Source organism: Hymenobacter sublimis (assembly GCF_023101345.1).
GTDB classification, from domain to species: Bacteria; Bacteroidota; Bacteroidia; order Cytophagales; family Hymenobacteraceae; genus Hymenobacter; species Hymenobacter sublimis.
This window is the reverse complement of the sequence record NZ_CP095848.1, coordinates 3,401,372-3,630,199: the sequence shown is the minus strand read 5'-3', so window position 1 is coordinate 3,630,199 and position 228,828 is coordinate 3,401,372. Positions and strand designations below refer to the sequence as shown.

The window sequence follows — 228,828 nt, the reverse complement described above, 5'->3', positions numbered from 1 at the left end:
CCGGTATGTGAAATTGATAAGCGTGTGGCACAAAATGCTTCTCACAATAAGTATCAACGTCTGTTCCAACACTCAATGCACTAGATGCTTTTACAATTAGCGATTCACCATTTGGAAACAGAGTACGGTCAGAGCGGACTATTGCAGACCGAGTGTAAAGGTCCCTAATAACCTTTGCTCCAACTTTATGCAATACACTTCCGAACGTAGTATCAGGGGTGCCATTCTTTAACAAGTTCTTTGCTTCTTCAATCCATCCTAGTACAGGTCCATACAGGTTAGTAAGAGCTTGTTTGCACGGTCCTTCAGGTTCGTTCAAAAGCCACTGTACGATATTCTTCTCAACAACATATACGTCCAGTTGTAGCGCTTTTGCTACTTTTTGTATAAGTACTCCTTGGCGAGCATGTCTGAGAAAAGTAGTTACCTGCTTGGAAGGGGCCAGTACAGGCAAGGCAACTTCGAGGTATCGAAAAGTAGGTCTGGTATACTCCTTCCGCTTATAGTACTGTAAGGCACTACCGATGAGGTAAATTAAAGAGGGTAGCTGGTTCTCTCGCAGCATGATTTTAGTTACTGACTCACCATCAACGGTTAAGAAGGGTAATAGGGGGTCAGGGATAAGGGAAAGGCTAGTATGAATATAGCCTGTAGATTGATCTTCTTTTATCCAGAAGTCTCCCCTTTCTAAAGAAGCAATTGTTCTTTCGTGAGATGCTTGCAACTGTTCACGTACCTGCTGGATAAACACGTCCGGCTTTTCAACAACATATTCTTTATTGATTAAGAATAAGCGCTTTCCATGATGCTGGTCTTCCAGTAAAATATTGTCGAGTAGGTCACGAGTACGTATTGGTGCAACTTGCTTGCCATTTGTGAAAAGCATCCCTGTAAGCACTAAATTGTACTTGTACTCAACAGAATCTTGTGTAACCAACCATACTGAAGGGTCCAAAGTCGCCAAGGATTTCTTCATGGATGCTCTTGCTCCAATGGCATCAAAGACTATTTTGCCAAAGTCCGTACGAATTTGCTTCTCTATTCCACCCCAATAAGTACCTGCATTTACTATTTGATTAGTTGATAAGAAATCAATAGTAGCGAATTCGTTATTTAGTAGCTTAGGGTTGATTCTGTACTTTACAAAGTGTTTGCCTTTCTTGGTGCGACTGTTGTTTTTGCACTGTAGGATTTGTATAATATCCAGCTTGATTAGGTTGAATATAACTCTTTCCCAGTCAGGATTATATTGCTTAAATGTGCCTTTTTCAATTTCGTGATAACTTTCGTCTTTGTATTCTACATAATGTTCCTCAAGCATATCTTTGAGAAATCGACGAGAATATTTGTCAACTGCTATTTTGTAAATATTAAAACGTAAAATGATTTTGCAGAATATAACTGCTGAGCTTAAATCCTCATCAGGTAAATCAGATTCTTCGATTGATCTAACCAAATCACTGGGTAGTGCTTCTGTGAATAAGGCGATGTGACCTAATTCTTTTGCTTGTTCATTTTGTGCCGTGTTTAGCATGCCTTTGATAGAATTTTTAAACGAAAGCGACGTTGCTCCCTTTATTTCTATTGCAAAGTTTGCTGACGACCCAGCAAATTGAAGAAGGTTATGGCAAAAAATAAATATTTTTTTATTTCATCGATCCATGTAGTTTATGACGCGGTAGCACGGATGTTGCATATTGAATAATTGCTAGTGTTATTAAATTATTACGAATAGTATAAGTTGCATGAGTGTATGACATGGCCAAGTCTATAACGTCATAAACAAGCTATATGAGGGCGATTTATTAATTGTACTGCCTTTCGTAATGCAATACTTTGACGTGCTGTGATAGGGCTAAAATGCAGATAGGATGGGGTGTCACCTGCCTATGTATTCAAGTTGAACAGGCATGGCCCGTCAGTCAAAAACTTAAATATGTGGATTGAATATACAGGTAATCAGTAGTATGATTATCTAAGAAAAGGCAAATCACATTTTGTTGTACATATATAAGAAAATTACAATATTAATCAAGTTATGTGGCATAAATCAGGGCGTTTTGCGAACAATGTCCTGCTGTATTATGCTTGCTATGAATAATATGTTCAAAGTAATATACTGAGACTAATAAAGACCGTGTAGATAATGAACTTAGTAGAACATTACATGAGGAAGGTTTGAGTATTGATACAAGTAGTGTACCATCATATGGAGAGAAGAGTAGGAGAATTATTGCTATTTCTACCTCCATATGATGGTACACTAGGCTTATCCAAATAACGTAAAAAAGTTGATATGATTTGCTGATGTCCATTTTACTTTTGCAATATCAATACCAAACACTCATTGCTTATTTGACTGGTTCTTATGGAACAGGGGCTCAATGAGTGCTATGCGCAATAGCAGTTAAATAGTTTAATCCATCAAGCATGAATGGCATGAGGAGTTGTATGACTGTTTGGTTTTACTATAACTTAAAACAGCCATGCTTAGCCTTGAAAAAGATTCTACTCTAATTCTTGCAAAAGTTAGTAGAGGTCAACGTGTATATATTCCGAGCGGATTGAATACGCGGGTATTGTTATCTTCTAAAAATCAAAAATGGTTAAATCATTTGGATAAGTTTAATTACCTTCTTAGTTATCTGTATTTTATCAGGGCAACGCACGTAAAATATAGGAAAAACGATTTTATTCCCTTGCATGCTGCTACATTTAGACAATACGTAGGCCGCCGATTAGCTGCGGATATTGTGTCTTTCTGGATAGAGCAAGGGGTAATAGAGGAGAACGCTCAGTATATCGTTGGTAAAAAATCCAAGGGGTATCGGTTTACCTCCGAGTATCGAAATCGTAAGTTTATTGACGTTGGTGTAATAGACGAACGCTTTGAAAAGCGGTTACGCACTTTGGAAGCACGTCGGCAGTCTACTTTTGATACCTCTTATACTCCCCATGCATTCTTATCCTTTAATCTACATGAGTTAAGGATTGAGGCAGAGAGGGCTATTCATTATCTGAACTGCGAAGCATTACTAGCTGATGCAGTTGAAGATGCCAATGTGATTTTTAGTGAGCAACACTTAGTAATTAAGACAGTTGAGGAAAGACGATTTTGGATTAAGAGGGATACCACAGGTAACCGCATTCATAATAACCTAACTAACCTTCGAGCAGATATGCGTCAGTTCTTATATCTGGAGACAGGTGAACAGTTGGTCAACCTAGACATTCGTAATTCGCAGCCGCTGATTCTCTGTGTACTGCTGAAGAAGCATTTTGATAAGCAGATGCCTGTAGATATGTTAGCCTATATAGAGCAGTGTGAGAAAGGCCAACTCTATGAAGCTTTAATGGACCATTTCGACTTGCCAATTGCAGAACGGACAGAGAAGGCCCGAAAAGCATTTAAGAAACGCGTGTTTGGCAATGTCTTCTATGGGAAGAACTCAACTGCCCCGAATAAGAAGGATTGGCGGCTGTTTGCCGAGCTATACCCCTCAGTAGCCGGATTTATTTATGACCGCAAAAAGCATGACTATACACAACTTCCGATAGATATGCAGAGGATGGAAGCTGAAATCATGATAGATGGAGTCATAGGCGAAATAGCCAAGGGATATTATCCTCAGGACTTCTTTGCACTCACTATCCACGATAGCGTTGTAACGACAAGGGAAAACGCCGAATACGTAAAGTATTTAATGCAGTTAGAGTTTGCGAAATTTGGCATCAACCCAACCATCCAGCAAGAGAACCTGAATTAGCGGGTTGTTAAGTAGCTTAATAAACCGATTTGAAGCACAGTTGCTTAAAAGAGCTATCTAAACACTTTGTAGACTAGAAAGTAAAGAGAGAAATCGCAACTTGCCGAAGGTGCCGTAACGAGGCTATAATGGCTTTATTTTGGGAGCCTACAGCAGGTATGACACCCTATGAGACAAGTTGATCAAGATTATCAAGAAGCTGTAGACTTTCAAGCAGTCCAACTTCTCCGGAAAGAGGCAAGTAACCTTCGAACTATGCCAAACTATGGAGGCTTTGAACTAACCATTGCAGGTAGGCTAGTCAAAGGGGGGTGGTGGCATTATACTTTCCTTGACGGAACACACCATGTCTATTTCCAACTGACAAGACGCGTTTGGCTCATTTTGTATAAAACTTACCTCAGTGGCATCAAGGTTCTTCCCGACAATACGGTATGTCCATTATCGGATGAAGAAGTTGCAACATACGATTAAGCTGCCTACTACCTTCACCCAATATTTGTTGCCTATTGCTATTCGGTTCAATCTGCTGCTTAATGCAGAAGTATCCGATTTATATCGACGCTCTGATAAAGTTATTTAATGAAGGCTCCGTGCTAGTAGGGGAGGAAAGAATGAAGAAAAAGTAGGTAACTGGACCTGATATAGTGCCTCTGGCGAAGTCTTCAAAGACTTGACTTCACGAAGACCTGTCCAGAGGAGAAAGCAGTTAATGGGCTGGCTTTCCAGAAATAGCCCCGCCAAGCGAGGCTTATTGCCAAATGATATACCTATTCCTAGGTGAAAAGGCGCATGCCGGGCCTAAAATGGGTTCATATTTGAAGTCTATAGGGCGACTTACTTTAACTACGAGCCTTAACTTCCTTTAGAAACCATTAAATAGTTTAATCCTTAACTACTAGGCCTATTCATCAGACAATGCCTGAACTGCTAACTTTCTGGAACGCTGTCAAAAATTTATTAGGGCCTTTAGGCTCTATTGGCAAAGAAGTAATAAAACGATTTAATCAACCCAAGATAGCCTGTCGAATGCCCCTGGTTCTTGGTAATCATCTGCCTGCCGGAGACATACCAAGGGACCAAGGTTTTAGTCGAGGACATCGGGTAGAAGATGAAATCCGCTGGCAGTATGAAATGACCCTTACTAATAACACACTGCACACGGCTTACAAGCTCCGGTTAGTTGAACCCGAATCAACCCACTTAGAGCAGATAATGGATTATACAGCCCCGTTAGAGGGGCATAAGAGCGTGACATATGCCTTTACTATTATAGGAGCCTTTGATAACTCCGAAGAAGCAGGGATAGCGCAGTTTGATTATTGCCCTTATGAAGAATTTAGAATCGAATATCAAAATGCTAGCGGTCGACGATTTTACACACTGTTTAAACCAAATGAATTTAATGTCGAGCTACGTAATGTATATGGAAGCGTGAAGTAGATTTGATTAAATAATTTAGTTTAAAATAAAAAAGCCAGGGTCGGGAAACTCTGGCTTTCTATTTTATAATATGTTGTTATGCTTCGTCTAAGTTTTCGAAGTCGGGAATGTCCACCAAGTCTCGCACGGTGACATTTAGCCCTCTGGCTAAGGACACAAGTAGGTCCAGTGTGGGGGTAGCTTTGGCTGTTTCTACTCTGAAGAGCGTTGGTTTAGCCACATTCGATTCATCTGCAAGCATTTGAAGGCTTAGGCCACGGTCTTCACGCAGCCTCCGTAGATGCTGCCCAAACGCGCTAATGCTTGCCGGGTTCTTCACAACGGCAAGCTCAGACAGCTTGAAAAAAATGTTGTTATCGTATACGATTACAATGGCATTTATTTTCTATAATTGCACAGAATTAATTACTGTGCTCATGAAAAGAAAATTGCCTCTACTACTTCTCGCGTCATTAACCTTAGTAAGCTGCGAAGAATTTAAACACAAGCTATTCTCAGATACTATTGAAGGTATCTATCATAGTGCGGATAATCAGCAGGTAGAAATTACTGCCAGTAAAGTAATCATGACTGACGTTGGTAAAGATAAAGTTAAAACTCCGCCTTTAACATTTGACTATAAACACGAAGGAAACCACATTTTTCTGGAAAACCGCTCAAATGTTGGTGGCTTGCAGTCCATGATTATGTCCGTTACCAATATTGAATTTCAAGTCATTGACGACAATACTGTAAAAATGGTGTCAACCGGTCTTCTCGGTGGAAAGACAAACACCTTCAAGCGAGTTGCTCAACAGTAGCTGTACACATACCCACTCAACCCATTCACTCCTTTCAAACTTCGTCGCATGATACGCGTTGACCCCGTTAAGAATCAGGCTTTAGTGCCAGTCAGTCAACAAGAGCCAGCATACGCAATTGATTTGGCTTCTTTAGGAGACGTCACTGATTGGCATATGTTCGGGCCGTGGTTTGACATTGTCTTCCCCAGGGTCTCGCGTTGGGTACAGCATTTAGAGTCAACTAGACCCGTAACACCAGCAATGATGAAAGAGCTAGTCACTGTCATTCAAAAACACGCACCACAAAGTGCTATTGATTGGGAAGCAACAAACAAGGCCGTCGAACTCTACCGCGAATACATGGCTCTAACAAAACCAGCGGAAGAGCAAAAGCCATACACCGCAGTATTGGAAGGAATGGATGCTAGAATGAAAAAGAGGGAAGCAGCTGCTCAGGTCCTGATTGATAAATACAGTTTAGATGCTTAGTAAAAAGACGCCCTGTGAGGCGTCTTTTTTGTTCATGCCTTTCTCCCTACCTAGTTGCAGAAGTGAGCGTGACGGGGCTAAAACTTGCTTATTTTCCGCTTTTCTTGCGTTCTACCTTAACCTCATGATTGATAAAAGCAGGAGTGTAACTGCCCAACAAGAACCTATTGTATGGACAGGTGACCTTTCCGACGATTGTTTAGCCCGGTGGTGCGGATTGCTGTTACGGGCCGAGTGGATGGAAGAAGAATACTGGTGGTGGTGCGTCTATGACATGCAGGCCGAAAATGAGCCGCAAATAGCTAGCTCTAACGACTACGAAGGGGAGTGGACCAGTGGGGAGCAAGCGCGGGCCGAAGCAGAGAATGTTGCTAGGCGCTATTTAGCTGCTATGGTCTAGGAGACATTTATTGAAATCAGGCCGTTATAGCGAGGCAGAGGTATAACGCGGTATTCCCTCACGTGCTCACCAAAAGGCTTGCTATGGGGTTAAAATCGTAGCAAAAAGGGCTTTCCACGCCGCTAGCTCTGTATCAATACCTTTAACAAGCGTGAAAAGGCTTCATTGCCGATGCGAAGTAGTTCTGACGTGGTAAGAGCGTGGGTACTTCGGAGAGCCTTTTGTATCTGCTGCCATTCTGATACGGTCAATCTTGCTGGCAGCAGTTCCTCTCCAATTCGAGCCAACAACCATTCTCTCTCGATTATGTGCTCGACCCTCCCAACTAAATGTGGTGGCTGCGGGTAACCATATAGCCGTGCAAATTGCTTTTGAGTTACTCCTTGATAGAATCTGAAGTGCGACTCTTGACGCTGATTTTCAGGAATGCTGTCATAGCAGGCGACCCATGAATGGAAGCGAAGTGGCAAAATATTATGAAGAGGCGGCGGAAACTGACCCTCATTATTCATACTATCAAATAACAGTTCTACTACAGACTAGTTGATTGCTTGCCTAATGCCAAAGAGGGCATGATAGGGTTGCAAACGTGGTAAAATTCAATATGCCTACTGCGTGGGGCCTGTATCCACCCGCGTTTCTACTACACTTTGCACCGACGTAGATACAGCGGAGAGCAAGTCATATCCGGTGGCAGATTCAATAGCGTCAACTGTGGTGCGGTAGCCTCCCCAAGCCGTATTAAGGGAGTTGTCATTGGGGGTATCTACAGCAATAATGCGGGTAGAAGCGTTGACCCGGCTAGTGTCGTTTGTGCCTTCGGGAAGCACGACAATGACCTTCCATATCCGCTTCGGTACGGTCACACGGCCATTGTCAATTGTCGTCATGGCTCCATTTGAACCAGTACCACCAATGCCGTACTGACCCATGATAACGTACAGCTCATTCCCGGCTCCAACGAGGGCTCGGCAGTAGTCCTCCAAGTTGGCCCATGTCTGCTGATTATTGCGGGGAGCTTGCGGTATCATGTTGGTCATTAAGAACGTGGCCGAATTGTCCGCAACGGTGGAAGTACGATCAGCCGAAGGGCAATTGTGGCCCCGGTCGAATCCTGAACCGCTGTAACTAGATGCCTGCACCTGATACCACCCGGCCGGAAGAGAGGCATCTGCCCGAAAATCGTCTTAGCGGGGAGCCGAGCCGAGCCATGAGGAAGCTAGATGCCAACTCACCCAGTTTGGAATGCCTTTGTCCCGGTGGTAGGAGAGGATATACTGTTACTTGGTAAGCAAGTAGTTTGTCGGAGAATTGATATCCGCTACTGCACCACTAGGATTGCCCATAACCAAATGCCCATCAGCGGGCGGCGTGGAAGTGGGAGAGGGGGTAGTCTCTTCACCGGAACAAGCGGTGAGAAGTAAACCTGCAACAAGAAACGACGAACTGTAATTGAATAGGCGCATGGTAAACCAAGTATTGGATAACGAAGATGGGAATTTACTGGAACAAGCAACTCGATAGCCAATTAAATTAGCTGATTTAACTAATTTAATTGGCATTGCGTAACATTGCAGCAAACCTATTGTGCTGCTGCCATGAGTCGAGTCTTTGTTTTAAATGTTTTACGCAAGCCTTTACTGCTTCCTTTCTTCCAATCCCGCGTTCCGGCAGGCTTCCCTTCCCCGGCAGAGGACCATCAGGGAGTAAAGCTGGATTTAAATGCCTTGCTGCTTTCCCATCCACAAGCTACCTACTTGGTACAGGTAGAAGGGCACAGTATGACAGGCGGGGAATCCGGCATTCGAGACGGCGCTTTACTAGCTGTTGATTGCCGCTTAACCCCCCGGCACGACGATATAATCATTGCCGTGGTAGAAGGGCAGCACACGGTTAAGCGACTGATACAACGAGGACCTGATTCGTGGTGGCTGGTACCCGATAACCCGGCATATCCTTCCATACCCCTAGCCGGAGAACCTGACCTATTCGACTGTTGGGGAGTAGTGACGCACGTTCTGACGGAAACCCGCCCCGGTAAGCTCTCCCGCTATGTTCGCGTTAGTTGACTGCAACAACTTCTACGTGAGTTGTGAGCGGGCCTTTCAGCCACAATTGGAAGGAATACCCGTGGTAGTGCTTTCCAATAACGACGGATGCATTATTTCCCGCTCCGCCGAGGCAAAGGCATTGGGTATACCAATGGGGGAGCCATACTTCAAAATCAAGGCTACGCTGGAAAAGCAGGGTGCCCGCGTGTTTTCTTCCAACTATGCCTTGTATGGAGACATGTCGCGCCGGGTCATGGGGTATCTAGCCGACGTAGCGCCCGAAGTGGAAGTCTATTCCATTGACGAAGCTTTTCTTAACCTATCGGGCATGGAAAAGTGGTTGGGCGGCTTGGAAGCATACGGGCGACGCATCCGGCGTGAACTCCGGCAGTGGACTCATATTCCCACCTGCATTGGTATTGCCCCGACCAAAACACTCGCAAAGCTGGCAAACCGACTAGCCAAGAAGCTGCCGGAGCTAGATGGCGTGCTGTATCTGGATTCGGAGGAAAAGCGCTGGTGGGCCTTGGAGCAAGTGGGTGTGGAGGACGTGTGGGGAATAGGCCACCAGTATGCTACCAAGCTTCATGCTCATGGGTTAACCACGGCGACAGCACTAGCCCGCGTATCGGAGGCATGGGCCAGAAAGCACTTGGGCGGGGTAGTAGGAGCAAGGCTGGTACGAGAGCTGCAAGGTTACCCCTGTCTGGAAATGGCTCCGAGTGAGGACGGGACCCTGCACCGGCAAAGCATAGCCTGCACCCGAACCTTTGGGCAAACACTATCGGCCTATCCGGACGTATTGGGAGCCGTTACGGCCTACACGACCAGAGCCGCAGAGAAGCTTCGACGGCAGCATTCCGCTGTAAACGTCCTGACTGTGTTCCTGAACAAGAACCGGTTTGGAACGGAGCCGCCCCCGCATTCTTTCTCCGCTACCTTGCACCTGCCCGTAGCCACCAGTGACACGGCAGAGTTACTTCGCTATGCCCGCACGGTGTTGAAGCGTATCTGGAAGCCCAACACACAGTACAAGAAGGCCGGAGTTATATTCGACGGCTTGGAAAGCGCAGGGCAGCAACAATTGAGCTTGTTTGAGCCTACAATCCAGTCAGCACAAAGGGCAAAGTTGATGGCCGACTTAGACAAGCTGAATGAGCGCTACGGTTCAGGTATGGTTGGTTTTGCAGTGGCCCAAGGCTACAAGGGCCGCAAGGGGGGAGAATGGGAGGGCAAAAAGCAAATGCGCTCCCCGGCTTATACAACCAGTTTGGAAGAACTCTGGCGCATCAACATGGACGGTCCTTTGTGGAGTAGAGTAGCCTAGTAAGTTAAAGCGGGTTTAAAATTATTTAGTTTTAAATTACCAGACCGTGAAGAGCATCACACAAGCAGTGCCTGAACAACCAACTCCATCAGAAAAGCTATTAGGTGCACTAGGGCCGTGGTCAGAGGACGGCTGTACGTTTATTACCCCCAAAGTGTGGATTAATGCTGTACCCCGAACAGGGAGAATGGTATTCCTCGTGCGTATCGTAAGCCTCATTCGCGGTCAAGGGTCCTTAGTTAAGCTGTGCCAGTTTGCCGATGCTGTACAATGCTCACTTGTTGTTGTGTCGTCTCCATCAACAAAAAATTGGTACGGCCGCTATGGGTTTGCTTGGCGCAGCAGGCAAAGTAAGGATACACTGATACGTAAACCACATCTTCCCAATAGTTAAGAAGGTAATGCATCCTAGTTTAGACATGGGCTACTTCTATCTTACTACTTCCAGCGCTTTTGCACCAAGAGAAGCTAGATTAGTAAACTAGTAATTTGGATGAATCGGAAGTGTAAGTTGCAGTCTCTATTAACTATATTCCATCAAGCTATTGACCACGTTCACAGACGAAGACTATTGGTCCGCTATTGTGCTGTATGGCCTAAATAGCGCTACCTACAAAATGGCGTTAGGTAAAACGTTGCTGGACTTAGGAGAGCAGGGGGGTGAAGTGGTGCCGTGGGAAGTGTTGGCAAGGGCCTACTTCGACAACTACACCTCACGGCTAACAGGTCCTACAGTATTGCCTCAGCAAGGTAATCCGACACGCTTAACCATTATGGAGCGGATTGTGCGTCGGTATCAGCAGGGCAGTTTGGAGTATAGCCAAGCCATCGTTGAAGTAGCAGCTACGTCTTTCTCCGACGTCATACCACGCTTTCAAACAATTGTCAATAACAAGGAACTGGCGCGGAATAAATTTTACCACTTCCGGCACGGCAAGTCCCTGACTTTAACCGACAGCTTGCTAACACTTGTACAGTCCACCCAAGTGACGGCATTTCGCAATCAATTGGACAGCAGGTGGAATTTGTTAGAAGGAGCATTCCAAATGACGCGCGACCATTCTTTACTATCAAATGATACGCGGGACATTTACTTGGTCAATGGCTATCAGCGTACAAATCTGACGTCCAATATTCCTTTTTTAGAGGGTTACCAGGGAAACACCTGCTTTTATTGTGGCGAACCTATACCCGACGGAGACGTCCATATTGACCATGTTTTGCCCCGTCAAGTGCTACTACACGATGAAATCTGGAATCTAGTATTGTCCCACAGCTACTGTAACACAAGCAAGAGTGACAAGCTGGTAGGTGAGCATTACATATCCAAGCTGATTCAGCGTAATGAAAACGTTATGGGGAGCAATCATCCTTGGAAGGCTAGGATAGAGCGCGAGTTAGGGTCTACAAGTGTTCAGCGTGCGAAGAAGCTACGCTGGCATTATGAAAACGTGTTAAAGGTTATGGGACGAAATTACTGGGGTGGCATAAACTCCTATAATCCAGCGACTGACCCCTTCTTTCGCAAGTTTATTACTGTCCTGAATAATGGTTGATACGACCGTTTATGAGTCACTCGCTTAACCTTATTCTATAAGTGTAAAAAGGGTTTAAACAGGCTGAATTCGTACGATCATCATACGAGATTATGATAGCATACATCTCGAAAAAATAATTCATAACATGCTGATTTATAGAGTATTATTCATAAGTTAAACAGATTATATTAATAAGAAGTTTTAATTGCAATAATTAAATATTTAATTTATATTTATGAAATAAATCTCAAAATTTATAAAATGTAGTTGGTTGTTAATGATTTTATTTTGGTTTTATTAGTTTAAAATGATTAAATTATGGCAGGTATTGACCATATATAACCTTGTTTCTTGTTAGTATTATAATGAGAAAATTTTCTGTGTGTCAGTAAGAAAATGCTTGTAATATTGTGATCGCGATCAAAATTTTATAAATGACATAGGTTTTATTTAGTAAAAAAATATATTCGTCAGGTTTTTAATTGAATATTTATTTAGTGAATGCATTATAGTTTAGGTGTATATTTAACTGTATTTATAGAATTAGCTAAATCTGATTGGCTTGTTAACCCATAAGTTTCTCATAAATTTTTTTGATTTTACAACACTTAATCAACAAAAAGTGAACATGATTTCAATAATGACAAAAGCCGAGTTAAAGGCTAAAGAGGCTATTAATCTTCCTGCTTTTCAGGGGATTGATTTGAATCATATTAAAAGTAAGGTTACTCAAATATTGTCTCTTATAGGAAGAGAGAGTATATTCAATGAGTATACTAAACACGATATTAGTCATATAAACAGTGTTTTGGAAAGTCTTGATTGGATAATACCCAAGGAGACTGCTGATAAAATGACTGATGGAGAATGGTTAATGATAGTATTGTCGATATACTTTCATGACTTAGGTATGATTGTGACTAAAGAAGAATACGACAATAGAAATAAATCTAATTTTCCTTCATTTAAAGAAGCTCTGCTAACGAGTTCTAATCTTGAGCTGGTTAGTAAGATTAATAAAATGGAGAAAGATGAAAAAGAAAAGTTTTTGTATCAAGAGTTTGTAAGGCATAAACATGCTGAGAGAGTGAAAGCATGGATAGCAGGTAACCCAAGTAATCTTTTGGGATGTTCAAGCGGTGCTATTGAAGAGATAGGGTCTATGTTGAGCAACCTTGATCAAAAATTTAAAAAAGATTTAGGTATAATATGTGAAAGTCATCATTTGGATGATCTCAATGATTTTTCTAAATATAAAACCTCATATAGATATGGAAACAACCCTCAGGAAAAAGTTAATTTACATTACTGTGCTATAATATTAAGAACAGCAGACCTTTTACATATAACCTCTGATAGAACTCCTTCAACGGAGTTAAGGTTAATCAACCCAAGCGATCCCAAAAGTCAGGTGGAGTGGAGTAAACAAAGGGCTGTTAGTGCAGTAGCTCCCAAACTGCAAGTTAACAAGGAAGGTGATATTGATCCCTCGCTACCAAGTCATACTATTGAAGTTACAGCTTATTTTCAGGGAGAAGATGGAGCAAAAGGCTTCTTTGGACTCATATCTTATATCGGATATGCCAATCATGAGTTGAAAAAATCATATGATTGGGTGAAAAAAGCATCGAAACAACAAGGTACTCACGATTATATATTTCCGTGGAATGATATTGATGATTCTGGAATAGAGACAGAAGGATTCGAAAGAAAGCTTTTTGAGTTTAAGTTAGATCAATCCAAGATTCTGCAATTACTCGTTGGACATACACTGTATAATGACTCAACCGTAGTTCTTAGGGAATTGATACAGAATTCAATCGATGCGATTAGATTGCAAGGATATATCCAAGATAAAGCAAATGATCAAAGCTATAAAGGTAAAGTTGAAATTAAATGGAATAACAAAAGTAGATTATTGTCATTTTTAGATAACGGTACCGGTATGACTCAGGAGATAATAGAGAATCACTTACTGAAAGTAGGGTCATCTCGTTATCAGTCTGAGGAATTCGCTAAAGATTTTCCCGGCTTCACTCCTATAAGTCGTTTTGGTATTGGTATCCTTACGTGCTTTATGATAGCAGATAATATAGTGATTGTTACAAATTCTAGTAATAGTGATGAAGTGTCTGCAAAAAAATTGACAATTAAAAATGTTGGAGGTAAGTATCTGTTGCAACATATATCTCAAGAAGAATCACAGCAATGGGTAAATAGTCATGGTACATTTATACAGCTAGAGGTGCGTCAAGATGTGAAAATGGACGATCTTGAAAAAAATATAAAAAAATGGATATTGTTTCCTCCTTGTGAAATGAATCTATCCATTGATAATGAAGAATCTATAACTATTGGCTATCAATCGCCAGCTCATGCCATCGAAAGTTATTTAACGGATTTAGGTTATGAAGTTGATGGAAAAAATATCAAAGTTGCACAGGATACAATCAACGACATTGATATAGCTTTTGGTCTGTCATATTCAGACAAGTTTAATGAATGGAGCTTTTTGACTCAGACTCGTCAAAACTCAAAATTAAGTAGTCCGGTTGGTACATGTATTGAAGGTGTCAGAGTAGAATTTGATAGCCCTGGTTACATTGGAAAAAATTTGGTATCCGTAGTAAATGCATCAGGAAAACATGCGCCTAAAACCAATGTGGCTCGGTCTAATATTGAAGCTAATTCAGAAAGGAACGAGTTTTTGCGTAATATTTATCAGCTGTATTTAAATCATGTTGAAAATGAAATAATAAATATTCAAAAAGGAACGGATTTCTCTTTAACATGGGCGCTTAATGAAGCACCTATCCTTCTTGCACCCATTGTGAGAGCAAATGATTCAGACAACACTAGACCTGCCGACAAATCAGTATTGTTTGATGAGTTAGAAAAGGCTAAAATTTTGTTGATAGAACAGAGCTTTGAGCGGAAGATTGCTTCTATAAATGATGTCAAGGCTCTTGATCATATTTGGATTATCGATTGCGATTTATTTAGATCAGCTGAATCGCTTATCAAAGAAATTAAATCTGCTCCACCTTTGACATCATTGGTTAAAACTTTATATAATGGAAAGGATGAAAAAATAAAACATATCGATAATTTGTTGTGTAGCTTTAGGAGAATAGATTCCATTTCGGAGCATGCTTTGAAAGGTAGAACTATTAGTCATGTTAAGATATTTCCTGTTGAAAGAAGAGTAGATGTGTGCTGGTCTTTTAAAGGGGAGGACAATTGGATTCTTATAAATTCTAAAGCCAAAAAGCGTAGGAATTATGATGATTTGGATAAACGTAATTACTACTTGCAAATAGGTGATGTTGAGATTGATGGAAAACATGATGAAACTTTTGTCGAGTTTTTTGGAAATATATTGATCTTGTCAGGGTCACCTGTACATGACTTTGTACTGAGTGTATATAATAAATTAAATTTAGGAGTCAACGATGAAGACGATGCGATTATGTCATTGCTAGTAGACGTCGTTGGTCGGTTTCTGCATAGTGGAGATGTTTCAAAGAGTAATTTAGAGAAGTGGGCAAAACAACTTTTTGATCATTATTTTGCCCAAAATAGCACATCTATTACTCCTGAAGTATTTTGGAAGAAAATAGATAAAGATGCTTTTACTCAAGTGCTTGTTGATAATAATTGGAAAACCTTTAGTCCTGCTTCGTGGAAAAGGGATAAAAGTGAATACCAATATGTTTAGGTAGAATAATAATCAAAAAGCGCCGCTTACTAAAAGTAAGCGGCGCTTTTTGATTATTAGGTTCAGGATAATTTTTGTTTCTGCTATGCTCTACCCAAAAAAAGTCGGGATTATTACAGCTCACTAATTGCCTTCTGCATTGCCGCTTTTCGGTTCTCAACCCTATCCGTTTTAGAACGAGCAATTTGTGGCTTGCTTATAATAGTCAGTGTTAGCACTAGCTCTTTAGAACCTTCTTCCTTTTTAACTTCTCCACTCATTTTCACCCGCTCTCCATTCCACTCAACTTCATTTACTCCTTCATAGGGACGCTTTCCAGCCCCATAGGCAGCTTGTAGGGTCTCTGAGAAGCTGATGATATTCTCGCGCCCCTTGACAGTTACAATAATGACTGCTAAAGCGTTTTTGTAGAAAGTATACTGAATCTTGTCTAGTGAAGCAGTTCCGACTTTTAATACATCAGTAGTACGGGTATAGCATTTAACACCTGCTTCAGAACTCCCGCAGTCTTCGTCAATTAAGTGGCTGAATGAACTGACATCGCTTTCGAGCTTTGCGTCTTTGAAACCGTTCTTTTCATCTAGCTTAGTAATTGAGCCCTGAGCCAACGTGGATAGGTAAAGGCCTAATGAGAACAGGATAGTAAGGATAGTGCGAGTTATGAGGCCAAGCATTCGAAGTTAAGCTTAAAGGAATTTTAGTCCGGCGCTGTGTTAAAGCCCGAGCTTGTCAGTTGTAAAGCTAAGCAGGACGTAGGTAGCTATCGACCTGTTTAAACCAACGTTTAAACCGTCAACAAAAAAGCCACTTGCCTTGAAAGACAAGTGGCTGATTCTGAATGAGCGGGAAACGAGGCTCGAACTCGCGACCCTCAGCTTGGGAAGCTGATGCTCTACCAACTGAGCTACTCCCGCGTGGTAAAGCAAAAGTACGCGGGGAAAATCAAATTCCAACTGCCTGCGTATCCTTCAGCTCCCTCCATTTGGTATTGTTTTCATTAGCGGCGCCCAGGCGCCGGATTCAACTGCTGCTTGCTTATGTCCTGGCCTCTTCCGCCTACTACCCGCCGCCTAGTTGGCTGGCTGTTCTTGATTGCTGGCTTTTTGCTGCTACTTGGTGTTGGCCTACAGCTCGGGGTGGTCTACTACGAATATGAGCGGCTGGGCCCGGATGTCCTGAGTTCAGGTCGGATTGTGATAAGCCTGACGATGCTGGTAGCGGCTGTAATGATGCTGCGCTACGGCTGGCGCGAACGGCGCGGCAACGATACCGTGGATTAGGAGCCTTACCTTTGCCGCTCTTCTTTGACCTGGTTTCCCTGTTATGACCTCTCCGCTCCGTATTCTGGTAGCTAAGCGCAATGCGGCTACGGCTGCCCAATTAGCTGAGCTAGGCCAGCGCCTGTTTCATGAAACGTACGTGGCCCACAATACCCCCGAGGATATGGCAGCTTACGAGGCCGCTACCTTCGGCCCGGAGCAGCAATTACGTGAGCTACAGGACCCTGATACCGTTTTTCTGTTGGCTCAGCTGGTGCAGGAAGTCGTAGGCTACGCGAAGCTGAAGCTTCACTCAACCCTGGGCCTCGACCCTGAGAAAACACCCGAAGACCGGCTGGAAGTTGAGCGGTTGTACGTGAGCGAGGATTGGATTGGTACGGGGCTGGGCGCGGCCCTTATGCGCCGCGCTATTGAGGAGGCTCGTCAGCAAGGAAGCCGGGCCGTTGTGCTGGGGGTTTGGGAGAAAAATACCCGGGCCCTGGAGTTCTACCGCCGCTTCGGATTCCGACAGATTGGCACTCACCTGTTTACGGTAGGCTCTGACGAGCAGACCGACCTGATTCTGCGTAAAGGATTACAGTAAACAGTGCCTGTATTCGCTCTTGCGTGGGGTTCAAGGTAGAGAAGAGTTGTCCCGCCTATCTTCTAGCCATGTCCGCGTACCTTTAGCTTGTCGTCTACCTAGCCTGCTTCCGTTGAAACTACTACGGCCTGTTTGTTCTCTTGCCTCTGGTGTGGTGTGGAGCCTTCCGCTGCTGCTGGCCGCGTGTTCCAGTGATGCGGGCGGAAACGAACAAGCCCAAGTGTCGCTGCCCAGTGGCCACTACGAGGGTCCGGTTAGCTACCAGGGCAGCGAGTTGCGGGTAAGCCTAGATTTGCGCGAAGTTGCTCCGGGTAAGCTCCAGGCCGATGTAAGCTTTCCGCAGCTGCCGGGGCTGGAGTTTGAAGCTGGCCGTCTGGCGTACCAGGAGCCGCAGTTGCGGCTGGAGCAACAAGCCGGGCAAGCAGGCGGCATAAGTATTCAGGCCGTGCGAGAAGGCGACTTTCTGCGCGGTTTGTTGACTATAGACAGTGTGCGGGCTGATTTTGTCTGGGTGCGCCGGGGCGAGGCGGCCCCGCGGGGCTTCCGGGAGCAGGGCCTGACTGTTCATTACGCCGGCCGCGCCCAGGCTGCGCGCCTCCTCCTCCCCGACGATACCCTGCGGCTACATCCTGCCGTAGCACTGCTGGCCGTACCCCGCACGCAGGCCGCTGCCCAAACCCGAGCAGCTTACCTGGCCCGCCGCGGCTTCGTTACCCTGGTCGTAACCGCTCCGGCCCCGACTGATGCCGCAGACTCCAGCGCGTATTATGCCACGGCGGCGGCTTTAAGCACGTTGCGCCACCAGGCTGCGGTTGATTCCGGGCGGGTAGGGTGCTGGGGCCGCGGCTCCGTGGGGCCGCAGGTAGCCGGGGCCGCCGCCCGCGCCCGGCCGGCCGCTGCTTTTGTTGTCTTGGAATCGGTGGCGGCCGCTACCCGTGACGAAGCCAGCCACTACCAACCGCTCAGCCAGCAGCGCATTCCGGTGCTGGCGCTGTACGCCGGCCTCGATACAAGCGTGAACGTGCGCGAAAGTGCCCGACGCTTGCGCCTCGTACTTGAAAATCGTCGCGGGACGCAGATTCGCACGTATCCGCAAGCCGCCGCCGACTTTGTTCAGCCCGGCCGCTTAAGCGCCGATGGTCAGTGGCAGTGGCCCAAGCCAGCGGCCGGTTACTGGGAAGGCCTCACTGAATGGCTGCGTGAAGTCACGAAGTAGTTTTGACAAGTAGAATCCTCGGGGCTCGGTGTCGAACGAAATGACTCTACTTATGCGGTAGTTAGGCTGCGCTAGGTAAGAATAAGCACGGCTAAGCCTCAATTAAGGCCTGCAAAAGGCTGCTCGCTTAGTTGCCGCCGGCGAGCTTGGAGGCACCGTATTACAGTACCAATAACCCCTTTTCGCGCAGCAGCTGCCAGCCCGGTGACAACAGAAACTGCTCCCAAGGTTGGCTGGTTGCGGTGGGGTAGGAGGTAGCCGCGTCTTTCAGTAGAATCTTGGTATCGTAGTCGGTAGCCAGGGTAGTGAGCAGCTCGAGTAACCAAGGGCCCAGAACTGCCGGTACGGTCACCTCAAAATCCTCGGCCTGCTCGTAGAAAGTTAGAATGGCCCGCTGTCCTTTTTTGGCCGGCTCATACCGCAGCTCCGGCGCATTGCCTAGCCAAAATAGGCGGTTGTTGGGCCGGGCGTCGTCGGGTTTGGCGGGCTCCTGCAGGGCCTGCTGAATCAGGTGGCGCGGCACGGTGGGCTTCGGCGTCCGGAAGTCAAACCAGAAGCTAAGCGGCTCGGTCAGGGCTACCCCGTGCAGGTAGTTGTACAAGGCCTTGGCCAGGCCCGGCCCGAAGGCCTCGTGGTCGGTGCCGGTGGGGTCTTCGTGCCACAGGTCGTTCCAGGCAAAGGCACCTTGCTCCGGCCCAATAGCTGCTACCTTATACTTCGCCGGGTTTTTACCCACGGGCGAGTGAGCCGTCATGGAAAAGCGGTGCCAGTAGCCACTCTGCACGATGCCTGCCTGAAACAGCTGCCGCACTACTTCTAGGGAGTCAACCGTTTCTTGGGCTGTCTGGGTAGGGAAGCCGTACATGAGGTAGGCATGCACCATGATGCCGGCCTGGGTAAAGCCATCTGTAACCCGAGCAACTTGGGCAATGGTCACGCCTTTTTCCATGAGGGCTAGCAGCCGGTCCGACGCTACTTCCAGGCCCCCGCTTACGGCAATGCAGCCGCTGGCGGCCAGGAGGCGACACAGGTCGGGGGTAAAGGTCTTTTCGAAGCGAATGTTGCCCCACCACGTAATGCTTACGCGCCGCTTGAGTAGCTCAATGGCCAAGTCGCGCAGGGCCAGGGGCGGGGCCGCCTCGTCCACAAAATGGAAGCCGGTTTGGCCAGTCTGGGCAATGATCTGCTCGATTCGGTCCACGAGTAGGGCGCTCGGGGCGGTTTCGTAGCGCGAGATGTAGTCCAAGGTTACGTCGCAGAAAGAGCAGCGCTTCCAGTAGCAGCCGTGAGCCACCGTCAGCTTGTTCCAGCGTCCGTCGCTCCAGAGCCGGTGCATGGGATTGAGCACCTCGATTACGGAGAGATACTCCGTGAGTGGTAAATCGGAATAGTCGGGCGTGCCTACCTCAGGGTGGGGTACATCCGGAAATGGCTGATTGATGTATTCCACTTCGCCCGTCGCATTCCGCAGAAAAGTGCGCTGAAACGGTAAATTTCGTGCTTCCACCGCGCCTTGCAGCACGGAGTGCACCATCTCAACCGCGGCCGCGCTACTGCCACTACCTACTCCCGTGGCGAGGTATTCCACCTCAGCTTCTGCCTGATGCTCCACGAACTCAGCAGCCCTATTGCCCTTACCCAGCCATTCCAGTAGCCGCAGCCAGGGCCCTTCGCCGTCGTCCAGGGTCAGGAAGTCGATGTAGTCGAAGAAGCGCGGCTCGCGTAGGTTGCGTAGCTCGGTGTTGGGGTAGCCGCCGCCCATCAGCGTTTTAGTAGCCGGACTGATCTGCTTAACACGACCCGCCAAGCGTAGGGCCCCGTACAAGTTGCCCGGAAACGGCACCGTAAAACCCACCACATTGGGCTGTACCCGCGCTACTAACTCATCCAGCAGCTCCACTAGCATCTGGTCGAGCAGGTTGGGAGCCGCTTGCAGGGCCTCGTGCAATCCGTCGAAGGAGGTAGCCGACATGGCCAGCTTTTCGGCGTAGCGCGAAAAGCCAAACTGGGGCCCCACCGTCTCCTTGATTAGGTCGCCGAGGTCTTCTAGGTAGAGGGTGGCTAGGTGGCGGGCCTGGTCGGTGAGGCCCATGGTACCGAAAGCTGTTTCCAGGTCGGCAATATTGTCGAAGCGGCTGGCTTCGGGTAAGAACCGCGAGTGGCAAATGCGCGGGGCCAGCGTGTTGTCCTTGTTTTGCAGAAACCGAATGACCGGCCCGATGGTGCTCAGGTAGCTCTGCTTGAGGCGCAGCATGCGACGGGCGTTGTCAGTAAGCGAGTAAGCGCCGGCCTCAATTTCGGCGAATACCCGGCCCAAGCCTTCTTTCGAGAACAGCTTCAGCACTAGCTCTAGCCCCAGGTCGGCCTGGGTTACCTGGTAGCCGCGCCCGCCCAGAAAACCCTTGAGGTAGGCCGTAGCCGGGTAGGGCGTGTTGAGCTGGGTGAGCGGCGGGGTAATGAGCAGGATGCGAAGCGAAGCGGACACGGCAGCACGGGGTCAGAAGCGGACAACAAAGATACGATGCCAGAGGTGCCCGTAACCGTCTTCACCCTACCCCTAGTTCCGGAGGGGTAATGCTACAAAAGCGCAGGCCGCTCCTTTTTCCCTGATAGGAAAAGTGAGCGGCCTGCGCTTTTGCTTGTGCCTGGAGGTAGCCTACGCCAGCTGATCCAGCGAGAGGCGCTTGGGCATCAGGTCGCGGCGGAATTCACTAACGGAACGGCCGGTTACCTGACGGAATTGATTGCTCAGGTGCTGCCCGGAGCTGTAACGCATCTGCTCAGCAATTTCGCTGAGGGTCATTTCATTATAGCTCAGCATTTCCTTTACCCGTTCAATTTTCAGGCGGATCAGGTATTTCTCAATGGTGAGGTTGGCCGTGCGCGAGAACACCTTGCTCAGGTGAGAGTAGGTAGCCGCAAACCGGTCGGTGAGGAAGGCCGAGGTAGTGAGGGGCATGCGGGCAGTGCGCAAGTGCTCTAGGTACTCTACCAGGGCGCTTTTGATTTGCTCGGTTAGCTGATCGGCGCGGCCCATCAGCACATCGAAACCCGCCTCGCGCAGCATGGGCGCCACGGAAGCCGGATCAGCCGGCGTGCTTTGATCAAGTTGCGCCTGGCCCAGCGTTACGTCGGTAGGATGGTAGCCAGCTTGTTCGAGAAGGCTGCGCACGGCTTCGATGCAACGTGGGCAAACCATATTCTTGATGTGGAGAAGCGTCGTTTTCACGGATGTTGGGTTGAGTTCAGCCGCGTTGCGGTCCGCGTGGGTTTACGAGTAGTAGCCGCCTTTGGATTAGGCCGAGGGCGCCGTGTGGGTTCCGTCGGCGCTTCGGCCCATTCCTGACCAAACCAGTTGGCAGCCGCCCAGTTTACAAAGGGCACTACACCCAGGAACGTTACGGCCAGTAGCCAGAAAAATACGAAAAAAGCACTGAACAGCCGGCCAAAGAAGTGGTCCTGCACCCCAAACAAATAGCCTACCAGCGCCAGCGCCAGCAGAAAGCTAATTCCCGCCAGCATGGCGGCCCGCCGCAGGAGGGGAGTAGAGGCAAAAGCAGGAAGCGTTGGACGGGTCATGACAGCGGCAAAAGGTAGACAAAGATACACGTCCGTCCTATTCAGTAGCCAGTAGCGGCCGGCGTAGGGTAGCCATCAGGTGTAACAACAAGACATGGGAGAGGCGGGTTTTGGCGGTGGAACAAGGGTAGCAAGCGTAGGAAATACTCATACGCAAAAACTAGTGGCTCGGTCAGCCGTACAGGCCAAAATAGTATACGTCTTACTTCTCTTCCTAACCTGACCCATGAAAACCGCTGCTTTCCTCCGTGCAATGGCCGCTGCTGTGCTGCTCACTACTTCCCTCACTGCCTGTAATACCGGCGACAAAGCCGGGGATACCAACGTTGAGCGCAGCGAGGCTAAGGATCCGGGAATGGATACCAACATGCCCAGCCAAAACCCTGGTGCCGACTCCGCTACCTCGGGCACAGACCGAAATACCAAGAAAACCCCCACGGGCCGCGAGGTGTACGAAGACGGTGCCAACCGCAAAGACAGAAACAATGACGGCCTCGCCGACTAAGCTCAGGCCATTCTGAAGTCCTTAAACACAACAGCGCCGGCTCTCCTTGAGGAGGGCCGGCGCTGTTGCATTGGGTAGAATCCGTCTGCTAGAACTCTCGGTTAAGAGCCCAGAACCAGGTTAGTAGAACACGAATCCGTTGGGGCCGATGCCGACCGTGAACGAGTCAATGGCAGCGCCGGTGCTGCGGTAGCGGATTACCTTATCGGCGGCCGTGAAGGAGCCGATGCCGCCGTAAATTGTGTTGTCCTGCGGATCGACGCCGAGTCCGTAAAAGCTGCGCCGAATAAGCGGGGTAGTCGGCAGCTTGTCGTCGCCGATGGCCATCGTGTACACGCCGCTCCGGTAAACGTAGTACAGCTGGTCGCGGCGACCATTGATGGTCAGGCGGCTCGGGGAGCTAGTATTTACCTCTACTTCCCGGGTTTTGGCCGTGAGTTGGCCGGGCGTAATCTGCGAGAGGCTGCCTTTGGTAAGCAAGGTAGGGCCAGGGTTGTAAATCACCTTGCCTCCGCTCAGCACCCATACGTTGTTGTTGCGGTCCACCACCACGCTATTCGGCGAATCGCCCACCACGATGGTACCTTCCACCGCGTCCGTAGTAGTGTTGATGACGGTAACGGTGTTTTCGCCGCTGTTGGTCACGTAAAGGCGGTTGCCCGCCACGGCTAGCCGCTCGGGCTGGATGCCCACCGGAATGCTTTTGGTAACCGTATTGGTCTTCAGGTTGATAACCGAAACCTGACCAGCGCTACCATATGCCACCGTTTCGGTAACGTACCCTTTCTCAGCGGAAGAGGCCGCGAAATAACGGGGCAGTTTCAGGCTGCTGATGGTTGCTTTCGAGCGGAAGCTAGCCAGCGAGACGACCTCCAGCTTGTTGCTGTTGTTGACCACAATGTAGCCCAGCGAGTCCTGAGTAGCCATGCTTTGGGCCACGTCGCCCAAGGCGCGTTTGTTGACGGTAGTAAACAGCAGAGGGTTCTTGACGGAGTTGCTCTCCTTGCTGAACAGGCTGATATCGGAGTTCGACCGCAGGAAGTTTCCCTCGTTTACCACGAATACGCTCTTGGTAATGATTGGCGCTTCCGTGGGCGTTGGGTCGTTGTTGGGGTCGCAGGCCAGCAGGCTCAGCGTGGCAGCACTGCCCAGCAGCATCCGGCTAGGTAAGCTGGTGAGGGTGGAAAATGGCTTCATAAAAAGGAGTTAGGGAAAAGATGACGGGTTAGTGCCACAGCACGCGCAGGCTCAGGGCCCCGTGCCGCAGGGGCATGGCGCGATTCTGGTAGCTCTGGTAGCTGCGGTTGGTGAGGTTGTAGCCCTGGGCCAGCACCAGCAGTTTCCAGCTTGGGCCTACGGCCAGCGTGCGGCCCGCAGTGGCATTCAGCAGCAGGTAGGAGGGCAGAAAGCTGGTGGCCGAGGCATCGGTGTAGCGGTAGCCAGTGAAGGTGAGCGTGGTGGTAAGCTGCCAGCCCTGCCACTGCTGATCGGCACTCAGGGCGGCCGTGTGCAGGGGCACGAACGGCAGTTGCCGGTCCACGGGGTCGGAGTCGGAGGCCGCGCCCTGGGTTTTCTGGGAGTGGGTGAAGGCGTAAGAAGCCCGAGTTGCCAACTGATAGGCTCCCGGTTGCCAGCTAAGCTGACTGCTGGCCTCCAGGCCCTGGGCCCGCACCTGCCGCAGGTTGCGCGGCGACCAGTACGAGGCGCCCGGCGTCCACTGCACCCAGTTGTCTACTAGTTGGTGGTAGGCCGTGAGTTCGGTTTGCAGGCGCAAGTGAGCTGCCGGCTTGGATAGCGTGTGCACTACCCCGCCTTCGTAGCCAAACCCTTGTTCGGGTAGCAGATTGGGGTTGCCGCCGGGGCGCCAGTACCGCTCGTTGAGGGTAGGGGCGCGGTAGCTGCGAGAGGCGCTGGCTTTCAGGCTGAGCGCTTGGGCGCCCAGTTGCACTACTTCCCATTCTGCCCCGGCCGTGGGCGTGAGTGGGGGCTGCTGGCCCGGCAATACGGCCTGGCGCATATTCAGGGACAAGCGCAGGCGGGGCCGCGGGTCGTAGCGGAGCAGGGCAAAGCCGGAAAAGCGGTTTTCGGTGCGGGGCTGAGTGCCGTAGCCATCTACCTGAGCCGCAAAGTGCTGGGCCTCGGCCCCTACCCGTAAGGAGGCGTTAGGTGCAAAAGTCCAGGTATGCTCGGCCTGGGCCTGGGTAGTATGCACCGTTGATTCGCTTAGGCCGCTCACGTCGTCGCGGTAGTTGATGACGTCCTCAAACCAGGCCACCCGGCCGGCCCACTCGTGGCGGGCGCTTACGTGGCGGTAACCGGCCATGAGGCGGCGACTTTGGTCCCGCTCCTGGGCGTTAGTATTGTTGGTGCCAATACCGGGCTGAATCTGGCGGTCGGCATCGGTCAGCCATGCGGCGGCCGTTAGCTCCCCATGCTGCCCCAGGCGCAGGGTTAGGTCTTGAGTGAAGCTGGCTTGCTGCAGGGCCGCGTTTTCCTGCTCCCGGCGGACACGCCCAGTGGCTACCTGCTCGAAGTAAGAGAAGTTATTGTCGGCCTGACGGTAGAGCAGACTGGTGCGCACGGCTAGCTTCTCGTTGCTGAACCCCACTTCCAGGGTGCCGGCTCGCAGCCCAAAGCTGCCTGCTTCTACCTGCCCCACAGCCCGCCAGCCTGCTCCCCAACGTACCGGCGAGGAAAGCAGCACTGTGCCCCCACGGCTCCGTTGCCATAGGTGGCGCTGGCTGGCCCCGGCTGAATATCTACTTGCGTAGCGCCAGCAGTCGGCAGCAAGGCAAAGTCGGCTTCGCCGAGGGAAGGTAGGTTGATGTTGAAGCCGTTCCAGAGCACCGCCGTGTGCCGGGCCGAGGTGCCCCGCATGGTGATGGACGCGAGTTGCCCAGGCCCGTAATTCTTGAAGTACAGGGCCGTGCGGGCGCTCAACACCTCCGCTAGCGTGCTGGTGCGGTAGTTGGCCAGCGCCAATGAATCTAGGGTGAGCCGGCGGCTTCCTACGGCAAATCGGTCGGGCCGAACGCCCGCCACGCGCACGGTAGGCAAACGCTGGGTGCGCGCCGTGTCAGGAGGTAAGGCCGATTGGGCCGCCAGGGGCTGCGCCACGGCCAGCAGGCTCGCGCAGCCGAGGAATGGGCCTAGCTGCTTTAGGGGCAGCCACTTCAGAAAATGCATCTTCCGAACCAAATTTTCGCAATCGAAAAATTCAGTTCAAAACCCCAGGGTTGCGCGGGCAGCAAAGCCACTCGCGGCTTCCTCGGAGCCGAGGCCGAAAACAGACGAAAATCTAGCCGCGCTGAAGCGCCGCCACTGCATTCATTCTCCGCCCTTCCTCCGCAGGCGCTGAACATGGGAAATGCAGAGGCAGGTCTCCTGGCTTGCTCCGGGCGCGTCGCCTTCCCATTTCGGCGGCTTTCCAAGGAAAGTGCCTGTGAAACAGTGGCCGGTGATGACGCGCCGACTCGTGAAGCGTACAGTTGCGGGGACAGCTCCGGAATTAAACCGGATTCCCTTTTCAGCCTCGCCCCCCAATCGGGGTCCGGCCACCTCTACGCTGCAAAGGTAACAGCAAAGTCAGAAAGAAGCTAGGAGTTGGGAGCGAGGAGACCGGAATCAGAAGTAAGGAGACGGGTAGTTCAGCATTGTAACCTTTGTGGGAGCAATCGGTACCACTAGCTCCTAGCTCCTAGCTCCTAGCTCCTAGCTCCTAGCTCCTAGCTCCTAGCTCCTAGCTCCTAGCTCCTCCCTACCCAGTTATCCATTCATGAAGCTGCCCGCTGAGTTTTACCGCCGCCCCGATCCTGTTCTTATTGCCCGCGAAATGCTCGGTAAATATGTGTTTACGCGCATCAACGGGGTGCTTACCGGCGGCCGCATCGTGGAAACAGAAGCCTACGCGCATATCAACGACCAAGCCTGCCACTCTCACCTGGGCCGCTACACGGCGCGCACCCGCGTGATGTACGAACCTGGCGGCGTGGCCTACACCTACCTGATCTACGGGCGTTACGTCCTTTTCAACATCATTACCAACGAAGCCGGCAAGGCCGACGCCGTACTGATTCGGGGGCTGGAGCCTACGGAAGGCATTCCGGAAATGCTGCTGCGCCGGGGCATGACGGAGGTACGCCGCAACCTCACGGGCGGCCCCGGTCTGCTCACCCAAGCCCTCGGCCTTACCACTGCCCACTACGGCCTGCCGGTAACCGGCGATGTCGTTTGGCTGGAAGACCGAGGCGACGTAGTGCCCGAGGACCATATCACGGCCTCGCCCCGCGTGGGCATCGATTATGCCGGCGAAGATGCCGCTCTACCCTGGCGCTTCCGCCTCAAAGGCAACCCCTGGACTAGCCCGGCACGGTGAGTGAGTTGAAGTAGCATAACAACAACCCGTCATCCTGAGCGCCGCGAAGGACCTTGTCACGCAGGAATAATGAACGTAACAACGTCTCGTTCCTGCGTGACAAGGTCCTTCGCGGCGCTCAGGCTGACGGGCTTTTTCAAACTCACTAGGTCACCAACTCACCATTTCACTGCTTAGAGCTTCTCGCAGACCAGGACCATGAGCTTGCCTTCCAGATTGGTGGTAGCAAATAGGTACAGGTCGCCGCCCTCGCGGATGCCAGTGCGGTGGCGGAACTCGGCCACGGTATCGGGGAAGTTGCGGGTAGTGACGTGGGCGCGGGCTTCGGGGCCGAGGTGGGTGCGCAGGGCCTGGCCGTCGTATTTCTCCACGGCCTTGATGCGGAAGATGCGGCCGGGAAACTCCGGGCGCAGTACATCAGAAGTGTAGAGGTGGCTGTGCTGGTGCAGCTTGAGCATCTCGTAGGCCGTCCCGATGCTGCGGAACGCGCCGGCCTTGAGTACGGCCACGTTGGGCTCATAGAGGTACTGCTGCGGCTCGGCGTAGCGGGCAATGGCGCGGGCTTCGCGCGCCCGGTTCAGCCGAAACTCCTGCTGCTGCCCGTTGCGTAGCAGGTTCACCGTGTAGCGTTCCGGGTCTACGGCCGGCTCTGGGCTTAGCTCGTATAGTACCTCCTTGCACTCATTGTCCACGGCTAGTACCCACAGCCGCCGTACGTGGCGCAGCTCCTGAATGGCCTGCTCAATGTCGAGCATGGGGGAGGTTTTGAGCAATACGCTCCGACCCTTGTGCAAGAGCAGGGGCATAATGCGCAGCACGTCCGGCTCGCAGTCTTGGAGGCGGAAAATCTTTTTGGCGGCCGTGTCCCGGCGAGCGGGGTCCAGGTACAGCCAGTCGAACGTATCGGGCGTATTGCGCAGGAAATGCACGGCGTCCTCGGTGTGGCACTGCACGTTCTGAATACCTAGCTGCGCCAAGTTATACCGCACCACATCGGCCAAAGCCGCGTTGCGCTCCACGTAGTGCACCTCGGCCACGCTGGCAGCAAAGTGGGCGGAGTCTACCCCGAAACCACCCGTGAGGTCAGCGAGGCGCTGGCCTTGCACCAGGGAAGCCTTGAACGCTGCCGTACGAGCCGAAGAGGCTTGCTCAACCGAGAGAGTAGGCGGAAAAATTAGGTCGGGGTTTTCAGCCCAAGTTGGGAGCTTGGTGCGAGCCTTCTGGCGGGCCTGAATCTGCCGAACTAGGTCCGGGACGGGGAGGCCAGGGTAGCGGCGGGCCTGCAACGCAAGCTGGGCGGGGTCGTCGTGCAAATGCTCCGCAACGTATTGCCGAGCCGCTGCCGGCAGGGGGTATTCCATGTAGGCTTCCTACGAAAATAGAGCCGGCCCGGACGCGCAGCGCCCGCACCAACCCCGAACAACAGATACTCAAACGTAAGCAGGATTCTGGCAATGCCGAACGGCCCGGCGCTACGTTAGGAAAGGGTGCTAGTGAAAACAATCATTCCGGACCAGGCATTGCCACGGAGGCAACACCTAATCCGGAATGGTTGTAAACGTTAAGCAGACTAGCGCAGGTTCCAGGTCAGAGCCACCATTGGGCGACCGGTACGGCTGGCGGCCAAGCCCACGGCGCTGGGCCGCAGCTGAACAGACCCCGTACGCGCGGCTGGCAGTGCGGCGTTGTTAGCTTCCACGGCCCGCTGAAAGTGGGAATTCGTGTTGCGGGAAATAAAGATGTTGCTGAGCAAGCTGGCTATGGCCACGCCGGCCGCTACCTGCTGCGTGCCATTGAAATACTGCTGCTTCTCATCCAGAGCCAGTACCTGCTGGCTGTAGAGGCCTACTGCTCCAACAAACGTGGCGCGCTCAGCTAAGTATAGCCACTTCTGCCGGCGGTAGCGGTTCAAGTTGTCTAGGGCTTCCTCATTGCCAGCAAGGTAGGGGCGCAGGCGTTGCCCAAAGAAGCCAGCATTCTGATATTCGCCTTCCGTAGTACCCAGGCCCGTGGTAAAGAAGAAGTTCTTCTGTACTCCATTAAAGCCCCGCGCCTTGTCCTCCGGGCTTAGGCGAATAATGGTGTTGGCCTGTTGCGCCTGGGCCGTTAGGCTCAGCCCTAGGGCGCAGGAGGCAGCAAGCACGGAGCGGCGCAGGGCGCCGGAAAAGCGAGTTGGAAACAGCTGATGCATGAGTACAAATCTAGAGTACAATCATTCAGGGACCTAAGCGCTTTGGCGAGAAAAAAGTGCAATTCATCGAGGGAAATTTCGTGCTCCACTCAACAAAAGCCCAAGGCCCTTCGTTCTGACGGTCAGTTCACTAATTTGCTCTCTATGAAAACGCTGACTTCCTTCCTGCGTCCGGCCTTGCTCCTGGCTACCTTGCCGGCGGCACTTACTTTCTCGGCCTGCTCCGATGACGACGATAACAACGTGGCAACTCCCGACCAAGGCAACGTTCTGATTTCCCACGCCGCGGCCTCGTCTAACGTGCAGGTAACGGCCCTGGCCGATGACAAGCAGATAGGACAGCTCAACTATGGCCAGAGCAGCGGCTACCTGAAAGTGAATGCGGGCACGCCCACCCTAAAAATCAATAACGGCAGCCAAACGGTTGTTACGCAAGGGGTAACGGTTGCCAAAGACCAGAATTACTCGGTGTTCGTGTACTCGCCGACTGCTACGATTGGTAGCGCGGCCCTGTTGCCGGTTTCCGATGACCTGTCGGCACCGGCTGCTAACCAGGCCAAAGTTCGGTTGGTGCATTTGGCCGTAGGAGCGCCCTCTCCCGTTCGGCTCAGTGTGCCGTCACCGGTGCCCGGCGGCGCGGCCACTGACCTCACCACGGATGTCGCCTTTGGTGCAGCGTCTGGCTTTGTGGCGGTTAATGCTGCCTCGCTTGGCCTGAGCGTTACTGCTGCTGGCACGGGCACTACCCGCACGCAAGTGCTGGCCGTAGGCGATGGTAGTGGCTCCGGAACGGGTACCAAGAACTTTGAAGCCGGCAAAATTTACACCATTGTAGTGCGAGGCATTGCTGGGGCTGGGGTGCCAGCTGCTCAGCAGGCGCAGGCCGTCATCATCCAGAATAACTAAGCTAGATTTACTGCCAGCTAAGCAAGGCCTGCTCCAATTAGGGGTGGGCTTTGTTGCTTTCGGGCCTACTAACAATTTGGCTATCTTTGTGGTTGAAAAGCGACAACGCATTCCAGCTACTACCATCATGGTTGATACCAAGACCACGGCTTACGTTCCGTACAAAGTAAAAGACATGTCTCTGGCCGAATGGGGCCGGAAAGAAATCCGCTTAGCCGAAGCCGAAATGCCCGGCCTGATGGCTCTGCGCGACGAGTACGGCAACAGCAAGCCCTTGCAAGGTGCGCGTATTGCTGGCTGCCTGCACATGACCATTCAAACGGCCGTGTTGATTGAAACGCTGATTGCGCTGGGTGCCGACGTAACGTGGTCTTCCTGCAATATCTTCTCTACCCAGGATCATGCCGCCGCTGCTATTGCTGCCGCTGGCATTCCGGTATATGCCTGGAAAGGCATGAACGAGGAGGAGTTCAACTGGTGCATCGAGCAGACCCTGTTCTTTGGTGAGGAGCGTCAGCCCCTGAACATGATACTGGACGACGGCGGCGACCTGACCAACATGGTGCTAAACCAGTTCCCGGAGCTAGCCGCGGGCATCAAAGGCCTGTCGGAGGAAACCACCACGGGCGTACTGCGCCTGCTGGATCGGGTGAAGAACGGCACCCTGCCCATGCCCGCCTTCAACATCAACGACTCGGTTACCAAGTCGAAGTTCGATAACAAGTACGGCTGCAAAGAGTCGGCCGTGGATGCTATCCGCCGCGCTACTGACGTGATGATGGCCGGTAAGATTGCCGTGGTAGCTGGCTACGGCGACGTAGGAAAAGGTACGGCTGCCTCGCTGCGTGGGGCCGGTGCCCGCGTGATTGTAACCGAAATTGACCCCATCTGTGCCCTGCAGGCTGCCATGGACGGCTACGCAGTAAAGAAGATGGAAAACGCCATCAAAGAGGCCGACATCGTGGTAACGGCCACCGGCAACTGCGACATTATCACGGAGCAGCACTTCCGCGCCCTCAAGGACAAAGCCATTGTCTGCAACATCGGGCACTTCGACGATGAAATTGACATGGCCTGGCTGAACAAGAACTACGGCCACACCAAGGACACGGTGAAGCCTCAGGTAGACTTGTACAATATTGAAGGCAAAGAGGTAATCATCCTTGCTGAAGGTCGCCTCGTAAACCTGGGCTGCGCTACCGGTCACCCGTCGTTCGTAATGTCGAACTCGTTCACGAACCAGACGCTGGCCCAGTTGGAGCTGTGGCAGAACGCCGACCAGTACGAAAACAAAGTGTACACCCTACCCAAGCACCTCGATGAGAAGGTAGCTCGCCTGCACCTCGCCAAAATCGGCGTAGAGCTGGACGAACTGAAGCCCAAGCAGGCGGACTACATCAACGTACCCGTGGAAGGCCCGTTCAAGTCGGACCTGTACCGCTACTAAGAGGTAGTTATTTCATGTGAAAAGCCCCGCTTCTGTGAAAGGAGCGGGGCTTTTTTGTGCCGACAGTTTATCAGTGGATGTTGTTGAGGCGGCCAGCGTATTCTTCAGAACTTGTGTATATACCTGCTCCCAGCAATTTCCACTCATGCAGCAGATGGATTTGGTAAGTGAGGCCCGTGTTGCTGGTGTTTACAATGCCGCCCAAAGGCTTCCAATCGTGGCCCAGCATAAGGCCGGATATAGTAGTGTATAAGCCTAGCGCCCGCAGGGTAGAATCAGTGCGTAAGGCTTCTACCCGAAGGTGAAGTGTGTTGTTGACGTTAAGCGGGACAGTGGCGTTAGTACTCCAATTGCCTATGGCTTCGCGGGCCCCATCAGGTGACAGTAGGTTTTTAGCCTGCCTCGTGCTTTCCGACGAGCTTCCTCTAAACGCCGTCAGACTAAGTAAGAAGAGCAGGGCCAGTCCTACCCCGATTTCTCGCCGGAGTACCTTGAATACCCGTACCCAAGCGTAGATAATCAACACTAAAAGCACAATATTTAGGCAAGTCCAGGCTAACGCTACCATCTCGACGCGGTATAAGCTAAAAACTCAATCTAGAAAGAAGTTACGCTTTACCAGCCGCTCCGATTCTTGCCAGAGCTGCTGGGCGTTGGCCGGCGTGTTGAAAGGATGCTTTACCGCCTCGGCCTTCTTCTTGATGTAAAACCCGCCACTCACCTGCCCGACTTCTGGAGCGGTTGCTAGGTAGAGGGTTGTTTCGGCGCCCTTTTGGGGCGAAATCATGAAAGGGCGCAACAGGGAGGTAGCCTTAGCCAGCCAACCTTTGGCATTAGTGCCGAAATTGCTGGCTATTACGCCGGGGTGTAAGCTGTTGGTAACTACGTTGGTAATGTTCCGTTCGCGCAGTTGTCGGGCCAGCTCCTGCGTGAACATAATATTGTAGAGCTTCGTGTTGCCATATTGTTGCAAGGGGCTATAGCTGCGTTCTTGGCCTAAATCGTTGAGGCGGGGCTGGGCCATCTTGTAAGCCATAGAGGCCACGTTGATGATGCGCGCCGCGGGGCTCAGGAGCAGCTTGTCTAGCAGCAAAGCGGTCAGTAAAAATGGGCCGAGGTGGTTGGTGACCAGGGTCATTTCCAGCCCATCAACGGAGACCTGGCGAGGCTTGCCAAACAGCAACCCCGCATTATTTACCAGTAGGTCGAGCTGGGGGTAGCGTTGGTTGAACTCGGCGGCTGCCCGCTGAATCTGGCTAATGTCGGCTAGGTCGCAAAGCAGCACATCTACTCGGTGCCCTAAGCCCACTGCATCCTGGGTTTGCTGCCGGGTGCGGGCGGCTTTTTCGGCGCTACGGGCTAGCAGCACTACGTGGTAACCTTGTTGGGCCAGTTCCAGGGCAGTTACCTCACCAATACCAGAAGTGGCGCCCGTAACCAGGGCAATGGGCTGCACAGCTGTGGCCATACGAAGGAAGTGAGTGAGCTCCTCTATACGCAAATCTGCTCGTAAAGAGGTAAGAATTACGCAACTATCGGCTACGCACCGCTAGGGGCTGCACGTCTGCTGCATGGCATTCTCGAAGCTGCGCCCGAATAGAGCCCTGTAGCGAGACCTCCGGTAAGTCGAGTATCTAGAGGCAGGCTAGGGTAGGGGTACTTGGCGTACGAATGTCATGCGTGCTTTCGGCTCCGACTTATAGCCTGTACAAATTGCGGATATTTGCGCCGCTATGCCCACCGTTTCCTTGTCCGTCGTCATCATTACTTATAACGAAGAGCGCAACATTGGCCGCTGCCTGGACGCTGTGCGTGCCATAGCCGACGACATTGTGGTGGTTGACAGCTTCTCGACGGATGCTACCGTTGCCATCTGCCAAGAGCATGGGGTCCGGGTAGTGCAGCATGCTTTCGAGGGCTACGTGCAACAGAAAAACTTTGCCACCGCGCAAGCCTACCACGACTACGTCCTGCAGCTAGATGCCGACGAAGTGCTGACGGATGAGCTACGCCAAAGCATTCAGGCGGCCAAGCAGAACTGGCAAGGCGGCGGCTACACTCTGGCCCGCCTAACCAACTACTGCGGCTCCTGGGTGCGCCACGGCGGTTGGTACCCCGACCGTAAGCTCCGGCTCTACGACCGGCGCCGGGGCCAGTGGGAGGGGCTCTTATTACATGAGCGATACGAACTGCAGCCCGGTCAGCCCGCGCCGCTACCCCTCACCGGCGACGCCCTACACTATTCCTACGATTCGGTGGAGCAGCACGTCAGCCAACTCAACCGCTTCACCAGCATTGCGGCCGATGAGCTGTGGCTGCGGGGCCGGCGACGGGTGTCCTGGTTTCATTTGCTGCTCAAGCCCTGGTGGAAGTTTACCCACGGCTACTTCCTGCGACTAGGATTTCTGGATGGGTTTGCGGGGCTGAGCATTGCCGTTATTTCTGCCTGGGGCGTATTTCTGAAATTTGCCAAGCTGAAAACGAAAGAAGCTGCATGACCACCTTTCTCCTCAGCCGCACCGATGCCATCGGCGACGTGGTACTTACCCTACCCGTAGCCGGCCGGCTGAAACAGCTTTTTCCGGACTGCCGAGTAGTGTTGCTAGGCCGCACCTACACCCAAGCCGTAGCCGAAGCGTGCCCCTGGATAGATGGGTTTCTCAACTTCGATGAGGTGCTGAAGCTGTCAACACCTGAGCAGGTAGTCACGCTGCAAGCCCAGCAGGCCGACGTCCTATTGCACGTTTTCCCGAATAAGCACTTGGCTCGCCTGGCCCGGCAGGCTCGTATTCCGGTGCGCGTTGGCACCCGCAACCGGTGGTTTCACTGGCTGACCTGCAACCGGCTAGTAGCCCTGAGCCGCAAAAACTCGCTCCTGCACGAAGCCCAACTAAACTTGCAACTGCTGGAGCCGCTACTTCAAACTGCAGCTTCCCTACCCCTGGCGGAGGTAGCGTCCTTGGTCCGGTTGGTTTCCACGGTTGCCGTGAAGCCCGCCCATCAGGAACTATTGACTGTCCGCCGCCCCGGCCAGCTCAATATCATCCTGCACCCCCGCAGCCGGGGTAGCGCCCGTGAGTGGGGGCTGGCGCATTTCGGTAGTCTGGCGCGCCTACTGCACCAAGCCGGCCACCGGGTATTTGTGACCGGCACGGCCGCTGAAGGGGAGGAACTGCGCGAATGGCTAGCGGAACACCGGTCCTACCTTGCCGCGGAGCTTACGGGCCAACTTAGTTTGCCGGAATTACTAGCCTTCATTGGGGCCTCCGATGGGTTGGTAGCCGGTAGCACGGGGCCGCTGCATGTAGCGGCAGCGTTGGGCCGTTATGCCCTGGGGCTGTACCCGCCCATTCGGCCCATGCATCCTGGCCGCTGGGCACCGCTGGGCCAGCACGCGGAGTACCTCGTTTTCGACCGGCCCGATTGCCAAGATTGCCGAACTCAGCCTGCCGCCTGTAGCTGTATTAAGGCGTTGGAGCCGGTGGAGGCGCTGGCCCGTATTCAGCAGTGGCAGCCTTTGCCGTCTGCGGCTTTCTGACCTACTTGCCTCCTCGAATGAGCCCGCTAACTACCCCTACAACTACCCTAGAGCCTGTGTGGCAGGCGTGGTGGCGCTCCGGCCGCCTGTCGCAGTACCTGCTGCTGCTGGCCTGTGTAGCTGGAGTAGTTGGGCTGCTGACTTCCCGCGCCCTAATAGCGCTCAGCCCAGTAGTAGGCGTATTAGCTGCTCTTGCCAACCCAGGAATTGCTCGTCAGGTACCTAGTTGGCTACGGTTGCGCACCGTGTGGGGGCCCGCCGCCCTGTACGGACTCCTATTGCTAAGCGCCCTCTACACCCAAGATTGGCCTACGTGGCGGCACGAGGCATTTCGGTTATTGCCGTGGCTGGGTGTGCCGCTGGCTTTTGGGTTGGCCGTACCCCTGAGCGGCCGCCAGCGCTTCGGAGTTGGAGTGCTCTATGTCGTCGGGGTGGCACTGGTGGGAGCGGCTACGGTAGGGCAGTACCTGCTAGATCCTACTGCTGCCAACATTGCCTTTGGTTCGGGCCAGAGCATGCCGTCCATCACCCGTATCTTCCACATTCACTTTGGGTTGATGCTGGCGTTGGCAACTTTTTTTGGTCTGTCGTTGCGGCGCGAGCCTGTTGCCACTTCTCTGTTGCGAGCGGCGTTGCTGCTGGCTGTAGCTATCTGCGTGCTGACCTTGCACGTGTTAGCCTACCGGACGGGCCTGATGGCGCTTTACGGCATGCTCCTGATCGACGCGCTACTGCTGCTTTTGGTGCGGCGGCGGTGGTGGCTGGGTGGAACATTGCTCTTGGCTTTAGTGGCGGGGCCGTGGCTGGCGTATCAGTCCTTGGAGTCTGTGCGGCAGCGGGTAGAAGCCACCAGCTACGACATCGAGCAGTTTGAGCGCAACAACGATATCAACGAGTATTCCTGGTCGCGGCGGCTGGCAGCTTGGCAAACTGCTACCATTGTAGCCCGCCAGCACCCGTGGCTGGGGGTTGGGCCGGCCGATGCCTACCGAGCCATGATGGAGCAGTACGACTGGCAGAACCACGGCCTGCGACCAGAAAACCGCGTCATGATTCACAACCAGTATCTGCACCAACTGGTAGGGGGCGGAATTGTGGGGCTGCTGCTCTGGCTACTCGTGTTATTCGGGCCTCTTGTGCAACCCGCACAGCGGCGTAACCCGTACGTGTATCGGTTCCTGCTGCTACAAGCGCTGGCCATGTCCGCCGATTCGCTGCTCGAATTACAAACCAGCTTCAACCTGTTCGTATTCCTGTATGGATTTCTGGTAGTGGCTACGGAACGAAGAAACAGCACCCCCAAAACCTTCCTTTCCGCGGATGGTATAAGTTCTACATTTGTCTAACGGCGGTATTTTTCCAATATTCAGCCGAATTTTTTTTGTGTCCATGAGCGACTCCCCCGAACGAGTACCAAAACTGAGTAAAGAGGAAAAAGACCGGCGTTTTCAGGCCGAACTGATGCCTGTGCTCGATTCTCTGTACAACTTCGCCTTCCGCCTTACCCTCGATGAAGATGATGCAAATGACCTTGTGCAGGAAACTTATCTGAAAGCATATCGCTTCTTTGAGTACTTCGAGCAAGGAACAAACGCCAAAGCGTGGCTGTTTCGCATCCTGAAAAATTCGTTCATCAACGATTTTCGCAAAAAAAGTAAGCAGCCTGCCAAGGTTGATTACAGCGAAATCGAAGGGTACTACAACTCGGAAGATGTGGAGGCCGACGGCGACGCCGGCAGCACTTCAACCGACATGCGGCAGCAAGCCGTGCGTGACCTCATCGGTGACGAGGTGGCCAGCGCACTCAACTCGCTACCCGTGGATTTCCGTACCGTCATTATCCTCTGCGACCTGGAAGGGTTCACCTACGAGGAAATGGCCAAGGTGCTGGATATCCCCATCGGAACGGTGCGCTCTCGTTTGCACCGGGCACGCAATTTCTTGAAAGATAAACTCGAACGTTACGCTAAGTCAATGGGTTATGGCTCGGAAGGCGAAGGTGACGACGATTTGATTACCGACGAAAACGAATAACTCCCTCCTGTTAGGTCCCCGTTATGGAAACCACTTCTACAAAGCAAACCAACCAAAGCGCGGTGCCCACCAACGGCCCCGACTGTGAACGCGTGAACACAATTCTTGACCAGATTATCGTCGGGCATGAGCCCACGGCGGAGGATGAGGATTACTTCATCAACCACGCCGAAGATTGTTCCCCGTGCTTTGACAGCATTGAGAAGCAACACATTTTCGTGGATTTCCTCGCCCAGCATGTAGGGCGGAAAGGAGCGCCTTCTTCTTTGTCAAACTCAATTCTTGCGAGAGTTAAAGCAGAAATGGCCTAATTTTGCCCGATGCAGGGTAAAATCATCGCCTTTTCGGCTCCTTCCGGCGCCGGTAAAACAACTATCGTCCATCGGCTTTTGGAACGGATTCCGGAGCTAAGCTTCTCTATCTCAGCGTGTACGCGTGACAAACGCGGCCGCACCGAAGCCAACGGCAAGGATTATTACTTCATCTCCGTTCAGGAGTTTCAGGAGAAAATCCGGCACGATGACTTTGTGGAGTGGGAAGAGGTGTATGAAGGAGCCTTTTATGGCACGCTAAAATCAGAGGTTGAGCGCATTTGGCAAAACGGACAGCATGCTGTGCTGGATGTGGATGTAAAAGGTGGCCTCAGCATCAAAGAGTTTTACAAAGACCGCGCCCTTGCGGTTTTCGTGAAGCCTCCGTCGTTGCAGGTTTTGGAGCAGCGTCTGCGCAACCGTGCCACTGACTCTGATGCTAGCATCTCGGCCCGTCTTTACAAGGCCAACTTTGAGCTAACTTTTGAAGACCGTTTTGATGTCACCATCGTGAATGATGACTTGGAACGGGCCATCGACGAGGCGGAAAGACTGGTACGCAATTTCATTACGGCCGAACCTGCCATTTTGTGAGCAGCCCTGCTTCCGCCCCAAACGGCCGGAAAGTAGGGCTGCTTTTTGGTTCGTTTAACCCCATTCATACCGGGCACCTGATTCTGGCTCACTTCATGGCCACGCACACTGACTTGGATGAGGTCTGGCTGGTTGTATCACCGCAGAGCCCATTTAAGGTAGGCCAAGAGTTATTGCCCGAAGAAGCACGGTTGCGCTTAGTGCAACTTGCTATTGCCGGTAACGACCGATTACGGGCCCTCGATGTGGAATTTGGCATGCCCAAGCCCAGCTACACCATAGATACTTTGGATGAGCTGCGCCGTCGTCACCCAGGCTACCACTTTGTGCTCCTAATGGGAGAGGATAACCTGCCGGGCTTACCGCGCTGGAAGGACGCTGGCCGCATTCTGGCTGAGAATGAGGTGTATGTGTATCCCCGCCCAGGTGTAACGCCTACTGACAGCAAACCGCAGCCGGGAGTGCAGGTTGTAGATGCCCCTTTGCTCGATATATCGGCCACGTATATACGCAGTTGTGTGCGCGCGGGTAAGTCGGTTCGCTACCTCGTGCCGGAACCAGTGGAACAACAAATTCTGGCAGCTGGCTACTGGCGCACATAAGTAGTAGCTTAGATTCTTCACCCACAGAAAAGCCCCAGCTGATACCAATCGGCTGGGGCTTTTCTGTGGGTGAGGCCGAAATCAGATGGTCATGATTTCGGTTTCTTTCTTGCTCAGCAGTTCATCAACCTTGCTGATGTAGCTGTCCGTGAACTTCTGCACTTTCGCCTCGGCATCCTTAACGGCATCCTCAGCGGCACCTTCCTTCTGCAGCTTCCGGAGCGCTTCGTTCACATCCTTGCGAATGCCGCGGATACGAACCTTGCCGCTTTCGGACTCATTCTTGGCCTGCTTTACCAGGTCGCGGCGGCGCTCCTCCGTCATGGGCGGAATGTTGAGGCGCACACCTTCGGCATCTGACTGCGGATTCAAGCCCAAGTCGCTGTTCTTGATGGCCTTAGCAATTTCGCTGATCATGTTCTTTTCCCAGGGCTTGATGAACAGCGTCCGGGCGTCGGGAGCGGCTACATTAGCTACCTGCGCTACCGGGGTAGGCGTGCCGTAATAGTCAACTCGCAAAGAATCGAGCATGGCCGGGGTAGCCTTACCCGCGCGGATTCGGGCAAACTCAACCTGCGTGTGCTGCAGGGCTTTGCCCATCGATTCCTCCGCCTCGTCCAGATAAAACTTAATTTCTTCGTCCACTTCTGAAATGTTAAGTGTTGAAAGGTGAATATAAAAGTGAAGAAATGCTGGGCTTGACTGCTAATGTACTACTACCAGTCCGCCGCAGCATGTGATTCTGCTCATGCCTGTTCGCCCGGAGTCTGCTTTAGCGCGGGTTGCAGGCTACTGTGGTGAGCATCAGCCGGCTCCGTAGGTACTGCGCCGTGCATGCTTACCAACGTGCCTACACTTTCGCCGTCGAGCAAACGTTGCAGGTTGCCTTCCTTGTTCATGTCGAACACAATAATAGGCAGGTTATTTTCCTTGCACAGGGTAAAGGCCGTCATGTCCATGACGTTGAGTTTTTTCGCCATTACCTCATCAAACGTAATTTGGGGGTAGCGCACGGCGGTAGGGTCCTTCTCAGGGTCAGCGGTATAAATGCCATCCACGCGGGTGCCCTTCAGTACCACGTCGGCCTCAATCTCAATGGCCCGCAATGAAGCCGCCGAGTCGGTAGTGAAGTAAGGGGAGCCGATACCAGCCCCGAAAATAACCACGCGTCCCTTTTCTAAGTGGCGCAGAGCCCGCCGGCGGATATACGGCTCGCATACCCGCTGAATGGTTACCCCGGACAGCAGGCGCGTGTTCACATCCAATTTCTCTAGGGCACTTTGCAGGGCCATGGAGTTGATAACCGTGGCCAGCATGCCCATGTAGTCGCCCTGCACCCGGTCGAGTCCGAACGCTTCGGCCTGCACCCCCCGGAAAATGTTGCCGCCCCCGATAACGACGGCTACCTGCGTACCCGTAGCGGCTACTTTCTTGATTTCTTCGGCGTACTGCATGAGCCGGGTGGCATCGATGCCGTACTGTTGCTGACCCATCAGGGCCTCGCCGCTCAGCTTCAGCAGGATTCGGTTATACTTCAAAACGAGAGAGGTTAAGCGTGGAACGCGGATGTACGTAGGAAGGCCATAAGCAGTACCCTTGGCAGAAGCCCGTGGTAGCCGTTCTGGCTCAATAAATAGGAAAAAGGGCAGGTTAGCTGAACTGAATCAGCACCTGCCCTTTGGTTACGTTGTCGCGCAAATTGACTTTAATGGCGGCTACTGTGCCTTCGCCCGGCGCCTTCAGGATGTTTTCCATCTTCATAGCCTCCAGTACCAGCAGCGGGTCGCCTTTCTGAACGGTCTGGCCGGGTTCTACCCGAATATCGACAATCAGACCGGGCATAGGCGCTTTCAGCTCGTTTACCTTGCTGGCGGCCGTGTTGCTCATGCCCAGCTTATCGAGCAGCAAATCAAAACGGTCCTTGGCCTGCAGTTCCAGTTGCTGCCCGTTCAGCTTGAGCACTACCGTTTTGGCGGTGTAATCGGCTGTAATCAGCTCGGCGCTGTAGGAGCGGTTGTTATAAAGCAGATGGTAACGGCCCTGGCCCAGAGGCGTCAAGTCCCATTCAAAAGGCTGCCCATTAACGGTGGTAAGACCATTGGGGCGGTAATCAACCTCCCAAGTTTGGTCGGGGGTGGCGTCGGTGCGTACCTGTAGCATAAGAAGAGGGCGGGAATGGGGCGGAAAAGGGCTTAAAGATAGGCCAATTCTGAAATAAATTCGGAACTTGACCCTCCAATACCCTAGTGCCTTTCCGCATGAAATACCCGGTCCTCGGTGCCTTTATCCTGACGCTTCTGTGCCAGTTTACGGCTTCCGCTCAGGCAGTTAAATCCAGTCGTCCGGCCTCGAGTGTTAGCCATCCGGCTCGCAAGAAAACTCCCGTGGCCGTTGCGCCTACCCCCGCGCCGGCCCAGCAACCCGTGCCGAACTGGCTGCCCTCTACCAACCCTGTGCAGCCTGCTGCCACCATCCTCCATGACCTGGTCGATACCAAGCTGGACGTGCGTTTCGACTGGGCCAAGCAGTGGCTTCTGGGTACGGCTACTCTCACCCTGCGCCCACACTTCTACCCCCAAAACCAGTTGGTGCTCGATGCCAAGGGGTTCGACGTGAAAAGCGTGGAGCTTCTCAACGGTGTTAAAAAAGGCCGGGATCTGAAGTACAGCTACGATAAGAAGAAGCTGACCATTACGCTGGACCGCCAGTATCCGCGCACCGAGCAGTATCAGGTCCGAATTCAGTACGTGGCTAAGCCTAATGAGCTGCCTAAGGGTGGGAGCGAAGCTATTACCGAAGACAAGGGGCTGTACTTTATTAATCCTCTCGGCACGAACAAGGACAAGCCCCGCCAGGTATGGACCCAGGGTGAGACGGAGGGTAGCTCCTGCTGGTTCCCAACCATTGATAAGCCCAACCAGCGCATGACTCAGGAAATTAGCCTGACCGTTGAGAATGGGTTTAAAACCTTATCGAATGGCTTGTTGGTATCCTCCCGCCGTAACTCGGACGGCACCCGTACGGATGTCTGGAAGCAAAACCTACCCCACGCGCCCTACCTAACCATGCTGGCCGCCGGCAACTTTGCAGTGGTGACAGACACGTGGCGCGGCAAACCCATTGAGTACTACGTCGATCCGCCCTACCAGTACACGGCCAAGCAAGTGTTCGGCAACACGCCCGAAATGCTGGACTTTTTCTCCAAGAAGCTGGGGGTAGACTATCCCTGGGAGAAGTACGCGCAGGTAGCCGTGCACGATTTTGTGTCAGGGGCCATGGAAAATACCTCGGCCTCCACGTTCCAGCAGCAGTTAGTGCAATTCAACTCCCGGGAGCTAGCCGACATCTCTTACGAGCCCGAGTCCGTTATCGCGCACGAGCTATTCCACCAGTGGTTCGGCGACTACGTAACCACGGAGTCTTGGTCTAACCTGCCCCTCAACGAGTCCTTTGCCGATTACTCCGAGCTGCTGTGGGCCGAACAGAAATACGGGGCAGATGCCGCCGCGTTAGTGCAGCAAACCAAGCTCCGCAACTACCTAGAGGAAGCGCAGATGAAGCGCGAGCCATTGATTCGCTACCGCTACGCTAACCGGGAGGACATGTTCGACCGGCACTCCTACGACAAGGGTGGGCGCGTGCTGCACATGCTGCGCAAGTACGTAGGCGATGATGCCTTCTTTACTTCCCTAAACCGCTACCTCACCCAGAATAAGCTATCCAGCACGGAGCTTGCCAAGCTGCGCATTGCCTTCGAGGAAACGACCGGAGAGGACTTGATGTGGTTTTTCGATCAGTGGTTTTTGCAGCGCGGCCACCCAGAGCTGCGCGTTACCCACTCTTTCGAGAATAGCCAAGTAGTGTTGCACGTGCAGCAGGTGCAGGATACCCTGTACCAGCCCGTCTACCGCCTACCAGTTACGGTGGCTACCTGGAACGGCGGGCAACCCACAGAACACCGGATTCTCATCACCAAAGCCGACCAAACCTTTCACCTGCCCGTCAATCAGCGGCCTAACCTCGTCAAGTTCGACCACGAAGGAACGTTGCTGGCGCAGGTTGATGAGACCCAAACGCAGGAGGAACTCTTGTATCAGCTGAGCCACGCCCGCGGCTACCTACAAAAATACGCCGCCATTCAAGGCCTACGCAGCAAAACCGCTGACCTCACAGTTAGCTCTGCCTTTCGAAATGCCTTATCAGACCCGTTCTGGGCTACCCGGGTAGCCGCACTAGATGGGCTACGGCGGTACCGGGGCGCCGAGGGCAGCGCAGTTCGCAAGGATTTGCAGCGCGTGGCCCTGAATGAGAAAAAAGGGGTAGTAAGAGCTGCGGCTATCAGCGTTTTATCCTCCTTCCAGAATGAGGACTTCAGCGAAGTGTACGCCGCTGCCCTAAAGGACAGTTCGTATCTGGTGGTAGGGGCAGCCGTTGATGCCTTGTCTAAAGCTCCTACTGCCGCCACTCGTACTCAGGTAGCCGCCCTGCAAGAAACCAAAAATTCCGCCCTACTTACAGCTTTGTCGAATTACTACGGGCTCAATGGTACCCTCGACGACTACTCGTGGTTTCTACGGCGCAGTCAGGATGCCCCCGCGGAGGTACTGTATGTGATGCTTGAAAACTTCGGCACACTCATGCAGCGCATGCCCCCCATTGAGCGGGAGAAAGGTATCCAGCGCTTAGAGACTTTAGCTCGGACGCATCCACAGATGTACGTGCGGCTCGGAGCATACAAGGGTTTGCATCAGCTTACAACCAGCATGCCCACGCTCAAACCCATCTTGCAAGACATCCGCAACAAGGAGAAAGACGACAGCCTAAAGTCGATGTACAGCCTTATTCAATAAAAAAACCAAACTTTTTTCAGGCACGATCAGCCCAAACGGGCTGATCGTTTTTGTTAGGTAGTCAATTGGTTAGGTAATGATAACGCGGGAGTAGGAGCTAGTCAGCAGAAAAAAGTTAAAACCTTTTTTTACGGTAGACTTGACTTACACCAGAAAGCCTCTAATTTTGCAACTCCAATCGACACAGTAACCGTAGCGGCTACTACCAGAACGGAGGGCTTCTTTCTTACAAGCGGTAAGGAAGCAAATAATTGGGGGGGTTCCAGAGTGGCCAAATGGGACAGACTGTAACTCTGTTAGCGCAAGCTTTCGAAGGTTCGAATCCTTCTCCCCCCACAATAGTGAAAAGAGCAACTGGTAGATTCGTTTTACTAGTTGCTCTTCTTTCACACACGCGGGAGTAGCTCAGTTGGTAGAGCGGCAGCCTTCCAAGCTGCAGGTCGCGGGTTCGAACCTCGTCTCCCGCTCGGTGCCCAAGGCGGCAGTGAGAAATAACAACCCATAGCGTCGGCTGGCAAATGTTCTTCTCCTGTTGTATCTTTGCCAAACCTAAAATAAGCCGTTTTAGCTCAGTGGTAGAGCACTTCCTTGGTAAGGAAGAGGTCATGGGTTCAAATCCCATAAATGGCTCAGAATTTACGAGTACCAACGGGGCAGCGCGACTGCACCGTTTGGCTCTGTCAGCAAGTAAAGCGACGTGCAGTCCCGACTAAGCGGAGCTGTGTTTCGCTTTCTTACTGTATAGACTAGTCGCGTTTTCCCCCTCTTTACCTCAAAATTCCTCTTAATCTCTTTACAATGGCTAAAGAAAATTTTGACCGGTCCAAGCCGCACGTAAACATCGGCACGATTGGTCACGTGGACCACGGCAAAACCACCCTGACGGCTGCTATCACCATGGTGTTGGCTAACAAAGGTCTGGCTGCCAAGCGCGACTTCTCTTCGATCGACAATGCTCCCGAAGAAAAAGAGCGTGGTATCACGATCAACACGTCGCACGTAGAATACGCTACCGAAAACCGTCACTACGCTCACGTTGACTGCCCCGGTCACGCTGACTATGTGAAGAACATGGTAACGGGTGCTGCTCAGATGGACGGTGCTATCCTCGTGGTAGCTGCTACCGACGGCCCAATGCCCCAGACCCGTGAGCACATCCTGCTCGCCCGTCAGGTAGGTGTTCCTCAGCTGGTAGTGTTCATGAACAAAGTGGACATGGTGGATGACCCCGAGCTGCTCGAGCTGGTGGAAATGGAAATCCGCGAACTGCTTTCGTTCTATGACTTCGACGGTGACAACATTCCGGTTATCCAGGGCTCGGCTCTGGGCGGCCTGAACGGCGACGCTGCTTGGGTTCCCAAGATTGAGGAGTTGATGGCTGCTGTTGACAGCTACATTCCAATTCCTGCTCGTCTGACCGACCTGCCCTTCCTGATGCCCGTAGAGGACGTATTCTCTATCACGGGTCGTGGAACGGTTGCTACCGGCCGTATCGAGCGTGGTATCATCAACTCGGGTGAGCAAGTTGAAATCCTGGGCATGGGTGCTGAGAACCTCAAGTCGACCGTAACGGGCGTTGAGATGTTCCGCAAAATCCTTGACCGTGGTGAAGCTGGTGACAACGTAGGTCTGCTGCTCCGCGGTATTGAAAAAGAGGCCATCCGTCGTGGTATGGTTATCTGCAAGCCCGGTTCGGTTAAGCCTCACACCAAGTTCAAGGCTGAGGTGTACGTACTGTCGAAAGAGGAAGGTGGTCGTCACACTCCGTTCTTCAACAACTACCGTCCTCAGTTCTATTTCCGCACTACCGACGTAACCGGTATCATCTCGCTGGGCGAGGGTGTGGAAATGGTAATGCCTGGTGACAACGTAACTATTTCGGTTGAGTTGATCAACTCGGTAGCTATGGAAAAAGGTCTACGTTTCGCTATTCGCGAAGGTGGCCGTACCGTAGGTGCTGGTCAGGTAACTGAAATCACCGAGTAATTTCGACCTTCCCTGGTGAAATAATGCAAATCCGCTCTCGATTTTTTCGGGGGCGGATTTGTTTTGTTTAAAGAGTTCCATACATTTGCAGTCCCAATCCAGTACCTTGACCGGACAGGACGCATACACGGGCGTAGTTCAAGGGTAGAATAGAGGTCTCCAAAACCTTTGATGGGAGTTCGAATCTCTCCGCCCGTGCCACTAAGAACTACGGCTGCTTCGGCAGCCGTAGTTTTAAACACCAAACTGGTGCCGCTATCATGAGCAAGCTAACAAACTACTTCCGGGAAACCTCCGAAGAGATGCGCTACAAAGTGACGTGGCCTTCATTGGAGGAACTGCAGAAAAGTGCCGGTCTGGTGCTGATTGGTTCGTTGCTGTTTGCCGGGGTAGTGGGTTTAATGGATGTTGCTTTTAGCAAAAGCTTAGAAGCATTTTACCAATCGTTCCGTTAATCGGTAGAATATACGACAATGGGCGAGTTGAAGTGGTACGTAGTCCGCTCGGTAAGCGGACAAGAGAAAAAAGCCAAGACCTATCTGGAAACTGAGATTGGCCGTCACGGGCTTTCTGACTTAGTACCCCAGGTATTGATTCCGGTGGAGAAGGTGTTCGAGATGCGCAACGGCAAAAAGCGCGTGCGTGAGCGGAACCTGTACCCCGGATACATCATTATCCACGCTGACCTGACTCACGGAGAGGTAGACCACATTATTACTAGCACGCCTGGAGTAATTGGCTTCCTAAGTGATAAAGAAGGGAAAGCTGCTAATCAGAACACGAAACCAGTTCCGCTGCATATCTCGGAAGTAAACCGCATCCTTGGGATTGTGGACGAAGCGGAAGAGCAGACCGCTACCCTGGAGACGCCTTTTGTAGTTGGTGAGTTGGTAAAGATTGTGGATGGCGGTTTCGCGGGTATGTCGGGCACAGTATCGGAGGTATTCGAGGAACGGAAAAAACTGAATGTTATCGTCAAAATTTTCGGCCGTAGCACTCCTATGGAGTTGAGCTACACCCAGGTCGAGAAGGAAGCGTAGCTCATATAACGTCACCGGTTATCCGCTCCGGATCGGTGGTGCTTCCACTAGGAGCAAGTAAAAACTGAGGAAGCTGCGTGTTACGATGCAGATTCCGAAGCCTTTCAAACCAAATGGCCAAAGAAATTAGAGGTTATCTGAAGCTTCAGATAAAGGGAGGCGCCGCAAACCCTGCGCCGCCGGTTGGACCTGCACTTGGTAGCAAAGGCCTTAATATCATGGAGTTCTGCAAGCAGTTCAATGCTCGCACCCAGGATAAGGCCGGCCAAGTTTGTCCTGTACTCATCACCATGTACACCGACAAGTCGTTCGACTTCGTGGTGAAGACTCCTCCGGTACCGGTTCTCCTGATGGAGGCTGCCAAGCTCCAGAGCGGTTCGAAAGAGCCCAACCGTAACAAGGTTGGCTCGGTGTCATGGGACCAGGTACGCACCATCGCCGAGACGAAGATGCCAGACCTGAATGCTTTCAAAGTGGAGTCGGCAATGCTGCAAGTAGCCGGTACGGCTCGTAGCATGGGCATCACTGTGTCAGGCACTTCTCCTTTCGCTGAATAATTTAACGACGGAGTAAGACATGGCACAAGTAAGCAAAAAGCGCAAGGAAGCCCTTGCCAAGCACGACCTGACCGAAGTTCGGAGCCTGGTAGAAGCCGCCAAAGTGGTAAAGGATATCACCTATACCAAGTTTGACGCTTCCGTAGATATCGACGTTCGTCTGGGCGTTGACCCCCGCAAAGCTGACCAGATGGTACGTGGCGTAGCCACGCTACCCCACGGTACCGGCAAAACTGTTCGCGTTCTGGCCTTGGTTACCGCCGACAAAGAAGCTGAAGCTACTGCAGCTGGTGCTGACTACGTTGGTTTGGATGACTATATCTCGAAAATCGAGAAAGGTTGGACCGATATCGATGTAATCATCACGATGCCTTCGGTAATGGCTAAGGTTGGCCGTCTGGGTCGCGTACTGGGTCCTCGTGGCCTGATGCCAAACCCCAAGTCGGGCACGGTTACAACTGACGTAGCTAAAGCTGTACAGGAAGTGAAGGCTGGTAAAATCGACTTTAAAGTTGACAAGACCGGTATCATTCATTGCTCAGTAGGCAAGGTATCGTTCGACGAGCAGAAGCTCGCTGAAAACGCCATCGAAGTAATCCAGACGCTTCAGCGTTTGAAGCCTTCGTCGGCTAAGGGCACTTATATTAAGAGCATCACGCTTTCGAGCACGATGTCGCCTGCCGTTCCGGTTGACACCCAGGTAACTTCCGCTTAATTTTAATCAACACGACGATATGATCCGGGAAGAAAAACAAGCCCTCGTCGACGAGTTGAGCGAGAAGTTTCAATCGCACAACGCGTTCTACATTGCCGATGCTTCGGGAATGTCGGTGGCGAAAATCAACGAATTCCGTCGCCTGTGCTTTAACCGCGGCATGGAGTTCAAAGTGTACAAGAACACCTTCATCCGCAAGGCTCTCGACACCTTGGGTGGCGACACTTCGGAGATGGACGCAGCGCTGAAAGGCCAGTCGGGCATCCTGTTCTCGAAAGAGTCGGGTAATGCTCCAGCCAAGCTACTTCAGGACTTTTACAAGGCACAGAACTACGGTAAGAACGTAGAGCCCCGTCCCGCGCTGAAAGGTGCCTATGTTGATGCTAGCATTTACATCGGCGCCAACCAGCTCAGCAGCCTCAGCACGCTGAAAGGCAAAAACGAGCTTATCGGTGATGTTATCGGTCTGCTCCAGTCGCCCGCCAAAAACGTTATCTCTGCTCTATCGAGCGGTGGCAACATCTTGGCTGGTCTTATCAAAACGCTTTCCGAAAAAGAAGAGGTTGCAGGCTAACCGCTGCTCATCTTTTTCACTTTCAATTTCCTTCAACAACCCCCTTTTTAACAATCTACAGAAATGGCAGATTTGAAAGCATTCGCCGAGCAGCTCGTTAGCCTGACGGTAAAAGAAGTAAACGAACTGGCTACTATCCTGAAAGACGAGTATGGCATTGAGCCTGCTGCTGCTGCTCCAGTAATGGTAGCTGGTGGTGCTGGCGCTGGTGCTGCTGAAGCCGCTGAGGAGAAGACTTCGTTCGACGTAATCCTGAAGGCTGCCGGTGGTCAGAAGCTAGCTGTTGTAAAGCTGGTGAAAGACCTGACCGGCCTGGGCCTGAAAGAAGCCAAAGAACTGGTTGACGGTGCTCCTAAGCCTCTGAAAGAAGGTGTTGCTAAAGACGAAGCTGAGTCGCTGAAGAAGCAACTGGAAGAAGCCGGCGCTGAAGTAGAAGTTAAGTAATTTCTGCTGCCTGCTCGTAAAACCAGCAAATATGGAGAGGCCTGGCAACTAAGCCAGGTCTTTTCCTGTTTGTAGGCAACAAACTAGTCGGAAGTCCGTTTGCACGCCGCTTTGCGGCTTTTCGTGCCTACGGCTGCCAGAAGCGCAAGGTTCTGCTTTGCGCTTTCGTGCGCCCAAAACTTCCGTTTTCCTCAGGTTTCTGGCCTTGCTAGTTACTTGAGTTGGATTCTCTCAGTATCCATTTCCTAACCCCACATACATTGGCTACACCGAAAGCACAGACAGGCCTGCAAAAACTGCAGGCGGCTGACGAGCGGATCAACTTCGCCAAGATTAAAAAGGTTATTGAGTACCCGGATTTCCTGGACGTGCAGGTTCGCTCGTTCATGGATTTCTTCCAGTTGGAAACGGCTGCCGAGAACCGTACCGATGAGGGCCTTTTCAAAGTATTCGCTGAGAATTTTCCGATTTCGGACTCGCGCGAAAACTTTGTGCTGACCTTCATCGACTACCACGTTGACCCGCCCAAGTACTCTGTTGACGAGTGCATTGACCGGGGCCTAACGTACTCGGTGCCGTTGAAAGCTAAGTTGCGCCTCGTCTGCAACGACACGGACAACGAAGATTTCGAAACGATTGAGCAGGAGGTGTTCCTAGGGAACATTCCCTACATGACCGAAAAGGGCTCTTTCGTAATTAACGGGGCAGAGCGCGTTATCGTTTCGCAGTTGCACCGTTCGCCTGGAGTGTTCTTTGCCCAGAGCAAGCACACCAATGGCACGAAACTGTATTCGGCCCGTATCATTCCGTTCAAAGGTTCGTGGATTGAATTCGCCACGGACGTGAATAACGTGATGTATGCGTACATCGACCGGAAGAAAAAATTTCCGGTTACGACGCTGCTGCGTGCTATCGGCTACGGCACCGATAAAGACATTCTCGACCTGTTCGGGCTGTCAGAAGAGGTGAAGGCTGATAAGAAAAATCTCAAGAAAGCAGTGGGTCGCAAGTTAGCTGCCCGGGTACTCCGCACCTGGACGGAAGACTTCGTGGACGAGGATACCGGTGAAGTGGTGTCCATCGACCGGAACGAGGTTTTGCTGGAGCGTGACTCGACCATCGAGGAGGAGGACATCGACGTAATCCTGAATGCCGGGGCCAAGTCGGTGATTCTGCACCGTGAGAACGTAAACATTGCCGACTACGCAATTATTTACAACACCCTGCAGAAGGACAACTCCAACTCGGAAAAAGAAGCCGTGGAGCAAATCTACCGTCAGCTCCGGAACACGGAGGCTCCTGACGAAGAGACAGCCCGCGACATTATCCAAAAGCTATTCTTCTCGGACAAGCGCTACGACCTCGGGGATGTAGGCCGCTACCGTATTAATAAGAAGCTGGGTATCGACACGAACTGGGAGGCTCGCGTGCTGACCAATGAGGACATTGTTCTCATCGTGAAATACCTGATTGGTCTAATCAACTCGAAGGCCATTGTCGATGACATTGACCACTTGTCGAACCGCCGGGTACGTACGGTAGGGGAGCAGCTTTACGCTCAATTTGGCGTAGGTCTGGCCCGTATGGCGCGTACCATCAAGGAGCGCATGAACGTGCGCGACAACGAGGACTTTAAGCCGGTTGACCTGATCAACGCCCGTACGCTGTCGTCGGTAATCAATTCCTTCTTCGGCACTAACCAGTTGTCGCAGTTCATGGACCAGACGAACCCGCTGGCCGAGGTGACGCACAAGCGTCGCGTATCGGCACTGGGGCCAGGAGGTCTGTCGCGCGAGCGGGCTGGTTTCGAAGTACGTGACGTTCACTACACGCACTACGGCCGCTTGTGCACCATCGAAACGCCGGAAGGACCGAACATCGGTCTGATTTCGTCGCTGTGCGTGCACGCCCGGGTAAACTCGATGGGCTTCATCGAAACTCCCTACCGTACGGTAGAAAATGGTAAGGTGGACATCACCGAGAACGTGAAGTACCTGACGGCCGAGGAGGAAGATACCCACCACATCGCGCAGGCTAACGCCCGCATCGATGAACAAGGTAACTTCATCAACGAGCTGGTAAAAGGTCGTTTCGAAGGTGACTTCCCGGTGGTAGGTCCGGATGAGTACAGCTACATGGACGTAGCCCCGAACCAGATTGTATCGGTGGCCGCTTCCCTGATTCCATTCCTGGAGCATGACGATGCTAACCGTGCCCTGATGGGTTCGAACATGCAACGTCAGGCGGTTCCGCTCTTGAAGGCTGAGGCTCCCATCGTGGGCACTGGCTTAGAAGGTCGCGTAGCTATTGACTCCCGCACGCTGGTAGTAGCCGAAGGCGACGGTGTAATTGACTACGTAGATGCTAATCGCATTGTAGTGAAGTACGACCTGACGGAAGACGACATCCTCGTAAGCTTCGACGCTGAGAAGATTTCGTACGACCTGATCAAGTTCCGTCGTACCAACCAAGATACCTGCATCAACCTGACACCCCTTGTAAAGAAAGGTGAGCGGGTAACCAAAGGACAGCCCCTCTGCGAAGGCTACGGCACGAACAAAGGTGAGCTAGCTCTGGGCCGCAATATGCAGGTGGCCTTTATGCCGTGGCAGGGCTACAACTTCGAAGATGCTATTGTCATCTCGGAGAAAGTAGTGCGCGACGACATCTTCACCTCGATTCACATTGAGGAGTTTGAGTTGGAAGTGCGCGAAACCAAGCGCGGCGAAGAAGAGCTGACCTCGGAAATTCCGAACGTGAGCGAAGAAGCCGTGCGCAACCTCGACGACAACGGTATCATCCGTCTGGGAGCTGAGGTTCGTGAAGGCGACATTCTCATCGGTAAGATCACGCCGAAAGGCGAAACCGATCCGACCCCGGAAGAGAAGCTGCTCCGCGCCATCTTCGGCGACAAAGCCGGCGACGTTAAGGATGCCTCCCTTAAGGCGCCACCGTCCCTGAACGGGGTAGTAATTGGCACTAAGCTGTTCTCGCGTCCGAAGAAAGACAAAAACCTGCGGGCCAAGTCGAAGAAGGAAGTAGAAGAGCTGAAGGAGTCGTATGCTCGGGAACTGCGCGGCATCAAAGCCGTGATGATCGAGAAGCTGGTGCAACTGCTGGAAGGCAAAACCTCCCAGGGCGTGAAGCACAAGTTCGGCGACGAAATCCTGACTAAGGGTGTGAAATTCGGGAAGAAGAACATCACAGAAGCGTTGTTCCCCGAGAAGAACCCCTATAAGGATGAGAGCAACTACGCCGTGCCGGAAGAGGTCAACATGTTCAAAGACCTCATTCTGGAGAACTGGACCGCTGATGCGCGTGTGAATGGTATGCTGCTCGACCTGGTGAAAAACTACGCCAAGAAGCGCAACACCATCACGGCCCGCTTCAAGCGCGACCGGTTCACGCTGGAAGTAGGCGACGAACTCCCCGCCGGCATTGTGCAGCTGGCTAAAGTTTACATCGCCAAGAAGCGCAAGCTGAAGGTGGGTGATAAAATGGCCGGTCGTCACGGTAACAAAGGGGTAGTAGCCCGCATCGTGCGCGATGAGGACATGCCTTTCCTGCCCGACGGCACTCCGATGGACATTGTGCTCAACCCGCTTGGTGTACCAAGCCGGATGAACATTGGTCAGATTTATGAAACCGTACTGGGTTGGGCCGGCCTGAAGCTGGGCCGCACCTACGCTACCCCAATTTTCGATGGTGCTACCGAAGAGGAAGTATCACGTGAGTTGACGGAAGCGGGTCTGCCAACCTTCGGCCGGGCGTATCTGCATGACGGTTTAACCGGTCAGCGTTTCGACCAGCCGGTAACCGTAGGCGTGATTTACATGCTGAAGCTGGGTCACTTGGTTGATGATAAGATGCACGCCCGTTCTATCGGACCGTACTCGCTCATCACCCAGCAGCCCCTCGGCGGTAAAGCCCAGTTCGGTGGTCAGCGCTTCGGCGAAATGGAAGTGTGGGCTCTCGAAGCCTTCGGTGCTTCCAACGTTCTCCAGGAAATCCTGACGGTGAAGTCGGATGACGTGGTAGGCCGCGCTAAAGCGTACGAAGCCATTGTAAAAGGCGACGTACTGCCCAAGCCAAATATCCCCGAGTCATTCAACGTACTCATTCACGAGTTGCGCGGTCTGGCCCTGGAAATCACGCTTGACTAAGGTTTGAAAGAAGTGGCTGCTGACGCACATGTGTCGGCAGCCACTTTTCAAGTCTTATTATATAGAGTACCCGCGGTTCGGGAAATCGATAACAGCCGCTGCCGGCGTCGTTCCGAGATATGGTCAGAACGGCATCGACCCTCCGGTAGTAGTTGGCCGCAACTTGATTCAGGTTTTGAATCACCCCATTACCAGACCTGGCGGAAACCTACTGCGCGGCGTACCTATCCGACCCGCAGAGCACTTTTCGCAGAGTCGAACTGTTACGTTCTTTCCGACTACTCTTAAGATTAGCGGAACCAATGAACAGATAAAAGCCACCAGCTAACAACAGCTACTCTACATGGCGTTTGCAAAAAACAAGAAACTGGTACAGGACTTCTCGAAAGTTACTATTTCGCTGGCCTCGCCCGAATCCATTCTGGAGCGGTCGAACGGTGAAGTAGTAAAGCCCGAGACGATCAACTACCGGACGTACAAGCCCGAGATGGGCGGCCTGTTTTGCGAGCGGATTTTCGGTCCCGTAAAGGACTGGGAATGCCACTGCGGCAAGTACAAGCGGATTCGCTACAAAGGCATCATCTGCGACCGGTGCGGCGTGGAGGTGACCGAGAAGAAAGTACGTCGGGAGCGGATGGGCCACATCGAACTGGTGGTGCCCGTAGCGCACATCTGGTACTTCAAGTCCCTACCCAACAAAATCGGCTACCTGCTGGGCCTGCCCACCAAGAAGCTCGACCAGATTATCTATTACGAGCGGTACGTAGTCGTGCAGCCCGGTGTACTTGCCGAAGAAGGCGTACAGCAGCTGGACTTCCTCACCGAAGACGAATACCTCGACATCATCGACAAGCTCCCCCGGGAGAACCAGATGCTGCCGAATGAAGACCCCAACAAATTCATTGCCCGGATGGGGGCGGATGCCCTGCAGCTGTTGCTGGAGCGCACCAACCTCGACGAGCTTTCCTATAGTCTCCGCGACTCGGCCGCGCACGAAACTTCGCAGCAGCGTAAAGCTGAGGCGTTGAAGCGTCTGCGCGTGGTAGAAGCGTTCCGCGACGCGGCTACCCGCATCGAGAACAAGCCCGAGTGGATGGTAATCCGCATGGTACCGGTGATTCCGCCGGAACTGCGTCCCCTCGTGCCGTTGGACGGTGGCCGTTTCGCCACTTCCGACTTGAACGACCTGTACCGTCGCGTTATTATCCGCAACAACCGCCTCAAGCGCCTGATCGAAATCAAGGCTCCTGAAGTGATTCTGCGGAACGAGAAGCGCATGCTGCAGGAAGCTGTTGACTCGCTCTTCGACAACTCGCGTAAGGTGAATGCCGTGCGCGCCGAAGGCAACCGGGCCCTGAAGTCGCTGTCTGATATGCTGAAAGGCAAGCAGGGCCGCTTCCGTCAGAACCTGCTCGGTAAGCGTGTCGACTACTCTGGCCGTTCGGTAATTGTGGTAGGTCCTGAGCTGAAGCTGCACGAGTGCGGTCTGCCCAAGAACATGGCGGCCGAGCTGTTCAAGCCGTTTATCATCCGTAAGCTCATTGAGCGCGGTATCGTGAAGACGGTAAAATCAGCGAAGAAAATCGTTGACCGCAAGGACGCCGTAGTATGGGACATCTTGGAGAACGTGCTGAAAGGCCACCCCGTGCTCCTGAACCGTGCTCCTACCCTGCACCGCTTGGGTATCCAGGCGTTCCAGCCCCGCCTCATCGAGGGCAAAGCTATTCAGCTGCACCCGCTGGTTTGTACGGCCTTCAACGCTGACTTTGACGGTGACCAGATGGCTGTGCACGTTCCCCTGGGACCGGCTGCTATTCTGGAAGCCTCCATGCTCATGCTGGCGTCGCACAATATTCTGAACCCGGCCAACGGCGCGCCCATTGCGGTACCGTCGCAGGACATGGTTCTGGGCTTGTACTACGTGACTAAAGGCAAGCGCAGCACCGACGACGAGCAGATCCAGGGCGAAGGCCGCATGTTCTACTCGGATGAGGAGGTAGTAATTGCCCTGAACGAAGGTCAGCTCTCGAAGCACGCCTATATTAAGGTGCGCACGCAGGTTCGCGACGAAGAAGATAACCTCGTTACGAAGATCATCGAGACCGTAGCTGGCCGCGTGCTGTTCAACCAGCTCGTGCCCACCGAAGTAGGTTTCGTGGATGAGCTGCTGACCAAGAAAAAGCTGCAGCAGATTATTTCGATGGTGTTCAAGCGGACCGGCATGGCCCGCACCGCACAGTTCCTCGACGACATCAAGACGCTGGGTTTCCAGTCGGCTTACAAAGGTGGTTTGTCGATGGGTCTGGGCGACATCCAAATTCCGAAAGAGAAAGATGCCCTGGTTCTGCAAGCGCAGAACGACGTGAAGGCCGTTACTCAGAACTACCAGATGGGTCTGATTACCGACAACGAGCGTTACAACCAGGTTATTGACATCTGGACCCGCATCAACAACCAAATCACTGAAACCCTTATGGGTCGCCTCGAAAAGGAGAACCAGGGCTTCAACTCGATTTACATGATGATGCACTCCGGCGCTCGTGGCTCGCGTGAGCAGATTCGTCAGCTCGGCGGTATGCGGGGTCTGATGGCTAAGCCGCAAAAGTCGTTGCAGGGCTCAGTAGGTGAGATTATCGAAAACCCGATTCTGTCTAACTTCAAAGAAGGCCTGGACGTAATCGAGTACTTCATTTCGACCCACGGTGCTCGTAAGGGTCTGGCTGACACCGCTCTGAAGACGGCTGACGCCGGCTACCTGACCCGTCGTCTGGTAGACGTATCGCAAGACGTCATCGTGAACGAGGTGGACTGCGGTACCCTGCGTGGCATCGAAACCTTCGCCCTGAAGGATAACGAGGACGTAGTAGAGCCGTTGGCTGAGCGTATCCTAGGCCGCGTGGCCGTTCACGACATCGTGGACCCGCTGACGGACGAGGTTATTCTGGCGGCTGGTGAGGAAATCACCGAGGAAATCACGCGTCGCATCGACAACACTAGCATCGAATCGGTGGAAATCCGCTCGGTACTGACCTGCGAATCGAAGCGTGGTATCTGCGGCAAGTGCTACGGCCGTAACCTGTCGTCGGGCCGCATGGTCCAGAAGGGCGAAGCGGTTGGCGTAATTGCTGCCCAGTCCATCGGTGAGCCTGGTACCCAGCTGACCCTGCGTACCTTCCACGTAGGTGGTACAGCTTCTAACATTGCCGTTGAAGCTAGCCTGCGCGCTAAGTTCGCCGGGGTGGTTGAGTTCGAAGATATCCGGACTGTAGAAACCGCAAACGCCGATGGCGAGTCGGTAAAAGTAGTGATGGGTCGCTCGGGCGAAATCCGCATCGTGGAGAAAGGCACCGGCAAAGTGTTCATCTCGAACCACGTTCCCTACGGCTCTTTCCTACTCGTTGACGAAGGTCAGGAGGTAGAGAAAGGCCAGGAGCTCAACAACTGGGACCCTTACAACGCCGTTATTCTGGCCGAGTTCGACGGTACTATCCAGTACGACGCCATCACGGAAGGTATTACCTACCGCGAGGAGTCGGATGAGCAGACGGGTCACCGCGAGAAAGTAATCATCGAATCGAAGGCGAAGGACCAGAACCCCGCCATCATCGTGCGCCCCGGCAAAAAGGGCGACATGGAAGGTTCGAAAGGCTACTCTATCCCGGTAGGTTCGCACTTGAACGTCGAGAACGGCGAGAAAATCAAAGCCGGTCAGATTCTGGCCAAGATTCCGCGTGCCGTGGGCAAAACCCGCGATATTACCGGTGGTCTGCCCCGTGTTACGGAACTCTTCGAAGCGCGTAACCCCTCGAACCCGGCCGTTGTGTCGGAAATCGACGGCGTGGTAACCTACGGTACGGTGAAGCGTGGTAACCGTGAAATCTTCGTGGAGTCGAAAGACGGCGTGAAGAAGAAGTACATGGTGCCGCTGTCCAAGCACATCCTGGTGCAGGACAACGACTTCATCCGCGCGGGTGCTCCGCTTTCCGACGGTGCTATTACGCCTTCGGACATCCTGAGCATCCAGGGCCCCGGTGCCGTGCAGGAATACCTCGTGAACGAGATTCAGGAAGTATACCGCTTGCAGGGTGTGAAAATCAACGATAAGCACATTGAGGTGGTAGTTCGCCAGATGATGCAGAAAGTTGTGATTCTCGACGCTGGCGACACGTCGTTCCTCGAACACCAGGTAATCGACAAGATTATCTTCATGGAGGAAAATGATACCATCATCGACATGAAGGTGGTAACCAACGCCGGCGACTCGACCAACCTGAAGCCCGGTCAGATTGTGACGGCTCGCCGCCTGCGCGACGAGAACAGCAGCCTGCGCCGCCGCGACCTGCAACTGGTGGAAGTACGCGACGCCCAGCCGTCCGTATCCCGCCCGACCCTGCAGGGTATCACGCAAGCTTCGTTGGGTACCCAGTCGTTTATCTCGGCCGCTTCCTTCCAGGAAACGACCAAGGTGCTGTCGGAAGCCGCCATCCGTGGCAAGGCCGACGAACTGCTGGGCCTGAAGGAAAACGTAATCGTAGGCCACCTCATCCCGGCCGGTACCGGTCTGCGCGAGTATACGCGTCAGATCGTCGGCTCGAAGGAGGAACTGGAAGCCCAACAGGCTGCCAAGACCGAAGAAGCTGCGGCTCCTACCAAGCGTCCCGCCCGCGCTTCGCGCCGCGAGTCCGTTTCGGAGTAAGCTCGGAAGTTGAGTAAATAAGAAAAGCCGGCTGGGGAAATCCAGTCGGCTTTTTCTTTTGTGCTACCTTCGGTATTGAATAGCTGAACCAAGAATCATTGGTAGCAAACTATAGCCCTAGCGTGTCAGCAATGATATTTATGGATACTTGTATCAATACTGAAATTGTGCAGGAATGAAAGAGCTGAAGAGTTCAATCTATTATCGAATAGGAGTAATGACCTTGGAAATAATTGCTCTAATTGCTTGCTTGATTCCAGCAATATGGGCACTGCTAGTCTTATACGGATTTGTATTAGTAGTGCAGCAAAAAATTAACTCACCTCCGGTTAGCTCACTTCTGGATGAAGTTGCTAAGTTGTTGCTAATCATACCTTTCGCATACTTAAGCTTGATTTTAAACCCGCTCGTAGCTCCTCTTGCTATGTGGCTAAGTGCTAAAGCATTCAAATGGGTTTTAAAGAACAGCTCATTCATTTATAAATAGACATGAACCAACCTGAACCCGAAAACACCACCCAGCCCCAAGACCCCAACGCCATCAGCATCGAACTGTCGGAGGAAATTGCTGAGGGCGAGTACGCCAACCTCGCCATGATTGCCCATAGCAACAGCGAGTTTGTCATCGACTTTATCCGGTTGATGCCGGGCTTGCCGAAAGCCAAGGTAAAGTCCCGTATCATCCTCACGCCGGAGCACGCCAAACGCCTGGTAGCGGCCTTGACGGAAAACATCGAACGGTTCGAGCAAGCCAACGGTACTATCAAAGAGCAACCCAACGACGGCCCACTGTACCCAATGGGCTTTGGCGGTAAAGTAGGGGAGGCGTAGTTCTGCAAAAAATCCTATGGTAGCAAAGGCTTTTACCGGGTTGGTAGAAGCCTTTGCTTATTTATGTTCAATTGTGAGCTTGCTTACCAGATACTAGCGGGCCGTTATCTTTGCGCCATGAACTCTCTGATTTATCTGGCTTTTGGCTCCGTTGATATTCGAAACGAGGCGCTCTACAGCATCTTGTCTTATTACCAGCAGGTGCCTACCCCCCAGCCGGAGACACAGATTCTAGTGTACACGGATGACGCTACCGCATTCCGGCAAGTGCTCGGCGACCGGCCGGCTATTCAGTATCCAACCGTAGCGTCCGAGCAGTGGCAGACGTGGCGCGGCGCGGCTAATAAGGTTTACCTACTCAAAATTGGCGTACTGGAACACGCGGCTGCGCATTATCCCGGCAATCTGCTTTTCTTAGACACAGACACCATCTGGCGCCAAAGTCCTACCCCTTTGTTCGCTGCCATAGAGGCCGGACAGTTCTTCATGCACCAGAACGAAGGCCGTTTGATTACTGGCAACACGCTAAGCCGGAAAGTGTACCGGCACCTGCGAGGGCACCAGTGGGAGGTAGGCAGTAAGGCGTTCCGAGTAACTCCCGAAACCGAGCTGTTCAACTCCGGCGTTATTGCCTTGCGCAGTGACAAGGCCTACCTCTTGCGGGAGGTGATGACACTGGCCGAGCAGCTCTACGCCACTTACAACAAACACATGATGGAGCAGCTGGCCTTCAGCCTGCGCTTTGCCGTCGAAGGCCCCATTATCGATGTGCCCGCCTTTTTATGGCACTACTGGAATCTGAAAGAAGCTCGGCCCGCCATTACCCGTGCCTTCGCCACATATGCCGGTCAAGGCTCGGACGAGTTGCTGCGGCGACTACACCAGTTGAACCTACCCGCGCTACATGAGCAAGAGTTGGCCTATCGCAACCTGACGGGCTGGCAGCGCACCCTGCGCAAGCTCACGGGGCGCCGGTGGCAGCTGCCGGCATTGGAAGTATAGTGGGAAGTAAGAAAGGTAGGGGCCTTGGCCGCAAAGCTCCAGGCTCGGCGCTAGTGATTACCAAAAGTAGGTTTCAAAGCGAGAGAAAACCCGGCAGTGGTTTCCCTAAAATTAACTCTTTCAACCCGTTTGCTATTTCCGGGCAACTTCTATACCTTTGCAAGCCTAATTTTTGGGAGAGAACCCTCCTTGACAAAACATACCGTAGATGCCTACTATCAACCAGTTAGTACGAAAAGGCCGCGAGAAGCTGACGACCAAGTCGAAGTCGCCGGCCCTTGACTCGTGCCCGCAGCGCCGTGGCGTTTGCACCCGTGTGTACACCACCACGCCTAAGAAGCCGAACTCGGCTATGCGTAAAGTTGCCCGCGTGCGCCTGACCAACGGCAAAGAAGTTAACGCCTACATCCCTGGTGAAGGCCACAACCTGCAGGAGCACAGCATCGTGCTGATCCGTGGTGGCCGCGTGAAAGACCTTCCCGGTGTGCGTTACCACATTATCCGTGGTGCTCTTGACACCGCCGGTGTAAACGGCCGTCTGCAGCGCCGCTCCAAGTACGGCGCCAAGCGTCCGAAGCCCGGCCAGGCTGCCGCAGCAGGCAAAGGTGGCAAACCCGCACCCGGCAAGAAAAAGTAATTGAATACGAGTACGGTAGTGCCCAGTGCCGGATAGCACATGGTTCTTATCCCACTGCTCGCTACCCACGCTCATTTCTACACCCATGAGAAAGTCAAAACCGAAAAAGCGCATCCTCCTGCCCGACCCTAAGTTCAAGGAGACGCTGGTAACCCGTTTCGTCAACTACATGATGTACGACGGGAAGAAAAACCTGGCCTACACCATTTTCTACGATGCCTGCGAACTGGTTGAGCAGCGCACCAAGGAAAGCGGCCTGGAGATGTGGCGCAAAGCCCTCAACAACGTAATGCCGACCGTGGAGGTGAAGAGCCGCCGCGTAGGTGGTGCTACCTTCCAGGTGCCCACCGAGGTTCGTCCGGACCGTCGTATTGCTGTTGGCTCGAAGTGGCTGATTCAATATGCTCGTCGTCGTGGTGAGAAAACCATGAAGGACAAGCTGGCTGGCGAAATCATTGCCGCCGCCAAAGGTGAAGGTGCTGCCGTGAAGAAAAAGGACGACACGCACCGGATGGCAGAAGCCAACAAGGCTTTCTCGCACTTCCGCTTCTAATTAGTTGTTGGGGTCTTAGGGTCTTAGGGTCTTGGTTTTTTGTTCAAGAGTTTGAATAAGCTAGCTGAACGATAACCAAGACCCTAAGACCCTAAGACCCTAAGACCCCAACACAAAAACATGGCTGTTAATAAAGATCTGCAATACCTCCGGAACATCGGGATTATGGCGCACATCGACGCCGGTAAGACCACCACGTCGGAGCGCATTCTCTACTACACCGGTAAAACCCACAAAATCGGGGAAGTGCACGAAGGTGCTGCCACGATGGACTGGATGGAGCAGGAGCAGGAGCGTGGTATCACCATCACGTCGGCTGCTACTACTACCTTCTGGAACTACCCCACGGTACAGGGCGACCCGACTCCGGAGACCAAGCAATACAAAATCAACCTGATCGACACTCCCGGTCACGTGGACTTCACCGTAGAGGTGGAACGTTCGCTGCGTGTTCTGGACGGTGCCGTAGCTCTGTTCTGCGCCGTTTCGGGCGTGGAGCCGCAGTCGGAAACCGTTTGGCGTCAGGCTGACAAATACAAAGTGCCCCGCATCTGCTTCGTCAATAAGATGGACCGTGCCGGCGCTGACTTCTTCAAAGCCGTTAATGAGATTAAGGAGAAGCTGGGTGCTACGCCCGTGCCGCTGCAAATCCCAATTGGCGCTGAAGACACCTTCAAAGGTGTAGTTGACCTGCTGACGGGCAAAGCCATTGTGTGGGACGACGAAACCCAGGGCAAAACCTACAAGGAAATTCCGGTTCCCGAAGACCTTGTGGACACGGTAGCCGAGTGGCGTGAGAAGCTCGTGGAAAGCGTAGCTGAGTACGACGATACGTTGATGGAAAAATTCTTCGACGATCCGGACTCCATCACCCGCGAAGAAATGATGGTGGTAATCCGCAAAGCGGTTATCGACATGAAGTTCTCGCCGGTAATGTGCGGCTCAGCCTTCAAAAACAAGGGTGTGCAGTCGATGCTGGATGCCGTTATGGCCTACCTGCCGTCGCCGCTGGATATGCCCGCCGTAGTGGGTACTAACCCCGACACTGGCGAGGAAATCGAGCGTCACCCCGACAACGACGAGCCTTTCACCGCGCTGGCGTTCAAAATTGCTACTGACCCGTTCGTAGGCCGTCTGTGCTTCTTCCGTTGCTACAGCGGTCAGCTCGACGCTGGTTCGTACGTGTTCAACAACCGCACCGGCAAGAAGGAGCGTATCTCGCGCCTGATGCAGATGCACTCCAACAAGCAGAACCCCATCGACAAAATCCAGGCTGGTGACATTGCTGCCGGCGTGGGCTTCAAAGACATCAAGACCGGTGACACGCTGACCGACGAGAAGTCGCGCGTAGTACTGGAGTCGATGTCCTTCCCCGAGCCCGTTATCGGTTACGCTATTGAGCCCAAAACTCAGGCTGACGTAGATAAGATGGGTATGGCTATTGCCAAGCTTGTGGAAGAAGATCCTACCCTGGTGGTGCAGACTGACCCTGAGACGGGCCAGACCGTACTGAAAGGCATGGGTGAGCTTCACCTCGAAATCATCATCGACCGGATGCGTCGGGAGTTCAAGGTTGAAATCAACCAGGGTGCTCCGCAGGTAGCGTACAAAGAAGTGCTGACCAAAACGGTCGAGCACCGCGAAACCTACAAGAAGCAGACGGGTGGTCGTGGTAAATTCGGTGACATCGTATTCGAACTCGGTCCGAAACTAACCGATCCAGAGAAACCCGGCTTGGAGTTCGTGAATGACATCACCGGTGGTGTTATTCCTCGCGAATTCATTGCCCCGGTTCAGAAAGGTTTCGAAGAAGCTATGAAGAACGGTCCGCTGGCAGGCTTCCCCATTGAGGGTATGCGTGTGCGTCTGTTTTTCGGTTCCTACCACGACGTTGACTCGGATGCCCTGTCGTTCGAACTCGCTGCCCGTGGTGGTTTCCGCGAAGCTGGCAAGCAAGCCGGTCCGAAGCTGCTCGAGCCCATCATGGCCGTAGAGGTAGTTTCGCCGGATGAGTACACCGGCTCGGTAACGGGTGACCTGAACCGTCGTCGTGGCATCATGAAGGGCATGGACACGAAAGGTGGTGCCAACGTTATCAAGGCTGACGTTCCGCTGTCGGAGCTGTTCGGCTACGTAACGTCGCTGCGTACCATCTCGTCGGGACGTGCTTCCGCCTCGCTGACGTTCTCGCACTACGACCAGGTGCCTGCTAACCTTGCTGAAGGCATCATCGCCAAGCAAAAAGGTAACGCCATTCGCTAATACCGCTTTCATTCAATAGACATGAACCAGAAGATTCGCATCAAACTCAAATCCTACGACCACAACTTGGTGGACAAATCGTCGGAGAAGATTGTGAAGGCGGTAAAGGCTACGGGCGCTATCGTAAGCGGCCCCATTCCATTGCCGACCGACAAGGAAAAATTCACCGTACTTCGTTCGCCCCACGTGAACAAGAAGTCGCGCGAGCAATTCCAGCTCTGCACCTACAAGCGCCTCGTGGATATCTACTCTACTTCGTCGAAGACGGTAGACGCTCTGATGAAGCTGGAGCTGCCCAGCGGCGTTGACGTTGAAATCAAAGTCTGAGGACTGAGTTTTTCGGCTGAATAGAGGAAACACCCCACTGGTTTTGAAGCCAGTGGGGTGTTTTGTTTTTTATCGATGCAACTTGTGCCTATGGTAAAAGCTCAGCCATACAGCGAAGCTTGCTCTATTTTTGCAAATAGAGCCCCCTGTGTTCAGTATTGTGTTGCATGACTTCTTCCCTGGGATCTGTCCTAACCCTTCACCGGCTACTGATAGCTGCTACCTTCTTTTGCGCTTGCATCATTGTAGGGCTGTTTACGAGTACCTTCTTTCGTATTCTGCCCAGCATTGGGATGGCTGGCATTCTACTGACTGGGCTTCTATGCTATGGCCTGCATAGAACGGAGTACAGCCGAAGTAACACCGGCGCATACGGGGCCTTTCTGCTGGTTTATGTGGTTCATCTGGGCTCTGGCTGGCTGACTTCCCCAGACAATATGGGCGACTACCAGCGTGACTTGGTTTTGCAGTTGCCCTTCCTAATTCTACCTATTGGTTTTTGGCTGTTACCTCCCTTGCCAGCAAGTTACCTGCGCAAGCTGTGGCTAACTTTCATCGTTGTAACACTAGGGGCTGCGCTGTTGAGCACTGGTAACTACTTAGCGCATTTTGAGCAAATCAACGAGCTATACCTGCACTCTAAGGTGATGCCCACGGAACCTGACCACATTAGGTTCAGCCTTATCATTACCCTTGCCATTGCAGCTGGCGCGGGGTTATTGGTTCACGGAAGTCTAAAGGGTACAGCTCGCGTAGGACTGATTACTGCTCTAGTAGCCCTGGCGCTGTACCAGCACATGCTAGCCGTGCGTAGCGGACTAATAACCTTTTACTTTCTGGGAGGGGTAGTCTGCTTGTGGTTGATTATTCAACGAAAGAAGTACCGGCAAGCGGCAGCAGTAGCAGTAGGTCTTATCCTGCTACCCGTTATCAGCTACATCTGCTTTCCGACCTTCCGGAATAAGTCTACCAATACTAAAGAGGATGTGGGACGGGTTGAGAATACGGCTTCTGCCAACAATTACTCTTTGGTGGGGCGGGTGTATTCCTATAAGGTAGCGCTGAAAGTAATTCAGGATAACTTATGGGTAGGAGTGGGAAAGGCCGATATAGCAGATGAGATGGCAACCCGGTACCAGCAAGAGTTTCCCACAATTCAAGCTGCTTCATATATCCAGCCCCATAATCAATACCTGTACTCAACAGTTGCTTTTGGGGTGGTTGGGCTGCTACTATTCATAATCGGGTTCTATTATGCGGGCTTGTGCATTTGGCCTCGCTACGCCCCGCTTCTACTAGCACAGTATCTTATTGTAACCTTGTCTTTTCTGGTCGAATACACACTGGAAACTCAAATAGGACTTGCATTCGCCTTATTCTTCTTGTTGCTAGCCTTGGAAGGCAGCAAGCCCATTGCAACCCAGGAAAGCGAATGGAGACCTGCTTAGCTAGCTAGTGTTACCAGACTTTAAGTGTTTTTGGATTATACCGCAGCTCAAGCTTTACGCTACAAGTTTATAGTGACGTGTAAAGGCAACTGCCGTTTGATACTCAATATAGATAGTCCTTTCAAAACTCATTGAAGATCAGGACAACCCAATAGGAGGGAGGCTAACTACGTGGTACTGAAAATATTTCAGAACGGGGTTAGATTATCAGATAACAATTTCCTAGCTTTGCACTCCATTTCCGAAAACGCCACTTGGGCGTTTTCAAGTGTGTCTTTTTTAAAAACCAACAGAATGCCTGGCATCATCGGTAAGAAAATCGGTATGACAAGCCTCTTCACTCCGGACGGGAAGAACATTCCCTGCACGCTCATTGAGGCGGGTCCGTGCGTAGTGACGCAGGTTAAGACTATCGAAACGGACGGCTACACGGCCATCCAGCTCGGCTACGGCGAGAAAAAGGCGAAGAACACCACCAAAGCACTGGCTGGTCACTTCGCGAAAGCCGGAACCACCCCCAAGAAAAAACTCGTTGAGTTCCGCACCGACGAGGCTGGCACCTTTGCTGCCGGCGCTACCATCGACGCTACCCTCTTCGAGGAAGGCGAATTCGTTGATGTAGTAGGTACCTCAAAAGGTAAAGGCTTCCAGGGCGTTGTCAAGCGCTACAACTTTGCTGGTGTTGGTGGCCAAACCCACGGCCAGCACAATCGTGGTCGTCACCCCGGTTCTATCGGTGCTTGTTCCTGGCCTTCGCGCGTATTCAAAGGAATGCGCATGGGTGGCCGCATGGGCAACGACCGGGTGAAAGTGCAGAACCTGAAGGTAATGCGCATTGTAGCCGACAAGAACCTCATCGTGGTGAGCGGCTCGGTTCCCGGTGCCAAGAACTCTTTCGTGGTCCTGGAAAAATAACCTAGCAAATGGAACTGTCAGTATATAACATCAAAGGCGAAGACACCGGCCGCAAGGTTACCCTGTCTGACGCCATCTTCGGTCTGGAGCCGAACGAGCACGTGATGTACCTCGACGTGAAGCAGTACTTGGCCAACCAGCGCCAGGGCACGCACAAGTCGAAACAGCGCAACGAAGTGCACGGCACTACCAAGAAGCTGAAGAAGCAAAAAGGCACCGGTGGTGCTCGTGCCGGCTCCATGAAGTCGGGTGTATTCGTGGGTGGTGGCCGTATTTTCGGTCCTGAGCCCCGCGACTACGGCTTCAAGCTGAACAAAAAAACCAAGCGTCTTGCTCGTCTGTCGGCTCTGTCGAGCTTGGCTAAAGATGGCAAGGTAGCCCTGGTAGAGAACATCAGCCTATCGGCTCCAAAGACCAAGGAGTTTCTAAACATCCTGAACGGTCTGAAGCTGAACAACGGCAAGAAGACTCTGCTGGTAACCGGTTCGGTTGATAAAAACGTGGTGCTGTCGGCCCGCAACATCCAGCGCGTGAGCGTAGCTACCCCGGTGGCTCTCAACACCCACGACCTGCTGAACACCGACACGCTGCTGCTGTCGGAGGATGGCCTGACGGCATTGGAACAACTCTATACCACTGCTGAGTAATGAGCATCCTGAAGAAGCCCATCGTGACCGAGAAGGCCACGGCTCTGAACGAAAAAGGCCAGTATGCCTTTGAAGTTACGCGCGAAGCGAACAAGGTTCAGATCAAAAAAGAGATTGAGCAACTGTACGGGGTAACGGTAACGGGCATCAGCACGATCCGCACCATCGGCAAAGTGAAATCGAAGTTCACGAAAGGCGGCGCCGTTTCCGGCCGTCGCGCTCATGGCAAGAAAGCCATCGTGACCGTGAAAGAAGGCGACGTTATCGACTTCTACAGCAGCCTCTAAGTCTGCCTCCTGCCAAGCATTTTCCTTAAACAAGAGTAATGGCACTCAAGAAACTAAGACCAACATCACCGGGTCAGCGCTTCCGCATCGCCCCGGCCTTCGACGAGATTACCGCGTCGACGCCGGAGAAGTCGCTGTTGGCACCCCTCAAAAACTCCGGTGGCCGTAACAACTCGGGCAAAATGTCCAACCGCTACATCGGCGGTGGTCACAAAGCCAAGTACCGTATCATCGACTTCAAGCGTGACAAGGCTGTTGTGCCCGCCACGGTGAAGACGATTGAGTACGACCCCAACCGCACCGCCCGTATTGCTTTGCTGCAGTACGCTGACGGCGAGAAGCGCTACATCATTGCTCCTGCTGGCTTGACCGTAGGTGCTACTGTAGTATCGGGTACGGGTGTAGCTCCGGAAGTAGGCAACGCCCTTCCCCTGCGCGAGATTCCGCTGGGTACTATCGTCCACAACATTGAGCTGATGCCCGGCAACGGTGCTGCTATGGCTCGTTCGGCTGGTACGTACGCTCAGCTGGTTGCCCGCGAAGACAAGTACGCCACCCTGAAATTGCCCTCCGGCGAAATGCGCATGGTACTGGTTACCTGCATGGCTACGGTTGGTACCGTTTCGAATGGTGACCACATGAACGTACGCCTCGGCAAAGCTGGTCGTAACCGTTGGTTGGGTCGTCGTCCGCGCGTTCGTGGTGTCGCTATGAACCCTGTCGATCACCCCATGGGTGGTGGTGAAGGTAAGTCGTCGGGTGGTCACCCACGCAGCCGTAACGGTATCTTCTCGAAAGGCCAGAAGACCCGGAACAAGAACAAGTACTCCGAGCAGCTCATCGTTAACCGCAAAGGCAAGAAGTAAGCAATGGCACGTTCACTAAAAAAAGGGCCGTACATTGACTTCCGGCTCGAGAAGAAAGTAACGGCAATGGATGAGTCCGGCAAAAAGTCGGTGGTGAAGACCTGGTCGCGCCGCTCGATGATTTCGCCTGATTTCGTTGGCCACACCTTCGCCGTTCACAACGGCAATAAGTTCATCCCGGTATATGTGACGGAGAACATGGTAGGACACAAACTCGGTGAGTTTGCTCCGACCCGTAACTTCCGCGGCCACATTGCCAAGAAAGATAAAGGCAAGCGCTAAGATGGAAGCAGTAGCTAAACTCCGTAATGTGCCCACCTCGCCGCGCAAAATGCGCTTGGTGGCCAACCTGGTGCGCGGTCAGAAAGTAACCCGTGCCCTCGGCCTGCTGAAATTCGAGGCTAACTCCGGTGCTGCCCGCGTTGAAAAACTGCTCCTGTCGGCTCTGGCCAACTGGCAGCAGAAGAACGAGGACGAGCGCATCGAAGATGCTAATCTCTATATCAAGGAGATTTTCGTGGACGAAGGACGTCAGCTGAAGCGCCTGCGCCCTGCCCCCCAGGGCCGTGGCCACCGCATCCGCAAGCGTAGCAACCACGTGACGCTGGTGATTGATTCGAAAGTAGAACCGCTGGGTAGCAAAGCTGCCGCCAAGCAGGCTGCTGAAACGAAAAGCACCGATGCTAACGTTGAAGCCAAACCTAAGACTACCCGTCGTAGCTCGGCTAAGAAATCCACCGAAACCACGGCTCAGGCCACCGCATAAGCACTATGGGACAGAAAGTAAATCCGGTTGGCTTCCGTCTGGGTGTCATCAAAGGATGGGACTCGAACTGGTACGGTGGCAAGGACTTTGCCGACAAGCTGGTTGAGGACGAAAAAATCCGCAAATACATCAACGCTCGTATCCCGAAAGGTGGCATCAGCCGCATCGTAATCGAGCGCACGCTGAAGCGCGTAACTATTACTATCAACACGGCTCGTCCGGGTGTAGTAATCGGTAAAGGTGGCGCTGAGGTTGATAAGATCAAGGACGAACTAAAGCAGATTACTGGCAAAGACGTTCAGATCAACATCTTCGAGATTAAGCGTCCGGAACTCGACGCTAAGCTGGTGGGTGAGAGCATTGCTCAGCAGCTCCAGGCTCGTATCTCGTTCCGTCGCGCTATGAAAATGGCGATTCAGGCTGCTCTGCGCGTTGGTGCCGAAGGCATCAAGATTCAGTGCGGTGGCCGTCTGGGCGGTGCTGAAATTGCTCGTTCCGAGCAGTACAAGGAAGGCCGCACTCCATTGCACACTCTGCGCGCTGACATCGATTATGCCCTGTCTGAAGCTCAGACTGTGTATGGCAAAATCGGCATCAAGGTGTGGGTAATGCGTGGCGAAGTGTTCGGCAAGCCCGACCTCTCTCCAAACCAGCAGCCCGCTGGTGGTCAGGGTGGCGAAAGCCGTGGCAACGACCGTGGCCCACGCGGTGAGCGTGGCGACCGTGGCGGTGACCGTGGCCCGCGTCGTGACCGGAATGACCGGGGTGGCGAAGGCCGTGGCGGTGACAACCGGGGTGGCGGTCAGGGTGCTGGTGGCCAGCGTCGTGGTGGTGGCCCAGGTGGTCAGAACCGCGGTGGCCAGGGCGGTGGTGCTCCCCGTCGCTAGCCTTTTTCTTTTCTCTCGAATTTCAATTCTAGATAACTCATGTTACAACCGAAAAGGACCAAGTATCGCAAGATGCAAAAGGGTCGCGTGCATGGCTTAGCCCACCGCGGCAGCTCCATTGACTTCGGTTCGTTCGCTATCAAGTCGCTGGAACAAGCATGGATTACGGCTCGCCAGATTGAGGCTGCTCGTATCGCCATGACCCGCGCCATGAAACGCGAAGGTCAAGTATGGATCCGCATTTTCCCGGATAAGCCAATTACCAAGAAGCCCGCTGAGGTTCGGATGGGTAAGGGTAAAGGTTCGCCCGAGTATTGGGTAGCCGTAGTGAAGCCCGGTACCATTCTGTTCGAATCCGACGGCGTTTCGCTGGAAGTAGCGCAGGAGTCGCTGCGTCTGGCGGCTCAGAAGCTGCCAGTGCGTACCTCGTTTGTTGTTCGTCGCGACTATCAAGAAGCTTAAAAGATGAAGAACGCCGATATCCGCGCCCTCTCTATTGAGGACCTCAAAAACCAAATCAAGACGGAGCAGACCAACGGTCAGAACATGCGTTTCGCGCATGCCATCTCACCCCTGGAAAACCCGATTCGTCTGAAGCAAGCCCGCAAAAATGTCGCCCGTCTGCTGACCGAGTTGAAGCGTCGCGAGAACGAGCAGGCTACTAACTCTGCTAACTAACGATGGCAAGCAACGAAGAACAGCAGGCAACGGCCGCCACGGAGCGGAACCTGCGCAAAGAAATCATCGGGCGCGTTACCTCCTCCAAAATGGACAAGTCCATTACGGTGATGGTAGAAAGCAAAATGAAGCACCCAATCTACGGTAAGTTCGTTACCAAGTCGACCAAGTTTATGGCTCACGACGAAAATAACGAATGCGGCGAAGGTGATACGGTTCGTATCATGTCGACCCGTCCGTTGAGCAAGAACAAACGCTGGAGACTGGTAGAAATCGTAGAACGCGCCAAGTAAGATGATACAGCAAGAATCCCGTCTGACCGTCGCTGATAACAGCGGCGCCAAAGAAGTTCTCTGCATTCGTGTCCTCGGTGGCACGGGCAAGAAATACGCCAGTGTAGGCGACAAGATTGTAGTGGCAATTAAGTCGGCTATTCCTTCCGGCAACGCCAAGAAAGGTGCTGTTTCGAAGGCAGTAGTAGTTCGCACGAAGAAGGAAATCCGTCGTAAGGACGGTTCGTATATCCGCTTCGATGACAACGCCGCTGTACTGCTCAACAATAACGACGAGCCCCGCGGTACTCGCATCTTCGGCCCCGTGGCCCGCGAACTGCGCGAAAAGCAGTTCATGAAGATTGTTTCGCTAGCTCCTGAAGTTCTCTAAGCAATGGCAACGAAAACGAAAGAAACGCCCGCGAAACTGCACGTGAAAACTGGTGACACCGTTCTGGTGATTTCCGGCGACGAGAAAGGCAAAACCGGTGTAATTAAATCGGTGAACCGTTCGACGCAGCGTGTTATCGTGGAAGGCCTGAACCTGGCAACCAAGCACAACAAACCTAGTGCGAAGAACCCCCAGGGCGGCATCACCAAGATCGAGGCACCGATTCACGTGAGCAACGTGAAGCGCGTTGAATCGACCAACGCCTAATCTGCTCTACGACCATGGCTCGACTGAAAGATAAATATCAAAAAGAAGTAGTACCGGCGCTCCAGGAGAAATTCCAGTTCAAGAGCATCATGCAGGTACCGCGCATTACCAAGATCTGCATCAACCGTGGCATTGGTTCAGCAGTAGCTGACAAGAAGCTGGTGGATAACGGTGTAGATGAGCTGACGACCATCACTGGTCAGAAAGCCGTTGCTACCATTGCTAAGCGTTCTGTATCGAACTTCAAGCTACGCGAAGGTATGCCTATTGGCGCCCGTGTTACCCTGCGTGGCAACCAGATGTACGAATTCCTGGATCGTCTGCTGACCGTGGCTCTGCCCCGCGTTCGTGACTTCAAAGGCATCAACGACAAAGGCTTCGATGGCCGTGGTAACTATACCCTGGGCATCAAGGAGCAGATTATCTTCCCCGAAATTTCGATTGACAAAATCAAATCGATTTCCGGTATGGATATTACCTTCGTAACGACGGCTGAAAACGACGAGCAGAGCTACGAGCTGTTGCGCGCCTTCGGAATGCCGTTCGCTAACGCCAAGAAACAGAACAATGGCTAAGGAATCAATGAAAGCACGGGAGCGGAAGCGTATTGCTACCGTGGCCCGTTACGCCGAGAAGCGCAAGGCTCTAAAAGAGGCTGGCGACTACGAAGGTTTGGACAAGCTGCCCCGCAATGCCTCGCCCGTGCGTCTGCACAACCGCGACAAAATTGATGGCCGTCCCCGTGGTTATATGCGTAAGTTCGGCATCAGCCGCGTACGTTTCCGCGAAATGGCCCTCGCCGGCAAAATTCCCGGCGTGACTAAGTCCAGCTGGTAGTACCGCTGTTCCCACCGCCAAACCAGAGCTTTCTGTAAGGCATTATTATTTGGCAGGTTGCCGAAAGAAACCATTGGCCGAGCCTCAATAAGCCGAGCCGAGTAGTCTTAACCGAAAATTTCGTCGCCTCTTTCCGTGGCGGCGAAATTTTCATATCTTTGCGGCTCCCTAAAAATGGGCGCTTCATTTTCATAATCGAATGAACACAGATCCAATTGCCGACTACCTGACCCGGGTGCGCAATGCCATCAAGGCAAACCACCGGGTAGTAGAAATCCCGGCCAGCAACATCAAAAAGGAGATAACGAAAGTGCTCTACAAAAAGGGCTACATTCAGAGCTACCGTTTTGATGATGCCGCAGTACAAGGCACGATCAAAATCGCGCTGAAGTACAATCCGGCTACCAAAAAGCCCGCCATCACGAAGTTGGAGCGCATCAGCACACCGGGTCTGCGTCAGTACGCCCATGTGGAGAACCTGCCCCGTGTATTGAGCGGTTTGGGTATTGCGATTCTGTCGACGTCGAAGGGCGTAATGACGGAGAAAGAGGCGAAAGCCGAGAACGTGGGCGGCGAAGTGCTGTGCTACGTCTACTAATCTGAAAGGAAAACGAGACTATGTCACGCATTGGTAAACTGCCCATCAGCCTGCCCGCCAACGTGCAGGTTGAAGTGAGCAACGAAAACACGGTAACCGTGAAGGGCCCTAAGGGTACCCTGACTGTTCCGGTTGACCGCGACATTACCGTAGCTACCGAAGATGGTCAGCTGGTAGTGACCCGCCCCACTGAACAGAAGCGTCACAAGGCCATGCACGGCCTCTACCGCTCTTTGCTGAATAACGCTGTTAACGGTGTTAGCAACGGTTTAGAAGAGAAGTTGGAGCTAGTAGGTGTAGGTTACAAAGCCGCTATGGCTGGTACTACCCTCGAACTGTCGCTGGGTTACTCGCACAATATCTTCCTGGCTCTGCCCAAGGAGGTAACAGCTACGGCTGTAACTGAGAAGGGTAAGAACCCTATCGTTACGCTGACCAGCATTGACAAGCAACTGCTGGGCCAAGTAGCCGCTAAGATTCGCTCGTTGCGCAAAGTTGAGCCCTACAAAGGCAAAGGCGTGCGCTTCGTGGGTGAGCAGATTCGTCGTAAGGCTGGTAAAACAGCTTCGAAATAACATCACACCATGGCTTTCGATAAAGCAACTAGAAGAAAACGGATCCAGCGCATCATCCGCACTAAAGTGTCTGGCACGTCCGAGCGTCCGCGTTTGTCGGTATTTCGTAGCAATACGGGCATTTATGCTCAGATTATTGACGATACAACTGGTCACACGCTGGCGTCTGCTTCCTCGAAGCACGTATCGGTGGAAGGGGGCAACGGAGTCGCCCTCGCTGCCGCAGTCGGCAAAGAACTTGCTGCCCGTGCTACAGGAAAAGGAATTTCGAAAGTGGTATTTGACCGTTCCGGTTACCTCTACCACGGCCGCGTAAAATCATTGGCAGAAGGAGCCCGCGAAGGCGGCCTCAATTTCTAAATCATCATGGCAGAATTTAACAACGGCCCTCGTGGTGGTAGCGGCGATAACCGCGGCGGTGGCAATGACCGTCGTGGTGGTGGCAATGACCGTCGCGGCAATGATCGTAACAACGAACAGCAGTCCCGCACCGGCGACTCTGATCTGAAAGAGAAAGTGGTTGCTATCAACCGCGTAGCCAAAGTAGTGAAAGGCGGTCGTCGCTTTAGCTTCTCAGCCATCGTGGTAGTAGGCGACGGCAATGGCACCGTAGGCTATGGCTTAGGTAAAGCCAACGAAGTAACTGACGCCATTGCCAAAGGCATTGACGACGCGAAGAAAAACCTGGTGAAGGTTCCGCTGTATAAGCACACGGTTCCTCACGTAATGGAAGGTAAGTACTCGGGTGGTTTCGTGCTGGTACAGCCAGCTGCTGCTGGTACGGGTGTAATTGCAGGCGGTGCTATGCGCGCCGTGTTCGAAAGCGCCGGTATCAAAGACGTACTCGCTAAGTCGAAAGGTTCGTCTAACCCCCACAACGTGGTAAAGGCTACTTTTGACGCCCTGTTGAAAATGCGTGACCCCATGCAGATTGCTCAGCAGCGTGGCATTACTCTCTCCCAAGTTTTTAACGGCTAAGAGCAGATGGCACAGATCCAAATCAAACTTGTAAAGAGCGTTATTGACCGCCCTGAGCGTCAGAAGCGCACTGTAAAGGCCTTGGGCCTTGGCAAAATCGGCAGCACCAAGGCAGTAGAGAATACGCCCCAGGTAGCTGGCATGATTCACGCCGTACAGCACCTGTTGGAAGTAACCGAACTCTAGGAATCTCCCGAAAATGAATCTCAGCAATCTCCAACCCGCCGCTGGCTCCACGCGCAATGTAAAGCGTATCGGTCGTGGTACGGGTTCCGGCCGTGGCGGCACCTCGACGCGCGGTCACAAAGGTGCCAAGTCCCGTTCGGGTTACTCTAAAAAATCGGGCTTTGAAGGCGGTCAAATGCCTTTGCAGCGCCGGGTACCGAAGTTCGGTTTCAAGAACATCAACCGTGTTGAGTACAAAGCCGTCAACCTTGACGTGCTGGCTGCCCTCACTGAGAATGGCGTTACTACTTTAGATGCTGCTTTCTTTGTGAATGCTGGCTTGGCTTCGAAAAACGCCAAGATCAAAGTTCTAGGCCGTGGTGAAATCACCCAGGCTTTGGAAGTACATGCTCATGCTTTCTCTAAGTCGGCTGTTGAAGCCATTGAGAAGGCTGGTGGCAAAGCTGTAACGCTGTAGCGTTTAAGAAGCAATGAAAAAACTTATCGAGTCGATAAAGGAAGTTTTCAAAATTGAAGATCTGCGCACGCGGATCTTCAATACGCTTTTTTTCATTGCCATCTACCGGCTGGGTTCTTATGTGGTGCTACCCGGCGTCGATCCGACTCGGCTTACCCAAGGAGGCGCTACCGGAGTATTGGGTATTTTAGATACCCTGCTCGGGGGCGCCTTCAGCCATGCGTCAATTTTCGCGCTGGGCATTATGCCCTACATTTCGGCGTCAATTGTACTGCAACTGCTAACTATTGCCGTGCCTTACTTCCAGAAACTACAGAAGGAAGGCGAGTCCGGACGTAAGAAGATCAACCAGTACACGCGCATTCTTACTATCCCTATTGTAGCCCTACAGTCAGTTGGCTTTATTGCTACGATCAATGCAGAGGCCATCGTAAATCCTGGTGTCTTCTTCACTGTTTCTACGGCCATGATTGTGACAGCGGGTACGCTGTTTTGCATGTGGCTTGGTGAGAAAATTACCGATAAGGGCATCGGCAACGGTATTTCTATGATCATTATGATCGGGATTGTATCGCGGCTTCCAGGCGCTCTGATTGGTGAAGCTACGGCTCGCACCATGCGGGGTTCACTAGTTTTCTTGATCGAGCTAGTAGTGCTGTTCCTAGTCGTTATGGCGGTTATCATCCTCACGCAGGCTGTACGCCAAATACCAGTTCAGTATGCCAAACAGGTAGGCGGTGCGGCTACACTTAGCTCACAACGCCAGTATATTCCGATGAAGGTAAATGCAGCCGGAGTAATGCCAATCATCTTCGCTCAGTCGCTGATGTTTGTGCCCGCTATTGCTGCTTCTGCTTGGAATAAGAACAGTGATACGGCTACCCTCATTGGTACTTGGTTTCAGCCGAATCACTGGGTATACAACGTAGTATTCGGCTTACTCATCATCATCTTCACGTATTTCTACACTGCTATCAGCGTTAACCCCAATCAAATTGCGGATGATCTGAAGCGCAGTGGCGGTTTCATTCCGGGGGTTAAGCCTGGTCGTGATACTTCAGAGTACATTGATGAGGTGCTAACTCGAATTACCTTGCCTGGTGCAGTGGCGCTAGCGGTTATTGCTATTCTGCCTTCGTTGGCTACTGTAGCAGGCGTAACGCGTCCTTTTGCTCAGTTCTATGGTGGTACCTCACTCATCATTATGGTAGGTGTAGTGCTGGATACTATGAACCAAGTGAAAAGTTATCTGCTCATGCGTCATTATGACGGCATGATGAAAACCGGTAAGGTTCGGGGCCGCTCGCAAAATATTGCCCTCGCTTCGTAAGATGATCTTTTACAAGACTGAGGAAGAAATTGAGTTCATGCGAGCTAGTGCGAAAGTGCTGGCTCAGGCCCACGGAGAGGTGGCCAGTATGATCCAGGAAGGAGTTACAACGCGTCAGCTAGATCAGCGTGCGGAGGAATTCATTCGGGACCATGGCGGACATCCTTCCTTCAAAGGGTATAATGGATTTGAGTACAGCCTTTGTATCTCGCCTAACTCGGTAGTAGTACATGGTTTTCCAGGCGACTACGTGCTGAAAAGTGGGGATGTCGTGTCGATTGACTGCGGAGTCTTACTTAATGGGTACCACGCGGACAGTGCATATACTTACCCAATCGGGGAGGTAGCGCCGGAAGTAATTAAGCTGTTGGAGGAAACCAAAAAGTCATTGTATCTCGGTATCGAGCAAGCAGTGGCTGGTAACCGAATGGGTGACGTCAGCTACGCAATTCAGAGCCACGTTGAGAAACAGGGCTATGGCGTTGTACGAGAACTAGTCGGTCATGGCATTGGCAAGAAGCTACACGAGCGGCCTGATGTTCCGAACTACGGTAAGCGTGGATCAGGGCTGAAGCTGCAAACGGGCTTGGTTATGGCCATTGAACCAATGGTGAATCTGGGTACGAAGAACATAATTCAGGAGAAGGATGGGTGGACTATCCGGACCAAGGATTTGAAACCATCGGCCCATTTTGAGCATACCGTGGTTGTTCGTAAAGACAAGGCGGAAATACTTACCTCCTTCGAATACATAGAAAAAGCCTTACAGTAGCCTTATGGCAAAACAAACTTCCATTGAGCAGGACGGTGTTATCCTGGAAGCCCTATCCAATGCCATGTTCCGTGTGGAGCTGGAGAACGGTCACCAGTTGATTGCCCATATTTCGGGCAAGATGCGGATGCACTACATCAAGATTCTGCCGGGAGATAAGGTAAAGTTGGAAATGTCGCCCTACGATTTGTCGAAGGGACGAATTGTGTACCGTTACAAATAACCCGACGACATGAAAGTCAAAACTTCGGTTAAAAAGCGTAGCGTTGATTGCAAAATCATCCGCCGCAAAGGCAAGCTCTACGTGATCAACAAAAAGAACCCACGCTATAAGCAGCGTCAGGGCTAGTAGCACCAGACTTTTTAAGAAAGCACATGGCTCGTATTGCAGGGGTAGACATCCCAGACAACAAGCGCGGCGAAATCGCGCTGACCTACATTTTCGGCATTGGCCGCCCTTCTGCTCAGCAGATCCTCACCAAAGCAGGCGTTGACCTGAATAAAAAGGTGAAAGATTGGACTGAAGCTGAGGCGGGCGAAATCCGCGGCGTGATTGCCGCTGAGTATAAGACCGAAGGTGTGCTGCGCTCAGAAGTGCAGTTGAACATTAAGCGCCTGATGGACATCGGTTGCTACCGGGGTTTGCGTCACCGCAAAGGTCTGCCGGTTCGTGGTCAGCGTACCAAGAACAACTCCCGTACCCGCAAGGGTAAGCGGAAGACCGTTGCTGGCAAGAAAAAGGCTACTAAATAATCTGTAGCGGGAATCGAAGCCCAGCTTCTTTTGTTAGAGGCGGGCTTCAACACCTTCCGCAGTATTTCGCGATAACCAAATGGCACAAAAAAGAAAAGACAAAGCCAAAAAGCGCGTTGTCGTTGTAGAACCCGTAGGTCAGGTACACATCAAGGCCTCGTTCAACAACATCATCATCTCCATTACCAACAACAACGGCCAGGTCATTTCCTGGGCTTCGGCTGGTAAAATGGGTTTCCGGGGTTCTAAGAAGAACACCCCTTACGCAGCTCAGATGGCTGCTACGGACTGCGGAAAAGTTGCGCACGACCTAGGTCTGCGCAAAGCTGAAGTGTTCGTGAAGGGTCCGGGCGCTGGCCGTGAGTCGGCTATTCGTACGCTGGGTAACGTGGGTATTGAAGTGACGACCATTAAGGACGTGACGCCGCTGCCCCACAATGGCTGCCGTCCTCCCAAACGTCGTCGCGTTTAATTACTTGGACAGGCTGGCGTAAGCTAGCCACCGGTGTCGGGTTTCTGATGCGCCTTTACTCCCCTGCAAGGAGCGCCTCCGAAGCCCGACACGCGCAGTTCAACCCCCACTCAACTCAACAAACCTGAAATGGCACGTTATACTGGTCCTAAAACCAAGATTGCCCGTCGCTTCAATGAGCCGATCTTCGGCCCGAGCAAGGCACTCACCAAGAAAGCATACCCCCCCGGCCAGCATGGCCGTGGTCGTCGTAAGAAGCAAAGCGAGTACGCTGTCCAGCTGATGGAGAAGCAGAAAGTGAAGTACATGTACGGCGTACTGGAAAAGCAATTCGAGAACTTGTTCCACAAAGCAGCTACCCTGCCCGGTATCACCGGTGACAACCTGCTGGCTTTGCTGGAGTCGCGTTTGGATAACACGGTATACCGTCTGGGCATTGCCCCTACGCGCCGTGCTGCTCGTCAGCTCGTTCTGCATAAGCACATCACTGTTAACGGAGAGGTAGTGAACATCGCTTCGTACCGTCTGCGCGCTGGCGACGTTGTTGCCGTGCGTGAAAAATCTAAGTCGCTGGAGGCTATTACGACGAGCCTGAGCGCCCGCAACGCCCGCGCTTTCTCGTGGCTGGAGTGGGATGGCAAGGAACTGGTGGGCAAGTTCATCAGCGCCCCTTCGCGCGAACTGATTCCGGAGAAAATCACGGAACAGCTCATCGTCGAGTTGTACTCGAAGTAATTTTTGGAACGGCCCGGCAGTCCGGGCCGTTTCTCTGCTTCGACTTTTTTCCTTGTTATAACTGGAACTGGGTAGCAGGCGGTAAGAAATTAGGCTATTTTGGCCGCGTTCTTACTGCCTGCTATTCACTACTTCAAACGCCCCACTTATGTCAATCTTAGCTTTTCAAATGCCGGAGAAGGTAGTAATGGAGAAATCCGACGACTTCTACGGAACGTTTGAATTCAAACCGCTGGAGAAAGGCTACGGCGTCACGATCGGCAACGCTCTGCGCCGCATCCTGCTGTCGTCGCTGGAGGGCTATGCCATCACGTCGGTTCGCACCAACAGCGTACTGCACGAGTTCATGACCATTGAAGGGGTGATTGAGGACATGTCCGAAATCATTCTGAACCTGAAGCAGGTTCGCTTCAAGAAAGTGAGCGACGCCATCGAGGACAAAATCACGGTGCGCGTTAAAGGTCAGGACACGTTCTCGGCTGGTGACATCAACAAGTTCACCAACGGTTTCCAGGTATTGAACCCGGACTTGGTTATCTGCAACGTGGACCCTAGCGTAGAGCTGGAGTTTGAGTTCACAATCCAGAAAGGCCGTGGCTACGTTCCCGCTGAGGAGAACAAGCCCGCTGACCAGGTTTTCGGTCAAATTGCCATTGATGCCATCTTCACGCCCATCAAGAACGTGAAGTATAGCATTGAGAATACCCGTGTTGAGCAGAAGACCGACTACGAGAAGCTCCTCATCGAGATTCACACCGACGGTTCAATTCACCCGGAGGACGCGCTGAAGGGTGCGGCCAACATCCTAATTCAACACTTCATGCTGTTCTCGGACAGCACCATGACCTTCGAAACGGCGAAAGCTGAAGAAGAGGAGACCGTGGACGAGGAGACGCTGCACATGCGCAAAGTTCTGAAGACGCCGCTGGCGGACATGGACCTGAGCGTGCGTGCGTACAACTGCCTAAAGGCCGCCGATATCAAAACCCTCGGCGACCTGGTGCAGCTCGACATGGCCGACATGATGAAGTTCCGCAACTTCGGCAAGAAGTCGCTGACCGAGCTGGAAAACCTCGTTGAGGAAAAGGGCCTGACCTTCGGGATGGACCTGGGCAAGTACAAGCTCGACGAAGAATAGGCTACTGACTAATGAGAATGCGCTGACAGTGAGAAATGTGCGATAAGCATATTTTCACTTCAGCGCATTTTTCATGTCGGCATATTTCCTACCTTTGCACTCCATTTTCACACTTTCATAACTAGTGGGCCCCAAGGGACGACGGTTCTAATGTGAAGAACTTAGTAAGTGTTCTTCCGCCGTGGTCGTCGTTCGCAAGCTCACACCTTTTTTCATTTTATGCGTCACGGTAAAACCATCAACCACCTCGGCCGCACGGCCTCGCACCGCAATGCCATGCTTTCGAACATGGCCTCGTCGCTGATCCTGCACAAGCGTATCACGACTACGGTTGCCAAAGCCAAAGCACTGCGCAAGTTTGTAGAGCCTCTGCTCACCAAGTCGAAAAATGACACCACGCACTCACGTCGTCTGGTGTTCTCGGTTCTGGAGAACAAGGAGACTTTGAAGGAGCTGTTCGGCACAGTCGCTTCTAAAATTGCTACCCGCCCCGGTGGTTACACCCGCATCATTAAGCTGAGCGACGTACGTCTGGGTGACAACGCTGAGATGTGCATCATCGAGTTGGTTGACTTCAATGAGACTCTGCTGGAAGCTAAGACTGCTGGCGAAGCCAAAGCTGCTGCTCCCACTACCCGTCGTTCGCGCAGCAAGAAAAAAGCTGACGCTCCTGCCGCTGGGGAAGCCGTTGCTCCCGCTGCCGTAGTTGAAACGGCTGCTCCTGCTGACACTGCTACCACCACGGTTCAGGAAGGCGAGACCCGCGACGAGGCCAAAGCTGACGAGGAAGCTGCTTCGTAAGCTCAGCTGATTCTGCTTTTCAAAGGGGATGTTCCTAATAGGAGCATCCCCTTTTCTTTTAGAGGTCTTGGCGGGCGTACTGTGAAAGGAGACGACCATGTCAACCGCCTTTATCAATGCACATCGAGGTTTGGCCAGCGGAAGTTTGCTGCTAGCTGGAAGGGTAGGGGAGTACTCAGTTGAAAGCTTTGTAGGAAGGCTAAATTCTGAGGGTGAAAGGTCGGGGCTAATTTTTACCTTGCGGCGCAATGGCCAGGCAGGCTGTTGCTAGCTTTGATCTTCGTTTAATTCAACCCCTTTCCTCATGAGCATTATCACCGAAATTCACGCTCGTCAGATTTTTGACTCTCGCGGCAACCCGACTGTTGAGGTGGATGTAACCACCGAGAACGGTACCGTAGGCCGTGCCGCTGTGCCTTCGGGTGCTTCGACTGGTAAGCACGAAGCCGTAGAACTGCGCGACAACGACGAGTCGAAGTACATGGGCAAGGGCGTGCTGCAAGCGGTGGAAAACGTGAACAGCAAAATTGCCGAAGAGCTGATCGGCTTCTCGGTATTCGAGCAGGGCTTGCTTGACAAGATTATGCTGGAGCTGGACGGTACGCCAAACAAGGCGAATTTGGGCGCCAACGCTATACTTGGCGCCTCGCTGGCTATTGCCCGTGCGGCGGCTTCTGAGGCTGGCATGCCGCTGTATCGGTACGTAGGCGGGGTAAACGCTACCACGCTGCCCGTCCCGATGATGAACATCCTGAATGGAGGCTCACACGCCGACAACAGCATCGATTTCCAGGAGTTTATGATTATGCCGGTGGGTGCTCCTTCCTTCTCGGAGGCACTGCGTTGGGGCACTGAAATCTTCCACCACCTGAAAAGCGTGCTGAAAAAGCAGGGCTTGAGCACGAACGTAGGCGATGAAGGTGGTTTTGCACCGAACATTAAGTCGAACGAGGATGCCATAAAAGTGGTGTTGCAAGCCATCGAAACGGCTGGCTACAAGCCCGGCGATGATGTGATGATTGCTCTGGACGCCGCCGCCTCAGAGTTCTACTCCGACGGGCATTACCACTTCAAGAAAAGCACCGGCGACAAGCTGACGTCTTCGGAGATGGTAGCGTACTGGACCGATTGGACCAAGAAGTACCCCATCATCAGCATTGAAGATGGCATGGATGAGGACGACTGGACGGGCTGGAAAAACCTGACCGACAGCATCGGCTCGACTACCCAACTGGTCGGCGATGACCTGTTCGTGACCAACGTAAACCGCCTGCAGCGTGGTATTGATGAGAAGATTGCCAATGCCATCCTCATCAAGGTAAACCAGATTGGTACGCTTTCTGAAACGATTGACGCCATCAACCTGGGCCGCCGCCACGGCTACAAGAGCATCATGTCGCACCGTTCGGGTGAAACCGAAGACAACACGATTTCTGACCTAGCTGTGGCGTTGAATACGGGCCAAATCAAAACGGGCTCGGCCTCGCGCTCCGACCGGATGGCGAAATACAACCAACTGTTGCGCATTGAGGAAGAGTTGGGCGAAACGGCCTACTTCCCTGGCCGGAAGATGTAATTGATTCCTGTCAGATAGTACTTTAGAAAGCCGCCGGATGCACTTGCATTCGGCGGCTTTCTTCTATATTTGGCTGTCATAAGCTATTCGCTACCAAGCGCTACTCGGATATCTGTAGTTGAGTAAGCTGCAGGTGAAGTGCCCAAACCTCCTCTACATATACCTCCGCTACTATTCTTGTACAACCATCAGGGGCAAGCACGCCCTCTTATCCACGCTAACGGGTAGCTGATGCTGTTTAGTTGGCCACTTCTGACCTCACTGCGTTGCTTTCTCTTGCCTACCCTTTGGTGGGCAGCTTGCTTACGAAGCGCCTTGCGAATACGTGGCTCCGCTATCGGTGCCGGACTTTCTTTGCTTTTCACATTCTAGTTACTCTATGATGCAACTCTATTCTCGTTTTCTGCAGGGCCTAACGGGTCGGCGCCTTGGCTTGCTGGCGCTCCTGCTCTGGTGGGGACAACTGGCGGCCTCGGCCCAAACCTACCTGATGCCGGCTAGTGGCTCCGCCAGCTATACTACCTGCAGTGGTACCTTATATGATGATGGTGGCCCCAACGGGGTGTACTCCGCGTACGCCAACGGCACAGTAACCCTAACGCCGGCCGTGGCAGGTAACAAAATCAAGCTGGAATTTTCCTCCATGATGGTGGAGTCGAGCTACGACCGACTCACGATTTACGATGGTGCCAGCACGGCTGCTCCCGTTATTGGCATCTTCGATTACAACCCAGGCACAGTATACGCTACTACTAGCAACGGCTCGCTTACGCTTCGCTTTACCAGTGACAGTTACGGGCAGTACGGCGGTTTTGCGGCCAACGTATCGTGCGTGACGACTGTGCCGCAGGCCGATTTGGCAGTGCAGGCCGCTGCGGTGCAGCCCCTGGCAGCCGTGGCTGGTGGCAACCTGCAACTGAGCTGCTCAGTGTATAACCTAGCCGCGGCTTCCGCTGTGAGTAGCACGGTGGGCTATTACCTTTCCACGGATGCTACCCTGGACGCGGCCGATGTGTTGCTGAGTAGTTCTCAAGGTGGGCCGCTGCCTTCCAACCAAAGCTCCTACCGGACGGCTTCGGCTACCTTGTCCAGCAACATCATGCCCGGCAACTACTACGTGCTTTTCGCGGCCGACCATTTAAATACGGTATCAGAGAGCAACGAGGCCAACAACGTAGCAGCTGTTTCGCTGAATATTTTGCCGCCTTCCGTGGACCTACTAATTCAGCAAGCAGCCATAAATAACACAACCACGTCGCCTGGCAGCGTGCTAAACCTTTCCTGCACCATTCAAAATCAGGGCAATACTATTGCGTCTAACAGCAGCGTAGGCTTTTACTTGTCCAGCAACACTACCCTAGATGCTGCCGACCAGCTGTTGACTTCTTCCTTCGGTAGCCAGCTTTCCCCTAACTACCCTCAGTACCGGAGCTCTTCCACGAACCTGCCCGCCAATACCCAGCCGGGTAATTACTACATCCTGTTCGTGGCTGATTACCAGAGCGTAGTTACGGAAAGCAACGAAACCAACAACGTATCGGCGGTTGCCCTTACGGTGGTGCCGCCCAGCCTGGATTTGGTTGTTAACCAAGCCCAGTTGAGCCAAACCACTCCAGTAGCTGGCGCCTACATCAACTACAGCTCCAACGTGTACAACCAGGGCAATACCGCGGCGCAGACTTCGGGCCAGGGGGTATACTTGTCGACGGATGCCGTGTGGAGCGCTAATGACGTGTCGCTGACCAGCAACCAGGTGCCCGGATTAGGGGGTAGCCAAGGATATTCGATATACGGGGCCTTCACGCTTCCCTCGCCGCTGGCTGCGGGCACCTACTACGTGCTGTTCGTGGCCGATTACCTCAACCAGGTAACGGAGACCAACGAAGCCAATAACGTGCGGGCCGTGGCCCTGCAGGTAGTCGTGCCTACTATCGACTTGACTATACAGCAGCCTTACCTGGGTAATTCCAACGTAGCGCCCGGCAACACGTTCACGGTGAGCAGCTACATAACGAACACCGGCAACGCGGTAGCTACCAATGCTACGGTTGGCTACTACCTGTCCAGCAACACTGTACTCGACGCCAGTGACGTCCTGATCGGGAACAGCCCGGGCAGCAGCCTGAGCGGCAATGCATCCAGCAACCGGTACGGCTCACTTACCGTGCCCGCTAACACGGCTGTGGGTACCTACTACCTGCTGTTCGTGGCCGATTACCTGAGTCAGGAAACAGAAACCAACGAAACCAACAACGTGGCCTCCGCTATTCTGCGCGTGGTGCCGGCCGGGGTCGACTTAATTGTCAGCCAGACCTCGATGTCGCGGACTACCGGGGCGCCGGGCACGGGAGTAAACGTTTACTCCACCGTCGTTAACCAGGGCACCACAGCGGCCAGCACCAGCAGCGTCGGCTTTTATCTGTCGACGGACGCCGTATTCAACACCACCGATGTGCTGCTGGGCTCCGCTACGGGCGGATATCTGCCGGCTAATGACTACTCTGGCCGCTCCAGCTTCCTGACTATTCCGGCAACTACCGCGGCGGGCAACTACTACATCTTGTTCGTGGCCGACCACCTAAGCCAGGAAACAGAAACCATTGAAACCAACAACGTAGCCTCAGTGAGTTTCATAGTCACGGCGCCTTTCAGCGGAATAGTCGTACCACAATTCGGCACGAATAGCATAACTGCCTGCAGCGGAACCATCTATGACAACGGGGGCACGGGTAACTACGTCAATAACTCCAACGGCGCCCTGACCATCCTCCCGGGTACTACCGGCGGGCGGGTGCAGCTCACATTCAGCTACCTGAACCTGGAAACCTGCTGCGACCGGCTGATTGTGTACGATGGCCCCAACACTAGCTCACCCATGCTGGGCTACTACAGCAGCAACCCCGGTACCGTGGTAGCCTCTCCCTCCATTAACAACAACACCGGTGCCTTGACTGTTGCCTTCCTCAGCGACGGAAGCTACACCTCGGATGGCTTCGAGGCTACCATATCGTGCGTGGGCGGCACTACCGGCCCCGTTGATTTGGTACCGCAGCAGCCTACCGCAACGCCTACGGCGGCCACTGCCGGCGGCACCGTTGTGATGAGCACCGTAGTAAACAACACGGGTACCGGCGTGGCCGGCAGCAGCGCCGTGGGGTACTACCTCTCCACTGACAACTCTTTCAGCACTAATGATGTATCGTTGGGGGCTACCGGTGGTGTTTCCATCAGCGGTGGGCAAAGCGCCACGCGCGGGTTGTCGGTAACCATTCCGGCTAGCACCGCTACCGGACAGTACTACGTGCTACACGTGGTAGACCCGCTAAATGCCGTAGCGGAAACCAACGAAACCAACAACGTAACCAGTTCCGCCGTGAGCGTGGGCGCGGCCCGCCCCGACTTGGTCATTCTGCAGCCGGCTCTGCAAAGCGCCAGCATTGTGGCCGGCAACAACCTGGGCATTAGCTGCCTGCTGGCTAATCAGGGCTCCGCTGCCGCTACGGCTAGCACGACGGGTTACTACTTATCAACGGACAATGTACTGAGCAGCAACGACGTGCTGTTGGGTACGGCAGCGGCCGGCGGCATGGTAGCGGGTAGTGCTACCCCTTCCTTGGCGCTGGTACTTATTCCGGCCGGCACCGCAACGGGTAGCTACCACGTGCTCTTCGTGGCCGACCAGGCCTCGGCTGTAACTGAGGCCAGCGAAACCAATAACGTAGTTTCTCAGCCCCTGAGCGTCACCATTGTGCAGGGCACTCCCGACGAGCAGCTGCAGGGCTTTACGCTCCAGGTATATCCTAACCCGGTGGGAACAGAGGCGCAGCTGCGCGTTAAGTTGACCGGTACGCCAAACGGCAAAACTGCCCAGGCCACGCTGATTAACTCTATCGGCCAGGAAGTAGCCCGGCGCGACGTACCGCTGACCGGAGCCTTAGCGCCAGTTAGCTTCGATACCCGCCCGCTAAGCCCGGGAGTGTACCTGTTGCGCTTGAGCGGAGCTGGCCTGCACGCCACCCGTCGAATCGTGATAGAGTAGCACTGAGGTTAATTAATCAGCTAAGCAAAACGCCCACCCAACGTGCTGTTGGGTGGGCGTTTTGCTTGGGTGTAGAAGTAAAGGCGCGGCAGTAGCCCGACATACAACCGGCCGCGTTTGTTCAGTATATTTGAGCTATGGGCTTCTCTGATATTCTTGAGCGTGTGCCGCGCTTTCTGCGCAGCTTTTACTTTCTGGCGGGCCTGAGCTTCCTGGTCTGGATGTTTCTATTCGATGCCAACGACTTCCTGAAGCAGTACGATATGTACGCCAAGTGGCAGGAGCTGCAGAACGACAAGGAGTACTACCTGCGGGAAATTGATAAGGTGAAGAAAGACCGGGCCGAGCTGCTCAGCAGCCCGGAGCTGCTGGAGAAATTTGCCCGCGAGAAATACATTATGAAGCGTCCGGGCGAGGATGTATTTGTACTGGTTCCGCAGGCCAAGGAGCCGGAATAGACAGTAGTTGTGGCGTGGTAGTTGCCACGGGTCAGGCGATGAAGAACGACCAGACTATAGCCTTGGTCCTGCGCCGGGCACTGCTGTTTGTGTTGCTGCTGGCCTGCCCGCTGCTAGCCACATCAAGCCAGACTCCACCCTCGCAGATACAGGTAGCCCGCCGGTTTCTGGTAGCCATCGTGCGGGGCGAGTGGGCTACTGCCTACCAATGCCTGGCGCCCGAAACCCGACAGGGCCTCTCGGTAGAACAGTTTCAAGCCGCTGCCCAGCCCTTCGTTGCCCAAAGCCAGCACTACGGACCGGTTATTGACCTTTACAAGCTGGGCTACCGGCTGCGCGGGGCCGAAACGCCCCAGCCCTTCGTGGCTTTTTCTTTCCGGGCCGATACGCTCCGGCGCCTGCCCCACTTCCAGCTCGACGTTACCTTTCGCGACTCTACCGCCCGGCAGGTGCAGGGGTTCGGCCTGATACCCTTGCAACCCGTTACCAACCAATAGCGCCGCTGCTACCGCAGTGGTAGTCTCTTGGGCGCGTGCTGTTGTGCAGTGCTGCTCTAGCGCAGCTAAGAGCTTTCGTTACCCTGGTAGCGAAATCTTCCCCATACTAACGGCCGGTACCCGCTGCCGGCCCGCCCCTAGGCTTACGGGCTGGCCAGCTACAGCCTCATTGGCCAGCACCGCAAACAGAATAGCTTCCTTGGCATCTGGCAACATGCCCAGCGCCTGGGTGGTAGCTAAACTACAGCCCGGCAAGTGCCGCTGCAAGGCAGCCCGCAAGGTAGGGTTATGCGCCCCGCCGCCGCTCATATACACCGCTAGTTCTGGCCGGTCTCCGAACGCCTGCGTAACCGCGCGCGCTACTCCCAGCGCACTACATTCCGTGAGAGTCGCCAGTGTGTCTTCCAAGCCTAGGGCAGTGGTAGCAGTAAGCTGTTGGGCCCGGTACAAGTAGGCGGGGCTGAAAAGCTCCGGGCCCGTGGTTTTAGGTACCGGAGCCGAGAAAAAAGGATGCTCTAGCAACGCGGCCAGCAGACCTAAGTGCACGTGCCCAGCAGCGGCCAGGCGCCCATCCTCGTCGTAAGCCAGAGCTGGCCGATGGGCCCGCACGGTGGCATCGAGTAGGGTATTGCCGGGGCCAGTATCAGTGCTGAATGCTGTGCTGGCATCCTGACCAGTGCGGGGCAGGTAGGTGAAGTTTGCAATGCCGCCCAGGTTTAGTAACAGCCGTTCCTCAGTGGCACTGCTCAGCAGCAAGTAGTCTCCGTAAGCTGCCAGCGGGGCACCTTCCCCACCACCGGCAATATGCTTCTGCCGAAAGTCGCTGAGCGTGATAATGCCCGTCAGCACGGCTACATGGTCGCCGTCACCTAGCTGCAAGGTGGCGTTTAGCGGAAAGTCGGGGCGTTGGTGCTGGTGTTGGGGAGCGTGGTAGATAGTTTGGCCATGGCTGGCTATCAAGTCCACTTCACTCGCGGGCACGTGCCATTCCCGTAGGCATTCTAGCACTAGGTGGGCGTGCAGGCGGCCCAGCCAGGGGTGCAGCAGCGTCAAGTGCTCCAAGCTAACCTGCTCCCGCGCAAACACCTCTCGTATTCGTTCGCGCACCTCATTTGAATACGGCACCGTCGTAAACTGCTCTAGCTCCAGTTGAGTACCTGGCCCATGCCCCTGCACCCGACAGAGCGCTACGTCCAGCCCATCCAGGGAAGTCCCCGACATTAGGCCGATGATACGGCGGCTAGGCTGTTGGCTAATCTGGGCAAGGCGAATGAGGTAGGGATTCATGTACGAGAGGAAGAGTATGTACTATCTACTACTGCTTAAGCGAGGCTAAAACAATTTTTATACTGCCTATTACTGAATCACAGGGAAGAGTCAACTTCGCGCAACGATAAAGGTAACGGCAAACAACACAAAAATGCCCCACTGAAAGCCAGCAGGGCAGTTTCGCTTACTCAGCTAGGTGAAGTGGATAGTGTGCCTCTTAGTTGGCCCCGATATACTAGGAGCATTGGTGCTCCAGCTTATTCGATTTTTTTGCCAGCCATAGCTTGGCTAATGGAAATGTTCATCACCCGCTCAGCGAAGGGGCGGGTAAGTTCTTCGAGCTCATCCACGGCCTTTAGAATCGTGTCCTTGTCCTGGGTCGTGAGGGCGGCCTTTAACTGCTCCACCCCAGCGTGGGTTTGGGTAGTTTCTTCCGGAGTGAGGTGTTGTCCGTTTTTAGCCACGAAGCGCTCTACTTGATACAGCATTTGCTCGGCCACGGTGCGGGCCTCAATGACCATGCGGGCGGCAATGTCTTCGCGGGCGTGGGTCATGGAATCCATCAGCATCTGCTCTACCTGCTCGTCGGTAAGGCCGTACTGCGGCTTGATTTCCACGGCCTGTCGGGTGTTGGAGCGCAGTTCGATGGCCTCCACTTTCAGGATGCCGTCAGCATTCAGAATAAAATTAACATCGACCTTAGGCAAGCCGGCGGGCATGGCCGGAATACCGCGCAAGTCAAATTCAGCCAGTTTGCGGTTTTCCTTAACTAGGTCCCGCTCCCCTTGGTACACCGAAATCTTCAGGTTTACCTGCCCATCCACGGAGGTAGTGTACTGGCGGCCGGCTTTGGTCGGAATCTTGGAATTACGCGGGATAATGGGGTCCATCAGGCCACCCAAGGTTTCAATGCCCAACGTAAGCGGGGTCACGTCCAGCAGCAGCACGTCGCGACGGTTGCCACCCAGAATATCAGCCTGAATGGCAGCGCCCAAGGCTACTACCTCATCGGGGTTCAGCGAGTTATTGGCCGGCTGCTGGAAAAACTCCGACACGGCATCGTACACCAGCGGCACGCGGGTAGAGCCGCCCACCAGCAGCACCGCATCCAGGGCCTGGGGCGTGAGCTTGGCATCGGTGAGGGCCTGGCGGCAGGAGGTAATGGTGCGCTCCACCAGGGGCCGAATCAGGTCGTTGAATTCAGCCTTGGTGAGACGCAGCACGAGGTCGTTGAAGTTGACCGCAAAGTCCTCGTGCTGGCTGAGGTAGCGCTTGGCGGCCTCGGCAAGCAAGCGCAACTCCTGCTGCAGCGAGCCGCTGGCGGCTACCGCATCGGCCAGCCCATACTGCTGAGTCCAGTGGTTGATGATGGCGCGGTCCAGGTCGTCGCCGCCTAGGTACGTGTCGCCGTTGGTGCTCAGCACCTCAAAAATGCCCTGCTGGATGCGCAGGATGCTCACGTCGAAGGTACCGCCGCCCAAATCGTACACGGCCACGGTTTTTTCCTCGTCCGGTGAGAGGCCGATACCGTAGGCTAGGGCTGCCGCCGTGGGCTCATTCACGATGCGCAACACTTCCAGCCCTGCCAAGCGGCCGGCGTCGCGGGTGGCCTGGCGCTGGGAATCGTTGAAGTAAGCCGGCACCGTGATAACGGCCTTGTTCACCGGCGTTTTAAGGGCGTGTTCAGCGCGCAGCCGCAACTCCTTTAAAATCTCGGCCGACAACTCAATGGGGGAGTAGAACGTGTCGCCTACCCGGATTTTGACCAGTCCTTCCGAGTTATCATCAATAACCTTGTAGCCAAGCTCCTGGGCGTGCTGCCCCAGGTCCTGGTACGACTTGCCTAGTAGGCGCTTCACGGAGTAAATCGTGTTTTGCGGCTCCGTAAGCAAGTATTCTTTAGCATCGGTGCCCACAATGGGTGAGTCGCCGCCCCCAGGAAAGTGCACTACCGACGGCACAATGGTGCCGCGGCCCTGGTCGTTGATGGCCACGGGGTGGCGACCATCGGGGTGGATGTAGGCTACCAAAGAGTTGGTTGTGCCCAAATCGATGCCGACGATGATTTCTTCCTGCTGAATACTCCCGGTAGAGAGGTTGATTGCAACTTTGGCCATAAGCAAAAAGCGCGCTGCGGCGCGCCGGAAAAGTGCGAGTACGTGAGCGGTGGCTACTATAACCGGCCTGCGCCCTGAAAGGCACAAAAGTACAGAACAAAAGCGCGGAAAGCAGGGGCCTGGTCAACGGCCCAGCGGCAGTGAGAGGGCACACCACTCCGCCACAAACCACCTGGGGTCAAATGATGCTCAGGGTAGGACGGAAGCGGCGGTTATAACCGTAACCAGCGTTGCCAATCCAGCATGGATAAATAGAAAAATACTTGTAAAAGCTTCTGGCTAATCAAATCCAGTGACCAGCTTATAAGCGTAAGGCAATAGTATACTTTTTCTGTGCTGCACTACCCCTGCTTACGCTGAGTATTAACTCGCTTTGAGTATGCTAATAGCACTACATATCAGCAAAATACTGCTCATGAGGCTGGCTTTTCAGGCTTGAATTACGCGCTAGCGTATTGTTTCTCTCGCTAGAAAGCGTGTGCAAGGCGCCTTGTATTTTACTGGCCTTTTACTTTACTGACGAAATATGAATAAATCACTTACTCTTTAGCCTCTTATAGCACTCGCTAACCCCGGAGGCTTCCTAAGAGCCAGCAGATTCAGCTTGGTGCCAGTGGCTTCACCCAACCATTCGGGCTTGCTTTGGCCGAACAACCGTAAAGCTCGATAGTGCTGTGAGTTTGCCGTCGCTGCAAATTTTAGCGGTACTACCCCTATAAAAACACTCATAGTAAAACCAATTAGTCGGGTCACCCATGACCGGCCAGTTGGCTACTACGGGTAGATAGCCGGACCCTGGGTGAGTTCGGCTATCTTTTTCACTGGCGAGAACTGGAGCCAGCAGCATACGCTGCTGACTCCAGTTCTCAGCTTCAAGCCCACGTGGAAGGAACCCTACTTTAAGGCTGAATCCAGAATCCAATCAGTTGGCGCAAAGAAAATGAGCAATTCGCAGTACGCTTCGCTTGTATGCCGTGGTGCAAATGCGGATTTTTCGGCTTCTTATCCCGTCTGTCTCTGTGAAGAAGCTGTTCTCTTACCTCGCTACCCTGGGCCCGCCTACGCTGTGGGGCCAGCTGCGGCACTACGTAGTACCAATGATGCTGAGTGGGGTAGGAGTAAGCTGCCAGTCGTCGGTGGGCGAAGCCGTAACAGCGCGTCTGCCTCCTGCGCCGAGAGTACAAGTTCCAGCAATAATCGATTCAGCCCGGGCGGTTCTGGCCGTAGGATCCGATTCGATGCGGCTGAATGTCTTGGCTCCTTTACCGGACCTGCCCGATTCCTTGCGCCGTGCCGTACAGGTGTTGCACGCTCAGTTGGGCCCCGCAGCCCACGACCTGCGCCTGGAAGTGCTGGAAAGGGCGTGCGTAGGTTACCTCAACCTGCGTCAGGAGGGCTTGGTGCGCCAGGCTGGGGTGCTGACGGTAGCCGACATGGATTTGCCTTCATCCAAGCAGCGCCTGTGGGTTCTGGATCTGGCCGCCCGGCGCGTGCTTCACCACAGCCACGTAGCTCACGGCCGAGGCTCAGGCCAGCTGCGGGCCCGTCGTTTCTCCAACGTTATGAAGTCGGCTTGTACGGCTTTGGGCTTCTACCGCACCCAGGATTCATACCAAGGGCGGCACGGGCTTTCTCGCCGGCTGCGGGGCCTTGACGCCAACCAGAATGATAATGCCCTGCGCCGCTACGTGGTGCTGCACGCCGCCGATTACGTCAGCCAAAACTACATAGCGCAAAATGGGCAGGCGGGCTACAGCCGGGGGTGCCCGGCACTACCCCCGGAACAGTACAAGGCCATTATTCACGCGGTAGGGGAGGGCAGCTGCTTGTACCTGAGTGGGCCGGGAGCTACCTCCAAGTGGCTGAATGGAACCGGTGCCGCGCAACGCCTAGCGGCACACGGATGGAGGTAGAGAAAACAGGCTTCTACCTGAGCTCAACGCTAGTATAGCTACGGTTGAGCTTGTTGTAGCATTTAGATTATTTATTGAGTATTTCCTGCCTATGTTGCTACCTTAATAGGTATAATAGTACCTGAAAAACACTTATATTAGAAACATAAATGACTGAATTACAGCATGATAATACTGAAAATATAAATAAAGTTAAAATAATAGTAGAAATAAGTAAAAATATGACTTTTTAGTTTTGACCGTGACACAGTCATATTTCATCGGGCAATTCATATGGTTCGGCTAAAAGGCAGCGGTCAATTGAAAATATGGGGGGCAAACCGCGTAGTTTTGAGTAGCATAATGGGAAATAAGTTCCCAATATGAGTGATGATTGCTGGGTTGTCTCACTTGCTGCCGGTATGAAGCTGTAAAACACTTGTTGCGACGTAAAAGCCTGATGTTGTGTGGTAAGCATAGAATTAATAACTTTCGCCTCTTTGTTACTGCCTACCAACACAATATTATCCAACGACTTTATTTTTCCAATAATGAAACAAAACGCTTTTTCGCTAGTATGTAGTCGCGGCTATATAGCATATGCTGCCCTACGCTCAGCTAAGCAGTTTTAGGTCTACGCTTTCCTAAGCGAGCCTAGGCATCGAGCCTTACTTCCTCCTGACTCTCAGGCTATTCAAGTAGTAGCCTCCCCATCTTACATCACTTACTTGGGTAAGTCCGCGCTGATATATACAGCTTAAACTACCCCTGCACCCCGATTCAATGATTAAACTCTCTACTATTTTTTGTGCGCTGCTGACGCTTCTTCTCGGCAGTTGCGCTTACGATAAAGCAGATGAAATTGCGGGCCCTAAGGTGCCGTGCACTACCCCGGAGGTAGTTTCGTACAGTGTATCTATCTCGCCCTTGCTTACCAAAAACTGCCGCACCTGCCACAACGCAGTGCTGGTAACGGGCAGCGTGAATCTGGAGGACTTTTCTGTGATTCAGAAGTACATCCGCTCCGGCGAGCTGATGGGAAACGTGAAGCACCTGCCTGGCTATAATCCCATGCCGCAGGGTGGAAACAAGCTGTCGGACTGTGATATTGAGCTGTTGCAAAAATGGGCTGACGCTGGAGCACCTAACAACTAACCTAGGATGCACAGTCTGGTCCGTTACCTGCGTTTACCTCTTTGTAGCCTTATGCTGTTGGTTGGTGGCATTACCACTAGCCAGGCCCAAGGCAAATACATGACCCAGAAAGGGGTGGTCAGCTTCTTTTCCAGTAGCATCCTGGAGGATATTGAAGCCCATACTGATCAGGCCGCCGCGGTGGTTGATCTGCAAAGTCAGCAAATAGCCTTTATCATTCCCATCAAGTCGTTTCAGTTCAAGCGCACCCTCATGCAGGAGCACTTCAACGAAAACTACATGGAATCCGACAGGCTGCCCAAATCAACCTTTAAAGGCAAGATTCTGGACCTGAATGCTGATGCCCTAGCCAAAGGTCAGTCGCAACGGGTAACGGTGGAGGGCGACCTAACGATTCATGGCGTAACCAAGCACTTGACGGTTGCTGGCGCGCTGGAGCAGCAAAAGGGCACCCTGTTGGTAAATGCCTATTTCAGTGTGGCTCCTGCTGACTACGGCATTGAAGTTCCGCTGCTGGTGCGCGAGAACATTGCCAAAATTGTGGGCATTAAAGTGGTGCTGACCTGCGAGGCAGTTTCCCAGCTCACTGTTAAATAAATACTACTACGTGCAGGTGGCGCCGCTCGCGCGGGCCTCTGTTCCACTCCGCTTTTGCTTTTTTCTATGCAAACAACTTTTCCTCACTACCGAGGCCGCTTGGCCTCTTTCCTGGTGGTTCTGTTAAGTGCTTGGGCCGCGCCGGCCTGGGCTCAGGACGACCTGCTCGGGCAGCTAGAAAACCAGAAACCGGCAGCTACTGCTCCCGAACCCGTAGCAGCTACCTTTAAAAGCACCCGCCTGATTAGCGGGCACACCATAGAAACGCCGGGCCAGGGCACGCTGGTATTCCTGATTTCCCACCGCTTTGGCACCATCAATAGTGGCGCTTATAACTTTTTCGGGCTAGACCAGGCCGCCCTGCGCCTAGGCCTGGAATACGCCGTTACGGATAAGTTGGAAGTAGGTATCGGGCGGAGCAACATCGAGAAAACCCTGGATGGCTTCGTGAAATACCGCGCCATTCGCCAAACCACGGGTAGCAAAGTGATGCCGGTAAGCGTGACGTTGTTTGCCAACTCGGCCATGAACATGCTGCGCGACGACCGGACTTGGTACACGGTGCCGCGGCGCATGACTTTCTCCTACCAGGCCCTGATTGCGCGGAAGTTCAGCCCTAACCTGTCATTGCAACTCATGCCCACCCTGATTCACCGCAATCTGGTGCAGGATAATACGCAGTCGAATGACGTGTACGCCGTTGGATTTGGCGGCCGGCAGAAACTTACTAAGCGCACTTCCCTCAACGCCGAGTACTTCTACTTGGTACCACGCACCAAGCCAACCGGCGCGCGGAACGCCCTAGCCCTGGGCTTCGATATTGAAACCGGTGGCCACGTTTTTCAGCTGCACCTGACCAACTCCCAGGGCATGATTGAAAACCACTTCGTGGCTAATACCCGCGGCGACTTCTTTAACGGCGACATCTACTTCGGCTTCAATGTGAACCGAAATTTCACCGTGCGGGCTAAGCAAGGCTTCCGCAAATAGTTAAATTTTTCCTCCCATTCACACTTCAACTTCTTACTCATGAACTTGAAAACTACTGCACTCTTTCTGCTCCTGTCAGGCTCCTCAGTACTGGTAGCTTGCGATAAGGAAGACGAAAAAACTACCGCGCCTGCTACTGATACCGTGCAGATGATGGCTACGCTTAACAGCAAAAATGAGGTTACGCCCACTACCTCAGCGGCTACGGGCAGCATGACTGGCACTTACAACAAGACCACTCGGGAGCTGAACTATACCATAACGTACCAGGGCATGACCCCCACAATGGGCCACTTCCACCGCGGTGCCGCCGGCGTTGACGGTAACGCCTTCGTGACCTATGCTGATGTGACTAAGTCTCCCATCACGGGCACTACTACCCTCTCCGAAGCCGACGCGGCCCTGCTAATGAAGGGCGAGGTGTACGTGAACCTGCATACCAGCGCTAACCCCAAAGGTGAAATTCGGGGCCAGGTAATGACCAAGTAGTTCCGTTAGCCTGGATCAATCATGCCTACTAGAAGTTCACTACTCGCCAGGGTAGGTAAACGATTTATGCAGGTAGGCCTGGGGGTGCTCGTACTGCTCCTGGTGTGGGGAAGCTGGGAAGACCCGAATCTTCATCAGTATGTGCAGCCTGTAAAAATGCTGCAGCTGCAGGTGGAGGGCCTGCACACGCCCGCTCAGGTGGCTACCTCGCAGCAGCAGGTAGCCGCCGTGCCAGGCGTAGCGGCGTGCGTAATCAACGCTAACACCCAGATGGCTACCGTGCTTTTCCACGAAGACGATGTCTCGGAGCAGGAAATTGAGCGGGTGCTGTCCGTGGGCGGAACCTTCCGGGTAAATCGGCCGGTGATGGTGGCCATGGCTCCTACCGGGCGCGAGTGTCCGGTGCCCGCTAGCTACCTGGAAACCCTGGACCAGATCCGGTTTGCGTTCAATTTGCGGCGTCTCTTCGTCACCATCTGACTTGCCTTATCACCTTCTGATTAACTCCCGCGGGTAATCCGGCCTGCGCGTTATTCCTTTACTCCTTACTTGTTTTCTTTTCCCTTACTTTTTACCCCTTACTCTATGCACCAACCCCGACTCAAGTTTGCCGCAGCCCTGCTCCTGAGCGGCAGCCTATTCTTCACCACGGCCTGTGGCTCGAAGGAAAATGAGCCGGAGCCCAAGCTGTACGACCGGATGGGCGGCCTGAAAGGCGTAGAAGGATTTGTTGACGTGCTGATGGCCAATGTGGCCGCCGAAACCAACACCAGCAACTCCTCCATGCTGCGCACCCACACGCCCCTACTCACCGACGCCGACGTGCCGGCCCGCCTGGCCCGCCTGCGTAACAACTTCATCAACCAGATGGGCGAAGCCACCGGTGGCCCCCTGAAGTACACTGGCATGACCATGCTTTCGGCCCACAAAGGCATGATGATTACCGAGAAAGAATGGTCGGTATGGCGCCAAGCTGCTGATGCTTCTATGGCCACGAACAACATCGGTGCCAAGGAAAGAGCTGAACTGGCTAAAATCCTGGACGATATGAAGGACGCCACGGTAGGCCACTAAGCAGCCTCCCGCTAGCGAAGAAAAAATCAAAAAAGCCCCGCCGAATTTTCGGCGGGGCTTTTTGCTGTGCAGAAGCAGAGGTAGGCGACTACCGTACTACTACCTTCCGGCTGAGGCCTAGCTCGGGCACGTGCAACTGGTACACGCCGGCTGGCAGCGCGCGGCCTACGGTGAGGCGCTGCTCCGTAGTGCCCGGGTACAGCCGCACCGACTGCTCATGCACCAAGCGGCCAGTCAGATCCAGCAGGCGTAGCGTGGCCGTCACATCCTGCTCCGACTGCAGCACCACCTCAATTCGGTCGGCGCTGGTGGGGTTGGGGTACACCAGTAGGTCGGTGCCGGTGGGGGTAGCGGCCGGGGCCGCCGTTACCGTGCTTTCGCGCAGGGCCGTGCTGCTAAGTACAGTCGGGGCCGTGTAGGTAGCCTTCACAAAGGCCCGCTGACCAGGGTTGGTGGTCACCGCGTTCTTAGCCCGCAGCGTAATCCAGCCGGTGGCAGTGGGAGTGTAGGTACCGGTAAGGTTGCCCGTTCCGGTTTTGCTGCTCAGCACCGTGCCGCTGCTGTTGATTAGCTCCACGGCTAGGCTGCGGGTGGCATCCGTGGGGAACAGGGTATAGCTGACGGCTTTGCCCGAAGCCACATAAATGCGGCCGGCCGTGCGGTACGCCGTGGAGGAAGCCGGCAGCTGCCCGCCCTGCTTCAGCGAGGAAGCGTGCGAGTCGCCTAGGTCATCGGCTAGTTCCCACTCCTGGGTGGTAGCCATGGCCGCGCGAGTATAGTTGGTGCCAATGCCCGTGGGGGCCCACACTGAGTAGCCCCGACGGCCGGCGCTAGCCGTGCCGTTGCAGGGTGGCGTATTGATGGTCACAGTCTGGGTGCTGCTCACCGTAACGGTAGCCGTGCCATTAGCCCCGGAATAATCTTTGAGCACCGTGCCGGGGGCAAAGTCACAGGCAACGGTATTGTTCTGCCAGGCCGAGAAGTTGTCGTTGATACCGATAATGGCCTTGGCGCCGCGCTCAATTACGAGGTGGTCGGGGGCTTGGTAGCGCACTTTGTAGGCTCCGTCCTTGAAGCGCAGATTCTGGTGGCACCAAATCAGGTTCTCGATGTCGGCGCGCAGGGGCAAATCGGTAGTGCTGGTGGGCTGGTGCGAGTAGCGCTTGCTGGTGCTGCCCACGTTAAACAAATCCTCGAAAAAGATCTGCGGGGAGCCGTCCAGGGCCAGGGCTGCTGCATACGTAGCCGACAGGCGCGGGTCAAACGGATCGATGTGGGGGGCCAGTTCCGAGCCAGTGTTCCAGCCGATGTAGTTGCCGTTGGCGTCTACCTGAGGCCGGAACGTGTCGTGGTTGTTTACGAACGGCACGGTGCGGTGCACGTACTGCCCGTTGATGTTTACTACCCGCGCGCCCTGCTGGTACCCTGGCAACGAGCCTATGTCGAAGTTGCCGCCCCCGCTCACAATGCTGTAAAGGCCATTGCGCAGGGAAAAATCGAAGGTGCCGGCCCGGTTCTGTACGTTGGCCACCCAGCCGTCCATCTGCCCCGCCGAGCCGACCCATTCGCCCACGGCGTACATGGTTGCCCCGCCCGAAGCCCAACCCGCGTTGCTTTGCAGGTTGTAGAGGAAATCCTCGGAGGCGGCATCCGGGAAGTGCTTCACGGCATCCATCCGCACGCCATCAAAGCCCACCTGCTTCTTGTACCATACCAGCCAGTTGCGCACGTTGGTGCGCATGTAGTCAGCCGATTGGGCGGGGTTAAAGGTAGCGTTGGAGCTCTGACCGTAGGAGCCGTTGTAGTAGCTTACGTCGGGCCCGAAGTACACGGCGTTCCAGTCGCCGGAGGTAGAGTTGTTGCCCGGGTTGGGGTTGAAGTTCTGCCAGTTTTTAGGAAAGCGGCCGTTGCGGGCCAGGTAGTTGGCCGCATCTTCCGCGGTAGCGGGCTTGCTGTAGCTCACGTAGCGGAAGTTCTTGTACTTGCTGGTGGAGCCATCCTCCCAGGCCGCCGGGTCCTGCCCGCCGGCACCGGTCTGGGAGCCCGCGCCATCGTTGTGGTTCAGCACGATGTCCTGCACTACTTCAATACCGTTGGCGTGCAGCACAGCCACGGCCCGCAGCAGCTCATCCTTGGTACCCAGACGGGTAGCCGTGAAGCCTTTCTGGTACTTGTCGCCCAGGTCGTAGTTGTCGAAGGGCGAGTAGCCGTTGCCTTGGTTACCGTTCTTGATGCTTGGGGGCAGCCACACGGCATCAATGCCCATGGCTTTCAGCCGCGGAGCCAGCAAGGCAACGTAGTTGGCCCAGCCATTCGGGTAATTGCTGTTCCAGTAGTCCCACCAGTAGCCCTGCAGGACTACTTTCTGGGCCTTAGCGGGTTGCCCGCCCAGCGCCAGCAGTGCCGCGGCGGCTAGGGTGAGCTTGCGCATCCAATGTGTACATGTGTGCATGTGAGAAATGTGGGAATTGGTTGGTGGGAAAAAGAAACGACGCGCATTGCGCCGATAAGAGCGGATTTGGGGCCTCTAATGTGGAAAATTGGGTAGTGAGAAGCTGGTGTTGTATTGCTGAATGTTAATGTTCTTTTTGCCGTTTTTCACCGAATGGGAATCTATCTGCTGAATTGCGCCTTTAAATAGAGGGGTACAGATTTCGGGGCCTGTTTATGTATCTGCAATGGGCTCTGTTTCGTAAAACCCGTAATGTCTGTTTCGTGCAGAAACAAGCACTTTACTGAAAACCCGAAACTGAACTGTGTCGATGGAAAATCAGAGTGTAGTTCGCCGCCAGCGCCTGAAGCGCCGCACCCGTCGGATGGCTCGCCGCGTGCTGCCGTTTGTAGCCTCTCTGTTTCTGGCTACTCCGTTGGCCGCTCCCGTGACCAAATCGAAAGCTGCTACCACCGGCTCGGAGTTGCGCTCCATTTCGCCGGAGGCCATGAAAGCCGTGCTGTTTGACCAGCGTATGCAGAGCCTGTACCAAGAGTTGGGCGTGGAACAGCAGGGCCTACGCTATGAGGTGTTCCAGAAGGCAATGACGGGCTACCTCAACCTAGAGCAGGAAGGTAAGCTCAGTAACAAGCAGTTACTAACCGTAGTCGACTTCGGTTTGCCTTCCACGCAAAAGCGCCTGTGGGTGCTGGACCTGGCCAACAAGCAGGTTAAGTTCCACACGCTAGTAGCGCACGGCCACAACTCCGGTGAAAACATGGCGACCAACTTCTCCAACGAGAACGAGTCGAACATGAGCAGCCTGGGTTTCTATGTAACCCAAGGCGAGTACACCGGTAAGCACGGCCTGTCTTTGAAACTGCAAGGCGTAGATGAGGGCTACAACACTAACGCCTTGTTGCGCTCAGTGGTCATGCACGGCGCTGAATACGTGAGCGAAGACTTTATCCGGCAGTACGGCCGCCTGGGCCGTAGCCTTGGCTGCCCAGCCTTGCCCATGGATCAGAAAGACGCCATTATTGAGGCCGTAGGCGGCCAGACGTGCCTGTTCTTGAACGGCCCCGATACCCAATACTCGTCGAAGTACTTAAATGAAGAAGTGGCCATGAGCAAACTGCTCAGCGACGCCCACCTAATCTAGCACGTTGTTATTCATAAAAAAGCCCGCCTGGTATTCCAGGCGGGCTTTTTTTATGATAGACAAGGTAAAACCCTCTTACAGCTTTACTCCAAACTTAGCGCCGACGGTTTCCAGGTCCTGAACAACGGGGTCCAGCAGCGGAATTCCGTCTAGCAGACGGTGCGCCGATATTTCCCGCTCCGGGTCGCCGGGAATACGCACGTGCTGGCCTTCCGTGGCGCGGGCCTGGCGAAAAGTGGTAATCCAGTTATCCATGTGGGCCTTGAACTCGGCGGCCGGCCGAAAGGCATCGACCCGCATGGCCCCGAAGAAATGGCCCAGGCCCTCACCCACGGGGTTGGCCGAAGGTTGCAGGAAGGCCACGAACGGTGGCACCCACGGTCCGTAGTTGGCGCCGCTGAGCACAGCCGAGAAAATATCTACCACGGCTCCCAACCCGTACCCCTTGTGCGAGCCAGTAGCACCACCCAACGGAAGCAGGGCACCGCCGTTTTTTACGGCGTTCGGATCCGTGGAGCCCACGCCGTGCGCATCCTGGGCCCATCCTTCGGGAATGGGCAGGTCCTTGCGCTGGGCAATTTCGAGCTTGCCGTTAGCGGCGGTGGTCGTGGCCATATCCAACACAAAATCGGGCTGGTCGCCGGCGGGCACGGCCACGGCAATGGGGTTAGTGCCCAGTAGGCGTTCCAGCGAATACGTGGGGGCTACCAGGGGGGAGGCATTGGTCATGGCTACCCCAATCATGTCGTGGGCCAGGGCCTTCATGGCGTGGTAGCCGGCAATGCCGAAGTGGTTGGAGTTCTTTACCGATACCCAGCCCGTGCCTACCTGCCGGGCCTTTTCCAGAGCTACCTGCATGGCTTTAGGCCCAACTACCAGCCCCAGGCCACCGTCGCCATCTACTACGGCAGTGCTAGGCGTTTCGTACGTGACGCCTACCCGGGGCGTGGTATTGATGCGGCCGGCTTCCCAAAGCCGAACGTAACCCACGAGGCGGGCCACGCCGTGCGAGTCGATGCCGCGCAAATCGGCGGAAAGCAGGGTTTCGGTGGCTAGAGTAGCGTCTTCGTCGGAGCAGCCGATACCTTTAAAAACAGACTCTGTGAAGGCAAAGAGCTGGGTATAGGGAAAAGTCGTTGGCATGAGGCAGGGTAAGGGAAGGATGGCGGGAGGCCGCATTAACCGATTACTGCTCCAGCATTTCGGCTAGCAGGCCTTCCTTGAGGGCGTAGGCGGAAGTGTGGATGCTGGTTGCGCCGGTCATGTTCAGCACCAAGTCAATCAGCACACTGGCTACCACTAGCATATCGGCGCGCATGGGCAAGATGCCGGGCAGCGCTACCCGCTGCTCATGGGTTAGGCTGAGCAGTTGCTGGTAGCTGGTCTGGAAGCTGCTAACGGCTAATTCGGTGCGGGGCGGTAACTCGGCTTCGGTCCGGAGTCGGCCCAATTGCATGTCCGCCAGACTATCGAAGCTGCCCGAGGCCCCGACAATGCCTACCGGCTGGTACTGCTGCACTGCTGCGGCCAGTGGGGCCAGTACGGCCGTTAGGTACTCCTGCTCGGCCGCTACCGCCTCGGGAGGAAACACGCCGCTGGGGTCAGGGAAAAACTTGTCGAGTAGGCGCTGGGCCCCAATTTCAAAGCTCTGCTTCCAGAAAATGGTTGTGGCATCAGCAATGATAAACTCCACCGAGCCGCCGCCGATGTCCATGATTAAATGGGGCTGGGTGCCTAGGGGCACGGCCCAGCGCACGCCTTTGGCAATCAGCTCGGCCTCCCGCTCGCCCGGAATAACCTCTACCCGAATACCGGTTTGCTCGAAGATGGCCTGGGCCAGGGCCGGCCCGTTGCGGGTAACGCGCATGGCGCTGGTGGCTGTGGCCCGCACTTCCGTTACTTGGTGCAGCTCAATTTCCTCCTTGAAGCCAACCAGCGTATGCAGGGCCCGCTCAAAGGCGGCTGGGGCAATTTCGCCCTTGCTGATGCCGCCCTCGCCCAGCCGCACGCCCACCTTGGTGCGCAGCAGCGTAACGGGCTGCTGGTGGCTAGGCTCGGGCAGCTCCACAATGAGCAAGTGAAACGTATTCGTGCCCATGTCAATCAGGGCCAGACGGCGGTGGCGCATAGGGGAAGGGTAGGAGGGTGTGAAGAAAGGAGGGTAGGAGAGGTAAGCTAAAGGAGCATCATTTCATCAGAACGTCATTTCGAGCGTAGCCGACGAATGACGTTCATCTGTCTTACCTCTTTACCGCCTACTAGGTAGCAAACCGGCAGAAGGTGCCGAGCGGCAGCTTGCGGGCGGCCGCGTCGTGCAGATAAATTTCCCCGATTTCGCGGGTGTGGCGGGCCTCCGGGAAAATTTCGTGCACCAAGTTTTCCAGAATCAGGGCCGAGAAGCCCAGGGAGTACAAGTTCACCAGGAAAAAGTGGTCCTGGGGGTCTAGCAGCTCCTTACACAGCTTGAGCATCTCGTTCAGCTCATCTTCCAGCTGCCACTTCTCGCCGTTGGGGCCACGGCCGTAAGCAGGTGGGTCCAGAATCAGGCCCTGGTACTTGCTGCCACGTTTCACCTCGCGCCGCACGTACTTCATGGCGTCTTCCACCAGCCAGCGCACCCCATCTAGGCTCGAAGCTTCCATGTTGTCGCGGGCCCAGAAGTTCACCTGCTTCACCGAGTCGAGGTGAGTGACGTCGGCGCCGGCGGCGCGGGCGGCCAAGGTTGCGGCCCCGGTGTACGCAAACAGGTTAAGCACCCGGGGCTGGGCAGCCTGGCGCTTGCGCGTTTGCTGGTAAATGAACTGCCAGTTGGGGTCCTGCTCCGGAAACAGCCCGACGTGCTTAAACGACGACATACCCAGCCGAAACCGCAGCTTCAGCCCATCGGGCCGCTCATACCCGATAATCCACTGCTCGGGCGTGCCCGGCTTTATTTTCCACTGGCCGCGTTCCTGGCTGCCTTTTTCGCGGGTGAAGATGGCATTGGCGCGCTGCCATTCCGAAGCTGGCAGGTGGGGGTCCCAGATGGCCTGGGGTTCGGGGCGAGCCAGAATATGTTTGCCGAAGCGCTCCAGCTTTTCAAAATTGCCGGCGTCAATCAGCTCGTAGTCGGCCCAGGGGCTGGTGGTGAGGAACGTGTACATAGAACTACCTTTACGCTGCCCGCGGGGGCAGGCTGGCAAAGGTACGGCATGGCGCAGCATTGGCCGGCACGAAACAGGGTAGGAAACGTAGCAGAAGAGGAAGCATGCGGGAAGTAGCCCGAATCACGGAACAATTGCAGCGGGCTTTCGACGGCGACGCCTGGTCGGGGCCGTCGTTGCAGGCAACCCTGGCCGGCCTGACGGCAGCCCAGGCCGCGGCGCGACCAGTAGCGCAGGCGCACAGCATTGGCGAGTTAGTTTGCCACCTGACTACCTGGACGCTAACCGTGGCGCAACGCCTAGAGCAGCGGACTCTAACGCCGCTCGCCGCCCCCGACTGGCCTCCGTTTCCTGCCACTCCCGATGAGGCGGCCTGGCAGCAGGCCCGGCAGGAACTCGTGCGGGCCCATCAGCGGTTACTAGCCGCCGTGCAGCGGCTGCCAGATGCCGACCTGGATATCGTGCCTGATTCCGGCCGCTACCCCGCCACCGGCTCCTCAGATTCCTGGTACGTGCTGCTGCATGGTACCGCCCAGCATTATCTTTACCACGCCGGCCAGGTAGCCCTGCTGCGCAAATCTTTCTGACTCTTTTTTGCTTTTCCCGTGACGTTATCCTTTTTCAAATACCAGGGCACCGGCAATGACTTCGTGATGGTGGACGACCGTTCCCGCCAGTTCGACGAAACCAATTCTCACTTAGTGCGCTTCCTCTGCGACCGACGCCGCGGCATCGGGGCCGACGGGCTGATTCTGCTTCGCCAGCACGCTCAGTACGATTTCGAGATGGTGTACTTTAACGCCGATGGTTACCTGGGCTCCATGTGCGGCAACGGGGGGCGCTGCACAGTGGCCTTCGCCAAACAGCTCGGCGTCATCGAAACCCAAACCCGGTTTCTGGCCGCCGATGGCCCCCACGATGGCCGGGTAGATGCCGACGGCACCGTGCACCTGCGCATGCAGGACGTAATTGGCCAGCAGGAGGTAGAAGAGTACGGCGTGTTTCTGGATACCGGCTCCCCTCATCTGGTCCGCTTTCTGCCCGCCAGCACTCTGGCCGAGCTGAACGTGTACACCGAGGGCCGCGCCTACCGCTACAATGAGCGGTTCCGGGAGAAAGGCACCAACGTCAACTTTGTAGAATCGCCGGCTACCCCCGGCCAGCCTTGGCAGGTGCGCACCTATGAGCGAGGCGTAGAAGACGAAACCCTGAGCTGCGGCACCGGTGTCACGGCCGTGGCCCTGGCCGCATCCCGGCGCGGCGCTACCAGCCCCGTGCACCTGCGCACTCCCGGCGGCGACCTGCGTGTGGCCTTCGACGCCAAACCCGACGGCTCCTTCACCAATATCTACCTCAGCGGCCCCGCTACCCGCGTCTTCGATGGCAAGCTTGAGGTAGCCGACAGACAGAAATAGCCAGCCGCCCCGTTGTTTCATTTAAACACAACGACCTCTCCGACCAGGGAGGTCGTTGTGTTTAGTGGTAATTATAGTCGAACTATTGGGCTGGCCGGCCTGGGTGCTCACGTATACTGCGCTCTGCATGACGGTCTTTCGATTTAACGACCACATGACCATCACGTAACCAAGCGTGAAAGGACATAACAGAAGCCTTTAGCCTCGTTTTAAGCCCCAATGCGTAGGTTTACCGGACACCTGCCGACTACCTCCCTACCTATGCTCTCCTCCGACCTGATTTTTCTGCGCCCTCTTGAAGCCGAAGACCTCGATTTCCTGTACGCGCTGGAAAATGATCCGAGCGTTTGGGGAGTGTCGGACACGTTGGTGCCGGTTTCGCGGCATGTGCTGCGGCAGTACCTGGATAATGCCGCCGCCGATTTTTTTGAGGTGCGGCAGATGCGGCTGATTATTTCCGACACTGGCAGCGGTGCGGCAGTTGGCGCTTTGGACATATTCGGGTTTGAACCCCTGCACCAGCGGGCCGCCGTGGGCATTACCGTGCAAGGCGAATACAGGCGCCGTGGCTACGCTAGGGCAGCGTTAGAATTAGTTATACCGTACGCTCGGCAGGTATTACGGCTGCATCAGGTGTATTGTACTATTTCGGCGGCTAACCAGGCTAGTATTCGCCTGTTCGCGGCGGCGGGCTTTACGGAAGTTGGCGTACGCAAAGAATGGTTGCGCACAGCGCAGGGCTGGCAAAATGCCGTTGAAATGCAACTAATACTACAGCAAGGCACGTAAGGCCTTTTGAGTCAGGCTCAACTGTCTAACGCTCTTAGTTGAAGCTCAGCCATACCCTTTTTCCGGGGGTAGCGTATGATAGGTAAACAGCGGCCGGCCGTCTTGGTTTCCGGGCGGGTAGTGAAGCTGCTGTTCTAACGTATTATCTCGCTTCTATGTCGCTGTCTCCACCAGCGGAGCCGCCAGTGCGCGCCTCCGAACCTGCTCTCTCCTCCAAATCTGCTGCCCCTGCCGTAACCCTACCCTATAACCTGCCCGACCTGGTTTGCTTTGCGCATTTACACTGGGATTTTGTGTGGCAGCGTCCGCAACACCTAATGTCGCGCTTTGCGCAGCATGGCCGGGTGTTTTACGTGGAAGACGCTTTCTACCACGCCGACAATCTGATTGAGCCGCACATTGAAGTAAAAGAGCGGCAGAACGGCCTGAAAGTACTGGTCGTGCACTTGCCGGACCAACTGCGCCACCAGGAGCAGAACTCGGAGCAGGCACAATACGAAGTGCTCCGCCGGTATTTTGAGGAGCAAGGAGTTCAAGACTTTATTGCCTGGTATTATACCCCGATGGCAATTGGTAAATCGCGCGGCTTTCAGCCGGTGCTTACCATTTATGATTGCATGGATGAGCTGGCGGCCTTCAAGTTTGCGCCCCCAGCCTTGCGCGAGCGGGAGCAGGAGCTGTTTCAAAAGGCCGACTACGTCTTCACTGGCGGGCACACCCTGTACGAGGCCAAAAGCCAGCAGCATGCTGATGCGCACCCTTTCCCCAGCAGCATCGACAAGGCCCACTTCGGCCAAGCCCGCCAAGAGATGCCTGAACCCGCTGACCAAGCCGGCATTGCGCATCCCCGCGTTGGTTTCTTTGGGGTGGTAGATGAGCGCCTCGACATTGAGCTACTGCGCCAACTGGCCGATGCTCACCCAGAATGGCAGTTCGTCATTATTGGTCCGGTAGTCAAGATTGACCCCGCTCAACTGCCGCGCCAGCAGAATATTCACTACCTCGGTAGCAAAGATTATCAAGAGCTGCCCGCCTACCTGCGCGGCTGGGACGTGGCTACGTTGCTTTTCGCTGATAACGAAAGCACCAAGTTTATCTCGCCCACAAAAACGCCGGAATATTTGGCCGCCGGCCGCCCGGTAGTTAGCACTCCCATCCGCGACGTAGTGCGGCCGTACGGTGACCTGAACCTGGTACAGATTGCGGCTACCGCTGACGAGTTTGGGCAAGCCATTGCCAAAGCGCTGCTTCAGCACCAGGATGCAGATTGGCGCCAGCGTACCGATGACTACCTTGCCACCATTAGCTGGGACCAGACCTGGCAGCAGATGGTCGAGTTGATGCAGAAGAAACTACCCTCCGCTACTACCAGTACTTCCCCTGCCAACTCGGCCACGGCGTAACTGGTAAGGCGCTACTTCTTCACTGGTTGGCGCAAGCCCAGGGGCCGGAAGGCCACCTTGCTTCCCACCAAACGTTGTTTCTCGCTCCTTACTGCACACCGCCCTCCTTTCCCCCTCATTCTTCCCTAAAAAACCGCTTTGCTATGTTCGATTATCTCATCGTCGGAGCCGGGTTTGCCGGCAGTGTATTGGCCGAGCGGCTCGCTACGCGCTCCAATAAAAAAGTACTCATTGTAGATAAGCGCAGCCATATTGCTGGTAACGCCTACGACCACTACAACGAAGAAGGTATCCTGGTCCACAAGTACGGTCCGCACATCTTCCATACCAACTCGAAAGACGTATTCGAGTACCTGTCCAACTTCACCGATTGGCGCCCTTATGAGCACCGCGTACTAGCCTCCGTTGATGGCCAGCTGGTGCCCATGCCCATTAACCTGGATACCATTAACAAGCTCTACGGTTTGTCGCTGAACAGCTTTGAGGTAGAGCAGTTCCTGGAGTCGTTGGCCGAGCAGGTGCCGGTTATCAAGACGTCGGAAGACGTAGTAGTAAGCAAAGTAGGCCGCGAGCTGTACGAAAAGTTTTTCCGCAACTACACCCGCAAGCAGTGGGGCATGGACCCTTCGGAGCTGGATAAATCGGTGACTTCGCGCGTGCCTACCCGCACCAACCGCGACGACCGGTATTTTACCGATACCTATCAGGCCATGCCGCTGCACGGCTACACCCGCATGTTTGAGCGCATGCTGGACCACCCCAACATTAAGGTGATGCTCAACACCGACTACCACGACATCGTCGACTTTATTCCGTTCAAGGAAATGATTTTCACGGGCCCGGTAGACGAATACTTCGACTTCAAGTACGGCAAGCTACCTTACCGCTCCCTGGAGTTCAAGCACGAGACCCTGAACCAGGAAAACTACTTGGCCGCGCCGGTAGTAAACTACCCTAACGACAACCTGTACACGCGCATTACGGAGTTTAAAGCCCTGACCGGCCAGAAGCACCCGAAAACCAGCATCGTGTACGAGTATCCGAAGGCTGAAGGCGACCCGTACTACCCCGTGCCACGCCTCGAAAACGCCGAGCTGTACAACAAGTACAAGAAACTGGCCGACGAAACCCCGAATGTGCACTTTGTAGGCCGCCTTGCTACCTACAAGTACTACAACATGGACCAGGTGGTAGCGCAGGCCCTGACCCTCTACAAGAAACTCACTGAGAAGCCCGAGGAGGCTCAGAAAGTAGCCAAGCCAACCATTATCGGTTCGGCATCCATCATGGAAAAGCTCGTGCCGCGCGACCCCGCTAAGGAATAGCGCAGGTACGCACCGGTTGCCAAGCGTCTGTCACGCTGAGCTGGTAGTAAGCAATGTTGCTCAGTAAACGCCCCTGGCTGCTACTGTAGCGCTGCTCACTGCCGACTCAGCGTGACAGAGTTGTTTTCAGCTACCTGTAACTCGACACTGGTAGAATGGAGCAACCTGTTTTAAATCCTGAAGAATATGGAAAAAGTAGAAATGTGGGGTGGTATTGAGTGCACCATTCGGCGAGTTGGCAACGGCTATTCCGACCAGCTCGTGAGCAGTGGGCACCGCACCCGGCTCGAAGACTTGGACCGCTTCGCTGAGTTGGGCATCCGCAAGCTGCGCTACCCCATTTTGTGGGAGCAAGTAGCTCCGGAGAGCCTCGATACCCCCGACTGGACCTGGACCGACGAGCGGATGAACCGCCTCCGGGAGCTAGGCATCGACCCCATTGTAACGCTGCTGCACCACGGTAGCGGCCCCCATTACACGGCCCTGCACAAAAAGAACTTTGTATCGGGGCTGGCGCGCTTTGCGGGTATGGTAGCCGAACGCTACCCCTGGATCAAGCACTATACTCCCGTTAACGAGCCCCTTACCACGGCGCGCTTCAGCGGCCTCTACGGTATCTGGTACCCCCACGGCCTCGACGACAAAACGTTTGTACGCATTCAGCTCAACCATATCAAGGGGGTGAAGGAAGCCATGAAGGCTATTCGGCAGGTTACCCCCGATGCCCAGCTGGTACAAACTGAGGACCTAGGTAAAACCCACTGCACGCCCAAGCTGGCGGCGCAGGCCGAGTACGAAAACAACCGCCGCTGGCTCACCTTCGACCTGCTTTGTGGCCGCCTCGACGAGCAGCACCCGCTGTGGAAATATCTGCGCCAAAACGGTGCTTCCCAGGCCGAGCTGCTGGAAATGGTGCAGCATCCGCTACCTCCTGATGTACTGGGCATCAATCACTACATCACCAGTGAGCGGTTTCTGGACGAGAACCACCAGTATTTTCCCCACCAGCACCTGTGCCAAAGCGAGGCTCGCGTGGATTATGCTGATGTAGAAGCCGTGCGCGTGCGCCTAGTGCAGATGACCGGTATTCATGATTTGCTGCTGGAAGCCTGGGAGCGGTACCAGCTGCCCATTGCCGTGACAGAGGTGCATTTAGACTGTACCCGGGAAGAGCAAATGCGCTGGGTAAAGTACATCTGGGACGCGGCCAACCAGCTAAAGCAAGAAGGAGTAGACCTGCGCGCCATTACCATCTGGTCGTTGCTGGGTGCGTATGATTGGAACACGCTGCTCACCCGGGAAGGGGCATTTTACGAAAGTGGCGTGTTCGACCTGCGCGGTGGTACCCCCCGCCCCACGGCCCTGTTCAAGATGGTAAAGAGCCTGGCCACCGAAGGAGAATACAACCACCCCGTACTCCGCAACAAAGGATGGTGGGAGCGAGACGACCGATTTCTCTACCATCACCATTGTCCTACCTCCAAAACCACCTGAGCTATGCAAGTTATTGACCTTAACGACCAAGCCGTGGGAGCCATCCTGCCGCCCGTGCAGCCCCTGTTGATTACTGGCGGCAATGGAACCCTGGGCCGGGCCTTTCAGCGTCTGTGTGCCATCCGTGGCATTGACTTTATTGCCCTGGGCCGCAATGAGCTGGATATATCCGACCCGCTGTCCGTGGAAAAAGCCCTGGTGCAGCACAACCCCTGGGCCGTGGTTAACACCGCTGGCTACGTGCGGGTAGACGAAGCGGAAAACGACTTCAAGCGCTGCTACCGTGAAAACACCCAGGGCCCGGCCGTGCTAGCCGCCGCCTGCGCCTACCGTGAACTGCCCTTTCTGACGTTTTCCTCGGATCTGGTGTTCGACGGCAACAAGTCGGCGGCCTACGTGGAAAGCGACATGCCCTGCCCCCTGAACGTGTACGGCAACAGCAAGCGCCTGGCGGAACGCGACGTACTACGCCACATGCCCCAAGCCTTGGTGGTGCGCACCAGTGCATTCTTTAGCCCCTGGGACGAGTACAACTTCGTGTATGCCGCCCTGCGGGCTGCTCATACCAAGCAGGCATTTGAGGCCGCCGATGATGTGCTCATTTCGCCTACCTACGTCCCGGACCTGGTAAACGTAGCCCTGGATCTGCTCATCGACGAGGAGCGCGGCGTGTGGCACCTAGCCAACCAAGGCGCCTATACCTGGGCCGATTTGGCCCGTCTCACCGCCGACATGGCCAGTCTGGATACGTCCTTTGTGGTGCCCCGGTCCATGCAGGCTCTGGGGCTAGCAGCGGCCCGTCCTGCGTACAGCGTACTGGGTAGCCGCCAGGGCAACTTGCTGCCTTCCACGGAGGAGCGCCTGCATACGTGCATTCCAGAAATGCTGGCTGCTATAACCAACTCGGTGGAAGAGCCGATGGCCGTTGCTTCTTAACCGCTTTTTAGTGCTGGTTTCAGTTGAGTAAACAAATACCCCGCCCTTAAGCACGTACACCTTCCTTTCGTGAAAACCCCGCAGCCTGACACAGGAGCGGGGTTTCCTCGTTTTTGGGCTAGGTGGCGCTTAGAAGGCCGGAAGTTTTCGCGCTGGTGTAATTTGCGAGTCTTCTCTGGCCCGACTGCTGCCCATGCAAAATAACTTCGATGCCGTGCGGCTGGCCCTGGCCCTAACAGTGGTCCTGTGCCACCTGGCCGTACTGTCGGAACTGCCGGCTTTTCAGCCTTTCCTGGCCGTTTTATCGGCTGATTTTGCGGTGAAAGGCTTTTTTGTTATCAGTGGCTGCCTAGTTACGCGCAGTTACTTAAGTAGCTCCTCCGTACTAGAGTACGCTCAAAAGCGCATCCGCCGAATTTACCCGGCTTACCTGGGCGTCATCGGGCTGGCCTGGCTGATTGGGCTGGTAGCCACTACGCTGCCCACCGCTGATTTTGTGCGCCACCCGGCCGCTTACCGCTACCTGGCGGCCAATGTTACCTTCCTAAACTTTCTGCAACCTACCCTGCCCGGCGTGTTTGAGCGCCACCCAGTTTCGGTGCTGAACGGCTCGCTTTGGACGATTAAGGTGGAGCTGTGTTTGTACTGCTGCGTGCCCGTGCTGGTATGGCTGTTTCGGCGCCTTGGGCCGTACCGCACCACTGTGCTGGCCTATGCCGGGGCCTTGGCCTGGAGCTGGCTGCTACCCCGCGTGCCGGGGCTAAGCCCTAAAGTGGTTACGGAGCTGGCGCGGCAGTTTCCGGGCATGCTGCATTTTTTTGCCCTGGGTGCCTTGTTCACGGCCGAGGAGCGCCGCCTTGGGCCCCGGCTGGGCTGGGTAGCCCTGGTTACCGGAGTGGCCTTTCTGCTGGTTCGTCATCATGGTTTGCGTGAGGTTGTCGAGCCCGTGTTTTATGCGGCAGCAGTGCTCTGGCTGGCTACCCGGCTGCCCGTGCAGCTACCCGCCGGCAAGTGGGGCGACTTATCGTATGGTACTTACTTGGTGCACTTTCCGCTCATTCAATTGTTTATCCATCTCGGAGTGTTCCAGACGGCTCCGTGGGTGGGCTTTGCTGGGGTGTTGCTTACTGTGCTGGGGCTGGCGTTCTTATGCTGGCATGGGCTGGAAAAGCGCTGGCTGAAACGCAGTGCGCAACGGGCAATTATCAGTTCCGATGACCTGGCTGTGAGCAAGCGCTGAGCAGGGAAGAAGCCCCCCCGTGAGTACCCTTACGAAGCCGCCTGCCGCCCCCGAAATCCGTCAGATTGTCTGTTCATTACGATATGGGGCGATTTTGGCTAGAAATCCTGTAAATTTGGGATGCGCCCCGGCGTTTCAATTAAGGTAAACCAGCATGTTTGATTTTCTAGGGAAAACCGTCGCCAAGATTTTCGGTTCTAAGTCGGACCGGGATTTGAAGGAGATTGTTCCGTACGTGGCGCTCGTAAACGCCGAATATGCCAAACTGGCACAACTCAGCGACGATGAGCTGCGCGCCCGTACCGACGAGGTTCGGGCCCGGATCGACGCCTACCTGAAAGCCATCGACGACCAAATTGCTGCCCTGCACCAGCGCATCAACGACGATGCTTCCCTGGACGCCGTGCAGAAAGAACAGCTCTTCGACCAGATTGATACGCTGGAAAAGCAGCGCAACAAGGAGTTGGAAGTAGTGCTGATGGAAGTGCTGCCCGTAGCCTTCGCCATTGCCAAGGAAACGGCCCGCCGCTACACCCAGAACGGCCAACTGGTAGTAACTGCCACCGATTACGACCGGGAGTACGCCCAGCGTAAGCCCAACGTGACCATTCAGGGCGACAAAGCCATCTGGAGCAACAAGTGGAAGGCCGCCGGGGCCGACGTTACCTGGGACATGATTCACTACGACGTGCAGATCATCGGCGGCGTGGTGCTGCACCAGGGCAAGATTTCCGAAATGGCGACGGGCGAGGGCAAAACCCTGGTTTCGACGCTGCCTGCTTTCCTGAATGCCTTGGCCCGCCGCGGCGTGCACCTGGTAACGGTAAACGACTACCTGGCCAAGCGTGACTCAGAGTGGAATGCGCCGCTGTTTGAATTTCACGGCATCACCGTGGACTGCATCGATAAGCACCAGCCCAACACGGATGCCCGCCGGCAAGCTTACCTGGCCGACATCACCTACGGCACCAACAACGAGTTTGGCTTCGACTACCTGCGCGACAATATGGCCCGCGACCCGCAGGAGCTGGTGCAGCGCCGCCACCACTACGCCATGGTCGACGAAGTGGACTCCGTACTGATTGACGACGCCCGGACCCCGCTCATCATTTCCGGTCCCGTGCCCCGCGGTGATGTGCACGAGTTCTACCAGCTCAAGCCCCGCATTCAGATGCTGGTGGACGCCCAGAAAAAGCAGGTGCAGAACTACCTCGTGGAGGCCCGCAAGCTGATCAAAGAAGGTAAAGACGGCCCTAAGGAAGGCGAGGGCGGCCTGATGCTGTTCCGCGCCTACCGCGGCCTACCCAAGAGCAAGCCCCTGATCAAGTTCCTGTCGGAAACCGGCATGCGCGCCGTGCTGCAGAAAACGGAGAACCACTACCTGCAGGACAACCAGCGCCAGATGCCCAAGGCCGATGAGCCGCTGTTCTTCACCATCGACGAGAAAAACAACCAGATCGAGCTGACCGAAAAAGGCATCGACCTGATTACCGGCCAGGGCGAAGACCATAACTTCTTCATCATGCCCGATATTGGCACCGAGCTAGCCAACATCGAGAAAGACCAGAGCCTGAGCGGGGAGGAGAAGCTGCACACCAAGGAAAAGCTCATGGACGACTTCCAGGAGAAGTCGGAGCGCATCCACACCATCAACCAGCTGCTGAAAGCCTATACTCTGTTCGAGAAGGATGACCAGTACATCCTCACCGACGACGGTAAGGTAAAGATTGTGGATGAGCAGACCGGCCGCGTGATGGAAGGCCGCCGCTACTCCGATGGTTTGCACCAAGCTATTGAGGCCAAGGAAAACGTGCGCGTGGAAGACGCTACCCAGACCTACGCCACGGTAACCTTGCAGAACTACTTCCGCATGTACCACAAGCTGGGTGGCATGACGGGTACGGCCGAAACCGAAGCCGGCGAGTTCTGGGAAATCTACAAGCTCGACGTGGTGGTAATCCCCACCAACCGCGGCATTGCCCGCAAAGACGAGCATGACAAGGTCTACAAAACGGTACGCGAGAAGTACAACGCCGTAGCCGAGGAAATCCAGACCCTGGTGCAAGCCGGCCGCCCGGTGCTGGTGGGTACTACCTCCGTAGAAATTTCGGAGCTGGTAAGCCGCATGCTGAAGCTGCGCGGTATTCCTCACCAAGTCCTGAACGCCAAGCAAAACCAGCGTGAGGCCGAAATTGTGGCTGGCGCGGGCTACCCTGGCACCGTGACCATTGCCACCAACATGGCCGGCCGTGGTACCGACATCAAGCTCAAGGAAACCTCCAAAGAATCGGGTGGTCTAGCCATTATCGGCACGGAGCGCCACGAGTCGCGCCGCGTGGACCGCCAGTTGCGGGGCCGCGCCGGCCGCCAGGGCGACCCAGGCTCTTCCCAGTTCTTTGTGAGCCTGGAAGACAACCTGATGCGTTTGTTCGGCTCGGACCGCATTGCCAAGCTCATGGACCGCATGGGTCTGGAAGAAGGCGAAGTGATTCAGCATTCCATGATTACCTCTTCCATTGAGCGCGCCCAGAAGAAGGTGGAAGAAAATAACTTCGGCATCCGCAAGCGCCTGCTCGAGTACGACGACGTGATGAACGCCCAGCGCGAGGTAGTGTACAAGCGCCGCCGCAACGCCCTGCACGGCGAGCGGCTGGAGCTGGACATCTGGAACATGATCTACGACGTCTGCGAGGACATTGTAGTGGGCCACAAAGGCAACAACGACTACGAAGACTTCAAGCTGGCCATCATCCGCGTGTTCGGTTACGACACCCACCTGACGGCCCAGGATTTGGGCGGCATGCAGGCCGGGCAGCTTACTCAGAAGCTCTACGATGAAGCCTTAGGCTATTACCACAGCAAGAATGAGTTCATTGCCGGCAATTCCCTGCCCCTGATCAACGACCTGCTGAGCCAGAACTCGCCCTACGAGAACATTGCCATTCCCTTCACCGATGGCCGCAAGCAGATTCAGGCCGTTGCCAACCTGCGTCGCGCTCAGGCTACCGGCGGCCACGACGTAATTCGGGGCATGGAAAAGGTAGTAGTGCTGTCGGTTATCGACGAGGCCTGGACCAAGCACCTGCGCGCCATGGACGACCTGAAGCAGGTAGTGCAGAACGCCGTGTATGAGCAGAAAGACCCGTTACTGGTCTACAAGTTCGAGTCGTTTGAACTGTTCAAACGGATGATTGGCAAGGTGAACGAGGACACGATTCAGTTCCTGTTCCGCGCCGACGTGCCCATGCAGCCCGGTCAGGATGGCTACGACGAGCCCGAGTATTTTACCGAAGACGAGCTGCCCGTAGCGCCGCCCCAGCCCAAGCTGAAGGCCGAGAAAGAAATATCGTCGGTGTCGCTCGGAGCAGGCCCGGAAGATTTGGAGCAGGACGGTGCCCAGGTGCTGGAAAAGCAACAGCCAGCCAAGTCGCAGAAGGTTGCCAACCGTAACGAGAAGGTGAGCGTGCAGTACATGGACGGCCGCATCGTGCGCGACGTGAAGTTCAAGTCGGTTGAAGACGACCTGCTGAATGACCGCGCCGTGCTGATCGACTAACCATCAGCCGGTAAATTACGGGCGGGCCGCGTTTCCAGTTGGAAGCGCGGCCCGTTTGTTGTAGCATGCGGGGCCGTCTGGGCTACCGTTTCCGTCTGTTACCTTTGCCTTCCTATGTCGCAGAAGATTGCCGCTACCATCGACCACACGCTGCTCCGGCAGGATGCTACCCCCGATCAGATTACGCAACTCTGCCAGGAAGCAGCCGCGCACCATTTTGCTAGTGTGTGCGTGCCGCCGTGTTACGTGCGCTTTGCCGTGGGGCAGCTGCTGAATACGGGCGTGCCCGTGTGCACGGTAATCGGGTTTCCGCTGGGGTATTCTTCCTCGAAAGTCAAATTCTTTGAGGCACATCAGGCCCTGGCGGAAGGTGCTACCGAGCTGGATATGGTCATTAATGTAGGCGCGCTTAAGGCCGGCCGGCTGGCAGAGGTGGAAGAAGAAATTGGGCAGCTAGCGGAGTTGTGTCACCTGCGCGGAGCAATTCTGAAGGTGATTATTGAAACGGCCTTACTCACCGAGGACGAGATTATAACGGCCTGCCAGCTCTGCCAAGAGGCGGGCGCCGACTTCGTAAAGACCTCCACCGGCTTTGCCAGCCGCGGCGCCTCTGTGGCGGACATCATGCTGATGCGCCGCTCCCTACCCGGCAGCATCCGGATCAAGGCTTCGGGCGGCATCCGCACCCGCACGGCCGCCCTGGCCCTGCTGGCCGCCGGCGCCGACCGGATTGGCTCCTCCAACAGCCTGACTTTGCTGCAAGAAAACTCCCATGAAACATCCGCTACGTAACGTGTTGCTGCTGTCTGCTTTATTTTCCCTGGGAGCCTGTGCTTCTTCCGGCCCCGGCGCACCCGCCAGTACGAGTGCTGCGGATACCACGCGCCGGGCTCCCACCACTGCCGCCCAGGTCCCCACTGGCCCCGCCGAAGACTTAAGCCGCTACCGGCCGGTTTTTGCGGCTCCGAAAGCGCCCGTTGCCGCACCCGCCGGGCCCGCCCGCGTGGTGGCGCCCACCAACCACGTAAACCCCCAGATTGAGCAGCGCCTACGCGACCAGGCCTTCACCAACCAGAACGTAAAGTATGCCCAGGGTTACCGCATTCTGGCTTACGTGGGGTTGCAGAAGGAGCAGGCCATGGCCGTGCGCCGGGCCGTTATCAGCCGCTACCCCGAGGAAACCGATTACCTGGGCTACAAGCAACCCATTTTTCGCCTCTGGATTGGCGACTACCTTACCCGCCTAGAAGCCGAACAGGCCCTGTTGCGCATCCGGCCGCTGGCTCCCAAGGCCGAGCTAGAGTCGGCTCAGGTGATTATCAACAAGACCACTTTCTAGCCGTGGCGCTGGTCCGGGAGCTGCACTGGGACGAGTTGGACCTGCTGCAGGGGCTAGAGGTGGTGCCCACGGAGGGTAGTGGGGGCGGCATTCATTCTCAAGTTGAGCGGGACGGGCTGCGCCTATTGGTAACTCTCTGGCCCCACGCTGGGGTAGTAGACGTGACGCTGCTGCAGGTGAATACGAAAGCAGTTTTGCTTGATTTTATGGTGGCCGTGCGCGGGCGAATTCGCTACAACAACGACCAGCGTGGCCACTACCTGGAGTTTCCGGACTGCGTGTTGGTGAGTCGGATTTCTTTCTCCATTGAGCAGGATGAAGCCGCGTTCAACCCCAATACTGTGGGCCGTTCCATGCTCCTGACGGTGCGCCTGCACCTGAGCGTTTTATTTGAATAGACCTGTTTCCCATTCCTGGCATATGCTGCACCTGATTCCGCGCATCAAAACCCTAGCGGCCGAAATGGCGGCCGAAACCGTCGCCCTGCGCGAGCACCTGCACGCCCACCCCGAGCTGTCGTTCCAGGAGCACCAAACGGTAGCTTTCGTGACCGAGCAGCTCCGCCAATTGGGCCTGCCCACCCAACCCATTGCCAATACGGGCGTAGTGGCGCTCATTGAAGGGCGCAACCCCGGCTCCCGCACCGTGGCCCTGCGCGCCGACATGGATGCCTTACCCATTACGGAGCAAAATGAGGTAGCCTACAAATCGACGAATCCGGGCGTGATGCACGCCTGTGGCCACGATGTGCACACCTCGTCCCTGCTGGGGGTAGCCCGCATTCTGGTGCAGCTCCGCGAGGAGTTCGAGGGCACGGTGAAGCTGATGTTTCAGCCCGGCGAGGAAGTGCTACCCGGCGGCGCTTCGCTTATGATTCAGGAAGGTGTATTGGAAAACCCCCGGCCGGCCAGCGTGCTGGGTCAGCACGTATTTCCGCGTCTGCCGGCCGGCAAAATTGGCTTGCGTGCCGGCCGCTACATGGCCAGCACCGACGAGCTGTACCTGACCGTGCGCGGCAAGGGTGGCCACGGGGCCATGCCAGAACAAAATATTGACCCCGTGCTGGTAGCGGCCCACCTTATTGTGGCCGCCCAGCAGATTGTGAGCCGCCGAGCCAACCCCAAGCTGCCTTCGGTACTGTCGTTTGGGAAGGTCATTGCCCAGGGTGCTACCAACGTCATTCCCAACGAAGTATACCTGGAAGGCACTTTCCGGACGCTGAATGAGGAATGGCGCAACGAGGCCCACGAGCATCTGCGCCGCCTGTGCGAAGGACTGGCCGAAAGCATGGGCGCCAGCTGCGAGCTAGAAATCCGCCGGGGCTACCCCTACTTGGAAAACGAGCCCGCCCTGACGGCCCGCACTGAGCAGGCCGCCGTGGAGTACCTGGGCCGCGAAAACGTGGTGGAGCTGGACCAGTGGATGGCCGCCGAAGACTTCGCCTACTTCAGTCAGGCCACCAGCGCATGTTTCTACCGTTTGGGCACGGCCGCCGTGGATGGTAGCAGCCGCTACACCTCTTCAGTCCACACCCCAACATTTGATATTGACCCCCAGGCCCTGGAAACTGGCCCCGGCCTCATGGCCTGGCTAGCTGTGCGTGAACTGGCTGAAAAGTAGTGTCCGTAGTAGCCTGAGTAAGATATACTTACTAATTCGCTTCCATCTAGGGCACAGCGAACGGCCTCTACCAAGGTTAACCCAAAGAGTTAATTTTGGTAGAGGCCGTTCGCTGTGCCCGCCTGTATGGTCTGGCATGCAGATCAAGGTAGTAGTATATTACTAACCAAGGCATTGATTTATGCTATGTATTAAGAACTGATGGTAGTAGGTGCAACACTAATCTGGAAGGTTAAAAAACTGGGTTGGGGCTTAAATCTACCGTGGATGGCTGCAGTAGTTGGATGCGTTAAATGGTGTCAATGTCAAAAAGGCATAGCATCGGTCAGGTAATAAATTGCGTTTGAATGCTTGTAAAGCCGATAGTGGCTTTGATCTGATAAAGATGTCATTTGCCTCTATTGTGAAATAAGACAAGTTGTCATAATAATTTAGCTTTTAGCGTTTGGTATAGATTTTATAGAAGTAGGGTGTGTCCGACTAGACACTAGAACACATTACCACTAACGCTAACTTCTATTTTACCATGGCAACGCTTCTGTATAACAATCTGCCCGCTTTGCGTCCTACCCGTGCTATTAGCTCGGTGCTAAATGAAATGCTGCGTGATACGCTGCCTACGCAAGTGGCTCCTTCCCAGAGCTTTATTCCCCAGGCCGACATTGTAGAGTCGGAGCAGGGCTTTGAATTGCACCTGATGCTGCCCGGCGTAGCGAAGGAAAACGTGAAAATCGACTTCCAGGAAGGTAAGCTAACCGTAACGGGTGAGCGGAAAGCCCCGGAGGCAGCTGAAACCGGTCCTAAGTTCCGCCGCGTTGAGTCCGGCTACGGCACCTTCACCCGCACGTTCCGCCTGCCTGATACGGTTGACGTAACCGCTATTGAAGCCCAGCTTCAGGACGGAGTACTCCGCCTGACCCTCCCCTTCGACAACAAAAAGGTGACCAAGCACCACATTGAAGTACGCTAACTGCGGCATCAGGAAAAAAGGCACCGCGCATTGGTGCCTTTTTTCTTGCCCTCCGTGTTACTACATTAACCGCCGGGCGGTAACCGCATCCTGAGGCAGAAATAATCTACCAACGGGCCGTTTTTATCCTCCAACAGACATGCAACCGGACACCATCTGCCGGGCATCTAGCGTTAAGTAGCAACCAGTAATTGCACTGCTTACCTCGGAGCCGCTAGGTTATGGTTCGCTCACGATTCTGTTGTATTTTCAACTCGACATCTTTCATCTCACCTCTTTCTTACCCATGCAAGCAAAACAAATGATGCTCGGTCTGCTCGGTTCCGCCATTTTGGGCGGAGGCGTGGCTGTGGGTGGGTACAAGCTGCTGGAGCCGGAGCGTGGCCTTGCGCCCCAGGCCGTAGCCGCCGACCCGAACGTTCGCTATACCAGCGAGTTGCGTAACAGCACGTATACGGTACCCGAGGGCTTAAATTTTACCGCCGCGGCGGCTTCCGTGACGCCGGCCGTTGTGCACGTCATGACGGAGTACGCGCCCAAGGCTTCTGGCCAGGGTGATATGTCGCGCATGGACCCCTTCCTGCGGCAGTTCTTCGGCGACGATTTAGAGCAATATCATGGTCGGGGCCGCCAGCAGGGGCCGCAGCAGGGCTCTGGCTCGGGCGTTATTATTGCCGCGAACGGCTACATCGTCACGAACAACCACGTGATTGAAAAGGCTGATAAGATTGAGGTGGTGATGGACGACAAGCGCAAGTTCCAGGCGGAGCTAGTAGGCGCCGACCCCAACACTGACCTGGCCCTGCTGAAAGTAAAGGCTGATAACCTACCCTTCGTGCGCTACGGCAACTCCGACAACGTGAAAGTAGGGGAGTGGGTACTGGCCGTGGGCAACCCGTTCAACCTGAACTCTACCGTTACGGCCGGCATTATCTCGGCTAAAGGACGAAACATCAACATCCTGCGCCGCGAGGATAACATGGGCATCGAGTCGTTCCTACAGACGGATGCCGTGGTAAATCCCGGTAACTCGGGTGGTGCCCTGGTTAACCTGAACGGCGACCTGATCGGCATTAACTCTGCCATTGCCTCGCACACGGGTTCGTTTGAAGGCTATTCGTTTGCCGTACCCAGCTCCATTGTGAGCAAGGTGATTGACGACCTGCTGAAATACAAGACGGTGCAGCGGGCTTTGCTCGGCGTACAGATTCGGGAGGTAGATGCGCAGTTGGCCTCCGAGAAGAAGCTGGCTTCCTTGAACGGCGTGTACGTAATGGGCCTGGGCAAGAACAGCTCAGCTGCTGACGCTGGCTTGCAGGAAGGCGACATCATCACGGAAATCAATGGAGTGAAGGTGAATACCTCCTCGCAACTGCAGGAGCAAGTAGCCCGCTTCCGTCCCGGCGACAAAATCAAGGTTAGCTACCTGCGCGGTACCGATGCTCGTGTATCTACCGCCACGTTGCGCAACTCCACCGGCACCACCGACATTGTGCGGGAAGAAGTAGCCACGGCGCTGAAGTACGAAGGTGCTACCCTGGCCCCCGTAACCCGCCAAGAGCAAAGCAAGCTGGGCATTGATGGCGGCGCGAAGATCAACGGCGTGAAAAGCTCCAACTTCCGGGAAACTGGCATTGCTGATGGCTTCATCATCACCCGTATTGACAAGAACAAGGTGTCTAAGCCCCAGGACGTGCAGCGCTACCTCGAAGCCGCCAAAGAAACGGACGGCGCCCTGGTGGAAGGTGTGTACCCCGACGGCCGCAAAGCCTATTACCCCATCGGTCAGGCGCAATAACCTGCCCGTTGCTATTCCGTAAAAAGCCCCTCCGCTGCGTAGCAGAGGGGCTTTTTCGATTTTATCAACCTACTGAAGCAACCTAGTTGGTTGCATTGCTAGGGCGAGCATCTACGCTGGTTCTTTTACCCAAGCTATGGCCTGGCCTTCATCGATGAACAGCCGCAACTGGTAAGGGCGCTCAGCGGCCAAGCCAAAGGCCAGGAACTGCTGCTGCGTGGGGTCAACTTCGTAGACGCTGAGCCGGGCCGGGGAACACAGAACGGCAATGTGCAGAAGCTGCGGGGCCAGCTGGGCGGCGGCTTGCAGATAGAACTCGTGCGTTGTCCAGTGTCCGATTTCAGGGTCAAGCTGGTCACGGCGGCGCACATCCAGCAGCCAGCGGCCTAACTGGTGCTGAGACGCCGCGGCTAGAACCGCGAAATAGTCGGCCCGCAGTTGCGAAGGCGGGGCATCAGCGGCCCACCGAGCCACCAGGATGCCCAAATCGGGGCGCGGGGTGATGGTACAAACGGTAGTAGGCATGCGTGAAAGATAGGCTGTCTATGGCCGAGCGGCAGCAGGAACGATGCTTGTTAAGCAGGGTGTAACCACTGGATAGCGTCGACCTCGTTTAAAAACACCCGCAGCCGATACGGTTGTGCGGGGTCTTGGGAACGGATAATAGCCGCATGCTTAGCCGCCGGCTCCAGTTTGATGGCTTCGAGGCGAGTTGGCGAAATAAGGTAGGCCACCAACAGCTGGGCAGGTAGCATGGTGGTAGCTGCCGCGGGCAAAAACGTATCGGCCATCCAGGCAGAGTTTTCGGCCTGCACCGCCACGCGCCGGCGCACATCCACCAGCCAGTGCGCTGCGCCCTGCTGCTGGGCTAGCTCAAGTGCGGCCTGGCAGCCTATCTGAACTTCCGGAAGGGTAGCGTCGCGCAGCCAGCGCAACGTAAGAAGGCGTAAGTCGGGGCGGTGGGCAAGTTGTAGATAATCGGAATAGGGGGCAGACATGGAGGGCAGGCAAGGTAGCGCGGGTCAAAAATACATACTGCCCGGTTATGGCGGTAATTGGCGCGGCCGGGTACAGGAGGTGTGGGCGCGCCGGGCCGGTGGCCGCGGTAATAGCACCACGCGGGTGTTAGTTTTTATACCTTGTTTTGCAAAGTAAGCCGCTGCTTTAGGCCAAGTAACAGCTACTAAGCCCTGAGCCAAGCGCCAGCTTTTCACCGCACCTTCCCACCCAACCCTTACATATTCCACATGAAACAAGCCCTCGAAGAAGCTCTGGCTACCGGCACCGACGTGCAGGAACACGACCCCCACGGTATTCAGCAAGTTCTGCGCGAGCTGGGCGTGGAAGCTCGCAATGCAGCCTGGAGTACGGGCCTGCAGTGGGGCGGCGCCAGCAATGAGCACACCCGCACCATTCACTCGCCCACGGATGGCCACCCGATTGGAACGGTAGCTTTTGCTAACCCCCAGGACTACAACACGGTAGTAGAGCAAGCCCAGGAAGCGTTTAAAACTTGGCGCTTGGTGCCAGCCCCCAAGCGTGGGGAAATCGTGCGGCAAATTGGTAACAAGCTGCGCGAAAACAAGGAAGCCCTGGGCAAGCTGGTCAGCTACGAAATGGGCAAAATTCTGCAGGAAGGCCTGGGCGAAGTGCAGGAAATGATTGACATCTGCGACTTTGCCGTGGGCCTTTCCCGGCAGCTGCACGGCTTTACCATGCACTCGGAGCGGCCGGCCCACCGCATGTACGAGCAGTATCACCCGCTGGGGGTAGTCGGCATTATTTCGGCCTTCAACTTTCCGGTGGCCGTGTGGAGCTGGAACGCCATGCTGGCTGCCGTGTGCGGCGACGTGTGCATCTGGAAGCCCTCCGAAAAAACTCCGCTGGTGGCGGTAGCCGTGCAGCACATCCTCAAGGATGTACTCCGGGAAAATGAGCTGCCCGAGGGAATTTTCAACCTCATCATTGGCGATGCGGAAATTGGAGCCGCCATGGCCGCCGATACCCGCGTGCCCCTGGTGTCGGCTACGGGTAGCACGCGCATGGGTAAGAAGGTAGGCGAGGTGGTGGGCGGCCGCCTGGGCCGGGCCCTGTTGGAGCTGGGCGGTAATAACGCCATCATCCTTACGGAGCACGCCGACCTGGACATGGCCATGCGGGCTGTGGTGTTCGGGGCCGTGGGCACGGCCGGGCAGCGCTGCACCACCACCCGCCGCCTCATCATCCACGAGCGTATTTTCGAGGATGTAAAAGCGCGCCTGCTCAAGATTTATCCCAACTTGCCCATCGGCCACCCCTTGCAGGACGGCAACCTGGTCGGCCCCCTGATTGACAAGGCCGCTGTCGAGTCATTTAGTCAGGCGCTGGCTGCGGTGCAGCAGGAGGGTGGCACGCTGCTGATAGGGGGCGAAGTGCTGGCAGGAACTGGCTACGAAACCGGCACCTACGTGAAGCCCGCGCTGGTAGAAGCCCGCAACGAGTACCACACGGTGCAGGAAGAAACCTTCGCCCCGATTCTCTACCTCATCAAGTACAGCGGCGAGGTAGAAGAGGCCATTGCCATCCAGAACGGGGTGCGCCAAGGGCTGTCTTCCAGCATCTTCTCCCTGAACATGCGCGAAACGGAAACCTACCTCAGCCACGCCGGCTCCGACTGCGGCATTGCCAACGTCAACATCGGCACCAGCGGGGCTGAAATCGGGGGAGCTTTCGGGGGCGAAAAGGAAACCGGCGGCGGCCGCGAGTCCGGCTCCGACGCCTGGCGCATCTACATGCGCCGCCAAACCAACACCATCAACTACAGTACGCAGTTACCCCTGGCCCAGGGTATCAAGTTCGACGTGTAGGTAACGTGCGGACCGCTTGAAAAGCCTGCTCAGTACTACACTGAGCAGGCTTTTTTATTAATCGGCTATTTCAATGTCGCCGTGGCCTTTCCCCAGGAAGGCGAGCTGTTCTGGTTCGTACAGAACGTAGTACATGCGGTAGGTCTCCCCTTTTTTGTACTTGTCATCTGTGAAGCTTACACTGAACCCGCTCAAGCCAGTTTGAGGATTCCACGGTGTATTGCGAGAAGCAATGTTGCCTTCCTGCATCACTTTATATTTCCGGTTCACAATGACAAAGCGGATTTGGGTTCCCACGCTTACCTGACTTGCCAAATCAAAACTATAACCAAAGGTGCTGAATTGCTTTACTGGATTAGGATAAAATCCAAACTGTTGATTGGTCACAAGTCGGGATTTAGTACCATCAATGCCCACCGGTAGGTCTTTGAATAAGTCCTTTTCCTTGTCATTCCATTTGTCATCAAGCTTCCAGTCCGACTCATCAACATGCCCATTCGGAACGTTGGCAATAGTCTTCTCCGTTACACCGCTTTCATCCCCAAAATCTATCTTCTCGCAGGATGATGTTAAGCCGACAGTGAGTAGCAAACCCAGGCTGATATGATGCAGGCGCATACTAATAGTGAAATAACAGATGAGCAAAAACAAATGGAGCTCCAAGATAAGCTATGAGCAGTGAGATGGCAACCCGGTGCAACCCTGCCCGTGGCCCATTGTCTTTCACTTGCTTACCTGAAGAGCACCTGTCGTTTTTGCCCGGAAAGTTGGATATTTACGATTCTTCCGTTTCCGAACTCCCGCCAACCCAGCCGCACCCTATGGAGGCATTTTCGTATACCGACATCAACGCCCCGCTAGTCGAGCGGTGCCGCCTGGGCGACCGGCGGGCTCAGGCCGAAATTTATAAGCGCTACTCCAAAGCCATGTTCAATGCCTCCTTGCGCATCACCGGCGACTATGCCGAGGCCGAGGATGTGTTGCAGGAGTCGTTTCTGAGTGCCTTCCGGGAGCTGCACAGCTATAAAGGCGACTCCTCGTTCGGCTCTTGGCTGAAGCGCATCGTCATCAACAAAAGCATTAACTGCCTGCGCAACCGGCGCCTGCAATTGGTGCCCCTGGGCGACCAGCACGACGGGGCCGCCCCAGACCACGACGACCATGGTCCCGACATGGAAGACTTGGGCTGGCGCGCCGACGTAGTGCGGCGTTGCGTGCAAGAGCTGCCCGATGGCTACCGGGTGGTGCTTTCCCTGTACTTGCTGGAAGGGTACGACCACGCTGAAATTGCCGGTATTCTCAACATCACTGAATCCACTTCGAAGTCGCAGTACAGCCGCGCCCGTAAGAAGCTCCTGGAGCTAGCTCGCCAGCACGGATTGTAGTACCAGCGCCCCGATTTATCCCCGACCTGATGCTGCCACTGTCGATGGTCGCGCTGGCCCACCCCCATTCAAGACCAGCTCGCCGCGCTAAACAGCAGCCTGCCCATTACCACCTGACATGAACGAGAAGAAAACCGGACTGGAAGCCTTTGTTGAGCGCCACCGCGCCGACTTCGATGTGTTCGAGCCGCGCCCGAATCTGTGGGACGACATTGAGCTGGAACTGACCCTTCCGGAAGCTGCTGAGCAAGTAGCTCCCCTAAAAGTTGTGCCCCTGTACGCTCCCCAGCCCACGGAAACCACCGCCGCTTCGCTGGCCCCGGATACCGCCGTGCGTTCGGCTCGCCCCTATGGTATTGCAGCGGCTGTTGCGGCCCTGCTCATGGTAGGCGGTTGGTTCTGGCAGCATAGCTCTGAGGCTACTCACTGGACGCGAAACAACCAGGTAACTGTAGCCCGCCCCGCCACAGCAGCTTCTGAAGAGCAGCCGCTGGCAGCAACCTCGGCTGGGCTGCTGGCCACGCCCGCCACCGCTGGGCCAGAGCAGCGGCTGGCTGGTGCCGTGCATCGTATGGAAACGTACTACGCTACCCAAATTACGGAACGCCAGCAGGAATTACAGGCTTTAGACAAGGAGGCGCCGGCCACGGCCCCGCGGGCCGATTGGCAGCAGGAGCTCAAAGGCCTCGACTCTACCTACCAGCAGTTGCGCGCTGAGCTGTACCGCAACCCGGAGCCGGAAGTGGTGCTGGACGCCATGGACCGCAACCTGCAAATCCGGCTGGATTTGCTGAATCAGCAGCTACGCACCCGGGAGCAGATCCGCGACTATCATTCCCAACCCTTTATAGCGACGGAGAGCCGCCGAACTCCCTAGGTTATGCACCGTTCTTTGCTTTCCGCTAGCCACGTAGGGCGCCTGTTGGCCCTCACTGGGGTATTGGGTGTGGCCGGCGGCCCTGCCTGGGCTCAACTATCAGCAACTTCCGACCATACCACGGTACATTACGAGCAGCCTACTGTAACGACTCCGCTTGGCGCTGCTGAGCAGGGTAGCCCGCTAGACGCGCGGCAGGGCAGTGGGCAAGGGCCCCAGGATGAGGCGCAGCCTACCCCAGCGGTGGAAAAAGTGCGCAAACTTAGCCGAACGTTTCCGGCCAGTGCCACCAAGCTCTACACCCTAGATACCCGTTACGGTCGGGTGCAGGTGAACGTGTGGAACCGGGCTGAAATCCGAACCGACGTGGACATCATTACCCGCGCTGAAACGGAAGAGAAAGCCCAGCAGCTGCAGGATATGATTCAGGTGCAGCTCCAAGACCAGGACCCCGTCACCGGGGGCATCACGGCTCGTTCCCGCTTCGGAGCCATGCCCCGGGAGTGTTGGAGCCGGACCAAGCTCTACGAGGTGAATTACACCGTGTGGGTACCCAAGGATACGCCCCTGGCCCTGCACAACACGTTCGGCGAAATCAGTCTGACCAGTGACCTGACCGGGGCCACGGAGCTAGCCATTGAGTACGGCAGCCTGCGCACGGCCCGTTTGGAAGGACCCCGCAACTCCATCCGGGTCGGTAACGCTCAGTGCGCCGTGCCCTACGCCCGCCGCGTCACCGTAGATGCGTCATACTCCAAGCTGCGCCTGGCGGAAGGCGGCACCGTGGAGCTGCGCAACAATTACTCCGATATCGACATTGGCTCGGTGCAGGACCTGACGGTGCACAGCAAGTACGGCGACGTAGTGCTGGGTACAGTACGCAACCTGCGGGGTAGCTCGGGCTTCTCTAAGTTCAGCATTGATAAGCTCAGCAACCAGCTAGACATGAAGCTCCAGTACTGTCCCAGCTTTGAAGTGCGTAGCACCGGCAAAAACTTTCGGCAGATCAACGTGGATGGGGGCTACAGCACCATTCTGCTCAACTTCCCGGACGGAGCCGGCTTTAACTTTGATGTCAATACCGACCACGGCAAGCTGTTGGTAGACAAACGGTTGGTGAGAGTTGATTCTGAGGAAAGCAGCCCGTCTACCACTGATATGCAAGGCAGCTTCGGAGCCGTACAAACTCGCAGGGCGGGTAACGTCAACATCAAAGTGCGCTACGGTAACGTGAGCTTCCGGCGCTAGGCGTTTACGCTCACGAAACACAACGCCCAAAAGCCAGGAGACGAACGGTAAACTTATTTACTGTTCGCCTCCTGGCTTTTGGGCGTGTCGCGGGTGGGCAGCAGCTGCCAATGTGGCGTACACCACTGCCGCGCTGGTTATTGGGAGCTGACGGAGTTGGAGCTCCGCCGCAAAAGCCTTACCTACGAGTACTAGCGCTAACCATGAACTCAGTTTTCGAGGCCGCTACCTGAAAGGGCAAGGCTTCCCTAAAAGGCCCTAACTTCCGCCCAACTCATCCTCAAGGCCATGACTACCCAACCCCTTGCGCCCGACACTGGTCGGATGGAAAAATTCTGCCGCGACATCAGCAACCCCCTGAAGCTGCGGCTTTTTATGCTGCGGCGCCTGCCCATGGCTTACTTGGCCGGGCTGCGGGTAGCGGAGCTGACGCCGGAACGAGCTACCGTCACGGTGCCGTATAAGTATCTTACCCAGAACCCGTTCCGAAGCATCTATTTTGCCTGCCTGAGCATGGCTGCCGAAATGGCCAGTGGCCTGCTAGCCATGATGCACGTGCAAAGCGGCTCACCGGTTTCTATGTTGGTAGTAGGGCTGGAGGCCGAATTCAACAAAAAGGCCGTGGGCCTCATCCGCTTCACCAGCGCAGACGGGGCCGCCATTGGCCAGGCCATTGCTGAAAGCCGCGCGACTGGCGAGGGCCGGACGGTCGTATGCACCAGCACTGGCCTAGACCAAGCCGGCGACGTAGTGGCCACGTTTCGCATCACTTGGTCGTTCCGGGCAAAACTAAAGTAAAGTTGAGGTGCGAGGGTAGCAGGTAGTAATCAGTAACTATACCTGATTCTTTTAGCTGGCGAAGGAAAAATTATGGGCGGCCGATGTGGAATAGAGTACTGGTTAGCATCCAGTAGCAAAGCCTTCCTCCCGCAACCGTTTCTGCGTACTTCTTTTCCCCAGAGGAGGTGCATGCGGGTAGGTAGAAGACGGACCATAACCTCCCTTCTAGTATGAAGATCATTCTAATGCTTGTGCTACTGCTGCTTATTCAAGCATCCGGCGCGAAAGCCTGCTCCTGCGTTGACAGGGGCGGTTCTGAGAAGCAGAAAATTGCGGCGGCCTACCAGCAGGATGCCCTGATATTCGTGGGACGGGTAACGGGCGTGGAAACCATTGTAACAACCGACACGGTGCAAGTATCGGACCGGGGGCCGGTTGAGCAGCGCATACGCCTGATCCGGCGCGAAACGTTACGCTATACCTTGGCCGTGGCGCGGCAGTTCAAAGGCCAACCTAGCGGACCCATCGTTTTTGTATCCACTGAAACGCAGGGCTCCGCGTGTGGCATACGGTTCAACGTGGGCTCCACGCAGTTGGTGTATGCATTCCAGGTCAGCGAAAAAGCTTCGCTGTATGGGGGGGCGCCCACACCTATTGCCCCTTATTTTGCTACCAGCATCTGCAACCGCAGCCAAGAACTCCGAAGCGTCAGATCTGCCGAGTTGAAGCAATTGGCCAAGTTGGCAAAAGCCGATTAACGCCCGTTTTGCTTACTCTTCCCGCAGGCTTTCCTTGGTGATGACGTCGACTAGGCCGTCTTCGCTGACTACGATGGCTAGGCAGGGGTAGGGGGAGCTGTCGACGTAGCGAATGGCGGAGTTGTAGCGGGCCCCGCGGGTGCTGGTGCCGTGGCCAGAAGCCTTGCCATCGAGAATGACGCCGATGGAGTAACAGTAGCCTTCCGGGTCGAGGAGCACGGCTCCGTCGATGGCCGTGACCAGGCGCGTGATTAAGGGCGTCAGCGGCACGGGCTCAATCAGGGTGCATTGTAGCTTGAGGCGGTCGGCTTCGGCCAGGGCTTCGGTGGTAATAACGAGCAGGGTGCCGTGCTTCTGGCGGCTGGCTTCTACTACCACGTCCCAGAGTCGCTCTATTTTGACGGGGTCGGTGAGCTGGAATATGTGCTTTAAGTCGCGGCGGAAGCGGGCCCGGTGCAGGCGGGTGCGCGGCAGGCTGGGCATGCCGTAGTGGGCGCGCATGAGCACTTGCCCCCCGTGCTGAAACTCCCAGGCGTAGTGGTTCACAAAGTTGATAACAAACAGGTCTTCCCGGCTGGCATCGTACTGGCCCACTTGGCGACCCAGGGCGTACACATTTTCGCCATCGGCTAGCAAACTCACGTCGGGGGTAGTCATTTCGAGCAGCTTGCGCACGGCCCGGTAGTCGGTGAGCGGGGTAGGGCAGGTGAGGGCGAATACTTCCGAGAGGTTGGGGTGGCCGCGACGGGCCAGCACCACCTTACCTACCCCTTCGGCCCCCTCGTAACGCAGGGAGGAAATGGTATTGCAGGTGGTGAACAGCTTGGCCGCGGCCGGGTTGGTGCCCAGGTCCTGGGCCGGCGTATCCATGAACAGCTTGCCGGCCGAGCGAATAATCTCGTCGGTGTCGCGGGGGCGCACCAGCAGGCCGGAGCCGGGCTCGGGCTCGGTCAACGATTTCAAGCATTCCTCGTGAAAGCGCAGCACCGCCGCCATCAGCAGGGAGTGCGAAAGCAGGCGGCCATCGGTGTAGTACCGGTTTTTCTGCAGGGTAGGGTAGGCCTGCATGGCCTTGCGGTTGAGGCGCAGCACCGGCACCACGGAGTGCTGGTTGATGGGCACAGGCGCCCCGGCAAAGTACAGGTAACGGGAGCCAATGGCCAGCTCATCCAATACTTCCTGCACGGCCTGGCGCAACCCCAGGGCCGTTTGCTTGCGCTGAATCATCTCCTCACTCATCAGCTCCCGGTCGGGTGAGTTCCAGGGTTGCAGGTAGCGGTAGTACCGGCCGCGGGCCTGGGCCTCGGCAAATGCTTCCGAGTTCAGTCCGCAGTCGATAGGTTCCAGGCACACCGGTACGGCTTCCACGGCCTCGTCTACTTCGGCCGGCAGGGCCAGCAGCATCACGTAGGGAGCCAGGTCCTCGTCCAGGGCATCGAATATGCCTTGCGCCACGGTTTGCGCCGCCTGCCGGAAGCGCGTTTGGTAGGGCCAGATGGAAAAGCTGGTGGGCAAGGGTAGCGGCGTGCCAAAGGCAACGGGCGGGGCGGAAAGCAGCGGCAGGGGGGAAAGCATAACGGAAAGAGAAAGTCAGTTCTACGCCAGGGCCAGACCTGAACTTGCCAGCCTGGGTACTCTAGGCTGACGCACACAAGGAGAAACTACTTTAAAGAGACCAATAACCGCCCCAACGTTGCCTGCAAACGCGCAGCCGATAGGCTATATTCTGCGGAAGCGCCAGAAATAGGGTCGCGGCAACGAGTGAAGGGCAAGTACCGAAAGGGCTAATAGAAACTCGGTATTCGGCCGCAGGTATGGCCACGTGTTCCGCCGAAGTACTCCTGGCCCCTTGTCGCGCTTACCACGAAAGCCCAAGCGGATAACCTGGCCGGCGCATGGTATAACCGCTGAAAAGTTAAAATGCTTTCTGACCTGCTAGCTGCCACCTAGCTCAAGCGAGACAAACCGCTTCGTCCTTCATATGCAGGGCCCTTATGCAGAGGCGACGCCAGAGCAGCTCTGGCGTCGCCTCTGCATAACGCGCGAGGTACCCTCGAAAACAGCCTTTCACCTGAAGTTCACAGATTCTAAAGCGTATGGATAGTAGGGTAGTACCTAGAAACCCGTCATGCAGAGCGTGATCAGGGCGTGACGGGCTTCTACGTATTACCCGTGCCCGCTAAAGCGTGAATACGACCGGTAGCACCATTTTCTGCTTTAGGGGCTGGCCTTTGTAAGAAGCGGGCTGCCACTTGGGAGCAGCTTTAATTAGCCGGATGGCCTCTTCATCAAGGCCCGAGCCCAGGCGCTTCACTGGCTTGATTTCCGTCAGGGAGCCGTCTTTTTCCACTACAAACTCCATCATCACGCGTCCTTGCACCTTGCGTTGGCGGGCCAGGGCCGGGTACTTCTGGTTTTGCTGAATCCACTCGAAAAACGCATCGGTGCCACCCACGGGCCGGGCCGGCGAATCGGGCGCTACCACCTGGGTAGTAACGCCGGCCGGGGCGGGCGCGCCGCCAGCCGCCGTAGCAGCCCCCGCCTCCCCCGGAATCTGGAAGCTGATGGGCACCGACACCCGCTGGCGCACCACGCCTCCGCGGTGCTGGGCGGGTGTCCAGCGCGGGCCGCCCTTAATCAGCCGGATGGCCTCCGCATCCAGGGCCGGGTTAACGGGCTGGGCTACGGCCACGTTGGAAATCGAGCCGGTTTTCTCTACCACGAACGTTACCGTAACGGTGCCTTGTACGCCGGCTTGCAGGGCCGCCGTGGGGTACTGCTGCTTGTCGGCCAGGTACTGGGCGTAGGCCTCTAGCCCGCCCAGGGGCACGGCCGGCTGGGCCACGGCATCATAAATTTCGTTGGCCGCGGGCTGCTTAGGGTATTTTAACTTCTGCTGAGCAACCGCGGGGGCCGCCATGGCCAATACACCGGCCAGCAGCAAGGGGCGAAAAGCGTGTTTCATGGAAAGAAGCAAGGGAACAGAAGCCCAGTTGGCACAACAACCGCACCAGCCTAAGGCGGAGTTTCCGCTATCTACGAAAAGCGGCGCTTTTCGGTAGCTTTGGCCTGATGGCACCTGACCTAACTTCCGCTCCCCATAACTCCCTGCGGGCTCCCGAGCCGGTGGGCCTGTACCCCCACGCCCGCCGCGCCGGCAACCTGCTGTTCTTGTCGGGGGTAGGCCCGCGCCAGCGCGGCCAGGCGCAGGTGCCCGGCGTAGAGCTGAACGAGGACGGCACCATCCGGCGCTACGACTTCGAGAGCCAGTGCCATGCCGTGTTCCAAAATGTGCGCTACATCCTGGAAGAAGCCGGAGCCCGGTGGGAAGACCTGGTGGACGTTACCGTGTTCCTGACCAACATGCAGGCCGACTTTGCCACCTACAACCGCCTCTACGCCCAGTATTTCCAAAGTAACCAGCCCTGCCGCACCACCGTCGAAATCAACCGCCTACCCACGCCCATTGCCATTGAGCTCAAGTGCATTGCCGTGGTGGCGGGGTAGGAACCTGATATGGATACAGCAACGTGAACAACTACTTTATAACAAGTTTTCTGGCTCTTATACTGTCGGCCGAGATAGGTAGTGCGCAGCCCAGTTCCGGGGCCCACGCCGCCTTGAAGCCTATGGCTTGGGCTGCCGCCGCGGCTGTGGCAGGTGATTATGAAGGGACCTTTGGGGGCAAATACCCGTTTCGACTGTCCATTACTAACCAGCAGGGCCGCCAGCAGGTAGCCGGCTGGTATTACTACCTAAGTCAGCAAAAACCTATCTGGCTGGATGGATATGTAACGCCCGCCGGCGACCTGTGGCTAGGCGAGGTAAACCTGGACCGCCCCGAACTGACGGAGCGTTGGGATGGGAGCCGCCAGCCCCGGCAGCCATTCGCGTATTTCCATTTGCGTCGGACGGCTGCGGGCACGCTGGCCGGCACTTGGCGGGCGGCTAAATCGGAACGACAGTTGCCCGCCCAACTGACGAGCTACCGCAGCACCGGTTTTGCCGAGAAAGCGCACGTAGCAACGCAAACCTATTTCGGGGAGTATATCGAGCCTATATTTACCGTGCCTGATTTCCGCGTGTCAGAGAAGTTGTGGGCCGCTTTTAATGTAGTGGACATGGCCAATATGACCTGGGAGGAGCTGCAGGAAGAAGCGAAAGCGCGAAGGGCAGGGGAAATACGCGGTTACCTGGGTACTGATGCAACAGTGACCTACAACGACTTGGGCCTGCTGAGCGTGTGGCTACGAAGTGAGCAAATAACGGGGGGAGGGCAGCTGTTTGCCCGAATGTGGTCGGTGGTGATGGACCTGCGAACCGGTGAGCAGCTGACCGATGAAATTGACCCTGGCAAACAGACCGCGTTTCTGGCCATCTGTGAGCAGAAGCTGCAACGAGAAATCAGCCGCTACCTGCACGAAAACCCGCAGGACTCCACTGATACCGCCGGGCTGCGCAATCAGCATATCGATGCGCAGCATCCGCCCACCGACCTGCACATAACCGCTGACAGCGTAACCTTCCACCACGCAGTAGACTACGACGGCATGACCCACTTCGTGCGAAGAGATATGGAGTATGAATTTCGGCTGGCTTTTAGCTTTGCTGAATTGGCACCGTTTCTGAAACCCGCCAGCCCCTTGTGGCGCCTACTGAAGCGGTAGCCCTACCTCCCCGTAGGCCTGCGTACCTTCGCAGCCTCACCCGTTTCTGCTGCCGTGCCTGCTTCTACTGCTTTTCGTCCGCTTTCTATTCCGCCCGCCGAGCTATTCCAGGAAAACCTGACTCACTACACCGAGCGCGAAAACTACTTTGCCGGCCGGCACCGGCTGGTAGCCCTGGTGCGGCTGCTGGTGTTTGTGGGGGCCGCCGCGGGCGTGTGGGCGTTGTTTAGCCAGGGCGAGGTAGGGGCCGGCTTTGTGCTTATTTTGGTGGCCTACCTCGTATTTCTGGGACTGGTACGCTGGCACAATAGCGTAGGCTACCAGCGCGAGCATCAGCGCCTGCTGGCCCAACTCAACCGCGACGAGCTGGCCCGGCTGGAAGGCAAGCTGGCTGGCTTCGACCCCGGCCTGCGCTACCTGGATGCCCAGCACGCCTACGCCGCCGACCTGGACGTATTCGGGGCCCACTCCTTGTTTCAGCTCCTGAACCGCAGCACCTCCCGCCTGGGCCAGGACTGGCTGGCCGGCTGGCTGCTGGCGCCTGGTCAGGCCGCGGTGCTGGGGGAGCGGCAGCAGGCCACCACCGAGCTGGCCCCCGATGTGGCCTGGCAGCAGGAGTGGCAGGCCCGGGCCCGGCATTACCCCCGCCAGGAATCGGACCCGCGGCAGTTTGCGGCTTGGCTTCGGGAACCAGATTTCTTCACCGGTAAAAGCTGGCTGCTGCCCTTGTTAGTGCTATTGCCGGTAGTGGCCGTGGCCGCCATCGTCGTCGCCCTGAACGGCCTGGGCACTTGGCCGCTGCTGGTGCTACTGCTAACCACGGCCCTGAATGCCCGTTTCAGCAGCCTCCGCGCCGAATACTACCAGCACGTAACCACCATGCGCGACGCCCTGCGTGCAGCCCACGACCAACTGTCCTTGTTCGAGGCCGGGCAGTGGCAGAGCCCGGCCCTGCGCCGCCTGCACCGCACCCTGCACGACACGGGTGGGGTAGCAGCGGCCCGGTTGCTGGAGCGGCTGTCGGGGGTGGCGGGCTGGTTTTCGGCCCGGCAAAATCCGGCGGTGGCGGGCCTGCTGAATACGGTGCTGCTCTGGGATTTGTGGGGCATGTGGCAGCTAGAGCGTTGGAAGCGGCAGCTGCAGCACGGCCTGGAGCCCCTGCTAGAGGCTGCCGCCGAGCTGGACGCCCTCGTGAGTCTGGCCGCTTTCCGGGCCGCCAACCCGACCTTTGCCCAGCCCGAGGTAGCGGCCGCACCCCTGACGGTAGTAGCCGAGGCCATGGGCCACCCGCTGCTGTTCGCCGAAACGGGTGTGCGCAACGACTTTCGCACGGAAGGCGCGGGCCAGACGGTGGTTGTGACGGGTTCCAATATGGCCGGTAAAAGCACGTTTCTGCGCACGGTGGGCCTGAATTTGGTGCTGGCCCAGGCCGGCGCGGTGGTGCCAGCACACACCTTTACCTGCGGACCCGCCCAAGTGTACACCGCCATGCGTACCAACGATAACCTATCGGAAAGCACTTCCTCGTTCTACGCTGAGCTCAAGCGCCTGCGCCTACTCCTGGACCTGACCGCGCCCACTAGCCAAACCACTGCGCCGAGCGGGCTGCCGGTTTTCTACCTGCTCGATGAAATTCTAAAGGGCACTAACTCCGAAGACCGTCACCGCGGCGCACGGGCCCTGGTGCACCAGCTGCGGCAGCGCGCCGCCAGCGGCCTTATCAGTACCCACGACCTGGAACTGGCGGCTCTGGAAGAGGAACTGCCCGGACACGTGCGCAACGTGAGCTTCAACAGTTTCCTGAACCCCGACGGTACCCTGCGCTTCGATTACCACCTGACGCCCGGCGTGTGCCGCTCGTTTAACGCCAGCCAGCTCATGCGCCTGATGGGTATTATGCTGGATTGAAAAGCGTATTGGGCAAAATCACTGATTTAAAGCAGGCCGTTAGGGCAGGGCAAGATGGCCTCTTAACCGATTACCCTACTACCCCAGTCCGGGCTAAATAGTGGAGCTGCGGATAGCTGCAAGAGCGCCTGAATTCGTAGAAGGCCGCGAAGACCCCGCGTTTAACATGAGGTTAATGCGCGGTTTCTACCTTCCGTTTCATTTGCGTTAGCCCTAACTCCTTCTGCGTGTACATTCGCGAAAACCTCCGCCTACACATTATCTGGAAGCTCGGCTGGAAGTCGGTCACGATTTTTACCGTGTACAGCCTGCTGGTATGCCTGGTGTACGGGCCACTGAACTTCCATTCCGTGGCCATTCCGTGGCAGCCAGTAGCTACCCTAGGTACGGCCGTTGCCTTCTACATCGGCTTTAAAAACAACGGCTCCTACGACCGATTCTGGGAGGGCCGCCAGCTTTGGGGTGGCATCGTGAACAGCAGCCGCACCACGGCCGTCCAGATTCTGGAGTTTATTACCTCCGTGGTTGATGCGCCCGGCCTGGACATGCCCCCTGCCTCCGCCGAGGAGCTGACCGGCCGCCACCGCCGCATGGTGTACCGGCAAATTGCCTGGTGCAATGCCTTGCGCATTCATCTGCGCCGCCAGCCGGAGCAGTGGGACACCGCCGTAGCTCCTTTCCTGGAGGAAGAGGAATCAGAATACCTGCGCGCCACGGCCAACCCACCCGCTCAAATTGTGCGCCAGCAGGCCGCTGAGCTGCGGCGGCTACGCGAGGAGCGGGGCCTACTCAACGACTTCCAGCACGTGACCATGATGAACACGCTGGAAACGCTCTACAACCTGCAAGGCGGCTGCGAAAGAATCAAGAACACGCCCTTCCCGCGCCAGTACGCCTTCTTTAGCATGGTGTTCGTGTACTTGTTCACGGCCTTGATGCCGCTGGGCCTGGTGATGGAATTTGCCAAGCTTGGCCCGGACCACATCTGGCTGACGGTGCCGTTTTCGGTGATGGTGTCCTGGGTATTTGCTACCATCGAAACGGTGGGCCACAACAGCGAAAATCCCTTCGAAAACAACATGAACGACGTGCCGATGACGGCCATCTGCCGCTCCATCGAAATTGACCTGCGCCAGATGCTCGGCGAAACCGAAGTGCCGGCCAAGCTGGAGCCGGTAGAAGATATTCTGTACTAAGGGCCGCGTCCACGCGTGTCATGCCGAGCCCAAGCGAGGAATCTGAGGTAAGCCGTTGCGTGGTAACTCCAGTTTCCTCGCTTGGGCTCGGCATGACACGTTTTTATCCAAGCTCAACCTTAACCCCAGCCCAAGCCCCGGCGTACCTGTGGAGGACTTCCATCCTGAACCAGACCCCACGCCGCTATGCCTACGCCCAACCCTACCCAGACTTCCGGTGCTACCATTTCCTCCTGGTTTGGTACTGCCGCCCCACTGCCATCGTTTGAGCCTCTGCGGGAAAACCTGACGACCGATGTAGTGGTAGTAGGTGGTGGTATTGCCGGCCTCACCCAGGCTTATTTGCTGGGGTTGGAAGGCAAAAAGGTGGTGCTCCTGGAAGACGGTGAGTTGGCCAGCGGTGAAACCGGTCGGACCACGGCCCACCTCAGTTTCGCCCTCGACGACCGGTATACAACCCTGGAGGACCTGTTCGGCAAAGACGGGGCTCGCCTGGCCGCCGACAGCCACCGCGCCGCCGTGGACCGCATCGAACAGATTGTTAAAAAGGAAAAGATTGACTGCGACTTTACGCGTCTGCCGGGCTACCTGTTCCTGCCCCAAAGCGGAACTCCCAAGGAGCTGGACCAGGAGCTGGAAGCGGCCCACCGCGCTGGCCTTACCGATGTAAAGCGCCTACCCGATGCTGGGACCCAAGGTTTCCAAACCGGCGAGTGTCTGGTGTTTCCTAACCAGGGGCAGTTTCACATTTTGAAGTACCTGCGCGGGGTAGCGCAAGCCATTGAAAAGCAGGGTGGTCGCATCTTTACCCGCACCCACGTGACGGAAGTGCATGGCGGCTCCCAGGCCCGGGTGGTGACTACCGGCGGCCACGAAGTGCGGGCCCAGGCCATTGTAATTGCCACGAATACACCCTTCAACGACCGGGTAGTGATGCACACCAAGCAACACCCCTACCGCACCTACGTTATCGGGGCGCGGGTGCCCAAGGGCTCCGTCACGAAGGCGTTGTACTGGGACACTGCCGACCCCTACCACTACATCCGCCTGCAAGAAGTTGAAAACGAGGACTACGACCTGCTCATCGTAGGCGGCGAGGACCACAAAACCGGCCAGGAGCCCGACCCCGAGGAGCACCTACGCTGCCTGGAGTTCTGGACCAAAGCCAACTTTCCCACCGCCGGGCAAGTGGACTACCGCTGGTCGGGACAGGTGATGGAGCCGGTGGACGGGCTGGCCTACGCCGGCCGCAATCCGCTCGATGAGGACAACGTCTACATCATCACCGGCGACTCGGGCCACGGCATGACCCACGGCACCCTAGGCCCCATCATCATCACCGACCTAATTGTGGGCCGGGAAAACCCCTGGGCCTCGCTCTACGACCCCGGCCGCGTGACCGTAAAGTTTGAGTCGGTGAAGGAGTACGTGAAGGAAAACGTGCAGGTAGCCGCCGATTATGCGGAGCTGCTAACCGGCGGCGACGTGAAAACGGCCGAGGAGGTAGCGCCCAGCTCCGGAGCTATTATTGGCCGGGGCCCGCTAAAAGTTGCCGTTTACAAAGACCCCCAGGGCCAAGTGCACGAGTGCTCGGCCGTGTGCCCGCACCTGGGCTGTATTGTGCACTGGAACAAGCTGGAAACGAGCTGGGACTGTCCCTGCCACGGCTCCCGCTTTGATGCCTACGGCAAGCTCATGAACGGCCCGGCCAATTCCGATTTGGCACCCGCGGAGTAGGACCCATGTCGTACCTTGCACCCCTGAACCGAAGCTGGTGCGTATAAGCCGGGTGTAACTTTCGGGGTAACCACCATGGATGAACGGGTCCGTTCCTTTCAATACTTTTTCACTAGTCAGGAATTTTCGGATGGTCTGCGGACCACGCTTTCCATTCTGCTGCCCGGCCTGGTGCTGGGTCTGTACGGCGACTTAGTTGACGGGCTAACGGTGTCGTTGGGGGCCGTGTGCGTGAGCCTCACTGATACGCCGGGCCCGATGGTGCACAAGCGCAACGGCATGCTGGCCGCCACCGCCCTGATTGGGATTATGGCATTGGTGACGGGGTTTCTCCACTCTTACCCAGCCTTGCTGGGGGTAGAGGTTGTGGTTTGTAGCTTTATTTTTACCATGCTGCTTGTGTATGGCAACCGGGCCGGCGCCGTGGGCACGGCCGGGCTGCTCATCATCATTCTGATGCTGGACCGGCCCCTGAAACCGGCGGAAGTACTACCCTACGCGGGTATGGTAGTGGCCGGCGGGCTGTGGTACCTGAGCGTGACCATGCTACTCTATACCTTGCGCCCGTACCGGCCCGCCCAGCAAGCCCTCGGCGACTGTATTCGGGCCATTGCGGATTTCCTGCGCCTCAAGGCTGAGTTTTACCGCACCGGCACCAACCTGGAAGCCGACTACCGCCGCCTGGTAGCCCAGCAGGTGACGGTCAGCGAAAAGCAGGACGCCGTGCGGGAGTTACTGTTTAAAACCCGGCAGTTGGTCAAGGAAACCACTGGCACCGGCCGCCGCCTCGTGCTCACGTTCGTGGACGTAATTGACCTCTACGAGCAAATCACCATCACCTATCACGACTACGCGGCCCTGCATCAGCGCTTCGAGGCTACCGGCGTACTCGACGATATAGCCCGCGAAATTGAGGAGCACGCCGCCGAGCTGGAAAACATCGGGTTTGCTATTCAGGCCAACCACGGCTACTCGGCTCAGCGCAACCTGCTGGCAGGCTTGGAAAAGCTCAAAGCACAGATTGACGTCCTCGATGACCCTAAGCGCCAGGGGCACACGCTCATGCTCAAGAAAATTCTGGTGAACCTGCGCAACCTCAGCCAGCGCCTCCAGGATATTCTGGCCTACTTCGATGCCAACGCCCCCGCGCCTTCCGGCCGGGAGCTGGAGTTTGGCCGCTTCGTAGCCCACCAGAGCTTCGACCTGAAGCAGCTCCGCGACCATCTGACGTTGCAGTCCAGCATTTTCCGCCACTCAGCGCGCATGTTTGTGGCCTGCCTGGTAGGTTTTCTGGTAACCAAAGTACTACCTGGCCACCACAGCTACTGGGTGACTATGACCATTACCTACATGCTTAAGCCTGCCTTCAGCCTCACCAAGGAGCGCAACGTGCAGCGCGTGCTTGGTACGTTGGGCGGGGGCGCCATTGGGGCCTTGGTGCTCTGGCTGATTCCCGACCGCACGGTGCTACTGCTGCTGCTGGTGCTGTTCATGCTGGTGTCCTACAGCTTTGTGCGCATCAACTACTTGGTCACCGTCACCTTCATGACGCCCTTCATCCTAATTCTGTTCAGTTTTCTGGGGTTGGGTTACGTGCAGGTAGTAGAGGAGCGGGTATTTGATACGGTGCTGGGCTGCCTGATTGCCTTTCTGACTGGCTACTTGCTGTTTCCCAACTGGGAGTCGGGCCAATTGCACGACCACCTCAAGGCCGTGCTGCGCGCCAATCTTCACTACCTCCGTACCCTGCAGGAAACCCTGGTCGGCTTGCCCGTGGCCCTGGTCGACTACAAGCTGGCCCGCAAGGATGTATACGTCAGCTCGGCCAACCTGGGAGCGGCCTTCCAGCGCATGATGTCTGAGCCGCGCGGCAAGCAGCACCGGCCTACGGAAGTCCACGAATTTGTGGTGCTCAACCACATTCTTTCCTCCAACGTGGCCTCGATTACCTCCGCCATGCTGGCCGGAGAAATGCGCCCAGGCCTACCTGCTGCCAGCCTTAAAGCCCTGCGCCAGGCCCAGCAGGCCCTGCACCGCAGCCTCCGCCGCCTCGACCCCCAGGAGCCCGAAGTTGTGCCCACCGAACCTGCCACCCCCACGCCGCCCGCCATGCCCGACGCCCAGCTCAACGAGCAGCTGGAGTTTATCCAGAAAGTCAGCAGCGACATCAGCAAGGTAACGGAGTCGGTACTACGGTAACGTATGTTGTTCTATGGCAGCTACGAGTTACGACCCTCCGATAGAGCCAACCCCTCTGGAAAAATCTATTCTAGAGTGGCTAGTTGATTTCCACGCAGTACCCGGTCTTTCAGAGCAGGTTGGCCTTTGCCGGGTAAGCGTCCGCGAAGACAGCGGTGTAGGGTTCTTCACGACGCTAGTACTCCCCCCGTTCACCCCTTTATTGGACTTACCCCACAGCAGCCAAGTGTATTTAGATGGGTGCGTGGTGGTTGCTCCTGAACTCACGCATGGCGCCGACTGCCTGTTGTTTATGCAGCACGGAAAAATTGCTCTTCTGGAAGTAGTTGCTTTCGACGAAGGAAATCCTAGCTACCTGTCGAAGTGGAAAGTGCTTCCACGGAAGCGCGGGTAGGAGGTGGCAAGATGACGGCTTGGCTAAGCCGGAATTAGTTAGATTGGTGGGCTACCTTACTAACGATCAACTCGTGACCCACCTTGTCCTGCGCGAGAGTACCGGCCTGCGGTACTTCACTTTCTTCTACCTGTATGTAATGCAGGGCATTCCGGCGGGCTTCGGGCTAACGGCCATCGTCAACTACCTGACCGGGCGCGGGCTAGATGCAACAACGGTCGCTTCTTTCTCGGCGGCCATTGGGCTACCCTGGACCCTGCAGTTCGTGTGGGGGCCACTCATTGACAAGTACCAGGAATCAGTGATTGGGCAGCGCAAGCAGTGGGTAGTCCTCACGCAGTTGGTGGCGGCGCTGGCCTCCCTGGTGCTGCTGCTGGTCCGCGACCCGGCTGCCCAGCTTAAGCTGACGATGCTGGCCTTTGTGGTGCACAGCGTGTTTGCTTCCATTCAGGATGCCAGCGTCGATGCTATTGCCATTGCCGTGGTGCCCGAGGCGGAGCGGGGCCGGGCTAATGCCTTCATGCGCGGGGGCTTCTTGCTGGGCTCGGCGCTGGGGGCCGCTGGTTTGTCGTGGATGCTGCACCGCTACGGCTTTTTCTCGGCGGCGCTGGCGCAGTCGGTAGTCTTGCTGGCCCTGACGGTACTCACGTTTTTCATCCGCCTGGAGCGCACCGATCAGCTGCTGCCGCGCTTTGGGTCGCTGCCCGCTACCGCCCGCCGCAACGCCGATAACCCGCCGGTGGGCTGGCTGTTTCGGGAGCTATACCGCGCCATTACCGAGCCTCGCACCTTGCGCCTGTTTGGTGTCATTGCGGTTACTTACCTGTGCTTCGGCGCGTTTGGCTGGGCCTATTCCTACCACCTGATTCATGAGCTGCACTGGGCCGATAGTGACGTTTCTATTCTGCAGGGTAGCTGGGGGAGTGCCGCTACTTTGTGCCTGATAGTGGCCGGCGGCATCCTGGCCGACCGAATTGGGGCGGCGCGGCTACAGCGCCGAGTCATGCTGGTGCTGGGCTTGTTCCTGCTAGTTTTCTGCAGCCTAAGCTTCCTGTGGCACTATGAGCCGGTAGCTACCCTAGGCTTGCTCGTCTGGAACATGGCCGACCCCAGCCTGAGCGTAGCGGCGCTACCGCTACTCATGGCCCTGTGTCGGCCCCGCATCGAAGGCTCCCAATTCACTACCTACATGGCCCTAGTGAACCTGTGCGGGGTAAGCGGCTCCCTCCTGACGGGCTGGGCGCTACACATAATGTCGGCGCCGGTATTGGGGCTGGTGTGCGCGGTAGTAGTGCTTGGCCTATGGTTGCTGCAGCGCCGGGAAGGACGGACTACGGCGGCGGCTCCAGCAGAAGCCGTAGCCGCTGCGCAGTAACAGTGACTGGCGGGCCTTTCAATAGCGGTAACCTGGCAAACCGTGGTTCTGGCCTGCCTTAGGCTAACCGGTAAATAAACTCCTCTATTTCGGTTTGGCGCGCAGTGGCAAAGCCTTTGTCCGTGCCAATTTTCACAAAGCCGCATCTTTCCAGCACCTTCTGCGAACCGACGTTATCAAACGCTACCCGCCCGAAAACGGGTCTTGCGCTTTCCAGGCGCAGAAACTGCTCCAAGGCCGCTGTTGCAACGCCCCGGCCCCAGAAAGTTCGGTCTATCCAATACGTAATTTCAATTCTCCCACCTGCTACAAACGTTGCCATACTGCCGACAATGGTTTCCCCAACCAGGATGGTCTGCATGTGAATAGTGGGGTCGGCCAGGTGCTGGGTGAACTTTGCTAAATAGGCTTCTCTATTGGTGTGGTCCAGGGGGGTAAAGGCGGCTACGTAATTGGCTTTCTCATCAAGCTGAAACTGAAAGAAGAATTCCAGGTCGGCTGGTTTGGTTGGGCGGAGGCGTACGGGGGTAGGTAGCATGCGAAACAGGAGTAGCCGGAGGTAAACTTACTTGCCGTCGTACTGCTGGGCCATCTGGCGGTAGTAGGTTTGGAGCACGTAGAAAGCTTTTTTCTTGACGCCGGTGCTAGATATTAGGCCCTTGCGGTTGAAGCCGTTCTGGTACACCGGGTGCTGGCGGCGGGTAGCCCGAAAGTCGGCCAGAATCCAGGGCGTCATGCCGCGCAGGCCTCGGATGGTGCTGAGCATCTTGAGCTGGTTTTGGTAGAGCGCCTCCTGATATTCCTCGCTCCAGCGGGTATCGGCGTCGGCGTGGTAGCCGGCCAGGGCGTCGCCGCCAAACTCACTGATGATAACTGGCTTGTTGTATTTGATGTTGAAGGTGTACTGGGTGATTTCGCTCGGCTTACCGCCCACGTACCAGCCCATGTACTCATTGAAACTGGTCAGGTCCAGCTCGGCGCCCAGTGGGTCGTCCACGGTCACCTTGAACCCGTCGCGGTGCAGCTCCAGGGCGGCGGCAAGCAGGCGGGTATCATCCAGGGCGCGAGCTTTGCGCACTAGGCTGGTCATGAACCTGAGGCGCGCCTCGCCGGGCGGGGTCTCGTTGCCCACCGACCATACTGCCACACTAGCGCGGTTCTTTCCCACCGAAATTAGGTCGGAAAGCTGGGCTTCAGCGTTTTGATAGGTAGCGGGATTTTCCCAGGCTATGGTCCAGTACACCGGCACTTCGGTCCACACCAGCAACCCCATTTCGTCGGCTAGCTTGAGCATGGTTTCGTTGTGAGGGTAGTGGGCCAGGCGCACGTAGTTGCAGCCTAGCTCCTTGGCCCAGGTCAGCAGCATGCGCAGGTCGCCCTCGCCCCGGGCCCGGCCCGGAATCAGCGGGTTTTCGTCGTGCATGGAAATGCCGCGCAGGTACACGCTCTTGCCGTTAAGCAGAATGTCCTGCCCGCGGGTTTCAATCGTGCGGAAGCCAATTCGGTCCTGCACTACATCGGCGCCGCTGCTTACACTCACCGCGTACAGTTTGGGGCTCTGCGGCGACCATACCTTCAGCTTCCGGGCCGGCAGCCGGAAGGTGGCGCGGCCCTCAGCGTCCGTTTTTAGGGTGTGCCGAAGGCCCGCTTCGGCAATGCTGAGCGTCACCGACTGGCCGGCCTTGCCTTCACCGCTGAGCTGCACGTAGCCCGTTAGGGTGCCCGGCTCATTTTTGGCTAGCTGTACCTTGTAGTCGGTGATAAAGGTGGTAGGCGTTTCGGCAATGAACACGTCGCGGGTAATGCCGCCGTAGTTCCACCAGTCAGTGTTGATGGTGGGCACGGCGTCGGGGCGGCGGGTGTTGTCGGCTTTCACTACCACGAAGTTGTCGCCGCTGGGACTGAGCTGGCTGGTGATGTCATACTGAATCGGGGTAAAGCCGCCCTGATGCTTGCCCAGCTTCTTGCCGTTCAAGTAAATATGCGACTCGTAGTTAATAGCCCCGAAATACAAAAAGTAGCGCTTTCCGGCTTTAGGTGTTAGGGTAAAGCTCTTCTTGTACCAGATGGTGCCCTCGTAATAGAGCAGCTTGGGGTCCTGGGAGTTCCAGTCGCCGGGCACTTGCAGAGCCGCCGATTTATCGAAGTCGTACTCAATTAGCTCGGTTTCCTGGCGGGAGCTGGGCTTCTGGTTGTCGTAGTAGCCGCCCTTGCCGGTTTTCGACTGGTCGAAGGCCTCGCGGCGGTAGTCGTAGAAGCCATTTTCGTAGGGGTCGATGATGTAGTTCCAGCTACCGTTCAGGCTTAGTACTTTCCGCCCCGGCGCGTTCTGCAGCAATGTAGCCTGGGCCAGCAGCGGCCGGCTGCCGAAGGTGGTGGCTAGCAGCAGAACCGCCGCCGTCAGGGCCTTTATCCGGTTTCGTGAAATCATAACGTGGGTAGGAAGAGGTAGGATAGGAAGGTCGGAATGGCCGCAGCCGAAGTATCTACTAAAGATTAGGAAAGCCACCTGGAAAAGACAGCGTGCCGGTCAATTTATCTGTCAACCTGTTTAGGAAGTCATCAGCCGTCATGCCGAGGCGGAGCCGAAGCATCTCGCTCGAATCATTGGGTAGCATTACAACCTCAGCACGCCAGATGCTTCGCCTCGGCATGACAGTTACGGGTATCCCAGCCACAAATGGTGCTCGTACCCCAAACAAAACCGGGATACCCCGGCCAGTTGGTAGCGGCGGAGTATCCCGGTGAGTGTAGGTTAGGAAAGCTGGTTACTTAGCGGCCTGTGCTTCCGGCTTGAGCGTGCGGGCCAGCCAGTCGAAGAACACGCGGTTCCAGAGTACCGAGTTCTGGGGCTTGGAAATCCAGTGGCCCTCGTTGGGGAAGTAGAGGAAGCGGCTCGGGATGCCGCGCAGTTGGGCCGTGCCGAAGGCTTCCATGCCCTGGCCTTCGGGCACCCGGAAATCCTTGCCGCCGTGGATGACCAGCAGGGGCGTGTCCCAGTTTTTGGCGAAGAGCTGAGGATTGAAGTCGGTGTAGCTTTTGTGCAGTGTGGCATCCCAGGGCGCGCCGCCCATGTCGTGCTTGGCGAAGAACATTTCCTCGGTGCTAGGGTACCAACTCGTCAGGTTGTAGAGGCCGGCGTGGGCAATGAAGGTTTTGAAGCGGCCCTCGTGCTTGCCCGCCAGTTGGTACACCGAGTAGCCCCCGTAGGAGGCCCCCACGCAGCCGCGCCGGTCCTTGTCTACGTAGGGCTCCTGGCTTACGGCGTCAATGGCGGAGAGGTAGTCGCGGATGGGCTGGCCACCCCAGTCGCCCGAGATGCTGTTGTTCCATTCGGTGCCGAAGCCGGGTAGGCCGCGGCGGTTCGGGGCCACCACAATGTAGCCGTTGGCGGCCAGCAGCTGGAAATTCCAGCGGTAGGAGAAGCTCTGGGTGATGGGGCTTTGCGGGCCGCCCTGGCAGTAGAGCAGGGTAGGGTACCTCTTGCTCGGGTCGAAATCGGGCGGGTAGATAACGTAGACCTGCATCTGCTTGCCATCGGTGGTGCGTACCCAGCGGGCTTCGGTTTTACCGGTTTTTACGCCGGCCAACTCCGGCTCATTGATGCGGGTAAGCGTGGTTTCGCGGCCAGTTTTTAGGTCGATGCGCACGAGGTCGGCGGGCTGGGCCTGGGTAGTTTTGTTGGCAATGGCCACGTCATTACCCGCCAACTCGAAGGCGTTGTAGTTGTGCGCGCCCTTGGTCAGCTGCCGGATTTTGCCGCCCTTGCTCGGAATGGAAAACAATTGCTCGGTGCCTTCCAGCACGCTCACGAAGTAGATGGTCTTGCCATCGGGGCTCCAGCGGATGTTGGCCGCCGCCTGCTCCGAGCCGTTGGTAATGTCCTCCCGCTTTTTGGTCTTGAAGTCGTAGACCACAATGCCGTTGCGGTCCGACTCGAAGCCGGGCGTCGCCATGCTCAGCCAGGCCACTTGCGAGCCATCGGGCGAGAAACTGGGCTCTGTGTCGTAGCCGCCGAGGCCTTCCGAGAGGTTCTGGGTTTTGCCTTCCCGGATGTCGTAGAGGTAAATATCGGAGTTGGTGCTTTCGGCTTCGGCCTTGCCGTAGAGCTTGCGCGAGGTGTAGGCCAGGCGGTAGCCGTCGGGCGAAAACGCCAGCTGTTCGGAGCCACCCAGCGGAGCCAATGGCGCGTCGAACTTCTCGCCGGGCATTACGTCCTTGCCGTAGCCAGTCGGCTTACCATCATCCCCCACGGGTTGGAAAAAGACGTGGCTGGATTTAAAGTCGTCCCACACGTTCCAGTGCCGGTAGTTCAAGTCGTCGATCAGCTTGGCATCGGCCTTGGGAAGGTCGGGGTACCAATCCTGCACCGATTTGCCGGTTTTCACGTCCTGGGTATAGAGAATGAACTTGCCGGTGGGCGCGTACTTCAGGTTGGCCGGGCCCTCGTCGGTAAACTCGCTGAGCTTCTGCTTGCCCGAACCGTCGGCATTCATTACGTAAAGCTGGTCGGTGCCGCCTTCGCCGGAAAGAAAGGTTAGCTTACCATCGGGCCGCCAGTTCAAGGTGCTTTCGGAGGTAGGCGTGGTAGTGAGTTGCCGGGCCGCGCCACCAGCTACGGGCACCACCCAAATGTCAGTGTTGCCTTTGTTCTCGCTTAAGCTATAGCGCGTCACGGTGTAGGCCACCGTGCGGCGGTCCGGCGACACCTGCATTTCGCCCAGGCGGCCCAACTTCCAGAGCAGCTCGGGCGTGTACACGGTTTGTTGGGCTGAAACGGCCAGCGGCAGCAGCGCCAGCGCGGTCAGAAAAGGTTTTTTCATGGGATGAAGTAGCAAAAAGGGTAGGAGCAAGTTAGGCAGAAGCCGCCTAGCAGGAAATGAGGCCAGTGGACTAGGCAGCCAGCTCCGCTTCTACCTCATCCGGCCGCCACGTACCTTGCATGCATGCCCGACTTTCGTTTGCGCGTTTTTCAGTCCGTTGCCCGCCACCTGAGCTTCACCAAGGCGGCCCAGGAACTCTACATCAGTCAGCCTGCCATTACCAAGCACATCCGGGAGCTGGAGCAGAGCTACGGGCAGCGCCTGTTTGAGCGCCGCGGCAACCGCGTCAGCCTCACGCCAGCCGGCACCTTGCTGCTGGCCCACGCCGATGCCGTAGCCCAGCTTCACCAGGAGCTAACCGAGCAACTGCACAATCTGCACGGCGAAGCGGCGGGGCGTTTGCGCCTGGGGGCCAGCACTACCCTTACGCAGTACGTGCTACCTGGTATCCTACCCGGCTTCCAGAAGCGCTACCCCCAAGTGGAGCTAACCCTACTGAACGGCAACTCCGAGCAGATTGCCGAGGCCATCCTCAGCGGGCAGCTTGACCTGGGCTTCGTGGAGGGCCGCGCCAAAAACCGCGACCTGCACTACGAGCCCCTGCTGGCCGACGAGCTGGTAGCCGTGCGCCGCACCACGCCCGCCGGTCCGCCACCCGAGCCGATGCCCTTGCTCGAAGCGCTAACTCATCCGTTGGTGCTGCGCGAGCGGGGCTCCGGTACGCTGGAGGTGCTAGAGTTTGCCCTGCGGGAGCAGAAAATCAAGCTTACTGACTTGCGGGTGGCGTTCTACTTCGATAATACCGAAGCCATTAAGTCCTACCTCGAAGCGGCTCCCGAGGCCCTGGGTTTCGTTTCCCGCCGGGCCCTAACGCGGGAGTTAGCCGCGGGCCTACTGGAGATTGTGCCGGTGCAGCACCTGCAGTTGCCCCGCAACTTCGAGGCCCTGTGGGTGCAGGGGCAGCCCTTGTCTCGCCCGGCGGAACGATTCCTGCGCTACGCCCAGCGTCAGTATAACCTATAGTTATTGCTGATAACCTTTTAAGATTATCGGCGGGGTAGGGGCTGGCGTACTTTTGGGCAGTTAATTGCCTGCTTCCCACCCGTGAAAACCACCCCACCCATTGCCGCTCCTCCCGCGCTGGTAGATGCGCCCGAGCCCCATCCCCAGGCCGCCAAAGTGCGCACTCCGGTGAGTATGCCTTTGCCTCCCGCACCTAGCGTAGTTCAAGATAAAACCCGGCCGGTGGGGGTAGCCCGCGCGGTATTTGGGCTGCTGCTCGTCTTCTGCCTGACGCCCTGGGCCTCGCCGCCCCTGGCCCTGATCCTGGGGTTAGTGCTGGCCCAAACGGTAGGAAACCCCTTTCTGGCGCAAACTCGCAAGCTTACCCCCACACTGCTGCAGTACTCAGTTATCGGGTTGGGCTTCGGCATGAACGCCCACGCGGCGGTGCAGGCCGGGCAAGAAGGTGTGCTGTTCACGGTGGCCTCCATTGCTGGTACGCTGGTACTGGGCTACGCATTGGGGCGCTGGCTGGGGCTAGGCCGCCACGTAACACACCTAATTTCTTGCGGCACTGCCATTTGCGGAGGCTCCGCTATTGCGGCGGTGGGCCCGGTGTTGAAGGCCAAAGAGGAAGAAATGTCGGTGGCGTTGGCTACGGTATTCGTGCTCAACGCCCTGGCTTTGTTTGCCTTCCCGGCCATCGGTCATGCCCTGGCCATGACCCAAAACCAGTTCGGCCTCTGGTGCGCCATTGCCATCCACGATACCAGCTCCGTGGTGGGCGCCGCCACCGCCTACGGCGACCAAGCCCTGCAGGTGGCTACTACCGTGAAGCTGGCCCGCGCCCTCTGGATTATTCCCGTGTCCGTCGGTACGGCATTGCTGTTCAAGCAGAAGGGCGTCAAAATCAAAGTGCCCTACTTTATTCTGGGATTCATTGGGGCCACGCTGCTCAACACCTACTTCCCCCTGCTGCAAGCCGATGGAGCCTTGCGTGCCGTTGGGCCAGTGCTGGTACAACTTGCTAAAATGGGCCTGACGATTACCTTGTTTTTTATCGGGGCCGGCCTCTCCATACAAGCCGTAAAAGCGGTGGGGGCTAAACCTTTCGTGCTCGGCGCGGCGCTCTGGCTGTGCATTTCAGCGGCCTCGCTCTACGTGATTCTGCACCGGTAAAACAATGCTGCCAAGACGGTATAACGTGGCCGCGGCCCGACTTCCAGTGAAGTCGGGCCGCGGCTGTATGGGCTTTGTTGCGGGCAGTTACTCGCCAGACTTTTTGCGGCCGGAACCACTCTTTTTGCCGCCGCCATCCTGCTTGTTAACGGTGGCCCAAGCTCGTTTTTCGGCTTCTTCTTCCGAAAGGCCCTGCTTCTCGTAGCTTTCTTCGATGTGCTCTGCCTGCCGCTTTTGCTTGTCGGTGTAGGCTGATTTATCTCCTTGTGGCATGATGCAAGTATCTTGAGGGTGAGATGATTAGGCTAGTGCTTCTGCCAAGGTGTACGCGCCGGCTGGGGCGGGGTTATGTTGAGCTGGCCTCCCAGGTTGGCGACCCCTGCCTATCTTCGTCCTGCCCATTCACGTATCGTTTGCCATGCGCCAGCTCGCCATTATTCCGCATCCCGCCGCCAAAATCACGCTTTTCAGCTGGAACGGTAAGTACCTGATTAAGCTGGAAAAGGGCTCCCTAGAGCAAACCTATAAGGTAAGCGAGCTGGACCTGACCAGCGAAGCGGATATACATCTGCTCCTGGATGATGAATTCGTGCAGGCTGCCGTGCAGCGCTTCAGCGCCATGCAGCAAGATTTGCAGGCTGCCTTCGACCGGCACGGTATCTGATACCCGGCTCCGGGCCGGTTTCTCGGTCATCTTGTTTCTTCTCTACCCCTTGCTTTGCTTCTTATGAAACGATTTTTCGGCTTATACCTCCTGCTGGCGGTGCTGCTGGCCCCGGCCGCTACCCACGCCCAGCTCTACGACGCGCGTACTAGCAGCGTCAACTACGACAAGCGGGAGCGGGACGCGGTAAAGGTGCAAGTAGAAGGCACCGCCCAGTGGACCCGCGACTACTGGCAGGCCTGGCTGAAGGATACTTACAACATCAAGCTGAAAGGCTCCGGCGTGTTTGGCGTGGGCAAAAAAGACGTGCTCGAAGCCAAGCAAGTGCCCATGTCCAGCGTCACGGGTAAGCTACTGGACCTGTATTCCACCGTCACTTCACCCTCCGACACGGTGTCGGAGTTGTCGGTGTGGGCCGCCATGGGGCCCGATTCGTTTTTGTCGGCTACTGGTACTCCCTCCGAGTTCAGTTCCCTGCGCAACATGACCCAGAGCTTTGCAGCCGCCGCGCGCACCAAAGCCTACCGCGAACAGATTGCCGAAGCGGAGAAGCAGCTGACCGCCGCCGAGAAGGATAAGGAAAAGCTTGAAAAGGAGCGCGCGAGCCTGGCTAACAATACCAAGTCGAATCTGGAAAAGATTGAGCAGCTCAACAAGCAAAATGCTGACAACAAGCTCAAGTCGGCCGAGGACTCCGTGAAGCTCATCGACAACGTTCGGCTCACTGAATTGCGTAAAGCGCAATTGGAGCGTCGCCGCGCCCGCCTCACCAACCTCGACCGGAAGTAGAAGCCTTTGCTGCCGCCTGCTACCTTTCTTCTGCCATGGAAAAAGACCCTTCTCCCCTCGACACCCTGCGCCAGCTAAAGGAGTGGCTCGATGCGGGTACCATTACGCCCCAGGAGTTCGAAACCCTGAAAAAGAAGCTGCTGTTCAGTGAATCGGCGGGTGTTACTGCCAGCTCGGCAGCCCCACCTGCCGCGCCTGCTCCGCCCACTACCCCCGCCCCCCCGGTGGTACCCATGACGCCGGTGCCGCCCGCGCCTCCGGTTGCTACCCCGGCTCCTTCGGTAGCGCCGCCTACCCCGCCCGCTACGTTTAGCCAAGCCGTGCCCATGACGCCGGTAGGGGGCCCGCCGCCCGCCTCAACAGCCAGTACGGGTGGCAGCCCCGTGGAAGATCCGCTGCTGCCCCCCGTTACGACCTCACGGCCTTTGCACGCTGCCTACGTAGCGGAGCCGCCCACGCCCCCCACTACTACTCCCGGCCTGTCGCACCCTCTCGAAGCCGGCCGACCCGGTTCTTCTCCTACCCGCGACGACGCGTTTATGCCTCCGGCCGCGGCAGTAGGAGAGAGCGAGCTAGTGGAGGATGAGCCGTACGTTGCGCCGCCCAAAAGTCCGCTCGGCACCATCCTGATTGTGGGCGGAATCTTGGCCCTTCTGGCTTTGGTTGCCTACCTAATGTTGGGCAATCAGGATTCGGAGCGCCTAACCAGCACCACCCTAACCGCCGCCGATTCGTTAGCAACTCGGCCGGAAGAAGGCCCCCAATCGGAGCAGATTGACTTGCCGCCCGCTGCCGCACCTGAAACTGTCCGGGTGGCTCCCGTAGCTCCGCCCGTAACTACTCCCGCCCCCGATTCGGTAGCGCAACCGGCAACTGCCCCCACCGAGGCGACGGCCCCGCCCGCCGCCCCCGCCGTGGACGAAGGTGCAGCCCAGGCGCGGATTGAAGGCGTGCTGCAGAATTACTACGCCGATTTGCAGGCGGCGCCTTTCTCGGCAGCAGCCTACTTCGCGCCGCGGGTAGAGCGTTTCTATCTGCAGCAAAACACAACCCCCGCTCTCATTACGGCCGAGCTGGAAAAATCGCACTTTCCGGAGTTTCTGGAGGGGCAAACGACCATTGAGCCCGGCAGCCTAAAGGTGAGCCCACCCGTTAACGATGGCTCCCGGGTAGTGACTTTTATTGAAAAAAGCTCAGCCCTGCGCCAGTCGCTGCAGAAGCGCCAGCAAACCACGGCGCAAGTGCGGGTGCGCTTCGATAAGAACTTCAAAATCGTTTATCTGCGTCAGGAGCGGCTGCTGGAGAATACGTTTAGCGAGTAGATGCGCCAGGTTTCGCAACGGCAACCACCTGGGCAAGCGGCTTTTTCCTGCTTATTTTTGCCCCTCCAACGCGCGCTTTCTGCAACGGGAAGCGCGCGTTGGTGTTTTTACCGCCCCGGATTCCCTTGCTGCCCAATGCTTACTCCCCTGTCTCGCTTAGCAACGCTGGCCGTTTTACTGACTTTCGCTTCCTGTATTACCGTTATTAAGCCCGGCAAAGATTTCGCCCGCAACCCTGAGCCGGAAGCGCCTGATTACCGCATGGAGGACAACTGGGCCGCGCTGCCCGACCGCCGCGATTCCGCTGACCTCGTCCCACGCCACACTTTACTGCACGACCAACAGCGCGACGCGCCCGCCGACGTCTTCTTCGTGCATCCTACTACCTATTTCAGCCGGTCTCAGTGGAACGCCAGCCTGACCGATGCGCGCGTGAACCGCTTCACCGATGCCAGCACAATCCGCAAGCAAGCCTCCGTATTTAACAGCACGGCCCGCGTGTACGCCCCGCGTTACCGGCAGGCCACGCTGTTTTCCTTTTTCGACGAGAAAAGCACGGACGGTAAAGAAGCCCTGGACCTGGCGTACAGCGACGTAAAAACCGCTTTTCAATACTACCTCGACCACTACAACCAGGGCCGGCCCGTCATTATTGCTGGTCACAGCCAAGGCACGTTTCACGCCACGCGGCTGCTACGAGAGTTTTTCGACCAGAACCCCAAGCTGCGCAAGCAGTTGGTGGCAGCCTACCTTATTGGCTACAAAGTAAAACCCGAGGAATACCAGGTCCTGCGCCCCTGCGACGACTCCACCCAAACCGGCTGCTACGTGGGCTGGAACACCGTGGAGTGGGGCCACGAGTACCCACCTTTTCAGGGCGGCGTAGCCGTAAACCCGCTCACCTGGACCCGCGATACGGCTACCGCTCCCGCCCGCTTAAACCTGGGTGGCGTGCCCTATACCTTCAGCGGGGTTGATAAGCGCGTGGTTGACGCCAAAGTCCACAACGGCCTCGTCTGGATCCACCCAACCGTGCGCCCCGGCTACCCCCGTTTCCTGCTGCCCGGCCGCTCCGAGCTGCGCCATTCTTTCCACATCGCCGACTACTCCTTGTTCTACTACAATATCCGCCAGAACGCTGAAGCGCGCGTCCGGGCCTACCGTATGTTTATGCACGGGGGGTAGCTGTCCAACCGTTCAGAAAAGGTCGAACGAGATGATATGTTTATATTCAGCGACATAACAAGTGCACATCACTATGAAGATCTATCCTTTGTACCTGGTCGCCATGACTGCCAACTTCGCAGCCACAGCCCAAACTAAGCCGATTCTGTACCCGAAGCTGAGTAAAACGCTGGATAGCTTGGCATACGTAGACCAGTGGCCGATGCAGCGACTGTTTCAGCAGCTTCCTGATAGCGCCGGCCGAAACTTGGTAGATGTAGAAAAAGAAAACTACGCCCGCCACCAGCCCGTCCTGGAAAAAATTGTGCGGCAGGTCGGCTACCCCGGCTTCCGGCAGGTCGGCGAAAAAAGCGCCGGCAACTTCTGGCTACTGGTGCAGCACGCCGACGCCCACCCCGACTTCCAGCGCCGCATGCTCAAACTAATGTTGCCCGAGGTGAAGCGCCAAAACGCCAGTCCGGTCAACTACGCCTACCTCACCGACCGTGTAGCTACCAATGCTGGCCAGCCACAAGAGTATGGAACCCAAGTCACGTATGAAGGGGTGGGTACGCCCGCAGCCAAAGCAATGCCTAAGTCTCTGCGCGACCCAGCCCACGTCAACCAGCGCCGCGCCGCCATCCGCATGGAGCCACTGGAAAAGTACCTAGACATGATGACGAAGACCCACATTGAGATGAACAAACCGGCGTCAGCCGTGCAATAGCGTCAGACGCAAAAAAGCCCCGCCGGAAATAACCGACGGGGCTTTTTGCTTTTAAACTTCCGCGAAGCTTAGCCTACGATGGCTACGCGCTTGAAGTCCGAGATGGTTAGGCCTTTCTGCGTTTTGTCGAGCAGTTGGGCGATGGTTACCGAGTTGTCCTTCACGAATTCCTGGTTGAGCAGGGTGTTCTCCTTGTAGAACTTGTTCAGCTTGCCTTGAGCAATCTTCTCCAGCATCGCCTCGGGCTTGCCTTCCGAACGAGCCTGCTCCTTGCCGATTTCGATTTCGCGCTCAATGGTAGCAGCGTCAACGCCATCTTTGTCGAGAGCAACGGGGCGCATGGCCACGATTTGCATGGCTACGTCGCGGCCTACGGCGGCTACGTCGGCGCCACCTACGTTCTTCATGGCTACCAGAACGCCCTTCTTATTGTCCGAGTGGATGTAGGAAGCTACTTTCTCAGCCGTTACGTTCTCGTACGCTACCACGTCCAGCTTCTCCCCGATTTTGCCCATCAGGTCGGTGATGTGCTCCTGCAGGGAGCGGCCATCTTCCTGGGCCGAAGCCAGCAGCTCTTCTTTCGAAGCGGCGTTGCTTTTCACGGCCGTAGCCAGAATTTGCTGGGCCAGGTTTTTGAAGTCTTCCACTTTGGCAACGGGCTCGGTTTCGCAAGCCAGCGCTACCAGTTTGCCGTTGGTGCCATCTTCGCTAACGGCCGCCAGCACGAGGCCTTCGGAGGTAGCATTTTCTGAACGCTTGTCGGCAATTTTCTGGCCCTGCTTGCGCAGAATGTCACGAGCAGCTTCGAAGTCGCCATCGGCTTCGGTCAGCGCTTTTTTGCAATCCATCATGCCCGCACCCGTCATGGTGCGCAGCTTGTTCACGTCTGCGGCGGTAATTGCTGCCATTTCTTTGGGAGTTAGTAGCTAGAAGCTAGTAGTTAGAATGAAATGAGAGGGTAGGAGGGAACGTAAAGAAGCTAGGAGCCAAAAGTCAGAACTGAATGGGCAAGTGGCCGGCATCACAGATTCTAACTTCTAGCTCCTAGCTTCTACTTCCTCCAAGACTATTCGTCGGCGTTCTGCTTCTCCTGGATGCCTTCTTCTTCGGCTTGCTTCTTGTCGGCATCTTCCTTGTCGACTTTCCGCTCCGACAAACCATCCTCGATAGCCTTACCCATTACGCTCACGATGAGCTGGATAGACTTCGAAGCGTCGTCGTTGGCCGGGATGGGGAACTGAACCAGCTCGGGGTTCGAGTTCGTATCGCAGATAGCGAAAACCGGGATGCCCAGTTTCTGCGCTTCTTTCACGGCAATGTGCTCGCGCTTAACGTCTACTACGAACAGAGCAGCGGGCAGGCGGCTCAGGTCGGCGATGCCGCCCAGAACACGCTCCAGCTTCTCCCGCTCACGCGACAGCATGAGACGCTCGCGCTTTGCAAGAGCAGCGTAAGCGGTGTTTTCCTTCACCATCTTGTCGATGGTGCTCATTTTCTTCAGCGACTTGCGAACGGTAGTGAAGTTGGTGAGCATGCCGCCCAACCACCGGTCCGTTACGAAAGGCATTTTCAGGCGCTTGGCCTCTTCCGTTACAATTTCCTGCGCCTGCTTCTTCGTTGCCACGAACATCACCTTGCGGCCGCTCTTGGCAATGTTGCGGATAGCGGCCGAAGCCTGCTCCAGCGAAACCAGCGTTTTGTTCAGGTCAATGATATGGATGCCGTTCTTCTCCATGAAGATGTACGGCGCCATTTTCGGGTCCCACTTGCGCGTAAGGTGACCAAAGTGGGCACCGGCATCAAGCAGTTCTTTATATGTGGTGGACTGAGCCATGATAGATTTCCTCTGGGATTAGCGTTTCGAGAACTGGAACGAGCGACGAGCCTTACGCTTGCCGAATTTCTTGCGTTCCACCATGCGCGGGTCACGGGTCAGGAAGCCTTCTTTTTTCAGCGCGGGGCGAACCTCCGCGTTGTCGCCCACGAGGGCTTTCGAGATGGCCAGACGGATAGCCTCGGCCTGGGCCGAAATGCCACCACCGCGCACGTTTACCTTGATGTCGTACTGGCCGACTTGCTCGACCGTCGCCAAGGGCTGGTTCACGATGTTTTCCAGGAGCTCGTTAGCGAAGTACGCCTTGATGTCCCGGCCGTTGATAGTGATATTCCCTTGCCCGGCCTGCATGTAAATGCGGGCCACCGAGGTTTTTCTTCTACCAGAGGTATTGGAGATTTCCATTAAGTGAAGAAGTTAAGAGAGGCCGAAATCGGCTTAGAGATTCGTGAGAGAAACAGCTTTAGGCTGCTGAGCTTCGTGGGGGTGGCTGGTGCCGGCGTACACGAACAGGTTGCGGAACTGCTCCGCGCCCAGCTTGTTGCCCTGCAGCATGCCCCGAACAGCGTGCTCAATCACACGGGTCGAGTCCTTGGCTTTCTTGTCGCGCAGGTTGATGCGCTTCTGACCGCCGGGGTAGCCCGAGTGGGTGATGTAAATTTTGTCGGTCATCTTTTTGCCAGTCACGCGGAGGTTGTCGGCGTTGATGACGATGACGTTGTCGCCACAATCCGAGTTGGGCGTGAAGGAGGGCTTGTGCTTGCCACGCAGCATGTTGGCAATTTGGCTGGCCAGACGACCCAGGGTAGCGTCGGCGGCGTCAACCACAACCCAGCCCTTGTTGGCGTTGGCTTTGTTGACGGATACCGTCTTGAAGCTCAGATGATCCATTGGGGAGGAGGATAAGCGTTTGAAAATGAAGAAGAAGCCGAACAGGGTTCGGGGAAAACGGACACAAAGTTACCGTCTTTCCCCGAATATTCAAGCGGGGGGCTAATTATTGTCTCTGAAACACTTGCAGAGTGGCCTCCCCAGTACGGCTGTGTACTTTTACGGCCATTATGCTACCCTCTACCTCTCCTTCGGCACCGGCCGTTGCCCTACCCTCCAGCCGCCGGGCGTACGCCCTCCTGCTTGCCTTGCTGCTCGTGTCGTTGCTTACAGCCTTTATGACGGAAGGCACCTACGATTCCGGCGACAGCATCAACCACTACCTCTACGCCCGCTACGCCTTTCAGCACCCCATTAACTTCTTGGAGTCGTGGTCCAAGCCTTTGGTAGTGGAGTTGATGGCGGTTCCGGCGCAGGCGGGGCTCCGTGGGGTGATGGTGCTGCAGTGCCTGCTGGTGGCTGCGGCGGCCTGGTTTGCGTACGGGGCCGCCCGCGCGTTGCGTCTGCCGTGGCCCTGGCTTGCCATTCTGTTCTGCTACGCTTCCCCCGATTACTTCCGCATTCAATTTTCGGGGCTGACGGAGCCGCTTTTTAGCTTGGTGCTGATAGCCAGCGTGGCCCTGGCCCTGCGAGGGCAAGCCCGGTGGGGAGCGGCTGTAATTTCCCTGTTGCCATTTGCCCGGTCAGAAGGTTTTATCCTATTGGGAGTGTACGGCTTCTATTTGCTGGTAACTCGCAACTGGCGGGCGCTGCTGTGGCTAGGGCTGGGCTTTGTGGTGTACGGGGTGGCTGGATTGTTCGTGTACCAGGACTTTTTGTGGGTGTTTACGCATAATGCCTACCCCGTCCGGAATGAAAGCTATGGGCAGGGGCAATGGACTCACTTCATCATCAGCCTGCCAAATACGGTAGGATGGGTGCTGTACGGCTTGTTTTGGCTAGGAGGCCTGCGCATGCTCTGGGAATGGGTGAAACCAGCGACGCGGCTGCGGCCGGAAAAGTTCACGGCCGAATTGCTGCTGGTGTATGGCAGCGTGGTGGTCTTTATCGGAGCCCACACCATTTTCTGGACGTTCGGGATTTTTGGGTCATTTGGGCTTACCCGGGTGCTGTGTTGCGTAGTACCCTTGGTAAGCCTGATTGCCTTGCGTGGGGTAGGCGTTGTTACTAACATGGGCCGCACGGAGGTAGCACGGCAGCGGATTCTGGTGGGCCTAGTCGTAGCCGTGGTGGGCTTTCTGTTCTGCGGAGCCCGGGCAGCTTTTCGGTGGGAGCGAGACTTTGGCCGTCCCTCTGATCAGCTGCTGGCCGACGCTGCGGCCCGCTGGACCCGGCGTCAGGGTGCTTTGCCGCACGTCGTGTTTCAGCATCCCTACCTAGCGTTGCCCTTGCAAACCGATCCATTCGGGCCCGGTCATAGTTTGATGCCCGCCGTGCGCGAGCAGAGCTGGCCGCTCCCCAGCGGCACGTTGGTGTTCTGGGACGACTGGTACGCAGTGATGGAAGGCCAGGTGCCTTTCGAGACGCTACGCAATGACCCGCACTACCGGCTACGGTGGCTGGCCGCCATGCCCCGCAACCGCCGCAAACCTACCGCTGACTCCGTGCGCATTGCCATTTTCCAGAAGCTGTAGGGCTACCAGCTAACAAATAAAAAGAGCGGCCCCAATTACGGGGCCGCTCTTTTTCAACTAGTAGTGCCACGACTACTGATATTGCCGAAGCGTATCGACTAGCACCCGAAAATCCTTGGGGTAGGGGGCCTCAATGGTTACTTGCTCACCATCCATTTTGGCGAAGGTAAGCTGGGCGGCGTGCAGGGCAAACCGCTTAATAAACGGCTGCTCATCCTCGCCCTGCTTCATGTTAAACTTCTTCTTGAGCGACGACAAGTAGAAATCGTCCCCGCCGTACATGCCATCGCCCACGATGGGAGCCTGCAGGTACGCCAAGTGTAGCCGGATCTGGTGCATGCGGCCGGTAATAGGCTGGCATTCCAGCAACGTGTGGCGGGCGTAGGCTTCCAGCGTGCGCACCAGCGTTACGGCCGGCTTGCCCTTGTATGCCAGGCGCGCCTTACCCTTGGTGGTGGTTTCAATGCTGCGATCCACGCGCAGGCCATCGTAGTCGTGCACGCCCCAGGCTACGGCGTGGTACACTTTTTTTACCTCGCGGTTTTCGAACTGCATGGCCAGGTGGCGGTAGGCCGCCGGGTTTTTGGCCAGGGCCAAGGCCCCGCTGGTTTCTTTATCGAGGCGGTGGCAGGCCTGAATATCGTCGTAGTGCTCCCGCGCTAGGCGTAGGATGTTCTGCGCCCCGCCAAACCGCTCGTCGAGCGTGGCCAAGAAAGGGGGCTTGTTGATGATGACGAAGTCCTCGTCCTCAAACAGAATCAGGTCAGTGAAATGGGGCAGCTTCATATAAGAGCTGCAAAGGTACTTACTTCTTAGGTGGCATTTGCAGCCAGCGCCGCAGCCGCGGCCCGGGGCTTGGGCAGCTTGAACTCTAGGGTAGTACCTTGGCCTACCTCGCTGTGCACCCGGATGGTGGAGCGGTGCGCCTCCACAATGTGCTTACTGATGGCTAGGCCCAGACCCGAGCCGCCCGCCTCCCGCGACTCGCGGCTGCGGCTCTTGTCGATGCGGTAGAAACGCTCGAAAATGCGGTTATGGTGCTGCTTCGGAATACCTTCGCCGTCGTCCTGCACGCTAATACGTACCCCTTTGCCGCTTTCCGCTACGGCTACCGTGACGTGGCCATTTTCGCGGCCGTACTTAATGGCGTTGTCAATCAGGTTAATCAGAACCTGCCGAATACGGTTCCGGTCGGCCAACACGCGAGTTTCGGCGTTCGGCAGCGGCGGCGCCAGCGCCAGCGTAACGTTGCGCCGGGCGGCCTTCAGTTCCAGCTGCTCGAAAATGTCGCGCACTAGCTGCGAAATATCGAACACCTGGCGGCGCATGCGCACCACCCCTTTCTCGAGCTGGGAAATAGTGACTAAGTCCTGCACCAGAGAATCTAAGGCGTCGAGGCTGGTGGCGGCTTTCTGGAGAAATTTCTTGCGGGTGTGCTCGTCAATATCCTCGTCATCAAGAATAGTATGCACAAAGCCCTGGGCCGCAAAAATCGGCGTTTTCAGCTCGTGCGATACATCGGCCAGGAACTCTCGCCGTAGCACTTGCAGGCGCTTGAGTTCGTCAATTTCCTGCTGCTTGCGCTGGGCCATGTCCAGAATCTCGTCGCGCATGCGCTTGAGTGGTTCCGGCCGAAACAGAAATTTGTTCGACATGCGTCGAAATTCCTTGCGCTTGATGTGCTCCAGCCCTTCGTACAGGGTGTTGATTTCCCGGAAAATCAGGGCCTCAAACATTAAGTACAGCAGCAGAAAGCACGCTGCTATAGTAACGCCCGCTGCTAAAACTCCTTCGCGCATGGGCAGGGTAGGCGCCACCCATACCAAGGTGGTCAGCACGGCCGCTACCAGCAAGGACAGGATAACGGCAATAGCGCGCGAGGAAACCGTAAACCGCATGGGGTGAAGTGGTGAGCGAGTGAGCTGGTGAAATGGTGAGGTTGATGTTCTACCTGCACACACTGCGCAAGTGGGCTAGCGGAACATCAACCTCACCATTTCACCAGCTCACTTAGTTGTCTGTATTAAACTTGTAGCCGACACCTTTGATGGTTTGAATATGATGGTCGCCGACTTTCTCCCGGACTTTGCGCACGTGCACGTCCACGGTGCGGGCTAGCACGAATACGTCGTTACCCCAAATGTTCTGGAGCAGCTCGTCGCGGCCGAATACTTTGTGGGGTGAAGCGGCCAAAAACGCCAGTAATTCAAACTCCTTTTTGGGCAGCGTAATCTTCCGGCCCTCCTGGAAAACGGCAAAACCCGTGCGGTCAATCTTGAGCCCGTTAATTTCGATGGTATCCAGCTGCACTTGCGGGTCTTTGTCGCGGCGCACGAAGGCGGCTAAGCGGCTGAGCAGGGCCCGGGGCTTAATGGGCTTGGCAATAAAGTCGTCGGCGCCGGCCTCAAACGCGGCCACCTCCGAAAACTCCTCGGCCCGGGCCGTTAGGAAGATAATGTACGTGTCTTTGAAGCGGGGTAACTCCCGGAGCTGGCGGCAGGCGGCAATGCCATCCAGGTGGGGCATCATCACGTCTAGCAGAATAATGTCGGGGCCGAATTGCGGGGCTACTTCCAGGGCCTTGCGGCCGTCGGGGGCGCTGGCTACCTCGTAGCCTTCCTTGCGCAGGTTGTACTCCAGCAGTTCCACGATGTCCGGATCGTCATCGACTACCAGGATTTTGTACGCGTTGGGGGTGACGGTTGGCTGCACAGGACAAGGTGGTTTGGGGTAAAACAGAATGCGCGAAGACAAAAGTACCGCCGGTCGCCGGGCCCGGCGTATTACGTTTTCATTACCAGCGGCCCGGGGTGACGAGGGCGCCGGCAGCGGAATCGGCCACACGAAGTCGACCAGGGAAACTGCCGGCTTGGGAGCAACCGGGGAAGCAACCGGCCGGGGCGGCAGCAAGGTAGGACGACGTCGGGAAGCTAAGGTAGTCTGCATCAGGTAGAAAGAAGTCGGACTGAGAAGAGCACTAAAAAAGAAAAGCGGCCCCCAACGGGAGCCGCTTCACAAAAGCATCAGTTTGTTGCCACCAGATTCAGCCGGTTTCGGAGGCCTTTGTACTTGTACATGTCCACCTTTACGGAGCCCACGAACATTTCCGCCTGAATTAGTACCGGCACTTTGTTCCGGTCGTCGGAGAGATACACCGAAATGGCGTTTTCTCCTTTAAAGAGCTTGTTGCTGGGCATTTTCGGAACCAAGCGAATGGCGCGGATGACGCCCGCTTTGGTTTCCACCGTTTCCCGGCCCTTGTAGATGACATCCATGTTAAAGACGTCGTTGTCGAAGAACCCCTGAACCTTGATTACTTCCCCGGGCCGGCGCTGGTCGTAGTTGAGCGTGCGCAGGAAGTAAAAGCCGCTGACTAGGTCCTGGACGTTATTGGGCGTTTTGAACGTGCCCTTCTTTACGTCGTTCTTGTCCTTCTTATGACTTTCCACGTTGACAATGTCGCGCTGGTGGTCGAAGTCTATGGTTTCGCGCTTGCGGTAACTCTTCTCCTCAATGTTGCGGAAGAAGCGCTGGGGTAGGATGCTGGTAGTATCGATGTAGGAGCGCCAGGTATCCCGAATCCGCAGGAAATAATCGAAAGAGCCCAGGGTGCGGCCAGTAACGGTAGCCCGGTAGCAGGGCCGCTCATTAATGCGGTGCACGGCGTCGTCTACCTCAATCGTGGCCTCGGCCGCGTTGATGAGCCCATAGTGCACTTTATATTGAAGTACTTCCCCGCGCTCAAAGCTAGAGTTCGGGACCGTGCGCGTCGGTTCGGAAGAAGGGCCAAAAGCAGTCAGGACCGCTGCCAACGGCAGCGCAAGTACAGGAAACAAAAGCCAGCGGCGAATCATGTAAAAGCGGCGAATAAGGGTGTAGCCGGTGCCTACTCAAATGGGGTGCCAGCAAAGATAATCGGATTATAACAGCACAAGAAATAGCCAGTATGAAAACAGTAGCTCGTCTGAGCAGGTAGCCGCCGGCCTTGCTTTCGCCGGCTTCATAGCCGCGCTACAGTCCAGCCTAGCACCCTGACTGCCAAGCCAAAAAAAAAGCCCCGCCAGAAATGGCGGGGCTTTTCAAAAACAGACTTCAAGGAAGTCTTACAGGTCAGCGGCATCATCGTCCTCATCCGTGGAGCGGTCTTCCGGAATAGCGGCCAAAGCAGCTTCCGGCTCCCCTTTCACCATGGCCCGGATCTGAGCCTCGATTTTGTCGGCTAGGTCGGGGTTGTCCTGGAGGATGGTTTTCACGCCCTCGCGGCCCTGGCCTAGGCGGTTGCCATCGTAGGAGAACCAGGAGCCTGACTTGGCAATAATGCCCATGTCAACGCCCAGGTCGAGAATCTCGCCTACTTTGGAAATGCCTTCGTTGTAGATAATGTCGAACTCAATCACCTTGAAGGGCGGCGCTACCTTGTTTTTCACCACCTTCACTTTGGTGCGGTTACCGGTCACGTTGTCCTTGTCTTCCTTGATCTGGCCGATCCGACGGATGTCGAGACGAACCGAGGCGTAGAACTTCAGGGCGTTACCACCGGTAGTCGTTTCGGGCGAGCCGAACATAACTCCGATTTTTTCCCGCAGCTGGTTGATGAAAATGCACAGGCAGTTGGTCTTGTTGATGGTGCCGGTAAGCTTACGCAGAGCCTGCGACATCAGACGGGCGTGCAGACCTACCTTGGAGTCACCCATGTCGCCTTCCAGTTCGCCTTTCGGTACCAGAGCCGCTACCGAGTCAATAACGATGATGTCGATGGCACCCGAGGAAATCAGCTGATCGGCAATTTCCAGGGCTTGCTCCCCGTTGTCGGGCTGGGCGATGAGCAGGTTTTCGGTGTCGATGCCGAGCTTCTTGGCGTACAGCGGATCGAAGGCGTGTTCGGCGTCGATGAAGGCCGCAATGCCACCCTTTTTCTGGGCTTCGGCAATGGCGTGCATCGTTAGCGTGGTTTTACCTGACGATTCCGGGCCGTAGATTTCTACGACGCGGCCTTTAGGCAAGCCGCCTACACCCAGGGCAATATCCAAACCCAGCGAACCGGTGCTGATGACCTCGACGTCCATCACCTTGTTGTCGCTGAGCTTCATTACGGTGCCTTTGCCGTAGTTCTTGTCTAGCTTATCCAGGGTCAGCTGGAGAGCTTTCATTTTCTCGGCATTGGCGTTGACGGCCTTGTCAGTGGTTGCAGCCATACTATAGGAGGGGTTGTTTGGAAATGCTTAGGTTTGGTGAATGTAGCCCTTTTTGGCCGGCTCACATAGGTGCGCAGCAGGCCGGCTCAGGCTACCATGCCGGGCCCTTTTCGGGTCGGCTAGTAGTAACGCGGCTGAGCTATATTTTGTGCCCACAATGCTAAAAAAATTCGTTGAGTTTAGGTGAATTTTCCGGTGCTAAAATTTTTGGGAAACACGCGCTTTTCTACCATCCTGATACTGACGTTGGTAGCCGGGCTAGGCAACATATCTGTGGGGTGGGCCCAGCTCGACAACCGGGCATTTCAGTACACGTTGCCCGTGGGGCCCGCCTACGAGCGGCAGCTGCGCCTCGATGTGCAAGGGTTTCTATTCAACAAGGACAACGAGTACTTCAACAAAATTGATCCGGGTCTTACCTATTTCGGGGCCCAGCTGGCGCCCCGGCTGGTGTATTTTCCGTCGGCCAATCTGCGACTGGAGGCCGGGGTGTTCCTGTGGAAAGACTACGGCACGCCCCGGCTCCGGCAGGTGCGGCCCCTGTTCACGCTTAAGTACCGGCAAGGCTACCACAACCTGATTTTCGGTAACTTGGAAGGGCATCTGAATCATGGCTACATCGAGCCGATGTTTGACTTTGAGCGGGTAATAACGAACCGCTTGGAAGAAGGCGTGCAGTACCAGTACCAAACGCCCCGGTCGCGCCTTGATGCCTGGGTGAACTGGGAGCGGCAGCAATACCGGTTCAGCAACTTTCAGGAAGAGGTAGCCGGCGGCCTCAGTGCTGAGCGCACCCTGCTAGGAGACTCGACCGGTTGGTTGCTAAAGCTGCCGTTTCAGTTTACGGCCACCCACCGCGGTGGCCAGCTCGATACCATCGATAAGCCCTTGCAAACCCTGTTCAACTTGGCAACCGGGGTACGGGTCCGGCGGGCATTGCCTTACCATTTGGTGCAAGCCGCGCATTTCGATGGGTATGTTACCTACTTCACCGATTACTCTTTTACCCGCGTACTCCCGTTTGCCAGCGGCACCGGCCTGTACCTGAACGCCGGGCTCGATACGCGCCTCTCCAACCTGCAGCTCGCGTACTGGCAGGGTAGCGGCTACATTTCCCCCATAGGTGGGCGGCTGTATCAATCTGTCTCAGTATCCGTGGCCGACCCCGACTACATCGAAAAACAGCGGCAACTGTTGATTCTGCGGGTGCTGCGCGACTACCGCCTGCCGGGGAACGTGACGCTGACTACGCGCTTCGAGCCGCTGTATGACTTAAACAACGGGCTGTTCGACTTCTCCTTTGCGCTCTACCTGAACTTCAACCAGAGCTTTCTGCTGACCACGCTCAAGCGCGCGAACGATTAGCCAGCTAAGCCTCAAAGCTGGACCATTGCCTGCTAATTTCCTGCGTTACTGCTCGCGCTTTAGGTAGTAATATAGAATATCGGAGGAAGCCAGGGCCCGTAACGGCCAAGGGCGCGGACGAGGAGCCAAGGGCTGAAACCCCACGGCCTCGGCCACAGCGCAGCTGCGCGGGTTGGTGGCGCGGCAGCGAATAAGCAGACGAGCCGCTCGCAAGGGGCCAAACCCAAATTCCACGACCGCCGCTAGCGCCTCCCGGGCGTAACCGTGGCCTTCGGCGGCGGCGGCGAGGTAGTACCCAATTTCCAGCGTGACGGGAGCCGTCCAATTGGGTTTCAGGCTGATGTCGCCGAGGTAGTGGCCAGTAGCGGTGTGCCAGATGCCTAGCACGTAGAGCCGGCCCGCGGCCCAATCCTGCCGGAACTGCGCCAGCACCTGCCCGGCATCGGCGGGCGTTTGCACGCTGGCCTCCCGGGCCGGAAAGGCGGGTCGGAGGCGAAGCCGATTATCCTGGATCAGCTGGTAAAAGGCTGAAGCATCGGAGGGGAGATAAGGCCGTAGGGTAAGCCGCGCCGCCAGCAAAGGCGCGCCGGAAGGGCTAGGCAGGGGCGGGGCAGCGTCGTACATGATTTGGGGCAATACGGCCGGAAGTACTACGACGGACAGCCCAGCAGCGGCCAAACCGCTACCCCCAACCCGTTGGTCCGGAAACCCCGAAGCCGGTCTGTCGTTCAAAATGCAACCTAACTACCTGCAAATGAACTGCTGCAGCTAAACCAGGTACCTGCATTCTATTTTTCAACCTTTTCTTCTTTCCTATTATGTTCGGCAGACTCGCAAATAAGGTAGCCATTGTAACGGGCGGCGGCGCAGGCATAGGCGAAGCCATCAGCAAGAAATTTGCCCGGGAGGGGGCGGCTGTAGTTGTCGTTGGCCTCGGCGACGACCCGGTGCGCGACGTAGTGGACGAAATTCTGGCGGAGGGCGGCCGGGCTATCGGCTATCTCGGCGACATTTCGTACGAGGAAACCGCCGAAGCCTGCGTGAAAGCAGCCATTGATGAGTTCGGCAAACTAGATATTCTGGTTAATAATGCCGGCGCCTTCCCCACCGTCTCCACCATCGACAAATACCCCACGGAGGCGTTCGAGTACATGATTAAGAATAATATTTATTCCAACTTCATGATGACCCGGGCCGCCATTCCCTACCTGCAAAAGACCCACGGTAACATTGTGTCGGCGGGTTCCGAAGCGGGCCACATGGGCGAGCCGCAGAACACTCCTTACGGTGGTACCAAGGGCTTCGTGCACGCTTTCCAGCGGGGCGTGGCCGTGGAGCAGGCCAAGTTTGGAGTGCGCTCCAATATTGTGGGCCCCGGCCCCATTGATACCGCCTGGACCCATAAGGAAACCGGCCCAATGGATGCCAAAATGGAGAAGCTGACGGTGCAGGGCGTACCTCTTGGCCGCCGCGGAACGCCCGAGGAAGTGGCAAATGTGTACCTGTTCTTGGCCTCCGATGAGGCTAGCTACGTTACCGGTGCTACCTACTACGTCGATGGCGGCGTTACAATTTCCAAGGGCCCGCACGGCGACGAAGTGCCCAGCCACTTAAAGCAGGAGCCCACCGGCGAGCTAAATCTTAAGCACTCCAAAGAAGGCAACACCAAGGTACGGAAGGACGCAATGGCCTCAATGAGCTAAATCACGGACTGAGGCGGATTCTTCAGGTTACACGGACACCGGTTTCGACTTCTTTCTGGCCATACGTTGTCTCACGAAAACAAAAAAGACGCTCCCGTCAAGGAGCGTCTTTTTTATTGAGCCGATAACTGGCTCAAAAGTAGGACAGAAGCCATTTAACCCGAAGAATCCGGCTCAGTCCGTGATTCATTTTTGCAGTTCAAGACCTACACCCGAGCGAGACTGAGGCGGGCTGCCCAAGGCGTGTTGGTTGCGCATTACGTTTACTTGGCGGGCGGCTTCGTTGAAGTACTCTAGTCGGCGAATGAGCATTTCCTTGGTGAGCAAGCGACCTTCTGGCGTGCGCATTACGGCTTTCTTATCGGCCAAAATACGCTGCATGAGAGCTTCCGTGTCAGCTTCGTTCTGGCGGAACTGGGCGTAGAACTCGCGCAGGCGCTCCAGGGCACTTTCCGTGGTGAGGCGGAACTGGCCGCCGCCTTGGTTCAGCACCTCGCTCAGCACATACACCTCCAGCGGCAACGACGTGCCGAGTGCCGTCGGGCGAATATCCAAGCCAGCCTCCAGGCCGCTCAAAATGATGTCGAGGTTGCGCTCAAATTGCTGGTAGTACCCGGCTGCTTCCACTAGTGAAAAGTTGAATGTTGAAAGGTAAACGTGAATGGCGGCAGAGCGGATGCTGTTCGGCGTCCGCCTCAGGGCCGTTCATCTGGCTAAAGAAGTTCTTTTACGATTTGCTCCACAGTAACGCCCTCGGCCTCGGCTTTAAAGTTGCGCACCAAGCGGTGACGTAGGATGGGCAGGGCCACGGCTTTTACATCTTCAATATCAGGCGAGTATTTGCCGTGGAGTAGGGCGTGACACTTGGCCCCAACAATCAGGTGCTGGGAGGCCCGGGGGCCGGCGCCCCACTCCAGGAGCTGTGACGCCCGAGCTGCGGCCCGGCCCGTATTTGGGCGGGTCTTGTGCACCAAGCTCACGGCGTATTCTACCACGTTGTCGGCTACTGGTACGCGCCGCACCAGCTGTTGGTAAGCCTGGATTTCGGCGGCGTGCAGGATTTTACCGACCGTGGGCTTAATATCGGAGGTCGTGTTTTTTACGATTTGCAGTTCCGCCTCGTAGCTGGGGTAGCCCAACTCAATGTTGAACATGAATCGGTCTAGCTGAGCTTCGGGCAGGGGGTAGGTTCCTTCCTGCTCAATGGGGTTCTGGGTGGCCAGCACGAAGAACGGCCGCTGCAGGGGGTAGCGCTTGCCCGCTACCGTTACGGCGTATTCCTGCATACTTTCAAGCAGGGCCGCTTGGGTTTTGGGTGGGGTCCGGTTGATTTCGTCGGCCAGCACAATGTTGGCGAAGATAGGTCCCGGTACAAAGTGGAAGTCGCGCTGCTGATTGAGGGTTTCCGAGCCCACAATGTCGGAGGGCATCAGGTCGGGCGTGAACTGCACCCGGTTAAAGGAAAGGTCCAGCGAATCAGCAATAGTCTGGATGAGCAAGGTTTTGGCCAGGCCCGGCACGCCCACCAACAGGCAGTGGCCCTGCGAAAAGACGGCCGTCAGCACCAGTTCTACTACCTCTTCCTGCCCGATAATAACCTTGCCGATTTCCTGGCGCAACTTCTGGTAGGACTGGGCCAGCGCGTCGGCGGCTTCTTTATCGGAGGCGAATGTCATATGTAGGAGAAGAAGCTAGAAGTAAGGAGCTAGGAGTGCAAAGCCCGGAGCGAAGAATGACGATTCTAGCTCCGGACTTTGCACTCCTAGCTCCTATAACGAGGAATTCAGCAGCCGGCAGCCGGAGTACTCCGGGTCCACTTCGAGATATACGGTGCCGCGGTTCTGGGCAAACCAGGCATCCAGGGCTTTGTTTTTCTTTTCGTTGAGGGCTGCCGCGGCAATCTTCTGGTAGTCGTCGGTGAGGTTGGCTTGGTGCGGGGCCGTGTTCGACTTCAGCCACAGAATCCGCACGGCTTCCTTACCATCATCGGTACGATAGGGTAGGGGCGGCGTAATGCTGCCCACTTTCATCGTATCGATGGTGAAGAAAATGGCCGGATCAACCTGGTCTAGGGGTAGGTAGGTGCTGGCGTCACGGCGGTTCTGAAGCAGGCCTCCGTTGCCACTGGTTAGCTTGTCATCGGAGTTGTCCTTGGCCGCTTTAGCAAAGGTGATGGTGTCGCCGAGGATGCGGCGGCGCAATTTGGCTAGCTCCTGGGCGGCTTCGTTTGTATCGGCCGCGCCAGTTTCGGGCTTGAGCAGAATGTGCCGGGTGCTAAACGAGTCGCCTTTGCGCTCAATTAATTGAATCAGGTGAAAGCCAAACTGCGACTCTACGATGGGCGACAACCCACCGGGCTCTAGGCGCAGGGCTGCTGCTTCGTACTCTGGCACCAACTCCCGGCGCTTAAAAAAGCCGAGGTAGCCGCCTTCGGCCGCCGAGCCGGGGTCCTGGGAGAATTGCTTGGCCAACGTAGCGAAGTCTTCACCAGCCACAATACGGGCACGCAGCTCATTGAGCTTGGCCTGGGTTTGCTGCTTGGCCTTGGAATTGGTTTTCGCCAGCTTCACAATCTGGCCTACCTCTACTTCCGTGGAGTAGTAGGGGAGACTGTCCTTAGGCATGCGCGAGAAAAACTGACGCACCTCCCGCGGTGTTACCGATACTTTGCCCGCAATCTGTTCCTGCATTTTCTGCTGGATCAGCTGCTCTTTCACCTGAATGCGCAACTCCTCTTTGAGCTGCTTTACAGGCTTGTTATAGTACTCTTCAAGCTTTTTCTCGGAGCCAATCTGCTGGATGAAGTACGCCATTCGGCGGTCTAGCTCGCCCTTTACCTGCGCGTCTTCTACCACTACCGAGTCGGTTTCGGCCTTGGCGAGCAGCAGCTTATTTAGAGCTAGGCTCTGCAGAATGCGGCATTTGGTATCGGGCGGCAGGGGCTTTCCTTCGGCACGGGCTTCTTCCTGGGCGTAAATGGCCTCCAGGTCGGAACGGAGAACAATCTGGTTATCAACTTTGGCAATGATGCCGTCAACTACGCGTAGCCCTACCGGCCGGCCGATGCCCAGTTGGGCGTAGCTGGCCGTGGCAGAAGCGGCCAATAGGGCCGCACTGAGCAGCACCTTCCGGGCCGATACTTGCAAAAAATGAATCATGGAGTAGTTCCGTAATGCCCTGGGCGTAACCTCACGCACGCAAAGGCCAGACAGCAGGCAAAACGCCAAAAGCCGCCCGTAAATTTCATCATAAATCCTTTCTCCGGCAAAAACAACGGGTAGGCCCTTTTGGTGCTACCACAATCCAGAGAGCGGGCTTTAGTTCTGGAGGTTGCATAAAGACGTAGTGCCCTTTTACTGAATAATTGAAAAACATCATCCTGAGCGCGGCGAAGGACTTTTCCTACTACTGAACGAGTCGTTGCTACGATACTCGTTCAGCGGTAGAAAAAGTCCTTCGCCGCGCTCAGGATGATGTTACTTGAATTATCGTGGCTTTTATTTAGTCACCAGCTTGTCAACTTCAGCCTGGTTGACTTTTACCGGATACTGGGCGCGCAACTGGTTGAGCCACTCTTTCTCCAGGTAGTTCTGGTAGTCGGAAGTGGCTTGGCCGCGAGCCTCAGCCAGGGTTTTGGGTCCGGCCGGCAGCTGCTTCTCAACCATGATGGCGTAGTAGCGGCCGTCTTGCTGAGCGGTATATGTGCCGGGGGCGCTAGTCAGGAACTGGTCCACGGCTTTGTTATCACCCTTCTGAAAGCTGCGTTGCTGCACCTGCACGGCCAGAGGATTCTGCCCGTTCATCATTTCCTCCAAGGCCGCGGGATTGGTCGTCATCAGTTCGAATGCTACCTGGGCGGCGGCCGGTCTGCTTTCGGCAGTGGTGCGCAGGCGCTCGGCCGTTACCCCTTTACCTCGCAGATAGGCAGTTACTCGGTCGGCGCGGCGGCGGGCTAGGGCGGCTGTTTCGCCCCGCTTCACTCGGCCCACCACGTTTACGCTCAGGGTCGGGTCAGAAGTAAGGCGAGCTGCTACATCGTCTAGGGCAGGTACAGTAGCTGGCAATTCGGCCGAATTGGTGCGGAAGGGTAGCGGAGCTGGCAGCCCGTTCTTCAGCTGGTAACGACCTGCTTTCTGATACTGCTGAGCTCTGGCCAGCAGTTCCGGGCTGGCCGCGCTGATGACGGTGGCCTGCACGCGAGGCTCCCACTGATACTTGGCCTGGTTTTCCGTGAAGAATTTCTGTAGGCCTACTGTGTCCTCAATGGCCTTGCTCCACACCTTCTCATCCATGAGTTGGAACAGCAGAATACCGTCGCGGTACTCTTTCACCAGCATGCGGTAGTCCTCATACTTCGTCTCCAGGTTGGCCTTCTCGTACTCGGTCAGGCTCTGGTCCACGTACTGGTCGTAGAGCTGCTGCATGGCAAAACGGGCGTCGGCGCGGGGCTTCTGGTTTTGCTGGGCGTAAGTCAGGAAGTCGGATACTAGGTAGGGCTTGCCGCCGATGGTGAACAGCGTCTGGGCGTCGCCGGTGGGCTTTTTACCTTTGGCGGGGGTAGCGGCCGGAGCCGTATACTGGAAGCGGCCCGCTACCAAGGCAGTATCGGCCTTGGCGAAGGCGTACTCTTTGCCAGCTTGATTTTCAGTGAAGTTATTTTCGGTGCGTACGCGCTTAAGGAAGGCGGTGCGGTTCAGCTCCGAGCGAGAATCTTTGGCCACCTTGCTTTTGAGCGTGGGTTCCATAGCCTCAAAGGAAGGCACGGGCTGCTTTTCTATCAGCTTGATGATGTGCCAGCCGTAAGGCGTCTGTACGGGCTGGGAAATGTCGCCGGGCTTCTGCAGCTTAAACGCTACTTCTTCGAAGCTCGGAATCATGCGGCCAGTACCAAAGGGCGGCAATTCCCCCCCATTGGCCGCCGAGCCAGCGTCTTCCGAGAACTGCCCAACGAGCTTTTCCCAGTTTTCGCCCCGGCGGGCCAAGCGGTTATACAACTCATCCACCTTCTTGCGGGCCGTCGCCGAATCAGCGGCGGGCATACCGGGGGTAGCCCGAATCATAAGGTGAGCTACTTTGATTTCGCCCTGGGCCGGCCGCACATCGTTCACCTTGATAATGTGGTAGCCAAAGCGCGTGCGCACCGGCTGCGACACTTGGCCCGCCGGCGTGGCGTATGCCACCGACTCAAACGGATACACCATTTGCATGGCGGTGAAGTAGCCCAACTTGCCCCCGTTTTCGCGGGCCGAGGGGTCCTCGGACGTTTCGCGGGCTACCTTGCCGAAGTCTTCGCCCCCCGTAACGCGCTGGCGCAGAGCCGTGATTTTTTGGTAGGCGGCTAGCGTATCCTTGGGGGCCGCATCGGGCTGCACGCGCACCAGAATATGAGCGGCGTTTACTTCCTTGCTGAGGCGGTCATAAGCCTCGCGTACCAGCTTATCCGTTACGCTTTTCTCCGTGAGGTAGGGCTGGGCCAACTGCTGCTTATAGCCCTCCAACTCCCGCTTGAAGGCCTGGGTAGTGTCCAGGCCCCGCTGCTCGGCGGCCAGTACTTTCAGCTTGAAGTTGGTATAAAGGTCGAGGTATTCCTGTACGCTGGCCTTGGTGCCGTATTCCGGGGCCGAGCTATTGTTCTTGCGATAGACGTAGGCAAATTCCGAGGCCGGCACTTCCGTGCTGCCCAGCGTTTCCAGCGTCGGCGACTTGGCCGCAGTGGTAGGTTTGGAGGCTTGGCACCCGGCCAGTAAAGCGGCCGCGGCGGTGCTGGCAAACAAAATGCGTTTATGCATACAGAGAATAAGGAATCGGCAAAGCGGGAAATCTGGCCGGCAACGGCCCGGGTAGGGAAAAGCTACTGTTGCAATTTTACGGATTTTTTCGCGTAGCCGGAGCGGAGACTAACCGAACACTACCGCTCGGATGGGCCATAAAAAAAGCACTCCGCGCACGGAGTGCTTTTCTGATTACCAGACTCTAACGAGTCCTTAACCAAGTTTCTTGTACAGCCGGCACAGATTATGACCGGCGTGGGTGGTAAACTCCACCCGGTCCATAATGCGGTTAACCAACATCATACCTACTCCGCCTTTTTTGCCAATACGCACGTACTCCTGCAAATCGGGTTCGTGGTAGCTGGCGGGGGAGTATGACGTCAGATTCGTGTCCTCGATTTCGATGCCAAACTCTTTATTTACTACCGCAATACGTACATCCAAAAACTGCGACTCGTCTTCGCCATTGCCGTGAATAATCAGGTTGGCTACTACCTCATCCACGGCCAGAATAATCTGGTTGACCAGCAAGTCAGAGAGATGGTAACGGAGTAAAAAGTCGCTCACGAAATCACGCACCACCTTAAGGTTGCGGCGTGTGCAGCTGATTCGGATTGCGTGTTCCATTCCCCTCGGTTGCTCAGATGAGCGACTAAATAGCAGTAGCTTCAGCCTCCGACGGTACAATCGTCATCAGCGAATCAAGTCCTAGAATTTCAAAAACGTTGTGCACCTTCTCCTGCATGTTGAAAAACACCAGCTTGACGCCTGCATCTTGGAAACGCTGCAGATGAGAAATAAATACGCCTAAACCGGCCGAGGAAATGTAGTTGAGCCGGCGGCAGTCAATCAGTACTTTCTGGTTGTCTAGAATTTCAGCCTTATTAAGCTCAGTATCAAGAACTACGGACGAGCTGGCATCCAACTCCCCGTCCAGGCTCAGGGTAAGAGTATTTTCGGTTGATTGTTGAGTTATTTTCATACCTCCGTGCTACGTTAAAGGCTGGGTTCGGGTTGGGACGCTTTGAACTTAATAACCAATAAGGTTTGGTCGTCGTGCATGGGTTGGCCCCGGCTGAACTCGTTTAAATCGGTGAGGATCTGTTCCTTAATCTGGTCGGCATCCAGGTAGTAGGTGCGCTCTAACATTTGCTGTAAGCGCTCCTCTCCATACTCCTCTTGGTCGTTGCCCCGGGCTTCCACAATCCCGTCGGTGTAAATGACCATGACGTCGCCGGGGTTGTAGTCGTAAAACTGGTTTTTGATGTACTTCTCGTACCCGTCGTGCCGGATAATGCCCAAGCCCAGGCCGGCCGTACGGAAGTAGGAAACCTCTTCTTTAATGGAGTGGTAGTACAACGTGTGGCAGTGGCCAGCTCGTGCAAACACAAAGCCACCGTGCTCATAGTCAATGATGTAGAGCGAGGCCGTGATGAAGGCTGCCTTCTCTAGGCAGCGGGCCAGGGCATTGTTAGCCTGGGCCATGAATTTGCTCGGCACCGGAAATTTCTCCCGCTCGTTGCGGGCCAAAGGGTTTTCCTGCATGAGGGCATGGAAAATACCTTTCATCTGGGCCACGTGAAAAGCAGCCGTTACCCCTTTGCCAGATACGTCGCCGATAAGCACGGCCAAACGCCGACCAGGTAAGTGCAAGAAATCGTAGAAGTCGCCGCCTACTTCCGTGGCCGCTAAGGCGTGGGAACTAATTTCAAACCAGTTGTCAATCGGTAAGTTCTTCGGAATCAGGCTGTCCTGCACCGCCGAAGCAATCTTCAACTCATCCTGTACCCGTTGGGTGTCCAAGGAAGCCTGTACCAGCTGCAGGTTCTCAATGCTGAGTACGGTCTGGCTGGCGAAGGTTTGCAGGATGCTCTGGTTTTCCCGGTCGAAGCCTTGAGTAGAAGACTTCAGCATGTACAAGGAGCCGTACTGCCGCTTGCTGGAGCGCAGGGGCATCACAATGAGAGAACCGAAGGGTAGCTCCAAATTCCGGAAGCCACTGCTGTTGGGCAGATCATTGTTGAGGTACTCAATGTGCCCCAGGTTGTAATCGATAAGCAGGTGACGAATGCCCTGGGCCTGCTCAGGGGCAATGTGGTAGTGCTGACCCACGTATTCCTCCTCGGTGCTGTCCAGCTCCAGCCACGCGGCATCGGCTTCCACCGTTTGGATAGCCGAATCAAAGAACATGCGGTACACTTCCTCGGCATTCTGTCCGCGCTGAATCAGTTGGGTGAGGCGTTGCAGGCTCAGAATTTCTTCCCGCTTCTGCTCAAATACGCCCGCCGTGGGCAGGTTAAAAAACGTAACCAGCAGGCCCATTATAGCAAAGAAGCTGGCAGAAAAGGCATTGAGAATCAGAAACTCGTGCTGGGTACCGGGCGCAATCAGCTGCGGATCTTGCAGGGTGTGCAGGAAATAAAACACAAACACCCCCATGCTCAGAATAACGGCCAGTTGCAGCAGCACAGCCTCTAGCTTCTGGCGGCGACTGAGGTAGGCTACCCATTTCTGGTGGCTGCTGATGTAGGCACCAAACGCGGCCATAACGCCCAGCAGCGCTGTGTCGAGCCCAAAAGGCGGGGTCCAGGTGAACAGCCGCAGCAGCAACGTAGCACCCAGCAAAACTTCAAACCAGGTCCAGAGCGTCCGAAGCCGGGCCGAGGAGCGGAACAGCACCAAGGAGCGCCAGACGTAATTCGTGCGGGCCAGTAGTACCACGAACAAGCCAATGTTCACGGTATAAATTGCCGTGAAAGCTAATGAACTGGTGTTGGGCAGGTTCTGACGGATAAGCTGTTGGAGCAAGTGCAGGCCCACGCAGGCCGTAGCCAGCAACCCCGGACCTAGCACTAAACGACGCAACAGCCCAATAAAGTCCAGGCCCCGGAGGCGGTCAGTTACTGCCCGCTCCTGCAGGAAAATGGCGGCCGTGAAGATGGCTTGCAGCAGCAACAGCAGCCAGCCAGGTAGTGCCACCGCCTGCCCCAACAAGGTTGGATGCGCGTACAGCAGCGCGCAAGCCAACAGCCCTAGCCAGCTCAGAATAGAAAAGGGTAGCAGAAGAGAATTCAGCTTCCGGGCAAACGACATGTAGGTGGGAGTACTAGTATTCAGGGGCCGGAGAGGAAAGCAAATGGATGCCCAAGATACGCGGTGCGCTTGAAAAGATACGCTTGCCCGCTGCATTTAGCCAATGGCCCCTCTTACGGAACCGCGCAAAAAAAGCCGACTGCTACCAGGCGGCCGGCTTCTTTTGTGCGGTCTTAAAGGGGCAAACGCAAGGAAAACTTACCGGCTGCTATAGTTAGGAGCTTCACGGGTAATCTGCACGTCGTGGGGGTGCGACTCGCGGAGGCCCGCCCCGGTAATACGCACGAAGCGAGCAGTTTGCAGGGCCTCAATGGTGGCAGCGCCGCAGTAACCCATGCCGGCGCGCAGGCCGCCGGCCAGTTGGTAGAGCACCTCAGCGGCGAGTCCTTTGTACGGCACGCGGCCCACAATGCCTTCTGGCACCAGCTTTTTCACGTCGTCTTCAGCATCCTGGAAGTAACGGTCCTTGGAGCCTTCTTCCATGGCTTCTACCGAGCCCATACCGCGGTAGCTCTTGTACTTGCGACCTTCGAACAGGGTAACCTCACCGGGGGCTTCTTCGGTGCCAGCCAGCAGGGAGCCAATCATGATGGTGCCGGCGCCGGCCGCCAGGGCCTTCACTACGTCGCCGGAGTACTTGATGCCGCCGTCAGCAATGAGCGGCACGCCGGTACCTTCCAGGCCGCGGGCCGCTTCCAGCACGGCCGACAGCTGGGGCACGCCAATGCCGGCAATGATGCGGGTGGTGCAGATGGAGCCAGGACCCACGCCTACTTTCACGGCATCAGCGCCGGCGTCGGCCAGGGCGCGGGCACCTTCGGCAGTGGCTACGTTGCCGGCAATAACTTCGAGCTTCGGAAACTTAGCTTTGATGCTGCGCACGGCATCCAGTACGCCCTTGCTGTGGCCGTGGGCGGTATCCACGCTTACTACGTCTACGCCGGCTTCTACTAAGGCGGCAATGCGGTCCAGCAAATCCGGCGTCACGCCCACGGCGGCGCCCACGCGCAGGCGGCCAAACTCGTCCTTGCAGGCGTTGGGCGTGCGGCGGCGCTTTCGGATGTCTTTGTAGGTAATGAGACCTACCAAGCGCCCTTCGGTGTCAACCACCGGCAGCTTCTCCACTTTGGAATCCTGCAGAATATCTTCGGCCAGGGCCTGGTCGGTGCCGGCGTTGGCCGTTACCAGGTTGTCGCGGGTCATGACTTCGGAGACGGAGCGGGTCATGTCTTTCTCGAAGCGCAGGTCGCGGTTGGTCAGGATGCCCTTCAGGCGGCGCTGGTCGTCTACAATCGGAATGCCGCCAATGTTGTTGTGGCGCATTAGCTGCTTGGCGTCGGCCAGGGTAGCGTGCTCTTCCAGCGTGAACGGGTCCAGAATCATGCCGCTCTCGGAACGCTTCACGCGCCGTACCAACTCGGCCTGAGCCTTGATGCTCATGTTCTTGTGAATCATGCCGATGCCCCCTTCCTGGGCCATGGCAATGGCCATTTCGGCCTCCGTCACGGTGTCCATAGCCGCCGAAACGAACGGCAGCTTGAGGCGGATGTTGCGGGTGAGCTGGGAGCTGGGGTCGGCGTCGCGGGGCAGGGTTTCGGAGTACCCGGGCAGGAGCAGGACGTCGTCGTAGGTAAGCGCCTCGAAGGCAATTTTGGCAGCGTAGTCGGCCATGGCAACAAGAAGGTTAGGTTCCGCTTATTGCCAGGTAAAATTACGGCGAATAATTGAGTTTCCGGTTTTTACCTGCTCTTTTCGTGTTGCCGTTCTGTTACGATCCGTTTCGGGCCGGGCGCCGGAACAGGGGCCATTCGGCAAAACCCCACGGCCACTTTCAGGGTTACACCAGCTAGCTGGCCTGTTTCGGGGCCAGCATCCTTCACCATTCCTCCCTATCCATGGCAACCACCAAAACCTGGTTTATTACCGGCGTCAGCACCGGTTTCGGCAAAGAACTGGCCGATTACTGCCTCAGCCAAGGCGACAACGTAGCCGCTACCTTCCGCCAGCAGGCCCAGGCCGATGAATTCACCAAAAAGGCTGGCGCAAACGGCCGCGGCTTTATCTGCGACGTGGTAAATGAGCAACAGGTGCAGCAGGCCGTGCAGGCTGCCATTCAGCACTTCGGCCAGCTTGATGTGGTAGTGAACAACGCGGGTTACGGCTCCTTGGGCAGCATCGAGGAAATTGACGATGCCGAGGTGCAGCGCCAGTTTGAGGTCAATGTATTCGGGCCCCTGCGGGTGCTGCGGGCGGTGTTGCCCCACCTGCGCGAGTGGAAAAGCGGCCACATTCTTAACATCACCAGCATTGGCGGCTTGAAGACCTTCCCGGGGGTAGGCGTGTACAACGCCAGCAAGTTTGCCCTGGAGGCGCTGGGCGAAAGCCTGGCCCAGCAGGTAGGCCCGCTGGGTATTAAGGTAACCAACATTGAGCCCAGCGGCTTCCGCACCGACTGGGCCGCTCGCTCCGCCTCCTTCGTTGACACGGCCATTGAGGACTACCGCGCCACCGTGGGCGAGAATCTGAAGGGCATCCAGAGCTACAGCGGCCGCCAGCCCGGCGACCCCCAGCGCGCCGCCCGCATCATGTTCGACCTCGTGCGCCAGGAAAACCCGCCCTTGCATCTGCCTCTGGGCAAAGCCGCCGTGAAAGGTGCCCGCGACAAGTTTACCACCCTAGTGAAAGAGTTGGAGCAAGTTGCCGACCTCGGGGACTCCGCCGACTACCCGGCTGGGGAATAGCCCCTTGAACAACGCAGTAAAACAAAAGGCCGACTACCCTGGGGTAGCCGGCCTTTTGAGTAGAAGAAGGGAGGAGCTAAAATTTCGCCCCGACGCTAAGCTGCAACTCCCGCACCCGAAATTCCGATTCGCTCCTGATGAGCCTACCCCGGTAGGTGCTCTCGAACTTGGAGGCTTCCGGAATTAACACGTTGTAGGGCGTGTCGGAAGCGGTGAAAGACAGTAGGAGCCGGTCGTTGGTGAAGTACAGGCCGGGTTGGATAAAGCTGTAGCTGTAGCCGTTTTTGCTGAGGTTAATCATTTGGCCGAAGGAAACACCCGGCAGCAGATGACCCGATTCACCCAAATTAAACTGGTAATGGATGCCCCAATCGAGGCGGGCCCGGGTGAGCAGGCGGCTGATGTGTTCCCGGGAGTAGCTGGTGATGCCGGGAGCCGGGAAGCTTTCCTGGTACCCAGTGCGAAAGTTCAGCAGCTGCATATCCACGCCCACAGTGCCGGACAGCACCACGCGGTTGGAAAGCGGCTTAAAGGCTTTCACATCAACGAAGCCGGAGTACGTGTCCCGCATCTCGGGTTGGGCATCCTCGCTGCCGGAGTACGACATGGTGCGGAACTGGGTGATTTTGGGTCCGGCCTCCACGTATACTCGCCAGTTGGTGGTGTCCTGCGCCGCGCCCACGTGCGCCGACAAACAGGCCCAAGCACTCAAGGCGGCTAGGGTAACTTTTTTCTGCATGCTATAAAAAAGAAGGGGTGGCTACGAAAGAACCGGCCACGAAGGCCAGTGCCCACAAGACAACTCAGGGCGCCGCACCCCTTAACCGCCTCCCCGATAACTAGGGCGTAGCAGCTGGTGCTTTACTCTCGATTTCAGCCCACTTATTTAGGCGCAACGAAACGTCCGGCCTACAGCCCGTTCTGCTTTTTCGTGCCCCGAATGGCCTGGGCTTCCAAGGGGTTTTCAGGCCAGTAGTGCTTGGGGTAGCGGCCGCGCAGCTCCTTGCGCACCTCGAAGTAGCTGCTGGTCCAGAAGCTGCGCAAATCGCGCGTGACCTGGGCGGGGCGGTAGCCGGGAGAAAGCAGGTGCAAGGTGAGAGGTACGCGCCCGCCCGCCACCGTAGGCGTGTCCAGCAGCCCGAATACCTCCTGCAAGCGCACCGCCAGCACCGGTGCGGCGGGGTCAGTATAGTCTAGGCGGATGCGGGAGCCGGTGGGTACTTCCAGGTGGGCAGGAGCCAGCCGTTCCAGCTCCTGACGCTGGCCCCAGCCGCCGGGTAGCAAACCCAGCAGGGCCTCCCCGAAGTTAACGCGGCCTAACTCCGCCCAGCTTTTCACCCCCGTCAGGTAAGGCCCCAGCCACTCTTCCAGGCTTTCCAGCAGCGCGGCATCCGAAACGTCGGGCCAGTTTTCGGGAAAGATATGGTGCAGAAAAGCCAGCCGTTCCCGCAGCTGGGCGGCGGCTTCGCTCCAGGGCAGGCGCGCCACCCCGCCTTCCCGAATGGCACCCAGCAGAGCGGCCGTAAGCAACTCGGGCGCGGGGTTGGGAAGGGTCGTATCGGCTAGCACTAGGGCTCCCAGCCGCCGCAGCCGCCGCGCCGTGACGCGTCCCGCTGCTTCGTCCCAGCGTACTTCCTCGCGCGTGTCTATCTGCGGCTCGAAATACTGTTCCAGCTCGGCTTTGCTCAAGGGGGCAGCTAGGCTTGCCCGGGGCTGGGCGGCAACCCCGTCAAGGGCCGCCACGGCAAAAAACACGTCCTGCTGCCCAAAAAACTCAGCCGGTAACGTAGCCCGCTGCCCGCTGAGTAGGCGCACCCGCTCGGGCGTTTCGCGTTGAGCGAGGCGGTCGGGGTAGGCGAAGGCTGCCAGCAGCCCGGCTGCATCCGGCTGGATTTCACCTTTGGCTCCCGCGCGGTAGCGCAGTACGGCCGCTGCTTCCCGCACCCGCCGCACAGCTGCCGCATCTGGCACCAAGCCCGGAAGTGGAGCCCGGCCCGTTGCCAGCGCTTCGAGGCGCAGGCGTAAATCAGGCGGACCAAACGTGCCGTCGGCGGGGCGCAGAATGTCGCGCTCCGTTAGCAAAGCCGCCAGGGCGCAAGCCGTAGCCCCATGCCCGACTTCTTGCCCCCGCACCACCAAGTGAGCCAAACGCGGAGCTAGGCCTAGGCCCGCCAGCGCACGGCCGTGGGCTGTTGGGTAACCCTCGGCCGTTAAAGCTTGCAACCGTAGTAGCAGGTCGCGGGCCTGGGCTAAAGCTGGGGCGGGCGGCGCATCCAACCACCGCAGGGCCGTAGCGTCGCGGGCACCCCAAAGCGCCAGTTCCAAAGCGAGGGGGCTGAGGTCGGCGGTGAGGATTTCTGGGGCCAAGTGGTGAGGTAATTCCCGGTACTCGGCTTCGGTCCAGAGGCGGTAGCAGGTGCCCGGACCCAAGCGGCCGGCCCGGCCCCGGCGCTGGTCGGCGGCGGCTTGGCTTACGGGCTCGGTGCCGAGGGTAGTGAGGCCGGTGCGTGGCTCGAAGCGGGGCACCCGGGCGTAGCCCCCATCCACTACAATCGTAACGCCTTCTATGGTCAGACTGGTTTCGGCAATGCTGGTGGCCAGCACTACTTTGCGCCGCCCTGCCAGGGCCGGGCGCAGGGCGGCGTCCTGCTGCTCAGCGGGCAGCTCGCCGTGCAGCATGTGCACGTCTATGTGCTCGGGTAAGGAAGCCAGCTTGTCGGCTACCCGGCGCTGGTCAGCTAGGCCGGGCAGAAACACGAGCACGTCGCCGGTAGCGTGTTGCTGCAAGGCTTCCCGGATGATGGCCGGCGTCAGGTCCTGGAGCTTCTCGTGGGGCCGGCGCGACACGGTAGCCGCGCGCTGCGGACTCAGGTAGTGAGTATCAACGGGAAACATGCGGCCCAAACTGCGCACTACCGGGGCGCCTAGCCAAGCACCTAGCCGGTCGGCATCCAGCGTGGCCGACATTACCAGAATCCGCAGGTCTGGGCGCAGCACGCTTTGGGCGTCCAGGGCCAGGGCGAGGCCTAAGTCAGCCTGCAGGCTGCGCTCGTGAAACTCATCGAACAGCACGGCGGCTACGCCTTCCAGGGCTGGGTCGTCCTGGAGCTGGCGGGTCAGAATCACTTCCGTTACTACCTCAATTCGCGTCCGGGCCGATACTTTGCTTTCCAGCCGCATGCGGTAGCCCACGGTTTGGCCCACCGGCTCGCCCAATAGCTGCGCCATGCGGGTAGCGGCTGCCCGCGCCGCCAGCCGCCGCGGTTCCAGCACCAGGATGCGGCCGTCTTCGCGCCACGCGGCTTCTAGTAAAGCCAGGGGCACCAGGGTGGTTTTGCCGGCTCCGGGCGGGGCCTGCAATACGGCTACGCTGGAGCTGTCAAGCGTGCGAAGCAGCTCAGGCAGGGCATCCAGAATGGGAAGGGCGGGGAAGTGCACGGTGGGCGGTTGCTATTGGCTTCGGATGATTAGTACACGGCCACCGTGGGGTCTACCCGCAGGCTCCAGGCGTGAATGCCGCCACGCAGGTTTAGTAGGTTAGTAAGCTCGTGGCGGTGTTGCAGATAGGCTAGGGCCTGCATGGAGCGCACGCCGTGGTGGCAAATCAGCACGGTGGGCCGGTCGGGGTCAATTTCCTCGGCCCGGCTGGCCAACTCGCCCAACGGAATTAATACGCTGCCCTCAATGCGGCAATACGTAAACTCTTCCGGCTGGCGCACATCAATCAGCTGCACATCCTGGCCGCCCTGGAGGCGGGCTTGTAGGTCTTCGGGGGTAATTTCGGGCAGCATAACAACCGGTCGTAAAGAGAGAAAATGCCTGACAAGCCACAAAATTACCCTAATGCTCGTTAGCTTTGGCCGTTTCCGTCGGGCGGCTACCCGGCGCGGCCATAACCCCTTCTTTCCGTTGTCTTTCTGTGTTGGAGCCCTTATATGAGTTCTGGACCGCCGCTGCCGGCGGTAGTCCGCTGGAATGGGTTGCCGTGCTTACGGGCTTCGCGTGCGTGTGGCTGGCGGCCCGGGAGGTTATCTGGAATTTCCCCGTTGCCATCTTCAGCTGCGCGCTCTACATCGTAGTTTACTACCGCCAGGACCTGTACGCCGACAGTCTGCTGCAGATTATGTTCATTGGGCTGAGCGTGTACGGGTGGTATGAGTGGCTGTACGGGGGCCGCAGCCGGACCGAGCTGCACGTCTCGCGCACTACCCGGCCCGAGTGGCTGCTGTGCGCCGTGTTCATCCCGGCATTCACCGCGGGCTTTGGCTACTACCTGGCCCACTACACCAAGGACTCCGTGCCGTATTGGGACAGTCTGACTACTGCCGGCAGCCTGGCCGCGCAATTTTTACTGATGCGTAAGCGGCTTGAAAACTGGTGGTTGTGGGTAGTAGTGGATATTATCTACGTGCCCATTCTGTGGTCTAAACAGCTTTATCCCACTAGCGCCTTGTATGCGCTGTATTTGGGACTGGCTGTGTACGGCTATCTGCAATGGCACCGCGCCTACCAGCGCCAGCAGGCTGCCGAACTTCAAGCCGCCTGATCATGCTGCGAGTTGCGCTGACCGGCCCCGAATCGACGGGAAAAACTACCCTGAGCCGCCTGCTGGCTGAACACTACCACACGGTATGGGCCCCGGAGTATGCCCGCCACTACCTGGAAGAGCGCGGGCCGAACTACACCCTGGCCGACCTGGAGGAAATAGCCCGCGGCCAGTTGGCAGCGGAGGCCGCTGCCGCCGCTGCCGCCGCCCGCTTAGGCCAGCCCATTATCTTTTGTGACACCGATTTGCTGGTGATAAAAATCTGGTCGGAGCACGCCTTTGGGCATTGCCCCGATTGGATTCAGCGGCAGGTGCAAGTGCAGCAGTACAGCTTGGTGTTGCTGCTAGGCGTGGATTTGCCCTGGGAGCCAGACCCGTTGCGGGAGCACCCCAACCACCGCCAGTACTTCTACGACCTCTACCAGCGGGAACTCCGCGAGCAATTTTCGAACTTTGCCGAAATCAGCGGTACGCCCAGTCAGCGGTTAGAAGCGGCCTGTTTTCACGTCGATGCGCTGCTGTCCCACCGCCGGCCGGCGGCGGCCGACTCGGCCTACCTTGCCGGCCCGCCCCCCGACGAAACGATACCCTTTCTCTGAAAATTTCGTTGTGCTACCTCGTTCCCTCTCCGGTATCCCGCGATTCGTATTTGCATGACGTATTACCTTGAAAACGAGCAGTGCCGTGTGGGCCTCAACGCCCACGGCGCCGAGCTCAGCAGCTTTGTTCGGAAAGATCTGGCGAATCTGGAGTACATCTGGCCGGCCGACCCAGCCTTCTGGAACCGCCACGCCCCGGTGCTTTTTCCCATCGTCGGGCGCCTACCCCAGGACGAGTACACCCACCAGGGAAGCCGCTACAGCCTCAGTCAGCACGGCTTCGCCCGCGACCAGGAGTTTCGGGTGCAGCAGCACTCGGGTACGGCCGTTGCCTTTGAGCTGCACGCTACCGAGGAAAGCAAAACGCGCTTTCCCTTCGATTTTGTGCTGCGCATTACCTACCGGCTGGCTGGCGCTCAACTGACCGTGGGCTGGGAAGTCGAAAACCCCGGTCACGAGGAAATGCTCTTTAGCATAGGAGCCCACCCGGCCTTTCGGTGCCCGCTGGTAGAGGGAGAAAGCTTCGAGGACTACGACTTCGTGTTCGACCAGCCAACCACCGCCGAGCGCTACCTTCTGGATGGGGGCCTGCTAACGGGACAGAGTGAGCCCCTACTGCAACACCAGCAAGTGTTGCCGCTCAGTTACGAGCTATTCGCCCAGGATGCGCTGGTGCTGAAGCACTTCGACTTTTCTCACCTTACCCTGCGCAGCCGCCGCTCCGGTCGCGCCGTGCGGGTCCGCTTCGACGGGTTTCCCTACCTCGGTCTCTGGACCAAAGGTCCCGGAGCTCCCTTCGTGTGCATCGAGCCCTGGCAGGGCATTGCCAGCTCCACCACCGGCTCCCCGGAGCTGGCCGACAAAGAAGGCATCCTGACTTTGCGGCCCGGCCAGCAGTTTTCAACCTCCTACAGCATCACCGTTGAGTAACCTAAGCATGACCTCCGAGATTACCATCCGCCCCATTCAGGCGGCCGATACCTACCCGCTTCGCCACACCGTGCTGTGGCCCCAAGAGTCCATCGACTACGTAAAGCTGAACCAGGACGAGCAGGGCCACCACTACGGGGCCTTCCGCAACGGCAAGCTGGTTTCCGTCATTTCCCTGTTTATTGACGGCAACGTGGCCCGCTTCCGTAAATTCGCTACCCGCCCCGACTGCCAGGGCCAGGGCATTGGCTCCCAGCTGCTGCGCCGCGTGCTAGATGAAGCCCGCGAGAAAGGGGCTCAGCGCATCTGGTGCGACGCCCGCGCCGTGAACGAGAACTTTTATCGGGCCTTTGGCCTAGAGCCCGAAGGCAACCGTTTCTACCGCGGCACCATTCCGTACGTGCGTATGGCCAAGAGCCTGTAGCCGTTCGATAACCATACACTAACAGCCGGGCCCCGTGACCAGATAGTGTCACGGGGCCCGGCTGTTTTGTGAGCGGCAAGCTAGAATTCCAGGGGTACCCGGGGGCGGTTGTAGTCGGGCTCCCAGTCATTGATAGGACGGGAAATGCCGGGAGGCAGGTCGAAATCAGGTAGTCCGTCGTCGAGCGGTTCGCCACCGTCATCGTCATTGTCGGGGGCCGGGGGGTGCCGGGTGCGGCGGCGGGGTAGTACCAACAAAAGCCCGGTGAACACAAGTACCACGAGCAGGTAAAGGAGGCTGGTGATGGTCATGGCGGAGAGAGCAAAAGTTCAACAACGGGACTCACGAAAACGGCAGCAGCTACAACAGAAACGGAGGTGCGGGGCGGGTTGTTTTCCCAAGCCATCATTTTGTGAGGCCTAGCATGCTACCATCTAATTTACTTGATTGTCAAGAGATAAAGTACTGTTTGGCTCTTGATTTATAACTAGATTATCTGGGCGTAGCGCAAAACTCAAAACTTCCGGTGTACCTTTGGCCCAGAAGTTTTAGGGGTGCCACGCTAGTAGCGCGCGGCTGAGATCATACCCATTGAACCTGCCCGGGTAATGCCGGCGAAGGGAACAAACGATCCGCGAACGAAAAACCTGAGGTGCCGACCCCTGGCACCGGGTCCGTTCCATTTTTTCCATTTTTCACCGTTGAAAAATTCTTTACTCACCGGAGCAGCGCTGCTGGCGCTATCCGGCACGGCATGGGCGCAAGGTCCCGTGTCCGGCACCGTTACAGATGCGCGCACCGGCACGCCCCTGCCCGGCGCTACCATCCTGCTGGATGGCACCCCCAGCGCCGCTACCACTGCGGCCGGCACTTTCACCCTGCCCGCTGTGCCCGCCGGCCTCCACGAGCTGCGCGTAACCTACCTGGGCTACGAGGCCCTGGTGCAAAACCTGCAGGGGCAAGCAGCGGAACAGCGCTTGGCGCTGGCCCTGCAACCGGGGGGCGTAGCCATTGGTGAGGCCCTGGTAACAGCCTCCCGTGCCAACGACCGTACTGCCACCGCTTACACCAACTTGGGCCGCCAGGACCTGCAGAAACGCAATTTCGGGCAGGATTTACCTTACCTGCTGGACCAGACCCCCTCGGTGGTCGTGACTTCCGACGCCGGGGCGGGGGTAGGCTACACCGACATTCGCATCCGGGGCACCAGCAACACGGGCATCAACATGACCATCAACGGCGTGCCCCTGAACGATGCCGAGTCGCATGGCTCGTTTCTGGTGAACCTGCCGGATCTGGCTTCATCTATCAGTAGCATTCAGGTGCAGCGGGGGGTAGGTACCAGCCAGAATGGCGGGGCAGCTTTCGGGGCCAGCCTCAACATCTCTACCCTCGATAACCGCCGCGAAGCCTACGCCGAAACCCAGAACACGTTTGGCTCCTTTAACACCTGGCGCAACAACGTATCGTTCGGTACGGGCCTGCTCGGCGGGCATTTCACCGTCGATGGCCGCCTCTCGCGCATAGCCTCTGATGGCTACGTGAAGCGCGGCGCCTCCGACATGAAGTCGTACTACCTCTCGGCCGGCTACCAGGGCAAAAGCACGTTGCTCAAGTTCATTACTTTCTCGGGCCGCGAGAAAACTTATCAGGCTTGGAACGGCGTGCCCGAGCCTGCCATTACCGGCGACCGAGCCCTGCTGCAGCAGTACATTGACAACGGGGAACTGAGCACCGCCGACGCGGAGCGAGTCCTGCGTGAAGGCCGCCGCTACAGCTACTACACCTACGACAACCAGACCGATAATTACCAGCAGAACCACTACCAGCTCCATCTTTCCCAGGGCTTGGGTGAAGACTGGAACCTGGGCGCGGCCCTGCACCTAACGCGGGGCTTCGGCTACTACGAAAGCTACCGCGCCAACCGCAAGCTAGTTGACTATGGCCTGCAAAACGTGGTGCTGGGCGATACCACCATCAAACGCAGCAACCTAGTGGACCGCAAGTGGCTGGATAACTACTTCTACGGCGGCACCTTCGCTCTGAACTATCAGCCTCGCGAAGGCAAGCTGCAGGCTACCTTGGGCGGGGCCTGGAACCGCTTCACCAACGACCACTACGGCGAAGTTATCTGGGCGCAGTACGCCTCCAACGGCAGCATTCGCCAGCGGTACTACTTTAACGACGCCGTTAAAACGGACTACAACGCCTACGCCCGCGCTACCTGGCAGGTGTTGCCCATCCTGGGCGTGTACGGCGACCTGCAGGTGCGGCGCATCCGGTATACCATTGATGGGGTAGAAGACGACCAGAACGACGTGACTACCCGCGCCAAGTACCTGTTCTTCAACCCTAAGTTGGGTGCCACAGTTACCCTGGCCGCGGGGCAGCAGCTCTACGCTAGCTACGCCGTGGGCCAGCGCGAGCCCGTCCGCTCCGACTTCACGGACCGCCCGGTCGGCGACCAAAGCGCCAAGGCCGAGTACCTGCAGGATGTCGAAGGGGGCTACCGGCTCACGTTGCCGGCTACCTCCTTGTTTGGTCCGGTCACGGCCCTGCGCTTTGAGGCCAACTACTTCTACATGAAGTACCGCGACCAGCTGGTTGCCACCGGCCAGCTCAACGATGTGGGCACGGCCCTGCGCACCAATGCCCCGCGCAGTTACCGCACCGGCGTGGAACTGACCGGCTTTGCCTCCGCCAACGACAAGCTCAGCCTGAGCAGTACCCTCACGCTCAGCCGCAACCGCATCCAGGATTTTCGGGAGGTAACCTACGATGCCAACTACAACCCCATTACGGCCGCGGAGGGGCGCACCACTACCATTTCCTACTCGCCCTCCGTAGTGTCGGCGCACACCCTGGAGGGGCAGCCAGTGCGGGGGCTGCGCCTGGCCCTGCTCTACAAAACCGTGAGCCGCCAGTATCTCGATAACTCCACCAGCGAAGACCGGCGCATCAAGCCCTACCAGGTGCTGGATTTCCGGGCCCGCTACACCGTTCGGCCGCAGTTCATGAAGGAAATCGAGCTGGGCCTGTTGCTCAACAATGTGCTTAACCGCCGCTACGTGGCCAACGGCTACACCTATGGCTACCCCGGCCCCGATGGCCAGCAACAGACCTTCAACTGGTACTTCCCCCAGGCTACCCGTAACTTCCTGGCCTCGGTAGGGTTAAAGTTCTAGCCAACCTGAACAGTAAGGCGCTTAAATAGCTGTCAAAAGCTGGGTGGAAAGCGCTGTTATACAGATCAATTTTCATACTTTCGGCACAGGCTTTGCACGAGGCCGAGTAGTAAATTTCCCGATCAGGAATCTGCCTCCTGGTCGTTTTTCGGTGCCTGAGTTGGGGTGGGTCTTTGGCATTCCCAACCTCGCCTCCCGGTACCCCAAAACCCTGACCAGTCCCCTATCTGGTCAGGGTTTTTCGTTTTTCAGCCTTCCCAGAAACTGCCCGGCGGTCCGTAGCGAAATACGTATCTTTGGCAGTAAACCCACCCCTTTCTACTATGTCTTCCCAAGCTGACGTTCTCTCGACCAAGGCCCAGGTGCAGCGCAACAAAGGCTCGCTTAACGCCGCAGGTTTCACGGATTACTATGACATCGACGGGCTGCTGACGGAGGAGCACAAGCTCATCCGCCAGAGCATCCGCGACTTTGTGAAAAAGGAAATTTCGCCCAACGTGGAGCAGTGGGCCCAGCAGGCGCACTTCCCCTCGGAAATCGTGCGCAAGTTTGGGGAGGTAGGAGCTTTTGGGCCCACCATTCCCACGGAATACGGCGGGGGCGGGCTGGACTACATCAGCTACGGCCTGATTATGCAGGAAATCGAGCGCGGCGATTCCGGCATGCGCTCCACGGCCTCGGTGCAGGGTTCCCTGGTGATGTTCCCGATTTACCAGTACGGCTCGGAAGAACAGCGCCGCAAGTTCCTGCCCAAGCTGGCCTCGGGCGAGTGGCTGGGCTGCTTCGGCCTCACCGAGCCCGACCACGGCTCCAACCCCGGCGGCATGACCACCACCATCAAGGACATGGGGGATTACTACCTGCTCAACGGCGCCAAGCTTTGGATTTCCAACTCGCCCGAGTCTCAGGTAGCCGTGGTGTGGGCCAAAGACGATAACGGCCGCATCCGGGGCGTTATCGTGGAGCGGGGCATGGAAGGCTTTTCTACCCCCGAAATCCACAACAAGTGGAGCTTGCGCGCCAGCATCACCGGCGAACTGGTGTTCGAGGACGTAAAAATTCCCAAGGAGAATATTCTACCCAACATCGACGGCCTCAAAGGTCCGCTCAGCTGCCTCGACTCAGCCCGCTACGGCATTGCCTGGGGCGCTTTAGGGGCGGCTATTGACTGCTACGAGTCGGCCCTGAAGTATTCCCTGCAGCGCGAGCAGTTCGGTAAGCCCATTGCTTCCTTCCAGCTCCAGCAGCGCAAGCTGGCCGAAATGATTACTGAAATCACGAAGGCTCAACTGATGGTGTGGCGCCTAGGCATGCTCAAGAATGAAGGCAAAGCCACTTCGGCGCAGATTTCCATGGCCAAGCGTAACTCCGTAGAAATTGCCCTGGAAATCGCCCGCGAAGCCCGCCAGATCCACGGCGGCATGGGCATTACGGGCGAGTACCCCATCATGCGCCACATGATGAACCTAGAATCAGTAGTAACCTACGAAGGCACCCACGACATCCACCTGCTCATCACCGGCGCCGACATCACCGGCATACAGGCGTTCAAGTAATACTACGATTGACTTAAAAAGAACAGCGCCGCCCTCTATTGCAGAAGGCGGCGCTGTTCTTTTCAATGGTATGTTGCTGCAAACTAGTCAAGCTTAGCCACTGCTACGAAGCAGCAGCCACCTAACGGGCTACTTTTTTTCCAGATAGTAAATCGTTTGGCTGAAAACGGTGTTGCCGCCGCTTGCCACGTCGCTGGGAGCCACGCTTACCAACCGCCAGCCGTCAGCAGTATACTGGTTTACCGCGGCCATAGCGGCTTTGTGAACTTCCGTCATGTTGCTGGCCATTTGCTTGGCGCTGAAGCGGCTGAAGTCGATTTCTCTGACTTGCTCTTTGCCCTCGGGGGAAATAGTGACGATGCTAGCCTGGGCATTAAACCCCAACGAAACCCGCGAAATAATCATCATATATCCGCCGGGGGCAACCTGAGAGGAGGCAGGCACGGGTGGCGCCACCGCAAGGGCAGAACCTAAGGAACAGGTGCTAAGAACAAGGGCCGCTAGAAGTACACGAGTTTTCATCAGAGGTAAAAAATGTAGAAGAATAAGAAGGAGAAACTGCTGAGCCGTAAAGTACAGACTTGTCAGCCAAAGTACAGCAGTGACTATTAGTCTAGGCCTGGTAGATTTCTGCCACCGGCCTCAGCCATCCGGTGAGGAGTGCTTCGGGTGGGTCGTTAAAAGCTCAGGAGGCCGTATTGTAAGTCAGGTAAGTTCTGGTTGGGCTGGCCTAAACCCGTTCCAGAGTGTATGTTTACGCCGCTACACTCCACTTACTACCCATGTCAACTGCTTCTCAACCGCTGGTACTTCTTGAATGCCTTGTGGCCGGTACTACCCACCGCGACGGTCTGCGGGCTTTTGAGCCGCGCCTGCAGCCGGGGCAGCAACTGGCCCTGGCGCGCGAGGCCGATAGTGTGTATGATGATTGGGCCGTGCGCGTGCTAACCACCGGCATCGACGCCTTTTGGCTGGGCTACCTGCCCGAGGGGCGCAACGAAACAGTGGCCCGCCTGCTGGATGCCGGCTACTCCCTCAGCGCCTGCCTAACTCACAAAGCCTGGGAAGAAGACTGGCTGCACCTGGAAATTGAAGTGCTGCTGGTAAACTAGTTCACCACCTCGTCCAATCACTATTTTACAGCGTATCGGCGAGGGCCAAAATTTCCTGGCGGGCCTGCTGAATTTCTGACGATTCGGGGAAGGTTTGCTGCACCCACAGCGTGAAGCCGCTGACCATTTCGCCCACGGCCTGCCGGTTGCTGACGGGCTCGGCCTCCACGGTGGCTGCCTCGGCTTCAGAAAGCGTGGGAAAGGCGTCTTCCAGCCCCAGCCGGCTCATTACATCCGACACGAAAATCATCCCGCACACCTGCATACCCTGGTAGAGCTGCACTAGCTCCGGCATGGTGAGGGTAAGCTGTTCCCGCGCCCGCACGCGGCTCAGGTGTTCAATCAGCGGCTCCAGGGCGGGTGGTTGCAGGTGGGGAAGCTCCCCTACGGCTCGCAGAAACGGATGGTCGGCGGTGGCGGGCAGGCTGTGCACGAGCAGCAAGGCCAGCCGCAACATCTGCAGTTGGGGCTCCGATAGGCGCAGATTGGCTGCCGGCGGGGTAGGGGAGGGCTGGGTTGTCAGCAGCTTGGTAAAAGCCTCCTCAATCTGAAGCCGGTGCAGGCCCAACGAGGCCGTGCCGGCGGGTGCTGCTACGTGTTCTTCCAGCGTGTTCAGAAAGGCGGCGCTCAGCTCCAGGCAGTAGGTTTTCAGGTATTCCAACTGGGGTTCATCTATCTGCATTTGCTCCCGCACGTAGGCCAGCACGGGCGTAGCCAAGGACGTTTCCAGCGTCAGCCGGCCCAGCAGGAGCAGGTGGTATAGGTCTAGGGGTTCCGCCTGCAAGCTGGCTAGTAGCTCCTGGTGGTTCTGAATCTGGTTCAGCTCCTGTACTTTTCGGCCATCGAGGGTAGTAAGCGCGGTTAAGCGTTGCGTTTCCGGCTGGCTGAGCAGCTCCGCCGCTGCCATGCCGTGCAGGCTTAGGCAGTGAGCCAGCTGGTCGTAAAAGTCAGTGGGAAGGGCATCAAGCCAGGAAGCAGCGGACATGAGAAGCAGAGCGGGTGAAGCGGCAAGATACGGGTCAGGGAGAACCTGAAAAGGGGTACGAGCAAATCCGGTAACAAGATTTTGCTAACCTGATTAGTTAAATAGGAATACGTGGATATTTTTTGCTAAAAAAGGCACCAACCCAACTCGCCAACTGTTACCTTTCCACACGCTGAACTACATTGTACGCTTATGCGCGAACCGTATATGACTGGTGGCAACGACCACATGGATGCCACTGAAAAGGACATCGATAAAGCCCTGCGGCCCCTTTCCTTCGATGATTTCACCGGCCAGGGCAAGGTAGTCGAAAACCTAAAAGTATTCGTGGCTGCCGCCAAGCACCGCGGCGAGGCCCTCGACCACGTACTGCTGCACGGCCCGCCCGGCCTAGGTAAAACTACTCTTTCGCACATCATTGCCAACGAGCTGGAATCGGGCATCAAGATGACGAGCGGCCCGGTGCTGGACAAGCCTTCCGACCTGGCTGGCCTGCTCACAAACCTGGAGCCAAACGACGTGCTCTTCATTGATGAGATTCACCGCCTAAACCCGGTAGTAGAGGAATACCTCTACTCGGCCATGGAGGATTACCGCATCGACATCATGCTCGATTCGGGTCCGAATGCGCGCTCGGTGCAGATTTCTTTGTCGCCGTTTACGCTGATTGGTGCCACTACCCGCTCGGGTATGCTGACCTCGCCGTTGCGGGCCCGTTTCGGCATCAGCGCCCGCCTAGAGTACTACGATTCAGCCCTGCTGACCACAATTGTGCAACGCTCGGCCGAAATTCTGGGCACGCCTATTTACGAGGATGCAGCCTTCGAAATTGCCCGTCGCTCCCGCGGTACGCCCCGAATTGCTAATAACCTGCTGCGCCGCACTCGCGACTTCGCCCAGATTAAAGGCACCGGCACTATCACCCGCGAAATTGCTCAGTTTGCCCTCAACGCCCTCGACGTAGACCAGAACGGCCTCGACGAAATGGACATTCGCATCCTGAGCACCATCATTGACAAATTCAAGGGTGGCCCCGTTGGCCTGGGCACCATTGCCACTGCCTGCGGCGACGAAGCCGAAACCATTGAGGAAGTGTACGAGCCCTTCCTGATCCAGGAAGGCTTCATCAAGCGTACCTCCCGAGGCCGCGAAGCCACCGAGCTGGCCTACCAGCACCTGGGCCGCCAAATGCCCCAGCACCTACGCGGCAACACCGGCACGCCGGGGGAGCTATTTAGTTAAGTTATAGGACGTTTTGCCAAGCGGCGGAAAGCACCAAATTGGGTAGTTTTCCGCCGCTTTTTTGCGCGATAAGTTAGGCGCTTATGGGCAGCAGTAGTTGTGGGAATAGCACAAGTAGCAATTGCTAGATGAATACCAGGGAATTTGCAGCTGAGCTTCAGTTGATTGGTGTTAACCCTTTTGTGGACGTGCCCCTTGAGGTACTGGCTTTTCTCTTTGAGCAGGCTGGAAAAGCCAAAGGGCCTATTCCGGTGCGAGGTACCGTCAATCAGCTGCCGTATCAGCAAACACTGGTAAGATTTAGCGGGGCGTGGAGGCTGTACATCAATCTGTCGATGCTAAAGAACTCGCCCAAGCGGATTGGCGAAACTATTCAGGTAACTATTGCATTTGATCCGCGAGAACGGGCCTTGCCCATGCACCCGCAGCTAGCTGAAGCACTGGATAAAGTCAGGGAGGCGCAACAGGTTTTCAATCGGCTAACTCCTTCCCGGCAGCAAGAAATAATCCGCTACATCACCCGCTTGAAAACCGATGAAAGCCGGGCCCGCGCTGTAGGCAGAGCAATTGATTTTCTGTTGGGTAAAGGTCGGTTTATCGGGCGCGATACTCCATAGTGTTAATGCAAACGAGCCAGATAACGCCGCTGGCTGAACGGGGCAACCCGGGATAGAATGCTGTAGCTTTGTAATTCGTCGCCTCCCTTCTCATGCTACCCACCGCTCACTATACTGCCTTTATTAAACGCCGGGCGGCGGAGCTGGGCTTTATGTACTGCGGCATTTCCAAGGCCGAATTTCTGGAGGAGGAGGCGCCGCGCCTGGAGAACTGGCTAAACCGCCACATGAACGGGCAGATGGCCTACATGGCCAACCACTTCGATAAGCGCCTCGACCCGCGCCTACTGGTGGACGGGGCCAAGTCGGTGATTTCCCTGCTACTGAATTACTACCCCCCGAGGAAACCCAACAACCCGACGACACGCTCAAAGTCAGCAAGTACGCCTACGGCCGCGACTACCATTTCGTCATCAAGGACAAGCTTAAAACCCTGCTGCAGGATATGCAGGAGGAAATAGGAGAGGTAGGCGGCCGCTGCTTCGTTGATTCAGCGCCGGTGATGGACAAGGCCTGGGCTAAGAAGAGCGGCTTAGGCTGGGTAGGAAAAAACTCCAACCTGATTACGCCCGGCGTGGGCTCGTTCTACTTCATTGCCGAGCTGATTGTAGACGTGGAGCTAGCCTATGATGGCCCTATTAAAGACTACTGCGGCTCCTGCCGGAAGTGCCTCGATGCCTGCCCTACTCAGGCCATTACGGAGCCCTACGTGGTAGATGGCAGCAAGTGCATCAGCTACTTTACCATTGAGCTGAAAGACCAGATTCCGCGGGAAGTAGAGGGTAAATTTGGCAACTGGGTGTTCGGCTGCGACATCTGCCAGGACGTGTGCCCCTGGAACCGCTTCGCCAAGCCGCACCAGGAGCCGCAGTTCAACCCCCACCCCGGCCTGAAGGACCTCACACCCGGCGACTGGCAGGAAATTACCCATGAGTTGTTTTCGGAACTGTTCCGACAGTCGGCGGTGAAACGCACGGGTTACGCGGGGCTGCAACGCAACATCCGGTTTGTGTTGGGCGAGGAGCCGGCCCCGCTACCGCCCGTTGTTGCCAATTCAACGGAGCCGAAAATGTAAGCAGCTAGTTAGGCCCTAAACACGCCGGAGCCGGAAGCAGGCCTGCCCATAGGCAAGCGACTTCCGGCTCCGGCGTGTGGAAAGAAATGGGTTGGTTAGGCGGCAACCGTCGGCTGGGTGAACACACGGTTCAGGATGCGGCGGTACAGGGCGGAGAACTGCTGGTAGCACCAAGCTTTCAACTCCGAAAGCTCTGCCGGCACCAAGGTGCGGAGGGCTTTGCGTAGCTCCTTCTCGAAGAGAATCTTGTCGAAGCTCACTTTGAGCAGAATGGTTTTAGCGTACTCGAGCATGGGTGAAGTTGGTTTTCACTAAATGGTAAAAGAGCGGTTCAGTAGGTGGGTCGGGGCAGTGTACGAAAGCAGTTAAAAAAAGCTTAACTGTACCGGGGCTCTTTTGCGTCTTTTGTCGAAAGATACAAAAAAATAAATCCTGAGTGCAAGTGTCAGACAGCCGCCTCTACAAATCGGTTCCAGAAGGCCACGAAAAAAGGGACACCGAGGCATCCCTTTTTGAAAAGAATTCAGAAAACGGAATATGCAGCCTGTTTTCGCGTGTTTGCTAATATATAAATAACAGCGCCAGCTCAGTGGCGGTAGTCGCATCCAGGGGCTCGTCAAATGCTTCTGCAACCTTAGCTAGCAGAGCTTCCCGGCTTAACAGTGGGTCGCCCACATTAATAGGTAGCGTGGTTTCAAAGGGAACCGCACGTGGACCGGGCGTATACTGTACTACGGCAGCCTCGCCGGCGTACGCCTTGTCGGGGGCGGTGCCGGCGGTGGTAATGGCCGCATCAGAGGGGCTCACCCAGCTCTTAACGACGGCCCCACGCTGTCGGCGCATGGTACGGATATGGGAGGCGTGGCGAGCTTCCGTGGAGTGTGTGCGCACGAAGGCCTCCAGCAGGTAGTTATCCGATACCAGAAACTCTACCTGTCCTTTGTAGGCCCGCACCCCGGCATCCTCAAGCAGCTGCGCTACTCTCAAGAAGGTATCTAGGTTGGTAAACACATCCGGGTATAAGGCCGGCTGGGCGCCGTTCTTGCTGCCGGTAAAGTCGAAATTAGGCTTGGCGGGAACTACGGCACCAGCCTCGGTGAGCAAGCGCTGCAGCAACGCTACGTGCTGATTTTCGTGGGTGGCAATGGTTTGGATGGCTGTCCGGTTCTCAGTTGAACCGAAGAAGGTAGCCGCATTGGGCAGGGCCAGCGCCTGGGTGTAAAACTCGCTTTCTAAGTATTCCAGGGTAAGCGCCAGCTTTATTACATCCAGAACGGTGGTGTTCAATAGCTTAGCTTCTGCGGGGGTAGGCAACGCCGTTACTACCGCTGGTAGCAGGGCGGCGCCTACCTTGCCTAGGCGGGTAAGCGCCACTCGCCGCACCGATATGTCGTCGGTCGGGGTGGTAGTAGCAGGAGAAAGGTCGGCAATTCGAGACAGGAAAGTCAGAAAATCCATAACGGCAGGCGCAGCTTAGATAGTAGGCAATGACGTGGCCACTAGCGTTACGGGCACGTATTTGGCAATGAGGGCGGTTACTTCCACGGGAGTTTTCACGATATCCAGCCCGGCTAGGACGCCAGTGGCCGTCACTACATCGGCATCGGCAAAGGAAGAGGCCTGAACTTGGTCGCGCACAAAAGCCGCGTGGCGAGCTTCCACCGAAGCCAGCTTTACCAGCAGCTTCAAGTAGGTAAGGTGGCTACCGTCGGGAGCAACCTGAAGCAGCTTGGCAACGCCATTGTACGCCGCTACGCCCACATCCTCCAAGGTACGGGCGGCAGCGTACACCTCGTTCCGGCTAGTAAGAGCAAGAGAAGTGAAGTTGAATACCAATGCGTTGGTGCCAGCATTGGCATCATATGCATTTGAGCCTAGCGCAAACTTCAACGTTTCCCGATGAATTACTTCATGGTCACGCAGATCTATGAAAGCGGCCCGGTCGGCGGCCGTAAAATCGAGGGGGAAACTACTCACCACCTTCTGGTAGAAAGCGGCTTCCAGCTGCTCTAACAGGTACACGTAGTTGAGCAAACCCAGATTGTCGTTGGAAAACGTGAGGGTGCCCGGGGTGGTAGGGGTTGGGGTTTCCGTATCGTCGCTGCCGCAGCCAGCTAGCACTAGGGCAGAAGAAGCGGCAGTAGCACCCGCTACGCGAAGAAAAGAACGGCGGCGCAACGTACGCCCCAAAAAGGAGAAAGCAGAGTCAGACATGCGGTAGTAACTCGGCGGGGAGCAGCCCAACGCAGGCCGCAACTTCCCGATTAACAAAGGTACTCCGATAAACTGGGATGCACCACTACGGAGAGCAACGGCCGCGCCGAAAGGTTGCGTGGGGGCAAACACACAAAAAAGGGTGGCCTTACGAGGCCACCCTTTTTTGTAGTCACTAATAACGCTTAGAACGTTACTGTCGACCGTGCAATGTTCGTCACGGTAGTGTTGTCGAGGCCTTCATCGAAAGCAGCGCTTACATCAGCAGGATCATAGGTAGCACCAATGCCCGTGGTAAGGGTGAGACCACCCTGCATGATGTTGTTTTCTGCGGGGAAGGTAGCAGCTGGGTTGCCAGCACCGTACACCGGAGCGGGGGCACCGTTTGCCTCCGCATTCACTATCCACGGCATGATGGTAGTTTGGTTACCAGCCGTAGCACCGCGGCGCATGTAGCGAATGTGAGCCGCGTGGCGAGCTTCTACCGAGTGGATTTGCAGAGCCGTTTGCAGCACATTGTTGGGGTTACCAGCCGTTTTGATGGTAGTAGCCTGGCCTTTGTAAGCACGTACCCCCAAGTCTTCAAAAGCTTGCGCGAACGTCAAGAAGCTCTGGTAGGTAGCGAAGGCAGTACCAAAGTTGAAGTTAGCTGGGGCAGGCGCAGCAGCGGAGCCCAAGGCCGAGGTTAGGAGCGTTACGTGTGCAAGCTCGTGTGCCCGGATGGTTTCAATGGCCGTGCGGGCCACACCTGTTAGCGGGGCAGTGAGGGTAGTGGCCTTCAGTGCTTGGTCGTAGAAGGCATACTCTAGGCGCTCTAGCAGCAGCGCGTAGTTCAGCACGTCATTAACCGAGGTCAAGTTGTTCTGACCCATGGCTTTATTAAATGCTGAGCCAATTGCAATAGGCGCGGCGGCTAAGGCCATCTTTTTGCTAATATCACCCAAAGCGCTCAGAGCGCTCCGACGGTGCGTGAGGCGGTCCATAACTTCTGGATCAACCTTCTCTAGCTCGGAAATTATCTTAAACAGGTTCATAGTACTGGAAAGTCAGAAATGAGAGAAGATTGATTACTTGCCTACGTTGTCGCCGTTGATTCTTTCTTTGATGAACGGCTGGGCAGCAGTCAGGACTTGCGTTACGGACAGTGCCTGGTCGAGGCCCTGGGCGTTAACCACGTCGTTGCCCGAGAAGCTGCCGGGCGTAATCAGGTCACGGATATAGGCTGCGTGACGGGCTTCTACCGAAACGATCTTACCAGCAATCAGCAGGTAGTCGTTGTTCTTAATCAGGGAGCCAGCACCATTGTAAGCCGCTACACCTAGGTCTTCGAACGTGCGAGCCGTAGTCAATACGGAATCCCGGCTCGAGAAATTTACTCTGCTGAAATCAGGATTCAGGCCCGGAATAATTTGGTTAGCCGCTGCTGCCGTAATGGCTGTCTTGAAGAAGTCACGGTGAATGGCTTCGTGCTTGGCAATGGCAGTAAGAGCCATCCGCTCATCGGCCGAAATGCCGGTGTAAGGCGTTGCAATTACCTGAGCATAGAAAGCAGCTTCTAACTGCTCCAGGGCGTAAGCGTAGTTCAACACGCCTACGTCGCCCGAGCCCAGGCTTACCGTACCGGTTGGAGTGGTTACATTCTCGTCATCGTCATCGCAGCCCGAGAGCAGCAGAGCGGTAGCACCGGCAGTAGCGCCGGCATACATGAAGAAGGAGCGACGCTTGATGGGCGTATACAGCGGCTTGGCGAATTCCGCTTCGTCGCTGCCTTTTTGCGTGATGTTGGACATAGCAAGGATGGGTTGGGTGAAAAAAGTGAAGGCAATACGAAGCCACCCGCAACGGAGCGGTTTTTTTGCAAGCCCCATAAACTGGGGCAACCAAAAGGTGGAGGGTGGTTTTGAGGGGAATTACGACCTAGGCTCAGCTATGGATTTAAAAAAGCCAAAATCTTATAAGCCGAGTTCTGTAACCATGGAAGGGGTATGAGCAAAGCTGAGCAGTGAAGGCCCTTTACCTGGCACTAACACCGGTTTTCTCTAGCTTTGGCAAGTTGACTTGTTGTGAATAGCTCATGCGCTTTTTCTTACTTCTTCTGGGCGTGCTATGGGTAGGGTGTGGTCTGGTCGCTGGGCAGAACCAGCCGCCGACTGCTGACATTGTTCTAGGCAAGTCGGTGTTTCCCATCAACGAGTACTACACCATTAGCTTTCGGCTACGGGGCGCTCCGCTGGAGCGCTATTCCGCCTTTCCAGAAATCGAGGGCTTCAAGAAAAGCGGCAAGTCTAGCACTACCACCACGCGCACAGTAAATGGCCAAAGCTCTACGGAGCTAACCATTACGCAGCGCTACGCCGCTTTTGCGCAGGGCACCTTCACGCTAAAGCCCTTTAGCATGACGGTCAACGGCCTTGCAGTTCGCTCGGAGGGAGCTACCCTGCGCGTTACTCCCCAGCAGGCCGCTACTACGCCGGCCGTGCCCGAACCGCCAGCGCCCGGGGCCAGCCCCTTACAAGGAATTGGGTTGCTGGATAAGCTGTTTGGTAAGCCCAAACCCCAGGAATACGTGGAGCCTCAGGATCAGGCCTTTCTGGCTGTAGTGCCGGATAAAAACAGCGTGTTTGTGGGCGAAGGTGTGCACGTGGGGCTGTACTTCTACCTGGCCCCGCAAGACCAGGCCGTGCTAAACTTCTACAACTTTGCCCAGCAGCTCCCCAGCATCATCCGCCAGCTTCGGCAGCGCACGGTGTGGGAAGAAAGCTTTAATGAGCAAGAAGTGCTGCCTGAAAACGTGACTGTAGGTGGCAAGCCCTTCCTGCGCTACCGGCTGTGGGAGGCCGAGTTGTACCCACTAAATACCCAGCCCCTCACATTTCCGGCCGTGGCCCTGCAAATGGTGAAGTATAAGGTGGCTAAGAAGCCAGCACCGGGCCTTGATAATCGCTTGGCAGGCTATAAAATCTATTACTCATCGGCCCGGACTATTCCAGTGAAGCCCCTGCCTGCTCACCCGCTCCGCGACCAGGTGCCAGTAGGCAGCTACGAGGTAAAGGAGGCCATTGACCGCACCACTTTTCAGACGGGAAAGGCCTTCACATACACCTTCACCGTGGAAGGAGAAGGAAACTTAGCGGCTATTAATTTGGGGGCGCCGCCCGCTTCCGAGGCCCTAGAGGTGTACGGTCCGGAGGTGCAGCAGGAGCTTACCCGCGAGGGCGGGAGGGTAGGGGGGCGCAAGAGTTTCCAGTTCCGGTTGGTGGCTCGTCGGCCCGGCCCCGTAGCCCTCGACACACTGTTTCAGGTGGTCGTGTTTAACCCCGCCACCACGCGCTATGATACACTGCGGGCCGAGCTACAGCCGGTAGTGCGGGGCCCCGTACGTACTGATTCCACCTTCCGCGCGCGGCTAGACGACCCGTTTTACCGTACGGCTCTGCCCGAGGCAGATGCTACCCCGCATCCGCGCGACACTTACCGAGACGTGCGCCGATACGCCAATATGGTGGTAGTGGCCCTGCTCATGATGGCCGGCATTGGGTGGTGGCGAGCTAGAAGGTAAACCGCGGAAATGGTAGCCGGTGAGCTAGTGAAATTGTGAAATGGTGAGTTTGCTGTGCTACTTGCGCCGGTGGTACAGCCTAAATAGCAAACTCACTACCTCATCATTTTACCAGCTTACCAGATGAACACCTTCGGCACCCTATTTCGCATCACTACCTTCGGAGAATCGCACGGGCCGGGAATAGGGGTAGTGCTGGACGGGTGCCCGGCGGGGCTGCCCATAACCGAAGCCGACATTCAGGCTGCCCTCGACCGGCGCCGGCCGGGGCAAAGTGACCTGACCACCCCGCGCAAAGAGGCCGACCGGGTCGAAATACAGTCGGGTATTTTTGAGGGTTACACGACGGGCACGCCCATCAGCCTGTTCATTCGCAACCAGGACCAGCACAGCCACGACTACTCCCACATCGAGCACGCCTACCGTCCTTCCCACGCCGACTACACCTACGACCAGAAGTACGGCCGGCGCGACTACCGCGGCGGCGGCCGCAGCTCGGCCCGCGAAACCGCCGCGCGCGTGGCGGCCGGGGCCGTAGCGCAAAAACTGGTGGAGCAGCACGGCATCCGGGTGAGCAGCTACGTCTCGCAGGTAGGGGCAGTGGCTGTGCCCGTAGGCTACGAGCAGCTAGACCTAAGCCTGATTGAAACCAACGCCGTGCGCTGCCCCCACCCCGAAACCGCCGAGCGCATGGCCGAGCTTATCCGCCAAACCCGCGACCGGCACGATACGGTAGGCGGCCTGGTGACGGGGGTAGTACGCGGGGTGCCGGCCGGGCTGGGCGAGCCAGTGTTCGACAAACTGCACAGCGAATTGGGCCGGGCCATGCTCAGCATCAACGCCGTGAAAGGCTTCGAGTACGGCTCAGGGTTTGCGGGCGTGCTGCTCTTCGGCTCCGAGCACAACGACGCGTTTTACACCGACGAAGCCGGGCAGGTGCGCACCCGCACCAATCATAGCGGCGGCATTCAGGGTGGCATTAGCAACGGGCAGGATATTTACTTCCGCGTGGCATTCAAGCCGGTAGCCACCATTCTGCAGCCCCAAGCCACCATCAACGACCAGGGTGAAGCCATTAGCCTCGCCGGCCGCGGCCGCCACGACCCTTGCGTGCTACCCCGCGCCGTACCCATCGTGGACGCCATGACCAGCCTAGTGCTAGCCGATATGCTGCTGCGGGCCCGGGCCAACCAGGTGTAGATTACGGTCGCTCCAAGGAGAGAAACTAATTTTCTCACTAAACGCGGTTGCCAAATACTAAAGGACCGTCATGCAGTGCCGGAGGCGAAGCATGACGGTCTTTTTATAAGCTCTGGTAACCTCTTTTAGAGCTAATTAGAATGTGTTTTTGGCGAGTAATCCGGTTCCAATCTGTGGTCAGAAGGGTAATTTCACCTGGTGTCCGTAGTTGGTGCCGGCTCAACCCACGGATACGGCTTTAGGCTGCGCTTCAGACCCAATAGATTCAGCTGTGGGCTGACTAGCGGGCGGGGCGGGTGCCCGTTCAGGCTCAACCACGAGTCGCAGTAGATGGCAACGGGACGGAGACCACGGTGCTGGTAGTTGCGGGCCAGCAGGTGGGCAAACTGCAGGATCAGGTCGGGGCTGTGGGTGAGCTTGTTTGCTTGGTTGCGGGTTAAATAGGTAGCGGGAAGTGCTACTTCCTCGCGGCCATCGGGCAGGCGCACCCGGAAAACCGCCGACCCCGACTTCGTGCGCAGCATTAGGTGCCAACTGAAGCGGTGGCCTTCCTCGGTCCAATGAACTTGACCAAGATAAAGCAGGTAGCGCAACGGCAGCGCCAGCTGCACAAGCAGGTAAAAGGTCAGCCCAGTCAGTAGCCAGTGTTGGGAATACTGCGAGTGCGGCGAAACCTGCGTCCCCGCATCAGTTTCCGCGTCAGCAAGCGGAATGCGCTGCCGAAACCAACGCCCCACGAACCCCGGGAGGTGGCGCGGGAAATCGGGGGCAAAAAACAGGCTGGTCAGCAGCAAGGAAAACCAGGGAAACGTACCCAGCCCAAACACTACCACGTTGGTCAGGTGAAAGAACACGGCCAGGCCAAACGCCCACGGCCGAGTCCGGCGGATAAGGAGTAGAGGCACTACCAACGCATCGAATAGTAGACCGCCGTAGCTCATCAACCAAGCCGTGGGAGCCGCTGCCAGCACCGGCCCCAGCAAGGGGTAGTGCGCTTTGGCCCCTAGCCAGATGCCCAAGGGTCGGGCCGCTAGCCAATCGGGGTTGAGCTTGGCCAGCGCCGCAAACAGGTACACCAAACCCACTTGAAACAGCACCACTAGGCGGGTCCAGGCGGGGGTAGTAGCCGCGGGTGCTACCCGCCCGGCCCGTACATCGGCGGAGGCCGCGCGGTGGGCAGGTAGGCAAGCCAGAACGGCCGCCAGCAGGGCGTAGAGGTAGAAGTGGTTGATGTATTCGGTTTCTTCCAGCAGCAGTAAAGCCACGTAGCCCAAGCTTAGCAGTGTAGCCATCAGGCGGTAGTGCCAGCCCGCCGCCACGGCCAGGCCGGCTAGTATTATCAGCCCGTACACGGCGTAAATCCCGGGCGCGGGTAGGGCCGGCAGCCATTCCCAACCGAGGTAGCGGAAGTGAAATTGCGGCTCGGTATAGTTGCGCACCCGGCCTATCACCAGCCCGCCGGCGTGCTCCAGAGCCATCAGAAAGCCCGCTCCCAGCCGGAAATACACCAGCCAGGCAATAGCAACGGGTCGGAAAAGGGCGAATTTTAGGCGTGCCAGCATACCCCCTGCCATACGCGCGTTCAGCGGCCGCGGATTGCCCGCTGCTAGGAGCCCCACAGCAGCCACCCGCTGATAATGCCCAGCACCGGCAGCAGGTAGGGCAGGGCATAGCGGCCAATGTAGCCGAAGAAGCTGGGCATGGGCACGCCTTCCTTCTCCGCAATGGCGCGCACCAGAAAGTTAGGCCCGTTGCCGATATAGGTGAGGGCGCCAAACAGCACGGCCCCACTGGAAATGGCCCGCAGTAACGGCTGAGTGGCCGCGTCGGCGGCAAAGTGCTGCACGGCGCTGGCCTGAGCGAAATCAAGCTGGTGCCCGGCCAAGCTTAACCCCAGAAAGGAAGCGTAGGTAGGCGCATTATCCAGAAAGGCCGACAGCACGCCCGTCAGCCAGTACAGCGCCGCCGGAGTGAGCCGACTTGCCACGGCCGGATTAGCCGCTACGTGGGCCGCGGTTTGCAGGGCCGGCATCATGGTCAGGAAGATACCGAAGAAGAGAAACCCTACCTCTCGCATAGGGCCCAGGGTGAAGTGATTCGCTGCCAACGCCTTCGGATGCGCTGTGCGGTAGCAGCCCCAAGCCGCCAAGAGCTGGATAGTTTCGCGCACAAACGAGATGTTCAGTCCGGCTATGGGCAAGGTCGGTAACCAAGAAATTTGGCTGGGGTTCAGAAAAACTGCTCCCAGCACGAGCAGCAACCACAAGAAATTGTAGCGGCCGTTGAAATCGTAGAGGGGTAGTCCTTTTTTGGAATGGGCCCGCCGTTGCTCACTGCGAGACAGCGGGGCAGGGAAGGCTGTGCGCCGATCCAGCAGCCAGAACAGCAGCAGCAGGAGCCCATTGGCTAGCAGCCAGGGAATAAGCAAATGCTGAGTAGTCCAGAAAAACGGCACCCCGCGCAAGTAGCCAATAAACAGGGGTGGGTCGCCGAGGGGCGTGAGCAGGCCGCCTGCATTGCTCACAACGAAGATGAAAAACACGATGTGGTAGGGTCGAATTCGCTGGTCGTTGAGCCGGATAAACGGCCGAATCAGCATCAGCGAAGCGCCCGTAGTGCCCACCACAGATGCCAACAGAGCCCCCACCGCCAGCAGCAGCACGTTGCGGCCCGGCGTACCCGGCACGTTGATGTTCAAGTACAAGGTGCCACCCACCACAAACAAGGCCGTGAGCAACACCACAAAAGAAATGTACTCGGCCAGCGTTTCCACGGCCGTGTGCCAATCGTGCCGGACCAAGCCGTAGTAGCCCAACATCAGCAAACCTAGCCCCACGGCTACGTGGGCATACCACCGCTCCCAAAAGTGAGGAAACAACAACGGCCCGGTCGCAATTAGAGCCAGTAACCCGAAGAAAGGCAGCAGTAGCGGCCAGGCCGGTGGCGCAGCAGCAGAGAGAAGAAACGGATAAGTCATAGACACCGGTAAAGCTACGGGCAACCGGCATCTATGGCTGGAGTAGCCGGGTTTGATTCCGCGAGTTTCGGGCAACCTGACGTAGGCAGCTTGCTAGCGCGGCTACCTACGTCAGGCTACCCAAGACCTACAATGTCAGGGCAACATCTGAAAAGTGCACTTCTGGTCGGCAACTCTTGTTCCTACATTCGGTTACCTTTGTAACCATTGCCGCCCGAGGCGGTTTATCTGGTCCGGCCGTTACTTGTTCGGTCGACTTTCTCCCGCGTGTCTCCAAGTCTTTCAAACATGGCTGAACAACTCACTGCCCCCGCTGCGCCGGTTTCTATCTACGCCGAAGCCAGCCCCAACCCCGAATCCATGAAGTTCGTGCTCAACACCCAGCTGCTAGCAGATGGGGTGAGTGTGGACTATCCGAACCTGGAAGCCGCCGCCAATTCGCCGCTGGCCCAGGAGCTATTCAACTTCGATTATGTGGGCCGCGTGTTCATTGCCCAGAACTTCGTGACCATTACCAAAACCACCGAGCACCAGTGGGCCCAGCTGATTCCGGAGCTGCGCACCTTCCTGAAGTCGTACGTGGAAGCCGGTGGCCCCATTTTCACCGTGGACCCCGCCGCCGAGCAGCGCGCCGCCCAGCAGGCTGCCGCCACCGGCGACGCCTCGGAAGCTGACCAGCAAACCAGCCAGAAAATTATCGACCTGCTCGATAACTACGTGCGCCCCGCTGTGGAGCAAGATGGTGGCAACATCACCTTCAAGAGCTACCACGAAGGCATCGTAACCGTGAACCTGCAAGGCTCATGCTCCGGCTGCCCTTCCGCTACCGTTACCCTGAAATCGGGCATTGAAAACCTGCTCAAGCGCATGGTACCTGAAGTGAAAGAGGTAGTAGCCGAAGGCGTTACCGCCAGCTTCTAAGCGATACTGAGCATTGGGCGCTACCAGTTTCAGCGTCACAGATTCCAAACCATAAAAAAGCCCGGTCTAGTAGCCGGGCTTTTTTGTGATTTGGTATTTATGGATGCACCCTATAAGGAGAAGAGTTGTCATGCAGAGGGAAGCCAAAGCATCTGGCGTGCTGAGGCTGCAATGCTACCCAATGATTCGAGCGAGATGCTTCGACTGCGCCTCTGCAGGACGTTCAGCGTTATGTTGCCTCTCTATTATTTTGCTCTTACTCTTTAGAAATACGGCTCAACCTGTCCTTCCGAGCGGAGCGAGGAATCTGGGTTACTCACGGGAGGCTAACCCAGATTCCTCGCTCCGCTCGGAAGGACAGTTTTTATTTCATTAATAACTGGTACCTAGCGCCTACCCCCCACAAGCAGCACTAGGGTTGGAAACGGTTCTTGGTTACTAGATTATATAAAAGAAAAAGCCCGACCGTAAGGCCGGGCTTTTTTGTAGTAGCCGTTGCGTTGGTTGTCACGCTGGCAACCGACGGCTACTACCTAACGACAAAGCTACACCTGAGCCGTGCTCAGCTTGGGTGCGTCGGCGTCGGTGGAGGTATTGAGGCGCTCCTTTTCCTTGCGGCCGTAGGTGTCCAGGATGAGCGGCGCGGCAATGAACAGCGAGGAGTAGGTACCGAAGATGATACCGATAATCATGGCGAAGGAGAACGAGCGGAGCGTTTCGCCGCCGAAGATGTAGAGTACCACCATCACCAAAAATACCGTCGTGAACGTAATCATGGTGCGGGAGAACGTGCTGTTCAGGGCCGGGTTTACTACCTGGGCGAAAGTGAGGTGCTTGTTTTCGCGCAGGTATTCCCTGATTCGGTCGTAGATAACGATGGTATCGTTCATCGAAAAACCGATGGTGGTCAGCACGGCCGCCACGAACACCTGGTCCATTTCGTAGTTCAGGCCCAGGGCCCGCGCAATCGGGAAGGAGGCAATTACAATCAGGGCGTCGTGGAACAGGGCCACTACCGCCGCCATCGAGTACTGCCACTTCTCAAAGCGCAGCAGCACGTACACGAAAATGGCCAGCAAGGTCAGGCCCAGACTCAATACCGAAGTCCGCTTGATGTCATCGGCAATGGTAGCTCCTACCTTCGAGGAGCTCTTGATAGTTGGGTTTTCGGCGCCGTACTTGGCTTTCAGGCCCGTCAGCAGCGCCGACTGCACCTTATTATCGGCTTCCACGCTTTCGTCGTTGGCTAGGTAGCCCGTTGTGATGCGCAGGCGGCTGTCGGCACCAAAGGTTTTGGCTTCCGTGCCAGCGCCCCCGAAATACTGGTTGGTCAGCAGGTCGCGCACGTCGGAAGCAACTACCGGCTTGTTGAAGTCCACGATAAACTCGCGGCCCCCGCGGAAGTCAACGCCCAGGTTGGGGCCGCCCTGCAGGTACATCAGCACGAAACCGATGAGGATAAACACCGTCGAGAAGGCGTAGGCAATCTTGCGCTTGCCCACAATGTCGAGGTTGATGTTCTTGAACAGGTTACGCGAAATCGAAGTGCTGAAGCTCAGGTTGGTGTTGCCGTTCTTCACCATGCGCTCAATGATAAGGCGCGATACGTACACGGCCGCCAGGAAGGAGGTAAACACGCCAATACCCAGGGTAATGGCGAAATTTTGCACCGGACCCGTGCCGAAGAAGCCCAGAATCAGGGCAATAATCAACTGAGTTACGTTGGAGTCGAAGATGGCGGTAGTAGCGCGCGAGTAGCCTTTGTTGATGGCATCGGTGGGTTGCAGGCCGTGGTCCAGTTCTTCCCGGATCCGCTCGAAAATCAGTACGTTGGCGTCAACCGAGGCCGCAATTACCAGCAGCAGGCCCGCAATACCCGGCAGGGTCAGGGCGAAGGACAGCTGGGCCAGCACGCCCATAATCAGGAACAGGTTGAACAGCAGCACGGCGTCGGCTACCAGACCGGCGCGGCCGTAGTACACGGCCATGAACAGCATGATGATAGCCAGACCACCAATCACCGAGAACAGACCCTGGTTGGTAGCTTCGCGACCCAAGGAAGGACCCACAATTGCTTCTTCCACGATGCGGGTAGGAGCGGGCAGCTTACCAGCCTTCAGAATGTTGGCTAGGTCCTGCGCTTCTTCGATGGTGAAGTTGCCGGAAATGCTGGAGTTGCCGCCCGCAATTTCAGCCTGCACTACGGGCGCTGAGTACACGTTGTCATCGAGCACAATGGCTACCTGACGGCCAATGTTGGCCGCGGTGAGGCGCTGCCACTTGCGGGCGCCGCCGGGGTTCATTTGCATCGATACCTCGGCGCGGCCGCTCATCTGGTCGAAGTCGCCGCGGGCGTCGCTGATTACCTCGCCGCCAATCGGGGCTTCAACCTCCCGGCTTTTGCGGATGGCGTAAAGCTGCAAATATTCCTGGCCTTCAATCACATCGGGCTTCACGCCCCACATGAAGGTGAGGTTGGAAGGCAACACGGCGCGAGTGTCGGGGCTGCGCAGCACGGCATTCACGCGGGCCGTGTCGCGGATGTTGGCGCCCAAGGTGCCGGGCATGGTGAACAGGCTAGCAAGCACACTTTTCGTAGGAGCCGCTGCCGAGTCGGCCTTCGCCGTGGACTTGGTGTTTTTCTTGGCAAGCTGGCTGGCCAGGGAGGTTGTGTCGCCAGCCGTGGTAGCGGCGGCCGTAGCAGTGCTGTCAGTGGTGGTAGCGGCTGCCGTAGCGGGGGTAGTGGTGGCCGTGGCCTGCTCTTTGGCGTTCAGCACCTGGTCGAGCTGGTTGAGGTAGGGCGCGAATTCATCTTGACGCCATACTTCCCAGAACTCCAGCTTAGCCTGGCCCTGTACCAGCTTGCGTACCCGGTCGGGGTTGTCGACGCCGGGCAGCTCAATCTGGATGCGGCCCGTGCCTTTTACCCGCTGGATGTTGGGCTGGCTGGTACCGAACTTGTCGATACGGGTGCGCAGAATGTTGAAGGAGCGGTCAATGGCTTCTTCCACTTCCTTGTTGATTTCACCGATTACCTTCTCGTTGGTCGAGTTGATGTCAATGCCGCGGCTCTTGTTGGTGGTGTTGGCAAACACGCGGGCCAGCTTGTCGTTGGGCGCTACGTCGCGGAAGGCCTGGGCAAACAGGGTCGTGAAGGGCGTCGACGGGTTGGTCTTGCGCAGTTCCTGAGCCTGGTCGATGGCCTTGTTAAACACGGGGTCTTTGGAGTTGCCGCTCATGGCGCGCACGATTTCCACCGGCGAAACCTCCAGCGTTACGTGCATACCGCCGTTCAAGTCCAGGCCCAAGCCCAGCTCCGACTGGCGCACATCCTTGTAGGTAAGTGGCCCGAACACGGGCGCCCGCCACACGGAGTCGAGGTAGTGCTGACGTGCTTTTTCGTTGATCTGGCCGCTTCGCGAGGCGTAGCGCGCCGCATCCTTCTGCACCCCGCGCGACACGAGGGTCAGCGAGAGGAAGTAGATGCACAACGCCGACACTAGAAGCGTCAGCGTAATGATGAGTCCTTTATTACGCATGAAATAAGTAGTTAATGTCTTGTGGGGGAGGCGCTGATGCGCAAAAGCCGGACCCGGAAGAGTAGTGAGCAGAAGGCCACACGGCGGCCTACAAAGGGCGGGGGCTGCATCAGCAAGAGCACAACCCATCAGTCAACTACAACAGCACAAACGGCCCCGGCCGCTAGGGAGCCTGGGGCGAGAGAGCCGCAACCAACAGCCGCACCCGAAACCAGTCCGGCACGGCGCTAGGAGAGGGGCGCGGCCCCGCGAGGCAAGTCGGCAGCCACTGCGCAAAGGGCAGTTCCAGGGGCGCCGGAAGCCACGCATCGGCCGCTGGAGCCACAAAGAATCCAAGCGGCGAAGTAGCTTCGAGCGTGACGCGTTGCTTTACCACCGCCGCCCGCGGGCCTGCCGCTACCCGAGTAGTACCACCCGTAGGTAGCACCCGCAGCGTAGCTACGGCCTGGTGGTTCAGCCCCAACACCATCAGCAGGGTAGCTGTGATGAGGGCGAAACGCAGACGAGGTAAAAGGGCGGAGAAGGAAAGCAACGAGTTCGGGGTAAGAGCTACAAATATAGCTTTTTGCCTCCGGAGCCGCAAAAGCAATATGCCGGAGAAGAACTCTGCACTGAAACCCGTGAAAAGCACGTGTCCTTCCGAATGGGCGAGGAATCTGAGTTAGCCGCTGATGAGTAACTCAGATTCTTCGCTCCCGCTCGGAAGGACACAGCAGGTAGGTTTAACCACCAACTCTTATTACATCAAGTCCTCCAGGGGGTAGCGGGCCTGGCTCCAGAACTCGTCGAGAGCTATGAGGCGGGGCTTGAAAAAGGAAATCAAGGCGGGCCAGTCCTCCCGGTTCAGGGGGCTCACGCCGCACAGCTCCTGCTGCACGCGGCTCAGAAGCTGCCCGTTTTCTTCGGCCTCGGGCTGCCACTCCCACTCCTGGCCCGGAACGGCAGGTAGCATGTTGTGCAGGGCCTGCAGCTGCTCGAATTGTAGGGCCCGGATGTCAGCGTCGGGGTGCAATAGCTCCAGACCCACGGAGGCACGGCGGTTCTCGGTGCGCATGCGCAATTGCACGTGCTTGAGGCCGGTGCGGTAGTTAATCCAGTTGACCGGCTCGCCTTCGGCCGAGGGCACCGGGGCCATGTACTGACCAAATGTGGTCCAGAAGGCGTGGCGCAGTTGGGCGGCTTCGGCTTTGCTGTACATGGGCGGAGGTAGGAATGGTTACTGCACCGAGCGGCCGATTTCCACCCGGCTGCGCAGGAACGACACCAACACATCCAGGCCTTTGTCGAAGTGGCGGTTGTTGGGGATGATGATGTCGGCGTCGTGTTTGAAAGGTTTGATGTACTTCTCGTAAGTAGGCGCCACGTGGTTGGTGTAGCGGTAGAGCACATCCTCCAAATCATAGCCCCGCTCGTCCCGGTCGCGCACGATGCGGCGCTGTAGCTTCACATGTTCCCGAGCATCGATGTACACCTTCAGGTCGAGCAGCTTGGCAACTTCCTCGAAGTAGAACACGAAAATGCCTTCTACCACCACAATGGGCGCGGGCCGGAACACCAGCTCGGCGGGCACCACGTTGGGGTTGTTGAAGGTGTACTCCTGGCGGCGCACTTCCAGGCCCTGGCTGATGCGCAGCACATCGGCCGCGTACGCCTGGGAGTCGATGCTGCTGGGAAGGTCGAAGTTCGTGACGCCCTGGGAGTCAACTTGCTGGCTTTCCCGTGGGTGGTAATAATTGTCCTGCGAAATCAGGCAGATTTCTTCTTCGGGAAACGAGGCCAGCAGCCGGCGTAGAAATGTGGTTTTGCCAGAGGCGCTGCCGCCCGTAATTCCGACGATGAAAGGGTGTTGCATGGAGGTGGGAATAGGCCCGTACCGGCGGGGCCAACCCTGCAAAAGTACGAAATCTAGCGGAGGGGTAGAGGTGAAATAGTGAAATGGTGCGTTAGTGAGGTAGTGAATGAGTGAGTTTGCCGGGTGCAAGCGCTTGCCTAGGCTGTCCTGGCGAGCGAAGCGCGGCCATTCTTCCTTACTAGTGTGCTACCCTTACCTCCAGCACGGAGGCAAGGGCTTGTCATAATAGCGGGCTTCGGGCAAATGAGAAGCAGGATGGCTTCGTCCTGCCTCCTCGCCATGACACACTTCACTCATGCACTACCTCACTAACTCACTAGTTCACCATCTCACCATGTAAAAACTGCACCAGCCCGGCTACGGCGCGGGCGCGGTGGCTAATGGCGTTTTTTTTCGGCTAGGCTCATTTGGGCGAAAGTGCGGCCGTCGCCTTCCGTTGGCTGGAAGATGGGGTCGTAGCCAAAGCCATCTTGGCCGCGCACCTGCTCGGTAATTACGCCATCAACGGCGCCGGCAAACTCGTACATTTCGCCGCCGGGTAGCACCAACGCCACTACCGTCCGAAACTGCGCGGCACGATTCGAGTGGCCTTGTAGCTCCTGCAGCAGCTTAGCCACGTTGTCGGCGGCCAGGCGCTGGGGGCCAGCGTACCGGGCGGAATACACGCCGGGCTCCCCGTGCAGAGCTGCTACTTCCAGGCCCGTATCATCGGCAAAGCAGGCTACCCCGAAATGGTCCCACACGTACTGGGCCTTCTGGCGGGCGTTGCCTTCGAGCGTGTCCTGGGTTTCGGGTAGCTCGTCCTGGCAGCCAATGTCAGCCAAGCTCAGCAGCTCAACAGAAGGCGGCAATAGGGGGCGGATCTCGTCCAGCTTGTGGGCGTTATTAGAGGCGAAACAGAGGCGCATGTGGGCTGGTAATCGGGTAAACGGTGAAACAAATAGCAGCGGCGAGGTAGAATGCGCCGGGTCAGCGCGCCGCAACACAAACGCAAGGTTGTCGGCGAAACGACGAAAACGCAAGCTGGCGTGACTTAGCGAAACATGGTTTTGACCGTTTGCCAGGAGTGCGCCAGTAGGCGGTCAGCTTGGGCCGGACCGGCCGCGACTTTCGGGGGGCGGCCGGGGGAAGCAGCCGGCTCGGCCGGCGCCAGGGAGGTAGCATACACCAGCACGACGCCAGCTAGGAGCAGGAATAAGACGGTAATAATGCGGAGCATAGCGGTAAGAGTAGTGGCTAGAATGGAAATGACGCGGTAAGTATAACCAACCCTGGTCGGAAACATAAGGCGCTGGTCGTCAAGCCAGCGGGACCCGGGCGAAAAGATGAAAAGGACTTTTGAAATCCGGGCGTAACGTGTACTTTTGCAGTCCCTTCCGCAAAATCGGCAGGCAACAAGGTACAAACGGCATCAGACCATGAAAAAAGACATCCACCCCGAGTATCGCGAAGTCGTGTTTCAGGACACTTCCAGCGGCTTCAAATTTGTAACCCGCTCGACGATGGGCTCGAACGAGACCATCACGATGGAAGACGGCAAAACTTACCCCGTTATCAAGGTGGAAGTTAGCTCGGAGTCGCACCCCTTCTACACCGGCAAAAACGTACTGCTCGACACTGCTGGCCGCGTAGAGAAGTTCATGAACCGCTACAAGAAGAAGTAATTCTGCTAGGCAAGCGGCAGTTAGCTGCTCGCCAGTCGTTTTTCTGAGAAACTCCCTTCGTAACCCGAAGGGAGTTTTTTATTTGCCAATTTTGCCCTTGCACGTAGCTCTGGCGGCTGCACTGTTCCTCAGCTCACCGCCCGGCGCCTTCCGCTAACCGCTTTTCTGCCATGCACATCCTGCTCTTCGACGACCCGGCCATTCGCCCCCATCTGCTGCCCTTCACCTTCACGCGACCAGTAGCGGCGCTGCGCTGCGGTATCCTGACTCTGGCCGAGAAATGGCAGCATCGCCTGCGAGCCGAGCGGGTAGGTTACCTCACCGAAAGCTATCTGCAGGCCAAGTTTCCGGCCGGCGATACGCAGGGTCCGGCTCTGGTCATCAACGGTGCTGTGTGCCCCGATGAGCTGCTGACTCAGCAGGTGCAGGCGCTGGCCCCCGGCGAGGCCTTGTTTGATGAGGAAATGCTGGTAGCAGCTCACCTAGCCGATGCCAGCCAAGTAGCGGAGCTGATTCAGGACGGCTTCCAGAAAACCCGCGAAGTAGCCGAGCCGGTCACGGCTATTAAAGAAGTGTGGCACCTGTTTCTGCGCAATGGAGCCGAAATCCGCCGCGACTTTGACCTGCTGACCAAGGGTAGGGAATCGGCGCCGGTGGGCGATGCGCACACCATTGTGTACGCGCCGGAAAACGTCTTTATCGAGCCGGGCGTGAAGATTCGGGCTGCCATTCTGAACGCCGAAAATGGGCCAATCTACCTGGGCAAGAACTCTCAGGTGCACGAGGGCGCCATTATCAGCGGGCCCTTGGCCTTGTGCGAGGGCAGCCACATCAACGCCGGCGCCAAAATGCGCGGCGACAACACCGTGGGGCCTTATTCTAAAGTTGGTGGCGAGGTAGGCAACAGCATCCTGCTGGGCTACAGCAACAAGGGCCACGACGGCTACCTCGGTAACTCCGTGATTGGCGAGTGGTGCAACCTGGGCGCCGATACCAACACCTCCAACTTAAAGAACAACTACGCCCCAGTTAAAATATGGAGCCACTCGGCGGGTCGTTTCGTGAACACCGGCCAGCAGTTCTGCGGTCTAATGATGGGCGACCATAGCAAGTGTGGCATTAACACCATGTTCAATACTGGCACGGTGGTCGGGGTAGGCGCCAATATCTTCGGAGCCGGTTTTCCGCGCACCTTTATCCCGAGCTTCAGCTGGGGTGGTGCCGCTGGGTTCGAAACCTTCAAGCTCCCGAAAGTAAACGAGGTAGCGGAGCGCGTTATGGCTCGCCGTCAGTTGGCCTACGATGAAACCGAGCAAGCCATCATGCGCCACGTGTACGACGCTACGGCCAAGGACCGGGTGTGGGAGAAAGCTAATTAAGAATGAGGAGTTAAGAAGGAAGAGCTACACCAGTGCCCGCGCGAAGTAGGTTTGTGGGTGCGAGCCGCTTCATTATCTGCTTCTCAGTTGTTCTTTCCTCATTCTTCATTGCTCATTCCCAATTAAGTCCAGATGCGTTTTTCTGAAATTCCGGGCCAGCAGCAGGTTAAGCAGCTTCTCATTGGGGGCGTGCGGCGCAATCATGTCGCCCACGCTCAGCTGTTTCGCGGGGCGGAGGGCTCGGCGGCGCTGGCTTTGGCCCTAGCGTATGCTACCTTCCTGAACTGCGAAAACCGCACGCCTGAGGCCGAGGACTCGTGCGGGCACTGCCCGAGCTGCCAGAAAACCGACAAGCTCATTCACCCCGATCTGAACTTCATCCTGCCCGTCACGACGACCAAAACCGTGACCAAGGACGCCATCAGCAGCAAGTTCGCGGCGGAATGGCGCGCCTTCGTGCTGGAGAATCCCTACCAGGGCCTCAACGACTGGATGCAGCACATCGGGGCCGAAAACAAGCAGGGCAGCATTTCCAAGGAGGAAAGCCTGCAGTTGCTGAAGCTGGTTTCTTTGAAGGCATTCGAGGCACAGTTCAAGTTGGTCATCATCTGGCTGCCAGAATTAATGCACCCCTCGGCGGCCAACGCCGTGCTGAAGCTGCTGGAAGAACCGCCACCCGCCACCGTATTTCTGCTAGTCAGCTACGCGCCCGAGCAACTGCTGCCCACCATCATCAGCCGGGTGCAGCCGGTAGTGGTGCGGGCCCTTGCTGAGGAAGAGCTGACGGCCTGGCTGCGCGACGAGCAGCAGGTGCCCGAGGTGAAGGCTCGCCAGTTGGCTCAGCTGACTGAAGGCAATATTGGGGCGGCGCTAACAGCCCAGGCAGCCGGCCCCGCCGACACCGATTATTTCGACTTGTTTGCGAAGTGGATGCGCACTTGCTACGGCAACAAGGTGCTGGAAATGCTGGAAAAGGCCGATGAATTCCAGAAGCTGGGGCGCGAAAACCAGAAGGAGTTCCTGCAGTATGCCCTCACACTGCTGCGCAAAGTGCTGCTGTTCGGCCTCGATCCGCAGTTGGTGCCGCACCTGCCCGCCCAGGAGCAACAGTTCGTGCAAGGCTTCAGCCGCTTTGTAACGCCGCGCAACGCCGAGCCCATAACCCAGGAAATCAACGAGGCCCACTACCATGTGGAGCGCAACGCCAACCCCCGGATGGTATTCGTGGACGCTTCTCTGCGCGTAGCCGAACTATTGCGGGCTGCCTAGCTAAGGTCGAATCCTCGCCTCGAAAAGGGGCTTTACAAGCTAAAAGAGAGGAAAATACAGCTTGCTAAAAAGCTATAGTAGCTGTTAAATAAGCTATAGCCAGCGTCGGCGTTGCTGGCTGGCGTATCTTTGCCGGTGGCTTCCGAGCCACCGCAACGTCCTGTTCTGCTACCGTATGGGTAGTGGCCGCTGGCAAAGAAAGGATTTGCGCTCTACATCCGTACTATCTGTATTCTGATTTTGAAAACGTCCATTCGCATTGGCACCCGCGGCAGCAAGTTGGCCCTATGGCAAGCTAACCACGTAGCCGACCAACTCGCCGCCGCCGGCCTCACCCCGGAAATCGTCATCATCACGACCAAAGGCGACGTGGTGCTGGACCGCTCCTTGGATAAAATTGGGGCCAAAGGCGTGTTTACCGAGGAGCTGGAGGAAGGCCTGCGCACGGGCCACGTTGATATTGCCGTGCACAGCGCCAAAGACGTGCAAAGCAGCATTCCGGCCGATCTGGAGCTGCTGGCCTTCATGGAGCGGGAACGGGTAAACGACGTAATCGTGAGCTTCGACCCGAACCTGGACCTGCAGCGCCCCGATCTGGTGCTGGGCACCAGCAGCACCCGCCGCAAAGCTATGCTGCGCCGCTTTCTGCCCCATGCTACTACCGCCGAGGCTCGCGGCAACCTCCAAACCCGGCTGCGGAAGCTGGAAGAAGGCCAGTACCACGGCCTCGTGCTAGCCTACGCCGGCGTCCACCGCATGGAGTACGACAAGCTGATACGCCACGTGCTGCCCGAAACTCAGTACGTGCCGGCCACCGGCCAGGGGAGCGTGGCCATTGAGTGCGCCCGCAGCCTAGACCCGGAGCTGAAAGCCCACCTGCGCCGCAGCCTCGACCACCCCGCTACCCACGCCTGCCTGGCTACGGAGCGGGCTTTCCTGCGCACCATGGAAGGCGGCTGCAGCATTCCGTCCTTTGCCTTGGCTACCCTTTCCGCCGATGGCCAGCACGTGCAGTTGCACGGCGGCCTCATCAGCTTAGATGGGCAGGAGTTTATCGAGGAAGCCCAGACCGCACCGGTTGCGCAGGGAGAAGCGCTGGGAGTTCGTGTGGCTGAAAACGTATTAGCTCGGGGCGGCCAGCAGATTCTGGATAGCATCCGCCGGGAGCGGAGTGAGGCGTAAGCAACTTGCTTCGCCAGTACTTATTCAAGCAAAAGGCCGCCTTACCAAAGAGCGGCCTTTTGCTTGGGTTAGGATTGCAGTTCTACCGGGCGGAGTGGTTGCCGGCCTCGGCCGAATAGTGCGTAGAGAATGAGCGCCAGGATGGCACCGCTGGTATCAGCAAGCATGTCCTTTTGAGCATCCCAGATGTCGCCCTGGCTGCCCAGGAAGGCGGCTCCGGCGTCGCCCCCAGCTACCTCGGCGTACACCCATTCAATCAGTTCGTAGCTCATGGCTACTGTCCCAATAACGCAGAGCGGAAATAGGTAGCTGATAACGCGGCTGCGGATAAGGTCGCGCTGGTCAGTGTACTCCAGCAAGGCATACGCGTAGAAGCCAACCGAAAAGTGCGCCACCCGGTCGTACATGTTGCGCTTAAAGCCAAACAGGTTGTTAAACCAGTCAAAAGGCACTTTCTCGAAGGTATAATGGCCTCCCACGGTATGCATGAAAATCAGCACGCTCATCAGCCCGTACGCAAGATTTGAGAACCGCACTCCGCGCACGTAGAGCACTACTAAGGCTACTACAATCAGGATAATGGGCAGGTTCTCGGCCCACCACGTGCCCCGGTCGGCAGGATGAAGGCCCAGGACCACAAACTCCACCAGGTAGATGACCAGCAGAAGTTTCGGAAACCAGGAAGAGGGGAGAGGGGTAGCCGTTGCGTGCATAAGGTTGGCGTGCGAAAGATGAGGTAGGCAGCCCTTACGGCTTCCCCGTGATTTAGCTGTGTTTCCACGGAAAATGTACCTTCCTCGCCGGCCTGCTACCAGCACAAGGTGTCTTGCGGTTGATTGTAGCCGCCAGTTAGCGGGCGGGTCAGCTTTTCGGCTCGAAAGCGTGTTGCGGCACAACTTTCGCGGGAAGGCAACAAGGGGGCTGTTCGGGCTAGCCACGGACGAGAAGCCGCTGGCAGAATTTGTCGCTGAGCTGGCGTAAACCCCGTAGTTTTGCTTGTATTCTCCGCATCTGTCTTTCGCTATGAAATCTTTCTTCCGTTACACGCTTCTGGTGGGCCTGATAGTTGGGCTGGGTGCTCCCGTGGTTAAGGCCGCTAAAGGTCCGCGCAAAAGCAAAAAGGATGAGCTGGTCACCATCAGCACGCCCCAGGGCGACATTCGCCTGATTTTATTCAACGAGACGCCCCTGCACAAAACCAACTTCCTGAAGCTGGCCCAGAGCGGGTTTTACAATGGCACCACGTTTCACCGCGTGATTCCCAACTTCATGGTGCAGGGCGGTGACCCCAGCTCCAAAGACTCTGACCCGACCAACGACGGTAGCGGCGCGCCCGATGAAAAAATGATTCCGGCCGAAATCCGGCCGGAGCTTACCCACAAGCGCGGGGCCGTGGCCGCCGCCCGCACCCCCGACTTTATAAACCCCCAGCGCCAGAGCAGTGCCTCGCAGTTTTACATCGTCCAGAATCCGCAAGGCACGCCCCATCTGAACGGGCAGTACACCGTATTCGGCCAGGTCATTAGTGGGCAAGACATCGTCGATAAGATAGCCCAGCAGCCCACCGCCGACCGTAACCGTCCCGTTACGGATATCAAGATGACGGTGAAGGTAGAGAAGCTCAGGAAAAAGAAAATTACCGAGCTCTACGGCTACCAGTACTAAGTTCCTGCCGGGAAGTTCCGCGTGCTTTTCTCCGCTGCTCACCTCACCTGGAGCCCCGAAACCGAATAATCCACCCATGAAAATTCTGATTACGGGCTCTAATGGGCTGCTGGGGCAAAAGCTGGTTGAACTATTGAAGCAGCAGTCCGGCGTGGAGGTAGTTGCTACCTCACGTGGGGCCAACAAATTGGCCGCCGTGCACCCACAGGTTCGGTTTGTACCCCTGGATGTAACGGTGCGCGAGCAGGTACTGGCAGTAATCGGGCGGGAAAAGCCTACCCACCTCGTGCACACGGCCGCCATGACCAATGTGGATGAGTGTGAGCTGCACCAGCAGGCGTGCTGGGAGCAAAACGTGACGGCCGTAGCGCATCTGATTGAAGCCTGCGAGCTGCACCAGGTTCACCTTGTGCACGTCAGCACCGATTTCGTTTTCAGCGGGGATGAGGGACCCCTGGCGGAGGAAGCGGCGCCAGCACCCATCAATTTTTACGGAGAAAGTAAGCTGGCCGCCGAGCGGCTCGTGCAGGCCTGTCGAACGCCCTGGGCCATTCTGCGCACGGCCCTCGTGTATGGGGTAGCCCACGAGTACGGCCGTACCAACATTGTGCTTTGGGTGCGCGACTCGCTACGCGCGGGCAAGGAAATTAAGGTGGTAAACGACCAGTTCCGGACGCCCACCCTGGCCGAAGACCTGGCTCAGGGCTGCTGGCTGGCTGCTAAGTTGCGCGCTACGGGCATTTACCACATCAGCAGCTGCGAGCTGTTTACGCCCTATCAGCTAGCCCAGCAGGTCGCCGCCTTCTACCAGCTCGATGCCGGCTTACTGGTTAAGGTCGACGCCAGCACATTCTCGCAACCTGCCACCCGGCCGTTGCGCACAGGTTTTATCATTGCCAAAGCCGAAGAGCAATTAGGCTTCCGGCCTCATACCTTCCAAGAAGGTATTGCCCTGCTCGCGCGCCAGACAGAACCTGCTGCCTGAGCACCATGAACGAGTAGACCTGAAAACCGGTCCGTCCCGAGGCTCCGATGCAATTGTTGCGTAAAGGGTTAAACGCAAAAAACCCGCAGACAACGCCTGCGGGATTTTCACACACCTATTGCAACAACCTGAAGTAGCGCCGCGCATCACGAGCAGATGTAAGCGCGGCCTACTATAATTATGTAATTACCCAAAGTGAAAAAAGGGTTGTAACCGCGTTTTTTCGCCGAAACCGCACGGCTACCACTGAAGTAGCCCGTACAATTTTGGGTATGCTTTCCTAAGTAGTTTAGTTGATGAAGAAGAGTAGTACCTATCGTGCTACCTGTTCCACATGACAATATTAATAGCCAATACTAAGGGCTGTAAAGGACACTTTCGCGTGAACCGTGACTTGTATTCAGGGAATATAAAATAGGTCCTATCAGGTGCTGAACTAGTCAAGATGATTAACTAGATTCTGAAAATTAACTAGTTGCATTTATTTACTGTAATCAGTAACGACCAGATGCCTGGATTTAGAGGCCTATTTTGTGACATCAGATCGAGTTTCGCCCAACCTAGCCAAGCTGTGCAGGCTTACAATGGTAGCAGCTAATGCCAAGCCAGGCCACAGGGCCAGCCACCACGCGGTAGGCGCCTGACGCACAGTGGATAACAGCTTGCCCCAGCTCGGAATATCAGGGGAAAAGCCAACGCCTAAAAAGGACAAAGTGGTTTCCAAACCGATGAGGGCGGCAACGGTCAGTGGCAGTTGGACGACTAGCAACGGCCATGTATTAGGCCAGATGTGACGCCGGAGCAATTGAGCATTGGTAAGGCCCAGCATACGAGCAGCTTCTACGTAGGGCCGGGCCGCCACCTGTAGCGTTGCCGCCCGCATGATACGAGCGGGAGTAGTCCAGCAAGTGAGGGTGAGCAAGGCAATTATTCCGGCGGCGGAAGGGCGCTGCACGGCTGCTACCCCAATAACCAGAATCAGAATAGGAATGGAGTCCAGCAAGTTGATGCCTCCCATCAGTAGGGCATCAAGTGGGAAGGTGATGGGACGCCGCGCCCAAGTCGTGTGCCGCAGAAGCAGATACACCAGTCCACTCGCCGCCAGCCAGAGCGTAACTCCGGGAACGGGAGAGGTTAGTAGTTCAGGTAAGAAAAATAGCCCAAACCCTACCCCAAAAACTGTTGCCATTGCCAACGCAACCGAGGTTACAGCCCGATTACTCCAGTAACCAGCTGCGCTACCCAGTACTGCCCCCAGCAACAGGGTTAGAACTGTCGCCGGCACGCTGCTAAAGACCACGGTCCGGCTACCCTGCAGCAAAGACACGCCCACATCAAGGCCCTGCGGATCGGTTCCTAGCCAATGACCCGCTTGGAAAGGCGCTTGGGTAGTGTGCAGTAAATCGGGGGCGGGAACGGAGGCAGGAGCCAACAACGCGGCAATGGTAACTCCTACCAGCCAGCTGCCAGCCGCAATTTTTCGCCCAGACAGCGCCCCCCGTCTCCTGCTCATGCGTGCATCCGGATTCGAGGGTCCAGTGCCAGATACAGGGCGTCGGCTAATACTTGGGCCGCTACGCGCACTAGCGCAACTAGGCCCACGGCCGCCAGCAGCACCGGGTAATCTTGCGCGGCCGCAGAATCAGCCAGCAAGCGGCCCATTCCTGGCAAGGCAAACAGCACTTCTACGATGGTAGCCCCGGCCACCAAGTTGGGAAACAACGCCGAGAGCAAGGCGATGGTAGGCAGCAGGGCGTTGCGCAAGGCGTGGTGGCGGACAACGCGGGAGGAGCCTGCACCTTTGGCACGAGCCGTAGCAATGTAAGGCTGTTGCAGCTCGCGCTGCAAAGTCCCGTTAAGCTGCACTACTAGCCCAGGCACCGTCACCAAAACCAAGCTAAGCGCGGGCAGGGTCAAGAAGTAAAGCAGGCGGCCTGGTTGCTGCCACCACGCCACAGCCTCATCTTCAAGCCCCAGGCCAAAAGCCGGAAACCACGCCAAAACATCTGGGTTGGCAAGCAGTAGCAACAAGCCGGTAGCCAGTAGAAATAGGGGCAGAGCCTGTAAGAAATGCAGCCCGCTCAGCCAGATGCTACGCCACCGGGGGCGGTAGCTCAGCCACAGCACCAGCCCCAGCGTAAGGCCCGTGCTTACCAAGGCTGCAAGTAGTGTTAAGGGCAAGGTGTAAGACAAGGACCGACCTAATATTTCCGTTACCGGCGCGCCGTCGCGGTAGGAGGTGCCCAAGTCGCCGGCCAGCAGCTGCCGAAACCACTGATGATACTGATTGCGGGTGCCGTGCCAGCGCCAAGCTAAGCGCCCTGAGGCAGCGGCTGAGTCGAGGGTAACGTAGAACAGGGGCATATCCAACCCGTACCGCCGCAGCAACTGTTGGGTGGTACGGACCTGGTCGGCTGCGGAGAGTAGGCGGCCGTTTCCTTCCGTAGAATTTTGCAGGAAGGTATCCTGGTCAGTGTTGGCGCGACTGAGCAGAAACAAGCTGGATATAAGTAGCCAAGCCGCGAGCAGCGTCCGGATGGTATAGCGCAGCAACGGCCACCCTGCCATAAACCTTTATTGAGCCGGCAGGGGTAGGGGCCGAATGCGGGCGGCTTCATAGCCCGGCTTTAACCCCGTGACGGGAATGGGCCCCAAGCGCCGCGAAGCAGCAATCCGGTGTTTCAGAAAGTAAAGCACCGTAAAAGGGCGTTCCTGCGCCAATAAGCGCTGAAATCGGCGTAGCAATACCGTCTTGCGCGCGGGCTGCTGGGTTGCTACCAACTGCTCAATTAGGGCATCGGCAGCGGGGTTAGAAAAGCCTGTGAAGTTGCTCACGCCTACGCTTGAGGAATGCAGTAACGAAGTAAAATCGTAGGAAAAAGGCTGCCCCGACAAGTTACTAATGGTAATATCCGTGTCGCCGGCGCGCACCTGGCGGCTCAGCAAAGAGGGCTCCGTAGGACGAAGCTCAATGGAAATACCCAGGGCGGCCGCAGCGGCTCTGAACTGCAGGGCCGCGGTTTCGAAACTGGGCTCACCGGCCCGGTAGCTCACCCTGAGCTTAAGCAATACTGGCTGCGCAGTAGTGCCGCGCTGCCAACTGCCCGTGGCTGAGCGTTGCCAGCCGGCTTGCTGCAGCAGCCGAACGGCCTGGGCCGGGTTGAAGTCGGGCAGGGGTAGGCTGTCGTTGTAGTAAGGTTTCAGGCGCGGGCTAATCAGGCCTACGCTGGGGTAGGCAGCTCCCTGCTGAGAGGCCTGAATGAGAGCGGGAACATTGAAAAGATGCGTCAGGGCCTGCCGGGTAAGCCGGTCCTGAAGTGCTGGCTGGCGCACGTTGAAGCTCGCCGTCAGAAACTGATAGGAATCGGTGGTGTAAAACTGCAGCCGCTCCGTATCGGTGGCCGACTGTTGCAGGCGGGCAAATTCGCCGGCCGGCATCATGGCGTATAGCTCCAATTCTCCGCGCCGCAAGGCCAGGGTAGCGGTGCCAGCGTCCGGAATTACCTGAAACGTCAGGCGCTCAGGGTAAGCCTGCAGCACAGCGGGGGGCGTGGAAATCTTGTCGGCCCACCAATTGGCTTTGCGTTGTAACGTAAGGGAGCGGCCACTCTGCCACTTTACCAGCCGGTAGGGCCCACAGCCGGGCGCACGTTCCGGATGGCGAGCTAGGTCCAGAGATTGGTACCGCCGCGCAAACTCGGCGGCCAGGGCCGGTTGCTGCTGCCGGCGTAGTTCCGGCACGGAAACGGCCCGCAGCTTGCCCTGCGGATCAAGGGCGTATTCAGGAAGGATGGAGTAGTCGCCGGAAGTGCCCACGTCTTGGCTGGCAACTACCAGCGTAAAGCGGCGGGAATCTTTGGGGTCCAGGAGAATGTCGCGAATGACCCCGTAATGAGCCTGGGCTATTTCAATGGGTAGCCCTGGGCAGTTCATAACCTTTAGGGTGAAGGCCACATCACGCGCTAGCACGGGCGAGCCATTATCCCAGGTTGCCTCGGGGCGCAGCTGGTAGGTAACCAGTTGCAGGGAGTCGTTCAGGGCTTGGGTGGTAGGCAATGCGGCTGCCAGCCAGGGAGCGAAACCGTGAGCTGCTTCGCTGGTCCGTAAGAGGCTGCAATGCAGAAGGTTAATGGTTTCGTTCGAACTGGGATTATCGACAATAAGCGGATCTAGATTCTCGGGGTCCCGGGCCCATCGGATACGGATAGTAGAGGTAGTGTCGGCGGGAGTGGGGGAGCAGGAGGAGCAAAGGCTGGCCCACAACAGCAAAATCAGACCGGGAAGAAGTTGCTTCATGAACGGGTAACCACGCAGAGTATTAGGCCCGGCAAGTTACCACGTTTTAAGAGGAGATATCAGCACACGCTGCTTGCAGAAGCGAAATGCTTGTAGCCTTCACCCCAGCCATTGGTGCCGTGTTCCACTACCAAGTAGCCCTCGCCCCAGCCATTAGTGCCATGGCCTACTGCCAAATAACCTTCACCCCAACCATTAGTACCGTGACCTACTGCTAGGTAGCCTTCGCCCCAACCATTGGTACCATGTCCTACTGCTAGGTAACCTTCGCCCCACCCGTTGGTGCCGTGACCTACGGCTAAGTAGCCTTCGCCCCAGCCATTGGTGCCGTGACCTAAAGCCAAATAACCTTCGCCCCATCCATTAGTACCATGCACCGCAACAGGAGCGGAGACTGTGGCGGCCGGTTTCTGCTGGGAGGCAGCAGTGATAGTGAGAGCTGAGAAGGGAAGCAGGCCGAGGATGAATACCTTTAACATGATCTGGAATTGTTTGTGGTTCAAGTGATTGACTGACACAAAGGTGGGTTCCAAACCAGCCTGCGTAAAGGAAAGAAAATGCGTAAACGTGACGCTGTTTTAAGCTCAGAATCACGTTAGGCTAAACTCGTATTTATGCCTGTTTTGATATATAATTGAATTATTTAAGTAGAAAATCGGCAAAAATGCTGGCCAATTTCAACTGAAATGTGACATGCGAGCTAAGAATTATACAGAAAAACCCAAGTACAAAAGAAGGACAGCACATCGGTTAGGCAAAGGCCTTAATTTTCTAAATTGTGACATAGATTTGCAGGCAAGCATGCACTGCATAGCTGCCTAAAAACACTGTATAAGCGCTTTGAGCTATGAATGAATTAGCTACTTTAGTAAAAATTGTGACAGATCGTAGATTGGCGGTATTGCCTTTTCTAGATTTCTCGGCTCGTAGAACGGCGAATAAAGATCTGCAGCTTGTTCGGCTGCTGGAACAAGAGCCTAATATCACCCAGAACAAGCTTGTAAAAACGCTGTACGGCAATGCGGAGGCAAAAAGCCAGACTGCATTTCGGCAGCTTAAGTCGAGGGTACAGCAGAAACTACTGAATCACCTGTACTTTCTTGACCATACCGACATCCGCCACATGGTTGCCCGGCGGCACGAGCAGCACTGCCTGGGCCTTTTGCACCAAGCGCGCATCTTGACCGGAGAGGCAGAGTACACTTTAGCGGAGAAGCTATACCGGAAGGCATTGCTAGTAGCCTCTGAAGCGGAGCTAACGCAGTATGCCGTTATGTGCACCCGCATTTTACGCAACATGTACGCTGAAATGCGTAATCCGGTCCGGTTCAAAGCGATGAACCAGCAACTTAGCAAGCTGCAGGAAAGATTAACGCTGGAAGATGAAGCGGAGCAACGGTTTTATGAGGTCAAATTACTCTCCATTTACCGGATTCGGGCCCGACAGTTTCTGATGCAACAGTTGCCCTTGCACTTGGAACACCTCGAGAATCTGCATAAGAAAGTGAAGAGCTATAACACCTTTTATTACTTGTATGTAACCAAGTTATCCAGGGAAGAAGCAATAGGTAACTACCAAGAGATTATTAAAATAACGGCCGATACAGAGCGAGATTGGCAGCAGGGCCGCATCAATCAGAAGCGCTTCGACAAGCGCTTTAACAACTACATGAGCGTGTACGCGCACCTGCGCTGCCGCAAGGCAGTAGAGGGGTTAAAACTGGCAGAGGAATACTTTAAAGATTTTCACTACTCATCCGGAAACTGGTTCTATTACCTAGAAACTTACTTCATGCTGGCCGTGCATGCCCGGCAATACGAGCACGCCTTCGACTTACTATCACAGGCCCGCAAGAACCCCTATTATGGCAAGCAACGTTCGGCCGCGCAGCAGCGGTGGGAGTTGTATGAGACGTATCTGCTCTTCGTCCGTTCGGAAACTTCGCCGCTTAAAATGCGGCAGTTCGCCCAGTTCGTGCAGACGGTACCCGACTATAGCCGCGATAAGCAAGGCTACAACGTAGCTATTCTAATTCTACAGTTTTTATACTTCCTCCGGCGCCGCGACATTGAGGGCTTGCTGGCGCGTTTGGAAGGGTTGCGCAAGTATGAGCAGCGCCACCTGCGGGACCCCGCCACGCTACGTAGCCAGCTGTTCTTTCGAATGCTGCTGATGACGGTGAAGGAAAACTTCGTGCCGGAAGCCTGCGAGAAAAAAACGGCACCTCTGCTGGAGCGTCTGCGGGCCGCGCCTCAACCCGGTGAGGCTTACGGCGAAATAGAAATTATTCCTTACGAAGACCTGTGGGAGCTAACGTTGGGAATCCTGCAGCAGCTGGCCGCTACCCAGGTAGCAAACGAACAGGCGGCGCAACGCAGCCGGGTGATGTAAAAGAGAATGCGCGTGTACAGCGTCAGAAGGCACAGAGACGAGCAGCAGTACAGCGTGTAACGTAACGTCTTGCAGCTAGGCCTAGAAGGCCGCAATTCCAGGGCTACAAAACCAAGGCCTTGGGATGTTTTTAGTTTGCTTAGCGGCAACACTGGCTAGGGCCAACTTCTGTCATCATCTAAATAGCTGAACGCCCGAATCCTACAGTTGTTTATGCGCAAGTGTTACGGCACTACTACCAGCGTGCGACTCACGCAGTGGCTGCTAGGGCAGGAGTCGGGGCCGTTGCCGCGCAGGCTCATGCGAACCGGATACTGGCCCGGCCGCCGAAAGGCGTGCCGTACCTGCCGGCCGTTAGTCACAAACCCGTCCCGAAAGTCCCACAGCACCACCACGTTTTGACACAGCGGCAACTGCGAATCCAGGGCATCGAAGACAACGGGCTGGCCTACCCGCACGGTGTCAGTGGAGCCGGCGCGGAAGTTGAGCACAATCTCTTGGGTGAAATCGACGGGAATGAGCTTTTCGGCGCGGCGCACCTCGCCAGTAGCTTCTTCCACCACATCCAGCCGCACGGTATAGCGCTTGCGCTCCTGGTAGCAGTGGGAAATAGCTGGGCCAGTGAGCTGCGTGCCGTCGCCCATGTCCCAGCGGAACGTCAGGGGGCCGGCGCCGGGGTCAATGGCCCGGCTGGCATCCAACTCCACGCACAGCTCCACTACCCTAGGTGCGGGACAGGCCGCGCTAAGCGTGTCGCCGGCCTGCTGGGCACGGGCCGCAGGCAAAGCCAGCAACCAGCCAAACACCAGCAAGCAGCATAGCAGAAGCCGCCGACGGTAAGTGCGGAAACGGAAAGGTAGGCAGGAGGTAGCAGGCAACGCCGACGGGCTAAAACTTATTAAGACGCTGAAAAACCTCACGCTGATACGTCTGGCCAATAGGAATGTGCTTCTCGTCGATGACTACCGTGTTGTCTTCAATGGTCTGCACCCGTTTCAGATTAACGATAAAAGAGCGGTGCACCCGCACAAACAGGGTAGAAGGAAATTTTTCCTCTACCGCCCGCATCGTGCTGTACACAATTAGCTTGCTCTTGGCCGTCACGATGTGTACGTAGTCGCCCAGGGCTTCCACGTAGCGGACGTCATCGAATAACACCTTCAGCAGCTTGTTATCCACTTTCACGAAGGTGAACTGCGTGTTTGTGGGCGCGACAATGGTATCGAGGGTTGGGTTCAGGTGAGTTTCGTGGGCGGCAAGAGCTTTCTGGGCGGCCTGCAGGAAGCGGGCGTAGCTGATGGGCTTCACCACGTAGTCAAGTACTTCGTGCTCAAAGGCTTCCACGGCATAGCTCTTGCTGCTGGTAATAAGAATAACCAGCGGCGGGTGCTGCAAAGTGCGGAGCAAATCCAGCCCCGACATTAGGGGCATTTCCACGTCGAGAAACAGCAGGTCGATGGGCTCCGTGCGCAGCACTTCGGCGGCAGCAATGGCGCTGGAGCAGCTGCCGGCGTGCACTAGAAAAGGCGTAGTTGCCACGCAGTTTTCAACGATCTGCAGAGCAAGCGGGTCGTCGTCAACAACCAGGCAGCGGAGAGTGGTAGCAGTTTCGGCCATAACGTCAAAGGTACAAGGTGCCCCGGAAAAAGCACAGGTGGTTTACCCGGTACTTTGTGACAAACGCCGCTGAAGAAGCGGATATAAGCGGGTGAGCTGCTGTTCTATATCCTCCAACAGTTCCGCTAGCGTCCCGGGCTCATGGCCTAACCGGCTTTGCTGCTCCAGCTGCTCCAGTTGTTGCGCCAGGCCCTCGACGCCAAAATAAGCAACCTGCCCCCGGAGCTTGTGCGCCAGAGCGGCTATTTCCGTGCCCGAGGCCGCTGCCGCCGCCAAGTGGAGCTGGGCCAGAAGGGCTGGCGCCTGCGTCAGAAACGTTCGAACAATCTGGTGCACGAAGGCCTCGTTCCCGCCCGCTAACTCCTCCAACAAGCTCCAATCGGGCGGCTGTATGGCTGGCCCGTCCGCAGCCAAACTTGCTGGGCGTGCGGGGGGCAGGGAAATAGGGGCCGAGCTGGGGGCTTCGGTGCGGCCCGTGAAGTAGGCCAAGCGGGCGTAGAGTACGGCGGGGTCAAAGGGCTTGGCCAGCGTATCGTTCATGCCGGCGGCCAGGGCCAGGGCGCGGTCTTCGGGTAGGGCCGAGGCTGTAAGGCCGATAAGGGGTAGGCGCCCGGCGTCGGGGAAGAGCATGCGCAGCTGGCGGGCCGCCTCGTACCCGTCCATTTCCGGCATCTGCACATCGAGCAGCACGGCATCGAAGGGGGACTGCTGGGCGGCTGCTACGGCCAAGCGGCCGTTGGCGGCAATAGTTACCTGCACATTCCAAGCTTCCAGGGTTTTGCGGGCTACCAGCTGATTCAGGTCGTTGTCTTCGGCCACCAGCACCCGCAGGGCCGGCTCGAAGGGAGCTAGGGAAGCCGCCGCTTCGGGCCGGACGCTGGCTTCGTCGGCGGGTAAGCAGGGAATTTCAAACCAGAACGTGGAGCCCTGGCCCTCCGCACTTTCCACCCACACCCGGCCGCCGTGCAGGTGCACAAGGTTACGGGCAATGCTTAGGCCCAGCCCCGTGCCGCCAAACTGCCGGGTGGTGCTGGCGTTGGCCTGGGAAAAATCCTCGAAAATGGCGTCCAGCTTATTGGCGGCAATACCAATCCCGGTGTCCTGCACGGCAAAGCGCAGCCGGGGGGGCGCTTCTGCCTCTGCCGTTACGCTTACCCGCACGCTAACACCCCCGCGGGTTGTGAACTTGATGGCATTGCCCACGAGGTTTACCAGCACCTGGTTTAGGCGCACGGAGTCGCCGAGAATAGCGGCGGGCACCTCGGCCGCTACCTCGGTGCGCAGGTACAAACCCTTGGCTTCGGTGGCAAACTGAAACATGCGCGCCACCCGTTCCACCAATTCGGGCAGGCGGAAGGGCGCTTGCTCCAGGGTGAGCTTACCGGCCTCCATTTTTGAGGAGTCCAGGATGTCGTTGATGATAACCAGTAGGTTCT

General features: G+C 56.3%; 216 protein-coding genes, 5 tRNA genes, 2 pseudogenes and 2 riboswitches (2 of these 225 only partly in view). Of the genes and pseudogenes, 145 read left to right on the top strand and 78 right to left on the bottom strand.

Annotated features, from left to right (window positions below; translation table 11 throughout):
- A protein-coding gene (locus MWH26_RS15225; protein ID WP_247974939.1) for a hypothetical protein crosses the window boundary here: on the bottom strand, positions 1-1,534 show its 5' portion. The gene continues 62 nt to the left of window position 1, outside the view; 1,534 of the gene's 1,596 nt are visible here — the first part of the coding sequence; it begins with the start codon at positions 1,532-1,534; its stop codon lies beyond the left edge, outside the window.
- A gap of 952 nt (positions 1,535-2,486) precedes the next feature.
- Here MWH26_RS15225 and MWH26_RS15220 point away from each other — a divergent pair.
- The 3 genes from MWH26_RS15220 (at position 2,487) to MWH26_RS15210 (ending at position 5,210) form a co-directional block, all read left to right on the top strand.
- On the top strand, positions 2,487-3,767 hold the full coding sequence (locus tag MWH26_RS15220) for a hypothetical protein (protein WP_247974938.1): 1,281 nt from the start codon (positions 2,487-2,489) through the stop codon (positions 3,765-3,767).
- 168 nt (positions 3,768-3,935) lie between these two features.
- On the top strand, positions 3,936-4,241 hold the full coding sequence (locus tag MWH26_RS15215; RefSeq protein ID WP_247974937.1) for a hypothetical protein: 306 nt from the start codon (positions 3,936-3,938) through the stop codon (positions 4,239-4,241).
- Between the two features lie 444 nt (positions 4,242-4,685).
- Complete coding sequence (locus MWH26_RS15210) at positions 4,686-5,210, top strand: hypothetical protein (protein ID WP_247974936.1); 525 nt, start codon at positions 4,686-4,688, stop codon at positions 5,208-5,210.
- A 76-nt stretch (positions 5,211-5,286) separates the two neighbouring features.
- Here MWH26_RS15210 and MWH26_RS20270 read toward each other — a convergent pair whose 3' ends face one another.
- Positions 5,287-5,529, bottom strand: a complete 243-nt coding sequence (locus MWH26_RS20270; RefSeq protein ID WP_375374021.1) for a helix-turn-helix domain-containing protein — start codon at positions 5,527-5,529, stop codon at positions 5,287-5,289.
- Positions 5,530-5,581: 52 nt separating this feature from the next.
- On the opposite strand from MWH26_RS20270, the gene MWH26_RS15205 reads away from it, so the two are divergent.
- From MWH26_RS15205 to MWH26_RS15195, 3 genes are all read left to right on the top strand, one after another.
- Positions 5,582-6,010 carry a hypothetical protein gene (locus MWH26_RS15205; RefSeq protein WP_247974935.1) on the top strand — a complete coding sequence of 143 codons (429 nt, stop codon included), beginning with the start codon at positions 5,582-5,584 and terminating at the stop codon, positions 6,008-6,010.
- 48 nt (positions 6,011-6,058) lie between these two features.
- A complete protein-coding gene (locus MWH26_RS15200; RefSeq protein ID WP_247974934.1) occupies positions 6,059-6,481 on the top strand; it encodes a hypothetical protein in 423 nt (140 codons plus the stop codon).
- 124 nt (positions 6,482-6,605) lie between these two features.
- Positions 6,606-6,881, top strand: coding sequence for a hypothetical protein (locus MWH26_RS15195; protein WP_247974933.1), 276 nt, complete (start codon positions 6,606-6,608; stop codon positions 6,879-6,881).
- A 608-nt stretch (positions 6,882-7,489) separates the two neighbouring features.
- On the opposite strand, the pseudogene MWH26_RS15190 reads toward MWH26_RS15195, so the two are convergent.
- Positions 7,490-8,053 (bottom strand): annotated as a pseudogene (locus MWH26_RS15190) (DNA/RNA non-specific endonuclease); the annotation flags it as partial.
- Positions 8,054-8,479: 426 nt separating this feature from the next.
- Between MWH26_RS15190 and MWH26_RS15185 the strand changes: the two are divergent.
- From MWH26_RS15185 to MWH26_RS15170, 4 genes are all read left to right on the top strand, one after another.
- Positions 8,480-8,950 (top strand): LexA family protein, encoded by a 471-nt coding sequence (locus tag MWH26_RS15185; protein ID WP_247974932.1) that lies wholly within the window; start codon positions 8,480-8,482, stop codon positions 8,948-8,950.
- Complete coding sequence (locus tag MWH26_RS15180) at positions 8,934-10,259, top strand: Y-family DNA polymerase (protein WP_247974931.1); 1,326 nt, start codon at positions 8,934-8,936, stop codon at positions 10,257-10,259. Before MWH26_RS15185 ends, MWH26_RS15180 begins: the two co-directional genes overlap by 17 nt.
- A 545-nt stretch (positions 10,260-10,804) precedes the next feature.
- Positions 10,805-11,815: an HNH endonuclease gene (locus MWH26_RS15175; protein WP_247974930.1), complete on the top strand. Its 1,011-nt coding sequence runs from the start codon at positions 10,805-10,807 to the stop codon at positions 11,813-11,815.
- A gap of 622 nt (positions 11,816-12,437) precedes the next feature.
- A complete protein-coding gene (locus tag MWH26_RS15170; protein WP_247974929.1) occupies positions 12,438-15,515 on the top strand; it encodes an HD domain-containing protein in 3,078 nt (1,025 codons plus the stop codon).
- A gap of 113 nt (positions 15,516-15,628) precedes the next feature.
- Here the strand turns inward: MWH26_RS15170 and MWH26_RS15165 are convergent, their stop codons facing one another.
- Both MWH26_RS15165 and MWH26_RS15160 read right to left on the bottom strand, forming a co-directional pair.
- The gene (locus tag MWH26_RS15165; RefSeq protein ID WP_247974928.1) at positions 15,629-16,189 is read right to left on the bottom strand and encodes a hypothetical protein; all 561 of its coding nucleotides are present in this window, start codon (positions 16,187-16,189) and stop codon (positions 15,629-15,631) included.
- 167 nt (positions 16,190-16,356) lie between these two features.
- A tRNA-Gly gene (locus MWH26_RS15160) sits at positions 16,357-16,429 on the bottom strand.
- A gap of 123 nt (positions 16,430-16,552) precedes the next feature.
- Between MWH26_RS15160 and MWH26_RS15155 the strand changes: the two genes are divergently transcribed.
- From MWH26_RS15155 to MWH26_RS15145, 3 genes are all read left to right on the top strand, one after another.
- Complete coding sequence (locus MWH26_RS15155; protein WP_247974927.1) at positions 16,553-16,795, top strand: hypothetical protein; 243 nt, start codon at positions 16,553-16,555, stop codon at positions 16,793-16,795.
- Between the two features lie 43 nt (positions 16,796-16,838).
- The gene (locus tag MWH26_RS15150) at positions 16,839-17,378 is read left to right on the top strand and encodes a GNAT family N-acetyltransferase (protein WP_247974926.1); all 540 of its coding nucleotides are present in this window, start codon (positions 16,839-16,841) and stop codon (positions 17,376-17,378) included.
- A 151-nt stretch (positions 17,379-17,529) separates the two neighbouring features.
- Positions 17,530-18,594 (top strand): dienelactone hydrolase family protein, encoded by a 1,065-nt coding sequence (locus MWH26_RS15145; RefSeq protein WP_247974925.1) that lies wholly within the window; start codon positions 17,530-17,532, stop codon positions 18,592-18,594.
- Positions 18,595-18,754: 160 nt separating this feature from the next.
- Here MWH26_RS15145 and MWH26_RS15140 read toward each other — a convergent pair whose 3' ends face one another.
- The 3 genes from MWH26_RS15140 to MWH26_RS15130 form a co-directional block, all read right to left on the bottom strand.
- Positions 18,755-21,079 (bottom strand): B12-binding domain-containing radical SAM protein, encoded by a 2,325-nt coding sequence (locus MWH26_RS15140; RefSeq protein WP_247974924.1) that lies wholly within the window; start codon positions 21,077-21,079, stop codon positions 18,755-18,757.
- Between the two features lie 171 nt (positions 21,080-21,250).
- The gene (locus tag MWH26_RS15135; protein WP_244697432.1) at positions 21,251-21,823 is read right to left on the bottom strand and encodes an AraC family transcriptional regulator; all 573 of its coding nucleotides are present in this window, start codon (positions 21,821-21,823) and stop codon (positions 21,251-21,253) included.
- Entirely contained in the window at positions 21,820-22,173 is a 354-nt protein-coding gene (locus tag MWH26_RS15130) for a hypothetical protein (RefSeq protein ID WP_244697431.1), read from the bottom strand. Before MWH26_RS15130 ends, MWH26_RS15135 begins: the two co-directional genes overlap by 4 nt.
- Positions 22,174-22,399: 226 nt before the next feature.
- On the opposite strand from MWH26_RS15130, the gene MWH26_RS15125 reads away from it, so the two are divergent.
- Positions 22,400-22,678 (top strand): hypothetical protein, encoded by a 279-nt coding sequence (locus MWH26_RS15125; RefSeq protein ID WP_244697430.1) that lies wholly within the window; start codon positions 22,400-22,402, stop codon positions 22,676-22,678.
- Positions 22,679-22,798: 120 nt separating this feature from the next.
- On the opposite strand, the gene MWH26_RS15120 is transcribed toward MWH26_RS15125, so the two are convergent.
- From MWH26_RS15120 to MWH26_RS15110, 3 genes are read right to left on the bottom strand one after another with little or no spacing between them, the layout of a single operon-like run.
- On the bottom strand, positions 22,799-23,875 hold the full coding sequence (locus MWH26_RS15120; RefSeq protein ID WP_247974923.1) for a DUF5074 domain-containing protein: 1,077 nt from the start codon (positions 23,873-23,875) through the stop codon (positions 22,799-22,801).
- Positions 23,876-23,903: 28 nt separating this feature from the next.
- Positions 23,904-25,382: a TonB-dependent receptor gene (locus tag MWH26_RS15115; protein WP_247974922.1), complete on the bottom strand. Its 1,479-nt coding sequence runs from the start codon at positions 25,380-25,382 to the stop codon at positions 23,904-23,906.
- The gene (locus MWH26_RS15110) at positions 25,325-25,864 is read right to left on the bottom strand and encodes a TonB-dependent receptor (RefSeq protein WP_247974921.1); all 540 of its coding nucleotides are present in this window, start codon (positions 25,862-25,864) and stop codon (positions 25,325-25,327) included. Before MWH26_RS15110 ends, MWH26_RS15115 begins: the two co-directional genes overlap by 58 nt.
- Before the next feature lie 171 nt (positions 25,865-26,035).
- Positions 26,036-26,255: riboswitch (cobalamin riboswitch) on the bottom strand.
- A 198-nt stretch (positions 26,256-26,453) separates the two neighbouring features.
- Here MWH26_RS15110 and MWH26_RS15105 point away from each other — a divergent pair.
- Entirely contained in the window at positions 26,454-27,053 is a 600-nt protein-coding gene (locus tag MWH26_RS15105; protein WP_247974920.1) for a DNA-3-methyladenine glycosylase, read from the top strand.
- Between the two features lie 173 nt (positions 27,054-27,226).
- Here MWH26_RS15105 and MWH26_RS15100 read toward each other — a convergent pair whose 3' ends face one another.
- Together MWH26_RS15100 and MWH26_RS15095 are read right to left on the bottom strand one after the other, a co-directional pair.
- Entirely contained in the window at positions 27,227-28,414 is a 1,188-nt protein-coding gene (locus MWH26_RS15100) for a class I SAM-dependent methyltransferase (protein ID WP_247974919.1), read from the bottom strand.
- A 209-nt stretch (positions 28,415-28,623) separates the two neighbouring features.
- The gene (locus MWH26_RS15095) at positions 28,624-29,244 is read right to left on the bottom strand and encodes a hypothetical protein (RefSeq protein ID WP_247974918.1); all 621 of its coding nucleotides are present in this window, start codon (positions 29,242-29,244) and stop codon (positions 28,624-28,626) included.
- A gap of 144 nt (positions 29,245-29,388) precedes the next feature.
- Between MWH26_RS15095 and MWH26_RS15090 the strand changes: the two genes are divergently transcribed.
- Both MWH26_RS15090 and ahcY read left to right on the top strand, forming a co-directional pair.
- On the top strand, positions 29,389-30,150 hold the full coding sequence (locus MWH26_RS15090) for a DUF4397 domain-containing protein (protein ID WP_247974917.1): 762 nt from the start codon (positions 29,389-29,391) through the stop codon (positions 30,148-30,150).
- Positions 30,151-30,277: 127 nt separating this feature from the next.
- On the top strand, positions 30,278-31,597 hold the full coding sequence (ahcY, locus tag MWH26_RS15085) for an adenosylhomocysteinase (RefSeq protein ID WP_247974916.1): 1,320 nt from the start codon (positions 30,278-30,280) through the stop codon (positions 31,595-31,597).
- 70 nt (positions 31,598-31,667) lie between these two features.
- On the opposite strand, the gene MWH26_RS15080 is transcribed toward ahcY, so the two are convergent.
- Positions 31,668-32,132: a hypothetical protein gene (locus tag MWH26_RS15080; protein WP_247974915.1), complete on the bottom strand. Its 465-nt coding sequence runs from the start codon at positions 32,130-32,132 to the stop codon at positions 31,668-31,670.
- A 57-nt stretch (positions 32,133-32,189) separates the two neighbouring features.
- Positions 32,190-33,065: an SDR family NAD(P)-dependent oxidoreductase gene (locus MWH26_RS15075; RefSeq protein ID WP_247974914.1), complete on the bottom strand. Its 876-nt coding sequence runs from the start codon at positions 33,063-33,065 to the stop codon at positions 32,190-32,192.
- A gap of 265 nt (positions 33,066-33,330) precedes the next feature.
- Between MWH26_RS15075 and MWH26_RS15070 the strand changes: the two genes are divergently transcribed.
- The 7 genes from MWH26_RS15070 to nadD are packed head-to-tail and all read left to right on the top strand — an operon-like array spanning position 33,331 to position 38,676.
- Positions 33,331-34,095: a glycosyltransferase family 2 protein gene (locus MWH26_RS15070; protein WP_247974913.1), complete on the top strand. Its 765-nt coding sequence runs from the start codon at positions 33,331-33,333 to the stop codon at positions 34,093-34,095.
- Complete coding sequence (locus MWH26_RS15065) at positions 34,092-35,135, top strand: glycosyltransferase family 9 protein (RefSeq protein ID WP_247974912.1); 1,044 nt, start codon at positions 34,092-34,094, stop codon at positions 35,133-35,135. Before MWH26_RS15070 ends, MWH26_RS15065 begins: the two co-directional genes overlap by 4 nt.
- A 17-nt stretch (positions 35,136-35,152) precedes the next feature.
- Positions 35,153-36,481, top strand: coding sequence for an O-antigen ligase family protein (locus tag MWH26_RS15060; protein ID WP_247974911.1), 1,329 nt, complete (start codon positions 35,153-35,155; stop codon positions 36,479-36,481).
- Between the two features lie 43 nt (positions 36,482-36,524).
- Positions 36,525-37,169, top strand: a complete 645-nt coding sequence (locus MWH26_RS15055; RefSeq protein WP_247974910.1) for a sigma-70 family RNA polymerase sigma factor — start codon at positions 36,525-36,527, stop codon at positions 37,167-37,169.
- 23 nt (positions 37,170-37,192) lie between these two features.
- The gene (locus tag MWH26_RS15050; protein ID WP_188556018.1) at positions 37,193-37,480 is read left to right on the top strand and encodes a hypothetical protein; all 288 of its coding nucleotides are present in this window, start codon (positions 37,193-37,195) and stop codon (positions 37,478-37,480) included.
- Positions 37,481-37,489: 9 nt separating this feature from the next.
- Positions 37,490-38,074 (top strand): guanylate kinase, encoded by a 585-nt coding sequence (gene gmk / locus MWH26_RS15045; protein ID WP_247974909.1) that lies wholly within the window; start codon positions 37,490-37,492, stop codon positions 38,072-38,074.
- Positions 38,071-38,676, top strand: coding sequence for a nicotinate (nicotinamide) nucleotide adenylyltransferase (gene nadD / locus MWH26_RS15040; protein WP_247974908.1), 606 nt, complete (start codon positions 38,071-38,073; stop codon positions 38,674-38,676). The genes gmk and nadD overlap by 4 nt, the downstream gene beginning before the upstream one ends.
- A gap of 81 nt (positions 38,677-38,757) precedes the next feature.
- Here nadD and frr read toward each other — a convergent pair whose 3' ends face one another.
- The 3 genes from frr to MWH26_RS15025 form a co-directional block, all read right to left on the bottom strand.
- Complete coding sequence (gene frr / locus MWH26_RS15035) at positions 38,758-39,321, bottom strand: ribosome recycling factor (protein WP_244697398.1); 564 nt, start codon at positions 39,319-39,321, stop codon at positions 38,758-38,760.
- A 101-nt stretch (positions 39,322-39,422) separates the two neighbouring features.
- Positions 39,423-40,214: a UMP kinase gene (gene pyrH / locus MWH26_RS15030; protein WP_247974907.1), complete on the bottom strand. Its 792-nt coding sequence runs from the start codon at positions 40,212-40,214 to the stop codon at positions 39,423-39,425.
- A gap of 112 nt (positions 40,215-40,326) precedes the next feature.
- A complete protein-coding gene (locus tag MWH26_RS15025; protein ID WP_247974906.1) occupies positions 40,327-40,836 on the bottom strand; it encodes an acyl-CoA carboxylase biotin carboxyl carrier protein subunit in 510 nt (169 codons plus the stop codon).
- A 98-nt stretch (positions 40,837-40,934) separates the two neighbouring features.
- Here MWH26_RS15025 and MWH26_RS15020 point away from each other — a divergent pair, with 98 nt between their 5' ends.
- From MWH26_RS15020 to MWH26_RS14755, 54 genes are all read left to right on the top strand, one after another.
- A complete protein-coding gene (locus MWH26_RS15020; protein ID WP_247974905.1) occupies positions 40,935-43,526 on the top strand; it encodes a M1 family aminopeptidase in 2,592 nt (863 codons plus the stop codon).
- A gap of 253 nt (positions 43,527-43,779) precedes the next feature.
- Positions 43,780-43,862: transfer RNA gene (locus tag MWH26_RS15015), tRNA-Tyr, on the top strand.
- 58 nt (positions 43,863-43,920) lie between these two features.
- Positions 43,921-43,993, top strand: a tRNA-Gly gene (locus tag MWH26_RS15010).
- Between the two features lie 91 nt (positions 43,994-44,084).
- Positions 44,085-44,156, top strand: a tRNA-Thr gene (locus tag MWH26_RS15005).
- A 168-nt stretch (positions 44,157-44,324) separates the two neighbouring features.
- Positions 44,325-45,512, top strand: a complete 1,188-nt coding sequence (gene tuf, locus MWH26_RS15000; protein WP_185888775.1) for an elongation factor Tu — start codon at positions 44,325-44,327, stop codon at positions 45,510-45,512.
- A gap of 127 nt (positions 45,513-45,639) precedes the next feature.
- Positions 45,640-45,713: transfer RNA gene (locus MWH26_RS14995), tRNA-Trp, on the top strand.
- Positions 45,714-45,772: 59 nt separating this feature from the next.
- The gene (secE, locus tag MWH26_RS14990) at positions 45,773-45,967 is read left to right on the top strand and encodes a preprotein translocase subunit SecE (RefSeq protein WP_188556025.1); all 195 of its coding nucleotides are present in this window, start codon (positions 45,773-45,775) and stop codon (positions 45,965-45,967) included.
- A gap of 18 nt (positions 45,968-45,985) precedes the next feature.
- Positions 45,986-46,552, top strand: coding sequence for a transcription termination/antitermination protein NusG (gene nusG / locus MWH26_RS14985; RefSeq protein WP_110976696.1), 567 nt, complete (start codon positions 45,986-45,988; stop codon positions 46,550-46,552).
- A gap of 113 nt (positions 46,553-46,665) precedes the next feature.
- Entirely contained in the window at positions 46,666-47,109 is a 444-nt protein-coding gene (gene rplK / locus MWH26_RS14980; protein ID WP_022822113.1) for a 50S ribosomal protein L11, read from the top strand.
- Positions 47,110-47,128: 19 nt separating this feature from the next.
- On the top strand, positions 47,129-47,824 hold the full coding sequence (gene rplA / locus MWH26_RS14975; RefSeq protein WP_247974904.1) for a 50S ribosomal protein L1: 696 nt from the start codon (positions 47,129-47,131) through the stop codon (positions 47,822-47,824).
- Between the two features lie 19 nt (positions 47,825-47,843).
- The gene (gene rplJ / locus MWH26_RS14970) at positions 47,844-48,398 is read left to right on the top strand and encodes a 50S ribosomal protein L10 (RefSeq protein ID WP_188556028.1); all 555 of its coding nucleotides are present in this window, start codon (positions 47,844-47,846) and stop codon (positions 48,396-48,398) included.
- A gap of 63 nt (positions 48,399-48,461) precedes the next feature.
- A complete protein-coding gene (rplL, locus tag MWH26_RS14965) occupies positions 48,462-48,842 on the top strand; it encodes a 50S ribosomal protein L7/L12 (protein WP_045688444.1) in 381 nt (126 codons plus the stop codon).
- A gap of 287 nt (positions 48,843-49,129) precedes the next feature.
- Complete coding sequence (gene rpoB, locus MWH26_RS14960; protein WP_244698719.1) at positions 49,130-53,005, top strand: DNA-directed RNA polymerase subunit beta; 3,876 nt, start codon at positions 49,130-49,132, stop codon at positions 53,003-53,005.
- A 343-nt stretch (positions 53,006-53,348) separates the two neighbouring features.
- Positions 53,349-57,701: a DNA-directed RNA polymerase subunit beta' gene (gene rpoC / locus MWH26_RS14955; protein ID WP_247974903.1), complete on the top strand. Its 4,353-nt coding sequence runs from the start codon at positions 53,349-53,351 to the stop codon at positions 57,699-57,701.
- A 489-nt stretch (positions 57,702-58,190) separates the two neighbouring features.
- Positions 58,191-58,532, top strand: a complete 342-nt coding sequence (locus MWH26_RS14950; protein ID WP_247974902.1) for a DUF3467 domain-containing protein — start codon at positions 58,191-58,193, stop codon at positions 58,530-58,532.
- Positions 58,533-58,649: 117 nt separating this feature from the next.
- The gene (locus MWH26_RS14945; RefSeq protein WP_247974901.1) at positions 58,650-59,534 is read left to right on the top strand and encodes a hypothetical protein; all 885 of its coding nucleotides are present in this window, start codon (positions 58,650-58,652) and stop codon (positions 59,532-59,534) included.
- A 208-nt stretch (positions 59,535-59,742) separates the two neighbouring features.
- The gene (gene rpsL, locus MWH26_RS14940) at positions 59,743-60,171 is read left to right on the top strand and encodes a 30S ribosomal protein S12 (RefSeq protein ID WP_045688446.1); all 429 of its coding nucleotides are present in this window, start codon (positions 59,743-59,745) and stop codon (positions 60,169-60,171) included.
- Between the two features lie 85 nt (positions 60,172-60,256).
- Positions 60,257-60,724, top strand: a complete 468-nt coding sequence (gene rpsG / locus MWH26_RS14935) for a 30S ribosomal protein S7 (RefSeq protein WP_110976705.1) — start codon at positions 60,257-60,259, stop codon at positions 60,722-60,724.
- A 120-nt stretch (positions 60,725-60,844) separates the two neighbouring features.
- On the top strand, positions 60,845-62,986 hold the full coding sequence (fusA, locus tag MWH26_RS14930; protein WP_247974900.1) for an elongation factor G: 2,142 nt from the start codon (positions 60,845-60,847) through the stop codon (positions 62,984-62,986).
- A 21-nt stretch (positions 62,987-63,007) separates the two neighbouring features.
- Positions 63,008-63,313 carry a 30S ribosomal protein S10 gene (rpsJ, locus tag MWH26_RS14925; RefSeq protein ID WP_022822123.1) on the top strand — a complete coding sequence of 102 codons (306 nt, stop codon included), beginning with the start codon at positions 63,008-63,010 and terminating at the stop codon, positions 63,311-63,313.
- A 437-nt stretch (positions 63,314-63,750) separates the two neighbouring features.
- A complete protein-coding gene (locus MWH26_RS14920; RefSeq protein WP_247974899.1) occupies positions 63,751-64,761 on the top strand; it encodes an O-antigen ligase family protein in 1,011 nt (336 codons plus the stop codon).
- 294 nt (positions 64,762-65,055) lie between these two features.
- Complete coding sequence (gene rplC, locus MWH26_RS14915; protein ID WP_247974898.1) at positions 65,056-65,676, top strand: 50S ribosomal protein L3; 621 nt, start codon at positions 65,056-65,058, stop codon at positions 65,674-65,676.
- A gap of 8 nt (positions 65,677-65,684) precedes the next feature.
- The gene (rplD, locus tag MWH26_RS14910) at positions 65,685-66,323 is read left to right on the top strand and encodes a 50S ribosomal protein L4 (protein WP_244697386.1); all 639 of its coding nucleotides are present in this window, start codon (positions 65,685-65,687) and stop codon (positions 66,321-66,323) included.
- Positions 66,323-66,610, top strand: a complete 288-nt coding sequence (gene rplW / locus MWH26_RS14905; RefSeq protein ID WP_188556037.1) for a 50S ribosomal protein L23 — start codon at positions 66,323-66,325, stop codon at positions 66,608-66,610. The genes rplD and rplW overlap by 1 nt, the downstream gene beginning before the upstream one ends.
- 38 nt (positions 66,611-66,648) lie before the next feature.
- Positions 66,649-67,476, top strand: a complete 828-nt coding sequence (gene rplB / locus MWH26_RS14900) for a 50S ribosomal protein L2 (RefSeq protein ID WP_244697384.1) — start codon at positions 66,649-66,651, stop codon at positions 67,474-67,476.
- Between the two features lie 3 nt (positions 67,477-67,479).
- Positions 67,480-67,758, top strand: coding sequence for a 30S ribosomal protein S19 (rpsS, locus tag MWH26_RS14895; protein WP_044003251.1), 279 nt, complete (start codon positions 67,480-67,482; stop codon positions 67,756-67,758).
- A 1-nt stretch (position 67,759) separates the two neighbouring features.
- A complete protein-coding gene (rplV, locus tag MWH26_RS14890) occupies positions 67,760-68,242 on the top strand; it encodes a 50S ribosomal protein L22 (RefSeq protein WP_375374020.1) in 483 nt (160 codons plus the stop codon).
- A 5-nt stretch (positions 68,243-68,247) separates the two neighbouring features.
- Positions 68,248-69,129: a 30S ribosomal protein S3 gene (rpsC, locus tag MWH26_RS14885; RefSeq protein WP_244697383.1), complete on the top strand. Its 882-nt coding sequence runs from the start codon at positions 68,248-68,250 to the stop codon at positions 69,127-69,129.
- Positions 69,130-69,168: 39 nt separating this feature from the next.
- Positions 69,169-69,591: a 50S ribosomal protein L16 gene (gene rplP / locus MWH26_RS14880; RefSeq protein ID WP_045688456.1), complete on the top strand. Its 423-nt coding sequence runs from the start codon at positions 69,169-69,171 to the stop codon at positions 69,589-69,591.
- Between the two features lie 3 nt (positions 69,592-69,594).
- Positions 69,595-69,807 carry a 50S ribosomal protein L29 gene (gene rpmC, locus MWH26_RS14875; RefSeq protein ID WP_244697382.1) on the top strand — a complete coding sequence of 71 codons (213 nt, stop codon included), beginning with the start codon at positions 69,595-69,597 and terminating at the stop codon, positions 69,805-69,807.
- 2 nt (positions 69,808-69,809) lie between these two features.
- Positions 69,810-70,100, top strand: coding sequence for a 30S ribosomal protein S17 (gene rpsQ, locus MWH26_RS14870; RefSeq protein ID WP_188556042.1), 291 nt, complete (start codon positions 69,810-69,812; stop codon positions 70,098-70,100).
- 1 nt (position 70,101) lies between these two features.
- Positions 70,102-70,470 carry a 50S ribosomal protein L14 gene (gene rplN, locus MWH26_RS14865; protein ID WP_045688459.1) on the top strand — a complete coding sequence of 123 codons (369 nt, stop codon included), beginning with the start codon at positions 70,102-70,104 and terminating at the stop codon, positions 70,468-70,470.
- Positions 70,471-70,473: 3 nt separating this feature from the next.
- Positions 70,474-70,737, top strand: a complete 264-nt coding sequence (gene rplX / locus MWH26_RS14860; RefSeq protein WP_244697381.1) for a 50S ribosomal protein L24 — start codon at positions 70,474-70,476, stop codon at positions 70,735-70,737.
- A 14-nt stretch (positions 70,738-70,751) separates the two neighbouring features.
- Complete coding sequence (rplE, locus tag MWH26_RS14855; RefSeq protein WP_188556043.1) at positions 70,752-71,312, top strand: 50S ribosomal protein L5; 561 nt, start codon at positions 70,752-70,754, stop codon at positions 71,310-71,312.
- Complete coding sequence (gene rpsN, locus MWH26_RS14850; protein WP_088462455.1) at positions 71,305-71,574, top strand: 30S ribosomal protein S14; 270 nt, start codon at positions 71,305-71,307, stop codon at positions 71,572-71,574. The genes rplE and rpsN overlap by 8 nt, the downstream gene beginning before the upstream one ends.
- 199 nt (positions 71,575-71,773) lie before the next feature.
- Positions 71,774-72,172, top strand: a complete 399-nt coding sequence (gene rpsH / locus MWH26_RS14845) for a 30S ribosomal protein S8 (protein WP_045688463.1) — start codon at positions 71,774-71,776, stop codon at positions 72,170-72,172.
- 20 nt (positions 72,173-72,192) lie between these two features.
- Positions 72,193-72,747 carry a 50S ribosomal protein L6 gene (rplF, locus tag MWH26_RS14840; RefSeq protein WP_188556044.1) on the top strand — a complete coding sequence of 185 codons (555 nt, stop codon included), beginning with the start codon at positions 72,193-72,195 and terminating at the stop codon, positions 72,745-72,747.
- 9 nt (positions 72,748-72,756) lie between these two features.
- Positions 72,757-73,107, top strand: coding sequence for a 50S ribosomal protein L18 (rplR, locus tag MWH26_RS14835; RefSeq protein WP_188556045.1), 351 nt, complete (start codon positions 72,757-72,759; stop codon positions 73,105-73,107).
- A gap of 6 nt (positions 73,108-73,113) precedes the next feature.
- Positions 73,114-73,725 (top strand): 30S ribosomal protein S5, encoded by a 612-nt coding sequence (rpsE, locus tag MWH26_RS14830; RefSeq protein WP_244697379.1) that lies wholly within the window; start codon positions 73,114-73,116, stop codon positions 73,723-73,725.
- 6 nt (positions 73,726-73,731) lie between these two features.
- A complete protein-coding gene (gene rpmD / locus MWH26_RS14825) occupies positions 73,732-73,911 on the top strand; it encodes a 50S ribosomal protein L30 (RefSeq protein WP_188556046.1) in 180 nt (59 codons plus the stop codon).
- A 13-nt stretch (positions 73,912-73,924) separates the two neighbouring features.
- Entirely contained in the window at positions 73,925-74,368 is a 444-nt protein-coding gene (gene rplO / locus MWH26_RS14820) for a 50S ribosomal protein L15 (protein WP_247974897.1), read from the top strand.
- Positions 74,369-74,381: 13 nt separating this feature from the next.
- Positions 74,382-75,698, top strand: coding sequence for a preprotein translocase subunit SecY (gene secY, locus MWH26_RS14815; protein WP_247974896.1), 1,317 nt, complete (start codon positions 74,382-74,384; stop codon positions 75,696-75,698).
- Between the two features lies 1 nt (position 75,699).
- Positions 75,700-76,470, top strand: a complete 771-nt coding sequence (gene map / locus MWH26_RS14810) for a type I methionyl aminopeptidase (RefSeq protein WP_247974895.1) — start codon at positions 75,700-75,702, stop codon at positions 76,468-76,470.
- 4 nt (positions 76,471-76,474) lie between these two features.
- A complete protein-coding gene (gene infA / locus MWH26_RS14805; protein ID WP_022822146.1) occupies positions 76,475-76,693 on the top strand; it encodes a translation initiation factor IF-1 in 219 nt (72 codons plus the stop codon).
- Between the two features lie 9 nt (positions 76,694-76,702).
- Positions 76,703-76,819, top strand: a complete 117-nt coding sequence (gene rpmJ / locus MWH26_RS14800) for a 50S ribosomal protein L36 (protein ID WP_044003233.1) — start codon at positions 76,703-76,705, stop codon at positions 76,817-76,819.
- A gap of 26 nt (positions 76,820-76,845) precedes the next feature.
- Entirely contained in the window at positions 76,846-77,223 is a 378-nt protein-coding gene (gene rpsM, locus MWH26_RS14795; protein WP_045688471.1) for a 30S ribosomal protein S13, read from the top strand.
- A gap of 79 nt (positions 77,224-77,302) precedes the next feature.
- Positions 77,303-77,695, top strand: a complete 393-nt coding sequence (rpsK, locus tag MWH26_RS14790; RefSeq protein ID WP_110977283.1) for a 30S ribosomal protein S11 — start codon at positions 77,303-77,305, stop codon at positions 77,693-77,695.
- A 129-nt stretch (positions 77,696-77,824) separates the two neighbouring features.
- Complete coding sequence (rpsD, locus tag MWH26_RS14785; RefSeq protein ID WP_247974894.1) at positions 77,825-78,430, top strand: 30S ribosomal protein S4; 606 nt, start codon at positions 77,825-77,827, stop codon at positions 78,428-78,430.
- A gap of 148 nt (positions 78,431-78,578) precedes the next feature.
- Positions 78,579-79,568 (top strand): DNA-directed RNA polymerase subunit alpha, encoded by a 990-nt coding sequence (locus MWH26_RS14780; RefSeq protein WP_188556051.1) that lies wholly within the window; start codon positions 78,579-78,581, stop codon positions 79,566-79,568.
- Between the two features lie 219 nt (positions 79,569-79,787).
- A complete protein-coding gene (rplQ, locus tag MWH26_RS14775) occupies positions 79,788-80,369 on the top strand; it encodes a 50S ribosomal protein L17 (RefSeq protein ID WP_188556052.1) in 582 nt (193 codons plus the stop codon).
- A 304-nt stretch (positions 80,370-80,673) separates the two neighbouring features.
- Positions 80,674-81,945, top strand: coding sequence for a phosphopyruvate hydratase (eno, locus tag MWH26_RS14770; protein ID WP_244697376.1), 1,272 nt, complete (start codon positions 80,674-80,676; stop codon positions 81,943-81,945).
- Positions 81,946-82,324: 379 nt separating this feature from the next.
- On the top strand, positions 82,325-85,984 hold the full coding sequence (locus MWH26_RS14765; protein ID WP_247974893.1) for a CARDB domain-containing protein: 3,660 nt from the start codon (positions 82,325-82,327) through the stop codon (positions 85,982-85,984).
- Between the two features lie 137 nt (positions 85,985-86,121).
- Complete coding sequence (locus tag MWH26_RS14760) at positions 86,122-86,442, top strand: FtsB family cell division protein (protein WP_247974892.1); 321 nt, start codon at positions 86,122-86,124, stop codon at positions 86,440-86,442.
- 38 nt (positions 86,443-86,480) lie between these two features.
- Positions 86,481-86,939 carry a hypothetical protein gene (locus MWH26_RS14755; RefSeq protein WP_247974891.1) on the top strand — a complete coding sequence of 153 codons (459 nt, stop codon included), beginning with the start codon at positions 86,481-86,483 and terminating at the stop codon, positions 86,937-86,939.
- Between the two features lie 78 nt (positions 86,940-87,017).
- On the opposite strand, the gene MWH26_RS14750 is transcribed toward MWH26_RS14755, so the two are convergent.
- Both MWH26_RS14750 and hscA read right to left on the bottom strand, forming a co-directional pair.
- Complete coding sequence (locus MWH26_RS14750) at positions 87,018-88,226, bottom strand: anhydro-N-acetylmuramic acid kinase (protein WP_247974890.1); 1,209 nt, start codon at positions 88,224-88,226, stop codon at positions 87,018-87,020.
- Positions 88,227-88,465: 239 nt separating this feature from the next.
- Positions 88,466-90,325, bottom strand: coding sequence for a Fe-S protein assembly chaperone HscA (hscA, locus tag MWH26_RS14745; RefSeq protein ID WP_247974889.1), 1,860 nt, complete (start codon positions 90,323-90,325; stop codon positions 88,466-88,468).
- Between the two features lie 1,019 nt (positions 90,326-91,344).
- Here hscA and MWH26_RS14740 point away from each other — a divergent pair.
- The 7 genes from MWH26_RS14740 (at position 91,345) to MWH26_RS14710 (ending at position 96,522) form a co-directional block, all read left to right on the top strand.
- A complete protein-coding gene (locus MWH26_RS14740) occupies positions 91,345-92,238 on the top strand; it encodes a murein L,D-transpeptidase catalytic domain family protein (RefSeq protein ID WP_247974888.1) in 894 nt (297 codons plus the stop codon).
- Between the two features lie 762 nt (positions 92,239-93,000).
- Positions 93,001-93,372 (top strand): hypothetical protein, encoded by a 372-nt coding sequence (locus MWH26_RS14735; RefSeq protein WP_244697369.1) that lies wholly within the window; start codon positions 93,001-93,003, stop codon positions 93,370-93,372.
- 51 nt (positions 93,373-93,423) lie between these two features.
- Entirely contained in the window at positions 93,424-93,969 is a 546-nt protein-coding gene (locus MWH26_RS14730; RefSeq protein ID WP_244697368.1) for a YceI family protein, read from the top strand.
- Between the two features lie 66 nt (positions 93,970-94,035).
- Positions 94,036-94,959: a DUF5777 family beta-barrel protein gene (locus MWH26_RS14725; protein WP_247974887.1), complete on the top strand. Its 924-nt coding sequence runs from the start codon at positions 94,036-94,038 to the stop codon at positions 94,957-94,959.
- Between the two features lie 39 nt (positions 94,960-94,998).
- Positions 94,999-95,448, top strand: a complete 450-nt coding sequence (locus tag MWH26_RS14720) for a CHRD domain-containing protein (RefSeq protein ID WP_247974886.1) — start codon at positions 94,999-95,001, stop codon at positions 95,446-95,448.
- Between the two features lie 21 nt (positions 95,449-95,469).
- Positions 95,470-95,928 carry a heavy-metal-associated domain-containing protein gene (locus tag MWH26_RS14715; RefSeq protein WP_247974885.1) on the top strand — a complete coding sequence of 153 codons (459 nt, stop codon included), beginning with the start codon at positions 95,470-95,472 and terminating at the stop codon, positions 95,926-95,928.
- 105 nt (positions 95,929-96,033) lie between these two features.
- Positions 96,034-96,522 carry a group I truncated hemoglobin gene (locus tag MWH26_RS14710; protein WP_247974884.1) on the top strand — a complete coding sequence of 163 codons (489 nt, stop codon included), beginning with the start codon at positions 96,034-96,036 and terminating at the stop codon, positions 96,520-96,522.
- 88 nt (positions 96,523-96,610) lie between these two features.
- Here the strand turns inward: MWH26_RS14710 and MWH26_RS14705 are convergent, their stop codons facing one another.
- The gene (locus tag MWH26_RS14705; RefSeq protein WP_247974883.1) at positions 96,611-98,974 is read right to left on the bottom strand and encodes an alpha-amylase family glycosyl hydrolase; all 2,364 of its coding nucleotides are present in this window, start codon (positions 98,972-98,974) and stop codon (positions 96,611-96,613) included.
- 310 nt (positions 98,975-99,284) lie between these two features.
- Here MWH26_RS14705 and MWH26_RS14700 point away from each other — a divergent pair, with 310 nt between their 5' ends.
- The gene (locus MWH26_RS14700) at positions 99,285-100,115 is read left to right on the top strand and encodes a murein L,D-transpeptidase catalytic domain family protein (RefSeq protein WP_244697360.1); all 831 of its coding nucleotides are present in this window, start codon (positions 99,285-99,287) and stop codon (positions 100,113-100,115) included.
- 75 nt (positions 100,116-100,190) lie between these two features.
- Here MWH26_RS14700 and MWH26_RS14695 read toward each other — a convergent pair whose 3' ends face one another.
- The 3 genes from MWH26_RS14695 to MWH26_RS14685 form a co-directional block, all read right to left on the bottom strand.
- Positions 100,191-101,258: an Ldh family oxidoreductase gene (locus MWH26_RS14695; RefSeq protein ID WP_247974882.1), complete on the bottom strand. Its 1,068-nt coding sequence runs from the start codon at positions 101,256-101,258 to the stop codon at positions 100,191-100,193.
- 43 nt (positions 101,259-101,301) lie between these two features.
- Positions 101,302-102,243, bottom strand: coding sequence for a Ppx/GppA phosphatase family protein (locus MWH26_RS14690; protein ID WP_247974881.1), 942 nt, complete (start codon positions 102,241-102,243; stop codon positions 101,302-101,304).
- A gap of 130 nt (positions 102,244-102,373) precedes the next feature.
- Positions 102,374-103,258, bottom strand: a complete 885-nt coding sequence (locus MWH26_RS14685; protein WP_244698717.1) for a class I SAM-dependent methyltransferase — start codon at positions 103,256-103,258, stop codon at positions 102,374-102,376.
- Positions 103,259-103,362: 104 nt separating this feature from the next.
- Here MWH26_RS14685 and MWH26_RS14680 point away from each other — a divergent pair, with 104 nt between their 5' ends.
- The 15 genes from MWH26_RS14680 to MWH26_RS14610 all read left to right on the top strand — a co-directional run bounded on the left by MWH26_RS14680 (position 103,363) and on the right by MWH26_RS14610 (position 121,143).
- The gene (locus tag MWH26_RS14680; protein WP_247974880.1) at positions 103,363-103,845 is read left to right on the top strand and encodes a DinB family protein; all 483 of its coding nucleotides are present in this window, start codon (positions 103,363-103,365) and stop codon (positions 103,843-103,845) included.
- 18 nt (positions 103,846-103,863) lie between these two features.
- A complete protein-coding gene (gene dapF / locus MWH26_RS14675) occupies positions 103,864-104,673 on the top strand; it encodes a diaminopimelate epimerase (RefSeq protein ID WP_247974879.1) in 810 nt (269 codons plus the stop codon).
- A 261-nt stretch (positions 104,674-104,934) separates the two neighbouring features.
- The gene (locus MWH26_RS14670; protein WP_247974878.1) at positions 104,935-105,462 is read left to right on the top strand and encodes a GNAT family N-acetyltransferase; all 528 of its coding nucleotides are present in this window, start codon (positions 104,935-104,937) and stop codon (positions 105,460-105,462) included.
- A 155-nt stretch (positions 105,463-105,617) separates the two neighbouring features.
- Positions 105,618-106,865, top strand: a complete 1,248-nt coding sequence (locus tag MWH26_RS14665; RefSeq protein ID WP_247974877.1) for a glycosyltransferase family 1 protein — start codon at positions 105,618-105,620, stop codon at positions 106,863-106,865.
- Between the two features lie 143 nt (positions 106,866-107,008).
- Positions 107,009-108,190 carry a UDP-galactopyranose mutase gene (gene glf / locus MWH26_RS14660; protein ID WP_244697354.1) on the top strand — a complete coding sequence of 394 codons (1,182 nt, stop codon included), beginning with the start codon at positions 107,009-107,011 and terminating at the stop codon, positions 108,188-108,190.
- A gap of 186 nt (positions 108,191-108,376) precedes the next feature.
- A complete protein-coding gene (locus MWH26_RS14655) occupies positions 108,377-109,684 on the top strand; it encodes a family 1 glycosylhydrolase (RefSeq protein ID WP_247974876.1) in 1,308 nt (435 codons plus the stop codon).
- Positions 109,685-109,687: 3 nt separating this feature from the next.
- Positions 109,688-110,620, top strand: coding sequence for an SDR family oxidoreductase (locus MWH26_RS14650; protein ID WP_247974875.1), 933 nt, complete (start codon positions 109,688-109,690; stop codon positions 110,618-110,620).
- A gap of 193 nt (positions 110,621-110,813) precedes the next feature.
- Positions 110,814-111,860, top strand: a complete 1,047-nt coding sequence (locus MWH26_RS14645; RefSeq protein ID WP_247974874.1) for an acyltransferase family protein — start codon at positions 110,814-110,816, stop codon at positions 111,858-111,860.
- 154 nt (positions 111,861-112,014) lie between these two features.
- The gene (gene secA, locus MWH26_RS14640; RefSeq protein WP_247974873.1) at positions 112,015-115,416 is read left to right on the top strand and encodes a preprotein translocase subunit SecA; all 3,402 of its coding nucleotides are present in this window, start codon (positions 112,015-112,017) and stop codon (positions 115,414-115,416) included.
- Positions 115,417-115,530: 114 nt separating this feature from the next.
- Positions 115,531-116,208, top strand: a complete 678-nt coding sequence (gene deoC / locus MWH26_RS14635) for a deoxyribose-phosphate aldolase (protein WP_247974872.1) — start codon at positions 115,531-115,533, stop codon at positions 116,206-116,208.
- Positions 116,189-116,755, top strand: coding sequence for a sporulation protein (locus tag MWH26_RS14630; RefSeq protein WP_247974871.1), 567 nt, complete (start codon positions 116,189-116,191; stop codon positions 116,753-116,755). The genes deoC and MWH26_RS14630 overlap by 20 nt, the downstream gene beginning before the upstream one ends.
- A gap of 2 nt (positions 116,756-116,757) precedes the next feature.
- The gene (locus tag MWH26_RS14625) at positions 116,758-117,153 is read left to right on the top strand and encodes a hypothetical protein (protein ID WP_247974870.1); all 396 of its coding nucleotides are present in this window, start codon (positions 116,758-116,760) and stop codon (positions 117,151-117,153) included.
- A 22-nt stretch (positions 117,154-117,175) separates the two neighbouring features.
- Positions 117,176-118,375, top strand: a complete 1,200-nt coding sequence (locus MWH26_RS14620) for a M20 metallopeptidase family protein (protein ID WP_247974869.1) — start codon at positions 117,176-117,178, stop codon at positions 118,373-118,375.
- A 526-nt stretch (positions 118,376-118,901) separates the two neighbouring features.
- Positions 118,902-119,345, top strand: coding sequence for an Hsp20/alpha crystallin family protein (locus MWH26_RS14615; protein WP_247974868.1), 444 nt, complete (start codon positions 118,902-118,904; stop codon positions 119,343-119,345).
- Between the two features lie 286 nt (positions 119,346-119,631).
- Entirely contained in the window at positions 119,632-121,143 is a 1,512-nt protein-coding gene (locus MWH26_RS14610; RefSeq protein WP_247974867.1) for a Do family serine endopeptidase, read from the top strand.
- A 111-nt stretch (positions 121,144-121,254) separates the two neighbouring features.
- Here the strand turns inward: MWH26_RS14610 and MWH26_RS14605 are convergent, their stop codons facing one another.
- Together MWH26_RS14605 and MWH26_RS14600 are read right to left on the bottom strand one after the other, a co-directional pair.
- Positions 121,255-121,668, bottom strand: coding sequence for a hypothetical protein (locus tag MWH26_RS14605; RefSeq protein WP_247974866.1), 414 nt, complete (start codon positions 121,666-121,668; stop codon positions 121,255-121,257).
- A 50-nt stretch (positions 121,669-121,718) separates the two neighbouring features.
- A complete protein-coding gene (locus MWH26_RS14600; protein WP_247974865.1) occupies positions 121,719-122,141 on the bottom strand; it encodes a hypothetical protein in 423 nt (140 codons plus the stop codon).
- 249 nt (positions 122,142-122,390) lie between these two features.
- Between MWH26_RS14600 and amaB the strand changes: the two genes are divergently transcribed.
- Positions 122,391-123,989, top strand: a complete 1,599-nt coding sequence (gene amaB / locus MWH26_RS14595) for an L-piperidine-6-carboxylate dehydrogenase (RefSeq protein WP_247974864.1) — start codon at positions 122,391-122,393, stop codon at positions 123,987-123,989.
- 57 nt (positions 123,990-124,046) lie between these two features.
- Here the strand turns inward: amaB and MWH26_RS14590 are convergent, their stop codons facing one another.
- A complete protein-coding gene (locus MWH26_RS14590) occupies positions 124,047-124,607 on the bottom strand; it encodes a hypothetical protein (RefSeq protein WP_244697343.1) in 561 nt (186 codons plus the stop codon).
- Between the two features lie 203 nt (positions 124,608-124,810).
- Here MWH26_RS14590 and MWH26_RS14585 point away from each other — a divergent pair, with 203 nt between their 5' ends.
- The 5 genes from MWH26_RS14585 to MWH26_RS14565 all read left to right on the top strand — a co-directional run bounded on the left by MWH26_RS14585 (position 124,811) and on the right by MWH26_RS14565 (position 129,037).
- The gene (locus tag MWH26_RS14585; RefSeq protein WP_244697342.1) at positions 124,811-125,374 is read left to right on the top strand and encodes an RNA polymerase sigma factor; all 564 of its coding nucleotides are present in this window, start codon (positions 124,811-124,813) and stop codon (positions 125,372-125,374) included.
- 118 nt (positions 125,375-125,492) lie between these two features.
- Positions 125,493-126,251 (top strand): hypothetical protein, encoded by a 759-nt coding sequence (locus MWH26_RS14580; RefSeq protein WP_247974863.1) that lies wholly within the window; start codon positions 125,493-125,495, stop codon positions 126,249-126,251.
- A 3-nt stretch (positions 126,252-126,254) separates the two neighbouring features.
- Positions 126,255-127,499: a hypothetical protein gene (locus MWH26_RS14575; protein WP_247974862.1), complete on the top strand. Its 1,245-nt coding sequence runs from the start codon at positions 126,255-126,257 to the stop codon at positions 127,497-127,499.
- Between the two features lie 288 nt (positions 127,500-127,787).
- A complete protein-coding gene (locus tag MWH26_RS14570; protein WP_244697339.1) occupies positions 127,788-128,297 on the top strand; it encodes a PaaI family thioesterase in 510 nt (169 codons plus the stop codon).
- Between the two features lie 212 nt (positions 128,298-128,509).
- Complete coding sequence (locus MWH26_RS14565) at positions 128,510-129,037, top strand: hypothetical protein (RefSeq protein ID WP_247974861.1); 528 nt, start codon at positions 128,510-128,512, stop codon at positions 129,035-129,037.
- A gap of 12 nt (positions 129,038-129,049) precedes the next feature.
- Here MWH26_RS14565 and MWH26_RS14560 read toward each other — a convergent pair whose 3' ends face one another.
- Both MWH26_RS14560 and MWH26_RS14555 read right to left on the bottom strand, forming a co-directional pair.
- Positions 129,050-130,612, bottom strand: coding sequence for a DNA integrity scanning protein DisA nucleotide-binding domain protein (locus MWH26_RS14560; RefSeq protein WP_244697337.1), 1,563 nt, complete (start codon positions 130,610-130,612; stop codon positions 129,050-129,052).
- A gap of 604 nt (positions 130,613-131,216) precedes the next feature.
- Positions 131,217-132,002 (bottom strand): energy transducer TonB, encoded by a 786-nt coding sequence (locus MWH26_RS14555; protein WP_247974860.1) that lies wholly within the window; start codon positions 132,000-132,002, stop codon positions 131,217-131,219.
- 107 nt (positions 132,003-132,109) lie between these two features.
- Here MWH26_RS14555 and MWH26_RS14550 point away from each other — a divergent pair, with 107 nt between their 5' ends.
- The 7 genes from MWH26_RS14550 (at position 132,110) to MWH26_RS14520 (ending at position 142,513) form a co-directional block, all read left to right on the top strand.
- The gene (locus MWH26_RS14550) at positions 132,110-132,544 is read left to right on the top strand and encodes a RidA family protein (protein ID WP_244697335.1); all 435 of its coding nucleotides are present in this window, start codon (positions 132,110-132,112) and stop codon (positions 132,542-132,544) included.
- A gap of 122 nt (positions 132,545-132,666) precedes the next feature.
- A complete protein-coding gene (locus tag MWH26_RS14545) occupies positions 132,667-133,704 on the top strand; it encodes a hypothetical protein (RefSeq protein WP_247974859.1) in 1,038 nt (345 codons plus the stop codon).
- A gap of 54 nt (positions 133,705-133,758) precedes the next feature.
- Positions 133,759-135,612, top strand: a complete 1,854-nt coding sequence (locus MWH26_RS14540; protein ID WP_247974858.1) for a MutS-related protein — start codon at positions 133,759-133,761, stop codon at positions 135,610-135,612.
- A gap of 227 nt (positions 135,613-135,839) precedes the next feature.
- Positions 135,840-136,808: a bestrophin family protein gene (locus tag MWH26_RS14535; protein WP_247974857.1), complete on the top strand. Its 969-nt coding sequence runs from the start codon at positions 135,840-135,842 to the stop codon at positions 136,806-136,808.
- 186 nt (positions 136,809-136,994) lie between these two features.
- The gene (locus MWH26_RS14530) at positions 136,995-138,545 is read left to right on the top strand and encodes an FAD-dependent oxidoreductase (protein WP_247974856.1); all 1,551 of its coding nucleotides are present in this window, start codon (positions 136,995-136,997) and stop codon (positions 138,543-138,545) included.
- 75 nt (positions 138,546-138,620) lie between these two features.
- Positions 138,621-140,744, top strand: a complete 2,124-nt coding sequence (locus tag MWH26_RS14525) for an FUSC family membrane protein (protein WP_247974855.1) — start codon at positions 138,621-138,623, stop codon at positions 140,742-140,744.
- A gap of 467 nt (positions 140,745-141,211) precedes the next feature.
- Positions 141,212-142,513 carry an MFS transporter gene (locus MWH26_RS14520; protein ID WP_247974854.1) on the top strand — a complete coding sequence of 434 codons (1,302 nt, stop codon included), beginning with the start codon at positions 141,212-141,214 and terminating at the stop codon, positions 142,511-142,513.
- A 58-nt stretch (positions 142,514-142,571) separates the two neighbouring features.
- Here MWH26_RS14520 and MWH26_RS14515 read toward each other — a convergent pair whose 3' ends face one another.
- The 3 genes from MWH26_RS14515 to MWH26_RS14505 all read right to left on the bottom strand — a co-directional run bounded on the left by MWH26_RS14515 (position 142,572) and on the right by MWH26_RS14505 (position 147,336).
- Entirely contained in the window at positions 142,572-143,051 is a 480-nt protein-coding gene (locus tag MWH26_RS14515) for a GNAT family N-acetyltransferase (RefSeq protein ID WP_247974853.1), read from the bottom strand.
- A 27-nt stretch (positions 143,052-143,078) separates the two neighbouring features.
- Entirely contained in the window at positions 143,079-144,944 is a 1,866-nt protein-coding gene (locus MWH26_RS14510; protein ID WP_247974852.1) for a glycoside hydrolase family 2 protein, read from the bottom strand.
- Between the two features lie 337 nt (positions 144,945-145,281).
- Positions 145,282-147,336 (bottom strand): S9 family peptidase, encoded by a 2,055-nt coding sequence (locus tag MWH26_RS14505; RefSeq protein ID WP_247974851.1) that lies wholly within the window; start codon positions 147,334-147,336, stop codon positions 145,282-145,284.
- Positions 147,337-147,459: 123 nt separating this feature from the next.
- On the opposite strand from MWH26_RS14505, the gene MWH26_RS14500 reads away from it, so the two are divergent.
- On the top strand, positions 147,460-148,359 hold the full coding sequence (locus MWH26_RS14500) for a LysR substrate-binding domain-containing protein (RefSeq protein ID WP_247974850.1): 900 nt from the start codon (positions 147,460-147,462) through the stop codon (positions 148,357-148,359).
- A gap of 81 nt (positions 148,360-148,440) precedes the next feature.
- Positions 148,441-149,517: a YeiH family protein gene (locus tag MWH26_RS14495; protein WP_247974849.1), complete on the top strand. Its 1,077-nt coding sequence runs from the start codon at positions 148,441-148,443 to the stop codon at positions 149,515-149,517.
- An 87-nt stretch (positions 149,518-149,604) separates the two neighbouring features.
- Here MWH26_RS14495 and MWH26_RS14490 read toward each other — a convergent pair whose 3' ends face one another.
- On the bottom strand, positions 149,605-149,790 hold the full coding sequence (locus MWH26_RS14490) for a hypothetical protein (protein WP_247974848.1): 186 nt from the start codon (positions 149,788-149,790) through the stop codon (positions 149,605-149,607).
- 145 nt (positions 149,791-149,935) lie between these two features.
- On the opposite strand from MWH26_RS14490, the gene MWH26_RS14485 reads away from it, so the two are divergent.
- The 5 genes from MWH26_RS14485 to MWH26_RS14465 all read left to right on the top strand — a co-directional run bounded on the left by MWH26_RS14485 (position 149,936) and on the right by MWH26_RS14465 (position 154,183).
- Positions 149,936-150,181: a hypothetical protein gene (locus MWH26_RS14485; RefSeq protein WP_247974847.1), complete on the top strand. Its 246-nt coding sequence runs from the start codon at positions 149,936-149,938 to the stop codon at positions 150,179-150,181.
- Positions 150,182-150,244: 63 nt separating this feature from the next.
- Positions 150,245-150,970, top strand: coding sequence for a hypothetical protein (locus tag MWH26_RS14480; RefSeq protein ID WP_247974846.1), 726 nt, complete (start codon positions 150,245-150,247; stop codon positions 150,968-150,970).
- Between the two features lie 35 nt (positions 150,971-151,005).
- On the top strand, positions 151,006-152,292 hold the full coding sequence (locus MWH26_RS14475) for an SHOCT domain-containing protein (protein ID WP_247974845.1): 1,287 nt from the start codon (positions 151,006-151,008) through the stop codon (positions 152,290-152,292).
- A gap of 135 nt (positions 152,293-152,427) precedes the next feature.
- The gene (locus MWH26_RS14470) at positions 152,428-153,477 is read left to right on the top strand and encodes a DUF3089 domain-containing protein (RefSeq protein ID WP_247974844.1); all 1,050 of its coding nucleotides are present in this window, start codon (positions 152,428-152,430) and stop codon (positions 153,475-153,477) included.
- Positions 153,478-153,580: 103 nt separating this feature from the next.
- Positions 153,581-154,183 (top strand): DUF6624 domain-containing protein, encoded by a 603-nt coding sequence (locus MWH26_RS14465; protein ID WP_247974843.1) that lies wholly within the window; start codon positions 153,581-153,583, stop codon positions 154,181-154,183.
- A gap of 68 nt (positions 154,184-154,251) precedes the next feature.
- Here MWH26_RS14465 and tsf read toward each other — a convergent pair whose 3' ends face one another.
- The 4 genes from tsf to rplM all read right to left on the bottom strand — a co-directional run bounded on the left by tsf (position 154,252) and on the right by rplM (position 156,908).
- Positions 154,252-155,091: a translation elongation factor Ts gene (gene tsf / locus MWH26_RS14460; protein WP_244697312.1), complete on the bottom strand. Its 840-nt coding sequence runs from the start codon at positions 155,089-155,091 to the stop codon at positions 154,252-154,254.
- Positions 155,092-155,249: 158 nt separating this feature from the next.
- The gene (gene rpsB / locus MWH26_RS14455; protein WP_188556111.1) at positions 155,250-156,017 is read right to left on the bottom strand and encodes a 30S ribosomal protein S2; all 768 of its coding nucleotides are present in this window, start codon (positions 156,015-156,017) and stop codon (positions 155,250-155,252) included.
- 18 nt (positions 156,018-156,035) lie between these two features.
- Positions 156,036-156,422 carry a 30S ribosomal protein S9 gene (rpsI, locus tag MWH26_RS14450; RefSeq protein WP_188556112.1) on the bottom strand — a complete coding sequence of 129 codons (387 nt, stop codon included), beginning with the start codon at positions 156,420-156,422 and terminating at the stop codon, positions 156,036-156,038.
- 33 nt (positions 156,423-156,455) lie between these two features.
- Complete coding sequence (gene rplM / locus MWH26_RS14445; RefSeq protein ID WP_247974842.1) at positions 156,456-156,908, bottom strand: 50S ribosomal protein L13; 453 nt, start codon at positions 156,906-156,908, stop codon at positions 156,456-156,458.
- A gap of 170 nt (positions 156,909-157,078) precedes the next feature.
- Between rplM and MWH26_RS14440 the strand changes: the two genes are divergently transcribed.
- Positions 157,079-158,542: a hypothetical protein gene (locus tag MWH26_RS14440; protein WP_247974841.1), complete on the top strand. Its 1,464-nt coding sequence runs from the start codon at positions 157,079-157,081 to the stop codon at positions 158,540-158,542.
- 72 nt (positions 158,543-158,614) lie between these two features.
- On the opposite strand, the gene MWH26_RS14435 is transcribed toward MWH26_RS14440, so the two are convergent.
- From MWH26_RS14435 to recA, 5 genes are all read right to left on the bottom strand, one after another.
- Positions 158,615-159,328, bottom strand: a complete 714-nt coding sequence (locus tag MWH26_RS14435) for an RluA family pseudouridine synthase (RefSeq protein WP_247974840.1) — start codon at positions 159,326-159,328, stop codon at positions 158,615-158,617.
- 26 nt (positions 159,329-159,354) lie between these two features.
- The gene (locus tag MWH26_RS14430; protein ID WP_247974839.1) at positions 159,355-160,440 is read right to left on the bottom strand and encodes a sensor histidine kinase; all 1,086 of its coding nucleotides are present in this window, start codon (positions 160,438-160,440) and stop codon (positions 159,355-159,357) included.
- A gap of 112 nt (positions 160,441-160,552) precedes the next feature.
- Positions 160,553-161,254 carry a response regulator transcription factor gene (locus MWH26_RS14425; RefSeq protein ID WP_244698704.1) on the bottom strand — a complete coding sequence of 234 codons (702 nt, stop codon included), beginning with the start codon at positions 161,252-161,254 and terminating at the stop codon, positions 160,553-160,555.
- A gap of 311 nt (positions 161,255-161,565) precedes the next feature.
- On the bottom strand, positions 161,566-162,354 hold the full coding sequence (locus tag MWH26_RS14420) for a DUF3108 domain-containing protein (RefSeq protein WP_247974838.1): 789 nt from the start codon (positions 162,352-162,354) through the stop codon (positions 161,566-161,568).
- A 291-nt stretch (positions 162,355-162,645) separates the two neighbouring features.
- Complete coding sequence (gene recA / locus MWH26_RS14415; protein WP_247974837.1) at positions 162,646-163,737, bottom strand: recombinase RecA; 1,092 nt, start codon at positions 163,735-163,737, stop codon at positions 162,646-162,648.
- A gap of 207 nt (positions 163,738-163,944) precedes the next feature.
- On the opposite strand from recA, the gene MWH26_RS14410 reads away from it, so the two are divergent.
- On the top strand, positions 163,945-165,102 hold the full coding sequence (locus tag MWH26_RS14410) for a lipid A deacylase (RefSeq protein ID WP_244697305.1): 1,158 nt from the start codon (positions 163,945-163,947) through the stop codon (positions 165,100-165,102).
- 45 nt (positions 165,103-165,147) lie between these two features.
- Here the strand turns inward: MWH26_RS14410 and MWH26_RS14405 are convergent, their stop codons facing one another.
- Entirely contained in the window at positions 165,148-165,834 is a 687-nt protein-coding gene (locus MWH26_RS14405; protein ID WP_247974836.1) for a GNAT family N-acetyltransferase, read from the bottom strand.
- An 86-nt stretch (positions 165,835-165,920) separates the two neighbouring features.
- Here MWH26_RS14405 and MWH26_RS14400 point away from each other — a divergent pair, with 86 nt between their 5' ends.
- A complete protein-coding gene (locus tag MWH26_RS14400) occupies positions 165,921-166,805 on the top strand; it encodes an SDR family NAD(P)-dependent oxidoreductase (RefSeq protein WP_247974835.1) in 885 nt (294 codons plus the stop codon).
- Between the two features lie 186 nt (positions 166,806-166,991).
- On the opposite strand, the gene MWH26_RS14395 is transcribed toward MWH26_RS14400, so the two are convergent.
- From MWH26_RS14395 to guaB, 8 genes are all read right to left on the bottom strand, one after another.
- Positions 166,992-167,432: a hypothetical protein gene (locus MWH26_RS14395; RefSeq protein ID WP_247974834.1), complete on the bottom strand. Its 441-nt coding sequence runs from the start codon at positions 167,430-167,432 to the stop codon at positions 166,992-166,994.
- Between the two features lie 86 nt (positions 167,433-167,518).
- Entirely contained in the window at positions 167,519-168,481 is a 963-nt protein-coding gene (locus MWH26_RS14390; protein ID WP_247974833.1) for an AAA family ATPase, read from the bottom strand.
- A 93-nt stretch (positions 168,482-168,574) separates the two neighbouring features.
- Positions 168,575-169,963 (bottom strand): peptidylprolyl isomerase, encoded by a 1,389-nt coding sequence (locus MWH26_RS14385; protein ID WP_247974832.1) that lies wholly within the window; start codon positions 169,961-169,963, stop codon positions 168,575-168,577.
- A 339-nt stretch (positions 169,964-170,302) separates the two neighbouring features.
- On the bottom strand, positions 170,303-172,594 hold the full coding sequence (locus MWH26_RS14380; protein ID WP_247974831.1) for a peptidylprolyl isomerase: 2,292 nt from the start codon (positions 172,592-172,594) through the stop codon (positions 170,303-170,305).
- 195 nt (positions 172,595-172,789) lie between these two features.
- Positions 172,790-173,203, bottom strand: coding sequence for an ATP-binding protein (locus tag MWH26_RS14375; RefSeq protein ID WP_244697299.1), 414 nt, complete (start codon positions 173,201-173,203; stop codon positions 172,790-172,792).
- 25 nt (positions 173,204-173,228) lie between these two features.
- Complete coding sequence (locus MWH26_RS14370; RefSeq protein ID WP_188556127.1) at positions 173,229-173,558, bottom strand: STAS domain-containing protein; 330 nt, start codon at positions 173,556-173,558, stop codon at positions 173,229-173,231.
- Between the two features lie 14 nt (positions 173,559-173,572).
- Positions 173,573-175,669, bottom strand: coding sequence for a PP2C family protein-serine/threonine phosphatase (locus MWH26_RS14365; RefSeq protein ID WP_247974830.1), 2,097 nt, complete (start codon positions 175,667-175,669; stop codon positions 173,573-173,575).
- A 198-nt stretch (positions 175,670-175,867) separates the two neighbouring features.
- Positions 175,868-177,340, bottom strand: coding sequence for an IMP dehydrogenase (gene guaB / locus MWH26_RS14360; protein WP_247974829.1), 1,473 nt, complete (start codon positions 177,338-177,340; stop codon positions 175,868-175,870).
- A 224-nt stretch (positions 177,341-177,564) separates the two neighbouring features.
- Between guaB and MWH26_RS14355 the strand changes: the two genes are divergently transcribed.
- Positions 177,565-178,410, top strand: coding sequence for an oxidoreductase (locus MWH26_RS14355; protein ID WP_247974828.1), 846 nt, complete (start codon positions 177,565-177,567; stop codon positions 178,408-178,410).
- Positions 178,411-178,486: 76 nt separating this feature from the next.
- Here the strand turns inward: MWH26_RS14355 and MWH26_RS14350 are convergent, their stop codons facing one another.
- The 3 genes from MWH26_RS14350 to MWH26_RS14340 all read right to left on the bottom strand — a co-directional run bounded on the left by MWH26_RS14350 (position 178,487) and on the right by MWH26_RS14340 (position 182,201).
- Positions 178,487-179,149, bottom strand: a complete 663-nt coding sequence (locus tag MWH26_RS14350; RefSeq protein WP_247974827.1) for a hypothetical protein — start codon at positions 179,147-179,149, stop codon at positions 178,487-178,489.
- 170 nt (positions 179,150-179,319) lie between these two features.
- On the bottom strand, positions 179,320-181,848 hold the full coding sequence (hrpB, locus tag MWH26_RS14345) for an ATP-dependent helicase HrpB (protein ID WP_247974826.1): 2,529 nt from the start codon (positions 181,846-181,848) through the stop codon (positions 179,320-179,322).
- A 29-nt stretch (positions 181,849-181,877) separates the two neighbouring features.
- The gene (locus tag MWH26_RS14340) at positions 181,878-182,201 is read right to left on the bottom strand and encodes a rhodanese-like domain-containing protein (RefSeq protein ID WP_247974825.1); all 324 of its coding nucleotides are present in this window, start codon (positions 182,199-182,201) and stop codon (positions 181,878-181,880) included.
- 128 nt (positions 182,202-182,329) lie between these two features.
- Between MWH26_RS14340 and pnuC the strand changes: the two genes are divergently transcribed.
- Genes pnuC through MWH26_RS14320 form a run of 4 tightly spaced genes read left to right on the top strand, consistent with a single transcriptional unit; the run spans position 182,330 to position 184,909 of the window.
- Positions 182,330-182,956: a nicotinamide riboside transporter PnuC gene (pnuC, locus tag MWH26_RS14335; RefSeq protein WP_244697290.1), complete on the top strand. Its 627-nt coding sequence runs from the start codon at positions 182,330-182,332 to the stop codon at positions 182,954-182,956.
- 2 nt (positions 182,957-182,958) lie between these two features.
- Positions 182,959-183,555: an AAA family ATPase gene (locus tag MWH26_RS14330; protein ID WP_247974824.1), complete on the top strand. Its 597-nt coding sequence runs from the start codon at positions 182,959-182,961 to the stop codon at positions 183,553-183,555.
- A 54-nt stretch (positions 183,556-183,609) separates the two neighbouring features.
- The gene (locus MWH26_RS14325; RefSeq protein WP_247974823.1) at positions 183,610-184,485 is read left to right on the top strand and encodes an aldose 1-epimerase family protein; all 876 of its coding nucleotides are present in this window, start codon (positions 183,610-183,612) and stop codon (positions 184,483-184,485) included.
- Positions 184,486-184,492: 7 nt separating this feature from the next.
- Positions 184,493-184,909: a GNAT family N-acetyltransferase gene (locus MWH26_RS14320; RefSeq protein WP_244697287.1), complete on the top strand. Its 417-nt coding sequence runs from the start codon at positions 184,493-184,495 to the stop codon at positions 184,907-184,909.
- 80 nt (positions 184,910-184,989) lie between these two features.
- On the opposite strand, the gene MWH26_RS14315 is transcribed toward MWH26_RS14320, so the two are convergent.
- Positions 184,990-185,220 carry a hypothetical protein gene (locus MWH26_RS14315; RefSeq protein WP_247974822.1) on the bottom strand — a complete coding sequence of 77 codons (231 nt, stop codon included), beginning with the start codon at positions 185,218-185,220 and terminating at the stop codon, positions 184,990-184,992.
- Positions 185,221-185,449: 229 nt separating this feature from the next.
- A riboswitch (TPP riboswitch) is annotated at positions 185,450-185,550 on the top strand.
- Between the two features lie 60 nt (positions 185,551-185,610).
- Here MWH26_RS14315 and MWH26_RS14310 point away from each other — a divergent pair.
- Both MWH26_RS14310 and MWH26_RS14305 read left to right on the top strand, forming a co-directional pair.
- Positions 185,611-188,094, top strand: a complete 2,484-nt coding sequence (locus tag MWH26_RS14310) for a TonB-dependent receptor (protein ID WP_247974821.1) — start codon at positions 185,611-185,613, stop codon at positions 188,092-188,094.
- Positions 188,095-188,417: 323 nt separating this feature from the next.
- Positions 188,418-189,650, top strand: a complete 1,233-nt coding sequence (locus MWH26_RS14305; protein ID WP_244697282.1) for an acyl-CoA dehydrogenase family protein — start codon at positions 188,418-188,420, stop codon at positions 189,648-189,650.
- 129 nt (positions 189,651-189,779) lie between these two features.
- Here the strand turns inward: MWH26_RS14305 and MWH26_RS14300 are convergent, their stop codons facing one another.
- A complete protein-coding gene (locus MWH26_RS14300; RefSeq protein WP_247974820.1) occupies positions 189,780-190,058 on the bottom strand; it encodes a DUF4177 domain-containing protein in 279 nt (92 codons plus the stop codon).
- Between the two features lie 374 nt (positions 190,059-190,432).
- Here MWH26_RS14300 and MWH26_RS14295 point away from each other — a divergent pair, with 374 nt between their 5' ends.
- Positions 190,433-190,762: an HIRAN domain-containing protein gene (locus tag MWH26_RS14295; protein WP_247974819.1), complete on the top strand. Its 330-nt coding sequence runs from the start codon at positions 190,433-190,435 to the stop codon at positions 190,760-190,762.
- A gap of 25 nt (positions 190,763-190,787) precedes the next feature.
- Here MWH26_RS14295 and MWH26_RS14290 read toward each other — a convergent pair whose 3' ends face one another.
- Positions 190,788-191,747 carry a hypothetical protein gene (locus MWH26_RS14290; protein WP_244697279.1) on the bottom strand — a complete coding sequence of 320 codons (960 nt, stop codon included), beginning with the start codon at positions 191,745-191,747 and terminating at the stop codon, positions 190,788-190,790.
- Positions 191,748-191,939: 192 nt separating this feature from the next.
- Here MWH26_RS14290 and ruvB point away from each other — a divergent pair, with 192 nt between their 5' ends.
- The 3 genes and pseudogenes from ruvB to queG all read left to right on the top strand — a co-directional run bounded on the left by ruvB (position 191,940) and on the right by queG (position 194,681).
- Positions 191,940-192,989, top strand: a complete 1,050-nt coding sequence (ruvB, locus tag MWH26_RS14285) for a Holliday junction branch migration DNA helicase RuvB (protein WP_188556143.1) — start codon at positions 191,940-191,942, stop codon at positions 192,987-192,989.
- A 128-nt stretch (positions 192,990-193,117) separates the two neighbouring features.
- Positions 193,118-193,606 (top strand): YdeI/OmpD-associated family protein, encoded by a 489-nt coding sequence (locus MWH26_RS14280; RefSeq protein ID WP_247974818.1) that lies wholly within the window; start codon positions 193,118-193,120, stop codon positions 193,604-193,606.
- A 92-nt stretch (positions 193,607-193,698) separates the two neighbouring features.
- A pseudogene (queG, locus tag MWH26_RS14275) lies at positions 193,699-194,681 on the top strand (tRNA epoxyqueuosine(34) reductase QueG).
- A gap of 95 nt (positions 194,682-194,776) precedes the next feature.
- Here queG and MWH26_RS14270 read toward each other — a convergent pair.
- The 5 genes from MWH26_RS14270 to MWH26_RS14250 form a co-directional block, all read right to left on the bottom strand.
- Complete coding sequence (locus MWH26_RS14270) at positions 194,777-194,974, bottom strand: hypothetical protein (RefSeq protein ID WP_188556146.1); 198 nt, start codon at positions 194,972-194,974, stop codon at positions 194,777-194,779.
- A 268-nt stretch (positions 194,975-195,242) separates the two neighbouring features.
- Positions 195,243-196,139: a ferritin-like domain-containing protein gene (locus MWH26_RS14265; RefSeq protein WP_247974817.1), complete on the bottom strand. Its 897-nt coding sequence runs from the start codon at positions 196,137-196,139 to the stop codon at positions 195,243-195,245.
- Between the two features lie 15 nt (positions 196,140-196,154).
- The gene (locus MWH26_RS14260) at positions 196,155-196,895 is read right to left on the bottom strand and encodes a ferritin-like domain-containing protein (RefSeq protein ID WP_247974816.1); all 741 of its coding nucleotides are present in this window, start codon (positions 196,893-196,895) and stop codon (positions 196,155-196,157) included.
- Between the two features lie 185 nt (positions 196,896-197,080).
- Positions 197,081-197,929, bottom strand: coding sequence for a ferritin-like domain-containing protein (locus MWH26_RS14255; protein WP_247974815.1), 849 nt, complete (start codon positions 197,927-197,929; stop codon positions 197,081-197,083).
- A gap of 33 nt (positions 197,930-197,962) precedes the next feature.
- Positions 197,963-198,685: a ferritin-like domain-containing protein gene (locus tag MWH26_RS14250; RefSeq protein ID WP_247974814.1), complete on the bottom strand. Its 723-nt coding sequence runs from the start codon at positions 198,683-198,685 to the stop codon at positions 197,963-197,965.
- Between the two features lie 284 nt (positions 198,686-198,969).
- Here MWH26_RS14250 and MWH26_RS14245 point away from each other — a divergent pair, with 284 nt between their 5' ends.
- Together MWH26_RS14245 and aroC are read left to right on the top strand one after the other, a co-directional pair.
- Positions 198,970-200,454 carry a BatD family protein gene (locus MWH26_RS14245; protein WP_247974813.1) on the top strand — a complete coding sequence of 495 codons (1,485 nt, stop codon included), beginning with the start codon at positions 198,970-198,972 and terminating at the stop codon, positions 200,452-200,454.
- Positions 200,455-200,577: 123 nt separating this feature from the next.
- Positions 200,578-201,654 (top strand): chorismate synthase, encoded by a 1,077-nt coding sequence (gene aroC / locus MWH26_RS14240; RefSeq protein ID WP_247974812.1) that lies wholly within the window; start codon positions 200,578-200,580, stop codon positions 201,652-201,654.
- A 191-nt stretch (positions 201,655-201,845) separates the two neighbouring features.
- Here aroC and MWH26_RS14235 read toward each other — a convergent pair whose 3' ends face one another.
- Both MWH26_RS14235 and MWH26_RS14230 read right to left on the bottom strand, forming a co-directional pair.
- Positions 201,846-203,216, bottom strand: coding sequence for an HTTM domain-containing protein (locus MWH26_RS14235; RefSeq protein ID WP_247974811.1), 1,371 nt, complete (start codon positions 203,214-203,216; stop codon positions 201,846-201,848).
- 44 nt (positions 203,217-203,260) lie between these two features.
- Positions 203,261-204,631, bottom strand: coding sequence for a sodium:proton antiporter (locus MWH26_RS14230; RefSeq protein ID WP_247974810.1), 1,371 nt, complete (start codon positions 204,629-204,631; stop codon positions 203,261-203,263).
- A gap of 288 nt (positions 204,632-204,919) precedes the next feature.
- On the opposite strand from MWH26_RS14230, the gene MWH26_RS14225 reads away from it, so the two are divergent.
- Entirely contained in the window at positions 204,920-205,552 is a 633-nt protein-coding gene (locus MWH26_RS14225; protein WP_244697269.1) for a NifU family protein, read from the top strand.
- A 545-nt stretch (positions 205,553-206,097) separates the two neighbouring features.
- On the opposite strand, the gene secDF is transcribed toward MWH26_RS14225, so the two are convergent.
- The 6 genes from secDF to MWH26_RS14195 form a co-directional block, all read right to left on the bottom strand.
- Positions 206,098-209,091: a protein translocase subunit SecDF gene (secDF, locus tag MWH26_RS14220; protein WP_244697268.1), complete on the bottom strand. Its 2,994-nt coding sequence runs from the start codon at positions 209,089-209,091 to the stop codon at positions 206,098-206,100.
- Between the two features lie 163 nt (positions 209,092-209,254).
- Entirely contained in the window at positions 209,255-209,623 is a 369-nt protein-coding gene (locus tag MWH26_RS14215) for a hypothetical protein (protein WP_244697267.1), read from the bottom strand.
- A 207-nt stretch (positions 209,624-209,830) separates the two neighbouring features.
- Entirely contained in the window at positions 209,831-210,289 is a 459-nt protein-coding gene (locus MWH26_RS14210; RefSeq protein ID WP_247974809.1) for a DUF4268 domain-containing protein, read from the bottom strand.
- Positions 210,290-210,307: 18 nt separating this feature from the next.
- Entirely contained in the window at positions 210,308-210,943 is a 636-nt protein-coding gene (locus MWH26_RS14205; RefSeq protein WP_244697265.1) for a uridine kinase family protein, read from the bottom strand.
- Positions 210,944-211,320: 377 nt separating this feature from the next.
- Positions 211,321-211,851 (bottom strand): non-canonical purine NTP pyrophosphatase, encoded by a 531-nt coding sequence (locus MWH26_RS14200; protein ID WP_311136865.1) that lies wholly within the window; start codon positions 211,849-211,851, stop codon positions 211,321-211,323.
- 125 nt (positions 211,852-211,976) lie between these two features.
- The gene (locus tag MWH26_RS14195) at positions 211,977-212,162 is read right to left on the bottom strand and encodes a hypothetical protein (protein WP_244697263.1); all 186 of its coding nucleotides are present in this window, start codon (positions 212,160-212,162) and stop codon (positions 211,977-211,979) included.
- 199 nt (positions 212,163-212,361) lie between these two features.
- Here MWH26_RS14195 and MWH26_RS14190 point away from each other — a divergent pair, with 199 nt between their 5' ends.
- The 4 genes from MWH26_RS14190 to hemC all read left to right on the top strand — a co-directional run bounded on the left by MWH26_RS14190 (position 212,362) and on the right by hemC (position 216,437).
- Positions 212,362-212,607, top strand: coding sequence for a type B 50S ribosomal protein L31 (locus MWH26_RS14190; RefSeq protein WP_188556161.1), 246 nt, complete (start codon positions 212,362-212,364; stop codon positions 212,605-212,607).
- A gap of 170 nt (positions 212,608-212,777) precedes the next feature.
- Positions 212,778-213,986 (top strand): GlmU family protein, encoded by a 1,209-nt coding sequence (locus MWH26_RS14185; protein ID WP_247974808.1) that lies wholly within the window; start codon positions 212,778-212,780, stop codon positions 213,984-213,986.
- A 132-nt stretch (positions 213,987-214,118) separates the two neighbouring features.
- Complete coding sequence (locus MWH26_RS14180) at positions 214,119-215,255, top strand: DNA polymerase III subunit (RefSeq protein WP_247974807.1); 1,137 nt, start codon at positions 214,119-214,121, stop codon at positions 215,253-215,255.
- Between the two features lie 240 nt (positions 215,256-215,495).
- Positions 215,496-216,437 (top strand): hydroxymethylbilane synthase, encoded by a 942-nt coding sequence (hemC, locus tag MWH26_RS14175; RefSeq protein ID WP_244697260.1) that lies wholly within the window; start codon positions 215,496-215,498, stop codon positions 216,435-216,437.
- Positions 216,438-216,505: 68 nt separating this feature from the next.
- Here hemC and MWH26_RS14170 read toward each other — a convergent pair whose 3' ends face one another.
- Positions 216,506-217,150, bottom strand: a complete 645-nt coding sequence (locus MWH26_RS14170; protein WP_247974806.1) for a DUF2238 domain-containing protein — start codon at positions 217,148-217,150, stop codon at positions 216,506-216,508.
- A gap of 310 nt (positions 217,151-217,460) precedes the next feature.
- Between MWH26_RS14170 and MWH26_RS14165 the strand changes: the two genes are divergently transcribed.
- Both MWH26_RS14165 and MWH26_RS14160 read left to right on the top strand, forming a co-directional pair.
- A complete protein-coding gene (locus MWH26_RS14165; protein ID WP_247974805.1) occupies positions 217,461-218,102 on the top strand; it encodes a peptidylprolyl isomerase in 642 nt (213 codons plus the stop codon).
- A 76-nt stretch (positions 218,103-218,178) separates the two neighbouring features.
- Positions 218,179-219,087: an SDR family oxidoreductase gene (locus tag MWH26_RS14160; protein ID WP_247974804.1), complete on the top strand. Its 909-nt coding sequence runs from the start codon at positions 218,179-218,181 to the stop codon at positions 219,085-219,087.
- Positions 219,088-219,613: 526 nt separating this feature from the next.
- Here MWH26_RS14160 and MWH26_RS14155 read toward each other — a convergent pair.
- From MWH26_RS14155 to MWH26_RS14140, 4 genes are read right to left on the bottom strand one after another with little or no spacing between them, the layout of a single operon-like run.
- Positions 219,614-220,600, bottom strand: coding sequence for an ABC transporter permease (locus tag MWH26_RS14155; protein ID WP_247974803.1), 987 nt, complete (start codon positions 220,598-220,600; stop codon positions 219,614-219,616).
- The gene (locus MWH26_RS14150) at positions 220,597-221,655 is read right to left on the bottom strand and encodes an ABC transporter permease (protein ID WP_247974802.1); all 1,059 of its coding nucleotides are present in this window, start codon (positions 221,653-221,655) and stop codon (positions 220,597-220,599) included. Before MWH26_RS14150 ends, MWH26_RS14155 begins: the two co-directional genes overlap by 4 nt.
- A gap of 6 nt (positions 221,656-221,661) precedes the next feature.
- Positions 221,662-223,383 carry an ABC transporter substrate-binding protein gene (locus tag MWH26_RS14145; RefSeq protein WP_247974801.1) on the bottom strand — a complete coding sequence of 574 codons (1,722 nt, stop codon included), beginning with the start codon at positions 223,381-223,383 and terminating at the stop codon, positions 221,662-221,664.
- A 59-nt stretch (positions 223,384-223,442) separates the two neighbouring features.
- Positions 223,443-223,916, bottom strand: a complete 474-nt coding sequence (locus MWH26_RS14140; protein ID WP_247974800.1) for a hypothetical protein — start codon at positions 223,914-223,916, stop codon at positions 223,443-223,445.
- A gap of 803 nt (positions 223,917-224,719) precedes the next feature.
- Here MWH26_RS14140 and MWH26_RS14135 point away from each other — a divergent pair.
- The gene (locus MWH26_RS14135; RefSeq protein WP_247974799.1) at positions 224,720-225,775 is read left to right on the top strand and encodes a hypothetical protein; all 1,056 of its coding nucleotides are present in this window, start codon (positions 224,720-224,722) and stop codon (positions 225,773-225,775) included.
- A 224-nt stretch (positions 225,776-225,999) separates the two neighbouring features.
- Here the strand turns inward: MWH26_RS14135 and MWH26_RS14130 are convergent, their stop codons facing one another.
- The 3 genes in view from MWH26_RS14130 to MWH26_RS14120 are tightly spaced (at most 42 nt apart) and all read right to left on the bottom strand, a layout consistent with a single transcriptional unit that may run on beyond the window.
- A complete protein-coding gene (locus tag MWH26_RS14130; RefSeq protein ID WP_247974798.1) occupies positions 226,000-226,653 on the bottom strand; it encodes a PKD domain-containing protein in 654 nt (217 codons plus the stop codon).
- 10 nt (positions 226,654-226,663) lie between these two features.
- Positions 226,664-227,392: a LytR/AlgR family response regulator transcription factor gene (locus tag MWH26_RS14125; RefSeq protein ID WP_247974797.1), complete on the bottom strand. Its 729-nt coding sequence runs from the start codon at positions 227,390-227,392 to the stop codon at positions 226,664-226,666.
- 42 nt (positions 227,393-227,434) lie between these two features.
- On the bottom strand, positions 227,435-228,828 hold the 3' portion of the coding sequence (locus MWH26_RS14120) for a hybrid sensor histidine kinase/response regulator (protein WP_247974796.1). Its footprint extends 2,251 nt past the window's final position; the window shows 1,394 of its 3,645 coding nt (coding positions 2,252-3,645); its start codon lies off the right edge, out of view — the gene reads right to left on this strand; its stop codon occupies positions 227,435-227,437.

Bases quoted from the DNA above. Each gene is read 5' to 3' on its own strand.
- MWH26_RS15220 (WP_247974938.1), top strand. From the start codon at position 2,487: ATGCTTAGCCTTGAAAAAGATTCTACTCTAATTCTTGCAAAAGTTAGT.
- MWH26_RS15215 (WP_247974937.1), top strand. From the start codon at position 3,936: ATGAGACAAGTTGATCAAGATTATCAAGAAGCTGTAGACTTTCAAGCA.
- MWH26_RS15210 (WP_247974936.1), top strand. From the start codon at position 4,686: ATGCCTGAACTGCTAACTTTCTGGAACGCTGTCAAAAATTTATTAGGG.
- MWH26_RS15205 (WP_247974935.1), top strand. From the start codon at position 5,582: ATGGCATTTATTTTCTATAATTGCACAGAATTAATTACTGTGCTCATG.
- MWH26_RS15200 (WP_247974934.1), top strand. From the start codon at position 6,059: ATGATACGCGTTGACCCCGTTAAGAATCAGGCTTTAGTGCCAGTCAGT.
- MWH26_RS15195 (WP_247974933.1), top strand. From the start codon at position 6,606: ATGATTGATAAAAGCAGGAGTGTAACTGCCCAACAAGAACCTATTGTA.
- MWH26_RS15185 (WP_247974932.1), top strand. From the start codon at position 8,480: ATGAGTCGAGTCTTTGTTTTAAATGTTTTACGCAAGCCTTTACTGCTT.
- MWH26_RS15180 (WP_247974931.1), top strand. From the start codon at position 8,934: ATGTTCGCGTTAGTTGACTGCAACAACTTCTACGTGAGTTGTGAGCGG.
- MWH26_RS15170 (WP_247974929.1), top strand. From the start codon at position 12,438: ATGACAAAAGCCGAGTTAAAGGCTAAAGAGGCTATTAATCTTCCTGCT.
- MWH26_RS15165 (WP_247974928.1), bottom strand. From the start codon at position 16,189: ATGCTTGGCCTCATAACTCGCACTATCCTTACTATCCTGTTCTCATTA.
- MWH26_RS15155 (WP_247974927.1), top strand. From the start codon at position 16,553: ATGTCCTGGCCTCTTCCGCCTACTACCCGCCGCCTAGTTGGCTGGCTG.
- MWH26_RS15150 (WP_247974926.1), top strand. From the start codon at position 16,839: ATGACCTCTCCGCTCCGTATTCTGGTAGCTAAGCGCAATGCGGCTACG.
- MWH26_RS15130 (WP_244697431.1), bottom strand. From the start codon at position 22,173: ATGACCCGTCCAACGCTTCCTGCTTTTGCCTCTACTCCCCTCCTGCGG.
- MWH26_RS15125 (WP_244697430.1), top strand. From the start codon at position 22,400: ATGAAAACCGCTGCTTTCCTCCGTGCAATGGCCGCTGCTGTGCTGCTC.
- MWH26_RS15120 (WP_247974923.1), bottom strand. From the start codon at position 23,875: ATGAAGCCATTTTCCACCCTCACCAGCTTACCTAGCCGGATGCTGCTG.
- MWH26_RS15110 (WP_247974921.1), bottom strand. From the start codon at position 25,864: ATGCATTTTCTGAAGTGGCTGCCCCTAAAGCAGCTAGGCCCATTCCTC.
- MWH26_RS15105 (WP_247974920.1), top strand. From the start codon at position 26,454: ATGAAGCTGCCCGCTGAGTTTTACCGCCGCCCCGATCCTGTTCTTATT.
- MWH26_RS15100 (WP_247974919.1), bottom strand. From the start codon at position 28,414: ATGGAATACCCCCTGCCGGCAGCGGCTCGGCAATACGTTGCGGAGCAT.
- MWH26_RS15095 (WP_247974918.1), bottom strand. From the start codon at position 29,244: ATGCATCAGCTGTTTCCAACTCGCTTTTCCGGCGCCCTGCGCCGCTCC.
- MWH26_RS15090 (WP_247974917.1), top strand. From the start codon at position 29,389: ATGAAAACGCTGACTTCCTTCCTGCGTCCGGCCTTGCTCCTGGCTACC.
- ahcY (WP_247974916.1), top strand. From the start codon at position 30,278: ATGGTTGATACCAAGACCACGGCTTACGTTCCGTACAAAGTAAAAGAC.
- MWH26_RS15075 (WP_247974914.1), bottom strand. From the start codon at position 33,065: ATGGCCACAGCTGTGCAGCCCATTGCCCTGGTTACGGGCGCCACTTCT.
- MWH26_RS15070 (WP_247974913.1), top strand. From the start codon at position 33,331: ATGCCCACCGTTTCCTTGTCCGTCGTCATCATTACTTATAACGAAGAG.
- MWH26_RS15065 (WP_247974912.1), top strand. From the start codon at position 34,092: ATGACCACCTTTCTCCTCAGCCGCACCGATGCCATCGGCGACGTGGTA.
- MWH26_RS15060 (WP_247974911.1), top strand. From the start codon at position 35,153: ATGAGCCCGCTAACTACCCCTACAACTACCCTAGAGCCTGTGTGGCAG.
- MWH26_RS15055 (WP_247974910.1), top strand. From the start codon at position 36,525: ATGAGCGACTCCCCCGAACGAGTACCAAAACTGAGTAAAGAGGAAAAA.
- MWH26_RS15050 (WP_188556018.1), top strand. From the start codon at position 37,193: ATGGAAACCACTTCTACAAAGCAAACCAACCAAAGCGCGGTGCCCACC.
- gmk (WP_247974909.1), top strand. From the start codon at position 37,490: ATGCAGGGTAAAATCATCGCCTTTTCGGCTCCTTCCGGCGCCGGTAAA.
- MWH26_RS15025 (WP_247974906.1), bottom strand. From the start codon at position 40,836: ATGCTACAGGTACGCACCGACGCCACCCCCGACCAAACTTGGGAGGTT.
- MWH26_RS15020 (WP_247974905.1), top strand. From the start codon at position 40,935: ATGAAATACCCGGTCCTCGGTGCCTTTATCCTGACGCTTCTGTGCCAG.
- tuf (WP_185888775.1), top strand. From the start codon at position 44,325: ATGGCTAAAGAAAATTTTGACCGGTCCAAGCCGCACGTAAACATCGGC.
- secE (WP_188556025.1), top strand. From the start codon at position 45,773: ATGAGCAAGCTAACAAACTACTTCCGGGAAACCTCCGAAGAGATGCGC.
- nusG (WP_110976696.1), top strand. From the start codon at position 45,986: ATGGGCGAGTTGAAGTGGTACGTAGTCCGCTCGGTAAGCGGACAAGAG.
- rplK (WP_022822113.1), top strand. From the start codon at position 46,666: ATGGCCAAAGAAATTAGAGGTTATCTGAAGCTTCAGATAAAGGGAGGC.
- rplA (WP_247974904.1), top strand. From the start codon at position 47,129: ATGGCACAAGTAAGCAAAAAGCGCAAGGAAGCCCTTGCCAAGCACGAC.
- rplJ (WP_188556028.1), top strand. From the start codon at position 47,844: ATGATCCGGGAAGAAAAACAAGCCCTCGTCGACGAGTTGAGCGAGAAG.
- rplL (WP_045688444.1), top strand. From the start codon at position 48,462: ATGGCAGATTTGAAAGCATTCGCCGAGCAGCTCGTTAGCCTGACGGTA.
- rpoC (WP_247974903.1), top strand. From the start codon at position 53,349: ATGGCGTTTGCAAAAAACAAGAAACTGGTACAGGACTTCTCGAAAGTT.
- MWH26_RS14950 (WP_247974902.1), top strand. From the start codon at position 58,191: ATGAACCAACCTGAACCCGAAAACACCACCCAGCCCCAAGACCCCAAC.
- MWH26_RS14945 (WP_247974901.1), top strand. From the start codon at position 58,650: ATGAACTCTCTGATTTATCTGGCTTTTGGCTCCGTTGATATTCGAAAC.
- rpsL (WP_045688446.1), top strand. From the start codon at position 59,743: ATGCCTACTATCAACCAGTTAGTACGAAAAGGCCGCGAGAAGCTGACG.
- rpsG (WP_110976705.1), top strand. From the start codon at position 60,257: ATGAGAAAGTCAAAACCGAAAAAGCGCATCCTCCTGCCCGACCCTAAG.
- fusA (WP_247974900.1), top strand. From the start codon at position 60,845: ATGGCTGTTAATAAAGATCTGCAATACCTCCGGAACATCGGGATTATG.
- rpsJ (WP_022822123.1), top strand. From the start codon at position 63,008: ATGAACCAGAAGATTCGCATCAAACTCAAATCCTACGACCACAACTTG.
- MWH26_RS14920 (WP_247974899.1), top strand. From the start codon at position 63,751: ATGGGCGACTACCAGCGTGACTTGGTTTTGCAGTTGCCCTTCCTAATT.
- rplC (WP_247974898.1), top strand. From the start codon at position 65,056: ATGCCTGGCATCATCGGTAAGAAAATCGGTATGACAAGCCTCTTCACT.
- rplD (WP_244697386.1), top strand. From the start codon at position 65,685: ATGGAACTGTCAGTATATAACATCAAAGGCGAAGACACCGGCCGCAAG.
- rplW (WP_188556037.1), top strand. From the start codon at position 66,323: ATGAGCATCCTGAAGAAGCCCATCGTGACCGAGAAGGCCACGGCTCTG.
- rplB (WP_244697384.1), top strand. From the start codon at position 66,649: ATGGCACTCAAGAAACTAAGACCAACATCACCGGGTCAGCGCTTCCGC.
- rpsS (WP_044003251.1), top strand. From the start codon at position 67,480: ATGGCACGTTCACTAAAAAAAGGGCCGTACATTGACTTCCGGCTCGAG.
- rplV (WP_375374020.1), top strand. From the start codon at position 67,760: ATGGAAGCAGTAGCTAAACTCCGTAATGTGCCCACCTCGCCGCGCAAA.
- rpsC (WP_244697383.1), top strand. From the start codon at position 68,248: ATGGGACAGAAAGTAAATCCGGTTGGCTTCCGTCTGGGTGTCATCAAA.
- rplP (WP_045688456.1), top strand. From the start codon at position 69,169: ATGTTACAACCGAAAAGGACCAAGTATCGCAAGATGCAAAAGGGTCGC.
- rpmC (WP_244697382.1), top strand. From the start codon at position 69,595: ATGAAGAACGCCGATATCCGCGCCCTCTCTATTGAGGACCTCAAAAAC.
- rpsQ (WP_188556042.1), top strand. From the start codon at position 69,810: ATGGCAAGCAACGAAGAACAGCAGGCAACGGCCGCCACGGAGCGGAAC.
- rplN (WP_045688459.1), top strand. From the start codon at position 70,102: ATGATACAGCAAGAATCCCGTCTGACCGTCGCTGATAACAGCGGCGCC.
- rplX (WP_244697381.1), top strand. From the start codon at position 70,474: ATGGCAACGAAAACGAAAGAAACGCCCGCGAAACTGCACGTGAAAACT.
- rplE (WP_188556043.1), top strand. From the start codon at position 70,752: ATGGCTCGACTGAAAGATAAATATCAAAAAGAAGTAGTACCGGCGCTC.
- rpsN (WP_088462455.1), top strand. From the start codon at position 71,305: ATGGCTAAGGAATCAATGAAAGCACGGGAGCGGAAGCGTATTGCTACC.
- rpsH (WP_045688463.1), top strand. From the start codon at position 71,774: ATGAACACAGATCCAATTGCCGACTACCTGACCCGGGTGCGCAATGCC.
- rplF (WP_188556044.1), top strand. From the start codon at position 72,193: ATGTCACGCATTGGTAAACTGCCCATCAGCCTGCCCGCCAACGTGCAG.
- rplR (WP_188556045.1), top strand. From the start codon at position 72,757: ATGGCTTTCGATAAAGCAACTAGAAGAAAACGGATCCAGCGCATCATC.
- rpsE (WP_244697379.1), top strand. From the start codon at position 73,114: ATGGCAGAATTTAACAACGGCCCTCGTGGTGGTAGCGGCGATAACCGC.
- rpmD (WP_188556046.1), top strand. From the start codon at position 73,732: ATGGCACAGATCCAAATCAAACTTGTAAAGAGCGTTATTGACCGCCCT.
- rplO (WP_247974897.1), top strand. From the start codon at position 73,925: ATGAATCTCAGCAATCTCCAACCCGCCGCTGGCTCCACGCGCAATGTA.
- secY (WP_247974896.1), top strand. From the start codon at position 74,382: ATGAAAAAACTTATCGAGTCGATAAAGGAAGTTTTCAAAATTGAAGAT.
- map (WP_247974895.1), top strand. From the start codon at position 75,700: ATGATCTTTTACAAGACTGAGGAAGAAATTGAGTTCATGCGAGCTAGT.
- infA (WP_022822146.1), top strand. From the start codon at position 76,475: ATGGCAAAACAAACTTCCATTGAGCAGGACGGTGTTATCCTGGAAGCC.
- rpmJ (WP_044003233.1), top strand. From the start codon at position 76,703: ATGAAAGTCAAAACTTCGGTTAAAAAGCGTAGCGTTGATTGCAAAATC.
- rpsM (WP_045688471.1), top strand. From the start codon at position 76,846: ATGGCTCGTATTGCAGGGGTAGACATCCCAGACAACAAGCGCGGCGAA.
- rpsK (WP_110977283.1), top strand. From the start codon at position 77,303: ATGGCACAAAAAAGAAAAGACAAAGCCAAAAAGCGCGTTGTCGTTGTA.
- rpsD (WP_247974894.1), top strand. From the start codon at position 77,825: ATGGCACGTTATACTGGTCCTAAAACCAAGATTGCCCGTCGCTTCAAT.
- MWH26_RS14780 (WP_188556051.1), top strand. From the start codon at position 78,579: ATGTCAATCTTAGCTTTTCAAATGCCGGAGAAGGTAGTAATGGAGAAA.
- rplQ (WP_188556052.1), top strand. From the start codon at position 79,788: ATGCGTCACGGTAAAACCATCAACCACCTCGGCCGCACGGCCTCGCAC.
- eno (WP_244697376.1), top strand. From the start codon at position 80,674: ATGAGCATTATCACCGAAATTCACGCTCGTCAGATTTTTGACTCTCGC.
- MWH26_RS14765 (WP_247974893.1), top strand. From the start codon at position 82,325: ATGATGCAACTCTATTCTCGTTTTCTGCAGGGCCTAACGGGTCGGCGC.
- MWH26_RS14760 (WP_247974892.1), top strand. From the start codon at position 86,122: ATGGGCTTCTCTGATATTCTTGAGCGTGTGCCGCGCTTTCTGCGCAGC.
- MWH26_RS14755 (WP_247974891.1), top strand. From the start codon at position 86,481: ATGAAGAACGACCAGACTATAGCCTTGGTCCTGCGCCGGGCACTGCTG.
- MWH26_RS14750 (WP_247974890.1), bottom strand. From the start codon at position 88,226: ATGAATCCCTACCTCATTCGCCTTGCCCAGATTAGCCAACAGCCTAGC.
- hscA (WP_247974889.1), bottom strand. From the start codon at position 90,325: ATGGCCAAAGTTGCAATCAACCTCTCTACCGGGAGTATTCAGCAGGAA.
- MWH26_RS14735 (WP_244697369.1), top strand. From the start codon at position 93,001: ATGATTAAACTCTCTACTATTTTTTGTGCGCTGCTGACGCTTCTTCTC.
- MWH26_RS14730 (WP_244697368.1), top strand. From the start codon at position 93,424: ATGCTGTTGGTTGGTGGCATTACCACTAGCCAGGCCCAAGGCAAATAC.
- MWH26_RS14725 (WP_247974887.1), top strand. From the start codon at position 94,036: ATGCAAACAACTTTTCCTCACTACCGAGGCCGCTTGGCCTCTTTCCTG.
- MWH26_RS14720 (WP_247974886.1), top strand. From the start codon at position 94,999: ATGAACTTGAAAACTACTGCACTCTTTCTGCTCCTGTCAGGCTCCTCA.
- MWH26_RS14715 (WP_247974885.1), top strand. From the start codon at position 95,470: ATGCCTACTAGAAGTTCACTACTCGCCAGGGTAGGTAAACGATTTATG.
- MWH26_RS14710 (WP_247974884.1), top strand. From the start codon at position 96,034: ATGCACCAACCCCGACTCAAGTTTGCCGCAGCCCTGCTCCTGAGCGGC.
- MWH26_RS14705 (WP_247974883.1), bottom strand. From the start codon at position 98,974: ATGCACACATGTACACATTGGATGCGCAAGCTCACCCTAGCCGCCGCG.
- MWH26_RS14700 (WP_244697360.1), top strand. From the start codon at position 99,285: ATGGAAAATCAGAGTGTAGTTCGCCGCCAGCGCCTGAAGCGCCGCACC.
- MWH26_RS14695 (WP_247974882.1), bottom strand. From the start codon at position 101,258: ATGCCAACGACTTTTCCCTATACCCAGCTCTTTGCCTTCACAGAGTCT.
- MWH26_RS14690 (WP_247974881.1), bottom strand. From the start codon at position 102,243: ATGCGCCACCGCCGTCTGGCCCTGATTGACATGGGCACGAATACGTTT.
- MWH26_RS14685 (WP_244698717.1), bottom strand. From the start codon at position 103,258: ATGTACACGTTCCTCACCACCAGCCCCTGGGCCGACTACGAGCTGATT.
- MWH26_RS14680 (WP_247974880.1), top strand. From the start codon at position 103,363: ATGCGGGAAGTAGCCCGAATCACGGAACAATTGCAGCGGGCTTTCGAC.
- MWH26_RS14670 (WP_247974878.1), top strand. From the start codon at position 104,935: ATGCTCTCCTCCGACCTGATTTTTCTGCGCCCTCTTGAAGCCGAAGAC.
- MWH26_RS14665 (WP_247974877.1), top strand. From the start codon at position 105,618: ATGTCGCTGTCTCCACCAGCGGAGCCGCCAGTGCGCGCCTCCGAACCT.
- glf (WP_244697354.1), top strand. From the start codon at position 107,009: ATGTTCGATTATCTCATCGTCGGAGCCGGGTTTGCCGGCAGTGTATTG.
- MWH26_RS14655 (WP_247974876.1), top strand. From the start codon at position 108,377: ATGGAAAAAGTAGAAATGTGGGGTGGTATTGAGTGCACCATTCGGCGA.
- MWH26_RS14650 (WP_247974875.1), top strand. From the start codon at position 109,688: ATGCAAGTTATTGACCTTAACGACCAAGCCGTGGGAGCCATCCTGCCG.
- MWH26_RS14645 (WP_247974874.1), top strand. From the start codon at position 110,814: ATGCAAAATAACTTCGATGCCGTGCGGCTGGCCCTGGCCCTAACAGTG.
- secA (WP_247974873.1), top strand. From the start codon at position 112,015: ATGTTTGATTTTCTAGGGAAAACCGTCGCCAAGATTTTCGGTTCTAAG.
- deoC (WP_247974872.1), top strand. From the start codon at position 115,531: ATGTCGCAGAAGATTGCCGCTACCATCGACCACACGCTGCTCCGGCAG.
- MWH26_RS14630 (WP_247974871.1), top strand. From the start codon at position 116,189: ATGAAACATCCGCTACGTAACGTGTTGCTGCTGTCTGCTTTATTTTCC.
- MWH26_RS14620 (WP_247974869.1), top strand. From the start codon at position 117,176: ATGCTGCACCTGATTCCGCGCATCAAAACCCTAGCGGCCGAAATGGCG.
- MWH26_RS14615 (WP_247974868.1), top strand. From the start codon at position 118,902: ATGGCAACGCTTCTGTATAACAATCTGCCCGCTTTGCGTCCTACCCGT.
- MWH26_RS14610 (WP_247974867.1), top strand. From the start codon at position 119,632: ATGCAAGCAAAACAAATGATGCTCGGTCTGCTCGGTTCCGCCATTTTG.
- MWH26_RS14605 (WP_247974866.1), bottom strand. From the start codon at position 121,668: ATGCCTACTACCGTTTGTACCATCACCCCGCGCCCCGATTTGGGCATC.
- MWH26_RS14600 (WP_247974865.1), bottom strand. From the start codon at position 122,141: ATGTCTGCCCCCTATTCCGATTATCTACAACTTGCCCACCGCCCCGAC.
- amaB (WP_247974864.1), top strand. From the start codon at position 122,391: ATGAAACAAGCCCTCGAAGAAGCTCTGGCTACCGGCACCGACGTGCAG.
- MWH26_RS14590 (WP_244697343.1), bottom strand. From the start codon at position 124,607: ATGCGCCTGCATCATATCAGCCTGGGTTTGCTACTCACTGTCGGCTTA.
- MWH26_RS14585 (WP_244697342.1), top strand. From the start codon at position 124,811: ATGGAGGCATTTTCGTATACCGACATCAACGCCCCGCTAGTCGAGCGG.
- MWH26_RS14580 (WP_247974863.1), top strand. From the start codon at position 125,493: ATGAACGAGAAGAAAACCGGACTGGAAGCCTTTGTTGAGCGCCACCGC.
- MWH26_RS14575 (WP_247974862.1), top strand. From the start codon at position 126,255: ATGCACCGTTCTTTGCTTTCCGCTAGCCACGTAGGGCGCCTGTTGGCC.
- MWH26_RS14570 (WP_244697339.1), top strand. From the start codon at position 127,788: ATGACTACCCAACCCCTTGCGCCCGACACTGGTCGGATGGAAAAATTC.
- MWH26_RS14565 (WP_247974861.1), top strand. From the start codon at position 128,510: ATGAAGATCATTCTAATGCTTGTGCTACTGCTGCTTATTCAAGCATCC.
- MWH26_RS14560 (WP_244697337.1), bottom strand. From the start codon at position 130,612: ATGCTTTCCCCCCTGCCGCTGCTTTCCGCCCCGCCCGTTGCCTTTGGC.
- MWH26_RS14555 (WP_247974860.1), bottom strand. From the start codon at position 132,002: ATGAAACACGCTTTTCGCCCCTTGCTGCTGGCCGGTGTATTGGCCATG.
- MWH26_RS14550 (WP_244697335.1), top strand. From the start codon at position 132,110: ATGGCACCTGACCTAACTTCCGCTCCCCATAACTCCCTGCGGGCTCCC.
- MWH26_RS14545 (WP_247974859.1), top strand. From the start codon at position 132,667: ATGGCTTGGGCTGCCGCCGCGGCTGTGGCAGGTGATTATGAAGGGACC.
- MWH26_RS14530 (WP_247974856.1), top strand. From the start codon at position 136,995: ATGCCTACGCCCAACCCTACCCAGACTTCCGGTGCTACCATTTCCTCC.
- MWH26_RS14525 (WP_247974855.1), top strand. From the start codon at position 138,621: ATGGATGAACGGGTCCGTTCCTTTCAATACTTTTTCACTAGTCAGGAA.
- MWH26_RS14515 (WP_247974853.1), bottom strand. From the start codon at position 143,051: ATGCTACCTACCCCCGTACGCCTCCGCCCAACCAAACCAGCCGACCTG.
- MWH26_RS14510 (WP_247974852.1), bottom strand. From the start codon at position 144,944: ATGATTTCACGAAACCGGATAAAGGCCCTGACGGCGGCGGTTCTGCTG.
- MWH26_RS14505 (WP_247974851.1), bottom strand. From the start codon at position 147,336: ATGAAAAAACCTTTTCTGACCGCGCTGGCGCTGCTGCCGCTGGCCGTT.
- MWH26_RS14500 (WP_247974850.1), top strand. From the start codon at position 147,460: ATGCCCGACTTTCGTTTGCGCGTTTTTCAGTCCGTTGCCCGCCACCTG.
- MWH26_RS14490 (WP_247974848.1), bottom strand. From the start codon at position 149,790: ATGCCACAAGGAGATAAATCAGCCTACACCGACAAGCAAAAGCGGCAG.
- MWH26_RS14485 (WP_247974847.1), top strand. From the start codon at position 149,936: ATGCGCCAGCTCGCCATTATTCCGCATCCCGCCGCCAAAATCACGCTT.
- MWH26_RS14480 (WP_247974846.1), top strand. From the start codon at position 150,245: ATGAAACGATTTTTCGGCTTATACCTCCTGCTGGCGGTGCTGCTGGCC.
- MWH26_RS14475 (WP_247974845.1), top strand. From the start codon at position 151,006: ATGGAAAAAGACCCTTCTCCCCTCGACACCCTGCGCCAGCTAAAGGAG.
- MWH26_RS14470 (WP_247974844.1), top strand. From the start codon at position 152,428: ATGCTTACTCCCCTGTCTCGCTTAGCAACGCTGGCCGTTTTACTGACT.
- MWH26_RS14465 (WP_247974843.1), top strand. From the start codon at position 153,581: ATGACTGCCAACTTCGCAGCCACAGCCCAAACTAAGCCGATTCTGTAC.
- tsf (WP_244697312.1), bottom strand. From the start codon at position 155,091: ATGGCAGCAATTACCGCCGCAGACGTGAACAAGCTGCGCACCATGACG.
- rpsB (WP_188556111.1), bottom strand. From the start codon at position 156,017: ATGGCTCAGTCCACCACATATAAAGAACTGCTTGATGCCGGTGCCCAC.
- rpsI (WP_188556112.1), bottom strand. From the start codon at position 156,422: ATGGAAATCTCCAATACCTCTGGTAGAAGAAAAACCTCGGTGGCCCGC.
- rplM (WP_247974842.1), bottom strand. From the start codon at position 156,908: ATGGATCATCTGAGCTTCAAGACGGTATCCGTCAACAAAGCCAACGCC.
- MWH26_RS14440 (WP_247974841.1), top strand. From the start codon at position 157,079: ATGCTACCCTCTACCTCTCCTTCGGCACCGGCCGTTGCCCTACCCTCC.
- MWH26_RS14435 (WP_247974840.1), bottom strand. From the start codon at position 159,328: ATGAAGCTGCCCCATTTCACTGACCTGATTCTGTTTGAGGACGAGGAC.
- MWH26_RS14430 (WP_247974839.1), bottom strand. From the start codon at position 160,440: ATGCGGTTTACGGTTTCCTCGCGCGCTATTGCCGTTATCCTGTCCTTG.
- recA (WP_247974837.1), bottom strand. From the start codon at position 163,737: ATGGCTGCAACCACTGACAAGGCCGTCAACGCCAATGCCGAGAAAATG.
- MWH26_RS14400 (WP_247974835.1), top strand. From the start codon at position 165,921: ATGTTCGGCAGACTCGCAAATAAGGTAGCCATTGTAACGGGCGGCGGC.
- MWH26_RS14390 (WP_247974833.1), bottom strand. From the start codon at position 168,481: ATGACATTCGCCTCCGATAAAGAAGCCGCCGACGCGCTGGCCCAGTCC.
- MWH26_RS14385 (WP_247974832.1), bottom strand. From the start codon at position 169,963: ATGATTCATTTTTTGCAAGTATCGGCCCGGAAGGTGCTGCTCAGTGCG.
- MWH26_RS14380 (WP_247974831.1), bottom strand. From the start codon at position 172,594: ATGCATAAACGCATTTTGTTTGCCAGCACCGCCGCGGCCGCTTTACTG.
- MWH26_RS14375 (WP_244697299.1), bottom strand. From the start codon at position 173,203: ATGGAACACGCAATCCGAATCAGCTGCACACGCCGCAACCTTAAGGTG.
- MWH26_RS14370 (WP_188556127.1), bottom strand. From the start codon at position 173,558: ATGAAAATAACTCAACAATCAACCGAAAATACTCTTACCCTGAGCCTG.
- MWH26_RS14365 (WP_247974830.1), bottom strand. From the start codon at position 175,669: ATGTCGTTTGCCCGGAAGCTGAATTCTCTTCTGCTACCCTTTTCTATT.
- guaB (WP_247974829.1), bottom strand. From the start codon at position 177,340: ATGGCCGACTACGCTGCCAAAATTGCCTTCGAGGCGCTTACCTACGAC.
- MWH26_RS14355 (WP_247974828.1), top strand. From the start codon at position 177,565: ATGGCAACCACCAAAACCTGGTTTATTACCGGCGTCAGCACCGGTTTC.
- MWH26_RS14350 (WP_247974827.1), bottom strand. From the start codon at position 179,149: ATGCAGAAAAAAGTTACCCTAGCCGCCTTGAGTGCTTGGGCCTGTTTG.
- MWH26_RS14340 (WP_247974825.1), bottom strand. From the start codon at position 182,201: ATGCTGCCCGAAATTACCCCCGAAGACCTACAAGCCCGCCTCCAGGGC.
- MWH26_RS14330 (WP_247974824.1), top strand. From the start codon at position 182,959: ATGCTGCGAGTTGCGCTGACCGGCCCCGAATCGACGGGAAAAACTACC.
- MWH26_RS14325 (WP_247974823.1), top strand. From the start codon at position 183,610: ATGACGTATTACCTTGAAAACGAGCAGTGCCGTGTGGGCCTCAACGCC.
- MWH26_RS14320 (WP_244697287.1), top strand. From the start codon at position 184,493: ATGACCTCCGAGATTACCATCCGCCCCATTCAGGCGGCCGATACCTAC.
- MWH26_RS14315 (WP_247974822.1), bottom strand. From the start codon at position 185,220: ATGACCATCACCAGCCTCCTTTACCTGCTCGTGGTACTTGTGTTCACC.
- MWH26_RS14305 (WP_244697282.1), top strand. From the start codon at position 188,418: ATGTCTTCCCAAGCTGACGTTCTCTCGACCAAGGCCCAGGTGCAGCGC.
- MWH26_RS14300 (WP_247974820.1), bottom strand. From the start codon at position 190,058: ATGATGATTATTTCGCGGGTTTCGTTGGGGTTTAATGCCCAGGCTAGC.
- MWH26_RS14295 (WP_247974819.1), top strand. From the start codon at position 190,433: ATGTCAACTGCTTCTCAACCGCTGGTACTTCTTGAATGCCTTGTGGCC.
- MWH26_RS14290 (WP_244697279.1), bottom strand. From the start codon at position 191,747: ATGTCCGCTGCTTCCTGGCTTGATGCCCTTCCCACTGACTTTTACGAC.
- ruvB (WP_188556143.1), top strand. From the start codon at position 191,940: ATGCGCGAACCGTATATGACTGGTGGCAACGACCACATGGATGCCACT.
- MWH26_RS14280 (WP_247974818.1), top strand. From the start codon at position 193,118: ATGAATACCAGGGAATTTGCAGCTGAGCTTCAGTTGATTGGTGTTAAC.
- MWH26_RS14270 (WP_188556146.1), bottom strand. From the start codon at position 194,974: ATGCTCGAGTACGCTAAAACCATTCTGCTCAAAGTGAGCTTCGACAAG.
- MWH26_RS14265 (WP_247974817.1), bottom strand. From the start codon at position 196,139: ATGGATTTTCTGACTTTCCTGTCTCGAATTGCCGACCTTTCTCCTGCT.
- MWH26_RS14260 (WP_247974816.1), bottom strand. From the start codon at position 196,895: ATGTCTGACTCTGCTTTCTCCTTTTTGGGGCGTACGTTGCGCCGCCGT.
- MWH26_RS14255 (WP_247974815.1), bottom strand. From the start codon at position 197,929: ATGAACCTGTTTAAGATAATTTCCGAGCTAGAGAAGGTTGATCCAGAA.
- MWH26_RS14250 (WP_247974814.1), bottom strand. From the start codon at position 198,685: ATGTCCAACATCACGCAAAAAGGCAGCGACGAAGCGGAATTCGCCAAG.
- MWH26_RS14245 (WP_247974813.1), top strand. From the start codon at position 198,970: ATGCGCTTTTTCTTACTTCTTCTGGGCGTGCTATGGGTAGGGTGTGGT.
- aroC (WP_247974812.1), top strand. From the start codon at position 200,578: ATGAACACCTTCGGCACCCTATTTCGCATCACTACCTTCGGAGAATCG.
- MWH26_RS14235 (WP_247974811.1), bottom strand. From the start codon at position 203,216: ATGCTGGCACGCCTAAAATTCGCCCTTTTCCGACCCGTTGCTATTGCC.
- MWH26_RS14230 (WP_247974810.1), bottom strand. From the start codon at position 204,631: ATGACTTATCCGTTTCTTCTCTCTGCTGCTGCGCCACCGGCCTGGCCG.
- MWH26_RS14225 (WP_244697269.1), top strand. From the start codon at position 204,920: ATGGCTGAACAACTCACTGCCCCCGCTGCGCCGGTTTCTATCTACGCC.
- secDF (WP_244697268.1), bottom strand. From the start codon at position 209,091: ATGCGTAATAAAGGACTCATCATTACGCTGACGCTTCTAGTGTCGGCG.
- MWH26_RS14210 (WP_247974809.1), bottom strand. From the start codon at position 210,289: ATGTACAGCAAAGCCGAAGCCGCCCAACTGCGCCACGCCTTCTGGACC.
- MWH26_RS14205 (WP_244697265.1), bottom strand. From the start codon at position 210,943: ATGCAACACCCTTTCATCGTCGGAATTACGGGCGGCAGCGCCTCTGGC.
- MWH26_RS14200 (WP_311136865.1), bottom strand. From the start codon at position 211,851: ATGCGCCTCTGTTTCGCCTCTAATAACGCCCACAAGCTGGACGAGATC.
- MWH26_RS14195 (WP_244697263.1), bottom strand. From the start codon at position 212,162: ATGCTCCGCATTATTACCGTCTTATTCCTGCTCCTAGCTGGCGTCGTG.
- MWH26_RS14190 (WP_188556161.1), top strand. From the start codon at position 212,362: ATGAAAAAAGACATCCACCCCGAGTATCGCGAAGTCGTGTTTCAGGAC.
- MWH26_RS14185 (WP_247974808.1), top strand. From the start codon at position 212,778: ATGCACATCCTGCTCTTCGACGACCCGGCCATTCGCCCCCATCTGCTG.
- MWH26_RS14180 (WP_247974807.1), top strand. From the start codon at position 214,119: ATGCGTTTTTCTGAAATTCCGGGCCAGCAGCAGGTTAAGCAGCTTCTC.
- MWH26_RS14170 (WP_247974806.1), bottom strand. From the start codon at position 217,150: ATGCACGCAACGGCTACCCCTCTCCCCTCTTCCTGGTTTCCGAAACTT.
- MWH26_RS14165 (WP_247974805.1), top strand. From the start codon at position 217,461: ATGAAATCTTTCTTCCGTTACACGCTTCTGGTGGGCCTGATAGTTGGG.
- MWH26_RS14160 (WP_247974804.1), top strand. From the start codon at position 218,179: ATGAAAATTCTGATTACGGGCTCTAATGGGCTGCTGGGGCAAAAGCTG.
- MWH26_RS14155 (WP_247974803.1), bottom strand. From the start codon at position 220,600: ATGAGCAGGAGACGGGGGGCGCTGTCTGGGCGAAAAATTGCGGCTGGC.
- MWH26_RS14150 (WP_247974802.1), bottom strand. From the start codon at position 221,655: ATGGCAGGGTGGCCGTTGCTGCGCTATACCATCCGGACGCTGCTCGCG.
- MWH26_RS14145 (WP_247974801.1), bottom strand. From the start codon at position 223,383: ATGAAGCAACTTCTTCCCGGTCTGATTTTGCTGTTGTGGGCCAGCCTT.
- MWH26_RS14135 (WP_247974799.1), top strand. From the start codon at position 224,720: ATGAACCAGCAACTTAGCAAGCTGCAGGAAAGATTAACGCTGGAAGAT.
- MWH26_RS14125 (WP_247974797.1), bottom strand. From the start codon at position 227,392: ATGGCCGAAACTGCTACCACTCTCCGCTGCCTGGTTGTTGACGACGAC.